Here is a 220349-nt window from a genome sequence, read left to right on the forward strand (position 1 = left end):
CGCGCTCTTCCTCGCGCTGTACCTCTACCGGGTGAGCATCGAGGGACCGACCGACTTCCCCGGGCCCGACGCGATCCACACCTACCTCTACCTCCCGGTGCTCGCGGTGCACGTCACGCTCGCGATCGTCTGTATCCCGCTGCTCTACTACGTGCTCCTGCTGGCGGCGACGCGACCGTGGCGCGAACTGCCCGCGACGAACCACCCCCGCGTCGGGCGGATCGCGGCGACCCTGTGGCTCGTCTCGTTCGCGCTCGGCGTCGTCGTCTACCTCCTCCTGTACGTGGTCTACTGACCGTCGAGCGCGAGAACGAGAACGTTTTTGCGTCGCCTGCGCGACGGTCGACCATGGCGGACACAGACTGGCCCTACGACCCGGACTCCGACGAGGGGAGCGAGGGGATGCGCAAGTACGGGCAGGCGATCCTCGCGAAGAAGGTGGACGAAGAGGAGGACTTCCCGCTGCGCGCCAGCGACTTCCTCGAGGAACACGCCGGTGACCCCATCCGCGTCAACTATCGGGAGGTCGTAAGCGTCGCCGACATCTTCGAGCACCTGGACGAAGCGGAGTTCGAGACGATCCGGGACTTCCACGAGGCGACGGGTCGGGCGATGCGCGAGGCGGGCTACTGGAACTTCTACCCCGACGGCGAGGACCCCGTCTGAGCGGACTTTCTTCGGACGAGAGACGAGCGGAAGTATATGCCGGCGGCCGTCGTCACTGATCGACATGTACGCCGGACAGGGGAGGACATCGAGGGGACGGGGGGTGGCCGTCGAACGCGCGCGCAGTCCCCCCCGAGGATGAGCCGGTCGCTGTACTTCACCGGACCGACGGAGGTCGCGGTGCGCGAGCGCGACCGACCGACGCCCGGTCCGGACGAACTCCTCGTGGAGAGCGATCTCACGGCGATAAGTACGGGGACCGAGTTGCTCGTCTATCGCGGCGAGATCGAGCGTGCGATCGCCGCCGACGACACGATCGAAGCGCTGTCGGGGACGTTCGAGTACCCGTTCCGGTACGGCTACGCCGCCGTCGGGCGCGTCGTCGAGACGGGCGACGCGGTCGACGGATGGGAGGGCGAGCGCGTCTTCGCGTTCAACCCCCACGAGAGTCACTTCCTCACGACGCCGGAGTCGGTGGTTCGCGTTCCCGACGGCGTCGGCACCGAGCGCGCCGTCTTCCTCGCGAACGCCGAGGCCGCCGTCAACTTCGTGATGGACGGCCGGCCGATGGTGGGCGAACGGGTCTGCGTCTTCGGACAGGGGGTCGTCGGCCTCCTGACCGCCGGCCTGCTGGCCGCGTTCCCCCTCGCCGAACTCGTCACGGTCGAACCGTCCGCCCGGCGGCGCGACCTCTCCCGGTCCGTGGGAGCGACGCGGGCGATCGACCCCGATACCGGCGTCTCCGTTCGCGGGGCACTCGCCGATGGGGAGTGCGACGGTGCCGACCTAACCTACGAACTCTCGGGCAACCCCGACGCGCTCGGCGCGGCGATCGACGCGACGGGCTACGCCGGACGCGTCGTCATCGGATCGTGGTACGGCACGAAGCCCGTCGAACTCACGCTCGACGGACGCTTCCACCGGAGCCACGTCCGCCTCCGGTCGAGTCAGGTAAGCCGCGTCGACCCCGAACACGCCGGGCGGTGGGACAAGGAACGCCGACTCGACGTGGCGTGGGACCGACTCGACGCCCTCCGACCGGAGCGGTTCATCACCCACCGCCTCCCCGTCGAACGGGCTGACGAGGCGTACCGACTGCTCGACGACGAACCGGAGACGGCCGTACAGACCGTCCTCACGTATTGAACCGTCGGACGAACCGGTCTCGGAGCGACAATGGACGGAACGCCGGGGAGCGGGCGCGGACACCGGAGCGCGAGCGGCGAAACCGCCGCCTCACGCGTCCTCCTCGAGCGTTTCGGCGTATGGACCGGTTGCGGATCGAAACATTGTTATGCTATGGCACCCCTCACCCGGTATGTCGTCCAGCGCACGGGAGGGGACGGACCGGACGGCCCTGCGGCTAGCGGAGTTGAACGGCGTTCGTCGCGTGGTGTCGACGATCGGCTACGCCCACATCGTAGTCTACGAACGACCGGGGGGCGAGCGGACGCTCCCGCCGGCACAGCGCGTGGCGCTCCGGGAGGCGCTCGCCGGGACGCCCTACGACATCGACTCGTATCACGTCGCCGAGGGGGAGCACCTCCCGGCGTCGGTCGCGTCGTACTGCGCCGACGACGAACTGGCCGTCGCCATCCGGGTGCGTCCCTCGGCGTGACCGCGAGGAGTCGACCCGAACGTCTATCCGTCCGCCGGCGTAGACGCCGGTGATGCTGACCACGACGCTCACCGACGGGACGCTCTACCGGTTCGACGGCGGCGGGGAGTACGCCGTCTTCGAGGGGTGCGGGTTCTACACCGACGAGGGGTTCGCCCTCGATCGGGGGGAGGTCGTTCAGACGACCGGCAACGGCGTCGAACTCCTGCGCCCGTGGCGGTTCGACCGGTTGCGCGAGCGCCGCGACGAGGGGCGGCGCTCGCACGACCGCCTCGACGGCGTCACCGCGACCGTCTACGAGAGCCACCCGCGGGGGAGCGTGCTCGCCGAGGGCGCGTTCGTCCGGAGTCGCTTCGTCGAGGAGCGCTTCGACGGCGCGGCCACCGCGGCCGTCGCCTCGCCCGCCACCGGCGAACTGTTCGACGTGCAGTACTACGAGGGTGCGAGCGACCTCGCCGCGTTCGACGACAGCCTGCTCGCGCCCCCGCTGCTCGACACCGACGAGAACCCCGCGGGGTTCGTCGCCCGGAACGTCGAGACGGGGCTCGCGGGCTTCCTCCCGGCCGACGAACTCGCCGCCCGCCTCGGGGACGACCTCGTGGGCTGTACGGCCGTCCTCGGGACCGGGCGTCGGCTCTGATCGGGGGCCCCCGGTGAGGGTTCGTACGGCCGCGTAGCGCCACTTCACTTCCCCTCGGCGCTCGCCGTCGAGAGAGCCTCCGCCTCGTCTGTCGCGGTGATGGTCGAGCCGATGAGACGACCGGCACCGCGTCTGAGTCGGCGAGAGATCGCCCGCTGCGAGACGTCGAACTGCCGGGCGAGTTCGGTCTGCGTGACGCCCCTCGGTTCGTCGTAGTAACCCTGATCGTAGGCGGTGCGGAGCGTCCGGCGCTGTCGGTCCGTGAGACCGTACTGCGTTCGCTCGAGCCGGTCGCGCTGCGTATACACGCGATCCAGGTCGAGGGCCAGCCCCCGATCGGTACAGAACTCGACTAGCTCCCGGACCCGAGATCGATCGGGGAAGCGAATGACGAACTGCCAGCCGTCCACGGTCCCGCTGGCGCTCAGAAGGGTCGCGTCCGCCTTCGACAGCGCGTAGACGATCCCGCGGGAGGCCGGGTTCCAGGTCGCCCGGTAGAGCCGGCCCGACGCGACGCGCGCGGTCTCGGTCAGCGATCGAATCGCGGGACTGCGGCGGACGACGGCGGCGAATTCGTCGAAATTACCGCTGTCCCACGCCCAGAAGAAGGGGATCGGTCCATCGTCCGTCGGCACGACCTGTTCGAAGTCGACGCGGACGTCCGGTTCGGCCGCAATCGCCTCCCCGAGCGGGAAGTCGTCCAGCGGCAGATGGAACTCTCCGATCGACACCATATCCCGAATTGGGGGCGAACGGGTAAGTCCTCATTGGCCCTTCGAGGAGAGTTCACGCATCGGTACGCGTCACGCGGTCGAACTGCGGAACATTCGATCCCAGAACCCGCACCGGCAGCGCGGTCGGTGGGGGTAGTACTCGGTCGTTCGGATGGACGAGTGGTCCGTCTCGGCGTAGTGGTCGACCATGGCATTCGTCATCTCCGATCGGGAACACTCCTCTCCGGTCTGTTCTGTCCAGGCGCAGTCCGCGCAGTAGGCTATGACCACGTCGAGTAGTTGGGCGCGGAAGCGCTTGAGGGGACGGCGTCTATGTATACCCGCCGAGATCCGACTCGGGCGACTCGACCGGGACCGACGCCCCTCGGACCGCGACTCCTGTTGGACGTCCAACTTTATCCGTCGTACCCGCGTAGGTGTGAGAGGACAGAGTCGGTCGTCCCATCGAGCGATCCGTCGATCGGTCGGACGCCGCGTCACCGAGCGTCACACGATCCACAGGCCATGTACACTGTCACCGTCACCCGAGACTTCGTCGCACAGCACTTCCTCACGGTGCCGAACCCCGGACCTGAGGGGGATCGCCACTCGCATCACTTCGAGGCGGAACTCACCCTGACGGGGCCGGAACTCGACCGCTACCAGTATCTCACCGACATCGACGCCGTGAACGCGGTGCTCGACGAGGTGGAGGCGCGCTACGCCGACGAGACGCTCAACGACCTGCCCGAGTTCGAGGGGTACAACCCGAGCGTCGAGCGGTTCGCCCGGGTCGTCTGGGAGCGGGCCGCCGAGGCGCTCGACCCGGACTACGTCGAGACGCTCGCGGTGCGGATGTGGGAGGACGAGACCGCCTGCGCGGGCTACGAACAGTCGCTCTGATGCGCGTCGGCCTCGTCGTCTACGGCGACCTCGACGCGCGGACCGGCGGGTTCGGCTACGACCGGACGCTCGTCGCGGACCTCCGCGAGCGCGGCGACGGCGTCGAGGTGATCGCCCTGCCGTGGCGCACCTACCGGCGCGGCCTGCTCGACAACCTCGACCCCCGACTCGCAGAGCGCATCGCGGGCGAGTACGACGTGCTCCTGCAGGACGAACTCGCGCACCCGTCGCTCGCGCTGACGAACCGCCGCCTGCGCGTCCGTCTCGACTGCCCGCTCGTCGGCGTCGTCCACCACCTCCGGCGCGACGAGGTCTCCGGCTGGCGTCGGCGCGCCTACGGTGCCGTCGAGCGGGCGTACCTCGACACCCTCGACGGGGTCGTGGCGACCAGCGAGGCCACCCTCGAGTCGGTCCGCGACCTCGTCCCCGTCGAGCGCGCGCTGGTCGCGCCGCCCGCCGGCGACCAGTTCGACCCGCCCGCCGTGAACGTCGACGCGAGAGCGCACGACGGGCCGCTCCGCGTCGTTGCGCTGGGGAGCGTCGTCCCGCGGAAGGGGATCGACGCGCTCGTCGAGGCGCTCTCGCGGCTCGACGCGCCGTGGACGCTCACCGTGATCGGGAGCATCGAGGCGGATCCGGGGTACGTCCGCCGCCTGCGCGCGCTGGTCGCCGACCGGGACCTGGACTCTCGGGTCGCGTTCACGGGCGACCTCCCGACGCCCGCGGTGGCGGCCGTGCTCGAACGGAGTCACGTGCTCGCGCTCCCGTCGCGCCACGAGGGGTTCGGCGTCGCCTACCTGGAGGGGATGCGGTTCGGCCTCCCCGCGCTCGCGAGCGCCAGCGGCGGCGCTCGCGAACTGGTCGAGCACGGCAACACGGGGTACCTCGTCGAACCGGGCGACGCGGCGGCGCTCTCGCTGCGCCTCGCGGAGCTGGAGGCCGATCGCGACCACCTCGCGCGGCTGGGCGAGGCCGCCCGGACGCGCGCGGCGCGTCACCCGACGTGGGACGAGACGGGCCCGCGGGTGCGGTCGTTCCTCGCGGACCTCGCCGAGCGGCCGACCGCGCGGAGGGAGCGGGCGTGAGTTCGGCGGGCGACCCGGGGGCGGGAGACGACTTCCAGCGCTACCTCCGGGCGAAGCGGACCGTGGACGACCGCGCGATCGACCGCCGGGTGTTCGACCGACTCCGCGAGGAACTCGCGGGTCGGGAGTCGCTCCGCGTCCTCGACGTGGGCGCGGGGCTCGGCGCGTCGCTTCGCCGGTTTCTCGCGCGCGACGCGCTCCCCGACCGCGTCGAGTACGTCCTCGTTGATCGGGACGGGGCGACCCTGGCGGCGGCCCGGGAGACGCTTCCCGCGCGGGCGGGCGAACTGGGCTACGAAGCGTCGAAGGACGAGTCGCCCGACGGTGGCGTACTCCTCTCTCGCGACGACGAGCGCGTGCGCGTCGAGTTCGTCCGCGGCGACGCGCTCGCCGTCGCGTCCGACCGCGAGCGCGAGTACGATCTGCTCGTCGGGCAGGCCTTCCTCGACCTCGTCGACCCCGCCGCGCTGTCGGATCTCCTGTCCTGTCTCCGCGCCGGCGGTCTCTGGTACTTCCCCATCACCTACGACGGCGGGACGCGGTTCGCGCCGGCGCACCCCCTGGACGACGCCGTCGAGCGGGCCTACCACGCGCACATGGACGCCCAGCCGAAGGCCGGAAGCGCCGCCGGGCGGGCCGTCTTCGGCGCGCTCCCCGACCGCGCCGCCGTCCTCGCCGCGGCGGGGTCCGACTGGGTCGTCTACCCCCGGGATCGCGGCTACCCGGACGACGAGGCGTACTTCCTGCGGTACGTCCTCGACACCGTCGCGGGGGCGGTCGGCGAGCGGGCGACCGACCCGAACGCGACCGACGGCGGCGCGGCGGCCCTCGACCCCGACGCGCTGGACGACTGGCTGGCGACGCGACGCGGGCAGGTCGAGGCGGGCGAGTTGACGTACGTCGCCCACCAGCTCGACCTGCTGGGGCGGGTGGAATGACGCCCGTCCGCGTCGACGAGGCGACGGTCGTCGCCCACTGGCTCCGCCTCGAACCGGGGACGTCCGTCGATCCGTCGAACCTGTCCGAGTCCGAGGCGCTCGACGCGCTCCTCACGGCGAAGCCGGGCGCGGCCGCGTTCGTCTGGCGAGCCAGACCGGTCGAGTGGTACCGGCTCCGACTCCCCCGCGAGCGGTTCACCCGCCTCCGGGTCGTCGGCGGGCCGTCGGAACTCGGCTGGCGCGCGCTCTCGGTCGACGGGACGGTGCTCGGGGCCGCCCGCCGGATCGACGCGGGCGACGCGACGCGACTCCCGGAGGCGACGGGAGTGAGCGTCACCGCCGTCGAGCGACTGGCGAACGACCTCGCCGACGGCGCGTCGCTCCCGGCCCTCGTGCTGACGACGCGTCGGGGGTGCGCGCCGACGCGCGTCGTCGACGGCAACCACCGGGCGGCGGCGACGGCCCTGCACCTCCTGCGGACGGGCGAGTACCGTCCGCTCGATGCGTACCTCGGCGTCGGCGCGAATCCCGTCCTCCGACCGCTCCGCGAACGGCTCTGCGGGGTCGCGAGACGGCTGCTCGGCGGCGACCTCACCCCCTGATCAGTGATCGCACGAAACACACTTACTCGCCGGTGGCGAAGCTCGTACTATGGCGACGAGATCACACGCCGCGGAGCTTCCGGGGGAGGTCGTGGACGACCTGCTCGCCGCGCCGCGTCGCCGCCGGTTGCTGGCGCTGCTCTATCGCCGCGACGGTCCGACGGCGCTCTCGACGCTCGCGGCGCACATCGCGGCGACGGAGGCTGGCGTCCCCGTCGAGGACGTCGCGGGCGAGGACCGGACGGCGGTCTGGTGGGCGCTCCACGAGGAGGACCTGCCGAAGCTGCTGGCGACCGACGTGGTGGCCTACGACTCGACGCGCGACGCGCTCTCGCTCTCGCGGGCGGCGTCCCAGTTCGAGGAGCGGTTGGCGGGGCTCTCGGCGGACGGCCGGTAGGTCCCGGCGATCCCGACAAAACCAAAGAAGCATACTCCGTCTCGCTGTATCGACCGCCGTGACGAGCACACAGGTCACCCTCGTTCAGATCGACAACTACGGTCCGTGGACGGTCACGCCGGAACCCCGGCGGGAGGTCGACCTCCAGACGCTCCAGTCGCGCCTCTACGCCGACCTCTCCCAGCTGTTCGGCAACCGCGAGGGGTACGTCTTCTTCACCCGCTTCGACAACATGATCGCGGTGACGAACGGCCTCGACCGCGACGCCCACGCGCTGATCCAGGAGTCGGTGGGCAACCGCTACCCGGTGACGATCAGCCTCGGCGTCGCGGTCGACGAGCGGCCGATCGACGCGCTCGGCCGGGCGAGCGCCCTGTTGCAGGACGCTGGAAGCGCACAGGACGAGACCCGACAGGAGATCCTCCAGGGCGACCCGCTCCCCCAGGCCGAGCGCGGCCCCGGAGACGTGCAGATCGCCCACTTCGACGTGAACGACGCGACGGGGAAGTACACCGACCAGCTCAACGCCTTCGACACGTTCATCCACATCGAGCAGGGGTACGCCGAACTCATGCGCTACATGCGAAACGCCCACGACTCGCTGTCCTTCTTCGTCGGGGGCGACAACGTCATCGCGGTCTGTCCGTCCCTCGACGAGGCGGAGTACCGGGACGCCGTGGAGCACGTCCGGGACATGGTCGGCGTCGAACTCAAGGTGGGCGTCGGACGCGCTCGAACGGCCCAGGACGCCGGCATGCAGGCGAAACACGCCCTCGAGGTCTGCCGCGAGCGTGAGACCGACGTCGAACTGGACTGGGACGGACCGACGCCGTGAGCGACGTCGGCCGAGTCCGATCGCCACCTCCACCTCGAAGACGCGGGTCGCACCCGTACCGCCCGGCGGACGAGTCGCAGCGGACGGTGGTCGTCGCCGCGGGACGTACTCCGCCGACCGGCGTCCGCGGCGCGGAAATCCGGAGACACTGGCGACGCCGGGGATAGCTTTTAGTCCCGACGTGTGATACCACCGCACATGGATGGGAGTGTCACCGTCCGGGATGCGATGACCCGGACGTACGTGGGCGTGACGGAGGGGGACACCCTCGCCGAGACCGCGGAGTTGCTCGTCGAAGAGGACGCGACCTGCGCGGTCGTGCTGCGCGGACGCGAACCGATCGGCGTCGTCGGCCAGGCGGACGTGCTCGCGGCGTACGTCCGGGGCGACGCCGATCGATCGACCGTCTCGGACGTGATGAACACGGACGTCGCGACCGTCCCGCCCGGGACCTCGGTTCGCGACGCGAGCAACCGGTTCACCGGGCAGATCCACCGGCTGCTCGTCACCGACGGCGACGAACTCCTCGGCGTCCTCACCGAGCGGGACATCCTCACCGTTCCCCACGGAACCGACTCGTTCGACGACGAGATGCACTCCTCGACGCCGAACTACGGCGAGCAGGGCATCTGCGAGGGGTGCGGAACGCTCACCCGATCGCTCGAGGTCGCCGACGGCCTGGCGCTCTGTGCGGACTGTCGCGACACCTGAGGGCATTCCTGCCCACGCACGTACATCCTCCCCCGGATCCGTCCGACGCCGTCGCCGGTCTTCCCCCTCGTGTACCACGAAACGCAGGTGGAAAGAGTGGATAGGTTTATATCTGCACGTTTGATACCCCTCGTTACCATGCGACATGGCATCGACAGACGGCATTTCCTGAAGGGAGCGGGGGTCGCGGGCGCGACGCTCGTAGCGGGGTGTCTCGGCGGCGGCGGTGACGGCGGCGACGGTGGAAACGGCTCCGGAAACGGAGGCGGCGGCGGAGGCGGAGGCGGTGGCGGCGGCGGCGAACTCCGCGTCGGCGTCCTCATGCCGCTCACGGGCGACCTCGGGACGCTCGGCAAGCCCATCGCCCGGGGGGCGGAACTCCCCGTGAAGCAACTGCAGAACGCCGACACCAACTTCCAGGTCTCCTCGCAGACCGAGGACACGGCGACGGACCCCAACCAGGGGGTGACGTCGGCGGAGACGCTCGTGAACTCGGGCTTCGTGGCGGTCACCGGCGCTGCGTCGTCGAGCGTGACCATACGGGCGGCGAACGAGGTGTTCGTCCCGAACGAGGTCTGCGCGTGCTCTCCGGCCAGTACCTCGCCTGAGATCACGAACCTCGACGACGACGGGCTCATCTTCCGCACGCCGCCCGCGGACGACATCCAGGGGAAGGTGCTCGCGCAGGTGGCGGCCGACGAGGGCGCGAAGAGCGCGTCGACGCTGTTCGTCAACAACGACTACGGGCAGTTGCTCTCGCAGTCGTTCGCCGACGCGTTCCAGAACGCGCAGGGCGGCACCGTCCAGCAGACCGTGTCGTTCCAGTCGGGACAGTCGAGCTACTCCTCGCAGCTACAGCAGGCGCTCGGGGGCGATCCCGACCTCCTGCTGGTCATCGCCTACCCCGAGAGCGGCATCCAGCTGTTCCGTGACTTCTACTCCGGGTTCGACACCGGCCTCCCGGTCCTCGTGACCGACGGCCTGCGCGACGGCACGCTCCCGACCGAGGTGGGGAACGCGATGGCGAACGTGAAGGGGACCGCCCCCAGCGCCAGCGGGCCGGGCCAGGACTTCTTCGTCAAGCAGTGGGAGGAACAGTACGGCGGTTCTCCGGGCGTGTTCACCGCCCAGGCGTACGACGCGACGGCGGCGCTCCTGCTCGCGCAGGCGGCCGCGGGCGAGCAGTCCGGGCCGGCGATCGCAGAGCAGATGCAGACCGTCGCCAACCCGGAGGGCGAGAAGTTCGGCCCCGACAAGCTGGCCGAGGCGCTCGAAGCCGCCGGTAACGGCGACGACGTCAACTACCAGGGCGCGTCGAGCACCGTCGAGTTCGACGAGAACGGCGACCTCCAGACGGCCACGTACGAGCTGTTCGGCTTCAAGAAGGGCGGCGGGGTCGAGACGCTCGACACGATCGAGTTCAGCGGCTGAGTTCGGGAGACGTCCCGTCTTTTCGCGACGCGACTACCCGCCGAGGAACTCCCGTCTGACCTCCTCGTCGGCGAGCAGCGCGTCCCCGGTGTCGACGAAGCGGTTTCGACCGTTGACGAGGACGTACCCGCGATCGCACCGGCGCAGGGCCTCCTTCGCGTTCTGCTCGACCATCAGGACGGCGGTCCCGGCGTCGTTGATCGCGTCGATGCGGTCGAACATCTCGTCGACGAGGTCCGGCGCGAGTCCCGCCGAGGGTTCGTCGAGCAACAGGAGTTGGGGATCGAGCATCAGCGCCCGCCCCATCGCGAGCATCTGCCGCTGGCCCCCCGACAGCGTCCCCGCCTTCTGCGTGTCGCGCTCGCGCAGGATCGGAAAGCGGTCGTAGACCGCTTCGAGTCGATCCCGGGGCACGGCGTCGAGGATGTACGCCCCCATCTCCAGGTTCTCCTCGACCGACAGCGACGGGAAGACGTTGTCGTTCTGGGGGACGTAGCCGATGCCGTAGTGGATCACCTCCTCGGGGACCAGCCCGGCGATGTCGTGGCCGTCGAAGGTGATCTCGCCGCCCATGTGGGTCGTCAGCCCGAAGACGGACTTCATGGCGGTCGACTTGCCCGCGCCGTTCGGGCCGACGATGGTGACGTACTCACCCTCGCCGACGGTGAGGTCGAGGTCGGAGAGCACCTGCAGGTCGCCGTAGCCGGCGTCGAGTCCGCGGACCACGAGCAACCCGTCTTCGGGTTCGCCCGCCGTCGCCGCGGTCGCCCGTCCGTCGGTCGCCGTCCCGTCCGTCGGATCCGTCGGCTCCGCTTCGCCCGCCGCCTCCGGTTCCGTCCCGCTCATATCGTCTCACCCAGGTAGGCATCGACGACCTGTTCGTTGTTCCTGATGTCCGCGGCCTCGCCCTCCGCGAGGACCGTTCCCTGGTGCATGACGATGATGTGTTCGCAGTTGTTCATGATGACGTCCATGTCGTGCTCGACGAGGAGGAACGTGTAGCCCTGCTCGCGCAGGTCGTGGACGCGCCGGAGGAGCTTCTTCTCGAGCGTCGGGTTGACGCCCGCGAGCGGTTCGTCGAGCAGCACCATCCGCGGGTCGGTCATCAGCACGCGGGCCATCTCCAGCAGTTTCCGCTGGCCGCCGGAGAGGTTGCCCGCGAACTCGAACGCGAGGTGGTCGATCTCGAAGAACTCCAGGGTCTCCCAGGCGCGCTCGTAGAGTTCGCGCTCCTGTTCGACGACCTCTCCGCGTAGGCCGGGGAGTACCGAGCGGACGAGCGACTCGCCGACCTGTCCGCGCGGCGCGAGCATCATGTTCTCGAGCACGGTCATGTCGTGGAGTTCGCGGGCGATCTGGAACGTGCGGACGAGCCCGCGGTTGGCGATCTGATCCGGGCGCAGGCCGGTGATCTCCTCGCCCTGGAAGTAGACGTGACCCGCGGTCGGCGCGTGGACCCCGGTGATGCAGTTGAACGTGGTGGACTTTCCCGCCCCGTTCGGCCCGATGAGCCCCGTGAGCGACCCCGCCTCGACGGAGAAGGTCGCGCCGTCGACCGCGGTGATCCCGCCGAACTCCATGCGGAGGTCCTCGACGCGCAGCGGGAGCCCGCGGGGCGTGTGCCGCGCGGCCTCCTCGACGGCGGAGTCAGAACCCTCCGCGTCGTCGACCGGCGGGTTCGCGGCGGTCCCGACGTCACTCATCGCTCTCACCTCCCGACGCGCCGCCGTCGGTCGCCGCCCCTCGGCCCTCCGGTCGCCGTCTGAGGTCGACCGCCGCGGCGGGTTCGATGCGGTGGCCGAGCAACCCCTCGGGACGACGCTGCATCAGGTAGACGAGCAGGACGCCGACGACGACGAAGCGCATCTGGTCGACGTGGGCGATGGTGTAGCCGACGAGCGGCCCGACGTCGAGCGACGCGAGCGGCCCGACGGCGTCGGCGAACGTCGAGGGCGTCGAGATGCCCCGGAGGAACCCGACCTCACCGAGCAGGTTGTCGAGGTACTGCGGCAGGAGGAAGAGCACGCCCGCGAACAGCCCCGCGCCGAGGACGCTCCCGGTGTTCGATCCGGAGCCGCCGATGATGAGCGCGATGAAGACGTAGAACGTGATGTCCGGACGGAAGGAGGCCGGCTCGACCGCGTTGAGGCCGTAGACGTACCAGAGGATTCCCGCGAGTCCCATCAGCGCACAGCCGAGCATGAACACCTTCACCTTGAACGCGCGGGTGTCCTTGCCGAGCGAACTGGCGACGAGTTCGTCCTCGCGGATGGCCTTCAGGACGCGACCGAACGGGGAGTTCGCCGTCCGGGACAGCAGGAGGTAGACGACCCCGACGACGAGGACGACGACCAGGGCGTAGACGAACCCCTCCACCGGCGGGGTGGTGGTCACGCCGACCGCCTCGAAGACGCCCATGATCGCGTCGCCCGCCGGGGAGTCGAAGAGGGCCTCGATGGGGTTCTCGGGCCAGTTGCGAAAGCCCTGGCCCCCGCCGGTCCCGAGGGTGACGCCGGCGACGGTGAACTGGCTCGCGGGCCTCGAGAGCACCGTCAGGCGGATCACCTCGGAGATGGCGAGGGTGGCGATGGCGAGGTAGTCGGCCCGGAGGCGCAGCGCGGGGAACGCCGTCGCGAGTCCCACGAGCGACGTGACGAGCATCGCGCCGAGGACGCCGAGCCAGAGGGGGAGACCGAGCCCCGGCGGCGACCCGGTCGGCGAGCCGCTCAGCATCCCGAAGGAGTACGCGCCGACGGCGAGGAAGCCCGCGACGCCGATGTTGAACAGCCCGGCGTAGCCCCACTGGAGGTTGAGCGCGAGGACGGCGAGCGCGTAGACGGCCGTCAGGAGCGTCAGGTTGGCGAGCAGGCGGAAGATCCCGGTGGTGTTGAACCCGATGACGCTCCCGACGACGGCGAAGACCGCGTAGAGACCGAGCATCATGCCGAGGACCATCAGCGCGTCGAGGACGGGCCGGTCGATCTCGCCGATCCGCTCCCTGAGGGCGTCGAGACCGCCGAGGGAACCGGCGCTCATGCGGTCGTCACCCCCCCGAACAGCCCCTGCGGGCGGACCAGCAGGACGACGATGAGCAGGAGGAACGCCACCGGGTCCGCGAAGTCCACCCACTGTCCGGTGAGCCAGACCCGCGAGACGTTGCTCGCCACCCCGAAGACGATCCCGCCGGCGATGGCCCCGTAGACGGAGCCGATGCCGCCGAGGATGACCGCGGCGAAGATGAACAGCAGGAGCATCCACCCGAAGTCGAAGATGATGGTCCCCCGCGAGAGGACGACGAGGTACCCCGCCGCCCCGGCCAGGCCGCCGCCGAGCATCCACGTCCAGCGAACGACCCGCTCGGTCGGGATGCCCGTCACGCGCGCGAGGTCCTTGTTGTCGGCCATCGCGCGCATCGCCTTGCCGAGTTTGGTGCGCTGGAGGAGGAGGTGGACGCCGAGCATCAGGACGACGGAGATCACGACGAGCGTGAGGTCGTGGGCGTTTATCACCAGCCCCCCGACGTTGTAGCTCACCGTCCCGCCGGTCACGCCCCGACTGTTCAGGTCGAAGACGAACGCGATGAGGTACCGGAGCGCGAACGCGACCCCGACGCTCGCGATGAGCAGCGAGATGCCGTCCTGGTCGCGCATCGGGCGGTAGACGATCCGGTCGAGCGCCAGCGACACGGCGACGGTGAGGACGATGGCCCCGATCAGCCCCGCGACGATCGCGAACGGCGTGTTCGTGATGCTCGTGCCGGGGTTCGCCTGCACGAGCAGCAGGCTCGCGATGTCGGTCACCCCGAGGCTGACGCCGCCGACGAGGAAGGCGACCGCCCAGCCCGCGAACCCGCCGACGGTGACGTACTCCCCGTGCGCGAAGTTGGCGAAGCCGAGGATACTGTAGGTCAGCGAGAGTCCGATGCCGGCCAGCCCGTAGATCAGGCCGAGCTTCAGCCCGTTCCAGAGGTAGCGTCCCAGCGCCTGCGGGGGGAGCGCACCCGTCACGAGCTTCGCGACGATATCGAGCACCAGTACGAGCGCGACCACCGTCACCGCGAGGGTCGCCGGCCGCTCGACGAGCCGCCGTCCGCGTGAATATGCGTCACTTACTCCCATGAGCGTTAGTCACGCGGTAGCTCTGGCCCGGGGGATAAATAACCCTCCGCTCCGTGTCGGGTTCGTTACATACGTTCTACCCGACGGGGTCTGCATCGAACGGCCCTCTCGGTCCGGCGATCCCTCACCGCCGACCGACTGATGTCAGGATCGTCATGAGTGTAAGTCGGACATACTCTACCGTCCGGGAGCGCAGTCGGCGGTCGCGCGGTCCGCGGACCGCGCGACCGCAAGCCAAGGGTGGGATTCGAACCCACGAATTCTCGATTACAAATCGAGTGCTTGAGCCGCCCAAGCTCCCTTGGCGCTCACTAGGAATCGTTCTCCCTCGGAACCATATCCGTTTCGCTGTCCTTCGCCATCGTGACGCGGTGCGGGCGGTAGCCCAGGCGGCGGTAGAAGCGGCGCGCCTCGTCGTTCGCGGCCATCACGTCGAGCGCGACGATCGCCGCCCCGTCCGCCCGCAGGGCGTCCTCGGCGGCTCCAAGGAGCGCCGTTCCGACCCCCTCGCCGCGGCGCTCGGGGACGACGTACAGGTTCTCGACGACCCCCTTCTGGACGGCCTGCTCGTAGACCCCCGACTCCGGTGCGAACATGACGAAGCCGATCACCTCGCCCCCCTCGCGGGCGACGAGCAGTCCGCCGGTGGCGATGGATCTGGCGATCGCCTCGCGGACGGTCCCGCGGTTCTCGACGGCCGAGAGGTGAGAGCCGTACCGACGCTGTCCCTCCGCGAGCGCGACCCAGAGGTCGGCGATCCGGTCCGCATCGCCCATCCGGGCCGCCTCGATCTCCATCAGCGCAACGCCTCGACGGCGGGGAGCGACTGGCCCGTGAGCAGCGCGAGCGCCGCCCCCCCACCGGTGCTCACGTGGTCGAACCCGTCGAGACCGAGCCGGCGGATGGCGGCCGCGGTGTCGCCCCCGCCGACGATCGTGTAGCCGGCGGCCGTGGCCGCCTCGAACAGGTCGCACGTCCCGGCGGCGAAGCGGTCGTCCTCGTAGACGCCCGCCGGACCGTTCAGGATGGCCGTGCCGGCGTCGGCGAGCACGTCCCCGTAGGCGTCGACCGTCCCCGAGCCGACGTCCATCGCCGCCTCCTCGACCGGGAGGTCGGAGACGGGGACCTCGACGCGCTCGCCGTCGCGCTCGACGGCCACGTCGACCGGGCGGTGGATACGGTCGCCGTACGCGGAGAGCAGGCGCTCGGCCTGCGCGAGGCGGTCGCCCGCGCGGTCGTTGACCACGCGCGTGCTCTCCGCGCCCAGGTCGACCCCCGAGGCGTGCAGGAACGAGTTGCCGACGACGCCCGACGTGAGGACGGCGTCCGCGAGACCGGAGTCGAGGACCGACGCGGCCACCTCGATGGAGTCGTCGACCTTCGCCCCGCCGAGGCAGTAGACGCGCGGTTCGGGCGTCTCCTCGATGTTCCCGAGCGCGTCGAGTTCCCGCTCCATGACGCGCCCGGCGTATCCGGGCAGGTCGACTGGGAAGCCCACCATGGAGGGCTGGGAGCGGTGGGCAGTCGCGAAGGCGTCGTTCACGTAGGCGTCGAGGACGGGGACGAGTCCCCGAACGAGGTACGTCTCGGCGGCGGTCTCGGGGGGGAACTGAAGCACCTCCTCGCTGTAGAAGCGCGTGTTCTCCAGCACGAGCACCGTCCCGGGATCGAGCGCGTCGACGCGTTCGCGGGCGGCCGCGCAGAACGTCGCGTCGACGTACTCGACGGGTGCGGGGAGGAGATCGTCGAACCGCGCGGCGTGAGATTCGAGCGTGGTGAAGTCGTCCCCGCCGGGACGACCCTGGTGGGCCAGAACGGCGACCCGCGCGCCGCGGTCGGCCAGTTCCGCGAGCGTGTCGCGGTGCGCCCGCAGACGAGCGTCGTCGGCGAGCGTTCCGTCCGGCCCGATCGGACTGTTGATGTCGACGCGCACCCCGACGGCGACGCCGTCGGCGTCGAGGTCGTCGAGCGTCCGTATCATGCGCGAGTCTCCACGACGTCGGAGCAAAGGTGTTGTGCTTGTCGACGTGGGGTCGGCCCACCGGTCGAAATCGCGCAAAACGATACCCTCTGGGCGTCGAATTCGAGACTGGCGGAGACGTACCTCGAAGAACGGAAACGGGCATCGACCGACTGCGGATCGACGTGTTCGTACGGTTCTCCCACGCGAACCGTGTCGTCCCCACCTGTGTCTTCCCTCGGGAACTGTGTCGACCCGCGGTCAGTAGTGCCCTGTCTCGAGGGATACGCCACACCGGAATATAATTTTTCGAACCTAACAGGAGGTTCATGAAAATAAACCAGTGGCCGAATACCGAGACCTCCGTGCGGGAACGCCGAGGTCGCACCGACTACGTCGTCCGGTCGCGATCTCGGTAGTCGCCTCGATGTGAGCGGCGGAATCCCGCGAAGCGCGACCGAGAACCGGCGTCCGACCCGTCGTCTCCCTCGCCCGGCACCTGCCGGGGTTGGATACCTAGCCACCGCGGATAACGAGCGGGGGGCCGTAGGTCAAATTGGCTGGTGCCACCAGTCGCATGGAACCGTCATCCGACGCCGCCTCCGGACCGCCGCTCCGCCGCACCACGGTCCGACTCTCCATGGCGGTCGGTGTCCCTCCCGGGACACCCTGTCTGTCACCATTTTCGGACCACTGCATCGAGCGAGAGTGGTGCCGAGAGACGATCGCCGCCCTTCCACCGTTCGAAGGTAGATCCGTCCGTCACGAATACATCATTTCGAAACCCAGTCCACGAAATTGACAGTAACAGATTTAGACTGATTCTGCGCTTCTTCGGTCGTGGCTCAGAAGCTGTCCAGAACGGAACTCGTGACCGATCTCCGGGCGTTCGCCCGGAAGCTGGGAGAGACGCCGACCCGCCGGCAGATGAACGAGGGCGGCCCGCATTCGAGCATGCCCTACTACCGCGAGTTCGGCTCGTGGAACGAGGCGCTGAACGCCGCGGGACTGCTCACGAACCACCGGAACGACGTGCCCGACGAGGAGTTGATCGACGAACTCCGGCGGGTGGCGACGACACTCGATCGGACGCCTCGGTTCGAGGACGTGGAGGAATACGGTATGTTCTCCGCGTCCACGTACATGCGGCGGTGGGGATCGTGGCCCGACGCCAAGGAGGCGGCCGGATTGCGACGGGAGACGCGGACGAGTCGGCGGATCGAGCGATCGGAGCTGTTGGACGCGCTGGACGAACTGGCACGGGAGGTGGGGAAAGCGCCCACCCAGGAGGAGATGAACGAGTTAGGGCGATTCTCGCAACGGCCGTACTATCGGGAGTGGGGATCGTGGGCGGAGGCGCTTCGGGCGGGGGGATTCGAACCGAATCACGAAAACGGTTACAACGAGGACGAACTTGTTGACGCCTTACGAGAGTTAGCAGACGAGTTAGGTCACACGCCAGCGCGGTGGGAGATGGACGAAAAGGGAGAATTTTCGTCAGACCCCTACATTCGAGCCTTCGGGACGTGGACCGAAGCCTGGGATGCTGCAGGACTTGAGCCCCGAGCGTGGTACCCGAAACGGGCAACCGAGCGAGAATTGATCGAATCGATACACGCTCTCGCGGAGGAACTCGACCGGGTACCGACTCGACAGGAGATGGTCGAGCACGGTCCATACTCTCGCGAACCGTTTCTCCGCACGTTTGGCTCGTGGAGCGCAGCGCTCGAAGCTGCAGGGTTCGAACCTTACCGCCACGATGACACCGATAGCGAGTATATTTACTATGGTTCGAACTGGCCCGATCAGCGCAAAAAAGCACTACTCCGTGATCAATATCGATGTCAGAGATGCGGGGTTACTGAACCGAAGTACAGACGTAAACACGGGCGTGGGTTAGAAGTCCATCACCTGACTAAACTTAGGAAGTTCGACAATATCGAGGTAGCGAACCAGCTTTCAAACTTGTTGACGTTGTGTCCGGAGGATCATCGATTAGTAGAGGCGAAGGGACGAGTCACTAAGGATTGACGATAGTCGGAGATATGTATATTTTCCATGAGATAGTAGTTTCTTTATGCTCGGTTGCGGGTAAATCAGTTGGAAGAGCTTCCGACTAATTCTTGATCACCGTCATCTTCTTTAACAGATCCACCGTTGGCTGGTTTCCCCATTGTGTATGGTGACGGTAATGTCTGGTGAGACTCCGGAGGTGAATATAGTCTCGCCAGCCTGCTGTGGACATATCCCGTTAAAGGCCACGATTATATGTATCCTTTCAGGTTTTGATTCATACTTCGAACTGCACCAACCGACTACCGCTAATTCTAAAAACTAGAAAGAAGCTAATCCGAATACTGGCTAGTTGATCGTCAGATCGACTTCCTTGTTCATTACGACTGTCTGTGTATCACCATTCTTGGCTGTCACTGTTACCGTAACTGTGACTTCATCACCGGAGGTGCCACTCACCGTTGCAGTGGTTGTCTCTCCTATTGCTTCTAACGTTGTTCCAGATGAAACATTGGCTGTACCACCAGTCACAGCGTAACTAACGTCAATGACGGTATCTTCACTCTGTCGACTGTTGAAAGTGGTCGTGATCGTGTCCGCCTCATCGTTCGCTTGGATGGTCGCACCTGCCTGCACGTTCGTCTGTACGTTGTCGCCGAGTCCGAGCACGAACGTGCCGATAACTGCAGCTAGAATGACAGTAATCGCCACCATAAGGATGACACCTATCACTGGACTGACACCTCTCTCGTCCGCGTCGAGCAGTTTTCTGATGTTCATGTTGTTGCCATATCCCACTGTGCCACGGTCGGCCGCGCCGATCGCGCGTCCACGCGCGATCGGGGGGTAGAGGAGTCCCACCAGGGGCGGGTCCCGAACCCGCGAGGCCGACATCCCACGTGCCAGTGGTTACTCTTCGATTTTATCGCTCTCGTATTAACACTTACTTCTGTTGCAGATTGTTTTACTATCGAGATAGTCAAAACATCGATTGTTTCGGGGTTTCACGTTCTGACGATCGCTCGCTGTCCGGCGGTTTTCGGACGAGGGTGACGAGCGGGGCGTTCACCGAGTCGGTGGCGCTCGCGCCGCGTCGGGCGCTCGTACGGACGGCGGCGGAGGACGGCAACGTTGATTCCCGCGCGCGCCGACGTTCCCCCGAGAATGAAGGACGGCAACCTGGACGACGTCGACAGGGAGATCCTCTACCGGCTTCAGCGGGACGCGCGTCACACCTCGTCGGGGGACATCGCGGCGGGGATGGACGTCTCCGCGAGCACCGTTCGCAACCGGATTCAACGGCTCGAAGCCGCGGGGATCATCCGCGGCTACCACGTCGACATCGACTACGAGGCCGCTGGCTACCCGCTCTACACCAAACTCGTCTGCACCGCCCCGGTCGACGAGCGCGAGGAACTCGTTCGGCGGGCGCTCGACGTACCGGGCGTCGTCGCCGTCAGGGAGGTGATGACCGGCGACGAGAACGTCTACATCAACGCGGTGGGGCGCGACCACGACGACCTGAACCGCATCGGACGCGAGCTGAGCGGCCTCGGTCTCCGCATCACCGACGAGGTCCTCATCAGAGACGAGTACGTCCGCCCGTACCGGGGGTTCCACGACCGAGAGCGGCCCGACTGAACGACTCCACCTCGCGGACGTGGCACTTCTACGACCCCACTACCGAGACGATCTCGCAATTTTTCCAACTATCATTCTCGATCTGTGAATGCAAGCGCGCATCTTATACTGATCTGATTCCTAGCGACGAGCGCACAGGTGGGACGAACGCTCCGGGCCTCGCCGGACGGAAGCGGGGCAGACCACGGCCAGAACATGACCGTACTGATCGTCGGCGACGACGCGGTCGCCCGCGCGCTCGCGGAGCGCTTCGACCGGCGCGGGGCCGGCGTAGTGCTCGTCGGAGCCGACGCCGAAGCCATCGAGGCGGCGCGCGCCGCCGGACTGACGGCGCACCGTCTCGATCTGACCGACGCGGGGGCGCTGCGAGCGGTGCTCGAGGGGGTGACGGTCGCCGTCGTCTCGACGGCGGCCGACGGCGTCAACCTGCTCGCCGCACAGGCGCTCGCGCGCGACGTCGAGTGCGTCGTCGTGCGCGTCAACGACCCGCGAAACCACGTCGCCTTCGAGGCGCTGGACGCGGATCGCGTCTGCGCGACGACGGTACTCGCGGGCGCGCTCGCCGAGACGGCCGAACTCGAACGACCGGCGCGACGCCGGCGTCGACGGATGGTCTCGTAACACGAACGATCATGGGAGTCGAACGTAGGAGGGTAGCGGTGCGGATCGCTGCGGCGTCACCGACGCCGCGAGCGACGACCGCCTCGACGAGGGGTAGAGCCGCGTCGACGGAGAGCAGGGATACGACGGGGATAGGACACGCGACGGGGATGGGACGATGGTAGCGGGCGGGGCGGAGATCGACGTCCTGAACCTCCTGCTTGTCCTCGTCGTGGCCTGGACGTTCGGCGCGGCCGCCGAACGCGTCGGATACCCGGCGATGATGGGCGAGTTGCTCGCCGGCGTCGCGTTCGGCCCGGCGATGCTGGGGCTGCTCGAACCGTCCGAGACGCTCGACGTCCTCGCCGAGCTGGGCGTCTTCCTCCTGATGGTGTACGTCGGGATGGAGGTGGACCTCGACGACCTGTTCGCGCTCGGTTCCCAGGCGCTCGCCGTCGCCGTCGGCGCGTTCGTCATCCCCTTCGGGCTCGGCTACGGCGCGGGAGTCGCCATCGGCACGTCGACCGGCGGCGCGCTGTTTCTCGGTCTCGCCATGGCGGCGACGTCGCTCGCGACGAAGTCGCGCATCCTCGTCGACCTCGACCTCCTCGACACCCGCATCGCGGGGATCCTGCTGGGCGGCGCGTTGATCTCCGACGTGGGCGTGCTCGTGGTGTTCGCCGCGGTGCTCGGCTTCGTCCAGGCGGGGACCGTCGACGCGCTCGCCGTCGTCATCACCCTCGTCGAGGCGCTCGCGTTCTTCGCCGCGACGCTGTTCATCGGGTACCGGTTCCTGCCGCACGTCTGGTCGCAGTTCGACGCCTTGCGCCGACGCTACGGCTTCGTGAACGAGACGACCGCGTTCACCATCGCGCTGGCGGTTGCGCTCGTGTTCGCCGCGCTCGCCGACCTCGCCGGCCTCCACGTGATCATCGGCGGCTTCGTCGCCGGGATGTTCCTCCGGCAGGCGGACCTCCACGAGTCGCTCTATCGGCACATGCACGACGTGATCTACGACCTCGCCATCGGCTTCTTCGCGCCCGTCTTCTTCGTCACGGTGGCGTTCGACATCACGCTCGACGTCTTCACGCAGAGCCTGGGGCTGCTCGCGTTACTGGTCGGCGTCGCCTTCGTCGGCAAGATCGCCGGTTCGTGGCTCTTCTCGCTCCCGACGAACCTCACCTCCCGCGAGGGGGTGGTCATCGGCTTCGGCATGAACGGTCGGGGTACCGTCGAGATCATCATCGCCGCCGTCGCCCTCTCGAACGGCATCATCGGCCAGGAACTGTTCTCGATACTCGTCTTCCTCGCCATGTTCACCACGGCGATGGTTCCGGTGACGATGAAGTGGGGCATCGACTGGCTCAGCGCGGCGGGCGAACTCGTCTACACGGACGGATCGACCGGATCGACCGAACCGCCCGCGGAGACGGACGTCAGGGGGTGATCCTCGCCTCGTTCCGTCCTCGTTTCGTCCTGCCCCGACTCTCTCCCGCCTTCACTCGACGAGGGCGGCGTCGAGCACCTCGAGCGGGTGGCGGACCTCGTAGCCGGTGCCGTGCTCCATCTGCATCGCGCAGGTGGGACACTCCGTCATGCCCGCGCCCGACTCGACGGTCTCCATGTGCTCGAACATCTCCTCACCGATCGCCATCGAGACGTCGTAGTTCTCCTCCTTCCAGCCGTAGGTGCCGCTGATGCCCGAACAGGAGTCGCCCACGTCGGTCACCTCGACGCCGTCGAGGTCGGCGAACACCTCGCGCGACTGGTTCGCCAGTCCCTGATTGCGGGCGTGGCAGGGCGCGTGGTAGGCGAACTCCCCGAGCGACACCTCCGCGTCGGCGAGCGCCGAGGGGAGGTCCTCGTGGATGCGGAGGTACTCGATCGCGTCGTAGGTGCTCGCGGCGACGGCGTCGGTTCCCTCGAAGTCGAACAGTTCGGGGTACTCCTTCCGGAGCGCCATCGAGCAGGAGGTACAGGAGCAGACCACGTCGTAGCCCGCCTCGATCAGTTCCCGGAAGGTCTCCACGTTGAACCGCGCGGCCCGCCGGGCGTCGTCCATCATCCCGTTGGCGAACATGGGCGTGCCGGAGCAGCGCTGGTCGGGGACGGCCACCTCGTACCCGAAGTGCTCGTACACCCGGACGAGGGCCTTCGCGACCTCGGGGGTGTTGTAGTTCGCGTAGTCGCCGTGGAAGTACGCGACGCGCTTCCGGCTCCCGTCGTCGCCTCCTGTGTTCCGTTCCGCCCGCGCGCGCTCCCGCGAGGCGTCACGGCCGCCTCGCTCGTCCCACCACTCGCGGAACGTCTCGGTGGCGAACTCGGGAAACTCCCGCTCCGACGTGATGCCGAGCACGCGCTCGTTCACCAGCTTCGTGACCCCGAGGCCCATCACGAAGTTGGTGAGCCGCGGCACGCGCGAGCCGAGTCGGGCCAGCGTGCCGTAGTTGGCGAGGATCCGGTCGCGCAGGTAGGTGAGCGAGAGGCCCTGCTCCTCGACGTACTTCGCGCGCGCCGTGTTGTGCATCTGACTCAGCGGGACGCCCGAGGGACACGCCGAGTCACAGCGCATGCAGTTCGAGCACTGCTTGATCGAGGCGTCGACCTCGACGTCCTCCTTGCGCGTCAGCCGCCACTGCTCCGGCCCCTGGAACTTCGGCCCGGGGAAGGTGTCGTCCACCTCCGCGACCGGACACGAGGTGTCGCAGCTGGAACACTTGTAACAGTCGTCCGTCCCCGGGCGGAGGTCCATCTCCTCGGCCTCCGGGAACACCTGTACGGGGTACTCGTCGTCGAACCCGTCGTCGGTTCGGTCCGTCGCGTCGCTCGGGTCTTCTGTGTCGCTCATGTGGTCCTCTCCGTGGTCTCTCCCGCCAGTCGCCCGGCACGGACGCCCGTGGCGAGCGAGACGCCGCTGCCGGAACACTCCGCGGCGAAGTCGTAGCCCCCGAGGACCGCGCCCGCGGCCCGGAGGTTCTCGTAGTGCGGTTCGTCGGTCGCGTCGAGGGGGCGGAGGTCGCGGTCCACGCGCACGCCGAAGCGGGCGAACGGGTGGGCGTCGAACGCGCCGTCCTCGAACCAGTCGTAGCGGTCGTCGGGGTGGGGGACGTGACAGCCGAAGACGGCCTCACGGACGCCCCCGCGATCGGAGTCGATGCCCTTCCCGACCAGCCCGCCGGCCGCGAGCACGTACTGGTCGGCGCGGTAGGGCACGACCTGTCGCTCGTGGCGCACCCGGACGGCCTCGATCCGATTCCCGTCGGCCTCGTGGTCGACGACCGGGACGCCGTTGGTGGCGCGCACGCCCGCCTCGTCGGCGGCGGCGTAGAGGCGCTCCGCCAGGCGGATCCCGGGGAGGCTCGGCGGCCCCATCGGCACCTCGAACACCGCGGCGTCGAGGAGCCGTTCGAGCGCCGGGCGTACCTCCTCGGGACGGTCGTGACCGAGGAGCGCCGGGAAGCCGACGCGCTCGGCGTCTCCGAGGTGGGGGCGGACGAGTTCCGCGAGCGCGGTTCGGACGGCGACCCGCGACCCCTCGTGCTCGACGAGCGCGTTCTCGTCGAGCGCGCGCGCGAGACGCGTGATCGCGGCGTCGTCCCGGAAGTCGCCCGGGAAGGGGACGGTCGCGCCCCGCACCTCGAAGGGGACGCCCGCGGCCCGGAGGTGATCGGCGGCGTAGCCCGCCGAGAAGTCCGTCACCGTCTCGAAGCCGACGAGCAGCGCCTCGCGGTCGTCGCTGGCGAGGCCCGCGGCGACGCCGGCGGGGTAGCGGGCGGTCGGCTTGATCGCGCCGCCGTGGGTCGGCACCAGCGCGTTGCGGTTGGTGTGGCCACCCCGGTAGGACTCGCCCGCGAGGTCGTCGAAGAACGCGAGCCCCTCGCGGACGCCCTCGCTCCCGAGGTGCGCGTAGGGGTGGGGGTGGTCCTCCGGGAGGGCGTCGATCGCCTCGAACGGGTCGGCGAGCGGGTCGAGGTCGTCCCCGTCTGGTTCGTAGCCGAGCACGTCGATCAGCCCAGAGGCCTGCCGGAGCGTGCTCTCCTTGTGGGAGACGAGGCGCGTGCGCGCGCCGGTCCGTGCGGCGGCGATGGCGGCGGTCACCCCGGCCAGCCCGCCGCCGACGACGAGGACGTCGTCCTCAATCGCCATGCTCGCCCCCGTCGAAGGCGGCGAAGTCGGTCCTCCGGCCGGTCCGCGCCGGGTCGCGGTCGCGGTTCATCGTCGCCGCGTGGAGCGCGTGGTTGAGCATCGCCTGTGAGAGCTGCTCGCCCCACAGCGCGTGACGCTCGCCCTTGTAGCGCTCCCGATAGAGGTCGTCGAACGCGGCGGTGACCGTCGCCTCGTCGTACTCGGGGTGGAGTTCGAACGCCATCCGGTGGGCGCAGAACCCGCCCTGGCAGTTGCCCATCGAGGCGCGGGTGCGGATGCGCGCGGCGTTGAGATCCGAGCCGGACTGGGAGATGGCGTCGCGTAACTCGGCGCGAGTGACCGCCTCGCAGTCGCAGAGCACGGGGTTCGGCTCGCCGGTGCGAAGGACCTCGTCGGCGCGGCTGCCGAGGCGCTGGACGCTCCGGCGGCCGATCGGCGACCGGAGACCGAAGTCCGCCATGTAGTCGCGGAGGACTGAGAAGTCCTCGCTGCCGGGGAGGGGAACCTCGGCGGTTCGGCAGGGGGCGGAGACGCCGAGCCTCTCGCAGACGTGGTCGGTGATCGACTCGGCCATCATCCGGTAGGTGGTGAACTTCCCGCCGACGATGGAGGTGAACCCGGGGAGGTCGTCGCGCTCCTCGTGGTCGAGCAGGAAGTAGTCGCGGGTGATGTCCGTCGGGTCGGCCGTCCCAGTCCCCGGCGGCTCGTACAGCGGGCGGACGCCCCAGAACGAGCGCACCGTGCGCGACTCCGCGAGGACCGGGACCAGCTTCGACAGCTCGTCGATGAGGAGGTCCACCTCCCACCTCTCCTCTGGGTAGTCCTCGGGGTCCTCGACCTCCTCGTCGGTCGTCCCGAGGATGGCGGTCGTCTCGTGGGGGACGACGATGTCGGCGTCGCCCTTCGGCCGGCAGCGGTTGACCACGCGGTCGACCTGCCGGCAGTTCATCACGACCATCGCGCCCTTCGACGGGCGCACCTCGACGTCGACGCCCGCGAGCGCGCCGATCCGGCCGGCCCACGCGCCGGTCGCGTTGACCACGTGCTCGGCGTAGATCTCCTCGGTCGTGCCGGGCGTCCCCTCGCCGTGCCCGCCCGGGCCGTCGCCGTGGCGCACGCGGACGCCGACGACGCGACCGCCCGCCGGTCCGGCGTTCGCCCCGTTCGCCCCGCCCTCGACGAGCACGTCCGTCACCGCCGCGTGCGTCTCGACGCGCGCGCCGAACTCGATCGCGCTCGCGGCGTTCGCCACGCAGAGGCGGAACGGGTCCACCGCGCCGTCGGGGACGCGGATCGCCCGCGTCACCTCCGGAGAGAGATACGGCTCCTCGCGCCGGACCGTCTCGCCGTCGACCACCTCGGCCGGGATGTCGCAGGCGCGACAGCCGGCGAGTTTCTCCTCGAAGTAGTCGTCCGGGTCGCCCTCGAGCTGGACGAAGTAGCCGCCGGTCATCTCGACGCAGTGGCTCGCGATCTCCCGGAGGACGCGGTTCTCCTCGATGCACTCGCGCGCGCTCTTCCGATCCGAGACGGCGTAGCGGCCCCCGCTGTGGAGCAGGCCGTGCATCCGACCGGTCGTCCCGTGGGTGAGGTTGCCCTGCTCGACGAGCGTGACGTCCACGCCGCGCATCGCGAGGTCCCTGGCGATACCGCACCCGGTCGATCCCCCGCCGATAACTACGACCGTTGTCTCCGACGCCATCGGTTACTGTCCGAACCAGGACCCCGGTGTACTTTATTTTATCGCGGCCACGGTTTCGGCGGTAAAGATATCCGTCCGAGGCCGGAGTCGGTCAGTCACGGGCGAACGAAAGTACGCGTTACGCGCCGATCTGGAAGTATCTGTCGGCGGGCGTGAGTAAGATTTATAACGATATTCAATATTGTTTACCAGCGTAGACCGTGCGGCGATAAACAATCGTCGTCGCGGCGGCGGCGACCGGCGGCACGGCCGTCGCGACGCCGCCACCGAGGTGATCCACTATGCAGGACGAGACATACATCGGTGCCATCGACCAGGGGACGACCGGAACGCGCTTCATGGTGTTCGACCACGGCGGCCGGGTCGTCGCGAACGCATACGAGACCCACGAGCAGATCTACCCCGAACCGGGCTGGGTCGAACACGACCCGGTCGAGATATGGGAGAACACGAAGACGGTCGTCACGCGGGCGCTCGCGGAGGCGGGCCTGGAGGCCGACCAGCTCGCCGCTCTCGGCATCACCAACCAGCGCGAGACGACGCTCCTCTGGGACGCCGAGACCGGCCACCCCGTCCACAACGCCATCGTCTGGCAGGACCGCCGAACGACAGACCGCGTCGAGGAACTCCAGGACGCGGGCATGGCGGGCACCATCCGCGAGAAGACCGGGCTGGAGGTGGACGCCTACTTCTCCGCGACCAAGGCCGAGTGGCTGCTCGACAACGCCGACCCGATCAAGCTCCAGCGCGCCCGCCCCGAGGACGTGCGCGACCGCGCGGAGGCGGGCGAGATACGCTTCGGGACGATCGACACGTGGCTCATCGACAAGCTCACCGGGAACCACATCACCGACGTGACGAACGCCTCCCGGACGATGCTGTACAACATCCACGACATGGAGTGGGACGACGAACTGCTGGAGGAGTTCGGCGTTCCCGCGGCCACGCTCCCCGAGGTGCGCCCGTCGAGCGACGCCGACTACTACGGTCACACCGACCCGAACGGCTTCCTCGAGGCGGAGATCCCGGTCGCGGGCGCGCTCGGCGACCAGCAGGCCGCCCTGTTCGGCCAGACCTGCTTCGACCCCGGCACGGCGAAGAACACCTACGGGACGGGGTCGTTCTTCCTGATGAACACCGGCGACGAACCCGTCGAGAGCGACCACGGACTGCTGACCACCGTCGGCTTCCAGCGCTCGGGCGATCCCGTCCAGTACGCCCTGGAGGGGGCCATCTTCATCACCGGTGCGGCGATCCAGTGGCTCGAGGACATCGAACTCATCGACAACCCGGCCGAGACGGAGACGCTCGCCCGGAGCGTCGACTCGACCGACGGCGTCTACCTCGTCCCCGCGTTCACGGGCCTCGGCGCGCCCCACTGGGACGGCCGCGCCCGCGGCACGATCGTGGGGCTGACCCGCGGCACCCGGAAGGAACACCTCGTCCGCGCGACGCTCGAGTCCATCGCGTACCAGACCCGCGACGTGGCGGAGGCGATGGAGGCCGACTCCGGGATCGAGATGGGGACGCTCCGCGTCGACGGCGGGGCCGTGAAGAACAACTTCCTCTGTCAGCTCCAGTCGGACATCGTCGGGACCGGCATCGTCCGCCCCGAGGTGGACGAGACGACGGCGCTCGGGGCCGCCTACGCCGCCGGCCTCGCGGTCGGCTACTGGGAGACGGTCGACGAACTGCGGGACAACTGGCAGATCGACCGCGAGTTCACTCCGGAGATGCCCGCCGAGGAGGCAGACGGCCTGCACGCCCGCTGGATGGACGCGGTCGACTGCTCGCGCGGCTGGGCGACCGACGGGGACGGAGGCGACTGAATGGCGCAGATCGACCTCTCGGGGCTCTGGGCGGTCGAGATGCTCATCGCGGCGTTCGCGGGCGGCGCGTTCGGCGCGGCGCTCGGCGCGCTCCCCGCCTTCATCTTCACGGGGTTCATGGTCATCGCGGGGGAGGCCGCGGAGATCGCCAATCGGCACATCGGCCAGACGGTGGGCATCAGTGCCGCAGAACTCGACGCCGTCGGGATCACGGGCTCGATCGCCTTCGGTCCCGTCTTCGGTCCCCACATCAGCTTCGCGGCGGGCGCGGCGGCGGCCGCCTACGCCGCCCGCAAGGGCTACATCGACGATCCCGGCTTCGACTACCACCCCGCGAAGGACATCCCCTACGCGCTCGGGACGAAGCCGGACGTGCTCGCGGTCGGCGGGATCTTCGGGATCGTCGGCTACTGGATCGCCACCCTCTCCGGCGCGCTCTCGCTCCCGTGGGACCCCATCGCGATGGGGGTCACCCTCTCGGCGCTCGTCCACCGCGTCGCCTTCGGCTACCCCATCGTCGGGGACACCTCGCGGGGACTGCTGAACATGAAGCCGTTCGAGGCCGAGGAGATGCGCGTCATGGGCGAGCACGCCACCGACGGCGGGGCCGAGAACTCGCGTTTCCTCGTCGAGCCGTGGCTCCCCCACCAGTACAAGTGGGCGAACGTCGCCGCGATCGGCGCGGTCGTCGGGGTGCTCGCCGCGTACACCGCCTACGTGACCGAGAGCGCGTTCCTCGCGTTCGGCATCAGCGCCGCGAGCCTCGTCTTCCTCAACCTCGGGGTGGCGAACATCCCCGTCACGCACCACATGGCGCTCCCGGCGAGCACGGCGGCGCTGGCGCTCGTCCCGCAGGGGACGCCGATCACCGAGGCGTCGCTGGTCGTCGTCCTCGTCGTCGGCGCGGCGTTCGGGCTGATCTGCGCGCTGTTCGGGGAACTGTTCCAGCGTGTCTTCTACGCGCACGGCGACACCCACTGGGACCCGCCCGCGGCGGCCATCGTCTTCGGGACGTTCCTCATCGCCGTGCTCGCGCTGGTCGGCGTCCTCCCGCAGAGCGTCTGGGTACCGCTGCCCTGACGCCGCGGGGCTGACGGGTCGGGCGTACCTGACCCTCGGCGCGCGCGACCGATCCGCGACCGACCTCCGATCGATCTCACTACACACCTCCGATGAACTTCGAGGAACGCATCCTCAGGCGACAGCGAACCGACGGCGACGCCCGACTCGTGCGCGACGGCGACGCGGTGAACCCGCTCGCGCACCTCGACGAACCGGTCGGGCGCGGCCCCGTCCTCGAGCGACTGCTCGACGCGGTCGCCCCCGTCTTCGAGGGCGAACTCCCGGCCGACAGCTACCTCTGGGGGCCGGCGGGGAGCGGGAAGTCGGCGCTCGTCACCGCGCTCGTCGAACACCTCTCGCGGCTCGTCGGGGGGGGCGGCCGGGCGATCTACACCACGACCCGTGGCGGATCGACCGGGCCGTCGCTCGCCGTTCGCTACGTGGACGCACGGACGGCCAACAGCGCGTTCGGACTCCACTACGCCGTGCTCGACGCGCTCTCCGACGACGCCATCCCGCGCGGCGGGGTCCGCACCGACGCGCTGCGGGAGCGCCTCGCCGAGTGGCTCTCCCGGCGGAACCGGCGCGTCCTGCTCGTCGTCGACCACGTCGGGGAGCCCGAGACGTATCCGGCGTCGTTCGTGACCGACCAGTTCGCCCCGCTCGCTGACGCGGTGGCGACCGTCTGCGTCGGACGCGACCCGCCCGCCGAGGGCGAGTGGGAACCCGCGCAGGTCGTCGAAGTGCCGGCGTACGACCGGCACGCGCTGGAGGACGTGCTGACGACGCGCGTCTCCCGCGGGCTCTCCCCCCGGGCGCTCCGCCACGAACAGCTCGCCCGGATCGCGTCCTGGGCCGACGGGAACGCCTACGACGCCCTCTGCGCGCTGTTCTGCGCGGTCGACGCCGCGGTGACGGCGGGCGCGGACCGCGTCTCCGACGAACACGTGGACGCGGGGATGGCGGCGGTCCCCCGCGACGGCGTCCCCCTCGGGCGCGTCCTCGCGCTCTCCGACGCCCGCCGGACCGTCCTGCGACACCTGGTGACCCTCGACGCCGACCAGCGCACCTCGGTGGGGGCGACCGCGGAGGCGATCGCGGCCGACCCCGAGGTCTCGCTCTCGGTCGGGACCGTCACGCGCGTGCTGTACGAACTCGCCGAGACGGGGATCCTCGATCGGGTCACGGTCGAGGCAGACTCGGGGCGGGGACGACCCCCGAGCCGCCTCGAACCGCGGTTCTCGACGCTCGCCTTCCGGCGGCTGTACGACGCGGCGTGAGCCTCCCGCGCCGCCCGTATCCTCTGCGCCTTCGCGCCTCCCGCACCTCCCGCGCCGTCCGATGACGTTAAGCGCGCGCCGGATGAGCCTAGACGCGACAGAGATGTACGACCGGATTCTCTTCCCGACCGACGGGAGCGAGGGGGCGGACGAGGCGCTCGACTACGCGCTCTCGCTCGCAGAGCTGTCCGACGCGACGGTCCACGTACTGTACGTCGCCGACACGAACCGCGACAGCCTGGCGGTCCTCGGCGGCGAGGTGGTCGACGCCCTCGAGGAGGAGGGCGAGCGCGTCGTGAGCGAGGTGGTCGAGACCGCCGAGGCGCGCGGCGTGGGTGTCGTCGGCGAGGTGGTGCAGGGCGAGCCCCACCCGTCGATCCTCGACTACGCCGAGCGCGAGGGCGTCGACCTTATCGTGATGGCGACCCACGGACGGCGCGGACTCGACCGCTACCTCCTCGGGAGCGTCACCGAGAAGATCGTCCGGACGGCGTCCGTGCCCGTGCTGACGGTTCGAATGGACGAGGCCGACTGACCGCGCCCCGGTGACTTCGGCCGCCGACCGCCGATCACCGACCGTCGGCCGTCGGCCGTCGACCGCGGTGCCACCCGGGTGAGTCGGCGGTCCCCCCGGAGACGGCGGATCGGACCGTCACCGGCCGGACGCGGTGACGATCCTCCGGCGAGGAGTCACGGAAATATCGACCGGATCCCTCGCGGCCATGACCCCCGGTCGAGTACGGGCACAGTCGTGTGCGAGACGTCGCGCGCGGACGAGGGGGCCGGTGAACTCGACGGATCGAGACGCTCGTCCCCGTCCCCGTCCCCTTTCGTTCACGCGTGCGGACTCGCGCGTACCCCATGACTCTCGGCAGATACACACTCGTACTCCAGCAGGGCGGTTCGAACGGCGGGACTGGTATCGACTGGCCGGACACGCCCGGGGAGGCGCTCGCCCAGTTCTCCGGCGTCGTCGCGGACGTGCTCGTGTTCGTCGCCGCGTTCGTGGCCGTCTACCTCCTCGGTCGCCTCGTGCTCGTCCCGCTGACGAACCGCGCGATGCGCGCCCGCGGCTTCGATCCCACGATCCGGAGCCTCGCGGAGAACGTCGTCGGCGTGCTCGCGCTGTTCGCGGCGGTCGCCGTCGCGTTCACCGTCGCGGGGTTCGAGGTGTTTCTCGCGGCGTTCGCGACCATCGGCGGCGCGCTGGCGCTGGCGCTCGGCTTCGCCGCGCAGGACCTGCTCAGCAACTTCGTCGCCGGGATCTTCATCCTCAAGGACCGCCCATTCGAGATCGGCGACTGGATCGAGTGGAACGACATGGAGGGCACCGTCGAGGACATCGACCTGCGCGTGACGCGCGTGCGGACCTTCGACAACGAACGGATCACGGTCCCGAACTCCGAACTCGCGAACAACGCCCTCACGAACCCCGTCGCGTACGACACGCTCCGCCAGCGGTTCGTCTTCGGCATCGGCTACGACGACGACATCACCCACGCGACGCAGGTCATCCTGGAGGAGGCAGCGCGGGTGGAGGGCATCCTCGACGATCCCGAGCCGTCGGTCCGCGTCACGGAGCTGGCCGACTCCTACGTCGGCCTCCAGGCGCGCTTCTGGATCGGCGACCCCTCGCGCGCCGACCTCGTGGGGGTGCAGTCGGAGTTCGTGCAGGCCGTGAAGGAGCGCTGCGACGCCGAGCGGATCGAGATGCCGTATCCCTACCGCGAACTCACCGGTAGCATCGACGTGGACGGGATGACCGAACAGGAGCCGTCCGCCGCGCGCGCGGACGACTGAATCTCGGAAGCGTCTCGGAAAGCTCGGAGCCGCGTCAGTCGTCGACGGCGACCGCTGCCGGGCGGGACTCGCCGCGCGCGTCGCCCGGGGGGCGGAGCGCGAGTGCCGCGCCGCCGGCGACGACGGCGAGCGCGCCGCCGAGCAGGAACGTCCACGTCCAGCCGGAGACGGTCACGAGCCACCCCGTCACGGTCCCCCCGAAGATGCCCCCCCACATCTTCCCCGAGTAGAGCAGCGCGTAGTTCGCCGAGGACTCTGCCTCGCCGTAGTAGTCAGCGACGATGCTCGGAAAGAGGGTGTACTGCGGGCTCCAGAAGAACGTCGCCACGACGACGGCGACGAGGAAGCCGACGGTGGTACCGGACTGCCCGAAGTAGACGACGGCGAACAGCCCGAGTCCGCACAGCGCGAACGAGGCGGCCATCGCGACCCGCCGGTTGACGCGGTCGGAGAGTTCGCCCAGCAGGAGGCGGCCGACGCCGCCCGCGATCGGGAGCAGCGTCGCCGACGCGGTGGCGGTCACCGCGGTCAGCCCCATCGCCGCGGCGAACGAGACGATCTTCGCGGTCAGCATCAGCCCCGCGCCGCTGACAGCGACGAACATCGCGTACATCAGCCAGAACTGCCACGTCCGGAGCATCCCGCGCCAGGTGTAGTCGCCCCTCGGCGCGGCCGCGGTCGCCCCCTCGTCGCCTCCCGCGTCCCTCCCGTCCACGTCCGCGTACCACGATTCCGGCGGGTCGCGGAGCACGAACGCGGCGACGAGGATCGCCGCGCCGATGATCAGCCCCATCGTGCGGAGCACGTCGTCGTAGCCGCCGACGGTCGCGTTGGCGCGGACGTACGGGACGAACAGCGCCGCTCCGCCCGCGAACGCCATCGTCCCGGCCCCCGTCGTCAGTCCCCGGCGATCCGGGAACCACTTCAGCGCGGTGTTCACCGCGACGGTGTAGACGACGCCGACGCCGATCGCGCCGACCGAGTAGAGCACCCACAGCTGGAGCGGCGTCGTCGCGTACGAGAGCAGGTAGTACGACCCGCCGGCCAGCCCCGCCGCGAGGAGCGTCAGCCCCCGCGGGCCGTGGCGGTCGCGCCACCAGCCCACCGGGAACTGCGACCCCGACTGGAAGATCACGTACAGGGTGAACACCAGCCCGAGGGCGGTCGGCGAGATCTCGAGGTCGGTCGCGAGCGGCCCCTCGATGGACGACCAGACGTACTGGTAGGGGCTGACCGCGCCCATCGCGAGCGCGGCGGCGACCACCAGCCACCACCGGGAGAACCCGAGGTGCTCGCGGGCGCGGGCGGCGTACTCGTGGTCGGGGCCGTCCGCCGCCATCAGTACCCGACCGCGAGGCCGTCCTTGCGCGGCTCGGTCGCCCCCGAGAGGATCCCGTCCTCGTTGCGGACGATCTGCGCCCCGCCGAACTGCGAGGCGGGGAGCGTCCGAACGTCGTGACCCATACGGGCGAGCTTCGGCGCGATGCCGTCGGCGACGCGTTCCTCGAGCGCGAGCGAGCTGTCCTCGCGGTAGCGCCAGCGCGGCTCGTCGAGCGCCGCCTGCAGCGGGAGGTCGTAGTCGACGAGGTTCGAGATCACCTGGACGTGGCCCTGGGGTTGCATGTACCCGCCCATCACGCCGAAGGCCGCCCAGTCGTCGGCTCCGAAGCGGGCGAGGCCGGGGATGAGCGTGTGGAACGGGCGCTTGCCCGGCGCGAGGCGGTTGGGGTGGTCCGCGTCGAGCGAGAACGACGCGCCGCGGTTCTGGAGCGCGATGCCCGTGTCGCCGGCGACGAGGCCGCTGCCGAACCCGGCGAACCGGGAGTTGATGTAGGAGACGACGTTGCCCTCGTCGTCTGCGACGCACAGGAGCACGGTGTCCGCGTCCTCGGCGCGCGCGTCCGGCACGCCGAAGGAGGCGTCCGCGAGCCCCTCGCCGTCGAGTTCGCTCGCGCGCCGCCGGGCGTACTCCATCGACCCGAGCGGCGGGACCTCCTCGTAGTCGGGGTCGGTGATGTATCGGTGGCCATCGTGGAAGGCGAGCTTCGTCGCCTCGGCGAACTCGTGGACGCGCTCGGGGGAGTGAAGCGGGTGGCGGGCGGCGTCGCGCACCCCCGCGATGTTGAGCGCCTCGAGGACGACCAGCCCCTGGTTGTTCGGCGGGAGTTCGTACACCTCCGCGCCGTTGTACGTCGTGCTCACGGGATCGAGCAGCTCCGGCTCGAACGACGCGAGGTCGTCGTCGTCGAGGAAGCCGCCCTTCGACCGCACCTCGGCGACGATCCGCTCCGCGATGTCGCCCTCGTAGACCACGTCCGCCCCCTCGTCGGCGACGCGTTCGAGCGACCGCCCGAGGTTCGGGAGGCGGACGCGCTCGCCGACCGTCGGCGCGCGCCCGTCCGGGAGGTACGCCGCGCGGGCGTGCTCGTCCGTGAACAGCTCCTCGCCGTGTCGCCACTGGGCGGCGACGACCTCCGTGACGGGGTACCCCTCGATCGCGTACCGGATCGCGGGCGCGAGCGCCTCCTCCATCGAGAGGCGGCCGAACCGCTCGACGGTGAGTTCCCAGCCCCGGGCGGTGCCGGGGACGGTCACGGTGTGCGCGCCGCGCTCGGGCATCGTCGCGTCCGCGGGATCGACCCCCTCCTCCTCGGCGACCGCCTCCCGGACGCGCTCGCGGGTCGCCCCCGCGGGCGCGCCGCCGCAGCTTCGCATCGCGCCGACGTCGCCGTCGGCGGTTCGGTAGAGCGCGAACACGTCGCCGCCGAGGCCCGTGCTCGTGGGCTCGACGACGTTCAGCGCCGCCGCCGTCGCCACCGCGGCGTCGAAGGCGTTCCCCCCCTGCTGGAGGACGGTGATCCCCGCCTGCGAGGCGAGCGGCTGGCTGGTGGCGACGACCCCGCGCTGGCCGTACACCGTCGAGCGGCGGGAGTTGAACTTGTCCAGGTCGACCGTGGGCATGTGAGAGGGGTTCACGCACGCCCCCGAAAGCCGAGGGCCGAATAGTTTCGGTGTGGGGGTACGCCGAACTGGTTCGGTAGCCGTTATATCCCCCGCGATCCCGATGTCGTGGCATGACGTTCTCGATCTGCGTCCGGGAGGAGACCGACGGCGGCGACGTCTTCGGCGTCGCCGTGGCGACCGACGCGCCCGCCGTGGGCGCGCTCGCCCCCTGCGTGAGCCACGAGGGAGCCATCAGCACCCAGAGTTTCGTCAACGTGCGTCTGGGGCGGCGGGGCGTCGCCCTGCTCTCCGACCTCGCCGTCGACGACGCGCTCTCCGGCCTGCTCGCGCGTGACGATCACGCCGAGTTGCGCCAGGTCCACGGCGTGGACGCCCGGGGGGCGACGTTCGCATACACCGGCGAGGGCTGTGAGGAGTGGTGCGGACACGTCGTCGACGAGGAGCGCGGCGTCACCGCCGCCGGGAACATGCTCGTCGGGGAGGAGACCCTCCACGCCGCCGCGGCGGCCTACGACGAGGGCGACGGCCCGGTCTGCGAGCGCCTCCTCGACGCGCTCGCGGCGGGCGCGGAGGCGGGCGGCGACAAGCGCGGGCACACCTCCGCCGCCCTGACGGTGAAGGCCCCCGAGACGACCGTCTACCACGACCTGCGCGTGGACGAACACGAGACGCCGATCGCGGAACTCCGGCGCGTCTACGAGGCGGCCCGCGAGGCGAGCGAGACGTTCACCGAGGCGAAGAAGTCGCGGATCTTCGACTGAATCCGTGACCGATTAATTATCCACGGAGGCACTGTCTAGTTACTCTCACGTACACCTCTTCTCTGTCTGCTCCGGGACGTTCTCCTGTCCGCTGCCGTCCGAAGAGAACTGGGTGGAGGTGAGCGAAAAGAGGTACCTGGCAGCTTCATTCTCGACCTCTCTCGAAGTAATTCGAGGACAGCGACCGGTTCGCCGATGCGCGGTATCGACGCGTACCGACGAGTGAAACACGCTTAACTGGCTAGCACCGGGCTCGAATACCAGAGCAAGAGTACTGAGAGGGCGAGGGCGATAACGCCGGCGACGACGCAGATCACGGCGAGGACGCGAGTGATTGGACGTGTATCGAAGCGGTACATCTCGACGCCGAGAGCGAGGAGAACGATCCCTAAGACGGGTGTGAAGATCCCGTTCAGGACGGTGAGGACTACCGCTAGCCCGCCCAATCCGAGTACCATACCGAGTTTCTTCGAACTCATCACCGGATTCATGGTTTCAGTTTATTTCACTCATAAAAATATAACCGTTGTTAGAGCCCTTCGTCCCAGAGCTTCCAACCCCCACGATCATAGCCACGAAGTAGTGACCACGGCTGAGCGCTATCGACACAACCGAAGTCGCCAGACAGACATTGTTTGAGACTCACTTGCTGGAACGATTCGAATCCCCAGTCAAACGTTGTAACCTGATCACCGATATTCCCCCGATAGAACCAGGTAGGAGCGAGGTTGGAAATATACGAGTAAGTATCGATGTTCCAGACGCTACTCCCGTTATAACTCCACGTCATGACGTGGACGAAGTCCCATATTTTTGCTCCCGAAATCTGACTCCTTGCTGTCTGAGTGTAGCGTGCAGTACGTCGATTTGATAAGATCGAGATCTGGTTCTCTTCGACCGTTGTACTAGAGATATCTGTAGGCTGTAAGCCCACAATTACCACCTGTTGCTGTTCTGTAGAGAGTTGTTCGAATACCTGCTCTGCTTTGTCTTGAGATAGCTGAACGAACGCTTGGACGAATGCCCGCGACTGCTGCTTGTTCTCCGGGTTAAATTCAGTATCAGGAGTTTTCGTGCTAACTGTTTCGTCAGTGTCTGCCGTAACGATTCCTGTAAGGCTGGCTCCCACTACTCCAGCCAATCCTACGTTTCGGAGGAACTTGCGTCGGTTGACCAAGCTGTTGTCCGATCTGTCTTTCAACATAGACATAAAGATCATTCAAACACAAGGTAATAGATATATGTACCACAGAGTTTTTAAAATACCCGCTGTCTGTTCAATTCTCGGTATACGATACTATCTAGTTCAGCGAGTTTGAGAAGCGAGGTGGTCGTAGTGAGAAGTGATCATTGAACTCGCAGATCTCCGTAAAGAGATGTTAGACGTGGGGAATCAATACGTTTGGGAGAACGAGCGAACACCGAGACCCGTCTGCTGTTTCGCGGTTCGACTTCACTCGATAGGGATGTCATTGCGTGAAGTCAAGGCCGTCCTGGACTCGCTGGGTGTCAATTGCTGCCATCAAGCGATTTGTGCACTGTGGAAGACGCGACGCGTCTTCCATGCTTACAAGAACGACGAAGTCGTTCTTGAGACAGCCCATCAGAACCGCTTCGCGTTCCGAGGACGGCGTTCCTCCACCGCCTCACGAGAGACAGGATCTCTCCGAGACAGCGTTTCCTGTCGATGCTGGCGGCTATCCGACTGCCTCACTCGTCACGAATTGAGCGGTCATCTCGACTGCAGTGACCGGAACCACGTCGAGACGTGGTTCCGGACCGTCTCGACGCGGATCGACAGCTTCCACTCTCCTTGTGGCGGAGCAGTCAAGCAAGTGCAATACGGTGGTTACAACGATCCAGACACGACTATGCCAGACATCGACCGAATAGGCGTCGGATGAGTTGGTGCCAGTTGCTGAAGGTGTGAACTAGATGATTTATCTACGGAAGATATTTTAATTACTGTTACTGTATCTGATGGTGTCACTTTTATAACGGGGTTCCGATCGTCGAGTAGCGTCGGACGGACGCTGGAGACTCGAACATGAACCGACGACGGCTCGTCACGGCACTCGGCACTGGAATCGCAACGGTCAGCCTCGGAGCGGCGTCGCTCGTCCGGCGGGGCGCGGCCGCGAACGTCCGCTTCAGCGCGGGGCGGGTACGGCTCTCCAACGATAGCGGCGACGTCGAACGCGTCTTCGTCCGCCCGACGGGGCGGGTGCGGTGGCGGAACTTCGACCAGCCGGTGACGGGCGCGCGATTGACCTTCCGGGCGACGGTCCCGGGCCGAACCGGGTGGAAGACGGTCCACGACGAGCGCTACGCGCTGTTCGAGGAGGGGAAGACGACCGGTCGCTTCCGGTACACGCCCGAGCGCGTCGGGGAGATCACGCTGTACGAGGGAACGCGGGCGAACGAACTGTTCGGGGCCGAACGAGACGGCGAGACGCGGGAGGAGACGGTGCGGATCGCGGTCCGCGTCACCCTGCTCGCCGCCTCCGGGAGGCCCGCCCGGCCGACGGACGAGGCGCAGTTCGGCGACGTGGCGACGCTCGCGACGACCGCGGTCAACGAGGGAGCGACGGTCAGCGCCAGCGGCAGAGCGAACGGCGGGATCGAGTGAGTCAGGGATTCTCGACCGACACGCCGGACGCTCCGGTCGGGGGGGCGTCCCGTTCCCCGGTCGCCTCGACGCGGTGACAGTCCGCGGCGCGGTCCGGCCCGAGCGCGACGCGTTCGGGCACCTCGTCGGCGCACGGCGAGGGGAACGCCTCGCGGACGACGCGGGCCGCCTCCTCCTCGTCGCCGGCGACGGCCGCCCGCGCGGCCGCCTCGATCGCCTCGGCGGCCTCGTCCGGGAGGTCGGCGCGGTCGCCGGGTAAGGACTGCTCGACGACCGCCGACGCGACCGACGCGTCGTCCGTCGATCGCCCCTCCGCCGCCAGTTGCGCCACGACCGCCTCGGGATCGAGGGCACCCTCCGCGACGCGCGTGCGGAAGGTGAACGCCCGGCGGAACGCCTCCTGGGTCCCCGACCAGTCCGCGGGCGGGATGATCGCCGGACAGCGCGTGTGGAAGCGACAGCCCGACGGCGGGTCGAGCGGCGACGGGACCGTCCCCCGGAGGACGACCCGCTCGCGCCGCGCAGCGGGGTCGATGCGCGGCACCGAGGAGAGCAACGCCTCCGTGTAGGGGTGCTGCGGATCGTCGAACAGCGCCTCGACGGGTGCCGTCTCGACGATTTGCCCGAGGTACATCACGGCGACGCGGTCCGCGATGTGGCGGACGACGCTCAGGTCGTGCGTGATGAACAGCAGCGAGAGGCCGAACTCCTCCTGGAGGTCGGAGAGCAGGTCGAGGATCTGCGCCTGGACGCTCACGTCGAGCGCGCTCACCGGCTCGTCGGCGACGATCAGGTCCGGCTCGACCGCGAGCGCGCGGGCGATGCCGACCCGCTGCTGCTGCCCGCCGGAGAACTGCTTCGGGTGGCGGTCGAAGTGGCTCGCCCGCAGGCCGACCCGCTCCAGCAGCTCCTTCGCGCGCTCGGTCCGGTCGGCGTCGCTCTCGCCGATGCCGTGGACCTCCATCGGCGCTTTGAGGATCTGCCCGACGGTCTGGCGGGGGTTGAGCGACGCGAGCGGGTCCTGAAACACCATCTGCAGGTCGCGGCGGTACGGGCGTATCTCCCGCTGGGAGAGCCCCGCCAGCTCCTCGCCGCGGTAGCGGACGCTGCCGGCCGTCGCCTGGTGGAGGTTGAGCACCGTCAGCCCGAGGGTGCTCTTCCCGCACCCCGACTCGCCGACGACGGCGAGGGTCTCCCCCTCGCGGATCGCGAGGTCGACCCCGTCGACCGCCTTCACCGACGACGCGGAGCCGACGACGCGGTCGAGCAGGCCGTCGGACTGATCGAAGTGTTTCTTCAACCCCTCGACTTCGAGCAGCGGGGGCGATCCGTCCGGGTCTCCGCGTTTTGCGTCGGTCATGGTCGATCACCTTCGGGACCGCGCCGGAGACAGGCTGCCTCGTGGCCGTCTCCGCCGACGGGCCTGAAGTCGGGTTCGCGTTCGAAGCACTCGCGCGTCGACTCCGGACAGCGCGGCGCGAAGTGGCAGGCGTAGGGGATGTCGATGAGGTCGGGGACGTACCCCTCGATGGGCCGCACCTCGGCGTCGGGTTCGTCGACCCGCGGCGTGCTCGCGATGAGCCCCTGCGTGTAGGGGTGCTGGGGGTTCGCGAACAGCTCGTCCGCGGGGCCGCGCTCTACGATCTCGCCGGCGTACATCACCGCGACGCGGTCGCAGAGTTCGGCGACGACCGCGAGGTCGTGGGTGATGAACAGGATCGCCGTGTCGAAGGCGTCCTTCAGGTCGCGCAGTTCGTCGAGGATCTGCGCCTGGATGGTCACGTCGAGGGCGGTCGTCGGCTCGTCCGCGATGAGCAGGTCCGGCTCGCAGGCGAGCGCCATGGCGATCATCGCCCGCTGGCGCATCCCGCCGGAGAACTCGTGGGGGTAGTCCGCCGCGCGGGCCGCCGGCTCGGGGATCTGGACCGCCTCGAGCATCTCGATGGCCCGCCGCCACGCCTCGGAGTTCCTCGCCGCACCCAGTATCTTGCGCTTGATCTCGGCCGGGAGGGAGACGGACTCCCCGACGTCCTGGTGGAGTCGGACCGTCTCCGCGATCTGCTCGCCGACGGTGAGCGTCGGGTTGAGGCTGTTCATCGGGTCCTGAAACACCATCGAGACCCGTCCGCCGCGCAGTTCCCGTAGCTCCGCCTCGTCCTTCGCGAGCAGCGACTCGCCGTCGAGGCGGACGTCGCCGCCCGCGATCTCGCCCGGCGCGTCGACGATGCCGAGGACGCTCTGTGCGAGGACGCTCTTTCCCGACCCGGACTCCCCGACGAGACCGACGATCTCGCCGGGGTCGACGGCGAGGTCGACGCCGTCGACCGCCCGAACGACGCCCCGGTCGGTGGGGAACTGCGTTCGCAACCCCTCGATCTCGAGGAGCGTCACGGCGACCACCCCCCGCGGGTGCCGCGGTCGGGGAGCGGCGTCGGCGCGTCCCCGATCATCGCTCCTCCACCTCGCCCTGATCGACGTCGAAGGCGTCGCGCAGGCCGTCGCCGAAGGTGTTGAACGCCAGCACGGTGACCATGATGGCGAGCCCCGGCATGACGGAGATCCACCAGGCCCGCTCGATGAACTGCCGCCCGTCGGAGAGCAGCAGCCCCCAGGTCGGCGTCGTGGGCTTCACGCCGAGGCCGAGAAACGACAGCCCGGCCTCCGCGAGGATGGCGAGCGGGATCATCAGCGTCGCCTGCACGATGAGCGGCGCGACGGCGTTGGGGAGCATCTCGCGCGCCATGATCCGGCGATCGGACATCCCGACGGCGCGGGCGGCGGTGACGTACTCCGACTCGCGCAACGAGAGGATCTCCCCGCGGATGAGCCGGGCGAAGTCGTCGATGTAGGCGATGCCGATGGCGATGACGACGTTCGTGACGCCCAGCCCGCCCGTGAGCGCGATGATGCCGACGCCGAGGATGAGTTCGGGGAACGCCCACTGGAAGTCGACGTACCGCATCAGCAGGCTGTCGATCCAGCCGCCGTAGTAGCCCGCGAGGACGCCGATGGTCGTCCCGAGCGTGAACGCGACGGCGAGCGTCGCCATCGCCACGAGCAGCGAGACGCGCGCGCCGTAGACGAGCCGCGTCAGCACGTCGTGGCCGAACGAGTCGGTCCCCAGCAGGTGGAAGACGCGCTCCGTCTCGCCGTCGCCGTCGAAGTCACCGACGGAGTACGAGCCGGGTTCCTTCATGAACGCGAACGTCGCCTCCTCGTCGTAGGGGGCGACGACCGGCGCGAGGGCGGCCGTGAGCACGAACGCGACGACGACGATCGCGCCGAACAGCGCCAGCTTGTCGCCGAGGATCCCCTCGACCAGCCGCTCGCGCGTGCTCCGGTACTCCTCGGTCCGCTCGGAGCGCTCGTACTCGGGGGGCATCTCGCCGGGGCCGAACACCGTGCGCTCGCCGACGCCCGGGCCGGCGGAGGTGTCGGAACTCATCACCCCTCACCTCCGTAGCGGATGCGCGGGTCGATGGCGGTGTAGGCGATGTCGACCGCGAGGTTGGTGAACACGAGCACGCCGGCCACGAGCAGGATGACGACCTGCGTGACGGGGTAGTTGCGGTCGAGCATCGAGTCGACGAGCAGGCGGCCGAGCCCCTGGATGCTGAAGACGAGTTCGACCGTGACGCTCCCGACGAGCACGAGCGCGAGCTGGATGCCCGCGACGGTGACGACCGGGATGAGCGCGTTCTGGAGCGCGTGCTTGTACAGCCGGGTGCGCGATCCGACGCCCTTCGCGAGGGCGGTCTTCATGTACGGCTCGTCGAGCACCTCCAGCAGCGAGGAGCGCATCATCCGCATCACGACCGCGCCGTAGGGGAGTCCCACGGCGATCCCGGGGAGGACGATGTGCTCGAGCCAGGTGACGAATCCCTCCTCGAGGGGCAACCCGACGATGGGGAGGAGGTCGAGCCAGACGCCGAACACCAGCGCGAGCAGGATGCCGACGAAGAACGCCGGCATCGACAGCCCGAGGAACGCCCCGATGGTGGCGACGTAGTCGACGGGCTGGCGCTTCCGCGTCGCGCTGACGATGCCCGCCGGGACGGCCACCGCGAGGCCGACCGTGACGGCCACGAGCGCGACGGAGAACGTCCGCGGCGCGGCCTGCCCGACGAGCGCGGCGACCGACTGGCTGGTGGTGATGCTCTGGCCGAAGTCGAACGTCAGCAGATCGAGCATGAAGTCGGCGTACTGAACGGGGAGCGGGTCGTTGAGCCCGAGTTGCTCCCGCAGGGCGCGCTTCGCCTGAGGCGTCGCCTCCTGACCGAGCATGGTCTGGACGGGCCCCCCCGGGATGGCGCGGAGGCCGAAGAAGACCGTGGTGGCGACGAGCCACATGATGAACGCGGCGTGGGCGACGCGCTTCGCGATGTACCGGCGCATGCTAGCCGTCCAGCCGCACCGTGTGGAAGTTCCGCATGAAGGGGATGTGGGTGAACCCCTTCACGCGATCCGTGTGAGCGGCGACGTCGTTCTGGTGCATGAGGTAGGCGTGCGGGGCCTGCTCGATGAGCCGGTCTTCGAGTTCGTGAAGGATCTTCGTGCGCTTCTCCCGGTTCAGCTCGCGGCGCTGGTCGGCCAGTAGCTGGTGGACCTTCTCGTCCTGGAAGTTCACCCAGTTCCAGACGCCGCCCTCGTCGGGCAGGCGGTAGAAGTTGTACAGCGACTGGTCCGGGTCGGGGTCGCCGACGCTCCCGCTGATGGTCGTGTCGTAGTCGAGCTTCTCGTAGCGCTCCCAGTACGTCGAGGAGGTGACCTGCTCGATCTCGACGTCGAACCCGGCGGCGTTGAGCTGCTGGCGCATCGCCTTCGCCGCGCGCGTGTCGCCCTGCGCGGTCAGGATGGAGAAGCTCGCGCCCTCGATCCCCGCCTCCTTCACGAGTCGCTTCCCCGCCTCGGGGTCGTACTGCTGGGTCGAGGGCTTGTCGTCGCGCCACGCCCACTCGGTCGCCTTGTTGATCGGACCGGTGTCGGGCAGCGCGTTACCGAAGTAGGCAGTCTCCACGAACTTCTCGTTGTCGACGAGCTTCGCGATGCCGAGGCGCGCCTTCCGCGAGGCGAAGGTGTCCTTCGTCTCGTTCATGGCGAAGCCGTACCAGTTCACGCCGGGCGAGACGGAGGCGGTGACGCCGCTCGCGCCCTCGACCTGCTCCAGGTTCTGGAGCGGCACGAGGTTGGCGAAGTCGATCTCGCCGCTCCTGAGGGCGTTGACGAGCGTCGCCGCCTCCGGGATGGGCTTGACGTCGACGCCGTCGAGGTAGGGGAGCGCGTTGCCCTCCTCGTCGGTCTCGAAGTAGTCGTCGAAGGCGTCGAGGACGAGCTTCGAGCCGACCTGGTGCTCGCGAACCTGGAACGGCCCCGTGCCGACGGGTTTCGTCTTGTACGCCTCGGCACCCATCTCCTCGATGGCCGTCTTCGAGACGATCGTGGCCGCGCGGCCGGGACCGCGCGTGAGGTAGACGAGCGCGGGAGCCATCGGCTGCTTGAAGTTGAGCGTCACCGAGTGGTCGCCGTCGACGACGACGCCCCCGTCGTCGACCGGCTTGAGCGTGCTCAGTTTCGACGCGGCGGGGGTGTCCTTCGAGATGGTCCGCTGGATCGTGTACTTCACGTCCTCGGCGGTGAACGTCGCGCCGTTGTGGAACGTGACGCCCTTCCTGAGGTCGAAACGGATCGTCGCGCCGCCGTTTTCGACGGTCCAGTCCTTCGCGAGGTCCCCGCGGATGGTGAGGTCCTTCTTCAGCGTGACGAGGCCGTTGAAGACGTTCGCCGCCACCTGGAAGTACTGACCGACGCTGATGTACGGCGGGTCGAGCACGTCGATGCTCCCGGTGAACCACCCCGCCTGGAGGCGGCCCCCGCTCCCGCCGGAGCCGCCACCGCCGCCGCCGTCGCTCCCGTTGCCGTCGCCGCCGCCACCGCCGCCGAGACAGCCGGCCACGCTCGCCATCCCCGCCGCACCGAGTAACTTCAGCGTGGTCCGCCTGTCGATCGTCGGACCGCTCAGGTCCTCGGGGGTGAACCCGCGCGCGTCCGGGTCGCTGGATGTCATACGGCAAGTACTGTGAGAACATGTCCCATTATTGTGGAACCGAATATACTCGGTGTCGTGGTGCTACGGAGGTACAGGGACGGCGAAACGTCCCGTGAACAGACGTGAGGGAAGTAATACTCCAGATCCGACACCACGGCGAACCGGAAAGCGACATCAGTGCGAAGTATCCCGAGGTGACGCTCCAGTCGCGCTCGTCGATGACCGGACGGACGACGAGCAGGAAGCGCATCATCGAGGTGAGCGGCGATCCGGCGGTCATCCCCAAGTTTCTGGAGGAGTTCGGCGAGGCCGACCCCATCATCGCGCTCGAACCGCTCTCGCCGGTGGACCGGGAGCGCGTGTTCGTCGCGATGACCTACGACGCCTACAAGTGGGACAGCATCTCCGAGCGCCTCTCGGACATGGGTATCCACTACCGGAACGGGACGACCATCACCGCTGGCTGGGAGCGCTGGACGCTCTACCTCGGCGACGACGACGACCTCTCCTCGATCGTGGAGACGATCGAGGCGGCGGGCAACGAGACGCGACTGGTCAGGAGCGTCGAGCTGAGCGAGGTCGAGGCCAACGACCAGCTCGACGTGACGGCGCTCGTCCGCGAACTCACCCCGCGCCAGCAGGAGGTGCTCGCCACCGCCATCGACTGCGGCTACTACCGGATGCAGCGCGAGACGACCATCGAGGAGATCGGCGAGGAGCTGGGAATCGCTCCCACGACGACGTGGGAGCACCTGAAGCGGGCCGAGCACAAGGTCATGCGCGAGATGGCGGACCACCTCGACCCGCCCGCCGTCGTCCGGCGGTGATCGGTCGTTTCGCGTCCGGAGGGCGGTCCACGGCTACAGCCCGGGACCGCCGCGGGCGGGGTCCGATCAGGCGTCCAGCCGATCCGCGATCGACGCCGCGATCTCGCGCGCTCGCGCCCGGATCGCGTCGGCGTCCGCGACGACCACCTCGCCGCGCTCCTGGAGGACCTCGCCGTCGACCATCGTGAACCGCACGTCGTCGCCGTGGGCCGCGAAGACGACGTGCGAGTAGGGGTCGTACAGCGGCGTCGCGCGCGTGAGGTCGGTCGTCAGGCCGATCACGTCCGCGCGCCAGCCCTCGCGGAGCGCGCCGACGCGCTCGAAGCCCGCCGCCCGCGCGCCGTTGCGCGTCGCCATCTCGAAGACGACCCGTGCGGGCGTCGACGTCGCGTCGTGCCGGTCTACCTTCTGGAGGAGGCTGGCCTGGCGCATCTCGGTGAAGGGATCGAGGGTGTTGTTGCACGGCGGGCCGTCGTTGCCGAGCGCGACGTTGATCCCCCGGTCGAGGTAGTCCGCGATCGGCGCGGTCCCCGAGGCGAGCTTCATGTTCGAGGACGGACAGTAGGTCACGTTGGTGCCGGTCTCGGCCAGCACCTCGCGCTCCGTCTCGTCGGTCCAGACGCAGTGGGCGAGCACCACGTCCTCGCCGGTGAGGCCGACCTCGTGGAGCCAGTGGACGTTCCGCCGGCCGGTGTCGGCCTCCACCTGCGCCACCTCGTCGCGGTTCTCGCTCGCGTGGGTGTGGATGCGCACGCCGTCGTAGCGGTCGGCCAGTTCGCGCGCGCCGCGCAGGCACTCCTCGGTGCAGGAGACGGCGAAGCGCGGCGTCAGCGCGTAGCGGATGCGCCCGCCGCACGTGTCGTGGTAGGCCTCGATGAGCCGTTCGGACGCGGACAGCGCCGTCTCGGTGTCCTCGAGCAGCCCCTTGGGTGCCCGCTTGTCCATCATCACCTTCCCGAGCAGGCCGCGGATCCCCATCTCGCCGGCCGCCTCGAAGGCGGCGTCCGCGTGGGCGACCGAGAGGTGATCGATCGCGGTGGTGGTGCCGCTCTCGATCAGTTCGAGGTAGCCGAGTTCGGCGGCGGCGCGCATCTCCTCGGCGGTGAGCGACGCCTCCATGGGGAGGACGTAGTCGAACAGCCAGTCGAGCAGTTCCGCGTCGTCGGCGATGCCCCGTCCGAGGCTCTGGACGGAGTGGACGTGCCCGCCGACCAGCCCCGGCATCAGCAGGTCGTACCCCTCACGTTCGTGGTCGGGATATCGATCCAGGAGGTCCTCGCGGGGGCCGACGGCCGCGATACGCGACCCCTCGACGACGACCGCCCCGTCCTCGACGACGGTACTCGAGTCGACGAGCACCGTTCCAGTGAGTATCATCGGTCTCCGCTCCCCTCAGAGTCCGAGCACCGTGAAGTCAGCTTTGATCCGTAGGAGGGACGGACCGTGTGCGTTCTTTACCCTTCGGGACGAAGGGGTGGTCGATGGAGGCGGCCCTCTGGTACGTGCTGACGGGAACCCGAGGCGGACCGAATCGGGCACGGATCCTCCAGACCCTTCGCCGCCGACCGAGAAACGCGAATCAACTGGCCGAGGCGCTCGACCTCCACTACGAGACCGTCCGCCACCACCTGGACGTGCTCGTGGACAACGACGTCCTCGTGACCGGCGGCGACGGGTACGGAGCGGTGTACCTCCCATCGCCGCGCGTGCGACAGCAGTGGGACGTCGTCGAGTCGATCCTCCAGGAGGTCGGCGTAGACGAGGACCGAGTCGAAACGGATACGGAGAGTGACACCGACTCATGACTGAAGCGAGACGAACCATGAATCCGGCAGGACAGCGCCCGTCGGCCGCGACCGTCGAGGGGATCCTATGAGCGTGCTCATCGACCTCATGCGGGTCGCGCTCGGGGTGAACCTCGTCCTCCTCGTGGGCCTCCTCTACGTCTGGGTCCGCAACTACCTGCAGTTCCGCTCGAAGCACACCTTCGGGCTGTCCCTGTTCGGCGTGTTCCTGCTCGGCGAGAACGCCCTCGCGCTGTACTTCTTCGCCTTCCACCCCGTCCTGAGCCCCTGGGTCGCGGACCCAACGCTCGTGCCGCGTCCGGCGCAGATCGCGATGCTGGTCCTCCGCCTCCTCGAACTCGTGGCGATCGGCGTCCTGCTGTGGACCACGTGGGACTGACGGGCGCTCGCACTCTCCCTCGACTCCTCGCCTCCGACTCTCTCCTCTGCCCCCCTCCTCCGACCCATTCGACCGCCGACCGCCGAGCGCCGACCGCCGAGCGCCGACCATCCGTCCACGTCCGACAGTCGATACCGGGGACGCCGCGCCGTCAGAAACAGTCCCGAACGGAGTACGTCTCCGATCGGAGAAAGTCAGTGTGAAAAATACAGCCGAATTTCGGTCTCAGTTCGGGAAATGTTAAATTGGCGAGAGGTGCCACACTCAGTCGGCGCGATACCGCGCACGACTATGAAGGACTCCACCACCGAATTCGACGGAGCAGGAGGATCGAGCGACGACCACGGTACCGACCGGCGCGGGTTCCTCTCGACGGCGGCGAAACTGGGCGGCGGGGCGGCGCTGCTCTCGTTCGGCGGCGCGGGCGTCGCCGCCGCCGACGGGCACGAATCGAAGGAGGGACCGAGCGACCTCGACATCCTCAACTACGCGCTGACGCTCGAGCACCTCGAGTACGCGTTCTACCGCGACGCGCTGAAGACCTTCGGCGAGAAGGACTTCGAGGGGCCGAACAGCCCCGGCGACGACATCTTCAATACCAACCGCCCGCGCTACGGCACCTACCAGCGGTTCGAGGAGATCCGCGAGCACGAGGAGGCGCACGTCGAGACGATCTCCGCGACCATCGAGAAGCTCGGCGGGACGCCCGTCGAGGAGGCGGAGTACGACTTCCCGTACGACGACGTGGACGGGTTCATCAGCCTCGCACGGACCTTCGAGAACCTCGGCGTCGCGGCCTACGCCGGTGCCGCGCCGATGATCGACAACGCGGAGGTCCTCTCGGCGGCGCTCAGCATCCACAGCGTCGAGGCGCGACACGCCGGCTACCTCAACCTCCACGAGTACCGCCTGCCGTACCCGGACGCCTTCGACCCGGCGAAGACCATGGACCAGGTCCTCGCGGCCGCCGGCCAGTTCATCGTCAGCGACAAGTAAGGTCAGCGAAACGCGAAACGCGGCTGTTCTCGGCTGCTGGGGGCTGACGCCCCCGCGACCGGCCTCACTGGGTGCTCGACGTCCCGCCGTCGAGCACCGGCGACTCGCCGTTCAGGTACGCGGAGCGGTCGCTGGCGAGGAACGGGGCGGCGTTCGCCACGCCCGCCGGCGTGCCCGCCCGGCGCGAGGAACGAAGATACACGCGAATCGCTGACGGTAGCGACGTTCAGACGCGTCGCGGGTGGGCGGAGGGGCCGCCGACGAGCGTCTCCATGCGAGGTACGACGCGCATATCGGTCATAGTTAGTGTCTCGAAAACCCGAACGGTCGGCGCGTTACCCGCGGGCGAAGACGGCCACCTCGATCGTTATCCTCCCATTAAACCGCCCGCTGTCGGGCGGTCGCGTCGAGAGGGGGCGACGTTCTGGCCAGTGATCGATCGGGAAAGGGGAGCGTCGCGCGTGGGCGCTCCTGGAGCGGAGTGCGGAACGGGTCAGTAGGGAGTACGGCAAGCTGGGTCGTGCGGTCGGCACCGCGCTGAGCCGGGCGGTGCCGACGCACCCAGTCACAGGTGGGGGTCCCGGCTCGCGCCGGGGGCGGCTCCCGTTTTTCGTTACTGGAAGCCGAGTCACAAATCTCGGACCGAGGCCTTAGCTATATCGCCGGTCGGAACCGGTGAATTACACCGTTTCGATGGTTTACGCGTGAAACGAACTCACGACTCCGACCACGATTCCCGACACGACGCCCCGCAGAAGTGGGCCGTCTCGACCCGACCGTCGTCGATCCAGGTGACGACCCGGTGGCCGGGATCGCGAACGAGCGGGCGATCGCAGACGGCACACCGCGGCGCGTTCGACTCGTCGACGTCTTCGTCGAGGTCGGACGTCGGATCGACCATCAGCGGACCACCTCCCCGAGAGACGCGGACGAGCGGCGCATTTCCCGGGAGAACGGGCCGGTAGTACTTATACACTGCCGGTCGAGCCGACCGGCGATCCCGGATCGCGGTACGACCCCATCTCGTGGCGCGTCTACCGATCGCGGGAGACCGACTCACCGGGTGCCGTCGTCGCGCCCGGCGAGAGGACGACGCCGGGCGCGAGGGAGGTGTTGATGCCCGTCTTCGCGCCGTCGCCCGCGACGACGCCGTACTTGCGCCGGCCGGTCGAGACGCGCTCGCCCTTGACCGTCTGTCTCACGTCGCCGCCGTCGTGTCTGAGGTTCGCCACGTTCGTCCCCGCGCCGAGGTTCACGCCGGGACCGAGCAGGCTGTCGCCGACGTAGGAGAGGTGCGGGACGTTCGTCCCGCGCATGACGACGCTGTTCTTGAGTTCGACCGAGTGGCCGACGTGGCAGTCCTCGCCGACGAGCGTCGCCCCGCGGACGTAGGCGTTCGGTCCCACGCTCGCCCCCGACCGGATCAGCGCCGGTCCCTCGATCACGACGCCCGCCTCGACGACCGCGCCCGCCTCCACCACGACGGGACCGCGAAGGTCGGCGTCGCCGCGTACCTCGCCCTCGACGCGGGGCTCGAGGTCGGCCAACTTCCACTCGTTGGCCGCGAGTAGCTCCCACGGGCGGCCGACGTCCATCCAGCGCTCGACCTCGACCGCCTGCACCTCGTGCTCGTCGATGACCCGCGCGAGCACGTCGGTGAACTCGTGTTCGCCGCGCTCGCTCTTGGGGACGTCGAGCCAGTCGCGGGCCTCCTCGGGGAAGACGTACGCGCCGGCGTTCGCGAGGTCGGTCGGCGGCTCGTCGGGCTTCTCGACGATGTCGACGACGCGCTCGCCGTCTCGCGAGTCGATCCCCCCCTCGCTCGACTGGTCAGAGACGCCACGCGTCTCGTCCTCCAGGGTCAGGACCCCGTAGTTCGTCGGGTTCTCGACCCGGTACGCCGCCACGGAGGGGCCGCGCGAGAACAACCGTTCGATGCTCGGGGCGTCGTAGAGGTTGTCTCCGTAGAGGACCGCGAAGTCGCCGTCGATGTGCTCACGGGCGCAGTTGACCGCGTGACCCGTCCCCAACTGTTCCTCCTGTACGGCGAAGCGGACGGGGACGCCCGCGTACTCCTCGCCGAAGTACTCGCGGACGTCGTCGGCCTCGTATCCGACGACGACGACGAGTTCCTCCGCGCCGGCCCGGACGGCGCAGTCCGCCGTGTGCGCGACCAGCGGCCGGTCGGCGACCGGGAGCATCGGCTTCGGCGTCGAGTGGGTCAGCGGGCGCATCCGGGTCCCCTCGCCTGCGGCGAGAATCACAGCCTGCATACCGCCACTCCTCGGGCTACCCGGTTATGCTTTTCTGGCCGTCGACGGGCGAAAGAATTATATCCGGAGGCCGCCCCGATCTCGCCCGAACTCCCGCCGTCGACGCGGAGCCGCCGGGACTCGCCGTCCGCGCCGCACCCCCAACGGCCACAACAGTGACTGTGGTGGAGGCGTCGTCGGAAAACGCAGTGGAAGGGGCGGGACTAAACGCAGTGGAAGGGGCGGGACTCGAACCACGCGAAGCCCAGGGTTCCGTCGGTTGACTCGTGAGTACCGACGATACGACTTCTACCACGCGTACCCTTCCGCGGCAGTGCGTCTACTCGAAGCGACCTGAAATAGACTCTGATACTCCGTACAGAATGCCTCGGCCGTGGCGTTTTTATCCTCGGCGAGAGATCACGTCCCCCCAGCTACCACGGAAAGCGGTCGAAACCGTCGCGTCGACCGTCCCACCGGGTGACTCGTCCGCGGTCGGGTGAGCGCGGCGTCGGACCGGCGACCGGCGATCGACGACCGGCGCGATCAGTAGCTGCGTTCCTTGGGTTCGTACTTCCCGTCCTCGCCTTCGAGGATGACCGGTGTGTAGTACAGTTCCGGGCGGCCGTCGTTCCACGCGACCTGCGTGTGCTTGAGCCACTTTTCGTCGTCGCGGAACTGGAACTCCTCGCGCCAGTGCGCGCCGCGGAACTCCTCGCGCGCAAGCGCTCCGAGCGTCAGCGCCTCCGCGAGGTCGATGAGGTTGCGCGTCTCGATCGTGTGGATGAGGTCCGTGTTGAAGGTGCGCGAGGGGTCGCTGACGGCGACGTCGACGTAGCGCTCGCGGGCACGGCGGATGTCGCGGAGCGCCTGCTTCAGGCCCGCCTCGTTGCGGAAGACGTTGACGTTCCGCGTCATCGCCTTCTGGAGGTCGGCGCGGATCTCGGCGTGGTTGACGCCGTCGCGCTCCATCAGCCGCTCGACGCGCGCGCCCTCCCGCTCGACGGCGCGCGAGACGACCGCGTCCGGCGTCGCGTCGAGCAGCGCCCCGCCGTCGGCGGCGACGTCGTCCGACCCCGCCTCGACCTCGCCGAGCGCGACCGGCGACTCGACCGAACCGTCCTCCGTCTTCGCGGAGGGACCGGTCCGGATCTGCGCCGTCTCGGGCTGGCGGGTGGCCGCGTGGCGGCCCGCGCGCGCGCCGAAGACGATGAGTTCGGGTAGGGCGTTGCCGCCGAGGCGGTTCGCGCCGTGGACCGAGACGCAGGCGCACTCGCCCGCCGCGTACAGCCCCTCGATGCACGTCGCGCCGTTCTCGTCGGTCTCGATGCCGCCCATCTCGTAGTGCTGGCCGGGCTTGACCGGCATCGGCTCCTCGAGCGCGTCGACGCCCTCGAAGTCCTCCGCGAGGTGGAGGATGTTCTCCAGGCGGTCGATGATCCGCTCCTCGCCGAGGTGGCGCATGTCGAGCATGACGCTGTCGTCCTCGAAGCCGCGCCCCTCGTTCGCCTCGGTCTGCTCGGCGCGAGCGACCACGTCGCGGGAGGCGAGTTCACCGACGTTGTTCGCGTACCCGCGCTCGAACATGAAGCGCTCGCCCTCGCTGTTGTAGAGGATGCCGCCCTCGCCGCGGACGCCCTCGCTGATGAGCACGCCCGTCGACGGCAGCGTCGTCGGGTGGAACTGGACGAACTCCATGTCCTGCAGGGGGACGCCCGCGCGGTAGGCCATCGCGGCACCGTCGCCGGTGTTGGCGACCGCGTTCGTGGTGTGGTCGTACATCTGGCCGGGACCGCCGGTCGCGACGACGACCCCCTTGTTCGCGACGAAGCCGTTGATGCGCCCCGTCTTGATGTCGTAGCCGACGACGCCGTAGCAGCGGCGGTCCTCGGGGTTCTCGTGGTCGGTGACCGCGAGCCGCGTGACGTAGTGCTCGTCGTAGACGCGGATGCCGCGCTTCACGACCTGCTCGTACATCGTGTGCAGCAGGTGGTGACCGGTCTCCGCACCCGCGTAGGTCGTCCGGGGGAACGAGAGCCCGCCGAACGGGCGCTGTGAGACGCGCCCGTCCTCGTCGCGGGAGAACGCCATCCCCCAGTGTTCGAGCTGGATCGTCTCCTCCGGGCTGTCCTGACAGAGCGTCTCGACTGCGGGGGCGTCGCCGAGGTAGTCCGACCCCTTCATCGTGTCGTACGCGTGATCCTCCCAGGAGTCGCCGTCGCGCAGGGCGGCGTTGATGCCGCCCTCGGCCGCGCCGGTGTGGCTCCGGACCGGGTGGAGCTTCGAGACGATGGCGGTGTCCGCGCCCTCCTCGTGGGCCGCGATCGCCGCTCGCATCCCGGCACCCCCGCCGCCGCCGACGATGACGTCGTGTTCGTGAATAGCCATGAGTAGTCGTTGTAGTCGTCTTCGGATTACCAGAACTTGAGGTTGTTCTTCACGGCCTCGCGCTTCAGTTCCTGGATGTGCTTCGTGAGCGGGATGTCCTTCGGGCAGACCTCCGTGCAGGAGAACTGCGTCTGACACCGCCACACGCCGTGTTCCTGCTCGACGACGGCGAGTCGGTGCTGTTTCACGTCCTCGCCCTCGCGCTCGTCCATCGTGAAGCGGTACGCCTTGTTGATGGCCGCGGGACCGAGGTACTGGTTGTCCCCGGCGGCGATGTTACACGAGGACTGGCACGCGCCACACCAGATGCAGCGCGTGGACATCTTGATCTTCTCGCGGTTCTCGCGCGTCTGGTGCTGTTCCTCCAGGCCCGAGGGCAGGTCGTTCGTCTGGAAGAACGGCTCGACGGCGTCCATCTGGTCGTAGAAGTGCTGCATGTCCACGACGAGGTCCTTCACGACCTCCTGGTGGGGCAGCGGTTCGACGCGGACGGGGTTCGAGAGGTCGCTCAACTGGGTCTTACAGCAGAGGCGCTGGCGGCCGTTGACGAACATCGCGTCCGACCCACAGATGGCCTGCCGGCAGGAGTGCCGGAAGGTGAGCGAGGAGTCGTAGTGATCGCGCGCGTAGATGAGCGCGTCGAGGACTGTCATCCCCTTGCGGTAGGGGACGACGAACTCGTCGAAGCGCGGGCGCTCCTTCCCCGCCACCTCCGGGTCGTAGCGGAAGACCTTCAGGGTGTACGTCTCCCCGTCGAGCGCGCTCTCCTCCGCGGTCCGCTCCGCTTCCTCTTCCTCGGCGCGGGCGCGCTTCGCCTCCATCCGTCGCCGCTGCTGGACGGCGGGCGCGTCCCCGGCGGGCTGTTCTTCGGTCTCCGTCTCGGACTCGGTCTCTGTCTCGGTGATTTGCGTGCTCATTGTGTTAGAGGAAGCCGTTCATCGCCAGCGCCACGTAGGTCCCCTGCGCGACGAGCGCGAGGCCCGCGAGCGCGAGGACGGCCCCGACGACGCGCTTTCGCGTCCCGGTGAGCCCCTGGTTGATCAGGGCGTTGTAGACGCCGTTGACGCCGTGGAACGTCGCCGTCACGAGGAACAGCCACATCGTGGCGAAGTAGCCGATCTGCCCCATGCGGGCCTGCGTCCCGGCGAAGGTGATCTCGTAGGCGTGGTTCACGAAGTGAAGCAGCATGAAGTGAAACGCCAGCACGCCGATGAGGAACACCGCCGTCAGGCGCTGGAGCAACCAGCGGGTGCCGCCGCGCTCGAAGGAGGAGTAGTGTTCCGCCATCTCAGATCCCCCCGAGGAAGGACGGCACGCTCGCGACGACGATCGCGCCGGTGAGGATCATCGAGGCGTAGAAGCTCCGGTCCTGCGCCTGGAGGCCGACCCCGAGATCGACGAACAGCAGACGGACGCCGTTCAGGATGTGGAAGACGGCCACCGCGAGCAGTCCCACCTCCAGGAAGCGCACGACGAGCAGTCCCTCGAGTCCGCGGAGCGTGTTCGTGTACATCGTTGGGCTGACCGTCGCCGTGCTCAGGACGGCGATGTGCGTGAAGAGATACCCGATGAGGACCCAGCCGGTGAACTTGTGGAACACCCACGCCCACATGCCGGCGGAGAACTCCCGCCAGCGGCCGAAGTCCTCGACGAGCCCCCTGTCGTACGACTGGCTCATGTATGTCGGTGGCAGGGTGCGTGCGGGTATAGTAGTTACTAACTCCCCGCGCCGTTCGGCGGATACGCCCCGTCTCCCGGAGAATTCACGTCCGGCACGAGACAGGTGGGGGTGCGTCAGCGGATCGGACGATACGGTCGAGGGGAGGACGCGACGAAGCGATGCGACGGGGCAATACGACGGGACGATGCGACGGGGAGGGCGTGATGTCAGACGGTAACTCGATCAGGGCGCGCGGGCGATAGCCTGCTCCTGCTCCAGTGCGCGGAGGGTCTTCTCCTCCAGCTTGACGAGGTGACAGAGCGGGTTCCCGGGGTAGACGAGGGGGTTCTCCAGCACGCCGACCAGCAGGCCGGTGAACGGCGCTTCGACCGTCTCGGTGTCGGCCCGGAACGGGTCGGAGATGGTACAGATGACGTCCCCCTCGTAGACGAGGGTCCCGCGCTCGTACTTCATGTCCACGAGGCCGCCCACGTCCGAGCGGAGCCAGGTCTTCTCGCCGCTGTCGTCGATGACGGTCCGCCAGCCGGGCCAGCGCACCTGCTCTGCGGGTCGGAGACCGAACTCGGCGAGCACGCTCATGACGCCGTCGAGCGCGCGGTCGATGAGCGAGCGCTGGAAGCGGTGGGCCTCGCCCATCTCGACGGTGATCGTCGGCGTGCCGGCCTCGCTCGCCTCCCGGCGGAGCGTCCCCTCGGGTCCCTCGCCGGAGAGGATGACGTTCGAGGCGAAGGCGTTGGCGAGGCGGGCCACGTCGGAGTCTCCCATGTCCGCGCGGACGTGGAGCATGTTCGTCCGGCCGCGGGTCGAGGTGTGGAAGTCGAGCCCGTAGTCGCAGGGTTCGAGGAAGTTTCGGAAGATGCGGTAGGCCATGCGCTTGGCCCCGGTGCTCGTCTCGCTGCCGGGGAACGATCGGTTCAGGTCGCGATCGTAGATGGGGAGGTAGCGCTTCTGGGCGATGAACGCCGGGACGTTGAGCACCGGGAGACAGACGAGCGTGCCGGCCAGCGTCGAGTGGTCCCAGCTGTGGGCGACCTCGCGGACGACCTCGATGCCGTTCAGCTCGTCGCCGTGGGCGGCGGCGCTCAGGAACACCGTCGGGCCCGGGCGTTCGCCGTTGACGATGGTGACGGGGATGCGAACGGGGTCGCCGAGGTACGTCTCGCTGACGCTGTATCGGAGGTTCTGCGTCTCACCGGGGGCGACCGTGCCGCCGTTGTAGGTGAACGCCTCGGGCTCTGCCATGGCGGAGAACTGTGCCGGGCGGTATATATCGCCCCCGTCTCACGATCGTCCACGAGAGTGCGTCACATCGCTCTAAGATCGAGCGGAGACCACAGCCCTCTTAGACCGGCATACATTTGTCCCGGGCCACGGAGAGTAGCTGTATGTCCACCACAGACGAAAACCGGGTACGAGTCGGCGTTCTCTCGCTCCACAACAGCAAGGAGACGAAGGCCATCCTGAACGCGGTCGAGGATCTCGGCCACGTGCCGGAGTGGCTCCGCTCGGAGAACACGGCGATCTCGATCGAAGACGGAGAGGTGACGATCGACCCCGAGGTGGACATCGTCGCGAATCGTCTCCTGCTCTCGAACACGGAGGAACCGGCGGAGGGGCTCGGTCTCGCGACGACCTTCAACCGCCTCCGCCCGATGCTCAACCAGCCCGGGGCGGTCCTCACCGCCATCCACAAGTTCGCGACGGCGGTGACCCTCGCCGACTGGAACATCAAGGTCCCCGACGCCCTGCTCGCGCTCTCGAACGACGGCCTCAACCGCAACCGCGAGCGGTTCGGCGACGTGGGCGTCTACAAGACCGCCATCGGCACCCACGGCGGCGGGACGTGGAAGGTGGACCTGACCGAGCCCGTCAACCCGAAGGTCGGCAACCGTCAGGCGTTCCTCCAGAAGCTCATCGAGGTCGGCGACGAGAAGCACAGCGACCTCCGGGTGTACGTCGTCGGCGAGGACATCATCGGCGCGATGCGTCGCTTCGCCCCCGAGGGCGACTGGCGCACCAACGTCGCGCTCGGCGGAGCCGTCGAGGACATGACCGACAAGCTCCCCGACGAAGCCGCCGAGACGGCTCTCTACGCCGCCGAGGTGCTGGGCCTCGATTACGCCGGCGTCGACCTCGTGAAGGGCACGGACGGCTGGCACGTCCTGGAGGTGAACCCCACCGCGGGGTTCAAGGGACTCTACAAGGCGACCGGACGCAGTCCCGCCCCCTACATCGCGAAGATGGCCATCGAGCGGGCGGGCGGCACCGTCGACGACGAGCGGGTGCGCGAACTCGCCGCGACGCTCGACGACTCGACGCCCTCCAGCATGCCCCGGATCGACCCGTTCGACCAGGAGGAGGCCCCGATCATCGGCTACATCGAGGAGGTCGTCGTCAGCGGGACCAGCGGGTCGACCCCCACCCTCGCGAAGTCCGACACCGGCGCGACCCGGACCAGCATCGACACCTCGCTGGCCGCCGAGATCGGCGCGGGACCGATCAAGAGCATGACGCGCGTGAAATCCGGCAGCGTGAAATCCGGCAAGGCCCGCCCCGTCGTGGACCTCGTCATCGGCATCGGCGGCCGCCAGCACACCGTCACCGCCAGCGTCGAGGACCGGAGCCACATGGACTACCCGCTGCTGCTCGGCCGCGACATCCTCGAACACTACCGGGTCGACGTGCGTCGCCGCGCCGACGGCGACGTGCCCGACGCCGACGAGGAGGAAGAGGCGCTGGAGTAGTACCCCGGTCGGCGTACCTTTTTGTACGAGAGCGGGACCAGACCCCCCGTGAGTTGAGAGCCGCCGCGGGGTGGGCAGCGGGAGCGCACCACGTCACCTCGCGATCGTCGGCGGGGGTGGTGCCTGTCAGCCGACAACGTAACAGTCGAGAGCCCTCGCTCCGTTCCGTCGTACGTGCAACCACCCGCGAACGAAGACGCGCTGGACGTCCTGCGACGCGACCCGGTGATGGCCGACCTCGTCGAGCGACACGGCCCGATCGACACGTCGCCCGCGGACGACGAGTTCGAACGCCTCTGCGTCAGCATCATCAATCAGCAGCTCTCCACGGCCAGCGCCGCCGCCGTCCGCGATCGGGTGTTCGCCCTCCTCGACGACGTGACGCCGGAGACGGTGCTCGCCGCCGACCGGGACGCGCTCCGGGAGGCGGGCCTCTCGCGTACCAAGGTGGAGTACGTGCGGAACGCCGCCGAGGCGTTCGTCGAGCGCGACCTCACCCGCGAGGGGCTCGCCGACCACACCGACGAGGAGGTCGTCGAGGAACTCACCCGCATCAAGGGCGTCGGCGAGTGGACCGCCCGGATGTACCTCATGTTCGTCCTCGGCCGCGACGACGTGCTCCCGCTCGGCGACCTCGGGATCCGCAACGGCATCCGGCAGATCTACGGCGACGGCGAGGAGCTGACCCGCGAGGAGATGCGGGCGATCGCCGAGCGGTGGCGACCGTACCGGAGCCACGCGATGCGGTACGTGTGGGCCGAGTACGAGGCCGACGGGTAGCGGACACGCTGATCGACGCTCGACTATTGTGTCCGCCGGGCGCGCTCCGGCGGCTGTCTTCGTCGTCAGTCGCAACTATGTCGCGCGCGCTCCGACGGCCTCTCGTCGGCACCGTCAGCGGCCGCACCGTCGGCCGCGTCGCCGACCGGCCGCGCCGGGACGCCCGCGACCGTCGTCCCGGGGGGAACGTCGTCGACGACGACCGCTCCCGCGCCGACGCGTGCGCGCTCCCCCACCGTGATGTCGCCGATGAGCGTCGCGTTCGCGCCGATGAGGACGCCGTCCTCGACCGTCGGATGGCGCTTCACGGGTTCCGGGGAGTTCCCGCCGAGCGTGACGCCGTGGTGCATGTGGACGTCCTCGCCCACCTCGGCGGTCTCGCCGACGACGACGCCCATCCCGTGGTCGATGAACAGGCGTCGGCCGACCGTCGCGGCGGGGTGGATCTCGACGCCGGTCAGAACGCGGGCGACGTGCGAGACGATTCGGGCGGCGAGCGGGTGGCCCGCGTCGAGCAGGCGCGCCGCCGCGCGGTGGAACCACAGGGCGTGCACGCCGGGGTAGGTGAGGAACACCTCCGTGGCGCTCTTGGCGGCCGGGTCTGTCTTCAGGGCGGTACGAACGTCCTCTCTGAGTCTGTCGAACATGGTGCGTGGTGAGTGTCGTGATGCGGTCGTCTGGCGGAACTGGACTGCGGCGAGAACAGCGGGCTCAACAGCGACAGCACGGGCTCTCGAGCGAGCAGTGGGCGAGCGACCGACGGTGACCGGTGCTGTCGCGCATGCTCGGCTATTCTCCCGGTGTGGACAAAAGGGTGGCGAGACTGTGCGACCGTAGCACGACCGACGGTGGTGGTCGGAACGGGGGGATCGTTCGTCCCGCTATTCGTGTACCGGCGAGGAATAGGTTCGTCTAGTGAATGTGTGCCACGCGCGTATCACTCCGGCAATCGTCTATAGACCGTCCGTAGAAGCACGGTTCCCAGCAGGACACCGAGCACGGAGAGCCCCGTTTCGACGCTCTCACCGCTGCTCACGGACCGTCTCTCAGTCTCGCTGAATGCCACGTAGCTGTCACCGGTCGCGATGATACGGTTTGCTTCCGAGAGCGGCTCGTCGGTGCGAAGGCCTCCGACCAAAAGCGCCGCCCGGAGCCGGAGCGATAGCCTCGATTCGGAGACGGCGACACTGTCGAGAACAGTTTGTGCATCGACTGGTTCGAGCGTGATCGTACTGTTGCCCCCAGTCCGGTCAGCCCCCCGCTGGTAGTACGTCGGTTGACCATCTACGGGGTGGTAGGCGAACTGAGCGTCGCCTCTGATATTCGGGTACGTCGCGTTGAGCTGTAGCTGTCCCGCTTGCACCCGGGATCGCTCGTAGGCACAACCCGTCGAAATCTGCCATCCGGAACAGTCGATATACGTAAACGGGGAGTCGGGCAGTCCCTCGTTCGCGACGGTGATACGTCCGTCCTCGATAGAGACTGGTTCGACCGAGTACCGATACCCGGAGAGGTCGAGGTTGAGCGCCCCGATGTAGACCGGATTGACGATGAGCAGAACAGCGAGCGCGAGACGAAGGCCGAGTCGTTGGCGCTTCGTAGGTGACCACCCCCGGCCCAACAGACCCATGTAATCGCATTCGAATAAACAAACAAGTACTTTCCGTACGAATCAATGAAACACGCTCTGCCTGTATCGATCGTCGCCGAGACGCTACGACCGGTCAAAGCCGGCGCGAAGCGACCCGAGCAATACCACCGAGCGTCCGCGCCGCGAAGCGGCGCGGTTCACCGGGCGCGAACGGAGTTCGCGCCCGGCCTTTTTGGTCCAGATTTTTCGAGGAGTGGTGCGCGACCGAAGGGAGCGCACCCGACGAAGAAAAAGGTGGTGGTTTAGAAGCCCTTCCCCAGCAACTCGCGGGCGATGATGTTCTTCTGGATCTCGGTGGTGCCCTCGTAGATCTGGGTGATCTTCGCGTCGCGGTAGAGTCGCTCCACGTCGAAGTCGTTGACGTAGCCCGAACCGCCGTGGATCTGGACGGCCTCGTTGGCGCAGTCGACGGCGACGCGGGAGGCGAACTCCTTCGCCATCGAGGCGAGCGTCGTCAGCTGGTCGTCGGAGTTGTCGACGCTCCACGCCGACTTGTAGGTCAGCTGGCGGGCGGCCTCGGTGCGCGTGTGCATGTCGGCGAGCTTGTGCTGGATGGCCTGGAAGTCGCCGATGGGGCGGCCGAACTGCTCGCGCTCCTTCGCGTAGTCGAGCGCGCGTTCGCAGGCCCCCTTGGCGATGCCGACGCCCTGGGCGGCGACCATCGTCCGGGTCACGTCGAAGAACTGCATGAGCTGGAGGAAGCCCATCCCGCGGGTGCCGACGAGGTTCTCCTCGGGGACGCGCACGTCGTCGAAGATGAGTTCCGCGGTGTCGCTCGCGCGGATGCCGAGCTTGCCGGTGATCTTCTCCGCGGAGAAGCCGTCGCGGTCGGACTCGACGACGATCTGCGAGAAGCCGTTGTACCGCCCCTCGGCCTCGGGGTCGGTCTCGCACATCACGACGAAGAAGTCGCCGACGGTACCGTTGGTGATCCACATCTTGTTGCCGTTGATCACCCACCCGTCGTCCTTCTTCTCGGCGCGCGTGGAGACGGAGGAGACGTCGCTCCCGGTGTCCGGCTCGGAGATGGCCGCGCCCATGATGGCCTCGCCCGTGGCGACCGGCTCCAGGAACCGCTCCTTCTGGTCCTCGGTGCCGAACTCCATGATGGCGTCGCTGCCGAACGTCGTCGCCGTGATGGAGAGCGCGATGCCGGGATCGACGGCGAACAGCTCCTCGACGATGAGGGCGGTCTCGAGGGCGCTGTAGCCCGCGCCGCCGTACTCGATGGGGATGTTGGCCCCGCTGAGACCCATCTCAGCGGCCCTGTCGAGCACCTCGAAGGGGAACTTCTCCTCCACGTCGTACTCCCGTGCGACGGGGGCGATCTCGTTCTCCCCGAACCGACGGACCTCCTCTCTGATCTGTCTCTGCTCGTCGGATAGCTCGAAGTCCATGTCGGTTTATCTCGCCGTCGTTTCCACATAATCGTTTTCCGTAGTCTGTAAACCCGCTAGGAGTTGTCGACGATCGGATGGGAAACGTTGAACATCGACGCCCGAGACGCTACGAACGTCACTATGGAATTCGACGAGATCGACACTATCGCGGTCCTCGGTGCCGGTAACATGGGCCACGGCATCGCCGAGGTCGCGGCGATGGCCGGCTACGACGTGATGCTCCGCGACATCAACGAGGAGTTCGTCCGGAACGGCTACGAGCAGATCGAGTGGAGCCTGGACAAGCTCGCCGAGAAGGACCAGATCACGCGGGAGGAGGCCGACGCCAGCCTCGATCGGATCACGCCCGTCGTCGACATGGAGGAGGCCGTCGGTGACGTCGACTTCGTCATCGAGGCGGTCCCGGAGAAGATGGACATCAAGAAGGACGTCTACGGCGACGTGGTCGAGTACGCCCCCGACCGCGCGATCCTCGCCACGAACACCTCCTCGCTGTCGATCACCGACCTCTCGGAGGTGACCGAGCGCCCCGAGCAGTTCTGTGGGATGCACTTCTTCAACCCGCCGGTCCGCATGGCGCTGGTCGAGGTCATCTCGGGGGCGCACACCGACGAGCGGACGCTCGAACTCGCCGAGGACCTCGCCGAGGCGTTCGGCAAGACGCCCGTCCGCGTCCGCAAGGACGTCCCCGGGTTCATCGTCAACCGCGTGCTCGTCCCCCTGATGAACGAGGCCTGCTGGATCGTCGAGGACGGGACCGCCACCATGGAGGAGGTCGACTCCACCGTCAAGTTCGACGTCGGCCTGCCCATGGGCGCGTTCGAACTCGGCGACCAGGTCGGCAACGACGTCACCTACCACGTCCTGGAGTACATGAACGAGGTGCTCGGGGAGGCCTACGAGCCCTGCCCGCTGCTCGAGGAGACCGTCGAGGAGGAGCGCTACGGCAAGAAGGTGGGACGGGGGTTCTACGACTACGAGGACGGCGAGGGGGCACAGATCCCCACCGACGAGACGCGCGAGGACGTGAAGCTGCGCCTGCTCGCGACGATGGCGAACGAGGTCGGCCACCTCGTCGAGGGGGACGTCGCGCCGCCGCGCGACATCGATCAGGCCGTGATGCTCGGCGCGGGTTACCCCGAAGGCCCGGCGAAGATGGCCGACAACGTCGGAATCGACGCGCTCGTGGAGACGCTGGAGGAACTCTACGAGGAGACGGGCGCGGCGCGCTACGCGGTCGCCGACGGCCTCCGCGAGGCCGCCGAGTCCGGCGGCTTCCACGGCGGTGACGAGGACGAGAACGGGGTCGAGTTCACCACGATCAGCGTCGAGTACCCCCGCGAGAACGTGGGGCACATCGTGCTCGACCGCGAGGCGCGCATGAACACGATCAACGCCGACGTGCTCGAGGAACTCTCGGCGGCCCTCGACAGGTTCGAGGGAGACGACGACGTGCGCGCGATTCTCATCACGGGCAAGGGCGACCGCGCGTTCTCCGCCGGGGCGGACGTCTCCGGCTTCGCCGCCAGCGCGGAACCGCTCTCGGCCATCGAACTCTCGAAGAAGGGCCAGGAGACGTTCGGCCGGTTCGAGGAGACCCCGATGCCCGTCGTCGCGGGGATCGACGGCTTCGCGCTCGGCGGGGGCCTCGAACTCGCCGCCTGCGCCGACCTTCGGATCGCCAGCGACCGCTCGGAACTCGGCCTGCCCGAGCACAGCCTCGGCCTCCTGCCCGGCTGGGGCGGTACCCAGCGCCTCCAGCGGCTCATCGGCATGGGTCGGGCGAAGCAGGTCGTCTTCACTGCCGACCGCTTCGACGCGGAGACGATGGCCGACTGGGGGTTCGTCAACCGCGTCGTCCCGCACGCCGAGTTCGACGAGGCGGCGCTCGACCTCGCCGAGCGGCTCGCCGGCGGCCCGCCCATCTCCCAGATGTTCACCAAGCGCGCGATGCTCCGCGGTTGGGAGGACATCGACGCCGGCCTCGAACTCGAGGCGCAGGCGTTCGGCCACCTCATGAACACCGAGGACCTCATGGAGGGCATCACCGCGTTCATGGGCGACCGCGATCCCGAGTTCAAGGGCCAGTAAAACTCGGAACACTTAACCGGCCGACGGGGAATCTTTCCGTACGGCTCGGTTGGTGTAGTCCGGCCAATCATGTTGGCCTTTCGAGCCAACGACCGGGGTTCAAATCCCCGACCGAGCATTCTGCGACGAACGAACGTGAGGAGCGAATGCGACATCCGGGCGATTTGAAGTAGACCGAGGTTCTGCGCGAAGCGCAGGTTCTCGGGCGTGGTTCAACTCCCCGACCGAGCATTGCAGCGAGCGTCACGGAGTGACGCGAGCGAAACGCGCAGGGAGTGGATTTGAGCAGACGAGTCGCAGCGCGCGAACGGAGTGAGCGCGACCGTCTCGGCGAGTTCAAATCCCCGACCGAGCATTCTGCGACGAACGAACGTGAGGAGCGAATGCGACACTCGGGGGTCGAGCGGACGACTCGCCGACCACGGGTATGCGTTCGGTCGGGGTGAGACTCGGACGACTCCGTCATCCCGTCCCCGGCGGTCACGTGCAAAAATAGACATTCATCTACAACGACCCCCCGATTCCCGCCCGATATGCGCATCGTCCTCCGACGAGGTCTGTACGGATACAATTAATATTACTTCATTAATTAACAGATTAAACGAGGTTGTCTGACGAACATTCTTGTACTTCTACGACGCAGGCCGGTACAACTGACGTGACACGAATGGTTATGGTCGACTCATCGCCCGCAACGGTATCGCCGGAGCAGCTGACGACCGACGACGGGGTGGCGTACCGCGCGTACCACGACATGACGCATCCGGGATCGCTGAGCATCACGGTCATGCAGGCCGTCGGTGCCGTCGTCGACGTCGATCCGATGGAACTCGATTCGCTGTACGAAGCGGTCGATCCGGACGCGCTCGACGAGCTGTTCTGTCCCGGTCCGGACGGGCAACCGAGCATCGACGGCCGCATCCGGTTTCGCTTCGCGGGGTGTCGCGTCACCGTCGAGAGCAACGGGACGATCCTGGTCGAACCGTAGCGGGAACGCGGCGAGCCACCCTTTCGGTTACGTATGGTAATTCTCGCCCTACGATCTCCCTACCACCAGATAGCACTGGTCACGTAATCCTTATTATATAGGACGGCCATATAGAGTGTCGATCACGTATGGCAATCAGACGTACCCCCTTCGAGGAGATGGAACGGATGTTCGACCAGATGCGCCGCTCCATGTTCGGCACCTGGGACTGGAACGCCCCCGTCCAGTCGCGCTGGGAGTCGCTCCCGTCGGGCGACGCGAACCTGCGCGTCGAGACCGGTGAGGACGGCTACCTCGTCCACGCCGACCTCCCGGGCTTCGAGCGGGACGAGCTGGACCTCACCTTCGACGACGGGGTGCTGACGCTCTCGGGAGCCCACGAGGTCGCGGACGAGACCAGCGCGCGACGACGCAGCGTCTTCGAGCAGGTCACCATCCCCGGCGAGGTGCTCGACGACGAGATCACCGCCTCGTACCGCAACGGCGTGCTCGAAGTCCACCTCCCCACCGCCGAACGGGAGGACGACGACGACGCCCACCGCATCGACATCGAGTGATCGGCGTACCCGTGGGCTACCGCCGACCGCACTGACCGTTCCGCTCGCTGACCGTCCCGCCCGCTGACTGTCCCGCCCGGGGTCCGGTCGCTCGTGTCCCGTCGTCGCCCCGTTCCGGTGACGCGAGGGAGTCTCTCGTCCCTGTTTTCCACGTTCGAAGTAGATGGACCGAACTGATCGATTCTAGCGATCGATCGGAACGCTCCCGTGAATGTGAATGACGACCCCGTGAATCGTCGGGGGTCGACGGAACCGACGCGGGTATCGAGGTACCTTTACCGCCGGAGACCCTGTGGCCGGTAGTGGATTCTACCGAGGTGCTCCGACAGTGGGCGGAACGGTCGGGCGAGTACTCCCCGAGCTACTACGCCTACTACGGGCCGAACGAGGCGAGCGAGCGCGTTCGCGACCTCCTCGACGCCGTCGTCGGGCGGGACGCGTCCGTGCTGGAACTCGGGTGCAGTTCCGGCCGGCACCTCTCTCACCTGCACGAGCACGGCTACGAGGACCTCCACGGTATCGACGTCAACGACGAGGCGTTCCGCGTGATGGAGGAGACCGCACCCGACCTCGCCGCGAGCGTGTCGTTCCACGCCGACGCCATCGAGAACGTCGTCGCCGACTTCGACGACGACCAGTTCGACGCCGTGTTCTCCGTCGAGACGCTCCAGCACGTCCACCCCGACAACGAGTGGGTCTTCGAGGAACTCCCCCGGATCGCGGGCGACCTCGTCGTCACGGTGGAGCACGAAGGGAAGGGGAAGGGAGGAAACGAGGAGAGTGAAGGCGAAGGGGAGGAGAGTGAAGGCCAGAGGGGGGAGACGGGAGGAAACGACGAGCGGGACGACGGAGGGAGAGGACAGGATGAGCCCGACGTAAACTACGTCAACGACGAGTTCCCGCTGTACTACCGCAACTGGAGGCGGATCTTCACCGATCTGGGCCTCGTCGAGGTCGAGTCGGAACCGGTCGGACAGGACACGCTCCGGGCGTTCCGACCGCCGCGGGACTGACCGGACCGACGCGATCGAGAGCGCACTCGGGTTCGGGCTCGGATTCGGACCCGGATGCGGCCGGCCTCACGCGAGCCACTCGTCGGGCTTCGTGTCGTAGTCCACGTCGGTCGCGGCGAGGTGGTCGACCTCGTCCCACGGGAGGTCGCGCACGAAGAACTCCTCGCCGTCGAAGCGGACGAGCTTCCCGCGCTCCTCCGGCGTGGGTTCGCGGTCGCGCCGCCGGGCGACCTCGACGTCGTGGTCGTCGAGTTCCTTCACGATGGTCTTCAGGTTGACCGGCCGCCCCCACAGCTCGAAGACGCGTTCGAGCACCTGCTGGGCCTGCTTCACGTCGAGCATGACGCCGTTGTACTGGTGGGCGAGCAGCAGCTCGTTGCGGTTGTTGTAGTTCCCGTCCTCGACGGCGACCGTCGGCTTGCCGAAGTTCGTAAAGCGGAGCATGAGCTTCTTCTTCACGTCCTCGACGTCCGTGCTGGTGGCGCGGTAGTCGCGTGTGGTGTGGGTGTACTCGTAGGTGAAGTAGTGGTTCTCGTCGACGAACTCCTGGGTGAGGAACTCATCGAGGAACGTCACGTCGTTGTGGCTCTCGCGGATCTCGCGCATGCGGTCCCAGCCGCGGCTGCGATCGACGTCGGCCAGCGCCTCCTCGACGCTCCCGTACCGGTCGTCGTCGAACATGTAGCGCGCGATGCGCTCCAGTTCGGTCTGCGAGAGGCGTTTCAGGAACCCCCGGTGCTGTCGCTTCACCAGCGAGTAGTGGCGCTCGCACAGCCCCTCGTAGGTGAGCACCTTCCACGGGTAGCGATCGACGTCCACCTCGCCCGCCCTCGCCGCCGCCAGCGCCTCCGCGTCGACGCGCGGGTCCTCCGGGTCGAGCGCGTCGAGCGAGTCCGAGTCGACGTGCGCGACGATGGGGTCGGGCTCGAGCGCGTCGAGCACCTCGTCGAAGTCGACCCGGTCGTGGAAGTTCCGCCACGTGATGCCCCGAACCCGGAGGAGCGTCTCCGCGACCTCCCGGCGGTTGGTCGTGTTCTCGATGTACTCCCACAGCTCCTTGCCGAGCTTGTAGGGGTTGAACCCCGGCGAGGCGAGCACCATCGACTGGTGGTCGGCGTAGTCGACGAACTCGTTCTCGTCGGCGAATCCCTCCTCTGCCATCATCATCGACTCCCAGTAGGCGGCCCACCCCTCGTTCATCACCTTCGTCATCTTCTGGGGGGCGAAGTAGTACGCCTCCCGGCGGAGCACGTCGAGCACCTCGCGCTGCCAGTCCTCGAAGTCGACGGCCTTGCCCGCCTCGCGGTCGTAGCGCTTGCCGTGGTTTCGCAGGAACGCGACGATGTCGAGTTCCGGCTCCGCGGGGAAGCGCGCCTCGTCGGGCGTCTCGCGCTGGGATTCGAGCCACTCGTCGCTGAACACCTGCCGCTTGACCTCGTCGCTCAGGCCCAGCTGGTCGAGCCGTTCCGCGATGTCGTCGGCCTCGAACGGCTCGTCGGCGCTCGACGCGACCGGGGCGAACGGTTCGTGCTGGTCGATGCAGTCCTCCAGACAGAGCACGTGGTCGATGAACTCCTCGACCTCCTCGCGGTCGATCTCCGGGTCGTCCATGTACGACTCGACGATGCGCGCGTGGCTGGCGAGCATCCGGGCGGCGTCCGGCGCGTCGCTGAACAGTCCGAACCACTGGTTGTGCTTGAAGAAGTCCGAGTGCGCCTCGACGTGCGTGATGACCGCCTTCTGATCCGCGGTCGTGTTCGACTCCTGGAGGAAGGCGTGGGCGGGGTCGTCGTTGTTGACGATCTCGAACGCCTTGCCGCCGAGGAACTGCCGCTGCTTGCGCTGCTGGTCGTACTTCATCCCCCACCGCCAGTGCGGGTACCGCTCCTGGAACCCGTCGTAGGCGATGAGTTCGTTCATGTCGTCGTAGTCGATGATCCAGTAGTTGACGGGGTAGGGATCGAGCCCTAGCTTCCCCGCGAGGTCGGCCGCTTCCCGTACGGGCTCGCGCAGCGAGGCGGCCACCTGCTGTTTCCGGATGCGGTCTGGTTCACTCATTGTCCCTCATTGTCCTCTGTGCTCAGGATGGTGTAGATGGCGTCGACGACGTCGTCGGGGCCGGTGACGTAGGCGACGGCCACGCCGTTGCCCCCCTTGAAGTGCCGCTCCACCTCGTCGGCGTGGGTCGCGTTGATGGCGTTGCCCGACGGCTGGGTCTCCACGTACGCGTGGAGGTTCGCCGGGATCTCCTCCATCAGCGGGATGACCCGCTCTTCGGTGTCGTTCGAGGAGTTCTCGGAGTCGCCCGCCGCGAAGACGTAGCGGTTCCACTCGCTCCACGGGTACTCCTCGAGCAGTTCCTTGGCGAGTTCGTACGCGCTGGAGATGCGCGTGCCGCCGCCGGAGCGGATGCCGAAGAACTCCTCGCGCTCGACCTGCCAGGCCTCCGCGTCGTGGGCGATATAGACGAACTCGGCGTTGTCGTACTTGCCGGTGAGGTACCAGTCGAGCGGGGTGAACGTGCGCTCGACGAGTTCGCGCTTCTTCTCGCGCATGCTGCCGGAGACGTCGCGGATGTTCACCACGACGACGTTCTTCTCGCGCTCCTCTACGATCTCGGGGTAGCGGAACCGCTCGTCCTCCCGGCGGAAGGGGATCTGCTTCAACCCCTCCCGGCGGATGCGCTGGATGGGCGTCTCCTCCTCGACGCTGCGCTCCATCTCCTCGATGCTCCCCCAGCGGTCGCGCTCCGTCTCGGGGATCTCCGAGGCCGCGTCCGCGATCCACGCCCGGGAGACGGGCATGTTCTTCTCGCGCGCCCAGGCGAACACCTCGTCGGGACCCCAGCCCTCGACGCGGAGCGCCTCGCGGACGTACTCCTCGTCGAAGTCCATCGACAGCTTGCGCTTCAGCCCCTCCTTGAACAGGTGCTCGAAGTCGAGCGTGCTCGCGGGGCCGGTGCGGGTGATGTCCGTGTAGTCACCCTCCTTCTCCTCGATGACGCGCTTGCCCTTCGGCTCCAGCGTCAACCCCAGTTCCTCGTCGAGTTCCTGGGCGAACTCCTCGGGGTCCATCTCGTAGTACTCGTGGTCGGCTCCGTCCTCGCCGGCCTGGCCCTCCTCACCGTCGCCGTCGCCAGGTTGGGGCCGCGGCTGGCCGACCGGATCGCCCACGTCGGGCGTGCCCCCCTGCCCCTGTCCCACGCCCCCCTGGTCGAGGCGGTCGTAGGCGAACTCGGGGAGGTCCACGATCTTGATCGGGATGCGTACCTCGTCCGGGAGGCTCTGTCCGAGGTCGCCGTACTGGATGAACTCGGCGAGGTCCTCGCGGCGGGCCTCGCCCACTTCGCGGTACCGTTCGAGGTCGTCTCTCAGTCCCATCGGTAACTCACCTGGCTCATGACGTGCCGGCTGGTCAGCTCCGCCGACGCGGCGCTGTAGCCGAACAGGTCCTGCATGTCCTCGATCGTCGATGCCTTGACGCTCGCCGTCTCCGTCCCGGTCGGCGGGTCGTCCCACTGTCGGGGGTCGAAGTCGTCGAACACCCGCCGGACGTCGTCCCAGTCGTGGCTCCCCAGGACCGCCCGGATGACGGGGATCTCCTTCAGTTCGATGTCGCCCGCGCGGAACGCCTCGTCCCGGTGTCGCCACGCGTGACGGTTGAGCGCGGTCATCACCTTCTCCGTGCGGAAGGTCCGAACGGCGGGCAGCGGCTGCGTCCCGTCGTAGTGGGACTCGTCGAACCGCCCGAGGTGCTCGATCTCGAACACCTTCATCCGCAGGGGGTCCGGCTCGACCTCCTCGCCGCGGTCGTTGGTGATGGTCTCGCCCTCGTTCCAGGCGTAGACGTGTTCGACGTACTCCTCGACCGTCTCCTCGTCGACGCGCTTGTCGCGCATGATGGCCGTGAGCACGTCCCGCTCCTGCTGGCGGAAGACGCGGTTTTTCACCTGCACGAGGCGGTTCTCGAACTCGGTGCGCTCCGCGTTCGAGAACACCGGCGCGTCGACGAACCCGTCTGCCATGCCGTTGAGCACGTCGCGGGGCATGATGACGTGCTCGACGGGGAGGTCGGGGTGGTGGCGGTCGCTCGTGTCGTGCAGCAGGTCGGCGACGACGTCCCGCGTGTAGGTGACGGGGATGCCGTGCTGGCCGTCGTTGGCGTTCGGTCCGAACTCGAAGTCGTCCTTCTCGCGGCGCTCGTCGCCGTCCTGGATGTAGCCCGCGTCGAACAGCAGCGCCTTGTCCACGAGGTCGAGTCCCGGCGGCAGGTCCTCGGTGTCGAGGCGCGTCACGACGTTGTACAGCGCGGCCGCCTCGACGACGTGCGGGGCGAGTTCCTTCCGGTGCACCCGACGGCGGTTGTCCCGCACGTCGATCGTGACCGGCTCGCGGATCTTCTCCTCGAGCTGATCGTAGGTGGTGGCGGTCCACACCGTCGTCTCGTTGGTGAGTTCGCGGCGCAGCAACTCGGCCTCGAGCGAGAGGTTCGTCAGGTACCGGAACTCGTGCTTGTCGAGCCGCCGCTTGAGCGCCTTGAGCGGGTCCTGCCCGTGGCGCTCGGCGTGCTGGTTCAGCTGCGCCTCCAGATCGGGGTTGGAGATGATGAGCAACTGCGTGTCGATGTCCATCCCGATCCCCTTATCGAGCTTCACGCTCCCCTCGTCGGGGACGTTCAGCAGCTTCTGGAGCAGGTCTGCGTGCTGGGCTGCGTCCTCGACGAGCGTGAGCAGGCCGTTGCCCTGCGAGAGCACGCCGTCGTAGCTGAACGCCTGCGGGTTCTTCCGGCCGCGGGAGTCGAGCGCCTGGAGCATGCCGTGCATCCACGACCCGACGAGGCGCTCCTTGGGCGTCCCGTCGTCCTCGGAGTGGAGGACGCCGATGCCCGTCCCCACGTCGGCGACGAAGTTCTTCACCCGGAGGTGCTTCGGGTCGGTCACCGCGGAGAAGAGGTCCTCCCGGCCGCGCCTGCGGTACTGTTCCTCCAGGTAGTCGTACGCCTCGCGGCAGAACGGGTCCAGCCGTCCCTCGACCAGGACGTCGATGTGATCGTCGAGGCGGTCGTTGAGGTCCGCCAGCAACTCCTTTCGCACCTCCGGCGGAAACACCGAGAGCGGGTGCGACTGGACGGGACTCACGTACCAGTCCTCCTCGTTGCTCACCGGTGCCTCGCCGTAGGTCAGGCCGGAGCCCTCGGTGCTCGCCCCCGAGACGTTCCACTCGACGGTGTAGCGCCGCCCCTCGTCGGTCTTCGAGTACTCGCGCAGGCCGTTGATGAGACAGCGTTTCAGCTCGGACTTGCCGGTCGCGGTGGGCCCCTCGAGCCAGATGATCTTCTCCTCCTTCCCGCGGCGGGCGGCGATGGAGCGCAGGTCGTCGACGAACTCGTTCAGGACCTCGGTGTTGCCCAGGATGGCGTGCTCGCCGTCGTTGTAGGGGTCGTCGAAGAAGCGGTAGCGCTCCTTCTCCTCGCCCTCCTCGACGACGGTGCGCGTCCCGGGGGCCTCGATGGCGTCGAGCAGGTACTTGCTCGCGTGGGAGGCGACGTGCGGCTGTTCGAACACCCGGTCTACGTACTCCGCGAGGCTCATCGGCTCCTCGTAGGTCTCCGTCAGCGCGCGGTCCGCCTCCCGGATGAAATCCCGGCTCATTCCTCCATCTCGGTCCTGGCGACCTCCGCGCCGGCGAATTCGAGCACCTCCTTTGCCCCCTCGCGCGAGTAGCCCTGATCGGTCAGCGCCTCGATCCACGCGTTGCGCTCGTCGTCCTCCATCTCCCCGCTCGACACCAGCGCCGAGAAGTTGATGTTGTGCTTCTTGTCCTCCCAGAGCTTCCGCTCCAGGGCGCGGCGCAGGCGGTCGTTGTCGTGGGGGTTGAAGCTCGTCCCCTCGCGGGCGCGCCGCGAGACCCAGTTGGAGACCTCCTGGCGGAAGTCGTTCTTGCGGTCCTCGGGGATGTTGAGCTTCTCCTCGACGCTCCGGAGGAACTTCTCGTCGGGCTCCTGCTCGCGGCCCGTGATCTCGTCGACGACGGTGTCGTCGTCGATGTAGGCCATGACGTGGTCCATGTACTTCTCGCCCTGGCGCTGGATCTCGTCGACGTCGTAGGCCAGCGCGTGGCGAACGTCCTCGATGGCGCGCTCTCTGTACTCCTCGCGGACCATCTCCAGGTAGCGGTAGTAGCGCTCGAAGCGGTCCTCGGGGATGGACCCGTGGTTCTCGAGGTTGGTCTCGAGGTGGTTGAACGTCGTGAGCGGCGAGAGGAAGTCGCGGCCGCGGTGCATCGAGTCCATGATCGCCTCGGCGATCTCGTCGCCGATGAACCGCGGGGAGACGCCCTCCATGCCCTCGCCGATGTCGGCCGTCGCCTCCGCCTCCTCGCGGAGCTTCTTCACGTCGATGTCGTCGCCGTCGTCGATCTCGCCGTTGTAGGCCTTGGCCTTCTGGACGATGTCGACGGTGCCGCCGGTCGGCTCCTCGATCCGCGTGAGGACGCCGAACAGCCCCGCCATCTCCAGGGTGTGGGGCTCGACGTGGATGTCGGGCACGTCCGCGTTGCGCAGCATCTTCCGGTAGATCTTCGACTCCTCCTCGTACTGGAGGACGTAGGGGAAGTCGATGCGCTTGGTGCGGTCGTTGAACGCCTCCATCTTCTCGTCGCCCTTCTTGTCCTTGTACTCGGGCATGTTGGTGCGGCCGACGATCACCTGGTCGATGTCGATGCGGGGGTTGCTCTTCGGCTTGATCGTCTGCTCCTGCGTCGCGTGCAGGAAGTCGTAGAGGAACTCCCGCTGGAGCTTCAGCAGCTCCTCGCCGGAGAAGATGCCGCGGTTGGCGTTGCAGAACGCCCCCGAGTAGTCGAACGCGCGCGGGTCGGACTCGCCGTAGATCGCCAGCTTCGAGTAGTTGACGTCGCCGGTGAGTTCGGTCTCGTCCTGGTTCTTCTTGTCCTTCGGCTCGAACGTCTCGACGCACTGGCGCTTGTTCTCGTCGGCCACCAGCCGCACGATCTCGACGTGGTTCTCGAGGACCGCCTGGAGGTCGTCGCCGTAGTTGTCGAGCAACCGGTCCATGTAGAACTCGCTCGCGGGGTCGAGCGACTGCTCGTTTCGGATCGTGTAGGGCGCGTCGAGGCGCTCGTTGAGGTCCGCGATGACCCGGTCGCGCTGCGCCTGGGGGATGAGGACGAGGGGGTCCTGATCCATCGGGGACCGTACGACGTCGTCGGCGGGGTCCTGGTCCCGGATGACGTCACAGAGGTTCGTCCACCGGAACGTGTACATCCGCCCGTCGTCGCGGGCGGTGTAGTCTTCGAAGTACCGGCGCACCTGTCGGTCGAAGTCGGACTTCCCGGAGCCGACCGGTCCGAGCAGGAGCTTGATGCGCTTCTCCGGGCCGAGGCCGCGCGCGCCGCTCTTTACCTTGTTCACGAACTCGTGGATGGATTCGTGAATGTTGCGCCCGTAGAAGGTGTTCTCGCCGTCGTGGAGCGGATCCTCGCTGGCGAGGCGGTACTCGACGACCCCGAGCCGTTCGTCGTACTCGGTGCCGTAGTAATCGAACATGTCCGCGACGCGCTGGTGTGCGTTACGCGCGATCCGCGGCTCTTCGTACACCTCGTGGAGGTACCAGTCGAACGTCCGGGTTTCGCGCAGGTCCGCCGGTATCGAATCCCGGTACTCCCGACTGAGTTCCTCGAGGGTTTCCATGTCGCCTGTCATGGTATCACGGAGACGGGTGTCTCATCCCCGGTTCGCCCGGGACGGACAGCCACGCTGCCCGCAAGTGTCGACGGTCGCCCCGCGTCCACAGACGGCCGAACCGACCGCATGAGGTGTGCTACCAATCAGCTACCTCGTACGACCCACGCCGCTGTCACGACTCGGGTGCGCGCGAGGACTGATGGTACGGGGCTGTGACCACCGATACTGTTGAGTCTGTTATTTCCTCACATAGATAAGTCTTCCCACGGGGGTCGGATATCCGACGGATTTACCGCCCCCACGAAAACGAAAATCGACGGACAGCCCGGCCGAGAGGGAGTGTCTCCGATTCGAAACGTTTGTCCCTTTATAAGTGCTCTCGATCGTACGACTGATGCGGTCGGCGCGAGTAGGATCGACATGACCGACGACCTCGCCGCGGGCTGGCAGGTCTGGAGCGACGCCGACGACCGACTGGTGCTCGCCTACCGCCCGGACGTGTTCGACGGCGGGGCCTTCCCCCCGCCCTGCCTCCCGACGATCTACGTCACTCGCGGCGCGCGCACCCGCCGCCCCGGCGTCCGCCAGAACCCCCGTCCCGACGACCCCTGGCACGTCACGCTGTTCCTCGAACCGGAGGTGAAGGACGGACCCCACCTCTACGACGACCGCGAGGAGGCGTTCGCGGCCGCCCACGACCTCGCCGAGCGGTTCGCCGGGGGGGAGATCGACTACCGGGGGCTCTACCAGGTCCCCCGCGAGGCGTACTTCGAGAAGCTGGACGAACTCACCGGACGCGACACCGGGCGGGAGGCTTAACCGCCCTCGCGCCCCTCCCTCTGACATGTCCACCGTCACCCTCATCGGTCCCCGACTCGCGGAGGAGGGCGTCGAGTTCGTCTTCAACGGCGAGTCGCCCCTCTGCGAGGGCTGTCCCTACCGGGGACAGTGTCTCAACCTCACCGAGGGCGTCCGCTACCGCGTGACGGACGTCCGCGACTCGGGCGTCCTCGAGTGCGCCGTCCACGACACGGGCGTCACCGCCGTCGAGGTCGAACCCGCTCCCGTTCGCGCGAACGTCGCCTCGAAGGGTGCTTACGCCGGATCCTCGGCGACGCTCGAGGGACCCTGTCCCTACACGGAGTGCCCGAGCCACGAGTTCTGCGAACCGCTCGGCGCGTCGTTCGACGAGTCGTACAAGATCAGCGAGGTCGTCGGCGATCCGCCCCACGACTACTGCGCGCTCGACCGCGACCTGACGCTCGTCGAGTTCGCGCCGCCCGAGGTCGAGCGCTAACCGAGCGTCCGCGTCAGCTCGGCCGCGTACCCGAACTCCTTCTCGTAGCCGTAGGGCGACATCAGGACGGGGTAGAACGGCTCCTGGGCGACCAGTTCGTCGTCGTCGGCGGTGGCGAACGTCGCGCCCGGCGAGACGCGCTCGAAGTTCGACACGCGCACGTCGTAGGACGTCGCCGGGGTCTTCGGGATGAGCCGTTCGAGCCGGAAGACCGGGATCTCGTCCGAGCGCCGCTCGCCCGCCGGGAGGGCACCGATCGCGCCGAGGAACTCGCGGACGAGGTCGACGGCGTACGCCTTCGCCTCCTCGGACCCCTGTCGACCCGCCTCGACCTCGACGACGTCGGCGTACTCGACGAGTCGGCCCTCGGTGAACCCCCCAGCCTCGACGATGGCGTCGATCGAGAGGTAGGGACAGACCGTCTCGGTCAGCGGATCCGCGTCGTTCACGATGGCGAACGGCCGGTCGTACGACTGCGTCGAGTGAATCGAGAGCGTGGTGCAGCCCCGTAGCTCGCGTAACACGTCGTGTGCCAGCCTGCGTTCGTACTCGTCGGCGTCCGGATCGCCCGGAAACACGCGGTTCAGATCGACGTCGGTGTAGCGAACGTTCCGCGCGAGCGCCCGTTCGTTGGCGACGACGAACTTCACCGGCCGTTCGAGCGCCGGTCGCTCGCGGAGGAAGTGTTCGACCGCGTGCGCGCCGCACGGTTCGTCGCCGTGGATCGCGCCGACGACCGCGTACTCGGGGGTACCCTCCCCTAACTGCTCGACCCGCATTTGATGACGGTACGGAGTCCCCCCATTTCAGTGCCCCGGTCGGCGGCGGCGCGTCACGGGTCCAACTCCGCGACGTACGCGAAATCGGCCTCGCGAGCCGTGAGTGTCTCCCCGTCGAGGCGAACGTGCCAGTCCCGGAGGACGCTCGGATCGTCGAGCGCGGCGGTGAGCGTCTCGCGCACGTCGAGCACGTCGACGCCGTAGAAGTCGCGGGGGACGCCGTGGAGGTACTGGAGGGCGGTCTCGAACAGCGATCGCATCCCCGAATCGTCGCGGAAGTCGAAGTGCTTGTACGCGCCCGCCGCGACCTGCACCATCCCGTGGAGGAACGCGCTCTCCGTTGTGCCGCTCCCGTAGTTGTACCACTCGTCTTCGAAACAATCGTGCGACTCGTGGAACGCCCCGGAGTTGTACAGCCGAACGCCGTGAACCGTCGCGCGTCTGAGCGTGCCGTGTTCCCAGCGGCCCGCCGTCGCGTCCCACCCCGCCGGCGTCCCCGACCTCGGCGGCGGAACGTCGGGCGCGTGCGTGTGATCGTCCATGCCGAGTACGTGTCGGTCCACGCCCATATACTGTCGGCCGTCGGGGGCGGTCTCGCCGTCCCGTCCGTCCGATCCCGCTCCCGTCCCCGGAATCTCACGAACCGGAGGCGGCCGAGGGCGTCGTCGGCCGGGGTCCTTCAAGTGTAAACCTTTACGGCTATCGCCCTCGCGACCCAGGACGATGGGGCTGCTCGTGGAATACCGAATCGTCTCGCCGTTTCTTCGAAGCGCGTTACAGTCCGTTCCCTCGATGGCCGTCGAGGTCGAAGACGTTCGGCTGTTCCACGACGAACCGGTTCGACTCGTCTGCTGTGCGAGCGACGGTGACTTCGACGCGTTCGAGGCGGCGCTCCCGGACGACCCCACCGTCGAATCGTTCGCCGTCCTCGGGACGACCGACGATCGGCGGTTCTACCGGCTGTCGCTCTCCGCGTACGGCGAGGCGTGCATCGTCTACTCCACGCTCGCCGACCTCGACATCGCGCTACTCGACAACCGGACGACGATCGCGGGGAGCTGGGTGCGGGTGCGCGTTCCGTCGCGCGACGAACTCCGACGGCTCCGCGAGGCCTACGAGGAGCGCGACGTCTCGTTTCGCCTCGAGCGTCTCGCCCACCTCGACGTGCCGGCCCGCGAGCGCTACCAGCTCACCGAACGCCAGCGCGAGGCGCTGGTCGCGGCGTACGAAGCGGGGTACTTCGAGGTCCCGCGTGAGTGCTCGCTCGGGGACGTCGCCGACGACCTCGACATCTCGAAGCAGGCGCTGTCCGCTCGGCTTCGACGCGGCGAGGCGAACCTCATCAGGAACACCGTGATCGTGGACGAGACGGATAAGTGATTGACGCGTGAACGCCGACTACTATCCCCGAGTACCCGAAATCTCTCCCGGATGTCTACCGCGGGTGCGCGTCGAACCGCGAGGCAGAGGTGGGGGTAAGCGGCGTCGGACCGCCGCTCCAGGCTCTCGTCGGCTCGCACCAGCGGCACATCTCGCAGAGCGGTCAGGTAGCTCGTCGCCTCCGCGTACCGAGGGTCCACGCCGGGACGGAGGACCGCACGACGGAGCGTTCGACCGCCCTCAGAGGTCCTTGGCGATGTTGTTGAGCGTGGTCATCCGATCGGAGCGGCCGCGCAGGTCCCCCGGATCGACGAACTCGGAGAGGCGCGTCTTCCGGACGTGTTCGCGGAGCGTGTCGAGGGTGCGATCCTCGATGCGAAGCCCGCGGAGGTACGCCGCCAGTTCGCGGAGTTCCTCGTCGGTCGCGCGTCGGCCGCCGTCGGCACCGCCGAGGTTCCACGCCGTCGTGCGGGCGTCGTTTCCCTCGGGGAGGGTCGCGCCGCCGGCGAGCACCAGGGCCTTCGCCGTGACCCAGGGGACGACGTCGGGCGACTCGTAGCCCAGTTCGCGGAGGAGTCCCTCCGCCCGGTCCGAGAGGTCGAACTCGCGGCGGGTCGTGCCGACCGCCGCGAGGAGTTTCAGCCCGTCGCCGCCGCGCGCGAGAAACGGGGAGGTCGCCATACCCGGGGTAGCGACGCCGGGAATATGTGCCCGCCGATCTCCGACCGGTCTCAGCGGTCGGCCGCGAGCGTCCGCTCGAAGTCGTCGACCGGGATGACGGAGTAGTCCACGGTGAGGGTGTCCTTCGTGGCGCGGATCTTCCCGACGAACGTCGAGATCTCCTGCAGCGTCCCCTCGAGGATGAACAGTTCCATGCAGTAGTGGTCGCCGACGTGGTTGTGAACGTTCGAGGCGACGAGCGACTCGTGTTCGTGGCGCAACTTCATCATCCGCTCCTCGACGGCCGTCGTCTCGTAGTTGAACAGGACGGTGACGACCCCCATCAGGTCGCGATCCTCGAGTCGCTTGTCCTCGAACTCCCCGAGGAGGTTGCGCGCGGCCTCACGGACCACCTCGCTCCGGCCGGTGTAGCCGTGCTCCTCGGCGAACTCGTCGAGGCGTTCCAGCAACGACTCCGGCATCGAGACGCTGACCACGGTCATGTATTAACACAGCCCCCCCTCGAGTATTAAAGATTTATACTGCGCGCCGGACGGACGGCGCGTCGAGTCCGGCACGCGCGGGGCGTGTTCGCCCGTCGGCTCCCGCTTCGCAACGCTTTAGCGCTCCGCGCGGCGTACTGGAAGACGCGTGCGAGGGTAGCCAAGCCTGGCCAACGGCGGCGGACTCAAGATCCGCTCCTGTAGAGGTTCACGGGTTCGAATCCTGTCCCTCGCATCGCTGGACGCGAACGGACGTGAGCGTCCTCACACGATGCGGAAGACCGCGACTGGAGCGGCCTTCCCTCGCAAAACCCTCGAAACGTCATTCCGGTAGCGCACGCTCCGCTCCTGTAGAGTCCTCGCGAGCGGAGCGAGCGAGGGCAGGGAAGTCGCAGCCCGCGAAGCCGAGCGCAGCGAGGCACGCGGGATCGTCTTCCCGTGGTTCACGGGTTCGAATCCTGTCCCTCGCATCGCTGGACGCGAACGGACGTGAGCGTCCTCACACGATGCGGAAGACCGCGACTGGAGCGGCCTTCCCTCGCAAAACCCTCGAAACGTCACTTCGATAGCTCGCGCTCCGGCCGCCGTGCGACAACCTTCTTGCCGGAGCGACCGTCATACCGAACCGATGGCCGAACTCAGACGCATCGCGACCCACCCGGTGAAATCCCTCGATCCGGTCGAGCGGGAGACGGCCCGGCTGGTCGAACACGGCGCGCTCGACGGCGACCGCGAGTACGCGATGGTCGCCGCGCCGGCGGACGCCCCCCACGACCCGGAGACCGCGTCCGTCGGCGGTCGAGGGGACTACGTGAACGGCAAGCGGACCGCGCTCGTCCACCGCCTGCGCTCGACCGTCGATCCCGACGCGGGGACGCTCACCCTGCGCGAACACGGCACCGGGGAGCCCCTGACCTTCGATCTGGACGATCGGTCGGCGCTGAACGCCTGGTTGAGCGACTACTTCGGCGAGCCGGTGAGCGTGCGCCGTCGGCCCGCCGGGGGGTTCCCCGACGACCGTCAGTACGCCGGACCGACGGTCGTCAGCACCGCCACGCTCCGGGAGGTGGCGTCCTGGTTCGACTTCGACCTCGACTCCGCTCGGCGGCGCTTCCGCGCCAACCTCGAGATCGGCGGGGTGCCCGCCTTCTGGGAGGACCGCCTCTACGCCGACCGCGGCGAGGCGGTCGCCTTCCGCGTCGGCGAGGCCGAACTGCTCGGCGTCAACCCCTGCCAGCGCTGCGTCGTCCCCTCCCGCGACCCCGACACGGGCGAGGGGACGCCCGGCTTCCGCGAGACGTTCATCCGGCGGCGGCGGGCGACGCGCCCCGAGTGGCTGGACAGCGACCGATACGACCACGACTTCCGCCTGATGGTCAACACCAGCGTCCCCGAGCGACAGTGGGGGACGACCCTCCGGGTCGGCGACGAGGTCGAGGTGCTGGGCGTGCGCTCGCTGTCGGCGTAGCCGAGGGCAGCGCTCCTCGCCGGGGGGATCGCTCCCGATCGCCCCCGATCGCTCTCGCTCACCCTCCGTCTCACCTGCGTCCGCGTTCCGCGCGAGGCGGTCGAAGCGCGCCTGCGCCCGCCGACGCCGTGCGCGCGTCGCCGTCGGGTCGTACCGCAACGAGACGACCCGACCGAGCACGAGTCGGGCGGTGAACGTCGCGTCGACGTGCCGACCCCCGACCGGGAGGCGCTCCCGTTCGACGGTCCGTACGGTTCCGTCGTCGAGGACGAGCACCGCCGCATCGCCCTCGAAGCGATCGAGGACTGCGGTCTCGGTCGCCGTCGGGTCGAGGGCGGACGAGCCAGGGGCGGACGGGCCGGGAACGGGCGTCCACGAGAGGGCGAGCGCGGCGAGGACGAGGGGGACCGCGAGGAGCGCGGGAGTGGGCGGCACGGGTGACGCTGGTCCCGCCCTCGTTCATAAACCCTCGCCCCGCGCTCACTCCTCGTCGTCCCCCTCGTCGGGTCGGCGCGCGAGGCGATCGAATCGCGCCTGGGCCTCGTCCCGCCGGCGTTCCGTCTCGTCCGGGTCGTAGTCGACCGCGACGACCTCGCCGTCCTCGACGCGGACCGCGAGCACGGCGTCCTGGTGGCGCGCCTCGGGCGGCAGGTCGTCGCGGTCCACGACGACGTCGCCGACGACCCGATCGTCCGCCTCCAGCAGTAACACCGCGTCGTCGCCCTCGAAGCGGTCGAGGACCGCCGCGTACTCAGGCATACGTCTCCGTGAGGATCCGATCCCCGTTGTCGTTTTCGACGACGACGGTGTCACCGTCGTTGTTCCACACCGGACCCCCAGCCCCCCAGTGGAGGTCGGTCCCGTCGCGTCCGCCGTCCGCGTCGCCCGTCCGGAGCGTCACGCGCTCGCCGGGGTCGAGGACGACGCCCTCGGGGACGGCGTAGGTCTTTCCCGCCTCGTCGCGGACGGTCCACCCCGAGACATCGAGTGGCGCGTCTCCCGCGTTCTCGAAGACGACGTACTCGTCGTTCAGGTTCCGCCGGTCGTCGCCCGCGGCGTCCGCGTGGACCTCGGCGACGACGAGCGCGGGCGGCGACTCGGTTCGATCGGTTCCGCTCCTGCCGTCCACGACGTCGCCGTCGACGACCGCCCGGCGCTCCAGCGCGTCGTCCGTCCCGGGGGCGACGGGATCGCCCTCCCGCAGCGCCAGCGGGTCGGTCGGGGCCGCCCGCTGGGTGTAGACGCTCGCCCGATCGCCGTCGCTGACGACCGCCACGTCGCCGTGGGTCGCGGTCCAGTAGGTCCGCACGTCGCGCGCGGCGAGTCGCCGCAGCGTCTCCTCGTGCGGGTGGCCGTACCGGGAGTCGAAGGCGCTCGAAACGACCGCGATCTTCGGGTCGGTGGCGTCGAGGAGCGCCTCGCCGGTGCTCGACGCGCTCCCGTGGTGGCCCGCGCTCAGGACCGTCGCGGGGATGGAACCGCCGCTCCGGTTCACGACGTAGCGCTCGGCCGACGCCTCGGCGTCCCCGGGCAGGAGGACGGCCGTCTCTCCGAACCGCAGGTAGAGGACGAGGCTGTTCTCGTTTCGCTCGCGGTCGGCGAGGTAGCCGTCCGGCGGCGCGAGCACGCGCACGGACGCGCCGTCGAGGGGGATCGAGTCCCCGGCGACCGTCCGGTAGAGCGGGACGTCGTGGCGTTCGACGGCGTCGAGGTACTCCTCGTAGGTCCGCGTGCTCGACGCGATGCCGGGGTCGTACACCGCCCCGACTCCCTCCCCCTCCGTCTCGAAGTGCTCGATGACGGCGGCGTGCCCGCCGATGTGGTCCGCGTCGGCGTGACTCGTCACGAGGTGGTCGACGCGGTCGACGCCGCGGCGTTCGAGGTACCGGACGACGTGCTCGCCGTCGTCCCCGTAGTCGCCGGAGTCGACGAGCATCGTCTCGCCAGTCGGCGAGATCACGAGGGCCGAGGCCGACTGGCCCACGTTGATGAAGTGGACCGAGAGGGTCCCGTTCGCGCCCAGCGCGGGGGACCGGCCGTTCGGACCGCCGTCCGCACCGTCGTCGGTCCCGCCGCCCGGCGCGGGGGCGTCCGGCCCGGGCGCGACCCCGAAGCACCCGGCGAGGGCGAGGAGCAGACAGAGGGCGACGGCGGCGAGGCGCATTGCCGGACAATCGGCCGGGACCGATACCACTCTGTCGGCGGGTCAGGCCGGTTCGACCGCGTCGACCTCGCCGACGACCTCCCAGCCGCTCTCGGTCTCGCGGGCGGCGAGCAGGGGATCGTCCTCCCCGTCGGTGATCATCCGGTAGGTCGTGTCCGTCTCCCGGTCGACGCCCTCGGCCTGGAACGCCTCCTGGAAGAACTCGGCGCTTCGCATGGCGAGGACGACGGCGTCGCCGCCCTCGAAGTGCAGGCGGATCGGCTCGGGCGTGATGTTGTGGATGCGCTTCGCGAGCGTGTTCATGCGTCCTCCCTCGTCGCCGCCCGCCATAATCGGTGGGCATTCGGCGCGGTTCGACGGCGCGCCGCCCCGCGCCGCGCCGCGATGCCGTAAGCGGGACGCGATGCCGTGAACGGAACGCCCTCTGTTTCGGGGGTTTGCGATCGGGGCGCAGACGACCGGAACCCTAAACACGTCGGGGACAGCCACTCCCCGTATGGAACTCGAAGAGCGGTTCGGAGCCCGCCTCAGCCCCGAACGGGCGTGGCTCTACGTCGGCATCGCCGCCCTCGTCGTCCTCGTCGGAGGGTCGCTGGTCTTCCGCGAACTCGTCTACGATCGGTTCATCTGGCAGTACTTCTGGGGCCCCGTCGTCGCCGACGCGAACAACGCCGCGTGCGCGGTCCGCGCCGGCGGGTCGGTCGACTTCGTCTACGACTCGGCCGCCTGCGCGCGGGCGGAGGCGGCGGGGCGCGTCGTCGCGGAGCCGGGCTACACGCTCGTCTCCGAGGTCGGCTACGCGGCGACGCTCGTGTTCATGCTCGCCGGCGTGCTCTTCCTGCTCCGCCGGTTCGACCTCGTCCGCGAGCGCTCGGCGTTCTTCGCGCTCGTCCCGTTCATGTTCTTCGGCGGGGCGCTCCGCGTGGTCGAGGACGCGAACGACGCCGCCGTCGCCGCAAACGGCGTCGATCAGCTGATCACCTATCCGCTCAACACGCTCCTCATCAGCCCCGTCATCTACTTCACCGTCTTCGCGGTCACGCTCGCCTCGCTACTCGTCAGCGTCGCCCTCGAACGCCGCGGCGTCGTCGAGCGCTACGAGACGCCGCTCGCCGCCTTCGGAACCGCCTTCCTGCTCGGCACGCTCGCCTACCTCTACGTGATCGTCACCGGTCGGCTCGCGCCGGCGCTCGAGAACGCCGGGTTCTACCCGCAGATGCTCGTGCTCACCCTCCTGTTGTCGATACTGATCGCGGGCGTGGTCTACTTCGCGGCCGACCGCTACGCGCCTGAGATCACCGCCGGGACGGGCCTCATCGCGCTCGTCGTCCTGTTCGCCCACGCGCTCGACGGCGTCGCGAACGTCATCGCCGCCGACTGGGCGACCGCGATCGGTCTCCCCTTCCAGTACTCCCCGAAGCACCCGATCAACCAGTTCATCATCGAGTACTCCTCGGTCGTCCTCCCCCAGAGCGTCGTCACGGCCATCGGGAGCGCGTGGCCGTTCCTCCTCGTGAAGATCGTCGCCGCGACGCTCGTCGTCTACATCTTCGACGAGACGGTGTTCGAGGAGAGCCCGCGCTACGCCATCCTGCTGCTCGTCGCCATCGTCGCCGTCGGCCTCGGGCCGGGCACGCGCGACATGCTCCGCGCGACGTTCGGGATCTGAACCCGCCTCACCTCCCCTCCCCTCGATCGCTACTGCATCCCCTCCGCCGCGACGACAGTGCCGGCCTCGCTGCGGGTCACGACCGCGCGGAACTCGCCCCCCTCCGCGTCGTCCGCGTGGACGACGACGACCCGCTCGGGGAGGTCGCCCGAAACCTCGACGGTCGCGCGGTAGTCGTAGGCCGTCGCGGTCGCGTTACAGCCGCGCCGGTCCTCCGGGACGATCGTCCGATCCTCGACGACCACGAGCAGCGACCCGTTCGCGGTCCGTTCGGCGGTCGTCAGGTTCACCGCGATGCAGTGGCGGTCGCCGATCCCCGTCGTCGAACCGGTGACGACGACGCGACTCGACTCGCGGTCGAACTCGACCGCCGTCGCCTCGTGGGGGAGATGCTCGGCGTCGGGCGGGTCGAAGTAGCTCCGGTTGTGGTGTCTGTCGAAGGCCAGCGAGGCGTCCTCGACGACGTACGCCGGGGACTCGGAGGTCGATGGTCCGGAATCGTTCGTCGCGTTCGCCCCGTCCGTCCGGTTCGCGTCGCTCGATCCGTTGGTTCCGTTCGCGTCGCTCGCCCCGTTCGACGCCCCGCCGAGGCACCCGGCGAGCGCGACGAGCGCGCAGAGCAGGAGGACGATCCGACCGCGGTTCGAGTCGTCGGTGGAGGGCATCGACCGTGGTACCTCGGCGCACGGTAAGTGTCTTCCGCCGCCGAGCGCGCTACGGGAACGGGTGGTGCTCCCGGCGGAGGCGCGGCTCGAAGCCCAGTTCGCCGGGCACCGTCTCCGCGCGCTCGCCGAAGTAGGCGTCGCCCATGAACAGCGGCTGGGCCCCGGGGACGAGTACGCGGACGACCTCGAACCCGAGCAGGTCCACGTCCCGCGGCGTCAGCCGGGCGGCGTAGGCGTCGAGGCCGGCGTCCGTCACGCGCTCGACGAGCGCCGACAGCGCGGCCTCGCCCTCGGGCACCCCGTCGGTGAGGCTCGACGCGGGGACCGTCGCCGCCGGCTCCACGAAGCCCCGGACGGAGTCGGGGAGGGAGGCGAAGTGCCCGATGCGCCCGCCGGCGTCGGCGGCGTCGGCGCGCCCCATCCCGCGCAGTTCGAGCCAGTTCTGGACGGCCTCGCAGCACGCAGAGCGCGCGGCCGCGGCGGGGTCGAGGTCGGCCGCCGTCCCCAGCGCGAAGCGGGGCCACTCCCCCTCCCGGTGGACCGCGCAGGCGACGACCGGCACGTCCACGTCCTGCGTGAGGAGCGTCGCCGTCACGGACAGCCCCTCGGCGCGGGCGCGCCGGACGAGCGCCTCGAACCCCTCGTCGTCCACGTCGACCCCGAGCGGTTCGAACGTCGAGTACCACGCGAGCATGGCGGCGTCGCGCTCTACCACCTCCGTCAGCCCCGAGACGAGCGCCGCCGCGCCGGAGTTGCCGAGTCCGAGGCCGGTGGTGATCGTCGGGCCGTCGGTCTCGTAAGGGAACAGCGCGCGTTCGGCGGGGAGTGCGACGCGCTCGCCCGTCCGCAGGTCCTCGCCCGGCACCCAGGCCGTCGGCTCGTCGGCGGGCGGGGCGACCCCCTCGGGCGCGACGAACTCGCCCGCGGGGACGGCCTCCGGCAGGCGCGCGGCGGGCGCGGTGAGGAGGTCGCCCCGGCGGTAGACGCCCGCGCCGTAGCGTTCGAGCGCTTCGCCGAGCGCCTTCATCAGCGCCGCGTTCCAGTCGGGATCCACGCCCGCCGCGTGCCCCGCCGCGCGCGCGTCGCTGAAGCCGGTCGTGTCGCAGACGGTCGCGAGGTAGTACGGCAGGGGGAACGACTCCGCCTCGCCCACCTCGCGCACCGCGCCGACGCGCTCGTCGAGCGCGCGCTCGGCCCGCGACAGCGCGTCGTCGAGGCTCCGCCCCTCGTGATCGCGCCGGAGGCTCCAGTCGCGCTCCGGGGCGCAGGAGCAGTGCGGGAGGGGCAGGAACTCCCGCCTCGCGTGCGGGACCTCGATGACGCGCCCGAGGATCGACGCGCCCGACGAACCGTCGCCCGCGAGCAACCGGGCGACTTCTCGCCCGGCGACGGCCCCCGCCAGCCGCGCCGTCGGCGCGTCGATCTCTCCGTCGTCCGTCTCCGCGAGGTTCGCCGCGACGCGCCCCCGGAGGCAGTCGTAACAGCCCGTGGAGGGACCGAACCCGGCGACCGACGCCTCGACGCCGGCGACGGCGTACCCGCCGACGCCGCCCAGTTCGACGGCGAGCCAGCGCCCCCGGGCGGCGTTCGCCGCCTCGAACGCCGGCGCGCCGACGGCGGCGACGACGACGGCGAGGTCGTTGTCACCGAGGGCGTCGGCGGTCGTCCCGACGACGTTCGCGCCGGCGTCGGTCAGCGTCGCTCGAACGGCGTCCGCGGCGGGGCCGTCCCCGACGAGTTCGACGGTCATGCCAGTAGCCAGGCGTGGAAGGAAGGAAAAGTCGGGCGATTACGGTCCGCCGTTAGGAGGCGAGCAGGCTCTGGGCGACGTTGGCGAGTTCGTCCGTGTCGGCATCGCGCAGCCGGTCGTCGCCGAGGACGAGGCGCAGGCGCGGGCGGCCGACGTCGATCGGGACCTTCTCGGTGTCGATGAGGCCGAGTTCCTCCAGCCGGGTCTTCGTCCGGGAGAACGTCGCCTTCGAGGCGATGCCCACGTCCTCGCCCCACTTGGAGATGTCGTAGAGCAGTTCCTGGTTCTTCGCCGCGACGAGCAGGCTGATGGTCACCTCGTCGAGCCCGTCGCCGTCGCCGCGGGCGGTCTCGAGGGAGGCGAGGACGCCGTCGAAGTCGCCCGCCACGTCCGCGCCGATCTCCTCGTTCAGCGAGTCGCGGACGCGGCTGATGGGGGGCGTGCGGAGGTTGAACGGCTTCGCGGCCTCCCAGATGGACTCGTACTGCTGTCCCGCGCTCTCGACGAAGCGCCCGTCGTCGGTGGCGAGTCCGGCGACGTGGTCCCCGGCGCTGACGACGGCCATGACGGCACTGTCGGTGACGATGAGGGTGTTCGACGGTTCGTCGTAGCCGCGCAGTTCGAGGCGATCCGCGTCGACGAGGTCGGCCGCGGTACTGGCGATGAGGAAGTCGCCGAGCACGTCCTTGAGCATGCGTTCGTCGCCGAGCAGTCGGACCGACACGTCCTCGGCGTCGGCGATGACGTCGACCGCTGCCTCGAACGTCTCGGCGGAGGGGTTGATGACGTAGACCGTCCCCTCGGCGTCCGCGAGCGCGGCGGAAAGCAGCGATTCGACGTTCGACTCGAGTAAGTTCGAAGTCATTGTTGTACTATAGAGTAAGCAGGTATTTAATTTCACTGTTTATCAATAACTGAAAACGCCCTCCGAATTTATATTCGCGGCGTTCAAGCCATTTTCAGCGCGTCGGCCAACGTATCAGATAAGTGAAGATTACCGTCGTAGATGACCGGCACGTCCCGGTCTTTTAAGAACTCCACGACGGCCTCGCGGTCGAGCGACGTCTCGGCGGTCGTCCCGCGGAGGCGTCGGCAGGTCTCGAACGGCGCGCGGAACCCGTCGCCGACGCGCCCGTCCGCCGGGATCGTGTAGGTCAGGTCGTAGCCGTCGTCGGTCGCGTCGAGGTGGACGACCGCGGGTTCCGCGTCGGTGAGCGAGTAGGTACCGTCGCCGACCACCGCGTAGTCGGTGCTCATCATGATCTGCCGGCGGGCGAGTTGCATGGCGCGCTCGATGCCGAACCCGCACATGAGCAGGCGAGCGAACGTCGTCCCCACGGTCGCTGCCGGGCGGTTGAGGACGGTGCGGAGCGTGACCGCCCCGGCGACGCTCCCGCGTTCGACCAGCGCTCGACCCTGGTGGTACGATCCGCAGGCGTTGAGGAAGAACGTCCGGACGCCCGACTGCGAGAGGCTCTCGCAGTCGAGGCCGCCGTCCGAACACTGGAGGCCGCCCACCTCGCAGTGGCCGATGTAGTGGACGAAGTCGCAGGGCGATTCGAGCAACCGCGCGAGTTCGTCGACCGAGAGCGACTCGTGGACGGTCACGTCGGCGGGCGTCCCGGCGGAGCGCTCGCGGTAGGTCCGCGCCACGACCTCGTGTTCGCCCTCCATCGCGTCGTCGTTCAGGACGACCGAGACGTCGAGCGTGTCGTTCGGCGGCGGGGCCGCGAATCGGTTCTCGAACGCCGAGCGCGAGAGCGTGAACGCGGACACCGGCACGCCCTCCGCGAGCCAGGCGTGCAGCTCGCCCGCCTGCAACTCGGGATCGACCACGTCGACCGACGCGATCGGCCCGGTGGGCGCGCGGAAGAAGTCGTCCAGCGAGCGCCGCAGGAGCCCCTGCGCGTCGATGTCGGACCACTCGGGGAGGTAGATCAGGCTCAGCGAGTCGAGCAGGTAGGGGAGACACGCGAGCGACTCCGCGGTCGGGTCGGCGTAGGTCGCCAGGTGCCACTCCGGCCAGCAGTCCTCGAACGTCTCCGGCGGAACGTCGAGGTACGCCTCCAGTCGGGCCGCGAGCGGGGCGTCCGACAGCGAGAGCGGACAGAGCCCGTACTCCGGGAGCGCGTCGCGCCAGCACGCGAACGCCTCTCCCTGGCGCTCGCGGACCAGACAGTCGAGAAAGAACACGTGGCGCAGGAGGTCGGCCACGTCCGTCTGGAACGCGGGGAGCGCGTTCAGGTCGTGCTCGACTCCGGGGGTGAGCAGTCGCGGGGTCGCCGACTCGTCGTCCGCGAGCGTGACCGTCGCCCCGAGGTAGTACGCGAGCGGGGCCGCCACGAACAGGTACTCGCGGGTGGGCGGCAGGCGGAATTCGACGCCGGTGGTGGGGCGACACAGGCGAAGCACCGGCGGGACGTGCGTCCGATCGCTCACCGAGACGAGCGGGGGGTGGGGACGGGCGTCGGGGTGCGAACGGGCCGCGTCCGTCGTGCGCGTCAGGTCAGAGAGGTGCGTCAGCGCGGTCGCGATGCCCGCAGGCGTGGCGGAGACGGTGAGTATCGGCCCGTCGGAACCGATGCCGTCTACGGAATCCGTCACGTCGACTGCACGCTCTCTCATTCGTTAGTCGATACGAGTAGAGTCGTAAAGATGTATCGCCCACTTCCGATTCGACCGGTAGGGGTAGATTATTGAGTGCCCCCGGTCGATGGGCGCACATGGACTACGAGCACGTCCGTGCGGTCGATCCGGCGGTCGCCGACGCGCTGACCGCCGAGGTCGAACGGCAGCGCGAGACGCTTTCGATGATCGCCTCGGAGAACCACGCCTCCCGGGCGGTCCTCGAAGCGCAGGGGAGCGCCCTGACGAACAAGTACGCCGAGGGTTACCCCGGCTCGCGCTACTACGCGGGCTGTGAGTACGCGGACGAAGTAGAGAGCCTCGCCGTCGAGCGGGCGCGGGAGCTGTGGGGGGCGGAGCACGTCAACGTCCAGCCGCACTCGGGGACGCAGGCGAACATGGCGGTCTACTTCGCGATGCTCGACCCCGGCGACAGGATCCTCTCGCTCGATCTCACCCACGGCGGCCACCTCAGCCACGGCCACCCCGCCAACTTCACCGGACAGCTGTACGAGGTAGAGCAGTACGAGGTCGATCCCGAGACGGGCTACCTCGACTACGAGGGGCTGGACGACCTCGCCCGCGAGTTCGACCCGGACATCGTCGTCTCGGGCTACTCGGCGTACCCCCGGCAGGTCGACTGGGAGCGAATCCAGGAGACGGCGGAGGAGGTGGACGCCTACCACCTGGCGGACATGGCGCACATCACGGGGCTGGTCGCCGCCGGGGTCCACCCCTCGCCGGTGGGGATCGCGGACTTCGTCACGGGGAGCACGCACAAGACGATCCGGGCGGGCCGCGGCGGCATCGTCATGACGAGCGAGGAACACGCCGACGCCGTCGATTCGGCCGTCTTCCCCGGCGGCCAGGGCGGCCCGCTCATGCACAACGTCGCGGGGAAGGCCGTCGGCTTCAAGGAGGCGCTGCAACCCGAGTTCACCGAGTACGCCCGGCAGGTCGTCGACAACGCGAAGGCCCTCGGCGCGCGCCTGCAGGAGAACGGCCTCTCGCTCGTCTCCGGCGGGACGGACACCCACCTCGTGCTCGTCGACCTGCGCGACTCCCACCCCGATACCACGGGCGGGGACGCCGAGTCCGCGCTGGAGGACGTGGGGATCGTCCTGAACAAGAACACGGTGCCGGGCGAGACCCGCTCGCCGTTCAACCCCTCGGGCATCCGCGCCGGCACGCCCGCGCTCACCACCCGCGGGTTCGACGAGGCCGCGAGCCAGGAGGTCGCGGACCTCATCTACCGCGTCGTGGACAACCACGACGACGTGGACGTGAAGGCCGAGGTCGCAGAGGACGTGCAGGCGCTCTGCGCCGACTTCCCGCTGTACGACTGAGCGGCGTCGGACGGACGCGCTCGGCGGGCCGACGCGCCGACCTCACCGCCAATATCCTCGAACGTGCATATCGTTGAGGGTTCGGTACCGGAAGATAAGCACGAATCCGAGTATTCATTAGCGCGGCGGTCCGCCTCTCGGACATGACCGACGTCATCGACGGCAACGCCGTCGCCGCCGACGTTCGCGCCGGACTCGAGGCGAGCATCGACGCCCTCGCGGACGCGGGCGTCACTCCCGGCCTCGCGACGGTGCTGATGAGCGACGATCCGGCGAGCGAGACGTACGTCTCGATGAAGCAGCGCGACTGCGAGGAGGTCGGCATCGACGGCGTCCACGTCGAGGTCGCCCCCGACGCCCCCGCGGAGGACCTCTACGACGCGATCGACGACCTGAACGCCGACCCAGCGATCCACGGCGTGCTCGTCCAGATGCCGGTCCCCGACCACGTGGACACCCGGCGCGTCCTCCGGAGCGTCGATCCCGCGAAAGACGTGGACGGCTTTCACCCCGAGAACGTCGGCCGCCTCGTCGCCGGTCACGCCCGGTTCAAGCCCTGCACGCCCCACGGCGTCCAGAAGCTCCTCGAGAGCGTCGACGTGGACCCCGAGGGCAAGGACGTGGTGATCGTCGGCCGATCGAACATCGTCGGCAAGCCCCTCGCCAACCTCCTGATCCAGAAGGGGGCGGGCGGCAACGCCACGGTGACCGTCTGTCACTCGCGCACGACGGACCTCGCGGCGAAGACGCGCGAGGCGGACGTGGTGGTCGCCGCCGTCGGCGTCCCGGAGCTGATCGACGGCTCGATGCTGAAGGACGGCGCGGTCGTGATCGACGTCGGCGTCAACCGCGTGGACGCCGACACCGAGCGGGGTTACGAGCTGGTCGGGGACGTCGAGTTCGAGAGCGCGAGGGAGGTCGCGAGCGCCATCACGCCCGTCCCGGGCGGCGTCGGGCCGATGACCCGCGCGATGCTCCTCTACAACACCGTCAAGGCCGCGAGCGAGCAGGAGGGCGTGCCCGTCGACCTGCCCTGAGATGGGTGACCACGTCGGCGGATCCGACCCGAGGACCTCCCCCAGCGACCCCGACCCGGATCCCCATCCCGACGTCCTGCTCGACCGCTACGGCGACGCGATCAGGAACGAGAACGCCGTCGAACTCGACGCCGAGACGTTCGAGTCGGTCCGCTCGCGCGCCGCGCGCGGCTGGGGCGTCGGCGCGCTCGTCGTCCGTGAGGGGCGCGCCCTGCTCGTCGAACAGGACGGTCGCTGGTTCCTCCCCGGCGGAATGCTCGAACGCGACGAGACGCTAGCTGAGGGTGCCGTGCGAGAGGTCCGAGAGGAGACGGGGATCGAAGTCGAGATCGACGGCCTCGCCGCCATCTCGGAGCAGACGTTCGTCAGCGGCGACGACGCGTTCCGGTTTCACTTCGCCACGTTCGACGCCGCGCCCGTGACAGTCGAACCCGCCGAAGACCCCGGACTCGACGGCGAGGACATCCGCGCCGTCGAGTGGCGCGAGACGATCCCGGCGGACACCTACGACCGCGATCTCGTCCTCGCGCTCCTCGCTCGGGACGAGGGTTTATAACCGAAACCGCGGCCAGGGTCCCCGTGACCTGACGACCGACGCGAGACGGTCGCGGGAGTCGCTCCCGGACAGCGGTTGCGCGGCGCGCCGTCTCGCGTTCCTCTCTCCCCTCCCCTCCCCCTCGCCGCCTGCTCGCCCAGTTCGCCCTCGACCGGCTCGACGTCCGCCGAGCGTTCGATCGGCCCACGCGATCGACCCGCCGATCGTCCGCCTCGCTCCGCTCGGCGCGGACGGTCGCGGTCGGACGGTCAGACGACGCCGTCCTCTCGTAGCTCCGCGTAGGTCGCTTCGTCGAGGCCCAGTTCCTTCAGGAAGACCGCCTCGTTGTGCTCGCCGTGGCCCGCCCCGAGGTGCGCCACCGCGCCCGGCGTCCGCGAGAGCTTGGGGAGCGCCGCGGGCGTTCGCGTCGGCCCCAGGTCGCCGTCCTCGACCTCGACGATGTCCTCGCGGGCGGCGTACTGCTCGTCCTCGAAGACGTCGGCCATGTCGTAGATCGGCGCGACGACCGCGTCCCCCTCGTCGAAGGCGTCGAGGACCTCCTCCGTCGTGCGCTCGGCCATCCACGGCGCGATGTATCCGTCGAGTTCGTCGGCGTGTTCGACGCGGGCGCTGTTGGTCGCGAAGCGCTCGTCGTCGGCGAGTTCCGGGTAGCCGACGGTCTCGGCGAGGTTGCGGAAGATCGACTGCGAGGACGCGGAGAGCGCCACGTACCCGTCGCGCGTCTCGTAGACGTTGCGCGGCGAGGCGTTCGCGTGGTGGTTCCCCCGACGCTCGGAGACCTCCCCCAGCCGATCGTACTTCTCGACGTCGCCCGGAAAGAGCCGAAAGAGCGACTCGTAGAGGCTCGCGTCGACCACCTGCCCCTCGCCGCTGTGACGACGCTCGAACAGCGCGAACATCGTCGCCTGCACGGCGAACAGCCCCGCGGTCATGTCCGCGAGCGAGATCGGCGGGAGCAGCGGCTCGCGGTCGGGAAACCCGTTGACGTTGGCGAACCCGGAGATGGCCTCCGCGGCGGTGCCGAACCCGGGGTCGTGGCGGCGCGGACCGGTCTGGCCGTAGCCGGAGATGCGAGCCATGACGAGTCCGGGGTTGTCCTCGCTGAGCGTCGCGTAGTCGAGGCCCCACCGCTCCATGGTTCCGGGGCGGAAGTTCTCGAAGAGCACGTCGGCGTCGGCGACGAGTTCGCGGAGGAGCGCCTGGCCCCGCTCGTCGCTCAGATCGAGCGTGACGCAGCGCTTGTTGCGGGCCAGCGACTTCCACCAGAGCGAGACGCCGTCGTCGTGTGGCGGCCAGTCTCGGATCGGGTCGCGGTACTCGGGGTGTTCGACGAACACCACGTCCGCGCCGAAGTCCGCGAGCTGCATCGTCGCGTAGCCGCCGGCGATGAGCCCCGAGCAGTCGATGACTCGGAGGCCGTCGAGCGGTCCCATGGACCGGGCGCGTCCGCCAGGGGCTTAAGCCATGCCGTCGAGGCGATCCTTCGCGGTCGCCAGCGCGTCCTCGTCGCCCTCCGCGAGGTACGCGCCGACGTCCTGCGCCGCCCGGGCGAGCCGCTCGCTCGTCGCGGGAGAGACGTCGCCGTCGAGCGCCTCGACGCGCTTCGCCTGCTCCCGGAGGCGACCGAGCACGCGCCCCACGAGCGGGTCCGGGTGATCGTCGAGGTAGGTCCGAACGTCGCCCCGGTACGCCTCGACCGCGGATGCGTAGGCGAGCCCGCGCGCCGCCCGGAGCGAGTCGGGGACCTCGCCCGGCGCGGGGCGCTCGTCGAGGTCGGCCCCGCGGAGCAACCCCAGCAGGTAGAACTCCTCGTCGTCCGTGACGCGCATCGACCGCCGGAGGTCGCCCGCGACGTGGACGAGTTCCGTCGCGGCGAGGTACGTGTCCGAGAGGGGTTTCAGCCGTCCCTCGTCGATGAACCCCGTCCGGCGGACGTACTCGCGACACCGCTCGGCGGCGTCCGCCGCCGCCTCGAGCGGGTCGTCGTCGGCCGTCTCGCGCGCGGCGGTGAGGTCGAGCGTCACCGGATGGTCCGTGTGGCGCGTCCGCTCGTCAACGCCGCGGCTGCGGAGGCTCCCGCAGTCCGGACAGGTCACCTCGCCGGTCTCGTAGTACGACCACCGGGTTCCACACTGGGTGCACTCGCGTCGCCCCCGGACCTTCATGGCGGCGCTACGGACCGGCGAGGCAAAACGGTACGTGGTCGCGCCGCGACAGTCCGACCTGTTCGATCGGCGGGGTTTATGCGGCTGGCGCGTCGACGTTCGCGTACATGTCACGGAGTACCCGCGCTCCTGGTCGAGAAATTCTCCCGCAGTGACGCCCCCGCGTCGGGGTCGAACGGCGATCCGTCCGTATCGGTCAGCGGCGACGGTCCCGAGGTCGTGCTGACGGCCGGCGGGGACGACTACGTCCTCTCCGCGGCCGAGGCGCGCGCCCTGCGCGCCGCGCTCGACGACGCGCTCTACCGCGTCGAGGAGTTCGTCCACACCGTTGGCGAACACCGACCGGACGGAACGTACGCCGTCTCGCGCCGCCGCGCCGACTCGGCGGGACACAGCAAGGTGTTCGACTCCTTCGACGCGCTCCGCGCGCTCTACGACGGCCTCCCGCGCGAATTCACGGCCGACGACGTCGAAGGTGCCACCGGCGGCCGCCGACACCTGCTCGTCTGGCACTTCGCCGAGCACCCGGCGTTCGACTGCCGGATAGTCAGCCGACAGCCGCTGACCGTTCGCAAGGGGGGCGACGGGGAGTAGGGAAGGCTTTTCTCCCGCCCCTCGATGCGTCCGACATGCACCCCAGACCGTCGACGTTCTCGATCGTCGCGCGCGACCCCGAGACCGACGCCGTCGGCGTCGCCGTCCACTCGAAGTTCATCGCGGTCGGCGCGGTGGTCCCGTTCGTCGCCGCCGACGCGGGCGCGATCGCCACGCAGAGCTTCGCGAACGTCACCTACGGACCGGACGGCCACGACCTGCTCCGGGAGGGGAAGACGGCGAGCGAGACCATCGAGGCGCTGACCGGGGTGGACGAGGAGGCCCCGTCGAGGCAGATCGGCGTCGTCGGGCGGGACGGTTCGGTCGCGGCGTTCACCGGCGAGGACTGCTTCGACTACGCCGGCGATCGCCAGGGCGAGACCTACACCGTCCAGGGGAACATCCTGGAGGGACCGGAGACCCTGGACGCGATGGCGGAGGCGTACGAGACGACGGACGGCGGGCTCCCGGAGCGGCTGCTCGCGGCGCTGCGCGCGGGCAACGAGGCGGGCGGCGACAGACGCGGCGAGCAGTCGGCGGCGCTCTATATCGCGAAGCCGGAGGGCGGCTACGGCGGCGGTAACGACCGCTGGGTGGACGTGCGCGTCGACGACCACGACGCGCCGATCGAGGAACTGGAGCGCGTCTTTCGCCTGTACGACGTCACGCTGCTCGAACGGGCCGAACCGGAGGAGACCCGCGAGCTGACGGGCGAGCCCGCCCGCGATGTCCTCGCGGCGCTCGCCGAGCTGGGGTTCTACGAGGGGACGCCGTCGGAGGCGTTCGACGGGGAGGCGCGCGCCGCGCTGGAGGAGTTCCGCGGGATGAACAACTTCGAGAACCACTCGACCGCCGTCCTCGAGGACGCGCTGGCGCGGGGCTGGGAGGAGACAGACCCCGCCCAGGGCGGCGAGGATCGGCTGATCGACGCCATCTGGCACGGGCTCTCGCGGCTCGAGCGCGTCTGAGACGGACTGCTGTACGACGTCCGCACGAGGGGGCCGGCCACAGGCTTTTGTCATCGCCGCGTGGTGGTGTGCGTATGCGCAGCGAGGACGAGATCCGCGAGCAGTACGAGTTCCTCAAGGAGCAACTCGAGAGCGACGAGATGCGCCACGAGGGCGTCCGAAAGCTGTTCACGCACTACCGCCGCGCGCTGGGGTGGGTGTTAGAGGAGGAACACATGTGAGGGCGTGCCGGTAAGTTTATACTACTGTGACCGCTTGTCTCAGTTGACGCTTCGCTTGGAGGGCCGAAGCGTCAGCGGGGACCAATTCAGGGCGGCGGGCCGGGATGGGCGTTTTCATCCCGTCCCGGCCTGCTTTCCTTTCTGAACGACGATGACTCGCAGAGCCGCGCGTTCTCGGCGGATTCGGACGGAGAAGTCGGAGACGGTGGGCGTTCTAAGCCGATCGGATCGGCGTCACTCGACGGAGAGCCCGCCGCTCTCGCCGCGCCCCTCGCCCTCGCCCTCGCGCCACTCAAGTTCGAACTCGACGCTGAGTTCCGGCGCGCCCGATCCCGTCTCGCGCTCGGCCTTCACCTCGAAGACGGGGCGCTCGGGGACGTCGAGCGTCACCGAGTCGCCGCCGTCGGAGAGCGTGATGGCCTCGCCGCCCTCGAGCTTGTCCGCGATCGCCCGCAGGTGCGCGGCGATAGTCTCTCGCGATTCCGTCCGCTCGGACTCGAACAGGACTTCCTCCATACCTCCGGATGGAACTCCCGGACGATAAGTCGGTCGCCGAGAGGTGCTAGCGCCGTGACGTGACAGGCGGCGGCTTCCGGCGGGTAGCACGGCCCGACTGTGGATCGCGTATCTCACCGGTGTCGGGGGGTCGTCCCTGACAGAGGATCGCGGGGGTGCCCCTCGGCCGACATGTTTATACCGCCTTCGAATTATTATCTTAAAAGACACATGTACGATCTGACCGGCTTCCAGCGCGACCTGTTGTACGTCATCTCCGGCCGCGAGGAACCCCACGGCCTCGCCATCAAGGAGGAGCTGGAGGACTACTACGAGAAGGAGATTCACCACGGGCGACTGTACCCCAACCTCGACACGCTGGTCGAGAAGGGCCTGGTCGAGAAGGGCCAGCGCGATCGCCGGACGAACTTCTACACGCTCACCCGTCGCGGCCGTCGCGAGATCGCCGCGCGCAAGGAGTGGGAGGCCCAGTACATCGACGGCGAGATCGAGGCGTAGCTTCCGCTCGCCCCGAGACGCGGTCCCCGCCGACCCCCGTCTCTCGCGGCGCGCGGCGCGAGGTCGTTCACGGCGCTTCACGGCGCGTCGCTCCGGGGAGCGGCGCGCTCGGCTCGCGTTCGGTGGCGGTCCCGACGACTCCGCCGGCTCAGACCCCCTCGCGGAGGACGATCTCGTCGTCCGTGATCGCCGCGACCTCGTCGGTCGGGATCGTCTCCTCGTGGGCCGAGTCGGTCTCCCCGGTCGCCACCGTCTCGCCGTGCGTGAAGTCAACGTAGAGCATCCCGCCCTCGACGTCCGTGACGGTCCCGACGTCCTGTCCGCCTTCCGTGACGACGGTCTTGCCGACGTCGTCTCGGGTAACGTTCGACTCCATGGCGGGGAGTGGGTTTCCCGCGACAAATAGCTCGTTGAGCGCGCGGGACACTGTTCGATCGGATCGAACGATCGGTCGCCCGGAACGTCGCCCCGGCGCGGAGGTCGGGCGGCCGCCGCCCCCGGTGACTCGTACCGTGAGGCGGGTCCCGACGACGGCGGTCAGTCCCGCGAGGGCGGTTCGAGCGGTCGCTCGTCCGGATCGGGACCGAGCGGCGTGACGTTCACGCTCGCGAGCTTGTAGTCGGGGATCCGGCTGACCGGGTCGAGTTCCTCCTGGGTGAGTTCGTTCACCGCGCCCTCGGCGAAGTGCATCGGGATGAACACCCCGCCGGGACCGGTGCGGTCGGTGACCACCGCCTTCACGACGATCGACCCGCGATCCGAGGTGACGCGGACGTACTCGCCGTCGTTCACGTCGAGCTTCGCCGCCGTCTCCGGGTGGATCTCGACGAAGCTCTCGCCGACGTGGTTCATGAGTCCCTCGACGCGGCGGGTGAGCGTGCCCGTGTGCCAGTGATAGAGCACGCGCCCGGAGGTGAGCGAGAGCGGGAACTCCTCGCCGGGGATCTCCGTGGGTTCGCCGAGGTCGGCGGGGACGAACCGCGCCTTCCCGTCCTCGAAGTTGAACCCCTCCTCCTCATCGTAGAGGTAGGGCGTACCGGGGTGGTCCTCGTCCGGACAGGGCCACTGGAGGCCGTCGCCCCGCTCCTCGAGTCGCTCGTGGGTGATCCCGCCGTAGATCGGCACGAGGTCGTTGACCTCGCGCATGATCTCCGTGGGCGAGGCGTAGTCCCAGTCGAAGCCCATCCTGTTCGCGAGTTCTTGCAGGATCCTCCAGTCCTCCCTGGCCTCGCCGGGCGGGTCGACGACCGGCCTGACGAGCTGGACGCGGCGCTCCGTGTTGGTGACCGTGCCGTACTTCTCGGTGAACGTCGCCGCCGGGAGGACGACGTCCGCGTACTCGGCCGTCTCGGTGAGGAACACGTCCTGCACGACGAGGAACTCGACGTCCGCCAGGCTCTCCCTGGCGTTGTTGAGGTCGGGTTCCGAGATCGCCGGGTTCTCGCCCATGACGTACAACCCGCGGACGTTCCCCTCGTCGACCTCGTCGAACACCTCCGTGACCCGGAGGCCCGGCTCGTCCGGCGGGCGGACGCCCCACGCGTCCTCGAACGTGTCGAGCACGTCCTCGTCGTGGAGGTCCTGGTAGCCGGGGAGGGTGTCCGGGATCGTTCCCATGTCGCCGCCGCCGCCCTGGACGTTGTTCTGCCCGCGGAACGGCGACAGCCCCGCCCCGGGCTTACCGACGTGACCCGTCACCAGCGCGAGATCGGCGAGCGCGAGGACCGTCTGGGTCCCGTAGGTGTGCTGTGAGATCCCCATGGCCCAGCCGAAGACGCAGGTGTCGGCGGTCGCGATCGTCTCGGCGGCGTTCTTCAGCTCCTCCGGCGAGACGCCGGCCAGCCGCTCGACCTCCTCGGGCGTGAACGGCTCGACCTTCTCGCGCACCGCCTCGAAGTTCCGGGTGCGCTCCTCTACGAACTCGGCGTCGTGGAGGTCCTCCTCGACGATGTGCCGGATCATCCCGTTGATCCACGCGATGTCGTAGCCGCCGTTGGTGCGGGTGTACTGGGTCGCGTGCTCGGCGAGTTCGATCTTCCGCGGGTCGAAGACGAACAGGTCCGCCCCCGCCCGGACGTTCTGGACGATCCGCGTGGCGAGGACGGGGTGGCTCTCGGTCGTGTTCGCGCCGGTGATGAGGTAACAGTCGGCCCGCCCGATGTCCTCGTTGATGCGGTTGGTCATCGCGCCGTACCCCATCGTCTGCTTGAGCGCGGCGACCGACGAGGAGTGACAGAGGCGGGTGCAGTTGTCGACGTTCTTCGTCCCGAGCACCTGCCGGGCGAACTTCTGCATCAGGAAGTTCTCCTCGTTCGTGCACTTGGAGGAGGAGAACACGGTGAGCGCGTCGGACCCCACCTCGTCGCGGATGCGTGAGAACTCCTCGGCGACGCGGGAGAGCGCCTCGTCCCAGGTGGCCTCCCGGAACTCGCCGTCCTCCCTGATCAGCGGCGTCTCCAGGCGCGCGTCGCTGTTGGCGAAGTCGTAGGCGAACTTCCCCTTCACGCACGTCGAGAAGGCGTTCGCGGGCGTCGCCTCGGGGTCCGCCGGTCGGGTGCCGAGGACCTCTCCGTCCTTCCCGTACAGGTCGACCCGACAGCCGACGGCGCAGTACCCGCAGGTCGTCTCCGCGACGTCGACCCGATCCAGGCGGTAGTTCGCGACGCGGGAGCCGACGTCGAACAGCAACCCCTCGGGCACGGTGTTCGCCGCGACGAACTCGGAGGCGTGTTCGATCTCCGCGAGCGTCGCGTCCGCCGTCTCGTCGAGCCAGTCGTCGACCCGCGTCCGCAGCTCGTCGGCCTGCCGCCTCGCCCGGCCTACCAGCCGCGAGACGCCGCGCGCCTGCGCGATCCCCGGCTCGGATCCCTCCCGCCCGTAGACGCCGCGGTTCGGGTGTGCCGCGGTGTCGATCGTCTCGGCCGGCTCGCGGCGCAGCACCTTCCCGACGGAGGTCTCCTGGTCGAACCCGGGGATCGGGAGCGTCCCGATGTCGACGAGGCCCTTCTCGACGAGCGCGCCGGTCGGACAGACCGTCGCGCAGTGGCCGCAGGAGATGCACGTCGAGTCGTCCATCGTCTCCGCCTCGCTCTGGAAGCCGATCCGCATGTCGGGGCCGTTGCCCTCCATGCGAAGGACGCCCGCGGCCTGCACGTCGTTGCACGCCTCGACGCACCGGTTGCAGAGGATGCACTTGTTGCGGTCGATCTGGATGAACGACGAGGTGGTGTCGATCGGCTCGTAGGCGTCGCGGTCGTCGAAGACGCCGTACCGGGGGTGTTCGACGCCGTTCTCCATCGACGCGTCTTGGAGTTCGCACCGGCCGCTCTGCCCGCACGTCGTACAGCGGAGGTTGTGATTCGAGAGCTGGAGGTCGAGGTTCACGTCGCGCGCCTCCGTCGCGGCGTCCGCGTCCGTCCGGACGGTCAGCCCGTCCTCGGCGGGGAAGCTGCACGAGGGGACGAGACCGTACTCCTCGGTCTCGACCACGCACGTCCGACACGTCGTCCGCGGACCGATCGCGAACCGCCGTCCGGTGTTCGATTCGATCTCGTCGCCGCGCTCGTAGTAGCAGAGCGCCGGGACGTAGCCCGCCGGGTCGATCGCCTCGATCGCGTCGAGGACCGTCGCCCCCGGCTCCAGGTCGACGCGCTCCCCGTCGACGGTGATCGCGGTGCGCCCGTCGGTGGCGGCGACCGGGGGATCGTTCGCCGTGCCCGTCCTGAACTCCGCCGTCCGGGGCGTGCTCGGCTGCGGGTCCTCGACGTTCGGAACGCCGGGCAGCGGGTGCTCGTCGGTGCTCACGTGACGGACCCCCCGTCGACCTCGGCGGTCGCGTCGCCCTCCAGCGTGGAGCCGGGCCGCCGTTCGACCTCCCGCCGCCGGCACTCGCCGGCGGGGCAGTGGCCGTCGGCGTGGGCGGCGAACTCGGATCGAAAGTCGTCCATCGCCGTCGTCACGGGCCGCGGGGCGGCCTGCCCGAACTCGCAGAGGCTCGTCCGGCGCATCACGCGGGCCAGTTCGCGGATCGCGTCCTCGCGGAAGTCGCCGTCGTATATCCCCCGGAGCAGGTCGACCAGCTGCTTCGACCCCTCGCGGTCGGGGACGCACCGCCCGCAGTTCTCCTCGCGGGCGAACTTCGCCCGCCTGCCGGCGAACGCGACCATGCACCGCCGGTCGTTCAACAGCTCGACGATCCCGTTCGTCCCGAGGTCCAGGGTCCCGAGCACGGGCGCGCTCGGCGGGACGTCGAGGTCCTGGGTGAGCCCGCCGAACCGCCCGCCGACGCACGCCGCCTTGGTCCGCCCGTCGGCGTCGACGGCGTCGAGCGCCGCCTCGAGCGAGCCGTCCGTCGGCAGCTCGATCGTCGCCGGCGCGACGACGTCGCCGGCGACCGTCACGACCCGGGTGCCCGGATCCAGCGCGTCGGGGTCGAACGCGTCGGGCTCCGACAGCGCCGCGCGGACCTGCGCCACCGTCCGGGCGGTGTGGACGGCGGTCGGCCGACCGAACAGCCCGTAGACCTCGGGTCCCGGCGGTCGGCGACGGGCTTCGAGGCGGTCGTTCCCCTCGAGCGCCTCGAGCGCCATCGTCATCTCCCCGGCCGCGAACGCGTCCGGCCCGGCGACTACCTGGAGATTCAGGTCCGAATCGGTCGCGTCGGCGAACGCGGAGACCGCCCGGCGCACCCGGCGGCGGGCGAGGTCGTCCGCCTCGTCCAGATACAGCACGACATCGGTCGCCCCGACGATGTGCGCGACCGCGGCGGCCCCGTCGATGACGTCGATCGGGGTCCCCTCGAGGAGCGTCTGCTCCACGAGCGCACTCGGGTCGGCCTCGTTCGCGTTGACCACGACGACCGGCTCCCCCTCCGTCTCCCGCACCGTTCGCCACGTCTCCGCGACCGGCTCGTCGGTGCTCCCGTCGCCGCGGCCGCGACCCAGGAGCCCGATCCCGTCGACCCGGGACCGCGCCTCGTCGGGAGCCTCGCGAACCCGGTCTGAGACGAGCGACCCGTCGCCCGCGTACTCCTCGACGGCGCTCGGTCTCACCCACCCGCACCGGGCCAGGACCCGGCGCTCGCCGACCGCGAGCGGTCCCGACCCGGGTATCGGGAACCGACCGGTTCCGGGGTCGTGGTCGACGACCGCGTACGCGCCGTGCGTCGGGAGCGTCCCGTCCTCGAGTTCCCCGACCAACTCCTCCGCGTCCGCCGGCGAGCAACGGTCGTGGATCGCGGTCGTTCCCCCTCGCGTCAGGGTCACGAGCGGCGAGAGTTCCACCGCGCCGGTCGGACCGACCTCGACGACGCGGGCGGCCGTCGCCGAGTCCCGCGCCTCCTTCAGCGTCGCCGCTGCGGTCGCCTCCGTCGATCCGACGGGGACGCGAACGCGGGGAACGTCTCCGCTCGCCTCGGTACTCGACATACTCCCTGGCAACCACAGGAACGTCGAAAAGCGTTGTTGGGCCTCGCGGGGAGAGTGTTTCCGGGGACACACTCGATCGTCGGGGAGTGTGGTCCGAGGATGGGTGTGGACGGTGGACGCTGTCGGTGGTCGATGGACGCTGTCGGTGGTCGATGGTCGATGGACGGACGACGACCGCCGATCGACGGTCGTCAGTCGTCGCTCTCGGCCTCCTGCGGGCGGCGGGGGGCCTCCGCACTGTCGACGCCGCCGCCGTCACCGGCCGGGGCGTCCGCCGGCCGGTCGAACGCCTTCGGCGTCACGGCGGGGTCGATGCCGTAGGGTCGAGTCGGTCCGTCGGACAGCAACTCCGGGAGGACGATCCGGGCGAAGTGATAGACGAGGACGAGGATGACCGGTCCGAGGAAGATGCCGTACCAGCCGAACAGCAGGGGACCGAAGATGTAGGCGAACATCACCATCCCCACGTGGAGGTTCCGCCCGGAGACGTACGGCCGGAGGACGAAGTCGGGCACGGAGTCCACGACGACGAAGGAGACGGCGAAGAAGACCGCGACGAACCAGAGGTGCTCGCCGGCCGCGTACTGCTGGACGAGGAGGTAGCCGGTGAGCGGCAGGTAGACGAGCTTCATCCCGACGACCGGGATGAGGCTGGCGACGCCGGTGAGGAGACCGAGGAGCGCCGGGTACGGGATCGGCGTTCCGGGAACGAGTTCGTTCAGGAAGGTGTAGGAGAGCGCGCCGATGACCCCGGTGAGGAGGGCGTTGAGGATGTTGCCGAAGAAGACGTTGGAGAGGTCCGTGTCGACCGCCGCCCAGTAGTCGCGGAGGATGCCGCCGTCGTCGCCGAACCGTCCGAAGAACCACCGCGAGAGGCGGCCGTCGTCGCGCAGGAGGTAGAACGCGATGGCGAGCATGACGAACAGGTGCAGGAGGAGGTTCCCGATGAACCCCACGTACCCCAGCGCCTCGTTGAACGCTCGCTGGGCGACGTCGCGCAGCGTGGGATCGCCGAGGATGTACTGGGGGTCCCGGACGATCCGCGAGACGTCGACGTACGGTCTGATGAGCGGGTCCAGCGGACCGAGGTTGATCCGCTCGCGCCTCGCGATGCGCTGGTACTCCTGCAGCCCGATGGCGACCGTGTAGGCGAACAGCAGGAGTGCCGGCAACGCGAGGACGAACAGGGCCGCGAAGGCGGCGAGACTCGGGGGGTAGACGCGCCGCTTCAACCGCGCGTACACCGGCCGGGTCGCGTAGTAGATGAAGACGCCGAACACGAACGTTCCGACGAAGGAGTAGAGGACGAACAGCACCGCCGCCGTCAGGGCGACCCCGAGGCCGACCCACGCGGCGCGCGACCGGTCGATCGTCGGGCGATCCATACACGTGCATGCCGAGAATCGGATAAAAACCCCCCGGCGTACACAGCGCGAGGGTTTATGAACTATCGAGTGCTATGTAGGCCTCTATATGTCGCAACTCGTCGAGTTCGTCGACCCGATGATCCAGCGGCTCCTGTTAGCCACGGCGCTCGGGTTGTTCCTGGGGCTGGAGCGCGAGTGGGCGCACCGGTCGGCCGGGGTGCGGACGTTCTCGCTCATCTCCCTGCTCGGCGCGGTGTTCACCGTCCTCGACGCCGAGGGGCTGCTGGTGGTCGGGGCGGCGCTCGTCGTCGTCCAGGGCGTCGCGCTGATCGTCCGCGGCCTGCTCGACCCCGAGGAGGGGCTCTCGCTGACGACGGCCGCCTCCATGCTCGTCGCCTACGGCGTGGGCGTGCTCGTGGGGGAGGGGCACACCACCGCGGGGGTGACGGTCGCGGTGCTCTCGTCGTTCCTGCTCGTGCTCAAGCGCGAACTCCACAGCTTCGCGTGGGGGCTGACGCGCTCGGAACTGCGCTCGGCGACCGAGTTCGGCATCCTCGCGTTCGTCGTCTACCCGCTGCTCCCCGTCGGAACCACCGAGGTGACGTTCGCCGGGCTCACGATCTCCGCCGAACCGCGGCTGGTCTGGCTGCTCGTCGTCAGCGTCGCGGCCATCGGCATCGTCAACTACGCCATCGTGAAGGCGTACGGGAGCCGCGGGATCGCCGTCACGGGCTTCTTCGGCGGCCTCGCCTCCTCGACTGCGGTCGTCGGGACGATGCTCGACCACGTCCGCCAGCGCCCCGAGGCCATCTCCTACGCCGTCGCGGCCGTCCTCCTCGCCGACGCGGCCATGGCGCTGCGCAACCTCGCCATCGTCCTCGCGTTCACGCTCGGAACCGGGCCGCTGTTCGGCCTCGTCGTCCCGCTCGGCGTGATCATCGCGGGGAGCGTCGTCGTCGCGGCGTTCACCGCCGACTGGGGCGAGAGCGTCGACATCGACCTCGAGAGTCCGTTCTCGCTGCGCAACGCGCTCGGCTTCGGCGTGCTGTTCGCGCTCATCCTCGTCGGGTCGAGCCTGGCGAAGGCGCTGCTGGGGAACGCGGGATTCCTGCTGGCCGCCGCGCTCTCGGGGCTCGTCTCCAGCGCGGGGGCGACCACCTCCGCCGTCCTGCTCTACAACGGCGGGGCGCTCGACGCCAACACCGCCATCCTCGGCGTGATGGTCGCGACCGTCGCCTCGGTCGGCGTGAAGGCGGCGCTCACCCTGGCGAGCCCCTCCCGGTCGTTCGGGTACCGCGTCGCCGTCTGGAGCGCCGGGCTCACCGTCGGCGCGACCGCCGCCAGCGTCGCCCTCCTGATGGGCGTCTGACGCGCCGAACGACGTGTCGGGTAAAACCTGCCGCCAACCCAATTCCTTATTTAACCCCCCGGTGCCAACCGCGCTCGTATGGACCGAGAGACGGCCACGCCGACGGTGCGGTCGATGCCGGGCGAGCGCGCCCGGCAGTGGGCCGCCCACCACCGAGAGTACGCCGCCACCAGCACCTACGTCTACGATTTCGTCTGGGATCTCACCGCGGAGGCGGAGGGTCCGTTCTGTACCGACGTCGACGGCAACGTCCTGATGGACTTCACTAGCCACGTCGGGGCCGCCCCGCTCGGCTACAACAACCCCTATCTCCTCGACCGCCTCCGCGAGTTCGACCTCGTCGACCCCCTCAAGATCGCCGGACAGGACTTCTACGTGAACGGCGAGGGCGTCGGTGACGAGGGGCTTCCCGGCCCCGCCGGGCTGATGGAGCGGCTCGTGGACGCGACGAGCCACTACGGGATGGACGCCGTCTTCCTCTCGAACTCCGGCGCGGAGGCCATCGAGAACGGTATCAAGATCTGTTACGACCACACGCGGGCGAAGTACGGCATCACCTTCCAGGGGGGCTTCCACGGGCGCACCCTCGGGGCGCTCTCGCTCAACCGCTCGAAGGGCGTCTACCGCCGCGACTACCCCGAGATCGCCGCGATCCACGACGTCCCCTACTGCGACGACGCGGGCTCCGACCCCGCCACCTGCTCCTGCGGCTTCTTCGTCGACGACACCTCCCAGCTCCGACGCATGCTCGCCCCCGAGTCGGGCTACGTGGATCCGGAGGAGGTCGCCTACGTGATCGTCGAACCCGTCCAGGGGGAGGGCGGCTACCGCATCCCCAGCGACGCGTTCATGCGCGAGGTCGCCGACGTGGTCGCGGAGCACGACCTGTTGCTCGTCGCCGACGAGATCCAGTCGGGGGTGGGTCGCACCGGGGAGATGTGGGGCTCGGATCACTTCCCCGTCGAGCCGGACGTCATCTCGAGCGCCAAGGCGCTGCGCGTCGGCGCGACGATCTCCCGCGAGGGGATCTTCCCGACCGAGCGGAGCCGCATCTCCTCGACGTGGGGCGCGGGCGACGTCCTCGCCTCGGCGCAGGGGGCGCTCACCATGGACGCCATCGAGGAGTTCGACCTGCTCGACAACGCCACTGCGCGCGGCCGCCAGCTGGTCGAGACGCTGCGCGACGCGGACCCCGACGGCGTCGTCGACGTGCGCGGCCTCGGGCTGATGCTCGCCGTCGAGTTCGAGACGAAGGGGACGCGCGACGACGTGATCGACGCCGCGCTCGCGCGGGGCTTTCTCACCCTCGGCTGCGGGTACAAGACCCTCCGCCTGCTCCCGCCGCTCGACGTGACCGAGCGCGAGATCGACCTCGCCTGCGACCTCCTGCTCGACGCCGTCGCCGACGCGGTCTGATCGCCGGACGCGGACCGACGCGCGCTGCGCCGGCACAACGCTCATTGATGCGAGGCCGCGACGTACGCACGATGAGCCCGCTCCAGCTCGACGAGGTCGACCGGGGGATCCTCTACCTGCTCCAGCGGGACGCGCGGAACGCGACCGCCGCCGGGATGGGCGAGCGGGTCGGCGTCTCGGCCAGCACCGTCCGCAACCGGCTCGCGGCGATGGAAGACGCGGGCGTGATCGAGGGGCACTATCCGCATCTCGACTACGAGCGGGCAGGCTTCCAACTCCACGTATTCATCGCCTGTCACGCGCCGGTCGACCGCCGGGGGGAACTCGCCGCGGAGGTGCTCGACTTCCGCAACGTCGTCAACGTCCGTGAGATGCTCACCGGACCGCACAACCTCTACGTGGAGGCGGTCGCGACCGACTCCGACGCCGTCGATCGGATCACGACACGGCTGGACGAGATCGGCCTCGACCTCGATTCGACGAACATCGTCAAAGAATCCCATGCCCAGCCGTTCGACCACTTCGGGGAGGACGTCGTCGAGGAGTGAACCGCTTCCCGGGCGTTCTCGCCCGAGGGAGTTTGTCGGTGACGGAGGTATTATTTCCACACCACATCATTCTGCTGAAAACGTCGCGTTCCCCCCGAACCGTTACGGATTACGTACGGAATGAGGGTGCGTAATTCACAGCATCCATGCCCTCCGAACCCGTTGTCCAGTGTACGGTTGCGGATTTCCGCACCCGAGAGTGATAGAATATGAAGGTCACGCAGATCGAACGGTCGGTCGATACGTACCTGAAACTCCTCTCGAACCGTCGGCGTCGGTACGCGCTGGCCTGCCTGCGGGAACACGGACCGTCGATCGCGTTGGCCGATCTCGCCGATGAAGTCGCCGTGCGGGAGCACGACGCACCGCTCTCCGAGATCGACGAGGAGGCGGTGCTCCGTGTGTACCTGTCGCTGTATCACTCGCACGTCCCGAAGTTCGCGGAGTGCGGAATCGTCGAGTACGACCAGGAGCGGGACCTGGTCAGGATCGACGGGGTGCCGCCCCTGCTCGAACGGCTGTTCGCCGTCGTCGAGGAGGACGGCCGACCGTAGGCGACTCCGGACGACGGACGTCCGGCGGTCGCGCGTCCGTACCGAGCGCGACGCGCGTCGACGAGCATCCGCGAGCGAGGGCCGAAGGCCCGAGCGAGCGGTTCACCGCGGACGCGGAGCGTCCGCGACCTTTTTTGATGCAGATTTTTTGGCGGGGGTCGAGCGCCCGCCTTTGGCGGGCGCGATGCCCCCGTGAAAAAAGGTGCTAGAACTGATACCGCCGGCCGTCGTTGTCGGGGGGGTTCGGCGCGCCGGTCATCTCCTCGTAGGTCATCCCCGAGAGGTACTCGTCGTAGGTGACGTCGAAGCCGCTGCGGAGGTGGAAGTCAGCGCGCCCGGTGTCGACGGTCGTCTGGAAGAACATATGGACGGCGCGCCGGACGAGTTCGTCGGGGTCGTCGGGGTCGAGGAGCGTCGTCAGAAAGGCGAGTTCGTGGCGCGTCTCCGCGTCGAGGTCGACGGCGAGATCGTCGCCGAGGTCGCGGTACGTCGTTCGCACCGCGTCGTTGAGGTCGTCGAGGCTCATGGCACCCTCCTGACGCGCCGGAGGGATACGGGTTACGTTCGGCCCCTCGCCGCGCGATCGCGGCGCGGCTCCGGCGCAGTCCGTACCGCGTCCGTCCTCACTCGCCCTCGTAGGCGGCGTCGAAGAAGGCGACTTCGAGGGCGACGCACCGCCCGAACAGCCGCTCGACCCGACGCTCGCGCTCGGGGGAGAGCGCCCCGGCCGCCGCGTCGAGTTCCCCCCGGAGGAACGCCACGACGGACTCGAACTCGGGGCCGGCGTGCAGGTCGATCCACTCCGCGAGGTAGAACGCGTCGGGGCGGTCGTCCCCGGCGGCCGAGGCCCACGTCAGGTACACCCACTCGGCGGGGACCAGGACCGCGAGCGTCTCGGCGTAGCCGCCGTCGAGCGCGGCGCGCAGGAGGAGGTCCTCGAAGCGCTCCGTGACGGACGCGAGGTCGGGATCGGTGCGGTCGGCCTCGGGCACGCCGAGGGCGTCGAACGACCGCGCGAAGTAGTCGGTCTCGTCGGTCGCGACCGCCCGGAGGAACGCGGCGAACTCGGCCTTCGCCTCGATCGTCGGGGCCTGGGCTGCCGCGTAGCCGATCACGCTCGCCAGCGTGTTCACGAACGCGAAGTCCTGCACGAGGTAGCGCCGGAAGACCGCGTCGTCGAGCGTTCCGTCGACGAGTTCGCGCGCGAAGCGGTGTTCGGTTGCCGCCTCCCAGTCGTCCGCGACGCCCGCGCGCAGGCGGTCGGTGAAGCGCTCCCCGTCGGTCGGCCGTCCCCCGTCAGCCGATCGCCTCTCCCCCGTCATACCGGCCACCCCTCCCGCCGGTGGGCGGCGTCCCAGAACATGTACTCGTAGCGCGAGGAGGTGAGAAACAGCTCCCGGTAGCGCTCGCGGTCCGCCGCGGGCGCGTCGGCCGCCACGTCGTCCATCAGCTCACGGCACCACGCGGTCAGCTCGGTGAACTCCTCGCTCGAGTACGTCTCGATCCACTCGGCGTACCGCTCGTGGTCCGGGAGGCCGGACTCCGCGAGCCGGATCCCCGTCTCGTTGAACCCCCACATGCACGGGAGGAGCGCGGCGACGGTCTCCTCGAACCCCTCGTAGCCCGCGCGCACGAGGAAGTCGGTGTACGCCCGCGTGGTGGGGTTGGGTTCGGTCGCCTCCAGTTCCGCCTCGGAGATGCCGAACTCCGCGGCGTACGCGCGGTGGAGGTCCATCTCGATGTCGAGCGTCTCGTGGAGCAGGGTGGCGAAGCGCCCCATTCGATCGAGGTCCGGCGCGTGCGCCGCCCCGAGCGCGAACACCCGGCCGTACTCGATCAGGTAGACGTAGTCCTGGCGGACCCACTCGCGGAACGGCTCCTCGTCGAGCGTGCCGTCGCCGATGCCCCGCACCATCGGGTGCTCCATCGTCGCGTCCCAGATCGGCGCGGCGACCTCACGCAACTCGTCGGTGAAGGCCATGGCGGAGGGAGGGCGGCGGGGGCGTAAAACCTTACCACCGGATCGTACCACGCGGTTCGAACGGATCGACACCGCGCCGCACCGACGGGAGGTGCCGCGCCCCGAATCACCACCGCTAAACGCCTCCCCGACCACGGTCCGTCGATGACCGACGCGGACGCCGAGGCGGAGCCGGACGCCGAGGCCGCCCTCCCCGACGACGTCGACGCGGTGCGCGCGGCGCTCGTCGAGTGGTACGAGGCCGACCACCGCTCGTTCCCGTGGCGCGAGACGACGGACCCCTACCGCATCCTCGTCTGCGAGGTGATGAGCCAGCAGACGCAACTGGAGCGCGTGGAGGCGGCCTACCGGGCGTTCCTGGAGGCGTGGCCGACGGTCGAGGACCTCGCCGCGGCCGACCGCGCCGACGTGGTCGGCTTCTGGACCGACCACCGGCTGGGGTACAACAACCGCGCGACGTACCTCCACACGGCGGCCGGACAGGCCGTCGAGGACTACGGCGGCGAGTTCCCTCGGACGCCCGACGAGTTGCAGGAGTTACACGGCGTCGGACCCTACACCGCCAACGCGGTGGCGAGTTTCGCGTTCGACAACGGGAACGCCGTGGTGGACACGAACGTGAAGCGCGTTCTCCACCGGGCGTTCGACGTGCCCGACGACGACTCGGCGTTCGAACGGGTCGCGGCGGAACTGATGCCCGACGGCGAGTCCCGCGTCTGGAACAACGCGATCATGGAACTCGGCGGCGTCGCTTGTGGGAAGGTGCCGCGGTGCGACGAGGCGGGCTGCCCGTGGCGGGGGTGGTGTCGCGCCTACGAGACGGGCGACTTCACCGCGCCCGACGTGCCGACCCAGCCCAGTTTCGAGGGGAGTCGACGACAGATGCGGGGCCGGGTGGTCCGAACGCTCCGCGAGTACGACGACCTCGCACTGGACGAACTCGGGCCGCGCGTTCGCGTGGATTACGCCCCCGGCGGGACGTACGGCCGGACGTGGCTCCGCGGTCTCCTCTCGGACCTGGCGGACGACGGGCTCGTGGAACTGGACGAGCGCGACGGCGACACGGTCGCCCGGCTGCGGCGGTGAGGCGCGCCGCACGCCGACGGTCCGCGCGACGTAACCATTACCACTCTCGGATACCTAAAGACGGGCATCGGAGCATGAGCGCCACAGTCGAGATTTCCGAGGAGAACGGCGAGTACACGGCCGTCGACTCCGAGACGGGAGCGACCGGCATCGGAAAGACGAGAGCGATGGCGTTGGCTGCACTCGCCGTTCGCCTCGGGGCCGAAGAGAACCGGGGGAGCACCGACGAGCGGGCGGAACTCCGGGCGCTCGCAGAGCGGACGCGCCGACGGTTCGAGAGGGAGGAGGTCAGCGAGGACGACGTCAAGGATGCGATTTCATGGGCACGCTCGGAGTAGTGCTCGATACGAACGTCCTCGTGTCCGCACTCGGGTTCGGTGGACCGTCACTCGACGCACTTCTCCGGACGTTCGACGACGACGTTCGACTGCTCGTGTCCGACGAGACGATGGCCGAACTGGAACGGGTCATGACGTACGACCGGCTCCCGTTCACCGACGCCGATCGGATACAGTATCCGGCGATCCTCCGACGGGTAGCCGACGTCGTCGAACCGGACGAGACCGTCGAACTCGTCCGTGATCCCGACGACGACAAGTTCTTGGAGGTCGCTCTCGCGGGGGACGCGGACTACGTCGTCTCCGGGGACCGAGATTTGCTCGATCTCGAATCGTACACGGGTATCGAGATCGTCACCCCCGACGAGTTCGTCGAACTCGCCGACTGATGCTCGTTACGCTCCGACGGTGGCTTCACCGAGGAGCGCGGCTCCGTCGACGGCAGACTGTTCAGCCGACAGAACGAGACGGCAACACGATTAATCAACTGCGTCGGTGAGGCGCGCCGCGCGCCGACCCTCCGACCGGTGCACGCTCGCTCCGATCCCACCGTCACCCCTACCGGGGCCCGACATACACGAAAGAACGTTATAATTTATCTCGGATGCCGTCGTCTGTTCGCGTGATCATGACTGCGAACATCGAATCCCGGACTGACGAGAACGTATCGAACGCCGACGAGTGGGTCGACGTCCGCATGACGAACCCGGAGGAGGGCGAGTGGAACGTCGACGTGGTCGTCCTCGACGGTGCGGTCACGTACGTCGACCTTCGGATCCGACCGACGCTCCTCCGGCCGTTCGTCGCGTGCCTGCTGGAGGACGTCGGCACGGCGACCGCGCGGGAGGTGATCGAGGGGTTGGCAGAGGAGTTCGCGCGCGACGAGACCGAGGAGTGATCCCCCCGCAGTGCCCGAGAGACCGCGACCCGTCGGGATCCGCAGTCGTTTTGCGCGGGTGGCTGTTCTACCCGGTATGAACGACACCCACGTCGTCGCCATCTGCGGGAGTCTCCGCGACGCGAGTTTCACGCGCATCGGGCTGGATCGCGCGCTGTCCGCCGCGGAGGAGTTCGGCGCGAGCACCGATCACATCGACCTCCGCGAACTCGACCTCCCCGTCTTCGACCCGGACGACAGGGACGCGGGCGACGCGGACGAACTCCGGCGTCGGGTCGACGCCGCGGACAGCGTCCTCCTCGGCTCGCCGGTCTACCACGGCTCCTACAGCTCCGCGCTGAAGAACGCGCTCGACTACTGCGGCTTCGACGAGTTCGAGCACACGACCGTCGGCCTGCTCGCCGTCAGCGGCGGCGCGTTCCCGGTGACGACGCTCGATCACCTCCGGTCGGTCTGCCGCGCGCTGAACGCGTGGGTCGTCCCCCACCAGGCCGCCATCCCCACCGCCCGCTCGCAGTTCGACGGGACCGCGTTCCTCGACGCCAACGTCGAGGAGCGAATCGAGACGCTGGGTCGTCGGGTCGTCGAGTACGCCCACATCGAACCCGACCCCCGGACCGTCGAGAGCATCGAGAACGTCGGCGGCGACGACTGAAGCCCGAGCGCCCGCACGTCGCTCGGATCCCGCAACCCTCATACCTCGTCCGTCTGACCTCCACTCGTGACGCAGTGGGTCGAATCCACCGAGGGCGGACGCGAGCGAGGGCCGGTCGGCCTCCTCCGGGCGTGGGTCGCGGTACAGATCGCCCCCCGTCGCTTCTTCGAGCGCGGCGTCGTCCCCGGCGACCAGGCACCGGGGCTCGTCTTCGCCGTCGCCGTGGCGCTCTGTCACCTGGCCGTTCGCTTCGCCTTCGATCCCGGTCAGGTGCCGACGATCGCCGGGCGGCCGACTGCCTCGATCGTCTTCGTCCTCCTCGTCGCGGCGCTGATCGGCGCGCCGCTGGCGCTGCACCTCACCGCCGCCGTCCAGACGCTCCTGCTCGTCGCGCTCGTCCCGGAGCGCGCGGGGATCGGCCAGACCGTGCAGGTGATCGCGTACGCGACCGCCCCGTGCGCGCTCTCGGGCGCGCCGATCCCCGCGCTCCGCCTGCTCGCCGCCGTCTACGGCGTCGTCCTGCTCGTCGTCGGGATGGCAGTCGTCCACGACGTCTCCCTCCCGCGTTCGGCGCTCGTGACGGCGCTCCCGGCGCTGCTCGTCTTCGGCGTCGGCTACCAGGGCGTCGGGGCGGTCGAGGCGCTCACCGGACTCGACCTCCTCGGACCCCCGGAGGCCGTCGCGAACGCGACCGACGCCTCGGATACCACGAACGTCACGAGGGCGTGACGGCGGCGACGGAGGTGGGATCGTGTGGGTCGTGCTCACAGTCCGAGGAGCGGTCGATTCCGACAACCGTTTCAACCCCGACAGATAGCTTCGAGTAATGGGTACCTGTATCATCTGCGGCACCTCCACCGACGGCCGCATCTGTGAGAGCCACGAGGAGGACGTCGCCTTCGAGTTTCGCGGAGACCACCCCAACCAGCTGACGCCGGGCCGCTTCTACCGCGGCGAAGTCGACGGCTACGCCGACTTCGGCGTGTTCGTGAACCTGAGCGACAACGTCACCGGTCTCCTCCACCGGAGCGAACTGAACCGCCGCCTCGAGAGCCTCACGTGGGAGGTCGGCGACCCCGTCTACGTGCAGGTCAAGAACGTCCGCGACAACGGTAACGTCGACCTCGGCTGGTCGATCCGACAGGCCGACCGCGAGTTCCGCGGCGCGCTCGTCGACGACCCGAGCGCGAGCCCCTCGACGTACCTCCCCGACGAGGAGGACGAGGAGGACGAGCGCGCGTCGACGCCGACGGTTCGGACGCCGGAGCCGACCGATGCGGACACCGAACCGGAGTCCGAACCGGAACCCGAGGCGGGTTCCGGAGGCGCGCCCTCCGCAACCCCCGCGTCCGACGCCGAGACCGAGAGCGACTCCGAGGTCGAGCGCGCCGAGCCCGTCGAGAACGCGGAGGACGCCGACGCCGGGGCGACGGCGGCGTCCTCCGGCGGTGCGGTCGTCGCCGAACTGTCGCGCGTCGCCGTCGGCGACCTCGACGACCGCGTGGGCGACACCATCCGTCTCGAGGGGCGCATCGTGAGCGTGCGGCAGACGAGCGGCCCCACGGTGTTCGAACTCCGGGACGAATCCGGCACCGTCGACTGCGCGGCGTTCGAGGAGGCGGGCGTCCGGGCCTACCCGAGCGTCGAGCCCGGCGACCTCGTCCGTCTCGACGGCGAGGTGCGCCGCCGACGCGGCGAACTCCAGATCGAGACGGAGGCGCTGGTCGTCCTCGACGAGGGCGAGGCGGCGACCGTCACCGACCGGATGGACGACGCGCTCGACGAGCGCGCCCGCCCGTCGGCCGTCGACCCGCTCGCGCCCGACGCGGCGGTCGAGGCCGCCCTCGGTCAGGTGCGCGAGGCGGCCACCGCCGTCCGCCGCGCGATCATCGAGGGCCGCCCGGTCGTCGTGCGACACGACGCGACCGTCGACGGCTACCTCGCCGGGGCGGCGATCGAACGCGCCGTCCTCCCGCTCGTCCGCGAGGAGTACGCCAACGCCGACGCGGCGTACCACTACTTCGACCGTCGGCCACTCGAGGGCGGCGTCTACGACATGGACGACGCGACGAAGGACACGACGACGATGCTCTCGAACCGCGACCGTCACGACGAGAAGATCCCCCTGTTCGTCTTCGCCTCGGCCGGGGCCACGCGCGACTCGCTCGACGGCTTCGACCTGCTCTCTGTGTACGACGCGGAGCGCGTCGTCGTCGACGGCGGCGCGGCCGACCCCGAGGTGGCCGACGCCGTGGAGACGCTCGTCAACCCGGCGCACGCCGACTCGGACGCCGACACGACCGCCACCGCGCTCGCGGTCGCCGTCGCCCAGCACGTCAACGAGAGCGTCGCCGACGACCTCCGACACCTCCCCGCGGCGAGCTTCTGGGAGGACGCGCCAGAGGCGTACGTCGACCTGGCGGGCGACGCGGGCTACCGCGCGGAGGACGTGGCGCACCTCCGCGAGGCCATCGCGCTCGAGGCCTACTACCAGTCCTACGAGGACAAGCGCGAACTCGTGATCGACCTGCTGTTCGCGGACGCCGAGTCGACGGAGTCGGCGGACGCGGGCGACGAACCGCGAGCGGGCGCTCGGCTGGTCGAGCAGATCAGCGAGCAGTTCCGCGAGAAACTCGACGCGGAGGTCGCCACGGCCGAGGCGAACCTCGAACGCCGCTCCGAGGGCGGCGTCGCCTTCGCCGTCCTCGACACGGACGCCTACACGCATCGCTTCGACTTCCCGTCCACCGACGTCCTGCTCGACGCCGTCCACCGGCGCAACCGCGACGGCTCGTTCGTCACGATCGGCGTCGGAACCGACGAACTGCACGTCCGGAGCACCTTCGACCTCGACGTTCGCGCGGTCGCCGAGTCGGCCGCCGAGGCCGTCGAGAACGCCGGGGTCGCCGCCCGCGGCGGTCGCAACCGGATCGAGTTCGTCGCCGGCGAACGCGACCGGGTCGTCGACGCCGTGGTCGACGCCATCGCCGAGCAGGCGTAACGGCGAGGCTGACGAACGGGCACCCCGGACCCCGACCGACGCGATCGACTGACGCCGTAGCTCTTTGTCCGTCGTATCAGTCGATGTATCCATACGCTCGCGTTCGAACACCCTCCGGTATCTCGGTCTCGCGGCGTTCGTCGTCGGACTCGTCGGCTACGTCGCCCTCGGCTGGCGGTTCGACTCGACTGCGAACCCGATCGCCCTCGGGTTCGCCCTCGTCGCCGTCGCGGTGGCGGTCGTCTCGACGCTCCGCCGGCGGTGAGGTGGGGCCGACGCGGCCGCGGAACCGCACACTCTTATCGCTCGCCTCCCTCTCACCGCCCAACGAATGAGCACCCAGCCGACCGAGACGGACGCGTTCGAGCGCACCTGCGAGGCGCTGATCGAGCGCATCCTCGACGGCGAGGTCGACCGGGACGGGCTGGAGCGGGCGAAGCTGGAGGCGTGTTCGGAGTTCTCCGCGCCGAAGGTGCCGAAGAACTCGGAACTGCTCGACTTCGCCGGCGAGGACCGCCGGAGCGAACTCGAGCCCGTCCTGCGGCGCAAGCCGGTCCGCACCGCGTCGGGCGTCTCGCCGATCGCCGTCATGACCAGCCCCCACACCTGCCCTCACGGGAAGTGTCTCTACTGCCCCGGTGGGCCGGCGAGCGAGTTCTCCTCCGCCCAGAGCTACACCGGCCACGAGCCGGCCGCAGCCCGCGGCGTGCAGAACGACTACGACCCCTACGGGCAGGTGACCCTCCGGCTCGAACAGCTCCGGGAGATCGGCCACCCCGTGGACAAGGCCGAACTCATCCTGATGGGCGGGACGCTCACCGCGAGGAGCCACGACTACCAGGAGTGGTTCGTGAAGCGCGCGCTCCAGGCCATGAACGACTACGACGTGACCAAGGAGCCGGAACCCGCCGAGGGCGAGAGCTTCGCACAGGACCCCGAAGACGCGGAGTTTCGCTACCTCGAGGACGTGATCGCCGAGAACGAGACGGCGGACGTGCGCAACGTCGGCACCACCTTCGAGACGAAGCCCGACTGGTGCGACCCCGAGCAGGTGGACCGCATGCTCGCGCTCGGCGGGACGAAGGTCGAACTCGGCGTGCAGACGACCTACGAGCGGATCAACCGCGAGATGCACCGCGGCCACGGCATCCAGGCGTCGATCGACGCCAACCGCCGCCTGCGCGACGCGGGGTTCAAGGTCGGCTTCCACATGATGCCCGGCCAACCGGGGATGTCGCTCGACATGTGCCTGGAGGACTTCCGCGAACTGTTCGAGAACCCCGAGTGGCGGCCCGACTACCTGAAGATCTACCCGACGCTCGTCGTTCGCGGGACGCGCACCTACGACATGTGGCGGCGGGGCGACTACGACCCCCTCACGAACGAGGCGGCCGCCGACCTGGTCGCCGAGATCAAGTCGATGATCCCGAAGTACACGCGCCTCCAGCGCGTCCAGCGGGACATCCCCGCCGACTTCATCGACGCCGGGGTGTGGAAGTCGAACCTCCGGCAGCTCGCCAGGAAACGCATGGAGGAACACGGCTGGACCTGCGACTGCATCCGCTGTCGCGAGGTCGGCATGAACGACGAGACCCCCGAGTCGGTCGAACTCGACGCCCTCACCTACGAGGTCTGCGGCGGCACGGAGCACTTCGTCTCCTTCGAGGACCCCGACAACGACCTCCTGGTCGGGTTCTGTCGGCTCCGCTTCCCGAACGACCCCGTCCGCCGGGAACTGACCGACGCCGCGATCGTGCGCGAACTCCACGTCTACGGCAACGAGGTGGGGGTCGGTCTGGAGGACGAGACGGGCTCGGGCTTCCAGCACCAGGGCTACGGCCGGCGACTCCTCGCGGAGGCCGAGCGGCTGGCCGCCGACGCGGGCTACGGGAAGCTCTCGGTCATCTCGGGCATCGGCGTCCGCGAGTACTACCGCGAGAAGCTGGGGTACTTCCAGGACGGCCCGTACGTGAGCAAGCGGCTGTGACTCGAGCGACAGCGGGCGGTCGCGAGCGCGCGTCCTAAATCCTCGGACGCCCTATCGAGGGGCGTGCAACGACTCTCCGCCGACACCGCCCTCCTCCACCTCGGGTGGCCCGCGCCGCTCGACGCGAACGGCTACCTCCACGACGACGGCGAGGTGACGCTGGTCGACACCGGACTCCGCTACCCTCGTCGATCGCTCCGCGAGGAACTCGCGGACGCCGGCTACTCACCCGCCGACGTGGATCGCGTCCTGCTCACCCACTACGACCTCGACCACACCGGCGGGCTCGACTACGCCGACCTCGACGCGCCGGTCTACCTCGGCCGCCTCGACGCCGACCTCGTCGCCGGGCGCTGGGACCCGCCGCTCGCCCACCCGAAGGGCTGGGTCCACCGCGTCGCCCGCGAGTTGTTCCCGCTCCCGGAGGGCGTCGACCTCCGGATCGTCGACGACGGCGACCGGATCGGCGGGTTCACCGCCCACCACACGCCGGGGCACAACCCCGGACACACGGCCTACGTCCACGAGGACGGCGTCGGCTTCGTCGGTGATCTGCTCTGGGAGACCGACGGCGAACTCGAACTCCCCTTCTGGGGCGACTCCTACGACCGACGGCGGATGCGCGAGAGCGTCCGCGACCTCGTCGCCCGCGCCGAGCCGTTCGACGCGATCTACATGGGTCACGGGATCCCCTTCACCAGCGGCGGCGCGTCCCGCCTCCGGGACTTCGCGGCCCGGCTCACCTGAACCGTGAGGGACGATCTACGCGCCCGGCGGACCCACGTTTTTGATCGATCCGTTCGTACCCCCCGCATGGAGGTAGCCATCGTCGGCGCGGGCGCGGCCGGGGCGGGCGCGGCCTACGCCCTGCGCGAGGCGGACGCTCAGGTGACCGTCTTCGAGCGATCGAGCGACGTCTCCGGCCGGGCCGCGACCCGGCGGAGGAACGGCTGTCGGTACGACTACGGCGCGAACTACGTCAAGGACGACGACCCGCGGGTCTCGCGGCTCGTCACGGAGACGCTCGCCGCGCCGGATCTCGTGAACATAGTGACGCCCGTCTGGACGTTCGACGCGGCGGGGACTATCGAGGAGGGGCGCGACGACGACGACCACAAGTGGACCTACGAGGCGGGGATCGCACGACTGGGGAGGCGGCTGCTCGACCGGACCGACGCGACCGTCGAACTCGCGACGCAGGTGGACGGTATCGAGAGCGACGGGGGCGGCTGGACGCTCGCGGACGCCGACGGCGGGGACCTCGGGACGTACGACGCCCTCCTGCTCACCCCGCCCGCGCCGCTGACGGCGGCCCTGCTCGACGCGACGGCGTGGGACGCCGGTCTGCTGGAGGAGGTGCGCGACGCCGTCGCCGCCGTGGACTACCGGAGCGTCTACTCGGTCGTCCTGCACTACGGGTTCGAACTCGACCGGCCGTGGTACGCGCTCGTGAACACCGACCGCGAGCACCCGGTCGGGTGGGTCTCCCGGGAGGAGGAGAAGCGCGGGCACGTCCCCGACGGCGGGAGCCTGCTGATCGCGCAGATGGCCCCCGACTGGTCGGCCGAGCGCCTCGGGGACGACCCCGACGCGGTGACGGCCGACGCGGCCCGCCTCGTCGCCGACCTGCTCGACGACGACCGGATCGCCGACCCGGACTGGACTGACGGTCGGGGCTGGCGCTACGCGCTGCCGAACGCGGGTGTCGAGGGCGACGCCCACCGGCGCTGCGAGGACCGCGGGCTCTACTTCGCGGGCGACTGGGTCGTCGGCGAGGGGCGCGTCCACCGGGCGCTGCGATGCGGCCTCGACGTCGGGGCGCGGATCGCGGCGCGCTGACCCGCGGCCCCCCCCATCAGGCGAGGTGCTCGGCGAACCAGTCGGCGGCCGCGTCCGCCACCTCCTCCAGTTCCCCCGGCCCCTCGAAGAGGTGGCCCGCCCCCTCGACGACGTGGAGTTCCCGCTCGCCCGCGAGTTCGTCGTACGCTTCCCGGTTGAGGTCGAGCACCTGCGCGTCCGCGCCGCCCACGACGAACAGCGTCGGCGCGGCGATCCGGTCGAGGGCGTCGGCGGCGAGGTCCACCCGCCCGCCGCGCGAGACGACCGCCCCGACGTCCTCCCGGCGCGCCGCGGCGCGCAGCGCCGACGCCGCGCCCGTGCTCGACCCGAAGTAACCGTACCGGAGGTCGGCCGTTCCCTCGCGGCCGTCGAGCCACTCGGTCACGGCGACGAGCCGGTCGGTCAACAGCGGGACGTCGAACCGGTTCTCGTAGACCCGGTCCTCCTCCTCGGTGAGCAGGTCGAAGAGGAGCGTCCCGAGGCCGCGCTCGCGGAGCGTCTCCGCGACGAAGTTGTTGCGCGGGCTCTTGCGGCTGCTCCCGCTGCCGTGGGAGAAGACGACGAGTCCGGAGGCGTCCGGCGGGACGACGAGTTCCCCCTCCAGTTCGACGCCGTCGACGGGAATCGCGACGAGCGAATCGTTCCCGGTCATGGCGCGTGATCCTTGTCCCCACACGTCGGTAAGCGTTCGCCCGGCGGTGCGGGGCGGTGAGGGGCGAGGCGGGGCGGTACGAGGCGGCGGGAGGAGTCGGGAGAGGCAGGGGTTGGGAGAGGCAGGGATCGACGGCGGCGCGTCGGGGCCTCAGGGCCGTCCGGCGAACTCGACGAACGCCCGCAGTCGCTCGCTCGCGTCCTCGGTGACCGACGCGCCGTGGTAGAGCAGGGCCGCGTCGAAGTCGTAGTCGAGGAGGCGCTCCAGGGACGCCTCCGCCCGGTGGAGGTCGTCGGTGTACACCGCGGGCGGGAGGAGGAAGTAGCCCGCCGGGAGGCCGCGCTGGTCCGACCCGCTCGCCGCGTCGCCCAGTACCGCCAGCGATCGCCCCTCGTCGACGAGCGCGTGGTGGTCGTCGCGGTGGCCGGGCGTGTGGACGGCGACGAAGTCGCCGACGCGGTCGCCGTCGCCGTAGCGGTGGTCCGGGTCGCGTTCCACGTCGGGGTCGCTCTGCTCCGGGAGGTAGGTCTCGACGGCGTAGCGGTCGGCCACCGCGTCGAACCCGCCGACGTGGTCGCCGTCGGCGTGGGTGACGACGAGCCGTCCGGGCGTCACGCCGGTCGCCTCAATCTCCGCGAACAGGGCGTCCGCCGTGTCGGGGAACCCGCAGTCGAAGAGGGTCGGGGTCTCGCCGTCGACGAGGAACGCGCGGTAGCGCGCGCCGTTCCGCTCGGCGACGGTCAGGTCGTACACGTCGGGGAGGAGTTCCGTGGCCATGGCCGTGGCTCGCCGTTCGCGCCGGGGACGTTAAACCCTACGCGCCGCTCGTCGGTCCGCGTCGAAAGAATGGGGTATCGTGGTGTAGTTGCGCTCGCCGAGTTACAGCCGCTGGAGGTTCTTCGCGCGCGGGCCCTTGTCGGCCTGCACGATGTCGAACTCCACTTCCTGTCCCTCTTCGAGGTCCGGACCGCCAACATCTTCCATGTGGAAGAAAACGTCGTCGTCCGCGTCGTCGCTCTCGATGAAACCGTAGCCGCCCGTGTCGTTGAAGAAGGCGACCTTACCTTTAGCCATTACCTGTGGTCGTCGTTCGTGCACCCCCATAACAGTTGCGAAGCGCTCGCGAGCGTGACTGACGGTGTCACCCACTTGCGAACGGCGGTCGCCACCGCGGCAAACGACACGCCTTTTCGCCTCGCACGTTCACGACACCGTATGGATCGAAAGCGGGAACTCACGAGCGTCGACTGCGCGGCCCTCGTCACGGAACTCGGGGCGTACGAGGGCGCGAAGGTCGACAAGGCCTACCTCTACGGGGAGGACCTCCTGCGGCTCAAGCTCCGGGACTACGACGAGGGGCGACTGGAGCTGCTCGTCGAGGTGGGCGACGTGAAGCGCGCTCACCTCGTCGCCCCCGAGCGCGTCCCCGACGCGCCGGGGCGGCCCCCGAACTTCGCGATGATGCTGCGCAATCGCATCTCCGGCGCGGACTTCGCGGGCGTCGAGCAGTTCGGCTTCGACCGCATCCTCACGTTCCACTTCGAGCGCCCCGACGGTGACACCTACGTCGTCGCGGAGCTGTTCGGCGAGGGCAACATCGCCGTCCTCGACGAGAATCGCGAGGTGATGGGCTGCCTGGAGACCATCCGCCTGAAGTCGCGCACCGTCGCCCCCGGCGCGCTCTACGAATACCCCTCCGCCCGGCTCGATCCCTTCGCCCTCGACGAGGACGGGTTCGCGGCGCGGATGGAGGAGTCTGACACCGACGTGGTTCGGACGCTCGCCACCCTGCTCAACTTCGGCGGGCTCTGGGCCGAGGAGCTGTGCACCCGCGCGGGCGTCGCGAAGACGAAGGACATCGCGGACGCCACCGAGGAGGACTACGCGCGCCTGTTCGACGCCGCCGAGCGCCTGGAGACGACCCTCCGGACGGGCGCGTTCGACCCGCGGGTCTACTACGCCGACCCCGACGGTGGCGGTGACGGGAGCGGGGACGGCGCGGCCGATGCTGATGACGCGGGTGACGGGAGTGGGGAAAACGTGGAGCCGATCCGCGTGGACGCGACGCCGCTCCCCCTGGAGGAGCGCGAGGGCCAGCGCGCCGAGGTCTTCCCCAACTTCAACGCCGCCCTGGACGACTACTTCTACCACTACGAGGAGGAGGTCGGTGCGGGCGGCGGCGGGGCGAGCGGACGGCCCGACTTCGAGGAGGAGATCGCGAAGTACGAGCGCATCGTCACCCAGCAGGAGGGGGCGATCGAGGGGTTCGACGAGCAGGCCCAGGAGGAGCGCGAGAAGGCGGAGTTGCTCTACGCGCGCTACGACCTCGTCGACGAGGTGCTCTCCGCGATCCGGTCGGCCCGCGAGGAGGACGTGCCGTGGGACGACATCGCCGCCCGCTTCGAGGAGGGCCGGGAGCGCGGCATCGCCGCAGCCGAGGCCGTCGAGGACGTCGACGGGTCGAACGCCCGCGTCACGCTCGACCTCGACGGGACGCGCGTCACGCTCGACGCGACGACGGGCGTCGAGAAGAACGCAGACCGGCTGTACCGGGAGGCGAAACGCGTCGAGGAGAAGAAGGAGGGCGCGCTCGAGGCCATCGAGGACACGCGGGAGCAACTCGCGGCCGTGAAGGAGCGACGCGACCGGTGGGAGGCCGAGGACGCGGACGAAGCGGGCGATCGGGGAGGCGAGGAGGGCGACGGCGAGGACGAGCCGGTCGACTGGCTCTCGCGAGCGTCGGTCCCCGTCCGTCGCAACGAGCAGTGGTACGAGCGTTTCCGGTGGTTCCGGACGAGCGACGGCTTCCTCGTGCTCGGCGGGCGCAACGCCGACCAGAACGAGGAACTCGTGAAGAAGTACACCGAGCGCGGCGACCTGTTCTTCCACACGCAGGCCCCCGGCGCGCCGGTGACGATCCTCAAGGCGACCGAACCGAGCGAGGCCGCCCGCGACGTCGACGTCCCCGAGCGGAGCCGCGAGGAGGCCGCCCAGTTCGCCGTCTCCTACTCCTCCGTCTGGAAGGACGGCCACTTCGCGGGCGACGTCTACATGGCCCACCCGGATCAGGTGTCGAAGACCCCCGAGAGCGGCGAGTACGTCGAGAAGGGGTCGTTCGTCGTCCGCGGCGACCGCACCTACTACGAGGACACGCCGGTCGGGGTGAGCGTGGGAATCGCCTGCGAACCGCAGACGCAGGTGATCGGCGGGCCGCCGAGCGCGATCGAACCGCGCGCCGCGACGAGCATCCGGGTCGAACCGGGACGCTACGCCCAGAACGACGCCGCGAAGCTCCTCTACCGGGAGTTCCGCGAGCGCTTCGCCGACACCTCCTTCGTCCGGAAGGTGGCCAGCCCCGACCTGATCCAGGAGTTCCTCCCGCCAGGCGGCAGTCGTATCGTCGAGGGGTGAGCGGCTGCCGATAGCCGCCCGGGGACCGGACAACGGCCGAGAAGCTCCGCCCAACTATCAACACAGTTTATATTCTCACACGCCAATGGGTATCCGTTGATTATGACCGCGGAGTGACGGGTCTATCCCCTCGCTGGGGGTTCCACGTCCCGGGTCGTACAACGGTGATACCAATGATAACAGAAGCACTCACCTACCTGCGCCGGAGCGACAGCGCGGCCCGGACCGTCGTCATCGGGATACTCCTGTCGTTCCTGAGTTTCCTCGTCATCCCGGCGTTCCTCGTCATGGGGTACACCGTTCGGGTCATCCGGGCGGCGCTCACGGACGACGAACCGCCCGTGTTCGACGAGTGGGGGAACCTCTTCGTGGACGGCCTGAAGGCGTTCCTCATCGGCGTCGGGTACTTCGTCATCCCCGTCGCGTTCGTCGTCCTGGCGGTCGGGGCCGACCTCGTCGTCGCCAACGTCAGCGGTCTCGCGGGCGGGATCCTCGGCGCGATCCTCGCGGTCGTCGGCATCGTCCTGGTGCTGGCGCTCTGGTACGTGTTCCCCGTCGGCCTGGCCCGCTTCGCGCGGACCGGCCGGATGGGTAGCGCGTTCCAGTTCGGCGAGATCCGGCCCGTCGCCCTGACGAGCACCTACGCGGTCGCGTGGCTGCTCGCGCTCGTCGTGAGCGCCGTCGCCGGCGCGGTGTCGAACTGGCTGTTCAGCCTCTCGCTGCTCGGCGTCGAGACGCTCCTCGCGCTCGGGCTGACGTTCTACGCCGGCGTCGTGGCCGCGTACCTCTACGGGCGCGGCGTGGGCGAGGCGACCCCCCTCGAACCCGCCCCCGAGGAGCCGAGCGGCCGACCCGCGGCCTGAAGGCTTTATCACCCCCCTCCGTCATTTTCAGTCGTGTTCCGCGACGCCCTGCTGTATCCGCTCTCCGGTCCCTCAGCCGCCGGTTCGTACCTCCTCGGCGGCGTCCTCCGACTCGTCTCGACGATCTCCGACGTCGCCGTGCTCCTCGTCTCCGTCGCCCTCGCGACGGCGACGGTCGACGCACCCGCCGGATCGCCACCGCTCTCCCCCACGGTTCTCGTCGTCGCGCTCGCGTTCTTCCTCGGCCTCTCGCTCGTCGCGCGGGTGGCGTTTCGCGGCTACGCGGTCGCCGTCGCCCGCGAGGTGGCGGGCGCGCCGTCTCCCGTCGCCCCCTCGATCCGGGCGTTCGTCCGCCTCGGCGACGCGGCCCGCTCGGTCGGCGTGCTCCTCGCGTACCTGCTCCCGGCGCTCTCGCTCGGCGGCCTCGCCGCCCTCACGGTGACGATCGACGCGGGCGGCGACCTCGACGTCGTCGTCGAGACCGTCGGGGCGCTCGCGCTCCTCCTCGGGTTGCTCGCCGGCCTCCTCGCCGCGTACCTCGTCCCCGTGGCGATGGTCCGGTTCGCCCACGAGGGCGGGATCCGGGCGGCGTTCGACCTCTCTGCGGTCCGGGCGGCGGCCTTCACCGAGGACTACGTCGTCGGCTGGGCGATGGCCGCGGGCGTCGTCGTCGTGCTCGTCCCGCTGGCGCTGCTGCTCTACGCCCTCTTCCTCGTCGGCGTCGTCGTCCACTTCCACCTGAACGTCACCGTCCGCTACCTCCTGGCGCGGTCGGCGAGCGCGGCGCTCGGCTACGAACCCGGGACGGCGACCGCGCCGTCGGGTTCGGCCCGTCAGCGGCGGAACGCGGGAGGATCGTCCGACGAGGAGTCCGCAGACGAGGTGCCGGCCGACGAGGTGTCGCTCGACGACACGGCCTCCGCCCGCGCGGCGGCCGAGGCCGACTGGCGCGGGACCCGGCCCGAACCGAGCGAACTCGACCCGGCGGTGTCCGAGGACGACCCCGCGGCCGAGGAGTTCCGCAGGCGACGGTGACGGCAATCGCGCCCTTCGTCCCCTCTCCCGACCGGTGATCGGCGCGGCGAAAAACGGGAAGTTCGGTGGGGCGGTAGCCGTCAGAACTGGTCGATGACCGGGATGCCGACGGTCCCGAAGTCGGTCATCGCGGAGAGCTTCTCGGAGACGTCCTCCAGGCCGACCGTCTCGCTGACGACGGCGCTCGGGTCGAGTTTGCCCGTGGCGACCATGCGGAAGATCTCGTCGTAGCGCGTCGGCGGCATGCCGAGCGAGCCGATGAACTCGATCTCCTGCATGACCATCGCGTCGGTCGGCAGGGACACCATCCCCTGTTCCTCCTCCGTCGTGAGACCGATCTGGAGGTGCTGGCCGCGGCGACCGAGGCTCAGCACGGAGTTCTGGCAGGTGGTGGCGATGCCGAGCGCGTCGACGGAGACGTTCGCGCCGCGGTCGGTGATGGCCTGTACCTCGCCGGGGACGTCCTCGACGTCGCCGGCGTTGACGGTCTCCGTCGCGCCGAGCGACGTCGCCTTCTCCAGCTTCTCGTCCATGAGGTCGACGGCGACGACGTTCGCGCCCAGCGCGTTCGCGATGTGGACTGCGGAGAGGCCGACGCCGCCGCAGCCGTGGACCGCCACCCAGTCGCCCGCGCCCACGTCGGCGCGGTGGGCCAGCCCGTGGAACGCCGTCATGAACCGGCAGCCGAGGCCGGCCATGTCGACCGACGAGACGCCGTCGGGGAGGTGGACGAGGTTCTGGTCGGCGGCGGGGACGTGCAGTTCCTCCGCGAACGCCCCCTGGACCTGCTCGACGAACCCGAGGGGCATGACGTTCTCGCAGGTGTTCCCGTGGCCCGTGCGACACTCGATGCAGGTTCCGTCTCCGAGGTTGAACGGGATGGCGACGTGATCGCCCTCCTCGAAGCGCGTGACGTTCTCTCCGACCGCTATCACGCGGCCGGCCGGCTCGTGGCCGAGGATCTGTCCCTCCTGGGCCTGGATGCCGAGCCAGTCCCAGTCGCCCTGCCACCCGTGCCAGTCGGAGCGACAGATGCCGCAGGCCTCGGTCTCGACGACCGCCCCGTCCGGGGTGACCTGCGGGTCGTCTACCTCCTCGATCTCCAGCGGTTCGCCGTGCTCCTTGAGGACTGCTGCTCGCATAGCACCTGGTAATCGATAACGAGCGCCATAAGCGTATCCTCGAACGCCGTGACTGTCTCCGCGCTGTGTGATAGAAGCGACCGCGCCGGTCGGCCGGACCGACGGTTCGCGCGCGGGATAGCAGGGCACTTACCGGGGGACCGCCCAGTACCCGCCATGCGAATCGCCGACCGTCAGCGCGTCGAGGGGGGACGAGAGCGGATAACGGTCGTCCCGGAGACGCTCGACGACCTCTGGCACCTCAGCTACGTGCTCGAACCGGGCGACCTCGTCGGCGGCGACACGACCCGTCGGGTGCGCCGGGACGACGAGACCCTCCGCGACACGGGCGGCGAGCGCGAGCACATGTACGTCACCCTCGCGGTCGAGGAGACGGAGTTCGCGCGCTTCGCGAACCGCCTGCGCGTCTCCGGCGTCATCGAGGACTGCTCGCGGGAGGACCAGCTCGGCTTCCACCACACCCTCAACGTCGAGCAGAACGAGGAACTCGAGATCACGAAGCGCTGGAAGCCGGATCAGCTCGACCGCCTGAAGGAGGCCGAGGAGGCGACGGACAACCCCGACGTCGCCATCGCGACCGTCGAGGAGGGCGCGGCGCACGTCCACACCGTCGCGCAGTACGGCGCGGAGGAGCGCACCTCGCTCTCGGGCGCGACCGGCAAGGGCGAGTACGCCCAGTCGCGCACGCAGCTGTTCGCCGAACTGACCGAGGTGCTCCGGCGGATGGACGCCGACGCGATCATCCTCGCCGGGCCGGGGTTCACGAAGCAGGACGCCTACAAGTACGTCGAGGAGAACGCCCCCGAGGTCGCAGAGCGGGTGACGATGGTCGACACGAGCGCCGTCGGCGACCGCGGCGTCCACGAGGTGCTGAAGCGCGGCGCGGTCGAGGACGTGCAGGCCGAGACGCGCATCGCGCGCGAGGCGGAACTCATCGACCGGCTGATGGCGGAGATCGCGGGCGGCGCGAAGGCGGCCTACGGCGTCGAGAGCGTCGCCGAGGCCGCCGAGTACGGCGCGGTCGAGACGCTGCTCGTGGTGGACGAGCGCCTCCGCGAGGAGCGCGGCGGCGAGGGTGAGTGGGAGGTCGACGCGAACGACCTGCTGGAGACGGTCGACCGGAAGGGCGGCGACGTGGTCGTCTTCTCCTCCGAGTTCGCGCCGGGCGAACAGCTGTCGAACCTCGGCGGGATCGCCGCGATCCTGCGGTACCGGCTGGAATGACGTCATCCCCGGCGTAAACGCGGGGTGTTCCTCGCAGGACAGCGGGCCGTTCACCACGCCCTCGAAGGTGACGTCCGCTCCCCGCGTAGAGCGCACCGGGTTCGTACGCGGTGCGCGAGCCGCTCGCGCGGCGTCGCGGGTTCGGCGTCCTCGGAAACGCGTCGCGTTTCCGATGGGCTGTCCCACGACGACGGAGTCGTTCGTGGGGGCACGGAAGACGCAACGCGTCCTGTGAACGTCACGAGAGACGTGGTCTCTCCTTGCACTGCGGTCGATACCGACTCAACCTCCGAGGTCTGGACCCCCGACAGACACGGGCCGTGCCATCGGCCTGCCTGCCCGTCGTGTGGGACGAGACGGCTCCGTCGTCTCGTCATCACGAAAGACGCGTTAGTGGTAGACGTACCGTCTATAATCGACAGTTCGAAAGCCCCCGGGCGGTCGGCGGCTGCGACTCGCTGCGGTCCTCGCCTCACTCCGTTCGGCTGTGGTCCTTACGTCGTCTCGCTCGCCGACCGCCCGGCCCCTTTCAGTCCCACCCCGCCGAGATGGGCCGAGGGTCATCCGCAACCGTCGTGTCTTTCACCATCGCGCCTTTCGACCGATCACGGTGGACAGGCTCGATCGCGGTAGGTTCGCGTTTTTGACGACCGTGTGGCCGCATCGGTGGACAGTTTCCGGTCGAAGGTGTGGTATCGACCATCCCGAAAGGAGGAACGCCAAACCATCTCCAGTTTTCCGCGTTGATCGCACCGCGCGGTCGCCGTCAGCGGCAGTAATACCGACGATCGTGACGGAGGGTCGGATTCACGCCCGGCCCGAAGGCCGGGACTCTCCCCTCGAATCAGAGAGTCCGCCTCACCCGACCGTCGCTCGTCCCGTCCCCCGCCGGTCGTCCTCCCGCAGCACCGTCACCAGCCCGTCGAACCCCCGGGCGATCGTCTCGACGACGCTCCCGGCGACGAGCGAGCGCAGCCCCGACCGCTCGGGTTCGGCGAGGAAGAGGTGGCCGCAGTCGTGCTCGCGCGCCGCGTCGAGGACGCGGGACGCCTCGCGACCGACGGCTCCCACCGCGACGTAGTCGATGCCGAGCGGGGCGAGCGCCTCCCGGCCGACGCGGCGCGCGAGCCGTCGCGCCCCCGCCTCGGCCTCCCCGAGCGTGTACCCCGGCAGACCGGCACCGAGTCGCGCCTCACGGCGCTCTGCGAACTCGCGCGACGACGTGACGCTGAGGACGACGAGTCGCCCCCCGGTGCCGGCGACGTACCGCCCCGCCTCGCGGACGAGCCGACGGTCCGCCTCGGTTCCGGCGACGCGAACGAGCACGCTCCGCGGCTCGTCGTCGAACGGGTGTCGGGAGGAAACGGGCGAGACGGCGGCTCTCGACGCTTGTTTCGTCATACCGTCAGTGCGTTCGGATCCGGTATGAAGCCGATCCGAACGCGGAGTGTAAGTGAAGCGCGAGTCCCCGGCGAAACCGAACGCGGACGGTACGAGCCCCGTACGAACACTTTCACTCCGCGTTGTCGGCCCGAGCGCCCTCACTCCACCGTCACGGTGAGGCCGTCGCGCGCGAAGCGCACGTCGCCGGCGTAGTGCTCGCGGAGGGATTCGAGCATGGCCTCGTGGCGACCCGCCGTGTGCGGGTAGAGGTGGGTCAGGAAGACCTGCCCGTAGCGGTGGCCGGCGAGCGCCGCGCCGAGCTGCGAGGGCGTGGGGTGGTTGTCGACGTCCACCTCGTCGGGGAACGAGCAGTCGTGGGCGAGCACGTCCGAGCCGTCGGCGAAGGCGGCCAGGTCCTCGCTCGCCTCCGAGTCGCCGCTGAAGGTGAACGTCGCCCCGTCGGCCTCGAATCGGTAGGCGAGACACGGCATCGAGTGGACCGTCTCGGCGGCCGCGACCTGGTACCCCGCGGCCTCGAACTCGCCCGGTTCGACCTCCCGAATGACGAGGTCCAGACGACCCTGCATGTACTCGTGAACGTCGAACAACCCCTGGACGAGGTCGGCGGTGCCGGGCGGGCCGATCAGTTCGAGGTCCGTCGCGCCCGCGAGCCACCGCGCCTTGAACAGCGGCATGAGGTCACTGACGTGGTCGAGGTGGTGGTGCGTGAGGAGGACCGTCCGGACGCCCTCGTAGCCCGCGTCGGTCCCCGCGAGGGCGGAGAGGACGCCGCTCCCGCAGTCGACGAGCAGCGGGTCCGTCCCCTCGGATTCGAGCAGGAGACCCGTCTGCGCGCGGTCGCCGGTTGGCATGGCGCTGCCGGTGCCGAGGAACGTGACGTGCATGTCGAGGGGGTCGACGCGGAGGCCTAAATGTCCGCGGGCGTCGCTCGCAGGGAGAACGACGATCGGATTCACTTTCACCGCGGTAACCCAACCCACTTCTTCGCTCGAACCCTACCCGGACGCAACGATGGGCCAGGGGACGTCCGGAGGGGGCCGCGCGCTCCTCTCGTCGTACGACTTCGACTTCGCGCCGGAGGCGGTGTCGATCGACGACGCGGACGTGCTCGACCTGCTCGAACCCGCCGTCGCGCGGTGGTGGGTCCGGGAGTTCGGCGCGTCCGTCCCCGAGAACGGCGGGTTCTTCACGCCCCCGCAGAAGGAGGCGATCCCCCTCATCCACGACCGGACGAACGCGCTCATCTGCGCGCCGACCGGCTCCGGCAAGACGCTCGCCAGCTTCTGTGCCATCATCAACGAACTCTACCGCCGGGACCGCCAGTCGGGGCTCGAAAACTCCGTCTACTGCCTCTACGTCTCGCCGCTCAAGTCCCTCGCCAACGACATCCACCGCAACCTGGAGGTCCCCCTGTCGGGGATCGCGGACCTCGCGGACGACGAGATCGAGATCCGCCACGCGATCCGCCACGGCGACACGGACGACGCGGCGCGCCGGCGGATGCTGACGGAGACGCCCCACGTCCTCAACACGACGCCGGAGACGCTCGCCATCCTGCTCAACTCACCGAAGTTCGCCGAGAAGCTGCGGACGGTCGAGTACGTCGTCGTCGACGAGATCCACAGCGTGGCGGAGAACAAGCGCGGGACCCACCTCGCGGTGTCGCTCGAACGCCTCGAGTCGCGCTGCGACCGCTCGCCGACCCGCATCGGTTGTTCGGCCACCGTCGAACCGCTCTCGACGATGGCCGAGTTCCTCGTCGGGCGCGACGATGACGGCGACGCTCGCGAGTACGAGATCGTCGACACGCGCTTCGTCCGCGAGTTCGACCTCCGGCTCACCTGCCCGACCGACGACCTCGTCAACGCGTCCCCCGAGGTCGTGACCGACCGCTTCTACGATCAGCTTCACGAACTAATCCGAGCGCACACGAACACGCTCGTGTTCACCAACACGCGCTCGGGGGCCGAGCGCGTCCTGCACAACCTGCGGGAGCGCTACGACGGCTACGCCGAGGAGAACTCCGGCTGTCACCACGGCTCGCTCTCGGCGGACCGACGGCGGCGCGTCGAGCGGCGGCTGAAGGCGGGCGAACTCGACGTCGTCACGACCTCCACGAGCCTCGAACTCGGCATCGACATGCCCCACGTCGACCTCGTGGTGCAGGTCGGCTCGCCGAAGTCCGTCGCGGCGCTCCTCCAGCGCGTCGGCCGGGCGGGCCACCGCCTCGGCGAGACGGTGACGGGCCGGGTGGTCGCGCTCGACCGGGACGAACTCGTCGAGTGCGCGGTCATGCTGAAGCGGGCGGAGGAGGGGTTCGTCGACCGGGTGTTCGTCCCCGAGAACGCCCACGACGTGGCCGCCCAGCACGTCTACGGGATGGCGATCGACGCCGTCCGTCCGGAGGCGGAGGCGAAGCGGATTCTCAAACGTGCCTACCCCTACCGGAACTACTCCGACGCCGACTGGGAGACGCTGCTGCGCTACCTGACGGCCGACTACGAGGGGCTCGAGGACCGCAACGTCTACCCGAAGGTGTGGCGCGACGAGAACGACCCGCCCGACGGCGAGTACCACTACCCCGACTTCCCCGTCGGCGAGCCGCTACTCGGCAAGCGCGGCCGACTCGCCCGCGTCATCTACATGACGAACGTCGGCACCATCCCCGACTCGTTCTCCTGCGACGTGCTCACCCGGGGGGAGCGCGAGTGGGTGGGGCAGCTCGACGAGGCGTACCTCGACACGCTGGAGCCGGGCGACGTGTTCGTCCTCGGCGGCTCGCACTTCGAGTACCGCTACCGACGAGGGTCGAAGGTGTACGTCGATCCGACGGGCGCTCGGCCGACCGTCCCCTCGTGGTTCTCCGAGCGACTCCCCCTCTCCTACGACCTCGGGTGCGAGGTGCTCACCTTCCAGCGGGAGTTGCTGGATCGGCTCGAATCGGGCGGCCCGCCGGCCGTCCGGTCGTGGCTCCGCGGGTTCCCGATCGACGAGAACGCCGTCCGCGCGACGACGCGCACGTACGACCAGCAGGTGCGCTACGCCGGGGCGGAGAGCGTGAGCACGCACGACCGCCTGGCGATCGAGGTGGAACTCGACCGCGCCGAGTACCGCCGGCGCTACTACGTCCACTCGAACTACGGCCGGCGGTTCAACGACGGCCTCTCGCGGCTGCTCGCCCACCGCTGCGCACGGGCCGCCAACGCGAACGTCACCGTCGCCGTCGCCGACCACGGCTTCACCCTCTCCATGCCGCTCAACCGGAAGGTCGACCTCGTCGGCGTTCTCGAGGACGTCGACCCGGGGGACGTCCGCCCGGATCTCCGCGCCGCGCTCTCCGGGACCGACCTCCTCAAGCGCTACTTCCGGATCAACGCGACGCGCTCGCTGATGATCCTGAAGCGCTACAAGGGCTATGAGAAGTCCGCGAGTCAACAGCAGGTGTCGAGCGAGATGCTGCTCGGCTTCGCGGACGACCTGGAGGACTTCGCCGTGATCGAGGAGACCTACCGCGAGATCCTGGAGGACAAACTCCACGTCGAGGCCATCGAGGACGTACTCTCGGCCGTCCGACGCGGGGACCTCGTCATCGAGAGCCGACGGGTGGACTCACCCTCGCCCCGCGCATTCGGTCTCGCGACGCTCGCCGCGAGCGACGTGGTCCTCGCCGAGGACGAGAGCGCCGTCCTCCGGGAGTTCCACCGGCGCGTCCTGCGGGAGATCGGCGACGGGACGGCCGCCGGCGCGCTCGGGGAGACCGACTGACGAGCGGGGGGACGGTCCCGCTCGCCCGCGTCAGCAGGAGAACTTACCGCTCGTTTCGATCCCCGGCGGTTCGTTTGACCGGGACGACGAACACCTGGACGATGTCGCCCTCGTCGATGTCGAGGGCCTCGCGCTCGGCGTCCGGGATGCTGAGCCGACCGCCGCTCTGGACGCGCGTCTTGAACAGCGCCATCTCGGTCCCCACCGACATCACGTCGGAGTACCAGTTGGTCGGCGAGGTCGCTTTCGTCGACAGCATCTGCTCGAACAGCCGCGTCTGCTGTTCGGTGAACTCCTCGCCGGCCTTCTGCATCTGCCTGGCGAAGAACGCCGGCGACCACGGTAGCTCGTCCTGTTCGTCCGTCATCTCGACTCGTCCTTGACCCCTCGGGGAGAAGGCCCTTGCCCCACACCTCGATACAGACCGGGGTAGAACGTACCGGCGAGTCGTACCGTCGGGCGGTCGAGCGGCGGGCTCCCGGCGAGCGGGGCGGGACGGCGCGGTCGATCAGTCGGCGGGGTCGGACAGTCGCGCGCCGGCGAGCGCAAGCACCGCGCCCGCGCCGGCGAGCGCGGCGACGCCGGGACCGAACCCGCCGGTCAGGTCCCGGAGCGCGCCGACCAGCACCGGTCCGAGGAACCCGCCAACCTCGCCGACGGCGAACACCAGGCCGACGGCGGTGGCGGTCAGCCGCGGCCCGATGCCCTCCATCTCCGTCGGGAGCGCGCGGATCAGCGGTGCGACGCCGCCGACGCCCAGGCCGCACGCCGCGACGCCGAGCGCGGCGATCACGACGCGCTCGTCCGCCGCGAGCAGGCCGCCGACGCCGACGGCGGCGAGCGCGCCGCAGCCGACGATCGGGGCGCGACGGCGACCCAGGGCGTCCGAGAGCGGCGGCACGGTCAGCGTTCCGGCCACGCGGGCGACGACGAACCACGATGCGATCGCCGCCGCGAGCCCCGGACCGATCCCCCGCGACTCGAGGACGGCCGGGAGCCACCCCTGGAGTCCGTGCACGACGAAGAGGTACACCGCGCCGACGACGACCAGCAGTCGGAGTTCGCGGTGACCGAACACCCGCCCGAGGTCCCGCCGGACAGACGCCGGGGGCGCGTCGTCGCCGTACCGGGGCGCGGAGAACGTCCACGAGACGAGCGCCCAGCAGAGCGCGAACGCGAGGACCCCGACGCCGCTCGCGACGAACAGCGGTCGCCACCCGCCGAGCGCCGGCCCCAGCACGGGCCGACCGAGCCCGTAGGCGGCGGCGGTCCCGACGTACGAGCCGAGCAGGTACACCGTCGAGAGCGTTCCCACTCGATCCGCGGGGAACAGCTCCGAGACGAGCTTCGGCAGGCCGAAGGTGATCGCGGTCGCGCCCACGCCAAGCAGTACGGTGAGCGCGAGCATCGACGGGAACCCCTGCGCGAACCCCCGGAGGGTCTGTGCGAGACCGAACAGGACCGTTCCGCCCCCGATGGCGCGCCACGGGCCGATCCGGTCGACGACGAGGCCGCTCGCGAGCGAGAGGGGGACGTACGTGAGGGGGATCGCCCCCACGAGCAACCCCGCTTCGGTGCTCGACAGCCCCAGCGCGCCGCTCACCGGGGTGAGGAACGCGGGCAACGAGAACCAGACGAACGTGAGACAGCAGTACCCGAGCCCCCCCAGCGCGACCATCAGGTACGACCGGACGGGGACGCCCTCGCGCATACTCGGTACGGCGTCCGAGGCGTCTCGGTCCTTTCGATTCGCTCGGGCGGGACGAGTCGTGCGATCACGATCGCCTCGTGCCCGGTCGGGCGTCACCCACCACACCCGGCGTGCGAATCCGGTCCGCCGAGCGCGTGATACGGTCTGCCGGACCGTCGTGGCGCGACTCGCCACCCCGGCGTGGCGAGATGCTCGACGGGCGTACGCGTTCTCAGGCCTCCTCCGGCGACCAGTCGCCGCCCACGCGGTTCACGCCCATCGTCTCCTCGCCGGCGTGCTCGGTGGAGACCACCTTCACGTTCGCGTCCGGGATCGAGAAGCGCTCGCCCGCCAGTTGCACGACCGCCAGCGCGAACGCGCGGCGCTGCTCGGCGGGCCCCTACACCGTCGCCCGGTTGGGCGGCGACGGTCCCCTCGCGGCCGGGAAGCGGGACGCGGACGCGGACGATCCCCGGCGGGCGATCGAAGTCGATCACACGAGGGTGTCGGGCCGGGTGCTGAAGTAGGTGAACACCAGCCCGAGCCCGAAGCCGTACACCCAGTGGGCGACGAGCGTGAGGCCGGCGTAGAGGTAGAGCGCGGTCCCCGTCTGCCCGCCGTAGAACGCGAGGACGAACCCCGTCCACAGCACCGTCCCGAACGAGACCCCGCGCCGGGCCATCGTCGCCCCGGGGAGGTACTGTTCGACCGAGGCGAACAGCAGCGGCCACGCGGTCATCCCGCCGGCGAGGAAGATGAGGTAGCCCACGGCCTGCAACAGCCCCGGATCGAGGACCGCCTGGAGGTTGATCAGACGTGCGAGGTCGGCGAACGACGCCGTGTCGAACGCCCCGAGCCCCTGTGCGACGAGCAGGACGACGGTCATCAGCGCCGTGCCGACGAACCCGCCGGCGGCCCCGATGACGCCGTCGACGATCGCACCCATCAGCTCGTCGGCGGGCGTCCCCGTCTCGGTGAGCGTCGTCTTCTCGCCGTCGTCGAGCGCCATGGTAGCACGTACGACCCGGAGCGACAAAAGTCCGCGGCGCGGAGCCCCCTCACCGGCGCGCCCACGCCAGCATGTCGGCGTAGAAGGGGTCGCTCTCGAGCGCCGCGGCGTCGCCGACGAGGCAGAGCGCCCGCTTCGCCCGCGTGAGCGCGACGTTCACCCGGCGGTGGTCCTCGAAGATCGGCCCGTCGAGGCTCCCGGTGGCGACGAACGAGACGACGACGACCTCCTTGGACGACCCCTGGAACCGGTCGACGGTGTCGACGGCGACGCCCTCCGGCACGCGCCTCCCGATCTCGGCCACCTGCGCCCGAAAGGGGGCGATGACGCCCACGTCCCCCCGTTCGACGCCCGCCGCCAGGTAGGCCTCGACCACCTCCCGCACGCGGTCGGCCTCCGCGGGGTTCGTGTTCCCGTCCGCGCGCCCGCCCGGATCGACGAACGTCACGGCGTCGCGACGTTCGGTCGGGAGGGCGTCCGCGTCGACGCCGTCGAGGTCGTCGAGGCGTCGGCCCGCGACCTCGGGCGTCGCCGGCCTGAGCCTCCCGTCGTAGAACGCGGTCGAGGAGAAGTACTGGATGCGCTGGTTCATGCGGTACTGTCGGTCGAGCAGCACCGAGGCGTCGGGGTAGCGCTCGACGAGGCGCTCGAACAGCGATCGACTCAGCGCGTTCTCGCTGCGCACCACCGGCGGTAGCTGCTGGTGGTCGCCGACGAGGACAAACCGGTCCGCGAGGTTCACCGCCGCGAGCGTCGCGGGCTCGGTGAGCTGTCCCGCCTCGTCGATCACGGCCGCGTCGAACGAACACTCCCGGAGGATCCGGGAGCCACAGGAGGCGGTGGTGGCGGCGACGACCGGCGCGGAGCGCAGTTCGCGTACCCGCTCGCCGGGGTCGCCGCGCGGGTCGAGCCGGTAGTCGAGGGCGTCCTCGCTGATCCCCGTCTCGGTGCCGATCCGGACGAAGTCGTCGAAGCCCTGCTCGCGCAGGGCGGAGAGCGCGTTGTCGACCGCGCGGTTCGTAAACGCCGACAGCAGGACGCGCTCGCCGCGCTCGACCAGCGCCCGGACCGTCCGCGCGAGCGTGTAGGTCTTCCCCGTCCCCGGCGGCCCCTGGATCAGCGCGCAGTCCTCGGCGGTGACCGCGAGCCTGACCGCCCGGTCCTGGGCGTCGTTGTTGTCGATGAACGTCCCGTCCGTCTCCGAGAACCGGGGCGCGCGCCGCCCGAACAGCACGTCCTTGCGTTCGGTCGACCCCTTCAGGACGGCGTCGTGCAGCGCGGTGAGCATCCGGTCGACGGAGAGTTCGGAGGGGTAGACGTCGAGGCGGCGAAGCTCCACCGGTTCGTCGGTCGTGACGACGACCTCCGGCGAGAGCCGCTCGACGCGCGCGAGTTCGGCCGTCCCCCGGGTGGGGTGGCCGTCGCTCGCGAGCACCACGTCGCCCTCGCGGATCTTGGAGACGGCGTCCGTCCCCGCCGCGCGAAGCTCCCAGCGGCCGTCGTCGCGCCGCCGGCTCCCGAGCGGTTCGAGGTCGACGAGCGCCCGGTCGTCGTCGGCGCGCTCGGCCGCCGTCTGCTCCCACAACTTCGCGTACTCGCGGTGGACCTCCCGCCGCTCCTCCTCGATGGCCCGGTAGAGGCGGTCGAAGTACTCCCGCTCCTCCTCGGGGACGGCGCGGCCGACGCTCCCCGCCTTCGACTCCTGGTCGAGCCGCCCGGAGACGACCATGCAGGTGTCCCGCTCGAAGCAGTACTCGCACTTCGCGTCGGCCTCGTAGCCCGTCGGTACGTCCCCCCGCGCCTCCATCGCGGCGATGGCGTTGCGCTGGCGGAGGACGTAGTTCACGAGGCCCGAGCCGATGGAGAAGTCCTTCGCGGGCGTCAGGTCGCCGGTCTCCTCGTTGCGGTCGAGCGCGCTGTTCTTCGTGTAGAGGAGGGTGCCGGTGTCGGGCAGCGCGCTCCCGCCGTCGGACGCGGTCGCGGTTCCCGCCGCGCGGTCCCGCTCGGCCAGCAGGAGGGCGTAGCAGGCCGCCTGCACCTTGTCCTGGAAGCGCGGTTCCTTCCGGAGGTTCTTCCCGGTCTTCAGCTCGACGGGAACGCCGCGGCGGATCGCGTCGGCGCGGCCCTTGATGCCCACCCGCTCGCCGACGAGCGTCTGCTCGGAGCGCCACTCGCTCCGCTCGGGACCGAAGGCCCGGTTCGAGTCGTCGCCGGACGGGTCGTCGAGCGAGGCCCCGTCGTCTCCGCCGTCACCCGTGAGCCGCCCCTGGCTGAGCCACCCCTCGATGGCGCGGGCGTTGCGGCGCACGTCGTCGGCCACCTCCTCGCGGTCGCGTCCGAGCAGCCCGAGTTCGAGGCCCGCGTCGGCCACGTGGTCGTCGATGGCCGCCTCCAGGTCCCGCCCGCGGAGCAGGTCGCCGAACACCTCGTGGACGAGCGTCCCCATCACCACGGGGTAGTTGAGCGGGACCCCCGAGAGCTTGTTCAGGTAGTACATCCGCGGGCACTGCACCCACGAGCGGACGTCGGTCACGTCGACCAGGAAATCCGGCTCGACGACGACGAGCGACCCCTTCGACGTTCCGTAGGTCGTCTCGCCGTTCCACTCGCGCTCCTCGGGATCGGTCACTAGTAGCTCCATCCCCGGCTCGAGCACCTCTGCGGTCTCGGCCCACTTGCCCCACAGCGTCACCGTCGCGGGCGCGGCGGCCCCTCCGTCGGGGCGGAGGCGCACCTCGGCCAGTTCGCGCTCGCCGTAGCGCGTCTCGACGGTTCGCGGGTCGTTCACCTCGACGACGGGACCACGGAGCGTCACGACCGGAACCGATACCTCCGGGAGAAAGAGGTTGTCGGTCGGGTACCTTCCCCGGCGACTCGACGGACGCGGGTCCGGGATTCGACCGAGCCGTCGACCGACGCCCTCCCGGCCGGGCGACCCGATCACCGAGGGCGCTCCGGTGGGACCGGGGTTCTCCGGGGAGGCATTTTTACGTGACGGCGGTGGAGTGACGGGTATGAGCGACACGGACGTCTCCCCGGGCGACACGTACACCTACTCCCGGACGTTCACGCGCGACGACGTCGAGCGGTTCACCGAGATCTCGAACGACCAGGGCGAACACCACCTCGAAACGGACGAGCGGGGGCGGGTCGTCGTCCACGGCCTCCTGACGGCGACGCTCCCGACGAAGCTCGGCGGCGACCTCGACTACCTCGCCCGCGACATGGTCTTCGAGTTCCGAAAGCCCGTCTACACGGACGAGGAGATCAGCTGCGAACTGACGGTCCTCGACGTGGCGGATCGCGACGGCGGGATCGACCTCTCGGCGGAGGCCATCTGCACCAACGAGGACGACGAGGTGGTCATGACCGGCGAGTTCGAGGGCGTCATCTTCGAGTGAGGTCGCTCCGCCCGCTCGGCGACGAGACGGCCGAGGTTCTCGCGGGGAGGGCCAGCGCGGCGAAAAAGCGTGGGTCGGTCGGACGGTCGGTCGACGCCGTTACTGCGTCTGCTCGTCGAACTGCTGGCCGATCTGCGAGAGCGTGTCGAGGGCCTTCTGCTCCTCACGCATGTTCTGTTCGAGTTTGTCGGCCGCGTCGTCCATCCCGAGGTCGGCGGCCAGCGGCGTGAGGTTGCCGTAGGTGGCGATCTCGTAGTGCTCGGTCTTCTGCCCGGCGGCGATGTCGAACCGTTCGAGGACCGTCTCGTCGGAGTTCTGCTCTACGAACTCCTGGTGCTCCTGGATCATCGCGTCGACGACCCGATCCTGTTTCGTCTCGGGCGACGCGTCCATGCTCTGGAAGACCTCCTCCAGGCGATCGACGTGGCCCTGAGTCTCCTCTCGGTGTTCTGAGAACGCCTGCTTTACCGTCTCGTCGGAGACCTCGTTCTCCATCTGCTGGAGCGCGTCGACGAGTTGTTGCTCGGTGTAGTAGGCTTTCTGGAGACCCTCCTCGAACAGCTGCTTGAGTGCGTCGGAATCAGCGGACATGATGCGACCTGCTCTTGGACCACGACCTCGATGAGCGGCCGCGTTGCAGGTGAGAGGCGTTTAAAACCCGGTCAGATAACCGCCCCCGGAGAGGCACTGTCTGGCGTCGCCGACGGTCTGACGGAGGCTGCGGGCGGACGTGGGGCTATCGCGGCGGACGGTCGCCGATCACTCGAAATCCGGATCGCGCTTCTCGACGAACGCCTCCATCCCCTCGCGCTGGTCGTGCGTGCCGAACAGCCCGCTCCAGAGGCGGCGCTCGTAGGTGAGCCCCGAGGAGAGGGTGGACTCGTGGACGTAGTTGAGCGCCTCCTTCGCCGCCTGCAGGGCGAAGGCGGGCTTCGCGGCGAGTTCTGCGGCCATGTCCGCGACGTGGTCGTCGAGGTCGCTCCCGACGACCACCTCGTCGACCAGCCCCATCTGCTGGGCGTCCTGCGCGTCCACGCGCTCGGCGAAGAAGACGAGACGGCGGGCCATGGAGTCGCCGACCAGCCGCGAGAGGCGCTGGGTGCCGCCCCAGCCGGGGACGATGCCGAGGTCGACCTCGGTCTGTCCGATGACGGCGTTCTCGCTCGCCACCCGGAGGTCGGAGGCGAGCGCGAGTTCGCACCCGCCGCCGAAGGCGTAGCCGTTCACGGCGGCGATGACCGGCGCGGGGAACCCCTCGATCGCGTCGGTGGCCCGGTGGCCCAACTCGGCGTACGTCTGCGCCTCGGCCACCGACAGCTGCGACATGTACTCGATGTCCGCCCCGGCGACGAACGCCTTCTCGCCCGCGCCGGTGAGGACGAGCGCCCGGACGTCCTCCTCGCGCAGGCCCTCGATGGCGTCGAGCAGCGCGCGAAGCACCTCGGTGTCGAGGGCGTTCAGCCGATCTGGACGGTTGACGGTGAGCGTCGCGACCGCGCCGTCGCGGTCGAGCAGGACCGGTTCTGTCTCGGACATGTGCGAGGTGATGGCGAGCGGCGGCATAATTCTGCCCCCCGACGGGGAGGTGCCGGCGGGAACGGACCGATGCGGACGAACGCTGGCCGACACCGGCGGACGTGAGCGGAGCGTGGGCCGACGCGGGCCGACGCGGGCCGACACGTTCATGCGAGGAGGTGACGAAGGCCCCGTATGCGCGTGCGGGACTGGCAGGACATCCTGCGTGAGGTCGTCGACGCGAAGGCCGATCCGGCGGAGTGGCGAGCCGTGGCGGGCGACCGCCGTCGCGGGATCGGCGAGGACATGTTCCTCGCTCACCCGGGGGTGGGCGTCTTCCAGCTCAAGACCTACGCGAAGAACCCGTTCGAGGTCCGGGGCGTCGGGACCGAGGTCGCCCGACGCGTCGACGACGACATCGACCCGTTCTTCCCGACCGACGGAACGGGCCGGTTCGGCATCCGATCGCCCCCGGGCGACGAGGACGAGGCCGAAGCCGCCGCGAAGCGCCTGGCGACCGTCGTCGAGACACACGCCGACGCGCCGACGACTCCCGACGCGTTCTTCGAGGACGTGATGGACGCCGTCGACAGCCCCGCCTACGGGCCGATGACCTACGAGGGGTTCAGACGCGGCCGTCCGGACGACCTCGACGCGCTCGCGGACGAGTTCGAGGAGGCCGAACGACTCCTCGAAGCCGAGTTCGACGACCTCGTGGGCGAGGTGGACCGGGGGTTCCAGTAGGGTTAGGTCGCGTCGGACACACGACCCCGTATGGACGCCGAGACGACCGTCCGGGAGTACTACGGGGCGCTCCGCGACGGCGACCCGCTCGCACCCTTCTTTCTCGACGCCCCCTCCGTGGTGAAGTTCGGCCTCTCGGAGCGACTGTCGGGCCACGACGAGGTCGCGGCGGGCCTGCGCGAGCAGACGCGGACGACGACCGACTGGACGGTCGGGAGTTCGAACCTCCTCGCGGAGGCGCGCGGCGACGCCGGGTGGTTCTCCGACGACGTGTTCCTGGCGTGGACGGACGTCGAACGAGGGATCAGATACGAGTTCGACACGCGGTGGAGCGGTACGCTCGTTCGGGTAGACGAGGGTCCCTGGAACGGAGACGGGCGTGAGACCGGAAGCGAGAACGGGGAGGGACCGGGACGCGGCAGGGGGGACGGGAGCGCCTGGCGCTTCGCGGGAATGCACGTCAGCACCGTCCAGGAGGGGATCTGATGGTCGGGCCGATTCCGGACGAGGATCGCGAGTCGCTCGTGCGACGCCTGAAGGCGTTCTTCGCGCTACTCATCGGCGCGTCCGCCGGTCTCATCACCTCGCAGGGGAGCGCGACGCCGCTCGAAGTCGTCCTGATCGCGCTCCTCGGTACCGCCTTCGGCGCGCTCGTCGTCTGGATCGTCTTTCCCGGAACCGGAGAAGTCGAGCGAGCGCGGCGCTGACGCGGCCGGTGAGGGACGCGTCGCGTTTCGTGAGGTGTGGTCGACCCCTCCACTGCACCGCGTCGACGGTGTGGCGCCTCTGACAGCGTCCGCCCGACGAGTCGGTTCGCTCGCCGCCCGGGTCGTGGCCGGGACCGGCGGTCGTGTCGCGCGAACCGCGTTCCTCGTCGGACTGCTCCTGCTTCGATCGGGACGGTCCGCCCGTCGCGGCGGCGGTGGGGGTGCACCGTGGGGGGTGGTGGGGATGCCGCCGGACGTCGGGGTGCGGTCGATCGCACCGCGGTCGACCGTCCCGCCCTCGGCCCGGACGCCCCGGTCGCCCCGGAGCGCCCTCGGGAGAGGTCACCTGATACCAGGACTATGCTTCCGTTCACGGTTTTCCCTGCTAGCGGAGGTTCTTTTTGAGGGGGTACCCTCCTCTTCGACCGCACCGAAGGGCGGTGCCTCCCGCGCGACCGTCCCGATTCGAACGGTTTCGTCCGCTCGCGGCACGGGCACGGTACATCTTAGTGTGCGTGCGCCCCATCTGTGGACGATGACACGAGCAAGCGTCGTCGGCGCCGGAATGACCACGTTCGGCGTCCACGACTCGACCCTCGCGGAGCTGTTCGCCGCCGCGGCGCTCGACGCGTACGACGACGCGGGCGTCACCCCCGACGAGGTAGACGCGTTCTACTTCGGGAACGCGATGGGCGGACAGACCGAGAACGACACGCACCTCGCGCCGAAGCTCGCCTCCGAGGTGGGCATCGCGGGCGTCCCAGCCCAGCGCTTCGAGGACGCCTGCGCCACGTCGGCCAACGCGTTCAAGAACGCCGTCCAGACCGTCGAGGCGGGGATCCACGACACCGTCCTCGTCGGCGGCGTCGAGCGGTGCACCCCCGAGACGGGACTCGGAACCGGCGAGATGACGCGCATCTTCACCAGCGCCTCTCATCGACAATACGAGCAGCCGACGGGTCTCACGTTCCCCGGCGTCTTCGCCCTGCTGACGAAGCGCCACATGCACGAGTACGGTACCACCGAGGAGCAACTCGCGCACGTCGCGGTGAAGAACCACGCCAACGGGACGCGCAACCCGCGCGCGCACTTCGGCAAGGAGATCACCGTCGATGAGGTACTCGAGTCGCCCCTGATCGCTGACCCCTTCCGACTCATGGACTGCTGTCCGTTCTCCGACGGCGCGAGCGCCGTGATCGTCACGAGCGACGACCGCGCGGACTCCTACGACGCCCCGGTGGACGTGGCGGGCGTCGGCCACGCGACGGACGTCGTCCCGCTGTCGGCGAAGCCCGTCCCGCACGCGACGCGGGCGGCCCGCGACGCGGCCGCGCAGGCCTACGAGCAGGCCGGCGCGGGGGCCGACGAGATGGCCTTCGCCGAGGTTCACGACTGCTTCACCGGCGCGGAGGTGATGGCGAGCGAGGCCATCGGTTTCTTCGAGGACGGCGAGGGCGGTCCCGCCGCCGAGGAGGGACGGACCGCCCTCGACGGCGACCGGCCGATCAACCCCTCCGGCGGCCTGAAGGCGAAGGGCCACCCCATCGGCGCGACCGGGACCGGCCAGATCGTCGAACTGACCGAACAGCTCCGGGGCGACGCCGGGGAACGCCAGGTGGACGGCGCGGAGCGCGCCGTGGCGCACAACCTCGGCGGCGACGCCGGTACGACCGTCGTGACGGTCATGGAGGTGCGCCGATGAGCCTCGCGTACGACGAGTGGGCGGCCGCGCTGCGCGAGGGCGACCTCCTCGGCGTCGAGTGCGCCGACTGCGGGGCGACCTACGGCACGCCGTTCTCCGTCTGTAACGAGTGCGGCGGGCGGGACCTGGAGGCCGTCGACCTCCCCGAGGAGGGGGAGGTCTACTCCGAGACGACGATCACCGTCCCGCCCGTCGGCTTCGAGGGGCCCTACCGCGTCGGGATCGTCCAGGTCGGCCCGGCGCGCGTGACGGCGCGCGTCGAGGGCGAGGCGGGCATCGGCGACCGCGTCGTGTTCGACGGCGCGATGGAGGCCGACGACGGCCACCCCGCGCCGGTCTTCCGCGCGGAGGAGTGAAGCGCTTCAGAACAGCCCGCCGAACACCTTCGGCGCGGTCTTCCGGAGGATGTTCACCCCGATGACGAACAGCATCCCGACGACCGCGCGGTTGAACCACGTCTCGTCGACGCCGATTTGGCGCAGGTAGGTGCCGAGAAAGAGGCCGACGAGCGTGACGACCGAGATCGCACAGCCGAGCCACAGCAGCGGCGGCGTCAGCAGGCCGACGGCGATCGACTGCACGATCTTCACCGTGAACACGAAGGTGAACACCATCGACATCCCCCCGATGTAGCGGTCGCGGTCGCGCTCGAACGTGTGGAGGTAGGCGGGCAGGAGCGGTCCGAGGTTCGCCGCGCCGAGGAGAAACCCTTCCACCAATCCGACGCCGCCGAGCGCGACGGGGTGGTGGGCCTCCTCGACCACGACGAAGTTCCGGAGCACCTGGTAGGCCACGTAGGCGAGTATCAGGAGCGCGATGAGCAGCGGGACGAGCGGTCCCGTCCGGAACTCGGCGAGGAACGTGACGCCGACGACGGTGCCGGCGACCGCGAGGCCGATCAGCGGCCACTCGCGGCGCACGTAGTCGAGGCCGGTGTTCGTCTCGCCCACCTGGAAGACGTTGATCATCCACGGCGGGATGGCGAGGACGACGACGGCCACGACGGGGTCCACGTCGATGACGGAGGCGAGCACCGGCGTCGCGATGAGTGCGTAGCCGAAGCCGATGGCACCCTTGACCGCCCCCGCGACGATCGCGACGAGGAAGACGAGCGCGAGCGTCCCGGTCGTCACGTCCGCCGACAGCGTCGACGTGATCCGGTCCGCGCCGGGGTAGAGGACGACCGTCCCCGCGATGACGGCCGCCGTCGCGAGCGTCATCAGGACCTCGCGGTAGTGCAGCGAGCGCAGGTTCTCGAGGAACGATGCGGGATCGACGGTAGCGGAGTGGTTAGCCATTGGTCTCGAAGAGAGCTGAGTACCGCCGCTAGATGGCTCTCGTAGATATACCCGTCAACATCGGTAACGATGGCCGAGAGCTGTGACGCGGCTTCGGCCGACGCTGATTCGCCGCCGTGGCGTTCACCGTACGACGCGGGAGAGTATCGCCGACTCCGCCTTCCGGAGGTGGTTCGAGGCCGTACTCGCGGCGCACCCGAGTTCGGCGGCCACGTCCGCAAGCGACGCGTGCCGCGGGACGGCGTAGTAACCCAGTTCGACCGCCGTCTCGACCGCCTCGTACTGCCGATCGGTCAACGGACCGGCGATCCTGGCGTGTCGCCGGTCGTACTCGCCGACCTCCTCGATCGTGACCTCGATCTCGCCGGGGATGTTCTCCACGAGCGTCCCGAGATCGCCCTCCTGCCCGATGACGGTAAGCCGCATCGCGGCCTGCTCGTCGTAGACGATGGGGGGGACGACGACCAACTCCAGATCGCCGAACGCGCGTCGGAACGAGACGTCCTCCTCGCGTGTCTCCTGACAGGCGAAGACGTACAGCGATTCGTCGTCGATTAGACCGATCCGGTGCCACCGGACCGATTCGACGCGCTCGATCGCCTCCCGGTACCGCTCGACGTCGGTCACCTCGACGTAGAACAGTTCGTACTCGATCGGTTCGCCCGGCTGCAGGTTCCAAGTCAACAGTTCCTCGTACCGGACGACGTCCTCGTAGCGGATGAACCGCTGCATCGGGTGCAACATCCAGTCGGGTTGGCGCAGGTAGAGGTCGCAGTACTTCACGGTCGAATCCCCGGCACGCAACAACGTACCGACGTGTCCGATCAGACGAAGCTAGCGAACATAAAGGCGCTAGCCACGCCGACTGAATTCGTTTCTCGACTCGGTACGTACCCCCGAGTGTCATGACCGCTACGACCGAGGAGGCGTCCGCCACGGACGACTCGACGGAGGAGGCGGAGCTACCGCCGGGACCGGACGGCTGGCCGCTGCTGGGCAACACCCTGCAACTCGCCAGGGATCCGGTCGGGTTCTTCGATCGGATGGCGTCCTACGGCGACGTCGTCCGGTACGAGGTCGGCGGGCTACCGTTCACGATGGTGTTACATCCGGCGTACGTCGAGCGGTTGCTGGTGACCGACTCGGACTCGGTCCGGAAGTTCCGGTTCGAGGAGTTCGGCGGCAACGAGTTCGCTCCCGACGGTGTGCTGTTCACCGAGGGCGAGCAGTGGCGCGCCCAGCGGACCGTGCTTCAGAACGCGTTCACGCTCGACCGGATCGAACGCTACGGGGGGACGATGGTCGACGTGGCCGCCGACCACGCCGCACGGTGGGGGGACGGGGAGGAACTCGCGGTCAACCGGCAGTTCTCCGACCTCACGGTGGACGTCCTCGCCCGGACGCTGTTCGATCTCGACGTCGACGGCCGGGGCGAGGCGATCACGTCGGTCGCCCGGGCGATCAACGAGCGGGGGGATCCGCGGACGCTCTCTAACTTCTTCCTCCCGTCGTGGGTGCCGACGCCGAGCCAGCGCCGCTACGACCGCGCCATGGCCGCGTTCGAGGACATCGTCGACGAACTGATCGAGGAACGCCGGCGCGTCGGCGACCTCGAGGAGCGCGACGACCTGCTCTCGCTGCTGCTCGCCGCGGAGGAGCCGGACGGCTACCGCCACTCCGAGGGGGAACTGCGGGATCAACTGCTAACGTTCCTGTTCGCGGGCCACGAGACCACCTCGCTCACGCTCGCGTACACGACCCTCCTGTTGACGCGTCACCCCGACGTCCTCGAACGCCTCCACGAGGAGTGGGACGAGGTCCTCGGCGACGACGATCCCTCGCCGACCGACGTCCCCGATCTGAACCTCACGGATCGCGTCCTCACGGAGTCACTGCGGCTGTACCCGCCGGCGTTCGCCGTCTTCCGCACCGCCGTCGAGGACATCGAGATCGGGGGGTACCTGATCCCCGAGGGAACGAACGTCACGCTCCCCCAGATCCGACTGCACCGGGACCCACGGTTCTACGACGACCCGGCGGCGTTCCGCCCGAATCGGTGGACCGGGGGCGTCGAGGCGGAACTGCCGGACTACGCGTACTTCCCGTTCGGCGGCGGACCCCGCCACTGCATCGGGATGCGGTTCGCCACGATGGAGTTGAAGCTCGTTCTCCCGACGCTGCTCCGGCGCGTCGAATTCGAATTGCTGTCCGACCCCGATCCCGAACTGTCGCCCGGCGCGACGCTCCGACCCGCCGACGACGTACGGATGCGGGTCCGAGTCCGCGAGTAGAACGGTCGTCGCGCGACGATCCGCTGCCGGTTCCGCCCCGAGTGCCGGGATACGCGCGACGGTCGACGCGAGAACCCCGGTGGAGGGATCCGTCGACAAGCGGTAACGATGGCCGAGAGCTGTGACGCGGCGTCAGGCGACGCGGGTGAGCCACCGCGTCGGGTTACGCAGTTCGTCGTCGGTCGGGAGGTTCTCGGGGCGCTCCCAGACGAGGTTCGCGGTTCGGAGATCGCGGGCGTCGACGACGGCCTCGAAGAAGTCCTTGCCGCGCTCGTACTGGCGGCGCTTGCGCCCCAGGCCGAGCAGTCGGCGGATCAGCTGGGCGATCGGCCCCCCGCCGCGACGGCGGGCGTCGAGCTTCCGCCGGAGGTCCTCGTACTCCTCGTCGAAGGTCCGGTCCATCAGGAGTTCGGCGTACCCCTCCACGGCGGTCATCGTGGTGTCGATGGCGAGGAAGTCGTCGCGGTTGAAGCGCGCGGCCGAGAGGTCCCGGAGCGTCGTCTCGATGAGGTCCTCAAGGTGGTCGGTGAGCCACGGCGCGGCCCCGAACTCGGCGGCGTGGGAGACCTCGTGGAAGGCGATCCACCGGCGGAAGCGGTCCTCGTCGGCGTCGAGCTGGCGGGAGACGCGCCGGATGTTCGGGTGGACGAAGTACAGCGAGTGGTCGTTCGCCGCCCCCGGGGAGAGCAGCCGCGGGTCGTACTGCCCGAGGACGTTGTTCGCGAGGAAGCCGACGGCGAAGGCCATCGATCCCGTGTTGAGCGACCGCGCGATCCCGGGCATGAGCCCCACCTCGGGTTCGAGCAGGTCGAGGATGCGCTCGAAGGTGACGACGTTCGCGTCGATCCAGTGGTGGCGGTTCTGGATCTCGACCGTCTCCGGGAGGTCGAAGTCGACGCCCGCGACCGACCTGATTTGATCGCGCGCCGCCCGGACGTCCGCGGCGTACGCCCGCTCGTCGGCGGGCGTGAGATCGAGCGTCCCCGGCGCGGTGACCGCCTTCGCGGCGTCGCCGACCGCGACCCAGTCGACGGGCCCCTCACCGGATGCGTCCGTCACCGCCCGGACCGCGCGATAGAAATTCATACCGGGGAGAGGCGGGTACGGGCAAAAGGCCTTCCGCTACTCCGATTCCTCGATCGGGGTCTCGGACGGTCCCTCCACGTCGACCCGGTAGTCCTCGTACGCCTCGCCCTCCTCGTCGCCGCCGCGGAGCTTCACGACCGCCGCCGTCCCGATCAGGAAGGCGAGGCCGACGACGGCCGCCACGGCGCGCTTGCGATTCGACCGGTCCGCCTCCGTCTCGAACGTGTCGGGGTCGAACTCGGCCGGTTCGCCGCCGGCCTCGTCGTCGGCCTCCCCCTCGTCATCCTCTCCGCCCCGCCCGCGAAGCTTCCTGACGGCGAGGAGCCCGCCGACGGCCGTCAGGAGCGCGACGACGAGGCCGACGACCGCGAGGAGCTTTCCGCGTCCGCCGCCGCTCTCGCCCTCGCGCTCCTCCCGCTCGCCGCCCTCGTACTGCCGCGAGAAGGGGGCGTTGAACCTCGAACCGCTCAGGTCGACCTTGAACACGGTGATGTCGGGCATGGGTTCACAATCGGGACGCGGGGATTTAGCGTTTGGCAGGCGGTGGGGATCGGGCGTCGTCGCCGCCCCCGACCATCGAGACGTTGATGCGTCCGGCAGTAGACGGTAACGCGCATGGACGGACCGCAGCGCGAGTTCCTCGACGACCTCCTCTCGACGCACAGCCCCGCGGGGTTCGAGTCGCCCGCGCTCCGCGCGTGGGTGGACTACGTCTCCGAGTTCGCCGACGACGTGAGCGTCGACGCCTACGGGAACGCCGTCGCCACCTGCGAGGGCGGTAGCGAGAGCGACCGATCGATCGCCTTCGGCGGCCACGCCGACGAGATCGGTCTGATGATACGGGACATCGACGACGACGGCTTCCTCGCGCTGACGCGCGTCGGCGGGGCCGACAGGACCGTCGTGCGCGGCCAGCACGTCGTCGTTCACGCCGACGAGCCGATCCCGGGCGTCGTGGGGGGGACGGCGATCCACCTGCGCGACCGCGACGACGACGCGGTCCCCGAGATCCGCGAGAGCTACGTCGACATCGGCGTCGGCTCGCGGGAGGAAGCGGAGGAACTCGTCGAGGTGGGCGATCCGATCACGATCGTCGGGCGCGTCGAGGCGTTGCAGGGGACGCGCCTCGCGGCGCGCGGGATGGACAACCGCGTCGGGATCTGGGCGGCGGCCGAGGGGTTGCGCCGGGCCGCGGCGCGCGACGCCGAGGTCACCGTCCACGCCGTCGCCACGGTGCAGGAGGAACTCGGCGCGAACGGCGCGCGCATGGTCGGCTTCGACCTCGCGCCGGACGCGTTCGTCGCGGTGGACGTCACCCACGCGACCGACGCGCCGAAGACGCCCTCGGAGAGAGTGTCGACCGTGAAGCTCGGCGAGGGACCGGTCGTCGTCCGCGGCAGCGCGAACCACCCGGGGCTCGTGGCGGGCGTCCGCTCGGTCGCGGCGGCGGAGGGGATCGACGTGCAGCTGGAGGCGGCGGGGAGTGCCACCGGCACGGACGCCGACGCCGTCTTCGTCTCGCGCGGCGGGATCCCCTCGGCGAACGTCGGGCTGCCCAACCGCTACATGCACACGCCCGTCGAGGTGATCGACACCGACGACCTCGACGCGCTCGCGGAACTGCTCGGCGCGGTCGGCGCGAGCGCGGCGGGGTTCGACCTGACGGCCGGGCTCTGACCGGCATCGTGCTCCCCAAAACGACCCTACACTGGTAGGTGCAAGCGTTTTCGAACCTGTACAGAGACGTACCGGTTACATGGCAGACAATCACAAACGCGAAACCGACGTCGGGCGTTCCGCTGCGGCGTCGCTCACCCGCCGCGGGTTCGTCGCCGCGGGGACGGCGGCGGGCGCGGGCCTCCTCGCGGGGTGTACGGGCGGGGGGGACGGATCGGGGAACGGACAGCCGTCGGGTGGTAACGATTCCTCGGGGGACGGCGGTGGCGACGGTGGCGGCGGTGGGGGCGGGGGGTCGTTCTCGGCGGAAGTGACGGTCACCCACTGGCCGATCCTGCTGTACGCGCCGCCGTACCAGATGGCGATGGAGAACGGGTACTTCGAGGAGGAGGGACTCGAGATCACGAGCGTCGTCGGCTCCAGCGGCGGGGGGACGACCGTCAGAAACGTCGTCACCGGCGGTCTCCCGTTCGGCGAGGTGGCGACGCCGGCCGCGGTCAAGGCGTACTACGCCGGCGCGCCGCTGAAGATCGTCGCGGGGACGACGAACACGCCGGGGACGATCAACTGGGTCGCACCGAAGGGGTCCGACGTGACGTCGATCGCCGACCTGAAGGGGAAGACCGTCGGGTTCACCAGCGCGGGATCGGTCACGCAGAACACCTCGGCGCTCGCGGTGAAGTACGCCGAGGGGATCGACCCCGACGAGGTCGAGTTCAAGGCGATGGGGGGTGTCAGCGAGGGGTTGACGGCCGTGAGCGAAGGTTCGATCGCGGCGGCCGCGAACCTCGATCCGATCTTCTCCAAGCAACAGCAGGAGGACAGCTGGCAGGTCGTCTTCTGGGCGAAGGACTACATCTCGACGTTCCAGCAGACCTGCGTCATCGCGGGACCGGACATCATGGAGGAACGTCCCGACGCGATCCGGGGGTTCCTCAGGGCGCGAGCGCGCGGCGTCGAGTTCATCAGGGAGAACCCGAAGGAGGCGGCCGAGATCTTCGCCTCCTACAACGACGGCTACGACGTATCGGTGATGCGGAAGTCGTTCGAGAACGTCGAGCCGGAGAACTACTACACGACCAACGAGTTCAGCGTCGAGGGGTTACAGCGCATCGAGGAGGGCATGCGGAACATCGGCCTCATCGACCGGGAAGTCGAGTGGACGAAGATCGCAACCCAGGAGTTCCTGCCCGAGGAGAAACGCGTCGACCTCTCGAAGGCCGAAGGATGACGCTCGAAGTCGACGCCGTGACGAAGACCTACGGACTGGGAGACGAACGGACGAGCACCATCACCGCGCTCGACGGCATCGATCTCACGGTCGCCGAGGGGGAGTTCGTCTCGATCATCGGGCCGACCGGTTGCGGCAAGAGCACGCTGTTCGAGATCATCGGCGGCCTCGTCGAACCGACCGACGGCGAGGTCCGACTCCAGGGCGATCCGATCGCCGGTCCCGACCCGCGGATCGGGATGGTGTTTCAGGACCACAGCACGTTCCCGTGGCTCTCCGTGCGAGAGAACGTCGAGTTCGGACTCCGGATGAACGGCGTCGCGAAGTCCGAGTACCGAGCGCGCGCCGAGGAGATGCTCGACCTCGTGGGCCTGTCCGGGTTCGAGGACGCCCGCCCCGGCGAACTCTCCGGCGGAATGAACCAGCGCGTCGCCATCGCCCGGACCCTGGTGATGGGACCGGAACTCATCCTCATGGACGAACCGTTCGGCGCGCTCGACGAACAGACCCGCCTCATCCTCGGCGGGGAGTTGCTTCGCATCTGGCGCGAGACCGGCGCGACCATCCTCTTCGTCACGCACAACATCAACGAGGCCGTCCAGCTCTCGGACCGGATCGCGGTGATGAGCGCTCGCCCCGGCCGGTTCAAGACGGTCGTCGAAAACGCCCTCCCGCGGCCCCGGGACGACGACGCGATGGGAACGGAGGCGTTCAACGAGATCGTCCGGAAACTCTGGGGTGAGCTGAAGGAGGAGAGCCGACGCGGGATGGAACAGACGGCTCGCGTCGAGGGGTGAGTAGATGAGCACCGTATCCACGCGCCTCCCTGTCGTCGGGGGACTGACGCGCGGTCAGCGCGTCAGGGTGGCGCAGACGCTCCTCGTCGGCTCGCTCCTCGCGACCGTCGAGTTCGCGCCTCGCCTCGGGCTGATCGGCCCGACGACGCTCATCCCCCTCTCGGAGATGGTCGGCGAACTCGTTCGACTGCTCGTCTCGGGCGAGTTGACCCCGCACATCGTCCAGACGTTCTCGGCGGTGTTCGGCGCGTTCGCGCTCGCGGCCGTCACCGGCCTCCCGGCCGGCGTGGTCCTCTGGCGCGTCGATCGCCTCAAGCGGGTGCTCGATCCCTACCTGCTGATCTATTACGCGGTCCCGTTCTTCGCGTTCTATCCCCTGCTCATCTCCGTGATGGGACTCGGCATCCTCCCGATTCTCACCATCGCCTGGGGGTTCAGCGTCGTCATCATGGTGACGAACACGGCCTCTGGACTGGCCGAGATCCCGGAGGTGTACGTGCAGGCGGGCCGCGACATGAACCTCACCGACTGGCAACTGCTCAGATACGTCTACCTGCCGGCGTCGGTGCCGTACGTGTTCACCGGGCTGAAGCTCGGGTTCATCTACGCGCTGATCGGGACGATCGCGAGCGAGTTTATCCTCGCCGAGAGCGGACTCGGGTGGCTCATCTCCTACGACTACAACAACTTCGACGTTCGGGGGATGTACGCCGCGATGCTGCTGGTCGTCCTGCTCGCGCTGGCCGTGAACGCGACGCTGACCGCCGTCGAGCGCCGCCTCTACCGGAGGGTTCGGCGATGAGCGTCGGGTTCGATCCCCGGCGACTTCCGCTCGACGGCGTGACCGTCGGGCGGCTCGCGGTCCCGATCGCCCTCCTGCTGCTCTGGCAGGTGCTGGCGATGACGACGAGCGGGTTCGCGCTGGCGACGCCCGCCGAGTCCGTCGCGGCGCTCCTCGATGGGTTGCGCCGCGGCTGGCTCCTCGACGGCTTCCGCCGGACGATGGCCGAACTGCTCGCGGCGTACGCCCTCGCGGTCGTCACGGGCGTCTGGGTCGGCGTCGCCCTCGGGCTCGACGACTTCTGGGCGGACGTGTTCGAGCCGCTCCTGCTCGGCACCTACTCCATCCCGAAGGTGACGCTGTTTCCCGTCTTCCTGTTCGTCTTTCAGCTCGGCATGGACTCGAAGATCGCCTTCGGCTGGTTCCACGGCGTCTTTCCGATCGCCATCCTCACGCTGAGCGCGATGGCGACCGTCCGCGACGAGCACCTGAAGGTCGCGCGTTCGCTCGGCCTCTCGCGCTGGCAGACGTTCCGCGAGGTGATCGTCCCCTCGATCCTCCCCGGCCTGGTCATCGGTCTCCGGCTGGGGTTCAACCTCACCTTCCTCGGGGTGATCCTCGGCGAGATGTTCGCCGCGCGCGCGGGGCTGGGCTACGAACTCGTCGAGTACATCGTCGGACTGCAGGTCGATCGCATGCTCGCGATCATCCTCGTGCTCGTGCTCGTCGCCACCGCCGTCAACCTCGGCTTCTTCGCGCTAGAGGGACGGCTCGCCGACGGTGGCGGGGAACGCGCCGACGTCCGGCTCTGACCGGTTCTCCCCTCTCGCTCCCGCTCTCACTCTCGACCGAGTGTCTCCAGTTCCGCCAGCACCTCGTCGGTCGTCACCACGTCGCCGTACTTCGCGGCGATGTCGAACAGGTTCGCGCGGTGTGGTCCCTCCGCCCGGTCGCCGACCGCGTCGCGCGGAACGATCGTCCGGTAGCCGTGCTGGAGGCTGTCGACGGCGGTCGCCCGGACGCAGCCGCTGGTCGTGACGCCCGCGACGACCAGCGTGTCGACCCCGTCGGTCGTCAGCTCCGTCGAGAGGTCGGTGCCGAAGAAGGCGCTCGCGTACTTCTTCAGGATCACGCGCTCGCCCTCCCGCGGCGCGATGCGCTCGTCCACGCGGACCGCGTCGGTGCCGAGTCGGAGTTCGCGCAGCGCGGGGACCTTCTCGACGAACACCCCCGCGTCGCCGTAGGACTCCTCGTAGGCGACCGTCGTGAAGTATCGCGGCAGGTCGCGCTCGCGGAACGCCGCGAGGAGGCGACGGGTCGACTCGACCACCGAGTCGACGTTCGATCCGAGGTTCGTCTCGGGGTCCGTGAACGCCTCGATGAGGTCGACGACGACGAGCGCGGGGCGGTCGCCGAAGCCCACGTCGCGGCCGAACGCCCGGCGGTCGTAGACGGCCCGGGTCTCTGCGTCCGGTGCGTCCTCCATCGTCTCACTCGCGGCGGGCGTCGAACGCCCGTCGCTCCTCCGCGATCTGTTCGGCCAGCGTCTCCTCGTCGGGAAGCGGACCGAAGTCGAACTGCGGGAGTTCCTCGCGCTCGCCGCGCAGGCGGGCGCGGAGGGACTCGGTCTCGTCGGCGACCGGGCGGCCGTCCTCCACCACGACGCCGTACTCCTCGCGGGCGGCGTCCGCGCTGATCAGCCCGCGTTCGACCTCCCGGGCGACGAGGTCGGGATCGCGCCCGAGCGGGTCGCCGAGGCCGCCGCCGCCCGCCGTCTCGAAGACGAGCCTGTCGCCCGCCCGCACGGCGACGTTCTCCACCTTGGAGGGGAGTTCCTCCTCGGTCCCGTCGGTGCGGAGCAGGCGCTTTCGCGACGGCTGGGCGTGGCTCCCCCCGTCGACGCCGTAGGGGTAGGTGACCGCGCGGTCGTCCTGGAACGTGATCGCGCCGTCCTCCTCGAAGGTGTACACCTTCCTGACGCCGTGGCCCCCGCGGAACTCGCCGGCCCCGCCGGTGTCCGCGCGGGCGCTGTACTCCTCGACGGTGAGGGGGTAGTACGCCTCCTGGTACTCGACGGGGACGGTCTTGAACAGCGGCCACCAGGAGTGGCCGTCGAGGCCGTCCCCGCCGGGGCGGGCCGGGATGCCCCCGTAGAGGATCTCGAGCAGCTGGAAGTCGTTGCCATCCGAGTCGGTCCCCGCGTAGACGAGGTTCGGGCTGGTGCCGTAGCTCCCCGCGACGGAGAACTGCTCGCCGAGCGCGTCGGAGAACACCGCCTGGAGGATGTCGAAGTGCCGCGCCATGAGCGTGAGGCGGTTACCGAGCGCCGCCGGGAACTCCGGCTTCAGCACCGTGCCCTCGGGGATCTCCACGTTGATCCGGTCGTAGAACCCGTCGTTGAACGTCAACTGCGGGTCGAACGCCATGATGAGAAACACCCCGACGAACATCTTGAACATGTTCTCGTTTAGGAGGAAGTTCACCGTCCCCGGCACCTGCTCGTCCGTGCCGGTCCAGTCGACGAACAGTTCGTCGCCCTCCCGGTACAGCTCCATGTGGAGCTTGATCGGGCCGTGACCCCGTCCGTCGTCGTCCGCGTAGTCCTCGAAGACGAACGTCTCGCCCTCCGGGAGCAGGTCGCGGATGAGTCGGGTGACGCCCTCGCGCGTGCGATCGAGGATGGCGTCGCAGGCCTCCAGGTAGGTGTCCCTCCCGAAGCGCGCACAGAGTTCCTGGATGCGCGCCTCGGCGGTCGCGGTGCCCGCCGCGAGCGCCTTGATGTCCGCCTCTGCGTGGGCGGGCAGGCGAGTGTTGTGCTTGAACGTCTCCAGCACCCCCTCGTCGAAGACGCCCTCCCTGTAGAGCTTCGTCGGCGGGAGGCGGACGCCCTCCTCGAAGATCGTCGAGGCGTCGATCGGGATGCTCCCCGGCGTCTTCCCGCCGACGTCCATCAGGTTCCCCCACTGGCTCGAGAACCCGACGAGGTCCCCCTCGTAGAAGATCGGCCGCAGGAGCAGCACGTCCGGCGTGTGCGAGATCGCCCCCTCGCACATGTAGGGGTCGTTCGTGGCGATCACGTCGCCGTCGTTCAGGTCGTCCCAGCCGAACGGCGCGTTGGCGATGATGTCCTCGATGGCGCTGCCGAACTGCCCCATGATCATGCGGCCTTTCCGGTCGGCCATCATCGGGAACTGGTCCGACTGCTCGCGGATCACCGGCGAGATGGCCGTCGTCTCGACGACGCGGTCCATCTCGTAGCGGGTGTTCGCGAGCGTACTCTCGACGATGTCGAGCGTGGTCTGGTCGACGTCGTGCTCCCCGACGAAGTCCGGTTCGGTACTCATCGTTCCTCACCTCGGGTGATCTCCAGCGATTCGAAGCGATCCACCGTCGCGACGTGGTCCGGCTGTAGCACCACCGTCGAGTCGTCCTCGACGACGATCGCCGGGCCGTCGATCACGTTCCCCGGCGCGAGCGCCCCCCGGTCGTAGACCGGCGCGTCGTGGTACTCGTCATCGAAGTACACCTCGTGGGCGTCGGTCCGCGCCCCCGAGGGGTCCTCGCCGCCGACCTCGCGGGCCTCGAGGTCCACCCCCTCGATCGTGCCGCGGCCGATGACCCGGAGGGTGGCGATCTCGAGCGGCGCGTCGAGCGAGAAGTCGAACTGCCGCTCGTGGCGCGCCTCGAACGCCGCCTTCAGCCCCTCGATCCCCGAGCCGTTCACGAGGTCGTCGGTGTCGACGGGGATGGACATCTGGATGTCCTGGCGGAAGTACCGGCAGTCGGCGAAGTAGTCGAAGCGGTGGTCCTCCTCCTCGACGCCCTCCGAGCGGAGCCAGTCGGCGGCCTCGGTCTCGAGGGTTTCGAGCGCGTCACGCAGGTCCCGACCGTCCACGTCGCGTTCGGTCCTGAGGTACGTCTCCGAGAACTCGTTCTGGATGTCGCTCGTGAGGAAGCCGAACGCGGACATGACCCCCGGGGCGGGCGGGACGATCAGCGGGTAGGAACCGATGAGGTCCGCGAGCGCGTTGGCGTGCATCGGTCCCGCGCCGCCGAAGGCGACGAGGCCGAACTCGCGGGGGTCGTACCCGCGCTCGACGCTCACCACGCGCAGCGCGCCGTACATGTTCTCGTTGACGAGGTCGAGGATCGCCTGCGCGGCCTCCTCGACGGTCGAGCCGCGCTCCTCGGCGACGCCCTCGATAGCAGTCCGGGCCGCCTCGCGGTCGAGTTCGAGGTCGCCGCCCAGTTTCACCGACGGCGGGATGCGCCCGAGGACGACGTTCGCGTCCGTGACGGTCGGATCGGTGCCGCCACGCCCGTAGCAGGCCGGGCCGGGGTCCGCCCCGGCGCTGTCGGGGCCGACGACGAGCGAGCCGTTGATCTGGACGCGGGCGATCGAGCCGCCGCCCGCCCCGACCGTGTTGACGTCGACGGCCCGCGACTTGAACTCGCGGTAGCCGACCTTGGTCTGGCGCGTCGTCGAGGGCTGACCGTCCTCGACGAGGCTCACGTCGGTGGAGGTGCCGCCCATGTCGAGGGTGAGGACGTTCGGGACGCCCTTGCGCTCCGCGATCGTCGCGGCCCCGACGACGCCACCGCTCGGCCCGGAGAGCGCGAGTTCCACGGGGCGGCGCTTGGCCGCGTCGGTGGACATGATCCCGCCGTCGGAGCGGACCACGTTCAGCGCGGCGGAAGATCCGGACTCCCTGAGTTCCGCGTCGAGGTCGTCGAGGTAGCGGATCACCTGCGGGCGGGCGTAGTCGTTGATCACCGTCGTGAGGGTGCGCTCGTACTCGCCGTACTCCGTGACGATCTCCGAGGAGATCGAGACGGGGAGGTCGGGGTGCTCGGCCTCGATCACGTCCCGCACCTCGCGCTCCTGTGCGGGGTCGAGATAGGAGTTGAGCAGGGCGACGGTGAGCGCCTCGACGCCGGAATCGACGAGGTCGGCCGCGGCCGCACACACCTCGTCGGGGTCGACCGGTTTCGCGACCTCGCCGTCGGGCGCGCTCACCCGGGCGTCTATGCCGCGCGTGTCGACGAGGTCGGCGAGCGGTTCCGGCTTCTCCATCGCCATCCAGCCGTAGAGCGGACCGGGCGTCCAGGCGCGCGCGAGGTGGAGGATCTGTTCGTGGCCCCGCGTCGTGAGCAGGCCGACGCGCGCGCCGGTCTCCTCGAGCAGCATGTTCGTGACGACGGTCGTCCCGTGGAAGAGGAGGCCGAGTTCGTCCATGCGGGCGTCCGCCTTCCCCATCGCCGCCTCGACGCCGCTGAGAACCCCCCTCGAGGGGTTCTCGGGCGTCGAGAGCACCTTGTCGATGGTGAGCGCCCGCGTGTCCTCGTCGAAGACGAGCACGTCGGTGAAGGTGCCGCCTACGTCGACACCGAGATTGTAAGTCATTATCTCACTCTCGGATGGACCTCCGTTCGCCTCGCGCTAAGGGTTCACCCTTCGCAGGTTGGCTGTTTATAAACCGACGGCGGCACCGACCGCCGGATCGCGTACGGCGGGGCATCCGTCACGACGCCGGGTCATCGAACGGCGCGGAAGTGTCGAACGAATGACTGCACTCGGTGGCCGTATTCTCGATCCGGGACTATCTGGCAGGAACTTTATACGACGAGTCGCCACACCTCCCGGAAGTAGATCGTAGCCGTCGGCCGCCCGTCAGAAACCGTCCCGCCACGACCACCGATATTTTAAATATTTCTGATTTGAATGAAACAATATATTCCCTCGTTGAACGTCTCTAATCACAGAATAACAATCGTGCTGGGGTTTCATCCGTCATCCGTGACCGAAAACGAAGTTGAACCGACGAGTGTGGACGACGACATACGCCCGAGCTGGGGCGGGTGGTCGCCCCGACGGGCGTTCGCGTGGACGCTCGTCGCGGGACTCCTGGTCGCCACGCTGGCCGGATTCGCTATCGGCGGGCGGACGCCGGAGGCGGCGGGACTGTTCGGGGCGGAGGGTGGCGACGACGGCGCGCCGGTCGAACGGGACGGCTCGACCGGCCACGCGGCGGCGACCTGGAACGAGTACGACGCCGTCGTCGTGTTCCGGAACGACGACATACAGCCGTACTACCGACGGGAGACGATGCGCGCCGTCGACGAGATCTTCGTCGAGGAGGACGTTCCCGTCACGCTGGGTGTGATTCCGACGACGGCCGACGGGGAGCCGATCACCCGGAGCCCGCTCTGTTCGTACCTCCGCGAGAACGAGCGCGCACACCCGGAACTCTTCGAGGTCGCGCTCCACGGGTACACGCACGAACGCCGGACGGGGTTCCACGGCGGCAGCGAGTTCGGGGGGCTCGACCCGGCCCGGCAGCGCGACCTCGTCGCGCGCGGGACCGAGACGCTGACCGACTGCGTCGGCGAGCGACCGACGACGTTCGTCCCGCCGATGGACACCTACGACGAGGGGACCGTCGAGGCGCTGGCGGCGGCGAACTACGCCGTCGTCTCCGGCGGCGGCTGGTTCGCCGCGGAGTACTACGGCGAGACGGACGCGTTCGAGCGCGGCGGTCTGCTCCACGTCCCGAACGACGGCGGGTTCGTCGCCGACTGGACGGCGAACGAGTTCCACGACGCCGCGACCCTCGAACGGCGATTCGACCGCGCGGTCGAGGACGGGGTGTACGTCCAGATGCTCCACTACCAGGACTTCACCACGCCCGAGCGCCGCGAGCGGCTCCGCGCGTTCATCCGGTACGTGAAGGACTCGGGCGACGTCCGGTTCATGACGCTCGGCGAACTCGGCGAGCGCGTCGAGAACGGGACGCTCCGCCGCACCGACGGGGGGTGGGAGGTGTACGAGCGCGAGGGGGCGGCCGGGCCGTCAGCGCGCTCGTCGTGACGGTCGGTAGATCGACTGCCGATCAGTGCCGCGATCCGCCCCCCGAAGCGTCGCCGTCGGGGGACGCGCGATCCGCCGTCGCCTCCTGCGCCCAGCGGCTGACGCTCGCCCACCGGCGGTCCGCGTTCCGGAGGACGTCGAGGACGCTCATCGCGATGACGCCCGCCTGGAACAGCGGGTACACGGTGACCAGCGGGACGAAGTACGGTACGAGCCTGACGCTCTCTCCCGTCAGACGGAGCGCGAGCACCGACAGCAGGCAGCCGAGGAACAGGAAGTACGCCAGCATCCCCGCGACCGCGGCGGCGTGGCCGCTGGCGAGGCTGACGCCGACCGCCGCGAGCACCGCGACGCTCACGAACGGGACCAGCAGCAGCGTGAGGAGGTAGAACGGGAAGACGAGTCGGTGGAGGTAGCGCGTCCCGTCGCCGAAGAACACGTCGCGGTGTTTGAGGAGGACCTCGACGTTTCCGCGGTTCCAGCGGAGTCGCTGGCGGTAGAGATCCCTCCATGAGTAGGGTGCTTCGGTCCATACCGTCCCTGGGGTCTGTCTGACGTCCCACCCCGCCTTCAACACCTTGACCGTGACGTCGAAGTCCTCGGTGAGCGTGTCGCCGTCGTACCCCCCGGCGTCCGCGAGGGCCTCGCGGCGGAACGCGCCGAGACAGCCGGGGACCACCGGAACCGCGCCGAAGACGTCGAAGGCCCGCCGGAACGTGTTGATACCGAGGACGTACTCCAGCGTCTGGAGGCGGGTGACGCCGTCGCGTCGATTGCGCACCCTCACGTCGCTCGCGAGCCCCCCTGTCTCGGGGGCGGCCTGGAACGTCCCGACGACGTTCGACAACGCGTCCGGTTCGACGAAACTGTCGGCGTCGACGATGACGACGACGTCGCCGGTCGTCCGTTCGAGCCCGTCGTTCAGCGCCTCGTGTTTCCCGCCGTTCGGCTTGCTGTGGACGGTCACGCCGGGACCGGCGCGGCGCACGGCCTCCTCGTACGTCCCGTCGGTGCTCCCGTCGTCGACGACGAGCACCTCGCGGCGCTCCTCGGGGTAGTCGGAGGCGAGGACGTGGTCGATACAGCGCCCGACGTACCCCTCCTCGTTGTACGCGGGAACGATGACGCTCACCGTCGGGTACGGTTCGACGGGGGGCGGGGCCTCGTCCGTCCCGTTCCGCTGGTAGATCGCCAGCGGAACGACGAACCAGACGTAGAGGAAGAACACCGCGAACGCCGCGAAGAACACGGCCCCCGTCGGTGACCCCGTCCGAACGAACCCCCACGCCACGCAGCCGGTCGCGCCGAGGCCGACGACCAGCGTCCAGGCGGGGAGCCGGTAGCGCGACCGACCGACCGATCCGCGCCGACTCGAGAGCGCCGTGGTCACCAGAATCGAGATCGAGACGCCGAGCACCCCCGTCCAGACGGCCGTGTCGTAGGCCAGTTGTCCGATACGGTAGAGGGCCAACGAGAGCGCCGAGACGACGCCGACCGAGAGCAAGAGCCAGACCGGCGTCGTACACCGTCGGCCGAACAGGCGGTCGAACGCGGCGACCCAACGCCGCGAGGCGAGCAACACGGACCCGACCGCGGCGACGACGACGCCACAACCCAGCAAGAGCCACGACGGGAGGAGGTACCCGCCGACGACCAACGACCCGACGCCGAGCGCGACGCCCGTCAGGACTCCGGAGAGGCGTCCACCGGGAACTGCGGTCGTAACCGCCGAGAGCGTCCCCCCCGTTTCTCCGCTACCCGCCATTCGCACCCGCCTCGCGGCTCGCTAGCTCCAGAGATTCACGCATCATTCCACGTTCGAACGCGTCGGTACCACCCGCCTTTGTTATTCGAATACTGACTGCTCGATAATCGCACATATTTCCGCGAACGCCGGTCGTGCAGCGATCTAACGCGCCGTTATTTCCGCGTAACGGCCCGTTTTCGGCCGTTCCGTCGTTCGCGGCGGGGGTATCACGGACATAACAATCCCGCAGAGCGTGGTACCGTCTCCGCGTGAACAGACGGACACTCCTCGGACTCGGCGGCGGCGCGCTCGGCACCGTGCTGGGCGGCACTCGGCTCTACGCCGCGATGAACGATCGTACAACGGATGCACGGAGCGACGGTTCGGGCGCGGCTTCGTCGACGCCGCCGTCCGACACGCCGTCGGAGAACTCCGGGGAGGACGCGCCCGACGCCCACCGGTTCGAAACCCGCGACGGGAACGTCCTCCTCGGCGTCTCCCCGGAGACGGTTGCCTCCGTCCCGCTGTCGGCGCTCGAACGGTGGCAGGGGCGGCGCAACGCCGCGATCGGCGCGTTCGTCGACGTCGGTGTCCCCGACGAACGGCGGCGGGACGTCGTCGACGGCCTGTTGACCCCGATCTGGGAGCGCGGGAGCGTCCCTCACGTCGTCTGGCAGCCGTACGTCGGGGCGCACGAGGCGACGCCGCCGACGATCGCCCGGGACATCGCCGCGGGTCGCCACGACCGGACGTTCGAACGGTGGGCGGACGCGCTCGACCGCTGGCTCCGACCGGACGGCGCGCCCGACCGCAGGCTCTATCTCAACTTCGCGCCGGAGATGAACGGCGACTGGGTGCCCTGGGACGCCTCGGACGGCGAGACGACGCCGTCCGACTACGTCGAGATGTGGCGCAGGGTCCGCGACGTCGTGGAGGGAACGGGAGTCGGCGACGACCACGTCCAGTGGGTCTGGGCCGTGAACCACGTCGGGCGCACGGCCCACCCCATCGAGGCGTTCTACCCGGGCGACGACTACGCCGACTGGTGCGGGGTCCACGGCTACAACTGGGCGCGCTGGGGCGGGTGGAAGTCGCCCGCGGAACTCTACGACGACGCCCTCGACGCCGTCGCCTCGTTCACCGACAACCCGACGGTCCTCTCGGAGTACGGCTGTTCGTCCGCGGTCGACGGTGGCCACGACCCCGCGAGGAAGGGCGAGTGGATCCGCGAGGCGTTCGACTACGTCGAGAAGCGGGACGTCCGGATGGCGCTCTGGTTCAACTACGACAAGGAGACCGACTGGGCGGTGTTCGGTGGGTCGCGAGGGACGGAGGTGTTCGACCACGACGGGGAGACGTACAACGCCTACGAGGAGTACCGGAGGGCGGTCAACCGCGAGGGGGTCCTGCCGGCGTACGCCGGCCACCCGCGGCGACTGACCGACGAGGAGTTCCGGGGGGAGTTCTGAGGTCGGGCGGCGAGGGCGCTCTCGTTCGCGGCCCCTGCCCACCTACCGGGCTACCACCGCGTCCGGCCGTCGCTCTCGTCGAGGAGTTGCGTGAGGAGGGTCGCCTCGGCCTTCCGAAGGTGTTCGAGGAACGTCGGTCGGCTGATGCCGAGGTCGGCGGCGAGTTCCTCGCTCGTGACCTCCCGGGGCCACCGGAAGTAGCCCGCCTCCAGCGCCGTCTCGATCACCTCGCGCTGGCGGGTCGTGAGCGACGAGGTCGCGCCGCCGAACTCCGTCAGCTGGCCGAGCGTGACCAGCCCGATCGAGCGGAACTCCTCGATGATCGCCTTCAGGTCCTCGCGGTTGAAGACGAGGACGTGGTAGACGCGCTGGCGCGGACCGATGCGGTTCACCCGACGGAGGACGCCGTGGTTCTTCGAGACGGCGGCGTACGCGCCACAGGAGTGCTTGGTGACCAGCAGCGCCTCGTCGTCGAGTCGGTCGAGGTGGTGGACGGCGTCGGCCGCCGCGAGGCGGTCGTACCACGAGTCGGCGCGCTCGCCCGCGTGCAGGACGAACGTGACGTTGTGGTCGTGCAGCTCCTCGATCTCGATGTCGAGCGGCGCGTCCACCTCGCGCGCGAGGTCGGTGAGGACGCACTCCTTCTCCTGCTGTAGGTGTAGTTCGGCCTGATACACTGCCGTCCCCCTCGTTGAGAGGGATAGGGAAGTCCGTCAGTATAAGCGTACTGTCGTCCGTGCCTCCCCGACCTCGGCACGCGACGTGTCGATATCGACGCACCGCGCTCAGGCGAACTCGCGTCGCGCCAACTCGAGCGCCTCCCGGGTGTCGAGCGGTCCCTCGGCGGCGAGTCGGTCGAGGTAGGCGGCGACCGTCCCGTCGTCCGTCGGCGCGCCGGCCCGCTCGAGTAGCTGGCGCGCGCCCGACCGCCCCGTCCCGCCGCCGAAGACGAGACGGCGCTCGCCGCCGAAGTCGCCGGGGTCGAACGGCTCGAACGCGCGCGGCTCGCGCAGCATCGCGGCGGTGTGGATGCCGGACTCGTGCTCGGTCACCTCGGAGCCGAGGATCGCCTTCCGAGGCGGGACCGACTCGCCGAGCGCGTCCAGCACCTCGCGACAGGCGGGGACGAGTTCCGCGGCGGCGACGCCGAAGGACTTCCCGTACTCGACGACGCCCGCGACGACGACCTCCTCCAGCGCGGGGTTGCCCGCGCGCTCGCCCAGCGAGGCGACCGACACGTCGGCCTTGCCGACGCCGGCCTCGTGGGCCGCGAGCGCGTTCGCCGTCGCGCAGCCGAGGTCGTCGTGGAGGTGGACGCCCGCGCGCGAGAGGTCCACGCGCTCGGCGAGCGCGTCGAGGTCGCCCCGGAGCGAGGCGGGCGTCCGCGCGCCGACCGTGTCCGCGAGGGTGATCATCGGCACGTCGGCGTAGCGGTCGAACGCGTCGAGCAGGTGCTCGCGCTCCGTGCGGAAGGCGTCGACGAGCGTGAGGTGCGGGGTCGCGCCGCCGTCGCGCACCCGGTCGAGCGCGGCGTCGAACTTCTCCAGCATCGACTCGCGGGAGGTCCCGAGGGCGTACTCGAGCTGGAGGTCGGAGACGGGACCGAACACCTCGATCACGTCGGCCTCGGCGTCGAGTGCGGCGTCCACGTCGCCCGGCACGGCCCGCGCCAGGGCGACGACGTCCGCCTCGCACTCGGCGGCGAGACGTTCGATCACCCGCACGTCCTTCTCGCCGGTGACCGGGAAGCCGGCCTGGATCGCGTCCACGCCCAGGCGGTCGAGCGCGCGGCCGGCCCGTACCTTCGCCCCCTCGCCGTAGTCCCGACCCGGCATCTGGTCGCCCTCGCGGAGGGTGACGTCGGCGAGGTACATCAGACGATCCCCCGCTCTCTGAGGTCCGCGTAGGTCGCCTCGTCGAGGCCCAGTTCCTCCAGGAAGACCGCCTCGTTGTGCTCGCCGTGGCCCGCCCCGAGGTGCGCCACCGCGCCCGGCGTCCGCGAGAACTTCGGGATCGTCGCGGCGGTCCTCAGGGGGCCGACGTCCGGGTCGTCGACCTCGACGATGTCCTCGCGGGCGGCGTACTGCTCGTCCTCGAAGACGTCGGCGATGTCGTAGACGGGGCCGACGATGGCGTCGGCGGCCTCCATGCGCTCTATGGCCTCCGCCGTGGTGCGCTCGCGCGTCCACGACTCGATGATCGCGTCGAGCGCCTCGACGTTCTCGACGCGCCGGTCGTTGGTGGCGAAGCGCTCGTCCTCGACGATGTCCGGGCGGTCGATGGCCTCGGCGACGCGCTCGAAGATCCGCTGGTTCGACGCGGAGAGCGTCATGTGGCCGTCCTCCGTCTCGTAGACGTTGCGCGGGGCGGTGTTCGGGTGGCGGTTCCCCGTCCGCTCTGCGACGAGGCCCTGCCTGTCGTAGGCCTCGACGTCGCCGACGAACAGCCGGAAGAGCGGCTCGTAGAGGCTCACGTCCACCACCTGCCCCTCGCCGCTGCCGCCGCGGCCGACCTCCCGCTCGAACAGCGCGAACATCGTCGCCTGGACGGCGAAGGTGGCCGCCGTGAGGTCGGCCAGCGAGATCGGCGGGAGCAGCGGCTCGCGGTCGGGGAACCCGTTGGCGTGGGCGAACCCGGAGATTCCCTCCGCGACCGTCCCAAACCCCGGTTTCTCGGCGCGGGGGCCGGTCTGACCGTAGCCCGACAGCCGGACGATCACCAGCCCGGGGTTGCGCTCGTGGAGCGTCCCGGGGGCGAGGTCCCACTTCTCGATGGTGCCCGGCCGGAAGTTCTCGAAGAAGACGTCGGCGTCGGCGATCAGGTCGAGCAGGAGTTCGCGGCCCTCCTCGCTGCTCAGATCGAGCGTGACGCAGCGCTTGTTGCGACCGATGGACTTCCACCAGAGCGAGACGCCGTCCTCGAACGGGGGCCACTCGCGCAGCGGGTCGCGGTACTCGGGGTGTTCGACGAACACCACGTCCGCGCCGAAGTCCGCGAGCTGCGTCGTCGCGAACCCGCCGCTTATCATCCCTGAACAGTCGACGATTCGGAGCCCGTCGAGCGGACCCGCTCGTGTGCGTGCCTCGACCATGGTGAGTCACCCGTCCGACCCGGACGGGGCGTGCTAACAGCCGCCGAGCGGTCGAAAGTACCTTGCTCCGTCGCTCGTAGGCCGTTTAAGTCGCTCGATCGGCCCGCCGCCGCGTGCCGGTGGTATTAATAGCCCCGCGCGTGCGGTTCAGGGCATGACCGGACGACCCCTCGACGTGCTCGAAGAGTCCCTCGGAAGCGACGTCACCGTCCACCTGAAGGGCGGCGAGGTCTTCAGCGGCGAACTCGCGGGCTACGACCAGCACATGAACCTCGTGATCGAGGAGGAGGAAGACATAACCATTATACGCGGCGATAACGTCGTCTCGATCACTCCATGACTGGCGCAGGAACCCCCTCCCAAGGGAAGAAGAACAAGACGACGCACGTGAAGTGCCGTCGCTGTGGGAAGAAGTCCTACCACGTGAAGAAGAAGGTCTGCTCGTCGTGCGGCTTCGGCAAGTCCGCCAAGCGCCGCGAGTACGCCTGGCAGTCGAAGGCCGGCGAGTAATCGATCCGTTCTACGACTCGAGGTCCCTCGCGTAGCGGTCGCACCGGCACGTGTTCGCCGAGTCCGCCCCGTCCGCCCCGACGCCGATGGACACGTCACGCCCCGCGAACGCCGACTCGGGGGAGACGGGACCGTCGCCCCGGACGACGCGCGATCGCCATCCCCTGTTAATGCACAGTTGTGTATATTTTCTGCTCGAGGGACCCGTCCGAACACCAAGACGGTGGAGTTTTTATCCTCCGCCGTCCGACCAACGCTCATGACCGCAGGGTGGACGGAGGGGCCGACGGAGAAGTGCGGCGTCGTCGGCGTCTCCCTCGCCGACCGCGACGCCGCCCGACCGCTCTACTACGCGCTCTACGCGCTCCAGCACCGCGGCCAGGAGTCGGCGGGGATCGTCACCCACGACGGCTTTCAGCAGTACGACCACGTCGGGATGGGCCTCGTCGGCGACGCCTTCTCGGAGGGCGACCTCGACGGCCTCCGCGGGCGGGTGGGCATCGGCCACGTGCGCTACCCGACGGCGGGGAGCGTCGACAGCTCCTGCGCCCAGCCGTTCTCCGTCTCGTTCAAGAGCGGGTCGCTCGGCCTCTCGCACAACGGCAACCTCGTCAACGCCGAGGAGGTCCGCGACGACCTCGAGGGGCTGGGCCACGCGTTCACGAGCGACGGCGACACGGAGGTGATCGCCCACGACCTCGCGCGGAACCTGCTCGACGGCGACCTCATCCGGGCCGTCCGGCGCACCATGGACCGCGTCCACGGCTCGTACGCGCTGACCATCATGCACGACGACACCGTCGTCGGCCTGCGCGACCCGGAGGGGAACCGCCCGCTCTGCCTCGGGAGGCTGGAGGACGGCTACGTGCTGGCCTCCGAGTCGGCCGCCATCGACGTGCTCGACGGGGAACTGATCCGCGACGTGCGCCCCGGCGAACTCGTCGTCCTCGAACCGGACGGCTCGGGCTACGAGACCTACCGGCTCGTCGAGCGCGAGCGCACGGCCCACTGCTTCTTCGAGCACGTCTACTTCGCCCGGCCGGACTCCGTCATCGACGGGAAACTCGTCTACGAGGTGCGCCGCGAACTCGGCCGCCTGCTCTGGGAGGAGTCCGGCATCGAGACCGACGTGGTGATGCCCGTCCCGGACTCCGGGCGGGCGTTCGCCTCGGGATACGCGGAGGCCGCGAGCGAGGCGCGAGGCGACGCGGACGACGCCGACGGGGACGGAGCGGGCATCGAGTTCGCGGAGGGGCTGATGAAGAACCGCTACGTCGGCCGGACGTTCATCATGCCGACGCAGGACGCCCGCGAGCGCGCCGTCAAGCTCAAGCTGAACCCCATCCGCTCGACCGTCGAGGGGCGGACGGTGACGCTCGTCGACGACAGCATCGTCCGCGGGACCACCTCCGATCAGCTGGTCCAACTCCTCTACGAGGCGGGCGCGGAGGAGGTCCACATGCGCATCGGCGCGCCGCCCATCGTCGCGCCCTGCTACATGGGCATCAACATGGCCACCCGGGAGGAACTCATCGCCTCCGAGCGGACCGTCGAGGAGATCCGCGAGCGCATCGACGCCGACAGCCTCGCGTACCTCTCGATCGACGCCGTCGCGGAGGCGCTCTCCCGCTCGCGCGCCGACCTCTGTCTCGGCTGCGTCACCGGCGAGTACCCCTACGACATCGAGGGCGAGGCGACCGACCGCGACGTGAACCGGCCCGTGATCGGCGGCGAGGCCACCGGCGCGGGCGACTGACTACGCCCCGCCGTCCCTGCCGTCGTCCGCACGCCGGAACCGTACTGCCCACTCGCCGTCGCCCTCGCCGTACTCGACGGCGTACTCGCCCTCCGGGATCTCCTCGCCGTCGAGGACGGCCATCGTCCGCTCGCCGAGGCGCGCCACGACCGCCCGGTCGCCGAGTCCGTCGGCCCCCTCCCGGTCGCCCAGTTCCCCCGATCGGACCGCTTCGAGCGCGCCCCGGTAGTCCGCGAGTCCGGCCCCGTCGCGCGGCTGGTCCGGGACGTCGCGCGCGCTCGCCTCGAAGGCGCGCATCACGGTGACGGGCGGCGTCTCTCGCAGCGAGAGGAGCTTCGCCACCATCCCCGCCACCTCCGGCGCGGCGAACGACGTGCCCGAGGCCTTCACCCACCGACCGGGGAGGTCGGTCCCGAGCGTCGTCCCCGTCGCCTGCGCGAGGCGGTTGTCCTTCCCGATGGCCGTGACGTCCGGGTTGTCGCCCTCCGGGTTGTACGAGGAGAACTCGGCCATCCGGCCCTCGACGGTGCAGGCCCCCACGCTGAACGCGCGGTCGGCGGTCGCGGGACTCCCCGACCGCGCCCCCGAGTTGCCCGCGGCGACCACGTCGCGCACCCCCTTCTCGACGAGCGCGTCGTGAACGCGATCCAGGTTCGGCGAGCGCTTCCGGCCGCCCCAGGACATGTTCACCACGTCGTAGCGGTCGACGTTCGCGTGGAGCCACTCGTAGGCCCGGAGGACGACGTTCGTCGCCGTCTGGCCCTCCTCGCCGAAGATGCGAAGCGAGACGAGGTCGGCCTCGGGCGCGAGACGGGTCACCTGCCCCGCGACGGCCGTCCCGTGGCCGACCGCGTCGCCCGACCCGTCGCCGGTCACGTCGACCCGGCTGATCGACACGTCGTCGAAGACCGGATGGCTCGGGTCGATTCCGGTGTCCATCACGACCACGGTGACGCCCGCGCCGGTCCCCTCGCCGACCGGAACGCGGTGCAACCGGCGCACGTCCTCGATGGTCGCCACGTCGTCGGGATCCTCGCTCACGAACGCCGGTTCGTAGAGCGGTTCGACCGTCATCGGCTCCTCGACGCCGACGACTCGCTCGTCGTCGAGCAGGTCGGCGTCGTCCGGAACGTCGACGTACGCCGCCGCTTCGACCCCGTCGCCGAAGGAGTACGTTTCGAGCACGGTGCAGTCCTGCCGGTAGAGGAACTCCGGCCGGTTCGAGAGGTATACGAGTACGTTCGTCATTGGAGGCTCCGCGCGGTCACCCCGACGTGTCGGACGGTGACACACACCAGCGTTCGTTAGTGTCCCCCACGTAAAATAGACGCGGCCGACGTTCCGTAGGACGGTGGGGATGGGATTCGAACCCATGAGGCCATAGGCCACCTGTTTTCAAGACAGGCGCGTTAGTCCACTCCGCCACCCCACCTCGGTGAACGGTTCGACGGCCCGGTCTTAAGACTTGTCGGTTATCTCGTCAGTCGGAGACCGTCCTCGGCGACGACGCGCAACCCGAGATCGTCGAGCGTCGCGGCGGTCCGCTCGGGGACGATCCGTCCCGCGCGCCGGCGGGCGCGCAGGAGCGTCAGCGCGTCGGCGAGATCCTCGCCGGTCTCGATCACCGGGAGCATCGGGAGGTAGTCCACCTCGTGGCCGGCGTCGAGCGCGCGGTCGGTGAGCGTCTCGATCGCCGGCGGCGCGTACGCGTCGGCGTAGTCGACGGTTCCGCCGAACCCGGCGTAGTAGACGCGACCGCGACTCGACGGGCCGAGGACGACCTCGCTCCGGCGGAGCTTCATCGCCGCGTTGTCGACGTGCGACCGGGTGAGGAAGGCGGCGCTCGGCTCGACGACGGCGACGGTGACCACGCCCTCGCGGTCGAGCAGGTGCGTCGCCGTGTTCCCCGCCCGCCCCGCGAACGTCTCCCCGACCTGCACCTCGAAGCGCGCCTCGTCGGGACGCTTCAGCGCGCCGCGGACGACGGCGCGAAGTTCCGCCTCCGCGTCGGCGTCTGCCTCGCTCGCGAACTCCTCCGGGAGCGCGTCGTCGGGCCGGTAGTTGACGAGCAACTCCCCGCCGCTCGACTCCACCGCCCGGGCGACGTCCCGGAGCATCGCGGCGTAGAGGTCCGCGACCTCCTCGGCGGTCAGCGGCGACGTCTCGACGAGCGACGGCAGCACGAGGCCCGGACGCGGCGGATCACAGAGGACGGCGACCGTGGTCATGCCTAGGAGGGGGGACCGGATGGCTTTATGCCCGCGGATCCGAACCGATCGGTATGAACTGGTCACGTCCGATCGGTGCGCTCGCGGTCCTCGTCGTCGTCGGTTCGGCGCTCGGCGCGCTCCTGTCGCTCCGGGACCTCCTCGCGAGCGAGTACGCCGCCGCGGCCGCGACCGTCCTCGTCCTCGTCGCGGTCGCCGTCGTCCTGACGAGCGCGCTCGGTGCGCGGGCGGCCCGACTGCTCCGGAACCCCTACTGGTAATCGGCGACCCGACGGCGGCTGTGCGGATCGACTCGCCTCGACTCGCCTCAAATCGAATCGTTCCCGGAACGTGAGGACCGACTCGCGGTGTTATGCCACTACCCGTCCAATCCGCGAGTGGTGGTATCATGTACGACACGATACTCGTCCCGACCGACGGGAGCAGGGGCGCGCAGACGGCGGTCGAGGAGGCGCTCGATCTGGCGGAGACGTTCGACGCGACGGTCCACGTCCTCTACGTCGTCGAACTCGTCTACACGTACGACTTCGACCCGGGCCGCCTGCTCGAACAGCTAGAGCGCGAGGGGGAACGCGCGACGCGGGAGATCGCGGCCGCAGGTGAGGCCCGCGGCATCGACGTGGTCACCGCGGTCGAGCGCGGGACGCCCCACCGAACCATCGTCGAGTACGCCACCGAGCACGACGCGGACCTCATCGTGATGGGGACGCACGGTCGACGCGGCGTCCGCCGCGCGCTGCTCGGCAGCGTCACGGAGCGCGTGCTGCGGCTTGCCGACGTGTCCGTGCTCGTCACGCACCGCGCGCGGGAGGGCGACGAGGCCGACGCGGCCGACGCGGCCTGATCGGCCGGACTAAACGGACCGATCAGGTCGCATCGGTTCCGCCCTCGCGCTCGCGGAGCTTCCGCCGCTGGATCTTCCCGGTCGTCGTCTGCGGGAGTTCGTCGACGAACTCGATCTCGCGGGGGTACTCGTACTTCGCGAGGCGGTCGCGCACGAGGTCCCGCAGCTCCGCCCGGAGGTCGTCGCCGGGGGTCGCGCCGGTCGCCGGCTGGACGAACGCCTTGATCACCTCGCCGCGCGTCTCGTTCGGGACGCCGACGACGGCGACCTGTCCGACCGCGTCGTGGTCGAGCAGCGCGCTCTCTACCTCCCCCGGGCCGACGCGGTACCCGGCGGTGATGATGACGTCGTCGTCTCGCGCCTTGAACCAGACGTAGCCCTCCTCGTCGCGGGAGCCAAGGTCGCCGGTCAGGTGCCACTCGCCCGCCCGGGCGGCGGCGGTCTTCTCCGGCAGGTTCCAGTACTCCCGGAACACCACCGGATCGCCCTCCCGCCGGACGGCGATCTCGCCGACCTCCCCGGTCGGGACCTCCTCGCCCGTCTCGGGATCGACGATCCCCACGTCGTGGCCGGGGACGGGCTTCCCCATGCTCCCGGGGCGGGCCTCGAACCAGCCGCGGCAGTTGCAGACGAGCAGGTTCGCCTCGGTCTGTCCGTAGAGTTCGTTCACCACCACGCCGTCCGCTCCCCCGCCCCCGCCGAGTTCCGCGTCGGCCCAATCGAGGATCTCGGGGGTGAGCGGCTCGCCGCCTGAGCAGACCGCGCGCAGCGAGAGGTCGTAGCGGTCGGCCGGGTCGTCCACGTCCATCATCATCCGGATGGCCGTCGGCGGGACGAACGCCCCCGTCACGTCGAACTCCTCCAGGATCGAGAACGCCTCCTCGGGGTCGAACTTCCCCATCGGGGAGCCGACGACCGCCTGGCCGTAGTGCCACGCCGGGAAGACGAGGTCGCCGAGCGCGCCGATCCACGCCCAGTCTGCTGGCGTCCAGTACGTCCCCGCGAGGTCGCGCTCGAAGTACATCGCGAACGCGGGGCAGTGACCGACCCAGACGCCGTGGCCGTGGAGGACGCCCTTCGGCGGGCCGGTCGAACCGCTCGTGTACAGCACGACGGCCGGCGTGTCGGCGTCCGTCTCCGCGAGGGCGAAGTCGTCGGGCTGACCGGCGCGGACGGCGTCGAACGCGAGCGTTCCGTCGGTCGCGGTCGCTGCGTCCGCCCCGCCAGCGGCGTCGGTCCCGCCCCCGCCCTCGCTCTCCTCGCCGCCCGCGGCCTCGACGACGTGCTCCAGCGCGCCGCAGTCGGCCGCCGCGGCGAGCACCGCGTCGGTCCGGTCGGGGTCGGCGACGACCGCCGTCGCGCCGCTATCGCCGAGTCGGTAGCGCAGGGCGTCCTCGCCGAACAGGACGGAGAGCGGGAGCGACACCGCCCCGATCTTCCAGCAGGCGAGGTGCGTGAGGACGTTCTCCGGGCGCTGGGAGAGGACGACCGCGACGCGGTCGCCCCGCTCGACGCCGAGGTCGGCGAGCCCGTGGGCCAACTGGTTCGACAGCCGATCGAGGTCGTCGAAGGTGAACGTCTCGCGGCGGCCGTCGGGGTAGCGCTGGTGGAGCGCGGGGGCGTCGGCGTCGTCGTGCTTTCTGAGCAGGTCGTGCGCGAGGTTGTAGTCGTCCGGGATGTCCCAGGCGAACGACTCCCGCGCCGCTTCGTACGTGTCGTAGTCGAGTGATACGTGCCAGGTCATACGTGTGCGTTGTCGGAGCGTGGAATCTACGGTCGGTCGTGTCGAGTGGTCGAGTCGCGGCCCGCCTCAGACGAAGGCGAACCGGGGCGTCTCTACCTCGCACTCGACGTGTGATAGAGGTTCGCACGAGCCGAGCCGGTCGAGGAGGTCGGTCTGTTCGTCGCCGTCCGCGGTGTTCGCGAGCGTCCACGACTCCCGCCCATCCGCGCCCACCCACTCCAGGGTGAGGCGGGCGCGACGGGTCCGCGTGCCGGATCGGAGGCGGAGCGCCCGGAGGTCGGACAGCGGGACCGCGACGTTGCGGTCGGAGAGCGCGAGCGCCTCCCCGGGCGACGCGTCGTCGAGCAGCCGACGGGTGCGCTCGCCCATGTCCGCCCGGAGGAGCATCGAGCGGAACGACTCGCCCGCGAAACACAGGAGGAGTCGTTCGTCGGTCACCAGCACCTCCCAGAACTCGAAGGAGGTGGGGCGCTGGCGGAACCACTGCGTGAAGCGACCGAGGCGGCGTTCTCCGGGTTCGGGGTCGGGGGGGCTCGTCGTCATCGTCATCGCTCCATGAGCGCGGCGATGTCGGCCGGCACGCGGCTTCCGCGCTGCGTCGCCAGCGAGCCGACGACGAACAGGATCGTGGCGAGGAGCAGCGCCACCACGCCGACCGGGAGGCCGACGAACAGCGCTCCGTAGAAGGTCCGGACCGCCTCCGCCAGTCCGCCCAGGCCGATCTGGTCCGCGATCCGCGGGACGGCGCTGAACAGCAGGTTCACGCCCATGCCGCCGACGGCGGCGAGGATCGCGCCCCACCGCGTCGCGCCCTTCCAGTTCATCCCGAGCGCCGCGATGGGGAAGATGGCGGCGGCGAAGAAGCCCCAGCCGATCGTCCCGAGGATGCCGACGAGTTCGCTCGAGTAGAACACCACCAGGGTGGACGTGATGGTGAGGAAGACGAGCGCCGCCTGCGTGACGCGCAGTTCGACGCGGTCGCTCTCGATGGTCGAACCGAACGCGCGCGGGAGGTCCCGCGAGATGGCCGCCGCGCCGATGTTGAGGAAGGAGTCGCTCGTCGACATGATCGCCGCGAGCAGCGCCGCGAGGATGAGCCCCGCGACGACGCCGGGGGTGTACTCCAGCACGAACAGCGGGCCGACGATCGAGGCGCTCGCGGGTTCGGCGACGTTCCCCGCCTCGACCATCGAGCGCATCGACAGGCCCGTCGAGAACGCGAGCAGGCTCGAGACGGCGTAGGAGACGGCCGCGATCGGCGCGCCCCATCGGAGGATCTTCAGGTTGCGGCTCATGTAGAACTTCGTGATGAGGTGGGGCTGGCCCGCCGACCCGACCGAGAAGAGGATCCACCAGCCGAGCGCGGTGAAGACGATGGCCGAGGTCGACGCCTCCGGCGCGCCGAGCGCGCCGAACGGGGAGACGAGCGACGGATCGGCGCTGGCGAGGTTGCGCGAGATGGTCTCCATCCCGCCGCCGAAGGAGACGGCGAAGAAGAACACGAGCACCGCGCCGACGATCATCGTGATCGCCTGGACGAAGTCCGTCCAGACGCCCGCGATCATCCCGCCGAGCATGCTGTAGAACAGCAGGATGAGCGCCCCCGCGAACAGCCCGACGGTGACGTCGAGTCCGAAGATGGCGCGCATGACGTACTGGAGCGCGGCGAGGTTCGTCGCGAGGTAGGCGACGACGCCGACGATCACCGCCAGCCCGGTCAGCCCCCGGACGGCGTCGCTCTCGTAGCGGACGTACATCCCGTCGGCGAGCGTCAGCACGTCGCGGAGATCGGCGAGGATGCGCATGCGCTTCGCGAGGACGACCCACGTCAGCAGGAAGCCGATGGGTGCGGTGAAGAAGATCCACAGGGCGGTCGACCCGCCGAGGTAGACCAGTTCCGGACCCCCGACGAACCCGAAGCCCGACTGGATGACGGAGAAGGCGGTGAGCGCGAGCACCCAGGTCCCGATGGACTTCCCGGTGATGAGGAAGTCGCTCGTGCTCTCGGTCTGGAGGTACCCCCAGACCCCGATGGCGAGCACGAGCAGCATGTACGCCGTCCCGAAGAGGAGGACGTACGGGTCGTTCGCGACCGGGATCGCCTGGAGGGGCGACGCCGACGCGCCGGGCGCGAGCGTCACTCCGTCTCACCCCCGCCCGCGCCCCCGTCGGTGCGGCGCGCGCCGCTCCCCACCGCGGGCTGCTCGGGGGAGAGCGGGAACGCCTCGTTCGACTGGGCCGTCCGCGCTTCGACCATGATCTCGTCGACCACCTCGTCGCTCCCGATCTGCGGGAACAGCACGGCGTAGTACACCGCGCCCGCCAGCGGGAGGAGCCAGATGAAGACGACGTAGACGAACGTCGATCGCGGGAGGCCGAGCACGTAGGTGTACTCGGTCAGTCCGGGACGCCAGAGCAGCCAGATGCCGGTGAGGCCGACGACGAACGTCCCGAGCAGGCCGGCGAGGAGACCGCCGTACGGGTGGAGGTCGAACTCCCGGCCCGCGCGCTCGATCGACGACGCCCCGACGACGCCGACGATGAACAGCGCCGCGAGATACGAGAAGACCCGGTACGCCCCGAGGGCGGCCGCCCCGAGCAGGCCGAGCGCGACGACGCAGAGGGCGATCGCGTACGCGTTTCGTGGCATGTCCTAACAGCCTGTACGGAGCGCAATAATGGGCGAGGTTAACATGTGAACCGACACGGTCGGCGCGCCCGACTATCGCCCGCGTCGCCCCTTCGTCTGGCGGTAGTCGCGCCCGAGCAACTCGCGCAGGTGCTCGACGAACGCCTCCCGCTGATCTTCGTCCGGGTCGGGGTGGAGCGGGACGAGTTCGAACCCCCGCCCTCGAACCGTGGTCGCGTGCTCGGCCTCGACGTCGAAGTCGTCGGGATCGCGCGTCGTGTACTCCGTCGCCAGCGCCTCGCAGACGCGCTGGCCCACGGGCACGATGATCTCGGGGTTGATCATCCGGATCTCGGCGGTGAGGTAGCCGTCGCAGGCGAGCACCTCCTCGTCGGTCGGGCCGCGGTCGGGGTGGCGACAGCGCGTGAGGAAGGTGAGGAACGCGTTCTCGGCGCGCACGTCGTCGCCGGATCGCTCCACGAACCCGACCCGTTCGAGCACGTCGAGGACGGGCGTTCCGTCGAACGGCACGCCCGAGGCGTCCGCTTCCGGCCCGGGCATCTCGCCGACGACCAGGAACTCCGCGTCCACCGGGCCGTAGCCGTGGACGACCCGCTCGCGCGTCTCGCACAGTTCCGGACAGTTCGTGCACGCCTCGTCCATCCCGAAGGGGTTGACGAGGGTGTCCTGCTCCGCGTCCATTGACGGGTGGTGGACCGCGAGGGACTAAAGGGCGCGGGAGGGCGACCCGACCGCGGAACCGCTCGACTTCCGACTACTCCTCGCGCTCCTCGTTCAGCGGGCTGCTCGGGTGGTAGTCGGTGTCGTACTCGCCGGGGCGGTCGTCGAGTCGGTCGGGGTTGATCCGCCCGCCGAGCAGCATGAAGTCGAGGAGCGTGAGGTTGAGCATCGCCTCCACGACCGGGACCCCGCGCGGCGGGAGCACGGGGTCGTGGCGGCCGATGACCTGCACTTGCTTCTCTTCGCCGGTCTCCCAGTCGACCGTGGTCTGTTCCTTCGGGATGGAGGTGGGCGCGTGCAGCGTCACCTCGCCGTAGATCGGTTCGCCGGTGGTGATGCCGCCCTGGATGCCGCCGTGGTCGTTGCCGACCGGGACGGGGTCGCCGTCGGTATCCAGTGTCCAGTCCTCGTTGCGCTCGTGTCCCGAGACCGAGCGCGCCCCGCGCCCGAGGCCGAACTCGAAGGCCGTGGCGGCCGGGACTGCCATCATCGCCCTCCCGAGGCGGGCGGGAACGGAGTCGAACCGCGGCGCGCCGAGTCCGCGGGGGACGCCGCGGGCCTCGAAGTAGATCGACCCGCCGATGGAGTCGCCCTCCCGCTGGTAGCGCTCTATGACCTCGAGCATCTCCTCGGCCGTCTCGGGGTGGGCGCAGCGTACGGGGTTCTCCTCCGCGTGTTCGAGCATCTCCTCGAAGGAGACCTCGGGGGCGCGCACGTCGCCGATCTGGTCGACGTGGGCCTTCACCCGCACGCCGAAGCGGTCGAGCACCTTCCCCGCGATCGCGCCGGCGGCGACCCAGTTGACCGTCTCGCGCGCGCTGGAGCGGCCGCCGCCGCCCCAGTTGCGCGTGCCGAACTTCGCCGAGTAGGTGAAGTCGCCGTGGCTGGGTCGCGGCGCGGTGACGAAGGGCTCGTACTTGCCCGAGCGGGCGTCCTTGTTTTGGATGGTCATCCCGATCGGCGTGCCGGTGGTGTAGCCGTCCTGGATCCCCGACTGGATCTCGACGGCGTCGGGTTCGTCCCGCGAGGTGGTGATCATCGACTGGCCGGGCTTGCGTCGGTCGAGTTCGCGCTGGACGTCCTCCGCCGAGAGTTCGAGGCCCGCCGGACAGCCGGAGACGGTGACGCCCATGGCGGGGCCGTGGCTCTCCCCGTAGGTGGTGACCCGGAAGAGCCGCCCGAACTGGTTCCCGTTCATGCCTCCGGGTTGGGACGCTCGCATTTAGCTTTTGATAGCGGTCCCGTAGCCGAGGGTTCCACGCGCCGCGCTCGACGGTGGGAGTCCGGAGGAATTTCGGTCCGAGTTCGACCGAACTTCTGAAAACGGGCTTATACGCGCGGGTCCACGGTACTCCCGTGCGATAACTCGCACAGATCGGCCATGACGGACGACCCCCCCGGACCCCCGCGACGCGGACGCCCGCCGATAGCGGCCGTCGCGGAGAGGCACAACCGTCCGCGGCAGACGTCCCCCGAAGGAACGGGGACCACGTCCCGAAACGGTGGCACCATCGCGTTCCCGACCGGTACGACGGACACCGAGGAGGGCCACTGGACCGCCGTGGTCGCGGCCGACGACCAGCCGACGCTCGCCGACGAAGCGACGAAGATCGTAGCGCGGTCCATCGTCCCCGATTGACAGCACTGGCCCTCTTTCCCCCACCTGAAACCGATGTGTTACCGGATCGTCTATCGACGCGGACCTCCGTCGGGCACCGTTCTCGTCGGGTCGTGGCGTCGCCCTCAGAGCGAACGGCAACGCGGGTGTCGATGGACGTACGTGGACATGTTCGATAACGCCACGCGATGGAGGCCGTTCTGTGGTACGTGCTCACGGGGACGCGCGGCGGGACGAACCGCGCGCGCATCCTGCGGGCGCTCGACGAGCGGCCACGGAACGCCAACCGACTCGCGGAGGAACTCGACCTCCACTACGAGACGGTTCGACACCACCTCGACGTCCTCGTCGACAACGGGATCGTCAGGGACAGCGGCGAGGACGACGGGGCGATCTACCTCCCGACCGACGAAGCGCGGCGCAACTGGGAACTCGTAGAGGAGATCATCGAGAAGGTCGAATGACAATGGAGAGACCGACACTCACCGACGACACCGCTCGCGGGGGCGAAGAGAGATGACGCTGTGGGTCGACGTGGCGCGGATCGCGATCGTCGCGAACATTCTGCTCACGCTCGTACTCGGGTACGTCTGGGGGCGGAACTTCCTCCAGTTCCGCTCGAAGCAGACGCTCGGACTCGTCCTCTTCACGAGCTTCCTGCTCCTCGAGAACCTGCTTGCGTTCTACTTCTACATGCTCGAGCCCACCCTCCGCGTGTGGGTGACTGCCGTCCCACCGATCGCGCAGGGAGCCATGACGGTGCTCCGGCTGTGCGAGTTCGGAGGGCTCTTCTTTCTCACCTGGGTCACCTGGGATTGATCCGCGACGGGCGCGGACGGGCGATCACCCCATCCAGCCGGCCCCCGGACGGGAACGACCCGGCGCGTCGTCTACTCCCCGCTCCTCGCAGGCCGCCCGAGGTGCTCCTCGACGGCCTCGACCTTCTCGCGTGCGGATTCGTCGCTCGCGCGCTTGTCGTCGATCTTCAGGAACGTGCTCACGCGGTCGGCCTCGACGGCGGTGTGGGCCGCCCGCACCGCGTCGAACAGGTCGTCGATCGAGTCGGCCTCGATCACGGTCCCCATCGGGTTCGTCTCGTAGGACACGTCGAAGTCGTCGAGGGCGGCGACGGCCTTCGCCACCTCCTCGCTCATGCTCCCCTCGCGGACGGGCGCGACGCTGAGTAGCGCGATGACGGTCATGGTCCCCTCGAGTTACTCCCGTGAGCGGGTAAAGCGTGCCGGTCACCGACCCCGCGTGTCCCCCGGGACTCGTCGGTGCGCCCCCAGTGTGGCGATACGATCGGCCACGACCCACCGGACGGGCAGGGACGCCTCGAAGCGCCCGCCATCGTCGGAGAGAGACAGCCGGTAGTATATAGCCGGGGGATCTACGCGGTCCCATGGACGTGGACCGAGAACGGGTCGTCGCCAACGGTGTCGCCTTCGAGTACCTGCGCGCCGGCGATCGGTCCGGTCCGCTGGCGCTCTGCCTCCACGGCTTCCCCGACGACGCCGGGTCGATGACGCCGCTGCTGGAGCGGTTCGCCGCGGCGGGCTACCACGCCGTCGCGCCGTACATGCGCGGCTACGCCCCCACCGGACTCGCGCCGGACGGCGACTACTCCGCGGGCGCGCTGGGCCGGGACGCGCTCGCGCTCGCGGAGGCGCTCGACGGCGACCCGGCGGTGCTCGTGGGACACGACTGGGGGGCCGCCGCGGGGTACGTCGCCGCGCACGTCGACCCCGCGGCGTTCGAGACCGTCGTCGGGATGGCCCTGCCGCCCCGGTTCGTCTCGTCCGTCCGCGAACACCCCCGACAGTGGCTCAGGAGCTGGTACGTGGCGGCGTTCCAGCTCCGCGGCGCGGAGCGACTCGTGCGTGCGGGGGACTTCGCGCTCGTGGAGTTCCTCTGGTCGACCTGGAGTCCGGGGTGGGACTACCCCGAGACCCGGATCGAGGCGGTGAAGAACACGCTCAACGCGCCGGGGACGACGACGGCGGCGCTCGAGTACTACCGCCAGTTCGTCCGCCGCGTGATCGAACGCGGCGCGCTCCGGCGCGACGCCGATCCCGGTCCGCCGCTCGACACCGACGCGCTCGTCGTCGCGGGCGCGGACGACGGCTGCGTCGGGATCGAGCTGTTCGACGACGCGGCCGCGGCGTTCGCCGGGGACTGTCGCGTCCTCCGGGTGCGCGACGCGGGGCACTTCCTCCACCGGGAGCGCCCCGACGTCGTCGCGGACGCGGTGCTCGACTGGTGCGACGCGCGGGTATAACCCGGTGGAACTGAACGGTCTTCGCATGCACCCGACGATCGCACGGACCCTGGAGGTGACGAGCGCCGTCGTCCGGGAGGTGCGCGCCGAACGGCTCACGTTCGTCGCGGGCAGCGTCGCCTACCACGCGTTCGTGTCGCTCCTGCCGTTGCTCGTGCTCCTGCTCACGGTCGTCTCCCTCGTCGGCGACGCCTCGCTCCAGGAGAGCCTGCTCGCCCTGACTCGGTCGGTCCTCACCCCCGGTACGGACGACGAGTTCGTCGCACAACTGCGCGCCGCGTCGCGGTCGACGAGCGTGTCCGTCCTCGGGTTCGTCGTGCTGCTGTGGGGGACGCTCCGGATCTTCCGCGGGATCGACACCGCGTTCTCGGCCATCTACGAGTCGAGCGCCGAGAACACGCTCGCAGACCAGCTCCGCGACGGGGTGCTCGTCCTCGGGGCGTTCACCGCGGCGATCGTCGCGGCGAGCGTCGTCGAGGCCGCCTTCCCGGCCGACGGCGGGGCGGCGCTGTCGGCGCTCCGAGCCCTCCTCCTACTCGTCGGACTGGCGCTCACGCTCTTTCCGCTCTACTACGTCTTCCCGGACGTGGACGTGAGCGCCGTCGAGGTGCTCCCGGGGACGGCGTTCGTGGCCGTCGGGTTGACCGTGCTCAGCACGGCCTTCCGGTGGTACGCCGGACCCGGCGACTCGAACCTCGTCGTCAACGTCCTGCTGTTGATGACGTGGCTCTACGCCTCGGGATTCGTCCTCCTCCTCGGCGCGGCGGTGAACGCCGTCCTCGCGGATCGAAGCCGGGACGTGAGTATCGACCCCGTCGTCGGCGACCCGCGAGGACGCGACGGGGGGCGCGACGACGGGGCGTGCGACGGGGCGAGCGAACGCCTGCGCGAGCGGGTCGGTCGCCTGGAAGAACGCCTGGGGCGCGACGACCCGATCACGGTGTCGATCGGCGGCGACGCCGTCACGCTCGACCCGCCGAGTCGCGCCGTCGTTCGGTGGCACGCGAGCGTCGAAGGCGGTGAGACGGCGACGCTCGAACTCCGGTGGGAGATACCGGAGGGGAGCGGCGGGCGGAGAGGGGCGGAAGACGAACGGGGAGGGGCGGAGGACGAGCGGAGAGGAGCGGAGGACGAGCGGAGAGGGGGAGACGAACGGAACGAGCGGGGCGGACGGGGGAGCTACTCGTCGAGGTAACCGAGCGAACGGAGGCGGCTCTGTACCTCCGCCTCGTCGATCTCGGCGTGCTGCGACTCCTCGCGGTCCCCCTCGACGCGGTCGAGGACCTCCTCGAGGACGTACGTGACGTACGCGTCGGTCGTCGAGAAGTCGGTGCGTCGCGTCCGCGCGTCGATCCGCGAATAGAGGTGTTCGGGCAGCGTGACGGTGGCGGTCTCCTCCGCCTCTACGGTCGTCCCTTCGGTGGTATCTCGCGAGTGGCTCATCGGTCACCGCACGGTTGCGACGTGGCGGGCATTGTTATGTGTCAGTTATCACCAACGACTGCGTGAGTGTCACGGTGTAGAGGCCGGTTATCCGCACGGGCGGACCCGACCGCGGGCCGGACGCGCGATGGGTGAACCGTCCCGCCGTCGGAACGTCTCGGTTTACGACGCCCATAACGATACGGACGAGCGGCGTCGGTCCGGTATGAGCGACCCGCGTAACGTGATCCTGGTGACCGTCGACAGCCTCCGCGCCGACCGGTGTGGGGTCGGCGGGGGCGACGGGAGCCTGATGCCGACGCTCGCGCGCCTGGCCGAGGACGGACTGACGTTCGAGAACGCCATCGCGCCCGCCGCGGCGACGAACGGGTCGGCCTACTCGTTTCTGACCGGCGAGTACCCCATCGAGCGGCCGGCGGCCCCCTCGTCCAGGGAGGCCCTCCGGGAACACATGCTCTCGCGGGACACGCTCGCCGACCGCCTCTCCCGGCGCGGGTACGCGACGGCGGCGTTCACGGCGAACCCCTGGACGTCGCGCTACTTCGACTTCGACGTCGGCTTCGACCGCTTCGAGGACTTCATGGACGAGGACGCGACCGAGTCGTTCATCAGTCAGGGGACGCCCGACAACAAGGCGACGTTCCTGCTCGTCCAGGCGCTCAACTGGTGGCAGGGACAGGACATGTTCATGTCCTGGGAGGCGTTCTACGACGACATCCTCGACTGGCTGGTGGACGCGCCGGAACCGTACTTCCTCTGGGTGTTCCTCGTCGATCCGCACATGCCGTACCTGCCGCCCGCGGAGTACCGCAGTCAGTCGCTCGCGCGCACCTACGCCGCCAACGCCTGGCTCTACTCCGGCCGCGACATCACGCCCGGGTCGTGGGTCCACGACGCGCTCGTCACCGCCTACGACGACACCGTCCGCTACACGGACGCCTTCGTCGACCGCCTCGCGCGCGACGTGGGCGACGACCCGCTCCTGATGATCCACGCCGACCACGGCGAGGCCTTCGGCGAACGCGGGCGCTACGGCCACGGCTACGAACTCGAAGAGCCCATCGCCCACGTGCCGCTCGTCGTCGCGAACGGCCCGACGGGTCGCGTCGAGACCCCGTTCTCCCTGTTCGACCTCCCGGAACTCGTCCTCGGCCTCGCCACCGACCCCGAGTTCGACCCGGAGCGCGCCTTCGACGCGCCGTTCGCCCGCGGACGGACGGGCCACCCCCAGCGCGTCCTCCGGGGCCGGGACTGGAAGTACGCCACCAGTCCGGTCGAGGAACGACTCGTCCGCCTCGACGAGGACCGGACGCCCATCGAGAACGAGGAACTCCTCGAACTCTGCCGCGCCGTCACCGACCAGTGGGCCGCGGGCGACGAGGAACGCGGGCGAATCACCGCCGCCGCGACCGAGGTGGCCGAGGAGCTTCCGGTCTGAGCGTCGCGGTCACTCCGCGAACACGCCCCACGAGACGCGATCCCAGACCCGCTCGTAGCAGTAGTACGTCGCCGTCTTCACGAGGTTCGTGGCGATACCGATGCTCAGCGCGTCGCTCACGTCGCCCACCACCAGCCACGCGACGGTGATCGAGACGGCGACCATCATCACCCGGTAGAGCGCCGTCTTCAGCAGCGCGCGCTCCCGCGCCTGGAGCGGCCGCCGCGAGAACGACCTACCGACTCGTACCATGTCGGGGCTTCGACCGGCGACCCCATAAGAAATCACAAAGAGTTACTATTTCTCCGGTACGTAACCAATTTCCGTTTCTCACTGCCCCTCGAGGCGGGAGTTCGAAACGTCGATGGATGGCGACGCGGACGCCCCCGCGAGCGCAGCACCGGCGACGAGTAGCGGCCAGCCGACGAGCACCAGCAGTACGGCGTACGTTCCGAGAAACAGGGTGAGGAGACCGACCACGCCGGTGGGCCGCGTCGCGAGCGGGGTGATGGCCAGCGTTCCCCCGAGGAAGCCGGCGAGCGCCGTCGCGACCGCGAGTCGCCGCCTCCCTCGTCCGAGCGCGGCACCCGCCGGGAGGAGCGCGAACGACGCCGACAGCACGAACAGGAGGGAGTCGACGTCCCCATCCCAGACGGGCCACGTCGCGACGGCGACTGCTGCGACGCCGACGCAGAGCGCGCCCGCCGAGACGAGCGCGAGCGTCGAGTACGTCGATCGCTCGCGGACGGCGGGGTGAGAGACGGCACCGCCGAGGCTCGCGAGCGCGACACCGAGGCCGAACAGCGGCGGGGCCCGTCCGCCCAGGACCGGGACGCCGGAGGCGACGAGGGGGTACGCGACGGCGAGCAGGCCGACCGCGACGAGCGCCGGCCCGACGTACCGGGCCAGCCGGGGGTACGCGCCCCGGCGGCGGGCGAGCACGACGACGGCACCCGTCACGCCGACGGCGAAGACGATCGCCGGGCCGGCGACGTACAGCAACAGGTTCCGGGCGACGACCCCCGCGAGCACCTCGGCGACGGCGAGGGCGCTCAGCGCCGGCCCGAGGGTCGCGCCGCGGGGCACGATCGTGACGAACGCGCTGTCGACGCCCGGTTCGTAGCGCGTGAGCGTCATCCGCCGGCCGTCGACCGACGCGCTCGGCGGTGCCCACCCGATCCGCGCGTCCTCGGGCGCGACGAGGGTCAGTCGGTCCGCGCCGAGTCCGGCGTAGTTGGCCCCCGCGAGGTCCTCGCGGAAGTACTCGATCCGCATCGCGCCGCCGACGGACACCTCGGCGAAATTCGGGGTGCGGTAGCGCAGCGTCACCACCCCGTCGGACGAGCTGTTCGCGGAGAGGAGCGTCCCGGGGGCGACGCGTCCCGCGGCGATTCGAGCGAGGGTGTCGTTCGTCCGGAGGCGGTGGGCGGCGTCCTCGCCGACGCGATTTCTGACGGTCCACGTCGCGCTCCCGTTCCCGTGGACGCGGATCGTCGCGGTGCTCCGCTCGATGGCGAGGTCGACGCCCCGCCGATCGGCGGCGTCCGCGAACGGATCGCCGCAGGGTTCACAGACGGGTCTCGGCGGCGGTGCCGCCAACGCGGCGGCGGCGACGGCGGTGAGGAGGAGCGCGAGCGCGAGGGCTGCCTGACGGGGACGCATACGGGAACGTTACGCCTCGTCTACAAGTACTTTCTCCGGGCGCGTCGTCCGGGCCGACCGTCACCGCGGGTCGCGTTCGCGGGTCGACGCGGAGATGAAACTCCGCGTCCGGTCGATTCGAGAGGAGTGCGCTGACTGGGATTCGAACTACGCCGAGACGGTCCCGCTCGGCTCACTCCGTTCGCCTGCGCGGGCTGCGACTCGTCTACTTCAAATCCCACCGTTTCGCTCACAGTGATTTCCAGGCATCGCGCGGAGATCAAACTCCGCGCTGGTGGAAATCACAGAAGTGCGCTGACTGGGATTTGAACCACGCCCGAGAACCTGCGCAGAGCGCAGAACCTCGGTCTGATTCAAATCACCAGCTTCCGCATTCACTCAACTCAGGTGTCGCGCGGCGACGAGACGCCGCGCTGGGAGTTGAGTTCACAGAAGTGCGCTGACTGGGATTTGAACCCAGGTTGTGACCATGGCAAGGTCACGTGATACCACTACACTATCAGCGCGCAGTGCACCGCTTCGCGTGCATATTCCCGTCCGACGTGCGACCATAAAAACGTACCGAATCGGTCAGTGTGTGCGGATCGGGTCCACGGGACACTCAACGATCGAAAACCGTCATGCGAAGCGGTCTCAGTGCCGTGGAGGAAACGCTACCCTTTTAGGACTCGACCGGGTACGACCGTCACAGTCTCGTGCACAGCGGGGAAGCGTACCGGCATGACACGTACCGTACTCGTGCCGTCGTCCCTCGCCCGAGAGTCCCGCGACAAGCGGGAAGCGACACGCAAGCTGGGATACGTCGCCCGCGCGGCGACGGTGTTCCGCGCCGATCGCCTCGTCGTCTACCCCGACCGCTCGGGGGAGCGGCGATGGGGCGGCGGGTTCGTTCGCACCGTGCTGGCCTACGCGGCCACGCCACCCTACCTCCGAAAGGAAGCGTGGGGACGGCGCGACGAACTGGAGTACGTGGGCGTGCTGCCGCCGCTCCGCGCTGTGACACAGACCGGCTCCGGATCGGACGATTCGGGGTCGTTAAGACAGGGAATCGTGACCGAGGTCGGATCTGACGGGCGCGTTCGGGTCAATTGCGGCCTGCAACACCCGATCTCCCTGCCCGTCCCGCCGGAGACGGCGGTCGAGCAGGGGGAGCGCGTTACCATCAGGGTCTCTTCGCGACGGCCACTCCGCGCTCGCATCGTCGACGTCCCACCGCCGGGACTGGCGGTCGAGGAGTCGGAGCTCGATACGACGCTCTCGCGTCCCGACGCCGGCGTCCGCATCGCCGCGTCGCGCCACGGCGAGGAACTCACAGTCGCGCGCCTGGGCGAACTCGCCCCGCGCGTGCGTGATGGGTTCACCGTGGCGTTCGGGGCACCGGAACGTGGCCTCCCGGAGATACTCGGGGTCGAGCCGCCGCGGCCCGACCCCCGCGACGACACCGACGCCGTCACCGACGGCGACTCGCGGTCTCACACCGAACCGGACGCCCAGACCCGGTTCGACCTCTGGCTGAATACGGTTCCGAACCAGGGCAGCGACGTCGTCCGAACGGAGGAAGCGATGTTCGCGACGCTCGCCTGCCTCAACCTCGAATAACAATGCCACAACCAAGCAGACCACGAAAAGGCTCGATGGGCTTCAGCCCCCGCGTCCGTGCGTCGAGCGAGGTGCCCCGTATCAGCACCTGGCCCGGCGACGACGGACAGCCGGGGCTCCAGGGCTTCGCCGGCTACAAGGCCGGCATGTCCCACGTCGTGCTCGTCAACGACGAGCCCAACTCGCCCCGCGAGGGGATGGAGGAGACCGTCCCTGTCACGGTCGTCGAGACCCCGCCCATGCGGGCGGTCGCCCTTCGAGCCTACGAGGACACCGCGTACGGCCTCCGTCCGCTCACCGAGGTCTGGACCGACGAGTTCCACGAGGACCTCGAACGGGCCATCGACCTCCCCGAGGGGAGCGGCGGCCAGGAACAGCTGATCCGGGACGCGCTGGAGTCCGGCGACCTCGGCGACGTGCGCCTCATCACGCACACGCTGCCGAGCGCCCTCCCCGGCGTCCCGAAGAAGAAACCCGACGTGATGGAGACGCGCGTCGGCGGGGGCAGCCTCGAAGACCGCGTCGAGTACGGGCTCGACCTCGTCGACGAGGGCGGCGAACACACCGCCTCGGACGTGTTCCGGGCGGGCGAGTTCGTCGACGTCGCCGGCATCACCCAGGGCAAGGGGACGCAGGGTCCCGTAAAGCGCTGGGGCGTCCAGAAGCGCAAGGGCAAGCACGCCCGCCAGGGGTGGCGCCGCCGCATCGGCAACCTCGGCCCGTGGAACCCCTCGCGCGTGCGCTCGACGGTCCCCCAGCAGGGGCAGACCGGCTACCACCAGCGCACCGAGCTGAACAAGCGCGTCATCGCCCTCGGCGACGAGGAGGTGACCCCGGACGGCGGCTTCGTCAACTACGGCGAGGTCGGCGGCGACTACATGCTCGTCAAGGGGTCGCTCCCGGGGCCGAAGAAGCGCCTGCTGCGCTTCCGGCCCGCCGTCCGACCGAGCGAAACGCCCCGCCTCGATCCCGAGGTGCGGTACGTCTCTACGGAGTCTAACCAAGGATGAAGGCGACAGTACGCGACCTGGACGGCGGGGACGCGGGGGAACTCGACCTCCCTGAGGTCTTCGAGACCCCCTACCGCCCGGATCTCATCCGGCGGGCCGTTCGCGCCGCCCAGGCCAACCGCAAACAGGACTACGGTGCCGACGAGTACGCCGGGATGCGAACCCCGGCTGAGTCGTTCGGCTCCGGTCGCGGCATGGCGCACGTGCCCCGACAGAACGGCGTCGGTCGCCGCGTCCCCCAGACGGTGGGCGGACGACGCGCGCACCCGCCGAAGACCGAGAAGGATCGCGGCGAGAAGATCAACCGGAAGGAGCGTCAGCTCGCCGTCCGCTCGGCCATCGCGGCCACGGCGGACGCGGAGCTGGTCCGCGAGCGCGGTCACCGCTTCGACGAGGACGTCGAACTCCCGCTCGTGGTCTCCGACGACTTCGAGGACCTCGTGAAGACGAGGGAGGTCGTCGAGGCGCTCGACGCGCTCGGCGTCGCGGCCGACGTCGAACGCGCCGACGCGGGCAAGACGGTCCGCGCCGGTCGCGGGACGACCCGCGGGCGCAAGTACAGGCGCCCGAAGTCGATCCTCTTCGTGACCGCCGGGGAGCCCTCGAAGGCCGCCCGGAACCTCGCGGGAGCCGACGTGGCGACCGCCCGGGAGGTCAACGCGGAGGACCTCGCGCCCGGCACGCACGCCGGTCGGCTGACGATCTTCACCGAGAGCGCCATCGAGGAGGTGGCAGACAGATGAGTACGCGAGCACGCTCCGCGCGCTCCCTACTCGTCGCTTTCACCGGAGGTGAGAACCGATGAGCATCATCAAGCATCCCAACGTCACGGAGAAGGCGATGAACGAGATGGACTTCGAGAACAAACTCGAGTTTATCGTCGACGCCGACGCCTCGAAGCCCGAGATCAAGGAGGCGCTCGAGGAGCAGTTCGACATCGCCATCGTGAGCGTCAACACGCAGGTAACGCCCAGGGGAACGAAGAAGGCCACCGTGCGCCTGTCGGAGGACGACGACGCACAGGAGGTCGCCTCCCGAATCGGGGTGTTCTGACCGTGGGGCGACGAATCCAGGGTCAGCGACGCGGGCGCGGCACGCCGACGTTCCGCGCGCCGTCGCACCGCTACAAGGCGCAGCTCGATCACCGGAAGGTGGAGGACGGCGACGTCGTCCGCGGCACGGTCGTGGACATCGAACACGACCCGGCCCGCTCGGCCCCCGTCGCGGCCGTCGAGTTCGAGGACGGCGATCAGCGCCTCGTGCTCGCGCCCGAGGGGATCGCGGTCGGCGAGGAGATCCAGGTCGGCGTCAGCGCCGAGATCGCCCCCGGCAACACCCTCCCGCTGCGGGAGATCCCGGAGGGGGTCCCGGTGTGCAACGTCGAGCGCCAGCCCGGCGACGGCGGCAAGTTCGCCCGCGCGTCGGGCGTGAGCGCGACGCTGCTCACCCACGACCGGAAGGCGGCCGTCGTACAGCTCCCGAGCGGCGAGATCCGCCGGCTGTCGCCGGACTGCCGCGCCACCATCGGCGTGGTCGCCGGCGGCGGCCGGACGGAGAAGCCGTTCGTGAAGGCCGGAAAGAAGTACCACAAGATGCGCGCCCGCGGCACGAAGTGGCCGCGCGTGCGCGGCGTGGCGATGAACGCCGTCGACCACCCGTTCGGGGGCGGCGGCCGCCAGCACCCCGGCCGACCGAAGAGCGTCTCCCGCCACGCGCCCCCGGGGCGCAAGGTGGGCGACATCGCCAGCCGGAAGACCGGCCGCGGCGGTAACCGAGGGAACAAATGAGTTCGGACTACCAGATCGGCCGCGACAAGGACGAGGAGTTCACGTACCGCGGCCACACGCTCGACGAACTCCGCGAGATGGACCTCGAGGAGTTCGCTGAACTGCTACCCGCCCGCAAGCGGCGAAGCATCGAACGCGGCCTGACCGCCGAGCAGGAGAAGCTGCTCGCGAAGGCCGACAAGCGCGACGCCGAGGAGTCGGCGAACAACCCGCTACGGACGCACCTGCGCGACATGCCGATCGTGCCCGCGTTCGTCGGCAAGACGTTCGCCGTCTACAGCGGCCAGGAGTTCGAACGCGTCGAGGTCGAGCCCGAGATGCTCGGGCACTATCTCGGCGAGTTCGTCCTCACGCGCACCTCCGTCGAACACGGCCAGGCCGGTATCGGGGCGACGCGCTCGTCGAAGTTCGTCCCCCTGAAGTGATCGAACTATGGGAATCAGCTACAGTGTCGACGCGGACCCGGAGACCACCGCGAAAGCGATGCTCCGGGAGCGTCACATGAGCCACAAGCACAGCAAGGAGATCGCCCGCGCGATCAAGGGCATGACCGCCGGCGACGCGCAGGCGTACCTGCAGGACGTGCTCGACGGCGAGCGGTCCGTCCCGTTCAAGTCCCACAACACCGGCGTCGGCCACCGAAAGGACGTCTCCGGCTGGGACGCGGGTCGGTACCCCGAGAAGGCCACGAAGGCGTTCCTCGACCTCCTCGAGAACGCCGTCGGCAACGCCGACCACCAGGGCTTCGACGGCGAGCGCATGGAGATCGTGCACGTCGCGGCCCACAAGGTCGGCGAGTCGCCCGGGCGCAAGCCGCGGGCGTTCGGTCGCGCGACCGCGTGGAACACGCCGCAGGTCGACGTCGAACTCGTACTCGAGGAGGTGGAGGAGTAATGGCGGACGAACACGAGTTCATCGAGAACGGCCTTCAGCGCACGCAGATCGACGAGTTCTTCGGTTCCGAACTCGCCCGCGCCGGCTACGGCGGCATGGAGGTCGCGAAGACGCCGATGGGCACGCAGATCATCCTGCGCGCCGAGAAGCCCGGGATGGTCATCGGCAAGGGCGGGAAGAACATCCGGAAGATCACCGCGGAACTCGAGCGTCGCTTCGACCTCGACGACCCGCAGATCGACGTTCAGGAGGTGGACGAACCGGACCTGAACGCCCAGATCGTCGCCGATCGCCTCGCCAACGCGCTCGAACGCGGGTGGTACTTCCGCAAGGCGGGCCACACCACGATCGACCGCATCATGGACGCGGGCGCGCTCGGCGCGGAGATCGTCCTCTCGGGGAAGGTCACCGGCGCGCGCTCGCGCGTCGAGAAGTTCAACCGGGGCTACATCAAGCACAACGGCGAGCCCGCCGAGTCCATCGTGGACCGCGGCGACGGCGTCTCCGTGATGAAGCTCGGCACCATCGGCGTGACGGTGAAGATCATCCCGCCGAACGCCGAGCTCCCCGACGACTTCCAGATCCGCGAGGACGTGGACGTCTCCGAGTACGTCGTCGAACCCGAGGAGGTCGAGGGCGACGTCGAGGAACTGCTCGACGCCGACCCCGCCGAGACCAACGAACCCGAGTTCGAGGAGGTCAGCGAGTCCGAGGTCGACCGCGAGGCTCCGCCGACCGCCGAGGAGGAGGTCGTCGAGGAGGAGGTCCTCGACGAGGACCAGGAGGTCGCGCCGCCCGAGGAGGACGCTGTCGAGGACGAACTCGACGAACTCGACGAGGAGGTCGAGGCCGAGGCCGAGGACCTCCTGGGCGAGATGGAAGAGCAGGAGACCGCCGAGGCCGACGTCGAGGAGACCGTCGAGGGTGCGGACGAGTCAGCGGGAGGTGCGGACGAGTCCGCCGACGCTCCGACGACCGAGGACGACGTCGAACTCGACGAGGACGACGAGGACGGCGAGGACGACGAGGCGCAGGACGGCGACGAGTCGCGAGACGAGGAGGTGGAGGAGTAGATGGCGATCCTCTACGCCGACGAGATCCGCGACATGACGCCGGCCGAGCGCCGGGTCGAACTCGAGGACCTCGAGACGGAACTGCTCAACGCCCGCGCCGTCGAGGCGGCGGGCGGCGCGCCGGAGGATCCGGGGCGCATCAAGGAGCTTCGCCGCACCGTCGCGCGGATCAAGACGATCCAGCGCGAGGAAGGCGACCACGAGGAGAGCGATGCGTGAGACGCATCGGAACGATCGAGCGGGCAGCGCCCGCGAGGACGAATAGATGTTGACCGCCGAGACCCTGCCGCGACACGAACTCATCGGCCTGCGGGTGCGGGTCGTCGAGTCGACCGACCCCACGCTCGTGGGCGTCGAGGGCGAGGTCGTCATGGAGACGACCAACACGCTCACCGTGGCGGGGGCTCGGACCGTGCAGGTGCCGAAGGCGGTCGCGACGTTCGAGTTCGAACTCGACGGCGCGAAGCGACGCTCCGCGGATCACTCGAGCGGCGACGAGCCGCGAGACGACCCCGAGTACGTCGTCGTCGAGGGCGAGCGACTCGTCGCCCGGCCGGCCCGACGCACCGAACGCACACGAGGATCACAATGGCAATAGGACTGAACGTTCCGGAACCGGAGGAGACCTGCTCCGACGCGAACTGCCCGTTTCACGGCACCCTCTCGGTGCGCGGGCAGACCGTCGAGGGGGGCGTCGCCTCCACGGACATGGACAAGACCGTCGTCGTCGAGCGGGAGTACGACGTGTTCGTACCGAAGTACGACCGCTACATGAAACGACGCTCGCGCATCCCGGCCCACGCGCCGGCGTGCCTCGAGTTGTCGGAGGGCGACACGGTCCGCATCGCAGAGACGCGGCCGCTCTCGAAGACGAAGTCACACGTCGTGGTGGAAGTCGTCGAGCGGCTCGAGACAGCCGAAGACACCATCAGCGCCCCGGCCACCGAGTCGGGGGAGGGTGAGTGACAATGCAGGCGCTGACCGCCGACGTGACCCCGGGCCTGGAGAAGGGCTCGCTCATCACGTGCGCCGACAACACCGGCGCGCGCGAGCTTCGAGTCATCTCCGTCTCGGGCTACCACGGCACGAAGAACCGCCACCCGAAGGCGGGCCTCGGTGACAAGGTCACCGTCTCGGTCACGAAGGGGACCCCGGAGATGCGCCGGCAGGTCCTCGAGGCCGTCGTCATCCGCCAGCGCAAGCCGATCCGCCGGCCGGACGGCACGCGGGTGAAGTTCGAGGACAACGCGGGCGTCATCGTCGACGAGAACGAGGACCCCCGCGGGACCGAGATCAAGGGCCCCATCGCGCAGGAAGTGGCCGAACGATTCGGCAGCATCGCCAGCACGGCGACGATGATCGTATGACCCGACAACCACGCAAACAACGCAACCGACGCGCCAACGCACCGCTCCACGAGCGGCACAAGCAGGTTCGCGCGCCGCTCTCGCCGGAACTCCGCGAGGAGTACGGCAGGCGCAGCGTCCGCGTCAACGCCGGCGACACCGTCGAGGTGCTCCGCGGCGACTTCGCGGGCGAGGAAGGCGAGGTCCAGACGGTCGACCTCCGCCGCGCCGTGATCCACGTCGAGGGCGTCACGCTCGAGAAGGCGGACGGCGAGGACGTCCCCCGACCGCTCGACGCGAGCAACGTCCGCGTGACCGACCTCGACCTCGACGACGAGGTGCGCGAGGGGCGTCTAACGGAGGACGAATAACATGAGCAAGCATCAGAAACGGCTCTCGGTACCGAAGTCGTGGCCGGTCGCGCGCAAGACGGCGACGTTCACCGTGAAGGCGGGCGCGGGCCCGCACGGCGAGGCGGGGGTTCCCCTGCTCGTGCTGCTGCGCGACGTGCTCGGCTACGTCGATTCGAAGAAGGAAGCGCGCTACGCGCTCGAACAGGGCAGCGTGCTCGTCAACGGCCAGCGGCCGTCCGACGAGCGCCGTCCCATCGGGATGTTCGACATCCTGTCGTTCCCCGATCGCGACGAGCACTACCGCGTCTTCCCCGGCGAGGGCGGTCGGCTCGCGCTGACGGCCATCGCGGCGGACGCGGCCGACTCGAAGCTCGGCAAGGTCGTGGGCAAGCGACACGTCTCGGGCGGCGACGTCCAGCTGTCGCTGCACGACGGCTCGACGCTCCTGACCGACGACGAGTCCGTCGCCTGCAAGGACTCGATCGTCGTCGACAACGAGTCGACGGAGATCGTCGCGCACTTCCCCTACGAGGAGGGCGCGCTCGTCACCGCGGTCGACGGTCAGCACGCCGGCGAGATCGGCGAGATCGAGGAGATCACCGTCACCGCCGGCAGCGGCTCGAACTCCGTCACCGTCTCCCAGGAGGACGTCGAGGGCTTCGAGACCGTCGAGGAGTACGTCGTCGTCATCGACGAGAAGTTCACCGGCGAGGTGAGTGAGGAATGAGCGAGGCGGAAGCCGAGTTCCACGAGATGCGTCGGCCGACCGTCGAGAAGGTCGTCGTCCACATGGGCGTCGGCGAGGGCGGTCAGACGCTCGCCAACGCACAGGACATCCTCGAGGAGATCACCGGGCAGGAGTCCGTTCGGACGGTCGCGAAGCGCACCGTCCAGGAGTTCAACGTCCGCGAGGGCGACCCGATCGGCGCGAAGGTCACCCTCCGCGGCGAGCCCGCGCGGGAGTTCCTCGAGACGGCGCTCCCGCTCGTCGAGATCCGACGCCGGCAGTTCGACGAGACGGGGAACTTCAGCTTCGGCGTGGACGACCACACCGACTTCCCCGGCCAGGAGTACAACCCCAACATCGGAATCTACGGGCTGGACGTGACGGTCAACCTCGTCCGCCCGGGCTACCGCGTTCGCAAGCGCGACGCGGCAACCCGGCAGATCCCGTCGAAGCACCGACTGACCGTCGGGGACGCGATCGAGTTCCTCGAAGCCGAGTTCGACGTGGAGGTCAACTGAGATGAGCGAGAGCGAAACCGAACAGGAGACGGGCGAGCACGCCGCGAAGCGGACCGGCCAGCTCGAGGCCTGCCAGCGCTGCGGGCGCAAGCAGGGCCTCGTCGGCAAGTACGACATCTGGCTGTGCCGGCAGTGCTTCCGCGAGATCGCCCGCGGAATGGGATTCAAGAAGTACAGCTAACCATGGTGGATAACGACCCCCTGTCCAGCGCGCTCTCGGGCCTCAACAACGCCGAGAGCGTCGGACATCTGACCCAGACGATACAGCCCGCCTCGAACGTCATCGGCTCCGTCCTCGAGGTCTTCTACGACCGCGGGTACATCGACGGCTTCCAGTTCGTCGACGACGGCAAGGCCGGTCGGTTCGAGGTCGAACTGAAGGGTGCCATCAACGAGTGTGGACCCGTCAAGCCGCGCTACTCCGCGAAGGCGGACGAGTTCGAGCGGTGGGAGAAGCGATACCTCCCCGCGCGCGACTACGGGTCCCTCATCGTGACAACGAGTCAGGGCATCATGAGCCACTACGAGGCCCGCGAGGCGGGCGTCGGTGGCCAGGTCATCGCGTACGTGTACTAATGAGCCGAACAGAGATCGAACTACCGGACGAAGTCAGCGCGTCGATGGACCACCTCGACCTCACCGTCGAGGGGCCGAACGGTTCCGTGACGCGGAATCTGTGGTATCCCGACGTGACGGTCACCGTCGAGGACGGTTCCGTCGTCATCGAGACGGAGACGGAGAACCGAAAGACGAACGCGACCGTCGGCACCTTCGAGAGCCACGTCCGCAACATGGTCCACGGCGTGACCGAGGGCTGGGAGTACGAGATGACGGTTCTCTACTCTCACTTCCCGATGCAGGTCACCGTCGAGGGCGGCGACGTCGTCATCAACAACTTCCTCGGGGAGAAGGCCCCGCGGCGGACGACGATCCACGGCGACACGGAGGTCCAGGTCGACGGCGAGGAGATCACCCTCACCGGCTCGGACAAGGAGTCCGTCGGCCAGACCGCGGCCGACATCGAGCAGCTGACGCGCATCAACGACAAGGACACCCGCGTCTTCCAGGACGGGGTGTACATCACGTCGAAACCCACCCGAGGTGACGCCTGATGGCCGACGACGAGAACGAAAACGGAAACGGCGAGGACGAGATCGCGGAACTCACCGACATCTCCGGCGTCGGCGAGGCGAAGGCGGAGGCGCTCCGCGAGGCCGGCTTCGAGACCGTCGACGACGTTCGACGGGCGAGCCAGGAGGACCTCGCGGAGGCCGACGGCATCGGTAACGCGCTCGCCGCGCGCATCAAGGCCGACGTCGGCGGGCTCGAGATCCGCGAGGAGGAGGAGACCGAGGCGGCGGTCGAAGACGAGACGCCCGAGGCGGAGGCGGAAGCCGAAGCCGAGGAAGTCGAGACGGAACTCCGTCCGCGCGGGCTGGCGGACAAGACGCCCGAGCTGGACGACGAGACCGACCGCCTCCTGACCCGGCGCAAGCGCGAGGGCAAGCCCGCGTTCCGCCGGCAGGACTACCACAAGAAGAAGCGCACGCCGGAGTCGTGGCGTCGACCGCGCGGCGGGCTGTCGAAGCAGCGCCGCGGGTTCAAGGGCAAGGGCCCGAAGGTCCACTCCGGCTACCGCACGCCGACGGACGTTCGGGGCCTGCACCCGAGCGGGTTCGAGGAGGTCCGCGTCCACAACGTCGCGGACCTCGAGGGCGTCGACGGCGACACCCAGGCGGTTCGAATCGCCTCCTCGGTCGGCGCGCGCAAGCGCGAGCGCATCGAGGAGGAGGCCGAGGACGCGGGCGTTCGCGTCCTCAACCCGACCTACGTCGAAGTCGAGGTGAACGAGCGATGAGCGATCTCAGCGCACAGAAGCGACTGGCCGCGGACGTGCTCGGCGTCGGGAAGAACCGCGTCTGGTTCGACCCCGAAGCGCAGAGCGAGATCGTCGACGCGATCACCCGCGAGGACATCCGGGGGCTCGTCGACGAGGGCACGATCGCCGTGAAGGGCGAGCGACGCTCGAACTCGCGCGGTCGCGCCCGCGAGCGCAACCGCAAGCGCGCCTACGGCCACCGCAAGGGTCCCGGCTCCCGGAAGGGGAAGGCCGGTGCCCGGCAGAACGAGAAGGACAGTTGGATGAGTCGCATCCGCGCCCAGCGCGCGACGCTGCGCGACCTCCGCGACTCGGGCGAGCTGACTCGCACCGAGTACCGCGACCTGTACGGCAAGGCGAGCGGCGGGGAGTTCGACAGCGTGAGCGACCTCGAACGATACATCGAGAACAACTACTAACAATGGCAACCGGACCACGATACAAAGTACCGATGCGGCGTCGCCGCGAGGTACGGACGGATTACCATCAGCGGTTGCGCCTGTTGAAATCCGGCAAGTCACGCCTCGTTGCTCGCACGAGCAACAACCACGCCAGGGCGCAGCTGGTGACGACTGGTGATCAGGGGGACCGCACGCTAGCTAGCGCTCACTCGAGCGACCTCGCCGACTTCGGCTGGGAGGCTCCGACGGGGAACCTCCCGGCGGCGTACCTGACCGGCTACCTCGCCGGCCTGCGCGCCGTCGACGCGGGGATCGAGGAGGCGGTGCTCGACATCGGCCTCAACACCGCGACGCCCGGCGGCAAGGTGTTCGCGGTGCAGGAGGGGGCCATCGACGCCGGCCTCGACGTCCCGCACAACGACGCGGTGTTCGCGGAGTGGGAGCGCACCCGCGGCGAGCACATCGCCGACTACGCGGAACAGCGCGACGAGCCGCTCTACAGCGGCGACTTCGACGCGACCGCACTACCGGAGCACTTCGATGACGTACGCGAACGACTTGAGGAGGAACGATGAGTAACGGAAACGGCTGGGAACCGCGGACCCGACTGGGTCGGAAGGTTCTCGACGGCGACATCACGGACATGGGCCAGGCGCTCGAATCCGGCCTCCCGCTCAAGGAGCCGGAGGTCGTCGACCGCCTCCTGCCGGACCTGGAGGACAACGTGCTGGACATCAACATGGTCCAGCGCATGACCGACTCCGGCCGCCGCGTGAAGTTCCGCTGCGCGGTCGTCGTCGGCAACCGGAACGGCTTCGTCGGCTACGCCGAGGGCCGCGACGACCAGGTCGGCGGTGCCATCCAGAAGGCGATCGGCGTCGCGAAGCTGAACGTGATCAAGGTGTCCCGCGGCTGCGGTTCGTGGGAGTGCGGCTGCGGTCGCCCCCACACGGTCGCGCTGCGCACGACGGGCAAGGCCGGCAGCGTCGAGGTCGAACTCCAGCCTGCGCCCCGCGGTCTGGGGCTCGCGGGCGGTGAGACCGTCCGCTCGGTGCTCGAACTCGCGGGCATCGAGGACATCTGGACGCGCTCGTCGGGCAACACCCGCACGACGGTCAACTTCGCGAAGGCGACGTTCAACGCGCTCCGGAACACGACCGAGGCGCGCGTGCCCCAGCACGCGGCCGAGGCGCGCGAGGTGATCGAGTGATGCGGGCGCTCGTCCAGCTCCGCGGCGCGGTCGATACGAGCGCGGGCGTCCGCGACACCATGTCGATGCTCAACCTCGGGCGCGTCAACCACTGCACGTTCGTGCCCGACACCGACACCTACCGCGGCATGGTCACGAAGGTGAACGACTGGGTCGCCCACGGCGAACCCTCCGAGGAGACCGTCGCGGCGCTCATTCACCGTCGCGGCGAGCCCGCAGAGGGGAGGGGTCCCGTCGACGACGAGTGGGTCGCCGAGCACACCGACTACGACGGTATCGACGCGCTGGCCGCCGCCATCGTGAACGAGGAGACCACCCTGCGCGAGCAGGGGCTCTCGCCGACGCTGCGGCTCCACCCGCCGCGCGGCGGTCACGACGGCATCAAGCACCCCACGAAGGAGGGCGGCCAGCTGGGCAAGCACACGACCGAGGGGATCGACGAACTCCTCACCTCGATGCGATAATGACCAGCAAGAAACGCAGACAGCGAGGCTCGCGCACGCACGGCGGCGGGACGCACAAGAACCGCCGCGGGGCCGGTAACCGCGGCGGTCGCGGCCGCGCCGGGCGCGACAAGCACGAGTTCCACAACTACGAACCGCTCGGCAAACACGGCTTCACCCGGCCCCAGAAGGCCCAGGAGACGGTCGCCACCGTCGACGTCCAGAAGCTGGACGAGGACATCGCGCTGTACGTCGAGGACGGGATCGCAGAGGAGACCGACGACGGCTACGCGATCGACGCGCGCGACGTCGTCGACGCCGGTCACGACGTCGACGTCGTGAAGGTGCTCGGCGGCGGCCGGGTGTTCAACGCGCTCGACGTGACCGCGGACGACTTCTCCGAGAGCGCAGCCGCCCTCCTCGAGGGCGAGGGGGGGAGCGCCACGCTCACCGAGCGTGGCGAGGAGCGGTTGTCCGAAAAAGATTCACCTGAAGACAGCGAAAGCGAGCAGTAATGAGTTGGAAGGAGACCGCCGCGCCAGTACTCACGCGGATGCCCACAGTGTCCCGTCCGGAGGGACACGTGCCGTTCCGCCGAAAGCTCGGCTGGACGGCGGGCGTCCTCGTGTTGTACTTCTTCCTGACCAACGTGATCATCTGGGGCCTCGAGGGCACCGGAACCGACGCGTTCGGTCAGTTCAGAACCATCCTCGCGGGAGGGCAGGGAAGCATCTTGCAGCTGGGCATCGGGCCCATCGTGACGGCGAGCATCGTGCTGCAGCTTCTCGGCGGCGCGGACCTCCTCGGTCTCGACACCAACGACCCCCGCGACCAGGCGATCTACCAGGGTCTACAGAAGGTGCTCGTCGTGGTGATGGTCTTCCTGACGGGCATCCCGCTCGTGTTCCTCGGGAACTTCCTCCCGGCGAGCGAGCAGCTCGCCGGGGCGCTCGGGATCCCCACGTGGGGCATCTCGTGGCTCATCTTCGCGCAGATCGCCGTCGGCGGTATCCTCGTCCTGTTCATGGACGAGGTCATCAGCAAGTGGGGCGTCGGGAGCGGCATCGGGCTGTTCATCGTCGCGGGCGTCAGTCAAAACCTCGTCGGCGGGTTCCTCTCGTGGGGCGGAGCCGCGGGGCAGCCCGGATTCTTCGCCACCTGGTTCGGCATCCTCACCGGACAGGTCAACACCGGGCCGCTCACGCAGATGAGCGGCATCGAGACGCTGGTGTTCGGACAGGGCCAGTTGCTCGCGCTGGTCACGACGCTGCTCATCTTCGGCATCGTCGTGTACGCCGAGTCGGTCCGCGTCGAGATCCCGCTCAGCCACTCGCAGGTGCGCGGGGCCCGCGGGCGGTTCCCGGTGAAGCTCATCTACGCGAGCGTCCTGCCGATGATCCTCGTCCGCGCGCTCCAGGCGAACATCCAGTTCCTCGGGCGTATCCTCGCCTCGCAACTCGGCGACAGCATGCCCGCCTGGCTGGGCGTCTACCAGACGACGCAGTCGGGGCTCCAACCCGTCGGCGGGCTGTTCTACTACTTCGCGCCGATCTACTCGCCACAGGAGTGGATTCCCGCGCTCAGCACCCAGCCCGTGGACATCCTCCTCCGCATCGCCGTGGACCTCTCGTTCATGGTGGTCGGCGGGGCCATCTTCGCGATCTTCTGGGTCGAGACCACCGGCATGGGACCGGAGGCGACCGCCCAGCAGATCCAGCGCTCCGGGATGCAGATTCCGGGCTTCCGCAAGAGCCCCGGCGTCATGGAGAAGGTGCTCGAACGCTACATCCCGCAGGTCACCGTCATCGGCGGTGCCCTCGTCGGGCTACTCGCCGTCGCGGCGAACATGCTCGGCACCATCGGGACCGTCTCCGGGACGGGCCTGCTGCTCACGGTCTCCATCACGTACAAGCTGTACGAGGAGATCGCGGAGGAGCAGCTCATGGAGATGCACCCGATGATGCGCCAGATGTTCGGTCAGTCGAGCGACTGAACTCGCGCGGGCACGCCCCGCCACGGTCCCGTTTTCACGGCGTCAGGACCAGTCAGAGTGCTGACCGTACTGCATTCTACGCCAGTGTATCATAGACTACGAGGAACTGAGGAAGCAAATCAGTGATTCTCAAAAATTGACACCCATGGAACAATTCGACAGAGACAAGGGGCCGTCACCACGAAGCGTATCACACTAAGATGGCGGCAACGACTCTACCGAATGCAGAACGAGGATCGCGCGACTCTCCCGACGACTTTCGACTGGGGTACGTATCAGTTCTCGCCGGCGTCATCGGCGTCGCCGCGGCCATAATCGCGTATCTCATCTACCACTTCATCGGGTTTCTCTACAACCTCTTCTTCTACCAGCGGATCGGGTTCGAGTTCGTCGAACCCACCGGATCGGCGGGGAGCGTCCTCGTCGCGGCCGACGGTACCGTGAACTCGCTCCTGTTCCCGCCGAGCGGACCGCCGCTCTGGATCGTTCTCGTGCCGGCGTTCGGCGGTCTCATCGCCGGGCTGATGGCGCAGTACGGTTCGCGACGGATCATCGGCCACGGCATCCCCGAGGCCATGGAGGCCGTGTGGAGCAACGACAGCAAGGTCGAACCGCGGATCCTCATCCTGAAACCGATATCCGCGGCGATCGCGATCGGTACCGGCGCGCCGTTCGGCGTCGAGGGGCCGATCATCCAGAGCGGCGGTGCGATGGGTTCCGTCTTCGGCCAGTGGATCAGCACGACGGTCGCAGAGCGCAAGGTGTTGCTCGCCTGCGGCGCGGCCGCGGGGATGGCGGCGACGTTCAACACGCCGCTCGCGGGGATCCTGGTCGCGATCGAACTCCTGGTCTTCGAGTTCCGGGCGCGCTCGTTCGTCCCGATCAGTATCGCGAGCGTCATCGCGACCGGCGCTCGCCGTCCGCTCATCGGCACCGGACCGATGTTCCACATGGGCGACGTCCCGATCGACCTCTTCTCCAACCTGCCCTTCCTCGTCGTCCTCGGGATCATCATCGGTGGCGTCGCGATCATCTTCAAGGACGGGTACTTCTGGGCCGAGGAGTACATCCACCGAATCCCGGTGAACGACGTCCTCCTGCCGGCGATCGGGGGACTCATCCTCGGCGTGATGGGGCTGCTCGTTCCGCGGACGTTCGGCGTGGGCTACGGGGTCGCAGAGGAGATCCTCAACAACGAACTGGCCGTGGGCGTCGTCTTCCTCGTCATGGTGTTCAAGGTGGTCGGCGTCTACGTTACCCTCGGTTCGAAGACCTCAGGCGGGTTCCTCGCGCCGGTGTTCGTCGCGGGGGCGGCCATCGGGAGCGTGTTCGCCCACTCGGTGAACGCGCTCGTCCCCGGGGTGACGATCCCGGTCGCGCTGTTCGCGCTCGCGGGCCTCGGCACGCTGTTCGGCGTGGTGAGTAACGCCACGTTCGGCTTCACGCTGTTCGCGATCGAGGTGACGGGCCAGTACGAGGCGATCCTACCCGTGTTCCTCGTCGGCGTCGTCGCCGACGCGGTCGCGACGCTGTACATGGGTTCGGACCTGATGACCGCCGAACTGTCGGACCGCGGCATCGACGTGCACCAGGACTACGAGATCGACGTGTTGAAGCGGTTCAACGCGGGGGAGGTCATGGACGAGAAGCCGGCGGTCATCAACCCGGGGGTGACCGTCGCCCAGTTGGCGGCGACCGTCGCGGAAACGGACGACTCGACGTCCCGGTCACCCATCGCCAACGGCGGGTTCGAAGCGGCGATCGACGAGTCGGAATCGATAGCGGACGCGGAGCCGATCGACCTCGCGCCGAACGACGAACGAACGATCCACGACGGCTTTCCGATCGTCGATTCCGACGGGGCGCTGACGGGAGTCATCACCTACGGCGACCTCGTCAGGGCGATCGCCCGGGATCAGGAGGACCGAACGGTCGGCGAACTGGGAACGAGCGAACTCATCGTCGGCTATCCCGACGAACGGCTGTTCGACACGGTCGTTCGGATGGCGGAGAACGACATCGAGCAGTTGCCCATCGTCTCCCGCGCCGACGAGACGGAACTCGTCGGCTGGCTCGATTCACAGCACCTCATGACGTCCGCGCTGCGCCAGCTCGACGAGGAACGGGTCCGCGAGGAGGGTCGACTCAGCGGCTACATCAACCTACTGACGGCAAAGCGGCGATCGTCGTGACGACCGCGCCGACCGTTAAGTGGGACCGGGAACAACAGGTACGGTATGTACGACGACATTCTCGTTCCGACCGACGGGAGTGACGAGGCGGCCACAGCGCTCGGCCAGGCGTTCGATCTGGCGAGGACGTACGACGCGACCGTTCACGTGCTGTACGTCGTCGACGACAGCCGCGGGGACTCCGGACTGATGGGGCTCGCCGACGGTGATCCGCTCGCGTCGGTCCGTGAGGAGGGAAGGGACGCGGTCGAAGCTATCGCCCGGAGGGCGCGAGACGCGGACGTCACCGTGACGACGGCCGTTCGGCAGAACCTCCCCCACGAGGGGATCCGGGAGTACGCGGACGAACACGACGTCGACCTCATCGTGATGAGTTCGCGCGGCCGCTCCGGAGTCAGTCGAGTCCTCTTCGGGAGCGTCACGGAGCGCGTCCTTCGGCTGAGCGAGCGACCCGTTCTCGTCGTCAGCCGTACCACTCCCCCGGATGACGGTGAATCCGACTGATCGAGCGAGCAGGCACCCGCCGTCAGCACCCCCGGGGGCGGGCTCCCCGCGTCGATCGGCGTCCCTTACTCGTAGTCGGGATGCCTCGGGTAGTTCTCAAGGGCATAGAACGTGTCGTTGCCGCAGACCGCGCACTCCTTCGGCGGCCTGAACGTGTGCTCCTCGGTGTGGATCCCGGCGTGGACGACGTGGCACTCGCCACAGACGTACAGCTGTGGCCGCTGCGGTACGTGAGCCATGCGCACTAAATGACAGTCGAGAGCAAATAGCTTCGCTCCGTCGGAGATCGGGTCAGTCCGGAGGACGAGCGGGATCCCCGATCCTCGGCGAGATCGAATGACGTTTTCGACACCCTCAATGACCCCGCGAGCGAACCCCCGACGATGGACGCAGCCGGACGAACGCGCGCGCGTCGACTCCTCGGGCGGTTCCTGCTCGCCTCGCTCGCCGGGACGCTCCTCCTCGCGGTGGTCGACACCGCCGCGGCGAGCAACGCAGCGGTGAGCCTCTCGAACGCGGCCTCGGGGGACAATCTGGACGTCCCGTCGTGGCTCTACGTCATGACCGGCGGCGCGACCATCGGCGCGTCCGCGGTCCTCGCGAGCTTCGTCACCGACCGGGGGTTCATCGAGCGCACCCACGGGAGCCGCGTCGTCCTCCCGTCGCGTGCGACGGTCAGTCGATGGACGGTCCGAACGGCGCGCGCGTTCGGGCTGGTCGCCCTCGCCTACGTCGTCTGGCAGGGGTTCGCCGGGCCGCAGGTGCCGACGGTCAACGCCGCGGTCATCCTCGTGTTCGCCGGAGTGCGGGCGGGGCTGACGATGTTCGCCTACCTCGTCGTCGATCCCTGGCCCGCGCTCAACCCGTGGCGGACACTTGCCGAGCGCCTCCCGTCGCTCGATCGACCGTACCCCGAGCGCCTCGGTCGGTGGCCCGCCGTCGTCGGGTTCCTGGCGCTCATCTGGATCGAGACGACGACGGCCGTCAACGCCGTTCCCGCGATGCTCTCGTGGGCGCTCGTGGGTTACACGGTCGTGACGCTCGCCGGGACGGTCGTCTTCTCGCCGGCGACGTGGTTCCGCTACGCCGACCCCGTCGCCGTCGCCTTCCGGTTCTACGGCGCGGTCGCGCCGCTCCGACGGACCGACGACGGGCTGTCGCTGCGCCTGCCGGGCTTTCGACTCCCGGAGTCCGACCTCGTCGACGGTCGGGACGACGTGGCGTTCGTCGTCGCGCTGGTCTGGGAACTGACGTTCACCGGGTTCGTCACGACGACCGCCGGGGCGTCCGTCGTGCGGTGGATCGTCGGGGGCGGCGTCCCGCCGCTCGCAGTGTACGCGCTACTGTTCGTCGGCGGCTACGCCGCCTTCCTCGGGGCGTACCGGTACGCCGCGGGACGATCGCGCCGCGTCGCGGAGACGTACCTCCCGAGTCGGACGCTGCTGGTGCGCTTCGCCCCGCCGCTGCTCGCCATCGCCGCGGGCTACCACCTCGCGCACTACTTCACCTTCTTCCTCACGCTGACCCCGCGGCTGGCGGACGTGCTCGCGAGTCCGCTCTCCCCGGCGGCGAACCCCCTCGTCCTCACGGTCCCGTGGTGGTTCGGCGCGCTCCCGATAACGTTCGTCCTCCTCGGCCACCTCCTCTCCATCTGGCTCGCGCACACCACCGCCTACGAGACGTTTCCGGCCCGCATGCAGGCGATCCGCAGCCAGTTCCCGTTCGTGGCGGTCATGATCGGGTACACCGTCGTGAGCCTCTGGCTGCTGTCGCTGCCGACGACCGCCCCGCCGTTCCTCGGCGGGGGGTAGCGGCCGGCCGGCGCTATCCGGCCGCGGTATCCGAAAAGAGACGTCGGTAGTCGCCGTTCAGTCGTCGCTCGGGAGGTCGACCGTCAGCGTGTGGGTTCCTGAACCGAAGGTGTCGGTCTCGGCGTCCACGAGCTGCTGCTGGACGCCCCGGTCGAAGCCCGCGCCGGGCTTCTCGTAGCTGACGAGCGAGAACTCGTGCTCGCAGTCCTCGGCCACGGTGAAGGTGACACTCGCGGTGTCGCCCTCGACGGTGATGCCGTCGGTTTCGACGCACGAGGCCACCGCGGCGTCGAGCGACGCGGCCGATCCGGTCCGGGTGACCGCCTCGGCGGAACTCCCGTGGAGGTACGCGACGAGCCGTCCCTCGGGGCTGTAGAAGTCGGTTCGGTCCTCGCCGAGGACTTCCTCGGGCTGGCCGGTCACGAAGTCGACCTGATAGTGGGTCCCGGCGGCCTCCTCCGCGTTCTCGCCGCCGCTCGCGGCGTCCGAGTCGCCGTCGTTCGTGTTCTCCGAGCTGTCGGCGTCGCCCTCGCTCTCGGAGTCGTCGGCGTTCGAATCCTCCGAGTTCTCCGAGTTCTCCGAGTCCTCCGAGTCCTCCGAGTCGTCGGCGTCGCTCTGGCCGTCGTCCCCGTCGATGTCGCCGCCGTCGTCGCTGCCGTCACCGCCGTCGAGCAGGCCCTCGCAGGCCGTGCCGTCGTCGTCGCGATCGAGGTTGTTCGGATCGCTCGGGTCGGACTCGTAGGTGTCCTGAGCCTCGTCGTGATCCTCGAAGTCCTCGCAGTTCAGGTCCTCCCCGCCGTCGGACGTCTCCTCGGAGTCGCCGGCGTCGTTCGTGTTCTCCGAGTCGTCGCCGTTGCCCTGCGAGCCGTCGTCGCCGTCGCCGGCATCGGCGTCCCCGTCGCTAGTGTCGTCGCCGCCGGGCAGGCTCTCGCACGCGATGCCGTTTCCGTCACCGTCCAACCCGTTCGGGTCGCTCGGATCGTCATCGAGGACCTCCTGTGCCTCCCCCTGCGTCTCGAAGTCGCTGCAGTCGAGATCGTCGCTCTGAGTCTGTGCGCCGAGCGTTCCGACGGCGAATCCGCCGGCCGAGACGACCAGCAGAACCGCGATCAGAACCGTCACCGCGCTGCGTACCTGTCTTGTCATGTGCTGCGGCCCGACCGACACGCGAACCGGATATTGTTATGGGTCGCAATCTCGCGTCGAGGGACACGTCCGTCCAGCGTACGTGCACCTTACGCGTACAGAATATATTTCGATACAGTCAGTCGTGAATGGACAAGGAGCGGACTCGAGCGGCGCTGAAGGGTCGCCCTTACCCGGTGAAACCGTCGCGTTGCCGGTCGTATCGGGGGATTCGGACGCTCTCGCGGCGTCTGAATCGGCGGCGAGGACCGCGGACCGCTCCGGCGACTCGAGTGGGACCTACCGCTCTACGGCGATCGTCCGGTCGGGCATCTCGAAGAAGGCGGTCTCGTAGCCGTCGTGTCGGGCGACCTGCGGGGGGACGGCGACGCGGAGACGGATCTCGTCGCCCGACTCGAGCGACTCGACGCCCGCGCCGTAGTGTGATCCGAGTTCGGGATCGAGGGTCTCGGTCAGCGGGCCCTCGGAGATCACCTCCCCGCCGCGCGAGAGCGTCGCCGAGAGGGCCATCATCGGGATCACGATGCGGTTGTACGGCGTCCGGGCGACGACGGCGAGGTAGGTCTCCCCGTCCGCGTCGAAGCGGGCGGCGTCGTCGATCGCGAGCACCTCGAAGACCGCGTCGCCGGTCCTCGTCCGACCGACGGGCGTTCCCGGGAGGGAGTCGACGGGCGGGACGACCCCCATCGGAACGTCCATGTCCATCGTCGGAATCGCGCCGCGCTCGCCCGCGCGGTCGCCGAGGCGTCGCAGTTCGAGACCGTACACGTCGTCCGTGTCGAACGTGAACGCGAACGTCGCGGAGCGAACCTCCTCGAACCGGCCCGCGAACGCGCCGGTGGTCCTGACGGTGGGTCGGCCGACGGTGACCGTCGCCTCGTAGTCCCCCTCGCCGTCGAGCGGGTAGTTCGCGCCGTAGTGAAAGCCCATCTGCTGGGAGAGCATTGGATAGGCCACCTCCTGGGTGACGACGCCGCCGTCGCGCTCGATCCGCAGCGAGACGTCCGATCCCGTGGGGATGACCTGCCGCGACTCGCGATCCCAGAGGGCGACCATCAGGTGGATGGCGTCGTCGTCGGTCACGACGACCTTCTCCCGCTCGCGGTTGGTCACGTTCCAGAAGCGGTGGGGGTAGGAGTACATGAGCGCGAGACCGTACGGGCCCGCCATCTCGTGTCCGTACATGCCCATCGCTTCGGTGACGGCGGGGACGTAGACGGCCTTCGGCCGGTTCTCGACCAGGGGCGGGTCGCGCCACGCGGACTGCGTCCCGAACCCCTCGAGACAGCCCGCGAGCGCGACGACGGCTCCGCCGGAGAGCGCGCGTAGAACCTCTCGACGACGCATTGGCGGACGTAGTCGGCGGCGGCCAATACCCCTGTTGGTCCGGTTCTCGAACCCGCCGCGCGACCTACTCCTCCGATCGGGCCCCCTCGCTCCGCGCCGAGCGGCGGATGCGCGCCCGCCGCCGCGCGTACGCCCGCCAGAGGACCAGCCCGACGGCCGCGTAGACCGCGACCAGCCCCCCCATGAGTCCGCCGATGCCGACCGTCGAGGCGACGAGTTCCGGCGCGGCGAGCAGGGCACCGACGCCCGCACAGAGCAGGACGGCGGGCAGCCCGACGGTCATGTAGACGACCGCCGTCCCGAACGTGAGTTGCCGCTGGCCGCACTCCGGGCAGTTGTCGCGCTCAGGGGGGATGGGAGCACCGCAGGCGATGCAGGGGATCCGAGCCACGCTCGCACGATCGGTTATCGACATTATTGAACGTTCGGATTGGTTAGAGAAGCCGGAGACTCGCTCCGCCGTGACTTCCACGGACGGAGGAGTATCGCGGACCGGGGGGTGGCCGACTGCCCTCGTCGTCACCGATCCGCGCGCCGACGCGCGACGAACGCACCCGCGAGGACGATGAACACCACGAACACGGGGATGTGCCACTCGTTCGCGATGGCGGGCGGAGCGACGAACGACCCCACGAGCGCGACGAGGATACCGACGCCCGCGGCCCCCGAGACGGGAGTCAGATCGAGATCCCCGTCGTACAGGGTCGCTATCACGAGCGCGACGAGACCGATCGCGAACGCGATCCACTCGTCCGGCGAGGAGAGAATACCGTGGGGGACGCCGAAGATACCCCGTGGAACTAGCATCACTCGCCGTAGACGGCCGACGTACTTAACGACTCATCACGGACGCCCGGCGTCACGTTCCGCGGGCGGACGCCGACACATCGGGGATGATACTTGATTGCTAACATTTATGAGATGGAACGTTGACACGAGTCGGCATGGATACCGACATCCGGACGAACGCGATCATCGGCGCGGTCCTCACCGTCGTTACGGCGTTCGTCCCCCTCTCCCCGCTGCTCGGCGGAGGGGTGGCCGGATACCTGCACCGGGAGACGCGGGAGATCGGCGCGCGCGTCGGCGCGCTCTCGGGGGTGCTGGCATCGGTGCCGCTGCTCTTCGTCGCCTCCCGGCTCTGGCCGATCACCGCGGCGGGGTTCAGCGCCGCGTTCGTCGGCGCGTTCGCCGTCGTCCTCGTCGTGCTCTCGCTGGCCTACGCCGTCGGACTGGGGGCGCTCGGGGGGTACGTCGGCAGCCACATCGCCGAGGGGCGCGAGGGCGTCGGGGCGGCCGGGCGGAAGGGTCCGCAGTGAGCGACCGCGACGCGGCGGGAATCGACTAGCCGAAGAGGCGCTCGCGAAGGCTTCGTTCGCGCCTACGCTCCGCGAGTAGCACCGAACACTCCACGTCGTCGACCACGTCCATCACGAGCGAACCGCCCACGAGTCGACGCAGGAGGCCGCGCTCGGTCGCGCCGACGACGAGCAGCGTCGCGTCCCGGGCGGCCCGTTCGATGGCTCGCTCCACGTCGCCCGTCTCGACGCGGAGGGTGGCGTCCGCCAGGTCGTGCTCCGCGGCCCACGATTCGAGGAAGGCCCGCCCCTCGGCCTCGTCGTCGGCGACGTTGAGCAGGGTCACCTCGCTCTCGTACTCCCGAGCGAGGAGCGCGGCGACGGCGGCCGAGAGGTCGGAGTCCGGTCCGCCCGCCGTCGGGACGAGGATGCGCGAGGGGTCGAACCCGCGGTCCCTCAGGACGAGGAAGTCGCAGGGAACGGTCTCGACGAGTTCGTCCACGGCGCTCTCCGCGCGCCCGGGCGACCCGTGGGCGTCGGGACCCCAGCCCATCACGACGAGGTCTGCCGCGTGCGTCCGCGCCGCGTCGAACACCTCCTCGAAGCTCCGGTGGGAGAGGATCGTGTGCGTCTCGACGGGGACGCCGAACGTCTCCGCGTCGCGGCGGGCGTTGTCGAGGAGCGTCCCCGACTCGGCGTCGAGGTCGTCGAGGTGCTCCGCTCCGGAGGCGAGCGCCGTCTGGTCGGGAACGGTGACGATGTGCGTCGCGAGCACCGTTCCGCCGCGCTGCCTGGCGATGGCGCTCGCGAGCGTGATGAGGTCCGTCTCGGACTCGGGGTTCGCGAGGGGGACCATCACGCGGTAGGAACCGCCGTCGGGTTTGACGCTGGCCGCGGCCGAGACCGCGGGTTCCGGGTACGCGCCCGGACGCGAGAGGACGTGCTGCGAGAGGACGCCCTGTTTACTCGTCCGACCGCGGGCGTAGACGACGTACCAACCGGCCGCGAACAGCACGAACGCGAGACAGAGCGCGACGATGACCGTCGAGAAGAACGCGATGAGCGCGAACGAGATGACTGCGCCCAGGACCGGAATGATCGGGTAGAGCGGCACTCTGTAGTCCGGCGCGTAGTCCTCCGGGTCGATCTGTCGCATGACGACGAGCGCGACGTTCAGCAGCCCGTAGATGACGAGGTGGAGGACGCTCCCGGCGGTCGAGAGGGTCGTCAGGTCGCCGAACGCGATGAACGCGAGGATGAAGCCGCCGGTCACGGCGATGGAGCGGTAGGGCGTCCCGTACCGCGGGTGGACGTCGTTCAGGTCCGGGCTGATGATACCGTCGCGGCCCATGGCGAAGTTGATGCGCGAGGAGGCGAGGATCGAGGCGTTCGCGCTCGAGGCGGTCGCGAGCAGCCCGCCGAACAGCATCGCGGCCGCGCCCAGGGGACCGATGAGCAGCCGCGCGACGTCGACGACCGCCGTGTCGTTGCCCGCGACGAGGCTGTTGTCCACGGCGGCGAGGACCGTCACCAGGACGAGCGCGTAGACGATCGTGACGATGACGACGCTCCCGAGCACCGCGCGGGGGAGGTTTCGACCGGGGTCCTTGATCTCCTCGGCCACCGACGTGATCTGGACGAACCCGAGATACGAGACGAAGATGAGGCCCGTCACGGGAAGCAGGGGACCGTACCCGTCGGGCGCGATCGGGGTCAACTTCGACACGTCCGCGTTCATCGCGCCGAAGACGGTGAACACGGCGAGGATGCCCACCAGCGCGACGACGATCACGTTCTGCAGGCGGCCGGTCTCCTTCGCTCCGACGTAGTTCACGAGGATGAACAGTCCCGCCCCGGCGAGCGCGACCAGCTTCGCGCCGGACAGCGAGAGCACGACGAGGTCGAGCGTCGGGAGCGCGACGCCGAGGTACGCGTCGAGCATGGTCGCGATGTACTGGCCGAAGCCGTACATGTAGAAGGCGCTCGCGAACGCCAGCCCCAACCAGTTACCCCATCCGGCGATCGAGCCGAACAGCGGACCGAGCGCGTGGTTGATGTAGTAGTACGCGCCGCCGGATTTGGGCATGGCCGTCCCGAGTTCGCTCGCCGAGAAGGCCGTCAGCACGGCGATGCCGCCGCCGAGCACGAAGGCGGCCGCCGCGAGCGGTCCGGCCCGTTCGACGGCGGCCCCCGGGAGGATGAAGATGCCCGCGCCGATCATCGTCCCCACGCCGATCGTCAGCGCGGCGAGCGGGCCGAGGTCCTTGGCGAGTTCCTGCTCCCCGTCGGTCATCCCGCGTCACCGTTCGCGCAGCGGGGCGACTGCGACCGCCGCTCACTCACCCCCGTCACCCCCCGGCAGGACGACGACCGGCAGGTCGCCGGTCGTCACCAGCTCGAGCGTCCGATTACCGGTGACGAGGCGCGTCAGAAAGCCGCCCTCGCGGGGCTGAAACGCGACGGCGCTCGCGTCGAGGTCGGCCGCCGCCTCGAACACCGCGGCGACGATATCGCGGGCGTAGCGCGTCTCGGTCGCCGCGTCGGGGAACTCCTCCCGAAAGGCCGCGTAGGCCGCCGCGGCGATCTCCTCGCTCTGTTCGACGGGCGTCTTGTCCGGAACGCCTTCTCCCTTCTCGACGACGTGGAGCACGGTCACGGCCGTCGGCGCGTAGGCCTCGAGCGCCCGCGCGGTCGACCGGGCGTCGTCCTCGTTCACGACGGGAACCAGCACGTGCGAGAGGAGGTCGGTCATCGTCGATTCCCCGCAGTCGCCTCTCCGGTTCCGGTTCGTGGGTCCATGGGCGAACGCACGGGCAGGCGATGAATAATCCTTCGCTATCGATGAAAACCGATTTGAGCGACCGGGCGTAGGTTCGACCATGCCAGAGGGGTCCGAATGCGCGTAGTCGTCGTCGGCGCGGGCGAGGTCGGTTCGAGCATCGCCGAGAGCCTCTGCGTCAACCACGAGGTCGTCGTCGTCGACATCGACTCGGAGCGAGCGGACGCCCTCACCTACGGCATGGACGTGCTCTCGCTCGCGGGCGACGGGACCGACCTCGACGTTCTGGAGGAGGCGGGCGTCGCGGAGGCGGACATCCTTATCGCCAGCACGGACGACGACGAGACGAACATCGTCACTTGCGGGACGGCGACGGCGATCGGCGACGCGTTCACCATCGCCCGGGTGAAGCGCCCGCAGTACCTCCGGACGTGGCAGCGCTCCGAGTACGCCTTCGGGATCGACTTCATGATCTGTACGGACCTGCTGACCGCGAACGCCATCGTCGGTATCATCGGTCTCCCGACGGCACAGGACGTGGATATGTTCGCCGGTGGTACGGTCCAGATGACCGAGTTCAAGGTCCCCTCGAACAGCCCGGTCGCGGACCGGACCGTCGCGGAGGCCGACGAGTTCGAACAGCTCACCTTCGCCGCCATCATCCGCGACGACGACATCCTCATCCCGAACGGCCAGACCCGCATCGAGAGCGAGGACGAGATCGTCGTGATCGGTCACCCGGAGAGCGCCCGCGCGTTCGGCGCGGCGATCGCCCCGAGTCAGAACGGACCGAACGACGTCGTCATCGTCGGCGGGAGCGAGATCGGCTACCAGGTCGCGCAACTGCTCGAGGAGCGGGAGTTCGAGCCCCGCCTCATCGAACGCGACGAGGAGCGCGCGCGCTGGCTCGCCGAACGCCTCCCGAGGACGCTCGTCCTCGGGAGCGACGCGACCGATCAGGACTTCCTCGAACGAGAGCGGATCGGCGACGCCGACGTGCTCGTGGCGACGCTCGAGAACGACCAGCAGAACCTCCTCGCGACGCTGCTCGCGAAGCGACTCGGGACGGACCGCGCCATCGCCGTGGTCGACACCGGCGACTTCGCCGACCTGTTCGAGGCCGTCGGCGTCGACGTCGCGGTCAGCCCGCGCGAGGTCACCGCGGAGGAGATCATCCGGTTCACCCGCTCGCGTCGCATGGAGAACATCTCCATGATCGAGGGCGATCGGGCGGAGGTCATCGAGATCGAGGTCGCCCCCGACAGCGAACTCGCCGGGCGACCGATCCGCGAGGTCGTCACCCGCCTTCCGAACGTCGTCTTCGGGGCGATCACCCGGGACGGGGGGTTCATCACCCCGCGCGGCGACACGGTCATCGAGGTCGGCGACCACGTCGTCATATTCGCGGAGATCGACTCGGTCGACGAGATAACGAACGTCATATGATGCGGGTCCGCTGGCGCACGAGCGCCAGCTACCTCGGGACCGTCCTGACGGCGTTGACCGTCCCGCTCGTCCTCACCGCCGGCGTCTCGCTCGTCTACGGCGAATCCCCGGTGCCGCTCCTCGCGCCGGCGGGTCTCTCGCTCGCGCTCGGCCTCGCGCTCGGGCGGTTCGAGCGCGGGTCGCTCGGCCCGCGGGAGACCTACCTGATGGTGTCGGCCGCGTGGTTCGTCGTGGCCGTCGTCGGTGCGCTCCCCTTTCTCCTCGCCGGGACGGGCGTCTTCGCCGACCCGGTTAACGCGCTGTTCGAGTCGATGAGCGGCATCACGACGACCGGCGCGACGGTCCTCGAGTCCTTCGACGCCCACGGCCGCGGCGTCATGATGTGGCGACAGGTCCTCCAGTGGCTCGGCGGTCTCGGCATCCTCGTCCTCGTCGTCGCGCTCTTCTCCCAGCTCTCGGTCGGCGGCGCGAAGCTGATGGAGACGGAGACGCAGACGACGGACGTGACGAAGCTCGCCCCCCGGATCACGCAGACCGCGCGGCTCATCGGCGGGCTGTACGCCGGGTTGACCGCCGCGTTGGTCCTCCTGCTGCTCGCCATGAACGTCGGCGGCGTCGCCCCCCGGATGACGCCGTACAACGCCGTCGCCCACGCCCTGACGACCGTCTCGACCGCCGGGTTCTCGCCCGAACCCGAGAGCGTGGGGGCGTTCACGCCCGCGGTGCAGTGGGTCATCGCCGCGTTCATGTTCGTCGGCGCGACGAACTTCGTGCTCCTGTATCACCTGCTCGGGGGCGACGCCGGCCGGCTCGTTCGAAGCGAGGAGTTCCGGGTCTACCTCGGCGTCATCGCCGCCGGCACCGTCCTCGTCACCGTCTTCCTCGCGCTCGACGGAACGTACGACACGGTCGAGGCGACGGTGCGACACGCCGCGTTCCAGGTGGTCTCCATCGTGACGACGACCGGTTACGCCTCGAGCGACTTCGACGTCTGGTCGGTCGGCGCGCGTCACCTCCTCTTTCTCGGCATGTTCATCGGCGGGATGGCCGGGAGCACCACCTGCTCGATCAAGACCTTCCGGTGGCTCGTCGCGGCGAAGGCGTTTCGGCGAAACCTGCTGCTCGCCGTTCACCCCGACGCCGTCAGACCCGTCCGCCTCGGGTCGACGGTCGTCGACGAGCGAACGATCCGCGACGTCATCGCGTACGTCCTGCTCACCCTCGTGATCTTCGGGCTCCTGACGGTGTTCATCGTCGTCGACGTGTCGCGGGCGTCGGTCGCCCTCGACGAGTTCGAGGTCATGGGGGCGGCCGCGTCGACGTTCCTCAACATCGGTCCGGCGTTCGGCCCCGCCGGACCCTACGGGACCTACAACGTCTTCCCCCGGTCGACGAAGGTGGCGATGATCCTCCTCATGTGGGTCGGACGCATCGAGATCATTCCCGTGTTACTGTTGCTCACGCCGTCGTTCTGGCGCTCCTAGAGCGGTGGATTGATACCCGCACCGCGGACAACACCTCTTGTGAATTTCACGCGACGCGTCTCGACCGGAAGTCGGATCCGCGTCGAGTGGCGCGCGAGCGCCAGTCTCGTCGGGACGGTCCTCCGCTACCTCTCCGTGGCGCTCCTCTTCCCGCTCGCCGTCGCAATCTACTACGGGGCGGACGTCTGGGTGTTCGTCGCCACCATCCTCATCACCGTCGTCGCCGGCACGCTCCTCGAACGGCTCGATCCCGTCCCCGACCTCGGCCCACGTGAGGGGTTCCTGATGGTCGCGCTCACGTGGCTCGCGGTGGCGGGCGTCGGTACTCTCCCGTACCTGCTCGCGGGGATCGGAAGCGAGTCGACGCTCCGCTTCCCGACGAACGCGCTATTCGAGTCGATGAGCGGCTTCACGACGACCGGCGCGACGGTGATGGGGAATATCTCCTTCGAGACGCACTCCCGCGCGATCATGATGTGGCGGCAGTTCACCCAGTGGCTCGGCGGGATGGGGATCGTCGTCCTCGCGGTCGCGATCCTCCCCGAACTCTCCGTCGGCGGCGCGCAGTTGATCGACGCCGAGGCTCCGGGACCCGGCATCGAGAAGCTCACCCCGAGGATCGCGGAGACGGCGCGCGTGCTCTGGCTCGCCTACCTCGGGCTGACGGCGCTCGAAGTCGTCCTGCTCTACGCGCTGCACCTCGGCGGACTCGCGCCGAACATGACGTTCTACAACGCGGTCGCCCACGCGCTGACGACGATGCCGACCGGCGGGTTCTCGCCCGAGGCGCGCTCCATCGAGGCGTTCTCGGCGGCCGTCCAGTGGGTCATCATCCCGTTCATGGTCGTCGCCGGGGTGAACTTCGCGCTCGTCTGGCAGGTGATCGACGGCAAGCCGCGGCGGCTGTTCCGCGACAGCGAGTTCCGCTTCTACCTCGGCCTGCTCGGCGCGCTGAGCGCCCTCGGGGCCGTCCTGCTGTTCACCGGCACCGGACTCGCGACCGGCGGCGTGGCCGTCGAGGAGGGATACCTCGCGGGCGTGCGCAGCGCCATACCCGGCGACGTCGAGCGGTCGCTGCGCGAGTCGACCTTCCAGTTCGTCTCGATCATGACGACGACCGGCTACGCGAGCATGGACTTCAACGCGTGGAGCGACTCGACGAAGTACCTCCTGCTCGTGGCGATGCTCATCGGCGGCTCGGCGGGATCGACCGGCGGGGCGATCAAGGTCGTCCGCTGGCTGGTGATCCTGAAGACCGTCCGCCGCGAGCTGTTCACGACGGTCCACCCCGAGGCCGTCAGACCGGTCCGCCTCGGTGGACAGGTCATCGACGAGCGCGCCATCCGGGGCATCTTCGCCTTCACGCTGCTCTACGTCTCGCTCTTCTTCGTGAGCGTCGTCGTCCTGCTCGTGGACGCGGAGCGGATCGGCTACGCGCTGTCGGCGTTCGAGGCGATGAGCGCGGTCGCCTCGACGCTCGGCAACGTCGGGCCGGGCTTTGGCAGTCTCGGTCCCATGCAGAACTACCTCGGGTTCTCCGGGTTCTCGAAGCTCTACATGGTCTTCCTGATGTGGGTGGGTCGCCTCGAGATCATCCCCGTGCTGGTGCTGCTGACCGGCGCGTACTGGCGATCGTGAACGTCGCCGCCGGACGTACCGCTCCCCGGAACGACGGACAACGAGATTATGCCGGCCGCCGTCCCTGAGACACGGCGGGGAGGACGGCGAGATGAGCGACGACGAGCGGCGGATGGAGGGCAGGCCTGACCGGAGGGGGGCCGGAATCGCCCTCGAGGAGCACCGACGGCAGATCGAGTACCAGGTGGACCGCTCCGAGAGCCTCGTCCGGACCGCGCTCACGCTCGCGCAGCTTACGGGGGTGCTGCTCGGCGGCGTCGTCGCGTTCTCCCGCGTCCCCGGTATCGACGTGACCTCGCGGCTGTACGCCGGGCTGGGTCTCTCGCTCCTGTTCTCCTCGTTCTTCATCTTCGTCTTCACGAGCAACAGCGGCGGGTTCCTGGCGCTGTGAACGCTCAAGACGGTGCGAGCGATGCCGAACGAGACGCCCGATCGACCGAGGAGCGTTCGACTGGAGCGGACGCTCCTGTCGTCGTACCGCGAGGCGGTCGATCGCAACGAGATCACCATCCGACAGATGTACGGGCTCGTGATGATCGCCCAGACGTTCCTGTTCTCCGGACTGGTGTTTCTCTACCTCAGCGTCATCCTCGACGGAGCGGACGGCTTCGTCGAGGCGCTCGTTCTCACGGGGGCGCTGTCCGTGGCGTTCTTCGCCGCGGGGGCGTGGATGTGGCGGTGAGCGGTCGTCACGGGTTGAGACCCTTGACGGCCGACCGCAGGAACACGAGGACGGGGATGATCTCGAGGCGGCCCACCCACATGTTGAGGACGAGCATCGCCTCGGAGACCGTGCTCATCGTCGGGCCGGTGATCCCCGTCGAGAGACCGACGTTACCCTGGGCGCTCGCCACCTCGAACAGCGCGTCAGCGTAGCCGAACTCCGGGCCGGCCGTGTTGACGAGGACGACACTCGAGGCGATCAGCAGGATGATCCACAGCAGGCTGACGATGGCCGCCTCGGAGAACTCCCGCTCCATCTCGCCCCGCCCGAGTTTCCGATCGCCGATCCGCGCCGTCACGACCGCGTTGGCGGGGAGGAACACGCGCGAGAACTGCCACATGATGCCCCGCGAGACGGTGTACCCGCGGATGATCTTGATACCGCCCACGGTCGATCCCGCCGCGCCGCCGAGCACCATCGCCGCCGAGAGGATGAGCTTCCCGCCCGCGTTCCACTCGCCGACGGGCGAGGACTGAAAGCCCGTACAGGTGAGCGCCGAGACGAACTGGAAGACCGCGTCGCGGACGGCGTCGAGCTGGGCGGTCGAGAGGGCGACCGCCTGCAGCGGGGGAACCGCAAACGGCGCGGGGACGACCGCGCCGTACCCCGCGTCGGGGAGACCGACCAGCAGTAGCTGCACGGAGAGCGCGACGACCCCGACGGCGTAGAGGATGAACAGCCAGCGCGTCTGGAGGTCGGAGAACAGTTCCCCGAGGTCGCGGTCGCGCAACACGAGGTAGTGGATGGGAAACGCGATCGCGCCCAGCGTCATGATCGGCAGGAGGACGAACTCGATCAGCGGCGAGTTGTACGTCTCGATGGAGCCGTCCGTCACGGAGAAGCCGCCGGTCGAGAGGGCCGTCATCGCGTGGTTGAGCGCCTGCCAGAACGCCTCGAACGTCGAGAGGCTCCGGGCGTACCGGCTCGGACTGAGCAGGATGGCGACGAACAGCAACGTCACCGAGACGACGGTGTAGAGCAGGAAGATCTTCCAGACGGTGCGCACCGTCGAGATGACGCTCGGGTGGATCTTCTCCTCGCGGGCCTCGCTCCGGTAGAGCGTGTAGCTCCCGCTTCCGGGGCGCGCAAGGATCGAGACGGTGAGGACGATGACGCCCACCCCCCCGATCCACTGGATGAGCGAGCGCCACCACTGGACGGCGCGCGGGAGCGAGGGCTCGTGGACGGCCATCGTGAGTCCGCTTCCGGTCCAGCCGCTCATCGACTCGAACAGCGCGTGGAGGGGGTGTCGGAAGTAGCGCAGGCTCGATCGGGCGTAGTCGGCCCCCGGCGGGACGTAGCTCGCAAGCACCTCCGGCGGGACGAAGTAGGCCGCCAGCAGGAACGGGAGCGCGCCGAAGACGGCGACGAAGAACCAGCCGCCTGCGGCGATGACCATGCCGTGTTTCATCCGGGGCGCGGGGGCGTCGGCGAACAGGGTTCGGGCGGTGTATCCCACCGCCGCCGTCAGGCCGCCCGCCGCGACGAACGCGAGCGCGACGTACCACTCGCGGAACGCGAGCGCGACGAGCGTGGAGACGGTCATGAGCATCGCCTCCATGAGCAACAGCGCACCGATGTCGCGGAGGATGACGGCGAGATCCGCGGGCGTCCCGCGGACGGACTGGCCACGCGACATCGATCACTCCGTTTCCGGCGGCGACGCGTCCGCGTGATCCTCGTAGTGGCCGAAGATGTCGGTCACCTCCGGCGTCGCCCCCTCGCCGGAGTAGACCGTCAGGAGGTCGCCGGGTTCGATGACGGTGTTCCCGCGCGGGGTGATGGGGTTCTCCTCCCCGTTACGCTCGACGGCGACGATGAGCATCTCCTCGTGGAGGAGGTCGCCGTCAGCGGCCTCCTGTAACGTCCTGCCGGCGATGGGTGCGCTCTCGCCGACGCGGATCTCGAAGACCTCGGCGGTCTCCCCGACGCGCATGTAGTCGACGATAGTGGGGCGCTTCACCGCCCGGTAGAGGTACTCCGCGATGAGGCGCTGGGGGTTCTCCATCGTGTTGACGCCGATCTGCTCGAAGATGCTCATGTGATTCGGGTTGTGGACCACGGAGACGATGTCCGGCACCTCGAGTTCCTGGGCGAGCAGACAGACCATGATGTTGGTGGCGTCCTGGTCCGTCGTCGAGATGAGCGCGTCGGCGCGGTCGGTGCCCGCGTCCAGCAGCGTCTCCTTCACCGTCGCGTCGTCGTTGATGACGAGACAGTCGAAGTCGGCGGCCGCGCGCTCTGCCTTCCGCTCGTCGCGCTCGATGACGACGACCTCGTTGCCGCCGCGGGTGGCGATCTCGGTGAGCGGGGTGCCGATGTCGCCCGCCCCGACGATGACGATGTACATCTATCGGAGGGTTCAGCCGACGGTCTTGAAACGTTGTCGTTATCCGTCAGACGCGGACGACGCGCAGTTCGTACCCCTCGTCGTGGCCGTAGACGCGCCGGAACAGCCCCTCGACGAAGTCGGCGGCGTGCTTCGGATCGGCGATGGCCGAGAGGTAGACGACGCCCTCCGGCGCTTTCCGCGTCTCGGGCTGGGCGACCTTGAAGACGTGGAAGTCCGCGAGCAGCGCGTTCAGGCGCTCGCGCTCGGCGGCGTCGCACTCGATTCGGAGCGTACGGTCGGCGTACCTGACCGTCGTCCGGTCCGACTCGAAGACCGCCCCCTCGCTGTCGCGGGCGCGGTGAGCGGCGATGGCGTCGACGACGAGCGCGAGTCGGTCGCTCGGCGCGTCGGCCTCGAAGCGGGTCATGGCCGAGGTACGGCCGAGGCGGACTTAAACGGCCCCGCCCCCCGACGGCCCAGCGCGGGCCAGCAGTTGCACCCACTCCCCCTCCCGCCGACAGTCGAGCGCCTCGAAGCCCGCCCGCTCGACCCGTTCGCGCAGGTCATCGGGGCGGTAGAGCGTGAACCGTCGGTCGTCCTCGGGGTAGACCTCGCCGACGTACTCGCCCTCGCCGCGCTTCACCGAGAGGTGGAGGACGCCGTCGTCGCGGAGGACGCGCCGGACCCCGGCGAGCGTCGCGTCGGCGTCCTCGCGCGGGACGTGGAGGAACGACGCGAGCGCGAACGCGCCGTCGAACGAGTCGGACGCGAACCCGAGGCGGCGCATGTCCATCCGGGCCAGGTCCGCGTCGGGAGCCTCCTCGCGGGCCGCCTCGAGGAACGACGGGGTGAGGTCGATCCCGACCACGTCGAGGTCGCGGGCCGCGAACGCCGCCGTCTCCCAGCCGGGACCGCAGCCGAGGTCGAGGACTCGCCCGCGGGACGCACCCCGCCTGCGGGACGCGCCCCGTCCGCCGGCCGCACCTCGCTCGCCGGCCGCACTCCCGTCTCGCGCGGGAAGCGCGTCGAGGAATCGCTCGATCAGCGGTTCGATCGGGGTGCGGTCGGCGTGGCGTCGCCGGTACTCGGCCGCGACGGCGTCGTAGGTGGCGACCGTTCGGGGATCGGTCATCGGCGGAAGCGCGGCCGGTTCCTACAAACCTTTTACGCAGGCCCGTGTGGGGCCGGTATGAGCAACCCGCGCATCCTGTTGCTCGGTCCGCCGGGTGCAGGCAAGGGGACGCAGAGCAGGAAC

General features: G+C 69.2%; 230 protein-coding genes, 5 tRNA genes and 1 pseudogene (2 of these 236 only partly in view). 129 read left to right on the forward strand and 107 right to left on the reverse strand.

Annotated elements, in window-relative coordinates:
• The 5 genes from NKI68_RS02335 to NKI68_RS02355 all read left to right on the forward strand — a co-directional run.
• Positions 1 to 295, forward strand: the 3' portion of a protein-coding gene (locus tag NKI68_RS02335) for a DUF420 domain-containing protein (protein WP_254545082.1). 263 nt of this gene lie to the left of the window's left edge; only the last 295 of its 558 coding nucleotides appear in the window; the start codon falls outside the window, past its left edge; the stop codon is at positions 293 to 295.
• A 53-nt stretch (positions 296 to 348) separates the two neighbouring features.
• Positions 349 to 666: a DUF5785 family protein gene (locus tag NKI68_RS02340; RefSeq protein WP_254545084.1), complete on the forward strand. Its 318-nt coding sequence runs from the start codon at positions 349 to 351 to the stop codon at positions 664 to 666.
• Between the two features lie 138 nt (positions 667 to 804).
• Positions 805 to 1812 (forward strand): zinc-binding dehydrogenase, encoded by a 1008-nt coding sequence (locus tag NKI68_RS02345; protein ID WP_254545086.1) that lies wholly within the window; start codon positions 805 to 807, stop codon positions 1810 to 1812.
• Positions 1813 to 1984: 172 nt separating this feature from the next.
• Complete coding sequence (locus NKI68_RS02350) at positions 1985 to 2284, forward strand: hypothetical protein (protein WP_254545088.1); 300 nt, start codon at positions 1985 to 1987, stop codon at positions 2282 to 2284.
• A 52-nt stretch (positions 2285 to 2336) separates the two neighbouring features.
• Positions 2337 to 2924, forward strand: a complete 588-nt coding sequence (locus NKI68_RS02355) for a hypothetical protein (protein ID WP_254545089.1) — start codon at positions 2337 to 2339, stop codon at positions 2922 to 2924.
• A gap of 44 nt (positions 2925 to 2968) precedes the next feature.
• Here NKI68_RS02355 and NKI68_RS02360 read toward each other — a convergent pair whose 3' ends face one another.
• Entirely contained in the window at positions 2969 to 3658 is a 690-nt protein-coding gene (locus NKI68_RS02360; RefSeq protein ID WP_254545090.1) for a helix-turn-helix domain-containing protein, read from the reverse strand.
• Between the two features lie 504 nt (positions 3659 to 4162).
• On the opposite strand from NKI68_RS02360, the gene NKI68_RS02365 reads away from it, so the two are divergent.
• From NKI68_RS02365 to NKI68_RS02400, 8 genes are all read left to right on the forward strand, one after another.
• The gene (locus NKI68_RS02365; protein WP_254545091.1) at positions 4163 to 4540 is read left to right on the forward strand and encodes a 6-pyruvoyl trahydropterin synthase family protein; all 378 of its coding nucleotides are present in this window, start codon (positions 4163 to 4165) and stop codon (positions 4538 to 4540) included.
• On the forward strand, positions 4540 to 5625 hold the full coding sequence (locus tag NKI68_RS02370) for a glycosyltransferase family 4 protein (protein WP_254545092.1): 1086 nt from the start codon (positions 4540 to 4542) through the stop codon (positions 5623 to 5625). The genes NKI68_RS02365 and NKI68_RS02370 overlap by 1 nt, the downstream gene beginning before the upstream one ends.
• Positions 5622 to 6563, forward strand: a complete 942-nt coding sequence (locus NKI68_RS02375) for a class I SAM-dependent methyltransferase (RefSeq protein WP_254545093.1) — start codon at positions 5622 to 5624, stop codon at positions 6561 to 6563. Before NKI68_RS02370 ends, NKI68_RS02375 begins: the two co-directional genes overlap by 4 nt.
• On the forward strand, positions 6560 to 7165 hold the full coding sequence (locus NKI68_RS02380) for a hypothetical protein (RefSeq protein WP_254545094.1): 606 nt from the start codon (positions 6560 to 6562) through the stop codon (positions 7163 to 7165). Before NKI68_RS02375 ends, NKI68_RS02380 begins: the two co-directional genes overlap by 4 nt.
• A 49-nt stretch (positions 7166 to 7214) precedes the next feature.
• A complete protein-coding gene (locus tag NKI68_RS02385) occupies positions 7215 to 7562 on the forward strand; it encodes a DUF7344 domain-containing protein (protein WP_254545095.1) in 348 nt (115 codons plus the stop codon).
• A 58-nt stretch (positions 7563 to 7620) separates the two neighbouring features.
• Positions 7621 to 8397 carry a GTP cyclohydrolase III gene (locus NKI68_RS02390; protein ID WP_254545096.1) on the forward strand — a complete coding sequence of 259 codons (777 nt, stop codon included), beginning with the start codon at positions 7621 to 7623 and terminating at the stop codon, positions 8395 to 8397.
• 198 nt (positions 8398 to 8595) lie between these two features.
• Positions 8596 to 9108, forward strand: a complete 513-nt coding sequence (locus tag NKI68_RS02395) for a CBS domain-containing protein (protein WP_254545097.1) — start codon at positions 8596 to 8598, stop codon at positions 9106 to 9108.
• A 138-nt stretch (positions 9109 to 9246) separates the two neighbouring features.
• Complete coding sequence (locus NKI68_RS02400; protein WP_254545098.1) at positions 9247 to 10539, forward strand: ABC transporter substrate-binding protein; 1293 nt, start codon at positions 9247 to 9249, stop codon at positions 10537 to 10539.
• A gap of 33 nt (positions 10540 to 10572) precedes the next feature.
• Here the strand turns inward: NKI68_RS02400 and NKI68_RS02405 are convergent, their stop codons facing one another.
• The 7 genes from NKI68_RS02405 to NKI68_RS02435 all read right to left on the reverse strand — a co-directional run bounded on the left by NKI68_RS02405 (position 10573) and on the right by NKI68_RS02435 (position 16638).
• Positions 10573 to 11385: an ABC transporter ATP-binding protein gene (locus NKI68_RS02405; RefSeq protein ID WP_254545099.1), complete on the reverse strand. Its 813-nt coding sequence runs from the start codon at positions 11383 to 11385 to the stop codon at positions 10573 to 10575.
• Positions 11382 to 12242 carry an ABC transporter ATP-binding protein gene (locus NKI68_RS02410; RefSeq protein WP_254545100.1) on the reverse strand — a complete coding sequence of 287 codons (861 nt, stop codon included), beginning with the start codon at positions 12240 to 12242 and terminating at the stop codon, positions 11382 to 11384. The genes NKI68_RS02405 and NKI68_RS02410 overlap by 4 nt, the downstream gene beginning before the upstream one ends.
• Positions 12235 to 13575 carry a branched-chain amino acid ABC transporter permease gene (locus tag NKI68_RS02415; RefSeq protein ID WP_254545101.1) on the reverse strand — a complete coding sequence of 447 codons (1341 nt, stop codon included), beginning with the start codon at positions 13573 to 13575 and terminating at the stop codon, positions 12235 to 12237. Before NKI68_RS02415 ends, NKI68_RS02410 begins: the two co-directional genes overlap by 8 nt.
• On the reverse strand, positions 13572 to 14657 hold the full coding sequence (locus NKI68_RS02420) for a branched-chain amino acid ABC transporter permease (RefSeq protein WP_254545102.1): 1086 nt from the start codon (positions 14655 to 14657) through the stop codon (positions 13572 to 13574). The genes NKI68_RS02415 and NKI68_RS02420 overlap by 4 nt, the downstream gene beginning before the upstream one ends.
• A 232-nt stretch (positions 14658 to 14889) precedes the next feature.
• Positions 14890 to 14963 (reverse strand) — tRNA-Thr (locus NKI68_RS02425).
• Between the two features lie 5 nt (positions 14964 to 14968).
• A complete protein-coding gene (locus NKI68_RS02430; RefSeq protein WP_254545103.1) occupies positions 14969 to 15454 on the reverse strand; it encodes a GNAT family N-acetyltransferase in 486 nt (161 codons plus the stop codon).
• Entirely contained in the window at positions 15454 to 16638 is a 1185-nt protein-coding gene (locus tag NKI68_RS02435; protein WP_254545104.1) for a phosphoglycerate kinase, read from the reverse strand. The genes NKI68_RS02430 and NKI68_RS02435 overlap by 1 nt, the downstream gene beginning before the upstream one ends.
• Positions 16639 to 17457: 819 nt before the next feature.
• Here NKI68_RS02435 and NKI68_RS02440 point away from each other — a divergent pair.
• The gene (locus NKI68_RS02440) at positions 17458 to 18648 is read left to right on the forward strand and encodes a homing endonuclease associated repeat-containing protein (RefSeq protein WP_254545105.1); all 1191 of its coding nucleotides are present in this window, start codon (positions 17458 to 17460) and stop codon (positions 18646 to 18648) included.
• Positions 18649 to 18978: 330 nt separating this feature from the next.
• Here the strand turns inward: NKI68_RS02440 and NKI68_RS02445 are convergent, their stop codons facing one another.
• Entirely contained in the window at positions 18979 to 19491 is a 513-nt protein-coding gene (locus NKI68_RS02445; RefSeq protein ID WP_368410917.1) for a type IV pilin domain-containing protein, read from the reverse strand.
• A 303-nt stretch (positions 19492 to 19794) separates the two neighbouring features.
• Between NKI68_RS02445 and NKI68_RS02450 the strand changes: the two genes are divergently transcribed.
• The 3 genes from NKI68_RS02450 (at position 19795) to NKI68_RS02460 (ending at position 22318) form a co-directional block, all read left to right on the forward strand.
• Positions 19795 to 20271 carry an Lrp/AsnC family transcriptional regulator gene (locus NKI68_RS02450; RefSeq protein ID WP_254545106.1) on the forward strand — a complete coding sequence of 159 codons (477 nt, stop codon included), beginning with the start codon at positions 19795 to 19797 and terminating at the stop codon, positions 20269 to 20271.
• 138 nt (positions 20272 to 20409) lie between these two features.
• Complete coding sequence (locus tag NKI68_RS02455) at positions 20410 to 20892, forward strand: NAD-binding protein (RefSeq protein ID WP_254545107.1); 483 nt, start codon at positions 20410 to 20412, stop codon at positions 20890 to 20892.
• A gap of 157 nt (positions 20893 to 21049) precedes the next feature.
• Entirely contained in the window at positions 21050 to 22318 is a 1269-nt protein-coding gene (locus tag NKI68_RS02460) for a cation:proton antiporter (protein WP_254545108.1), read from the forward strand.
• A 51-nt stretch (positions 22319 to 22369) separates the two neighbouring features.
• Here NKI68_RS02460 and NKI68_RS02465 read toward each other — a convergent pair whose 3' ends face one another.
• From NKI68_RS02465 to glpA, 3 genes are read right to left on the reverse strand one after another with little or no spacing between them, the layout of a single operon-like run.
• Positions 22370 to 23719: an anaerobic glycerol-3-phosphate dehydrogenase subunit C gene (locus NKI68_RS02465; RefSeq protein WP_254545109.1), complete on the reverse strand. Its 1350-nt coding sequence runs from the start codon at positions 23717 to 23719 to the stop codon at positions 22370 to 22372.
• Entirely contained in the window at positions 23716 to 25017 is a 1302-nt protein-coding gene (gene glpB, locus NKI68_RS02470) for a glycerol-3-phosphate dehydrogenase subunit GlpB (RefSeq protein ID WP_254545110.1), read from the reverse strand. The genes NKI68_RS02465 and glpB overlap by 4 nt, the downstream gene beginning before the upstream one ends.
• Positions 25007 to 26719, reverse strand: coding sequence for an anaerobic glycerol-3-phosphate dehydrogenase subunit GlpA (gene glpA, locus NKI68_RS02475; protein ID WP_254545111.1), 1713 nt, complete (start codon positions 26717 to 26719; stop codon positions 25007 to 25009). The genes glpB and glpA overlap by 11 nt, the downstream gene beginning before the upstream one ends.
• Before the next feature lie 281 nt (positions 26720 to 27000).
• On the opposite strand from glpA, the gene glpK reads away from it, so the two are divergent.
• From glpK to NKI68_RS02500, 5 genes are all read left to right on the forward strand, one after another.
• Positions 27001 to 28548, forward strand: coding sequence for a glycerol kinase GlpK (glpK, locus tag NKI68_RS02480; protein ID WP_254545112.1), 1548 nt, complete (start codon positions 27001 to 27003; stop codon positions 28546 to 28548).
• Complete coding sequence (locus NKI68_RS02485) at positions 28549 to 29628, forward strand: DUF7973 family transport facilitator (RefSeq protein WP_254545113.1); 1080 nt, start codon at positions 28549 to 28551, stop codon at positions 29626 to 29628.
• A 92-nt stretch (positions 29629 to 29720) separates the two neighbouring features.
• A complete protein-coding gene (locus NKI68_RS02490; protein WP_254545114.1) occupies positions 29721 to 30890 on the forward strand; it encodes a Cdc6/Cdc18 family protein in 1170 nt (389 codons plus the stop codon).
• Positions 30891 to 30993: 103 nt separating this feature from the next.
• Positions 30994 to 31425, forward strand: coding sequence for a universal stress protein (locus NKI68_RS02495; protein ID WP_254545115.1), 432 nt, complete (start codon positions 30994 to 30996; stop codon positions 31423 to 31425).
• A 326-nt stretch (positions 31426 to 31751) separates the two neighbouring features.
• The gene (locus NKI68_RS02500) at positions 31752 to 32690 is read left to right on the forward strand and encodes a mechanosensitive ion channel family protein (RefSeq protein WP_254545116.1); all 939 of its coding nucleotides are present in this window, start codon (positions 31752 to 31754) and stop codon (positions 32688 to 32690) included.
• A 34-nt stretch (positions 32691 to 32724) separates the two neighbouring features.
• Here NKI68_RS02500 and NKI68_RS02505 read toward each other — a convergent pair whose 3' ends face one another.
• Positions 32725 to 34029: an OFA family MFS transporter gene (locus NKI68_RS02505; protein WP_254545117.1), complete on the reverse strand. Its 1305-nt coding sequence runs from the start codon at positions 34027 to 34029 to the stop codon at positions 32725 to 32727.
• Positions 34029 to 35651: a gamma-glutamyltransferase family protein gene (locus NKI68_RS02510; RefSeq protein ID WP_254545118.1), complete on the reverse strand. Its 1623-nt coding sequence runs from the start codon at positions 35649 to 35651 to the stop codon at positions 34029 to 34031. The genes NKI68_RS02505 and NKI68_RS02510 overlap by 1 nt, the downstream gene beginning before the upstream one ends.
• A 113-nt stretch (positions 35652 to 35764) precedes the next feature.
• Here NKI68_RS02510 and NKI68_RS02515 point away from each other — a divergent pair, with 113 nt between their 5' ends.
• Entirely contained in the window at positions 35765 to 36415 is a 651-nt protein-coding gene (locus tag NKI68_RS02515; RefSeq protein ID WP_254545119.1) for a DUF1028 domain-containing protein, read from the forward strand.
• 233 nt (positions 36416 to 36648) lie between these two features.
• Here NKI68_RS02515 and NKI68_RS02520 read toward each other — a convergent pair whose 3' ends face one another.
• Positions 36649 to 36906, reverse strand: a complete 258-nt coding sequence (locus NKI68_RS02520) for a hypothetical protein (RefSeq protein ID WP_254545120.1) — start codon at positions 36904 to 36906, stop codon at positions 36649 to 36651.
• 38 nt (positions 36907 to 36944) lie between these two features.
• On the reverse strand, positions 36945 to 37619 hold the full coding sequence (locus NKI68_RS02525; protein WP_254545121.1) for a hypothetical protein: 675 nt from the start codon (positions 37617 to 37619) through the stop codon (positions 36945 to 36947).
• 843 nt (positions 37620 to 38462) lie between these two features.
• On the opposite strand from NKI68_RS02525, the gene NKI68_RS02535 reads away from it, so the two are divergent.
• The gene (locus NKI68_RS02535) at positions 38463 to 39044 is read left to right on the forward strand and encodes a hypothetical protein (RefSeq protein WP_254545122.1); all 582 of its coding nucleotides are present in this window, start codon (positions 38463 to 38465) and stop codon (positions 39042 to 39044) included.
• A 1-nt stretch (position 39045) separates the two neighbouring features.
• On the opposite strand, the gene NKI68_RS02540 is transcribed toward NKI68_RS02535, so the two are convergent.
• From NKI68_RS02540 to NKI68_RS02560, 5 genes are read right to left on the reverse strand one after another with little or no spacing between them, the layout of a single operon-like run.
• Positions 39046 to 40404, reverse strand: coding sequence for an ABC transporter ATP-binding protein (locus tag NKI68_RS02540; RefSeq protein ID WP_254545123.1), 1359 nt, complete (start codon positions 40402 to 40404; stop codon positions 39046 to 39048).
• Entirely contained in the window at positions 40401 to 41435 is a 1035-nt protein-coding gene (locus NKI68_RS02545) for an ABC transporter ATP-binding protein (RefSeq protein WP_254545124.1), read from the reverse strand. The genes NKI68_RS02540 and NKI68_RS02545 overlap by 4 nt, the downstream gene beginning before the upstream one ends.
• Positions 41436 to 41490: 55 nt before the next feature.
• Positions 41491 to 42489: an ABC transporter permease gene (locus NKI68_RS02550; RefSeq protein WP_254545125.1), complete on the reverse strand. Its 999-nt coding sequence runs from the start codon at positions 42487 to 42489 to the stop codon at positions 41491 to 41493.
• On the reverse strand, positions 42489 to 43439 hold the full coding sequence (locus NKI68_RS02555) for an ABC transporter permease (protein ID WP_254545126.1): 951 nt from the start codon (positions 43437 to 43439) through the stop codon (positions 42489 to 42491). Before NKI68_RS02555 ends, NKI68_RS02550 begins: the two co-directional genes overlap by 1 nt.
• 1 nt (position 43440) lies before the next feature.
• The gene (locus NKI68_RS02560) at positions 43441 to 45108 is read right to left on the reverse strand and encodes an ABC transporter substrate-binding protein (RefSeq protein WP_254545127.1); all 1668 of its coding nucleotides are present in this window, start codon (positions 45106 to 45108) and stop codon (positions 43441 to 43443) included.
• Between the two features lie 104 nt (positions 45109 to 45212).
• Between NKI68_RS02560 and NKI68_RS02565 the strand changes: the two genes are divergently transcribed.
• Complete coding sequence (locus NKI68_RS02565) at positions 45213 to 45917, forward strand: helix-turn-helix domain-containing protein (RefSeq protein ID WP_254545128.1); 705 nt, start codon at positions 45213 to 45215, stop codon at positions 45915 to 45917.
• 66 nt (positions 45918 to 45983) lie between these two features.
• Here NKI68_RS02565 and NKI68_RS02570 read toward each other — a convergent pair whose 3' ends face one another.
• Positions 45984 to 47294, reverse strand: coding sequence for a 5'-deoxyadenosine deaminase (locus NKI68_RS02570; protein ID WP_254545129.1), 1311 nt, complete (start codon positions 47292 to 47294; stop codon positions 45984 to 45986).
• Positions 47295 to 47398: 104 nt separating this feature from the next.
• On the opposite strand from NKI68_RS02570, the gene NKI68_RS02575 reads away from it, so the two are divergent.
• From NKI68_RS02575 to NKI68_RS02585, 3 genes are all read left to right on the forward strand, one after another.
• Positions 47399 to 47722, forward strand: coding sequence for an ArsR/SmtB family transcription factor (locus NKI68_RS02575; RefSeq protein WP_254546474.1), 324 nt, complete (start codon positions 47399 to 47401; stop codon positions 47720 to 47722).
• Positions 47723 to 47789: 67 nt separating this feature from the next.
• Positions 47790 to 48101, forward strand: a complete 312-nt coding sequence (locus NKI68_RS02580; RefSeq protein WP_254545130.1) for a DUF8036 family membrane protein — start codon at positions 47790 to 47792, stop codon at positions 48099 to 48101.
• A 291-nt stretch (positions 48102 to 48392) separates the two neighbouring features.
• A complete protein-coding gene (locus tag NKI68_RS02585; RefSeq protein ID WP_254545131.1) occupies positions 48393 to 49097 on the forward strand; it encodes a ferritin-like domain-containing protein in 705 nt (234 codons plus the stop codon).
• A gap of 64 nt (positions 49098 to 49161) precedes the next feature.
• Here NKI68_RS02585 and NKI68_RS02590 read toward each other — a convergent pair whose 3' ends face one another.
• The 8 genes from NKI68_RS02590 to NKI68_RS02625 form a co-directional block, all read right to left on the reverse strand.
• Positions 49162 to 49299: an SDR family oxidoreductase gene (locus NKI68_RS02590; protein ID WP_254545132.1), complete on the reverse strand. Its 138-nt coding sequence runs from the start codon at positions 49297 to 49299 to the stop codon at positions 49162 to 49164.
• A 513-nt stretch (positions 49300 to 49812) separates the two neighbouring features.
• Positions 49813 to 49998 (reverse strand): DUF7576 family protein, encoded by a 186-nt coding sequence (locus NKI68_RS02595; protein ID WP_254545133.1) that lies wholly within the window; start codon positions 49996 to 49998, stop codon positions 49813 to 49815.
• A 133-nt stretch (positions 49999 to 50131) separates the two neighbouring features.
• On the reverse strand, positions 50132 to 51370 hold the full coding sequence (gene glmU, locus NKI68_RS02600; protein WP_254545134.1) for a bifunctional sugar-1-phosphate nucleotidylyltransferase/acetyltransferase: 1239 nt from the start codon (positions 51368 to 51370) through the stop codon (positions 50132 to 50134).
• 525 nt (positions 51371 to 51895) lie between these two features.
• Complete coding sequence (locus tag NKI68_RS02605) at positions 51896 to 53731, reverse strand: FAD-binding protein (RefSeq protein ID WP_254546476.1); 1836 nt, start codon at positions 53729 to 53731, stop codon at positions 51896 to 51898.
• Between the two features lie 32 nt (positions 53732 to 53763).
• Positions 53764 to 54654, reverse strand: coding sequence for a succinate dehydrogenase/fumarate reductase iron-sulfur subunit (locus tag NKI68_RS02610; RefSeq protein ID WP_254545135.1), 891 nt, complete (start codon positions 54652 to 54654; stop codon positions 53764 to 53766).
• A 4-nt stretch (positions 54655 to 54658) separates the two neighbouring features.
• Positions 54659 to 55024, reverse strand: coding sequence for a succinate dehydrogenase hydrophobic membrane anchor subunit (locus NKI68_RS02615; RefSeq protein WP_254545136.1), 366 nt, complete (start codon positions 55022 to 55024; stop codon positions 54659 to 54661).
• 1 nt (position 55025) lies between these two features.
• A complete protein-coding gene (sdhC, locus tag NKI68_RS02620) occupies positions 55026 to 55415 on the reverse strand; it encodes a succinate dehydrogenase, cytochrome b556 subunit (protein ID WP_254545137.1) in 390 nt (129 codons plus the stop codon).
• Positions 55416 to 55640: 225 nt separating this feature from the next.
• The gene (locus NKI68_RS02625; protein WP_254545138.1) at positions 55641 to 56660 is read right to left on the reverse strand and encodes a succinylglutamate desuccinylase/aspartoacylase family protein; all 1020 of its coding nucleotides are present in this window, start codon (positions 56658 to 56660) and stop codon (positions 55641 to 55643) included.
• Between the two features lie 143 nt (positions 56661 to 56803).
• Between NKI68_RS02625 and NKI68_RS02630 the strand changes: the two genes are divergently transcribed.
• The gene (locus NKI68_RS02630; protein WP_254545139.1) at positions 56804 to 58162 is read left to right on the forward strand and encodes a putative ATP-dependent zinc protease; all 1359 of its coding nucleotides are present in this window, start codon (positions 56804 to 56806) and stop codon (positions 58160 to 58162) included.
• A gap of 228 nt (positions 58163 to 58390) precedes the next feature.
• Complete coding sequence (locus tag NKI68_RS02635; protein ID WP_254546477.1) at positions 58391 to 58942, forward strand: DNA-3-methyladenine glycosylase family protein; 552 nt, start codon at positions 58391 to 58393, stop codon at positions 58940 to 58942.
• 65 nt (positions 58943 to 59007) lie between these two features.
• On the opposite strand, the gene cysE is transcribed toward NKI68_RS02635, so the two are convergent.
• The 3 genes from cysE to NKI68_RS02650 form a co-directional block, all read right to left on the reverse strand.
• Positions 59008 to 59589 carry a serine O-acetyltransferase gene (gene cysE, locus NKI68_RS02640; RefSeq protein ID WP_254545140.1) on the reverse strand — a complete coding sequence of 194 codons (582 nt, stop codon included), beginning with the start codon at positions 59587 to 59589 and terminating at the stop codon, positions 59008 to 59010.
• Between the two features lie 290 nt (positions 59590 to 59879).
• Positions 59880 to 60572, reverse strand: a complete 693-nt coding sequence (locus tag NKI68_RS02645; protein WP_254545141.1) for a hypothetical protein — start codon at positions 60570 to 60572, stop codon at positions 59880 to 59882.
• Positions 60573 to 60835: 263 nt separating this feature from the next.
• Positions 60836 to 61990 (reverse strand): acyl-CoA dehydrogenase family protein, encoded by a 1155-nt coding sequence (locus NKI68_RS02650; protein ID WP_254545142.1) that lies wholly within the window; start codon positions 61988 to 61990, stop codon positions 60836 to 60838.
• Between the two features lie 123 nt (positions 61991 to 62113).
• Here NKI68_RS02650 and NKI68_RS02655 point away from each other — a divergent pair, with 123 nt between their 5' ends.
• The 5 genes from NKI68_RS02655 (at position 62114) to NKI68_RS02675 (ending at position 66642) form a co-directional block, all read left to right on the forward strand.
• On the forward strand, positions 62114 to 64084 hold the full coding sequence (locus NKI68_RS02655) for a 3-hydroxyacyl-CoA dehydrogenase/enoyl-CoA hydratase family protein (RefSeq protein WP_254545143.1): 1971 nt from the start codon (positions 62114 to 62116) through the stop codon (positions 64082 to 64084).
• A gap of 43 nt (positions 64085 to 64127) precedes the next feature.
• Positions 64128 to 64202 (forward strand) — tRNA-Glu (locus tag NKI68_RS02660).
• 549 nt (positions 64203 to 64751) lie between these two features.
• A complete protein-coding gene (gene ddfA, locus NKI68_RS02665) occupies positions 64752 to 65072 on the forward strand; it encodes a DdfA family disk-determining factor (RefSeq protein WP_254545144.1) in 321 nt (106 codons plus the stop codon).
• Between the two features lie 128 nt (positions 65073 to 65200).
• On the forward strand, positions 65201 to 65629 hold the full coding sequence (locus tag NKI68_RS02670) for an Hsp20/alpha crystallin family protein (protein WP_254545145.1): 429 nt from the start codon (positions 65201 to 65203) through the stop codon (positions 65627 to 65629).
• Between the two features lie 302 nt (positions 65630 to 65931).
• Positions 65932 to 66642 (forward strand): class I SAM-dependent methyltransferase, encoded by a 711-nt coding sequence (locus NKI68_RS02675; RefSeq protein WP_254545146.1) that lies wholly within the window; start codon positions 65932 to 65934, stop codon positions 66640 to 66642.
• A gap of 66 nt (positions 66643 to 66708) precedes the next feature.
• On the opposite strand, the gene NKI68_RS02680 is transcribed toward NKI68_RS02675, so the two are convergent.
• From NKI68_RS02680 to NKI68_RS02695, 4 genes are read right to left on the reverse strand one after another with little or no spacing between them, the layout of a single operon-like run.
• Positions 66709 to 68700: a SpoVR family protein gene (locus NKI68_RS02680; RefSeq protein WP_254545147.1), complete on the reverse strand. Its 1992-nt coding sequence runs from the start codon at positions 68698 to 68700 to the stop codon at positions 66709 to 66711.
• Positions 68697 to 70022 carry a YeaH/YhbH family protein gene (locus NKI68_RS02685; protein ID WP_254545148.1) on the reverse strand — a complete coding sequence of 442 codons (1326 nt, stop codon included), beginning with the start codon at positions 70020 to 70022 and terminating at the stop codon, positions 68697 to 68699. The genes NKI68_RS02680 and NKI68_RS02685 overlap by 4 nt, the downstream gene beginning before the upstream one ends.
• On the reverse strand, positions 70013 to 72292 hold the full coding sequence (locus tag NKI68_RS02690) for a PrkA family serine protein kinase (protein ID WP_254545149.1): 2280 nt from the start codon (positions 72290 to 72292) through the stop codon (positions 70013 to 70015). The genes NKI68_RS02685 and NKI68_RS02690 overlap by 10 nt, the downstream gene beginning before the upstream one ends.
• On the reverse strand, positions 72289 to 74361 hold the full coding sequence (locus NKI68_RS02695; protein ID WP_254545150.1) for a PrkA family serine protein kinase: 2073 nt from the start codon (positions 74359 to 74361) through the stop codon (positions 72289 to 72291). Before NKI68_RS02695 ends, NKI68_RS02690 begins: the two co-directional genes overlap by 4 nt.
• Positions 74362 to 74763: 402 nt before the next feature.
• Between NKI68_RS02695 and NKI68_RS02700 the strand changes: the two genes are divergently transcribed.
• Positions 74764 to 75162: a DUF5820 family protein gene (locus NKI68_RS02700; protein WP_254545151.1), complete on the forward strand. Its 399-nt coding sequence runs from the start codon at positions 74764 to 74766 to the stop codon at positions 75160 to 75162.
• 25 nt (positions 75163 to 75187) lie between these two features.
• Positions 75188 to 75640, forward strand: coding sequence for a UPF0179 family protein (locus NKI68_RS02705; RefSeq protein ID WP_254545152.1), 453 nt, complete (start codon positions 75188 to 75190; stop codon positions 75638 to 75640).
• On the opposite strand, the gene NKI68_RS02710 is transcribed toward NKI68_RS02705, so the two are convergent.
• Positions 75637 to 76419: a M14 family metallopeptidase gene (locus NKI68_RS02710; RefSeq protein ID WP_254545153.1), complete on the reverse strand. Its 783-nt coding sequence runs from the start codon at positions 76417 to 76419 to the stop codon at positions 75637 to 75639. The two genes, NKI68_RS02705 and NKI68_RS02710, sit on opposite strands and share 4 nt — an antisense overlap.
• A 53-nt stretch (positions 76420 to 76472) precedes the next feature.
• Positions 76473 to 76961: a DUF309 domain-containing protein gene (locus tag NKI68_RS02715; protein ID WP_254545154.1), complete on the reverse strand. Its 489-nt coding sequence runs from the start codon at positions 76959 to 76961 to the stop codon at positions 76473 to 76475.
• Positions 76962 to 77142: 181 nt separating this feature from the next.
• Here NKI68_RS02715 and NKI68_RS02720 point away from each other — a divergent pair, with 181 nt between their 5' ends.
• A complete protein-coding gene (locus tag NKI68_RS02720; protein ID WP_254545155.1) occupies positions 77143 to 77799 on the forward strand; it encodes a helix-turn-helix domain-containing protein in 657 nt (218 codons plus the stop codon).
• A 240-nt stretch (positions 77800 to 78039) separates the two neighbouring features.
• Here the strand turns inward: NKI68_RS02720 and NKI68_RS02725 are convergent, their stop codons facing one another.
• On the reverse strand, positions 78040 to 78480 hold the full coding sequence (locus NKI68_RS02725) for a hypothetical protein (protein WP_254545156.1): 441 nt from the start codon (positions 78478 to 78480) through the stop codon (positions 78040 to 78042).
• Between the two features lie 50 nt (positions 78481 to 78530).
• Entirely contained in the window at positions 78531 to 78962 is a 432-nt protein-coding gene (locus tag NKI68_RS02730; RefSeq protein WP_254545157.1) for a CopG family ribbon-helix-helix protein, read from the reverse strand.
• Between the two features lie 150 nt (positions 78963 to 79112).
• Here NKI68_RS02730 and NKI68_RS02735 point away from each other — a divergent pair.
• Positions 79113 to 79197: transfer RNA gene (locus NKI68_RS02735), tRNA-Leu, on the forward strand.
• A gap of 393 nt (positions 79198 to 79590) precedes the next feature.
• Positions 79591 to 80430, forward strand: coding sequence for an MOSC domain-containing protein (locus NKI68_RS02740; RefSeq protein ID WP_254545158.1), 840 nt, complete (start codon positions 79591 to 79593; stop codon positions 80428 to 80430).
• A gap of 153 nt (positions 80431 to 80583) precedes the next feature.
• Here the strand turns inward: NKI68_RS02740 and NKI68_RS23765 are convergent.
• The 4 genes and pseudogenes from NKI68_RS23765 to NKI68_RS02760 form a co-directional block, all read right to left on the reverse strand.
• Positions 80584 to 80865, reverse strand: a pseudogene (locus tag NKI68_RS23765) (DUF3006 domain-containing protein); the annotation flags it as partial.
• Between the two features lie 45 nt (positions 80866 to 80910).
• Positions 80911 to 81189 carry a DUF3006 domain-containing protein gene (locus tag NKI68_RS02750; protein WP_254545159.1) on the reverse strand — a complete coding sequence of 93 codons (279 nt, stop codon included), beginning with the start codon at positions 81187 to 81189 and terminating at the stop codon, positions 80911 to 80913.
• The gene (locus NKI68_RS02755) at positions 81182 to 82594 is read right to left on the reverse strand and encodes a lamin tail domain-containing protein (protein ID WP_254545160.1); all 1413 of its coding nucleotides are present in this window, start codon (positions 82592 to 82594) and stop codon (positions 81182 to 81184) included. The genes NKI68_RS02750 and NKI68_RS02755 overlap by 8 nt, the downstream gene beginning before the upstream one ends.
• Before the next feature lie 42 nt (positions 82595 to 82636).
• A complete protein-coding gene (locus tag NKI68_RS02760) occupies positions 82637 to 82897 on the reverse strand; it encodes a DUF8072 family protein (RefSeq protein ID WP_254545161.1) in 261 nt (86 codons plus the stop codon).
• A gap of 193 nt (positions 82898 to 83090) precedes the next feature.
• Between NKI68_RS02760 and NKI68_RS02765 the strand changes: the two genes are divergently transcribed.
• Positions 83091 to 84263: a DUF63 family protein gene (locus NKI68_RS02765; RefSeq protein WP_254545162.1), complete on the forward strand. Its 1173-nt coding sequence runs from the start codon at positions 83091 to 83093 to the stop codon at positions 84261 to 84263.
• A 29-nt stretch (positions 84264 to 84292) separates the two neighbouring features.
• On the opposite strand, the gene NKI68_RS02770 is transcribed toward NKI68_RS02765, so the two are convergent.
• From NKI68_RS02770 to NKI68_RS02785, 4 genes are all read right to left on the reverse strand, one after another.
• Positions 84293 to 84928 carry a hypothetical protein gene (locus tag NKI68_RS02770; RefSeq protein WP_254545163.1) on the reverse strand — a complete coding sequence of 212 codons (636 nt, stop codon included), beginning with the start codon at positions 84926 to 84928 and terminating at the stop codon, positions 84293 to 84295.
• Positions 84929 to 84977: 49 nt separating this feature from the next.
• Positions 84978 to 86678 (reverse strand): YcaO-like family protein, encoded by a 1701-nt coding sequence (locus NKI68_RS02775; RefSeq protein ID WP_254545164.1) that lies wholly within the window; start codon positions 86676 to 86678, stop codon positions 84978 to 84980.
• 52 nt (positions 86679 to 86730) lie between these two features.
• Positions 86731 to 87543: a transcriptional regulator TbsP gene (gene tbsP / locus NKI68_RS02780; protein ID WP_254545165.1), complete on the reverse strand. Its 813-nt coding sequence runs from the start codon at positions 87541 to 87543 to the stop codon at positions 86731 to 86733.
• 83 nt (positions 87544 to 87626) lie between these two features.
• Positions 87627 to 89303 carry a CHAT domain-containing protein gene (locus NKI68_RS02785; RefSeq protein ID WP_254545166.1) on the reverse strand — a complete coding sequence of 559 codons (1677 nt, stop codon included), beginning with the start codon at positions 89301 to 89303 and terminating at the stop codon, positions 87627 to 87629.
• A gap of 98 nt (positions 89304 to 89401) precedes the next feature.
• Here NKI68_RS02785 and glyA point away from each other — a divergent pair, with 98 nt between their 5' ends.
• From glyA to NKI68_RS02800, 3 genes are all read left to right on the forward strand, one after another.
• Positions 89402 to 90649 (forward strand): serine hydroxymethyltransferase, encoded by a 1248-nt coding sequence (gene glyA / locus NKI68_RS02790; protein WP_254545167.1) that lies wholly within the window; start codon positions 89402 to 89404, stop codon positions 90647 to 90649.
• Between the two features lie 143 nt (positions 90650 to 90792).
• A complete protein-coding gene (locus tag NKI68_RS02795; RefSeq protein WP_254545168.1) occupies positions 90793 to 91686 on the forward strand; it encodes a tetrahydrofolate dehydrogenase/cyclohydrolase catalytic domain-containing protein in 894 nt (297 codons plus the stop codon).
• Between the two features lies 1 nt (position 91687).
• Positions 91688 to 92242: an NUDIX domain-containing protein gene (locus NKI68_RS02800; RefSeq protein ID WP_254545169.1), complete on the forward strand. Its 555-nt coding sequence runs from the start codon at positions 91688 to 91690 to the stop codon at positions 92240 to 92242.
• Positions 92243 to 92490: 248 nt separating this feature from the next.
• On the opposite strand, the gene NKI68_RS02805 is transcribed toward NKI68_RS02800, so the two are convergent.
• Both NKI68_RS02805 and NKI68_RS02810 read right to left on the reverse strand, forming a co-directional pair.
• Positions 92491 to 93675, reverse strand: coding sequence for a CaiB/BaiF CoA transferase family protein (locus NKI68_RS02805; protein WP_254545170.1), 1185 nt, complete (start codon positions 93673 to 93675; stop codon positions 92491 to 92493).
• Positions 93676 to 93699: 24 nt separating this feature from the next.
• Positions 93700 to 94407, reverse strand: a complete 708-nt coding sequence (locus NKI68_RS02810) for a DUF7117 family protein (protein ID WP_254545171.1) — start codon at positions 94405 to 94407, stop codon at positions 93700 to 93702.
• Positions 94408 to 94626: 219 nt separating this feature from the next.
• On the opposite strand from NKI68_RS02810, the gene NKI68_RS02815 reads away from it, so the two are divergent.
• The 3 genes from NKI68_RS02815 to NKI68_RS02825 all read left to right on the forward strand — a co-directional run bounded on the left by NKI68_RS02815 (position 94627) and on the right by NKI68_RS02825 (position 96190).
• A complete protein-coding gene (locus NKI68_RS02815) occupies positions 94627 to 95001 on the forward strand; it encodes a DUF7528 family protein (protein ID WP_254545172.1) in 375 nt (124 codons plus the stop codon).
• 35 nt (positions 95002 to 95036) lie between these two features.
• Entirely contained in the window at positions 95037 to 95969 is a 933-nt protein-coding gene (locus NKI68_RS02820) for a DUF1028 domain-containing protein (RefSeq protein WP_254545173.1), read from the forward strand.
• Between the two features lie 74 nt (positions 95970 to 96043).
• A complete protein-coding gene (locus tag NKI68_RS02825) occupies positions 96044 to 96190 on the forward strand; it encodes a DUF8555 family protein (RefSeq protein ID WP_254545174.1) in 147 nt (48 codons plus the stop codon).
• 234 nt (positions 96191 to 96424) lie between these two features.
• Here NKI68_RS02825 and NKI68_RS02830 read toward each other — a convergent pair whose 3' ends face one another.
• The gene (locus NKI68_RS02830) at positions 96425 to 96706 is read right to left on the reverse strand and encodes an amphi-Trp domain-containing protein (RefSeq protein ID WP_254545175.1); all 282 of its coding nucleotides are present in this window, start codon (positions 96704 to 96706) and stop codon (positions 96425 to 96427) included.
• A 210-nt stretch (positions 96707 to 96916) separates the two neighbouring features.
• On the opposite strand from NKI68_RS02830, the gene NKI68_RS02835 reads away from it, so the two are divergent.
• Entirely contained in the window at positions 96917 to 97204 is a 288-nt protein-coding gene (locus tag NKI68_RS02835; RefSeq protein ID WP_254545176.1) for a PadR family transcriptional regulator, read from the forward strand.
• A gap of 148 nt (positions 97205 to 97352) precedes the next feature.
• On the opposite strand, the gene NKI68_RS02840 is transcribed toward NKI68_RS02835, so the two are convergent.
• From NKI68_RS02840 to NKI68_RS02855, 4 genes are all read right to left on the reverse strand, one after another.
• A complete protein-coding gene (locus NKI68_RS02840; RefSeq protein WP_254545177.1) occupies positions 97353 to 97580 on the reverse strand; it encodes a DUF8593 domain-containing protein in 228 nt (75 codons plus the stop codon).
• A gap of 161 nt (positions 97581 to 97741) precedes the next feature.
• A complete protein-coding gene (gene fdhF / locus NKI68_RS02845; protein ID WP_254545178.1) occupies positions 97742 to 101008 on the reverse strand; it encodes a formate dehydrogenase subunit alpha in 3267 nt (1088 codons plus the stop codon).
• Positions 101005 to 102630 carry an NADH-ubiquinone oxidoreductase-F iron-sulfur binding region domain-containing protein gene (locus NKI68_RS02850; RefSeq protein ID WP_254545179.1) on the reverse strand — a complete coding sequence of 542 codons (1626 nt, stop codon included), beginning with the start codon at positions 102628 to 102630 and terminating at the stop codon, positions 101005 to 101007. Before NKI68_RS02850 ends, fdhF begins: the two co-directional genes overlap by 4 nt.
• 191 nt (positions 102631 to 102821) lie before the next feature.
• A complete protein-coding gene (locus NKI68_RS02855; RefSeq protein WP_254545180.1) occupies positions 102822 to 104015 on the reverse strand; it encodes an AI-2E family transporter in 1194 nt (397 codons plus the stop codon).
• A gap of 88 nt (positions 104016 to 104103) precedes the next feature.
• Here NKI68_RS02855 and NKI68_RS02860 point away from each other — a divergent pair, with 88 nt between their 5' ends.
• The 4 genes from NKI68_RS02860 (at position 104104) to NKI68_RS02875 (ending at position 107884) form a co-directional block, all read left to right on the forward strand.
• Positions 104104 to 105366, forward strand: coding sequence for an MgtC/SapB family protein (locus NKI68_RS02860; RefSeq protein ID WP_254545181.1), 1263 nt, complete (start codon positions 104104 to 104106; stop codon positions 105364 to 105366).
• Between the two features lie 78 nt (positions 105367 to 105444).
• Positions 105445 to 106782 carry an aminotransferase class III-fold pyridoxal phosphate-dependent enzyme gene (locus tag NKI68_RS02865; RefSeq protein ID WP_254545182.1) on the forward strand — a complete coding sequence of 446 codons (1338 nt, stop codon included), beginning with the start codon at positions 105445 to 105447 and terminating at the stop codon, positions 106780 to 106782.
• 71 nt (positions 106783 to 106853) lie between these two features.
• Complete coding sequence (locus NKI68_RS02870; protein WP_254545183.1) at positions 106854 to 107330, forward strand: Lrp/AsnC family transcriptional regulator; 477 nt, start codon at positions 106854 to 106856, stop codon at positions 107328 to 107330.
• A gap of 209 nt (positions 107331 to 107539) precedes the next feature.
• Positions 107540 to 107884 carry a DUF7344 domain-containing protein gene (locus NKI68_RS02875; RefSeq protein ID WP_254545184.1) on the forward strand — a complete coding sequence of 115 codons (345 nt, stop codon included), beginning with the start codon at positions 107540 to 107542 and terminating at the stop codon, positions 107882 to 107884.
• 205 nt (positions 107885 to 108089) lie between these two features.
• On the opposite strand, the gene NKI68_RS02880 is transcribed toward NKI68_RS02875, so the two are convergent.
• The 3 genes from NKI68_RS02880 to tenA form a co-directional block, all read right to left on the reverse strand.
• A complete protein-coding gene (locus NKI68_RS02880) occupies positions 108090 to 108410 on the reverse strand; it encodes a ribbon-helix-helix protein (RefSeq protein ID WP_254545185.1) in 321 nt (106 codons plus the stop codon).
• Between the two features lie 97 nt (positions 108411 to 108507).
• On the reverse strand, positions 108508 to 109206 hold the full coding sequence (locus tag NKI68_RS02885) for a TenA family protein (RefSeq protein ID WP_254545186.1): 699 nt from the start codon (positions 109204 to 109206) through the stop codon (positions 108508 to 108510).
• Positions 109203 to 109865: a thiaminase II gene (gene tenA / locus NKI68_RS02890; protein ID WP_254545187.1), complete on the reverse strand. Its 663-nt coding sequence runs from the start codon at positions 109863 to 109865 to the stop codon at positions 109203 to 109205. Before tenA ends, NKI68_RS02885 begins: the two co-directional genes overlap by 4 nt.
• A gap of 144 nt (positions 109866 to 110009) precedes the next feature.
• Here tenA and NKI68_RS02895 point away from each other — a divergent pair, with 144 nt between their 5' ends.
• The 11 genes from NKI68_RS02895 (at position 110010) to NKI68_RS02945 (ending at position 119669) form a co-directional block, all read left to right on the forward strand.
• On the forward strand, positions 110010 to 110951 hold the full coding sequence (locus NKI68_RS02895) for an HhH-GPD family protein (RefSeq protein ID WP_254545188.1): 942 nt from the start codon (positions 110010 to 110012) through the stop codon (positions 110949 to 110951).
• Between the two features lie 74 nt (positions 110952 to 111025).
• Positions 111026 to 111289: a type II toxin-antitoxin system HicB family antitoxin gene (locus NKI68_RS02900; RefSeq protein ID WP_254545189.1), complete on the forward strand. Its 264-nt coding sequence runs from the start codon at positions 111026 to 111028 to the stop codon at positions 111287 to 111289.
• Positions 111271 to 111678, forward strand: a complete 408-nt coding sequence (locus tag NKI68_RS02905) for a putative toxin-antitoxin system toxin component, PIN family (protein ID WP_254545190.1) — start codon at positions 111271 to 111273, stop codon at positions 111676 to 111678. Before NKI68_RS02900 ends, NKI68_RS02905 begins: the two co-directional genes overlap by 19 nt.
• Positions 111679 to 111917: 239 nt before the next feature.
• Entirely contained in the window at positions 111918 to 112187 is a 270-nt protein-coding gene (locus tag NKI68_RS02910; RefSeq protein ID WP_254545191.1) for a hypothetical protein, read from the forward strand.
• A 76-nt stretch (positions 112188 to 112263) separates the two neighbouring features.
• A complete protein-coding gene (locus NKI68_RS02915) occupies positions 112264 to 112842 on the forward strand; it encodes an NADPH-dependent FMN reductase (protein WP_254545192.1) in 579 nt (192 codons plus the stop codon).
• Positions 112843 to 112908: 66 nt separating this feature from the next.
• Entirely contained in the window at positions 112909 to 113571 is a 663-nt protein-coding gene (locus NKI68_RS02920; RefSeq protein ID WP_254545193.1) for a YIP1 family protein, read from the forward strand.
• Between the two features lie 97 nt (positions 113572 to 113668).
• On the forward strand, positions 113669 to 115843 hold the full coding sequence (locus NKI68_RS02925) for a DHH family phosphoesterase (RefSeq protein ID WP_254545194.1): 2175 nt from the start codon (positions 113669 to 113671) through the stop codon (positions 115841 to 115843).
• Between the two features lie 64 nt (positions 115844 to 115907).
• Positions 115908 to 116108, forward strand: a complete 201-nt coding sequence (locus NKI68_RS02930) for a hypothetical protein (protein ID WP_254545195.1) — start codon at positions 115908 to 115910, stop codon at positions 116106 to 116108.
• A gap of 66 nt (positions 116109 to 116174) precedes the next feature.
• Positions 116175 to 117830 (forward strand): tRNA uridine(34) 5-carboxymethylaminomethyl modification radical SAM/GNAT enzyme Elp3, encoded by a 1656-nt coding sequence (locus NKI68_RS02935; RefSeq protein WP_254545196.1) that lies wholly within the window; start codon positions 116175 to 116177, stop codon positions 117828 to 117830.
• 63 nt (positions 117831 to 117893) lie between these two features.
• On the forward strand, positions 117894 to 118577 hold the full coding sequence (locus NKI68_RS02940) for an MBL fold metallo-hydrolase (RefSeq protein ID WP_254545197.1): 684 nt from the start codon (positions 117894 to 117896) through the stop codon (positions 118575 to 118577).
• A 66-nt stretch (positions 118578 to 118643) separates the two neighbouring features.
• Positions 118644 to 119669, forward strand: a complete 1026-nt coding sequence (locus tag NKI68_RS02945; RefSeq protein ID WP_254545198.1) for an NAD(P)/FAD-dependent oxidoreductase — start codon at positions 118644 to 118646, stop codon at positions 119667 to 119669.
• Positions 119670 to 119685: 16 nt separating this feature from the next.
• Here NKI68_RS02945 and NKI68_RS02950 read toward each other — a convergent pair whose 3' ends face one another.
• The 3 genes from NKI68_RS02950 to NKI68_RS02960 all read right to left on the reverse strand — a co-directional run bounded on the left by NKI68_RS02950 (position 119686) and on the right by NKI68_RS02960 (position 121395).
• On the reverse strand, positions 119686 to 120321 hold the full coding sequence (locus NKI68_RS02950; protein ID WP_254545199.1) for a dienelactone hydrolase family protein: 636 nt from the start codon (positions 120319 to 120321) through the stop codon (positions 119686 to 119688).
• Positions 120322 to 120471: 150 nt separating this feature from the next.
• Positions 120472 to 121098 (reverse strand): MBL fold metallo-hydrolase, encoded by a 627-nt coding sequence (locus tag NKI68_RS23680; protein WP_303657482.1) that lies wholly within the window; start codon positions 121096 to 121098, stop codon positions 120472 to 120474.
• Positions 121099 to 121200: 102 nt separating this feature from the next.
• Positions 121201 to 121395, reverse strand: a complete 195-nt coding sequence (locus NKI68_RS02960) for a cold-shock protein (protein ID WP_254545200.1) — start codon at positions 121393 to 121395, stop codon at positions 121201 to 121203.
• Between the two features lie 141 nt (positions 121396 to 121536).
• Between NKI68_RS02960 and rqcH the strand changes: the two genes are divergently transcribed.
• The 3 genes from rqcH (at position 121537) to NKI68_RS02975 (ending at position 125630) form a co-directional block, all read left to right on the forward strand.
• A complete protein-coding gene (rqcH, locus tag NKI68_RS02965) occupies positions 121537 to 123732 on the forward strand; it encodes a ribosome rescue protein RqcH (protein WP_254545201.1) in 2196 nt (731 codons plus the stop codon).
• A gap of 173 nt (positions 123733 to 123905) precedes the next feature.
• Complete coding sequence (locus NKI68_RS02970; protein WP_254545202.1) at positions 123906 to 124595, forward strand: DUF4013 domain-containing protein; 690 nt, start codon at positions 123906 to 123908, stop codon at positions 124593 to 124595.
• A gap of 33 nt (positions 124596 to 124628) precedes the next feature.
• Positions 124629 to 125630 carry a DUF4013 domain-containing protein gene (locus NKI68_RS02975; RefSeq protein ID WP_254545203.1) on the forward strand — a complete coding sequence of 334 codons (1002 nt, stop codon included), beginning with the start codon at positions 124629 to 124631 and terminating at the stop codon, positions 125628 to 125630.
• An 80-nt stretch (positions 125631 to 125710) separates the two neighbouring features.
• Here NKI68_RS02975 and NKI68_RS02980 read toward each other — a convergent pair whose 3' ends face one another.
• Positions 125711 to 126772 (reverse strand): zinc-dependent alcohol dehydrogenase family protein, encoded by a 1062-nt coding sequence (locus NKI68_RS02980; protein ID WP_254545204.1) that lies wholly within the window; start codon positions 126770 to 126772, stop codon positions 125711 to 125713.
• A 156-nt stretch (positions 126773 to 126928) separates the two neighbouring features.
• Between NKI68_RS02980 and NKI68_RS02985 the strand changes: the two genes are divergently transcribed.
• A complete protein-coding gene (locus NKI68_RS02985; RefSeq protein ID WP_254545205.1) occupies positions 126929 to 127996 on the forward strand; it encodes an mRNA surveillance protein pelota in 1068 nt (355 codons plus the stop codon).
• A gap of 858 nt (positions 127997 to 128854) precedes the next feature.
• On the opposite strand, the gene NKI68_RS02990 is transcribed toward NKI68_RS02985, so the two are convergent.
• Together NKI68_RS02990 and NKI68_RS02995 are read right to left on the reverse strand one after the other, a co-directional pair.
• Positions 128855 to 129397 carry a universal stress protein gene (locus NKI68_RS02990; protein WP_254545206.1) on the reverse strand — a complete coding sequence of 181 codons (543 nt, stop codon included), beginning with the start codon at positions 129395 to 129397 and terminating at the stop codon, positions 128855 to 128857.
• A gap of 140 nt (positions 129398 to 129537) precedes the next feature.
• Positions 129538 to 130284 (reverse strand): MBL fold metallo-hydrolase, encoded by a 747-nt coding sequence (locus NKI68_RS02995; protein WP_254546479.1) that lies wholly within the window; start codon positions 130282 to 130284, stop codon positions 129538 to 129540.
• Positions 130285 to 130411: 127 nt separating this feature from the next.
• Here NKI68_RS02995 and NKI68_RS03000 point away from each other — a divergent pair, with 127 nt between their 5' ends.
• A complete protein-coding gene (locus tag NKI68_RS03000; RefSeq protein ID WP_254545207.1) occupies positions 130412 to 133165 on the forward strand; it encodes an ATP-dependent helicase in 2754 nt (917 codons plus the stop codon).
• 43 nt (positions 133166 to 133208) lie between these two features.
• Here the strand turns inward: NKI68_RS03000 and NKI68_RS03005 are convergent, their stop codons facing one another.
• Positions 133209 to 133532, reverse strand: coding sequence for an AbrB/MazE/SpoVT family DNA-binding domain-containing protein (locus NKI68_RS03005; protein WP_254545208.1), 324 nt, complete (start codon positions 133530 to 133532; stop codon positions 133209 to 133211).
• A 141-nt stretch (positions 133533 to 133673) separates the two neighbouring features.
• Positions 133674 to 134876: an MFS transporter gene (locus NKI68_RS03010; protein ID WP_254545209.1), complete on the reverse strand. Its 1203-nt coding sequence runs from the start codon at positions 134874 to 134876 to the stop codon at positions 133674 to 133676.
• Between the two features lie 188 nt (positions 134877 to 135064).
• Between NKI68_RS03010 and NKI68_RS03015 the strand changes: the two genes are divergently transcribed.
• Positions 135065 to 135382, forward strand: a complete 318-nt coding sequence (locus tag NKI68_RS03015) for a hypothetical protein (RefSeq protein ID WP_254545210.1) — start codon at positions 135065 to 135067, stop codon at positions 135380 to 135382.
• Here the strand turns inward: NKI68_RS03015 and NKI68_RS03020 are convergent.
• Positions 135349 to 135864 carry a DUF6789 family protein gene (locus tag NKI68_RS03020; RefSeq protein WP_254545211.1) on the reverse strand — a complete coding sequence of 172 codons (516 nt, stop codon included), beginning with the start codon at positions 135862 to 135864 and terminating at the stop codon, positions 135349 to 135351. The genes NKI68_RS03015 and NKI68_RS03020 overlap by 34 nt on opposite strands.
• A gap of 49 nt (positions 135865 to 135913) precedes the next feature.
• The gene (locus NKI68_RS03025) at positions 135914 to 138679 is read right to left on the reverse strand and encodes an AAA domain-containing protein (protein WP_254545212.1); all 2766 of its coding nucleotides are present in this window, start codon (positions 138677 to 138679) and stop codon (positions 135914 to 135916) included.
• A 199-nt stretch (positions 138680 to 138878) separates the two neighbouring features.
• On the opposite strand from NKI68_RS03025, the gene NKI68_RS03030 reads away from it, so the two are divergent.
• Positions 138879 to 139265 carry an FAS1-like dehydratase domain-containing protein gene (locus NKI68_RS03030; RefSeq protein WP_254545213.1) on the forward strand — a complete coding sequence of 129 codons (387 nt, stop codon included), beginning with the start codon at positions 138879 to 138881 and terminating at the stop codon, positions 139263 to 139265.
• 99 nt (positions 139266 to 139364) lie between these two features.
• Here the strand turns inward: NKI68_RS03030 and NKI68_RS03035 are convergent, their stop codons facing one another.
• The gene (locus tag NKI68_RS03035) at positions 139365 to 139856 is read right to left on the reverse strand and encodes a YciE/YciF ferroxidase family protein (RefSeq protein WP_254545214.1); all 492 of its coding nucleotides are present in this window, start codon (positions 139854 to 139856) and stop codon (positions 139365 to 139367) included.
• Between the two features lie 168 nt (positions 139857 to 140024).
• Complete coding sequence (locus NKI68_RS03040; RefSeq protein ID WP_254545215.1) at positions 140025 to 140801, reverse strand: enoyl-CoA hydratase/isomerase family protein; 777 nt, start codon at positions 140799 to 140801, stop codon at positions 140025 to 140027.
• Positions 140802 to 140975: 174 nt separating this feature from the next.
• On the opposite strand from NKI68_RS03040, the gene NKI68_RS03045 reads away from it, so the two are divergent.
• From NKI68_RS03045 to NKI68_RS03065, 5 genes are all read left to right on the forward strand, one after another.
• Entirely contained in the window at positions 140976 to 141524 is a 549-nt protein-coding gene (locus tag NKI68_RS03045) for a hypothetical protein (protein ID WP_254545216.1), read from the forward strand.
• Between the two features lie 30 nt (positions 141525 to 141554).
• Positions 141555 to 142010 (forward strand): nuclear transport factor 2 family protein, encoded by a 456-nt coding sequence (locus NKI68_RS03050; protein ID WP_254545217.1) that lies wholly within the window; start codon positions 141555 to 141557, stop codon positions 142008 to 142010.
• Positions 142010 to 142231 carry a DUF8527 family protein gene (locus tag NKI68_RS03055; RefSeq protein WP_254545218.1) on the forward strand — a complete coding sequence of 74 codons (222 nt, stop codon included), beginning with the start codon at positions 142010 to 142012 and terminating at the stop codon, positions 142229 to 142231. The genes NKI68_RS03050 and NKI68_RS03055 overlap by 1 nt, the downstream gene beginning before the upstream one ends.
• 535 nt (positions 142232 to 142766) lie before the next feature.
• Positions 142767 to 143933: a thiolase C-terminal domain-containing protein gene (locus tag NKI68_RS03060; RefSeq protein WP_254545219.1), complete on the forward strand. Its 1167-nt coding sequence runs from the start codon at positions 142767 to 142769 to the stop codon at positions 143931 to 143933.
• Positions 143930 to 144289, forward strand: a complete 360-nt coding sequence (locus NKI68_RS03065; RefSeq protein WP_254545220.1) for a Zn-ribbon domain-containing OB-fold protein — start codon at positions 143930 to 143932, stop codon at positions 144287 to 144289. Before NKI68_RS03060 ends, NKI68_RS03065 begins: the two co-directional genes overlap by 4 nt.
• A gap of 6 nt (positions 144290 to 144295) precedes the next feature.
• On the opposite strand, the gene NKI68_RS03070 is transcribed toward NKI68_RS03065, so the two are convergent.
• Both NKI68_RS03070 and NKI68_RS03075 read right to left on the reverse strand, forming a co-directional pair.
• On the reverse strand, positions 144296 to 145231 hold the full coding sequence (locus NKI68_RS03070; RefSeq protein WP_254545221.1) for a TSUP family transporter: 936 nt from the start codon (positions 145229 to 145231) through the stop codon (positions 144296 to 144298).
• Positions 145232 to 145354: 123 nt separating this feature from the next.
• Positions 145355 to 146014 carry a helix-turn-helix domain-containing protein gene (locus tag NKI68_RS03075; RefSeq protein ID WP_254545222.1) on the reverse strand — a complete coding sequence of 220 codons (660 nt, stop codon included), beginning with the start codon at positions 146012 to 146014 and terminating at the stop codon, positions 145355 to 145357.
• 122 nt (positions 146015 to 146136) lie between these two features.
• On the opposite strand from NKI68_RS03075, the gene NKI68_RS03080 reads away from it, so the two are divergent.
• Positions 146137 to 147522 (forward strand): cytochrome P450, encoded by a 1386-nt coding sequence (locus tag NKI68_RS03080; RefSeq protein WP_254545223.1) that lies wholly within the window; start codon positions 146137 to 146139, stop codon positions 147520 to 147522.
• 132 nt (positions 147523 to 147654) lie between these two features.
• Here the strand turns inward: NKI68_RS03080 and NKI68_RS03085 are convergent, their stop codons facing one another.
• Together NKI68_RS03085 and NKI68_RS03090 are read right to left on the reverse strand one after the other, a co-directional pair.
• The gene (locus tag NKI68_RS03085) at positions 147655 to 148608 is read right to left on the reverse strand and encodes a zinc-dependent metalloprotease (protein ID WP_254545224.1); all 954 of its coding nucleotides are present in this window, start codon (positions 148606 to 148608) and stop codon (positions 147655 to 147657) included.
• Between the two features lie 36 nt (positions 148609 to 148644).
• Positions 148645 to 149109 (reverse strand): hypothetical protein, encoded by a 465-nt coding sequence (locus NKI68_RS03090; protein ID WP_254545225.1) that lies wholly within the window; start codon positions 149107 to 149109, stop codon positions 148645 to 148647.
• A 114-nt stretch (positions 149110 to 149223) separates the two neighbouring features.
• Here NKI68_RS03090 and NKI68_RS03095 point away from each other — a divergent pair, with 114 nt between their 5' ends.
• From NKI68_RS03095 to NKI68_RS03115, 5 genes are all read left to right on the forward strand, one after another.
• Entirely contained in the window at positions 149224 to 150285 is a 1062-nt protein-coding gene (locus NKI68_RS03095) for a M20/M25/M40 family metallo-hydrolase (protein ID WP_254545226.1), read from the forward strand.
• 79 nt (positions 150286 to 150364) lie between these two features.
• Complete coding sequence (locus NKI68_RS03100; protein WP_254545227.1) at positions 150365 to 151516, forward strand: ABC transporter substrate-binding protein; 1152 nt, start codon at positions 150365 to 150367, stop codon at positions 151514 to 151516.
• Positions 151513 to 152313, forward strand: coding sequence for an ABC transporter ATP-binding protein (locus tag NKI68_RS03105; RefSeq protein ID WP_254545228.1), 801 nt, complete (start codon positions 151513 to 151515; stop codon positions 152311 to 152313). Before NKI68_RS03100 ends, NKI68_RS03105 begins: the two co-directional genes overlap by 4 nt.
• A 4-nt stretch (positions 152314 to 152317) precedes the next feature.
• Complete coding sequence (locus NKI68_RS03110) at positions 152318 to 153115, forward strand: ABC transporter permease (protein WP_254545229.1); 798 nt, start codon at positions 152318 to 152320, stop codon at positions 153113 to 153115.
• Complete coding sequence (locus NKI68_RS03115; protein WP_254545230.1) at positions 153112 to 153906, forward strand: ABC transporter permease; 795 nt, start codon at positions 153112 to 153114, stop codon at positions 153904 to 153906. Before NKI68_RS03110 ends, NKI68_RS03115 begins: the two co-directional genes overlap by 4 nt.
• A 26-nt stretch (positions 153907 to 153932) precedes the next feature.
• Here the strand turns inward: NKI68_RS03115 and NKI68_RS03120 are convergent, their stop codons facing one another.
• The 3 genes from NKI68_RS03120 to NKI68_RS03130 are packed head-to-tail and all read right to left on the reverse strand — an operon-like array spanning position 153933 to position 158498.
• A complete protein-coding gene (locus NKI68_RS03120; RefSeq protein ID WP_254545231.1) occupies positions 153933 to 154580 on the reverse strand; it encodes an isochorismatase family protein in 648 nt (215 codons plus the stop codon).
• Between the two features lie 4 nt (positions 154581 to 154584).
• Positions 154585 to 156438 (reverse strand): hydantoinase B/oxoprolinase family protein, encoded by a 1854-nt coding sequence (locus tag NKI68_RS03125; RefSeq protein ID WP_254545232.1) that lies wholly within the window; start codon positions 156436 to 156438, stop codon positions 154585 to 154587.
• Complete coding sequence (locus NKI68_RS03130; protein WP_254545233.1) at positions 156435 to 158498, reverse strand: hydantoinase/oxoprolinase family protein; 2064 nt, start codon at positions 158496 to 158498, stop codon at positions 156435 to 156437. Before NKI68_RS03130 ends, NKI68_RS03125 begins: the two co-directional genes overlap by 4 nt.
• 423 nt (positions 158499 to 158921) lie before the next feature.
• On the opposite strand from NKI68_RS03130, the gene NKI68_RS03135 reads away from it, so the two are divergent.
• Positions 158922 to 159962 carry a DUF2334 domain-containing protein gene (locus NKI68_RS03135; RefSeq protein ID WP_254545234.1) on the forward strand — a complete coding sequence of 347 codons (1041 nt, stop codon included), beginning with the start codon at positions 158922 to 158924 and terminating at the stop codon, positions 159960 to 159962.
• 22 nt (positions 159963 to 159984) lie between these two features.
• Here NKI68_RS03135 and NKI68_RS03140 read toward each other — a convergent pair whose 3' ends face one another.
• Complete coding sequence (locus NKI68_RS03140; RefSeq protein ID WP_254545235.1) at positions 159985 to 161727, reverse strand: glycosyltransferase family 2 protein; 1743 nt, start codon at positions 161725 to 161727, stop codon at positions 159985 to 159987.
• A gap of 251 nt (positions 161728 to 161978) precedes the next feature.
• On the opposite strand from NKI68_RS03140, the gene NKI68_RS03145 reads away from it, so the two are divergent.
• Positions 161979 to 163178 (forward strand): glycoside hydrolase family 26 protein, encoded by a 1200-nt coding sequence (locus NKI68_RS03145; RefSeq protein ID WP_254545236.1) that lies wholly within the window; start codon positions 161979 to 161981, stop codon positions 163176 to 163178.
• Positions 163179 to 163228: 50 nt separating this feature from the next.
• Here NKI68_RS03145 and NKI68_RS03150 read toward each other — a convergent pair whose 3' ends face one another.
• The 3 genes from NKI68_RS03150 to NKI68_RS03160 form a co-directional block, all read right to left on the reverse strand.
• Complete coding sequence (locus NKI68_RS03150; RefSeq protein WP_254545237.1) at positions 163229 to 163855, reverse strand: helix-turn-helix domain-containing protein; 627 nt, start codon at positions 163853 to 163855, stop codon at positions 163229 to 163231.
• A gap of 108 nt (positions 163856 to 163963) precedes the next feature.
• On the reverse strand, positions 163964 to 165052 hold the full coding sequence (locus tag NKI68_RS03155) for a LeuA family protein (RefSeq protein ID WP_254545238.1): 1089 nt from the start codon (positions 165050 to 165052) through the stop codon (positions 163964 to 163966).
• Positions 165052 to 166269, reverse strand: coding sequence for a CaiB/BaiF CoA transferase family protein (locus tag NKI68_RS03160; protein WP_254545239.1), 1218 nt, complete (start codon positions 166267 to 166269; stop codon positions 165052 to 165054). Before NKI68_RS03160 ends, NKI68_RS03155 begins: the two co-directional genes overlap by 1 nt.
• Before the next feature lie 154 nt (positions 166270 to 166423).
• Between NKI68_RS03160 and NKI68_RS03165 the strand changes: the two genes are divergently transcribed.
• The 3 genes from NKI68_RS03165 to purF all read left to right on the forward strand — a co-directional run bounded on the left by NKI68_RS03165 (position 166424) and on the right by purF (position 168535).
• Positions 166424 to 166609 carry an LSM domain-containing protein gene (locus NKI68_RS03165; RefSeq protein WP_254545240.1) on the forward strand — a complete coding sequence of 62 codons (186 nt, stop codon included), beginning with the start codon at positions 166424 to 166426 and terminating at the stop codon, positions 166607 to 166609.
• Positions 166606 to 166779 carry a 50S ribosomal protein L37e gene (locus NKI68_RS03170; protein ID WP_254545241.1) on the forward strand — a complete coding sequence of 58 codons (174 nt, stop codon included), beginning with the start codon at positions 166606 to 166608 and terminating at the stop codon, positions 166777 to 166779. Before NKI68_RS03165 ends, NKI68_RS03170 begins: the two co-directional genes overlap by 4 nt.
• A 259-nt stretch (positions 166780 to 167038) precedes the next feature.
• The gene (purF, locus tag NKI68_RS03175; protein WP_254545242.1) at positions 167039 to 168535 is read left to right on the forward strand and encodes an amidophosphoribosyltransferase; all 1497 of its coding nucleotides are present in this window, start codon (positions 167039 to 167041) and stop codon (positions 168533 to 168535) included.
• Here purF and NKI68_RS03180 read toward each other — a convergent pair whose 3' ends face one another.
• From NKI68_RS03180 to NKI68_RS03190, 3 genes are all read right to left on the reverse strand, one after another.
• Positions 168536 to 169783 (reverse strand): S8 family peptidase, encoded by a 1248-nt coding sequence (locus NKI68_RS03180; protein ID WP_254545243.1) that lies wholly within the window; start codon positions 169781 to 169783, stop codon positions 168536 to 168538.
• Between the two features lie 101 nt (positions 169784 to 169884).
• Positions 169885 to 169967: transfer RNA gene (locus tag NKI68_RS03185), tRNA-Ser, on the reverse strand.
• Positions 169968 to 170007: 40 nt separating this feature from the next.
• Complete coding sequence (locus NKI68_RS03190; protein WP_254545244.1) at positions 170008 to 170763, reverse strand: hypothetical protein; 756 nt, start codon at positions 170761 to 170763, stop codon at positions 170008 to 170010.
• Between the two features lie 53 nt (positions 170764 to 170816).
• Between NKI68_RS03190 and NKI68_RS03195 the strand changes: the two genes are divergently transcribed.
• Positions 170817 to 171023 carry a hypothetical protein gene (locus tag NKI68_RS03195; protein ID WP_254545245.1) on the forward strand — a complete coding sequence of 69 codons (207 nt, stop codon included), beginning with the start codon at positions 170817 to 170819 and terminating at the stop codon, positions 171021 to 171023.
• 128 nt (positions 171024 to 171151) lie between these two features.
• On the forward strand, positions 171152 to 171607 hold the full coding sequence (locus NKI68_RS03200; RefSeq protein WP_254545246.1) for a universal stress protein: 456 nt from the start codon (positions 171152 to 171154) through the stop codon (positions 171605 to 171607).
• 22 nt (positions 171608 to 171629) lie between these two features.
• Here the strand turns inward: NKI68_RS03200 and NKI68_RS03205 are convergent, their stop codons facing one another.
• From NKI68_RS03205 to aroC, 6 genes are all read right to left on the reverse strand, one after another.
• Positions 171630 to 173351: an acetate--CoA ligase gene (locus NKI68_RS03205; protein WP_254545247.1), complete on the reverse strand. Its 1722-nt coding sequence runs from the start codon at positions 173349 to 173351 to the stop codon at positions 171630 to 171632.
• Between the two features lie 66 nt (positions 173352 to 173417).
• Positions 173418 to 173894 (reverse strand): hypothetical protein, encoded by a 477-nt coding sequence (locus tag NKI68_RS03210; protein WP_254545248.1) that lies wholly within the window; start codon positions 173892 to 173894, stop codon positions 173418 to 173420.
• A 2-nt stretch (positions 173895 to 173896) separates the two neighbouring features.
• Positions 173897 to 175492 carry a sodium:solute symporter family transporter gene (locus NKI68_RS03215; protein WP_254545249.1) on the reverse strand — a complete coding sequence of 532 codons (1596 nt, stop codon included), beginning with the start codon at positions 175490 to 175492 and terminating at the stop codon, positions 173897 to 173899.
• Positions 175489 to 176001: a hypothetical protein gene (locus tag NKI68_RS03220; RefSeq protein WP_254545250.1), complete on the reverse strand. Its 513-nt coding sequence runs from the start codon at positions 175999 to 176001 to the stop codon at positions 175489 to 175491. Before NKI68_RS03220 ends, NKI68_RS03215 begins: the two co-directional genes overlap by 4 nt.
• Positions 176002 to 176073: 72 nt before the next feature.
• Entirely contained in the window at positions 176074 to 176682 is a 609-nt protein-coding gene (locus tag NKI68_RS03225; RefSeq protein WP_254545251.1) for a uracil-DNA glycosylase, read from the reverse strand.
• 73 nt (positions 176683 to 176755) lie between these two features.
• Positions 176756 to 177919 (reverse strand): chorismate synthase, encoded by a 1164-nt coding sequence (aroC, locus tag NKI68_RS03230; RefSeq protein WP_254545252.1) that lies wholly within the window; start codon positions 177917 to 177919, stop codon positions 176756 to 176758.
• 183 nt (positions 177920 to 178102) lie between these two features.
• On the opposite strand from aroC, the gene NKI68_RS03235 reads away from it, so the two are divergent.
• The 3 genes from NKI68_RS03235 (at position 178103) to NKI68_RS03245 (ending at position 179158) form a co-directional block, all read left to right on the forward strand.
• Complete coding sequence (locus NKI68_RS03235; protein ID WP_254545253.1) at positions 178103 to 178360, forward strand: hypothetical protein; 258 nt, start codon at positions 178103 to 178105, stop codon at positions 178358 to 178360.
• 167 nt (positions 178361 to 178527) lie between these two features.
• Entirely contained in the window at positions 178528 to 178803 is a 276-nt protein-coding gene (locus NKI68_RS03240) for an ArsR/SmtB family transcription factor (protein ID WP_254545254.1), read from the forward strand.
• A 52-nt stretch (positions 178804 to 178855) separates the two neighbouring features.
• Positions 178856 to 179158 (forward strand): DUF8036 family membrane protein, encoded by a 303-nt coding sequence (locus NKI68_RS03245; protein WP_254545255.1) that lies wholly within the window; start codon positions 178856 to 178858, stop codon positions 179156 to 179158.
• 71 nt (positions 179159 to 179229) lie between these two features.
• On the opposite strand, the gene NKI68_RS03250 is transcribed toward NKI68_RS03245, so the two are convergent.
• Entirely contained in the window at positions 179230 to 179541 is a 312-nt protein-coding gene (locus NKI68_RS03250; RefSeq protein WP_254545256.1) for an MTH1187 family thiamine-binding protein, read from the reverse strand.
• A 200-nt stretch (positions 179542 to 179741) separates the two neighbouring features.
• Between NKI68_RS03250 and NKI68_RS03255 the strand changes: the two genes are divergently transcribed.
• Positions 179742 to 180617, forward strand: a complete 876-nt coding sequence (locus tag NKI68_RS03255) for an alpha/beta fold hydrolase (protein ID WP_254545257.1) — start codon at positions 179742 to 179744, stop codon at positions 180615 to 180617.
• A gap of 25 nt (positions 180618 to 180642) precedes the next feature.
• Positions 180643 to 181812, forward strand: a complete 1170-nt coding sequence (locus NKI68_RS03260) for a YhjD/YihY/BrkB family envelope integrity protein (protein WP_254545258.1) — start codon at positions 180643 to 180645, stop codon at positions 181810 to 181812.
• On the opposite strand, the gene NKI68_RS03265 is transcribed toward NKI68_RS03260, so the two are convergent.
• On the reverse strand, positions 181797 to 182060 hold the full coding sequence (locus NKI68_RS03265; RefSeq protein WP_254545259.1) for a hypothetical protein: 264 nt from the start codon (positions 182058 to 182060) through the stop codon (positions 181797 to 181799). The two genes, NKI68_RS03260 and NKI68_RS03265, sit on opposite strands and share 16 nt — an antisense overlap.
• 205 nt (positions 182061 to 182265) lie before the next feature.
• Here NKI68_RS03265 and NKI68_RS03270 point away from each other — a divergent pair, with 205 nt between their 5' ends.
• Positions 182266 to 183498 (forward strand): sulfatase, encoded by a 1233-nt coding sequence (locus NKI68_RS03270; RefSeq protein WP_254545260.1) that lies wholly within the window; start codon positions 182266 to 182268, stop codon positions 183496 to 183498.
• A gap of 9 nt (positions 183499 to 183507) precedes the next feature.
• Here the strand turns inward: NKI68_RS03270 and NKI68_RS03275 are convergent, their stop codons facing one another.
• From NKI68_RS03275 to NKI68_RS03285, 3 genes are all read right to left on the reverse strand, one after another.
• Positions 183508 to 183750 (reverse strand): DUF2061 domain-containing protein, encoded by a 243-nt coding sequence (locus NKI68_RS03275; RefSeq protein WP_254545261.1) that lies wholly within the window; start codon positions 183748 to 183750, stop codon positions 183508 to 183510.
• A gap of 78 nt (positions 183751 to 183828) precedes the next feature.
• Positions 183829 to 185160, reverse strand: coding sequence for a hypothetical protein (locus NKI68_RS03280; RefSeq protein ID WP_254545262.1), 1332 nt, complete (start codon positions 185158 to 185160; stop codon positions 183829 to 183831).
• 435 nt (positions 185161 to 185595) lie between these two features.
• Positions 185596 to 185666, reverse strand: a tRNA-Gly gene (locus NKI68_RS03285).
• Between the two features lie 214 nt (positions 185667 to 185880).
• Here NKI68_RS03285 and NKI68_RS03290 point away from each other — a divergent pair.
• The 27 genes from NKI68_RS03290 (at position 185881) to NKI68_RS03420 (ending at position 203089) form a co-directional block, all read left to right on the forward strand.
• A complete protein-coding gene (locus NKI68_RS03290; RefSeq protein WP_254545263.1) occupies positions 185881 to 186759 on the forward strand; it encodes a putative RNA uridine N3 methyltransferase in 879 nt (292 codons plus the stop codon).
• A 2-nt stretch (positions 186760 to 186761) separates the two neighbouring features.
• Positions 186762 to 187769 carry a 50S ribosomal protein L3 gene (locus tag NKI68_RS03295; protein WP_254545264.1) on the forward strand — a complete coding sequence of 336 codons (1008 nt, stop codon included), beginning with the start codon at positions 186762 to 186764 and terminating at the stop codon, positions 187767 to 187769.
• On the forward strand, positions 187766 to 188512 hold the full coding sequence (gene rpl4p, locus NKI68_RS03300) for a 50S ribosomal protein L4 (RefSeq protein ID WP_254545265.1): 747 nt from the start codon (positions 187766 to 187768) through the stop codon (positions 188510 to 188512). Before NKI68_RS03295 ends, rpl4p begins: the two co-directional genes overlap by 4 nt.
• 58 nt (positions 188513 to 188570) lie before the next feature.
• A complete protein-coding gene (locus NKI68_RS03305) occupies positions 188571 to 188822 on the forward strand; it encodes a 50S ribosomal protein L23 (RefSeq protein WP_254545266.1) in 252 nt (83 codons plus the stop codon).
• A 2-nt stretch (positions 188823 to 188824) separates the two neighbouring features.
• Positions 188825 to 189556 (forward strand): 50S ribosomal protein L2, encoded by a 732-nt coding sequence (locus tag NKI68_RS03310; RefSeq protein WP_254545267.1) that lies wholly within the window; start codon positions 188825 to 188827, stop codon positions 189554 to 189556.
• Positions 189553 to 189981 (forward strand): 30S ribosomal protein S19, encoded by a 429-nt coding sequence (locus NKI68_RS03315; protein ID WP_254545268.1) that lies wholly within the window; start codon positions 189553 to 189555, stop codon positions 189979 to 189981. Before NKI68_RS03310 ends, NKI68_RS03315 begins: the two co-directional genes overlap by 4 nt.
• A 7-nt stretch (positions 189982 to 189988) precedes the next feature.
• A complete protein-coding gene (locus NKI68_RS03320; protein WP_254545269.1) occupies positions 189989 to 190450 on the forward strand; it encodes a 50S ribosomal protein L22 in 462 nt (153 codons plus the stop codon).
• Entirely contained in the window at positions 190450 to 191523 is a 1074-nt protein-coding gene (locus NKI68_RS03325) for a 30S ribosomal protein S3 (RefSeq protein WP_254545270.1), read from the forward strand. The genes NKI68_RS03320 and NKI68_RS03325 overlap by 1 nt, the downstream gene beginning before the upstream one ends.
• On the forward strand, positions 191524 to 191742 hold the full coding sequence (gene rpmC / locus NKI68_RS03330; RefSeq protein WP_254545271.1) for a 50S ribosomal protein L29: 219 nt from the start codon (positions 191524 to 191526) through the stop codon (positions 191740 to 191742). It begins immediately after the preceding gene.
• A gap of 46 nt (positions 191743 to 191788) precedes the next feature.
• Entirely contained in the window at positions 191789 to 192121 is a 333-nt protein-coding gene (locus tag NKI68_RS03335) for a ribonuclease P protein component 1 (protein WP_254545272.1), read from the forward strand.
• Entirely contained in the window at positions 192112 to 192489 is a 378-nt protein-coding gene (locus NKI68_RS03340) for a 30S ribosomal protein S17 (protein ID WP_254545273.1), read from the forward strand. The genes NKI68_RS03335 and NKI68_RS03340 overlap by 10 nt, the downstream gene beginning before the upstream one ends.
• Before the next feature lie 2 nt (positions 192490 to 192491).
• Positions 192492 to 192890, forward strand: coding sequence for a 50S ribosomal protein L14 (locus NKI68_RS03345; RefSeq protein ID WP_254546480.1), 399 nt, complete (start codon positions 192492 to 192494; stop codon positions 192888 to 192890).
• Entirely contained in the window at positions 192887 to 193240 is a 354-nt protein-coding gene (rplX, locus tag NKI68_RS03350; RefSeq protein ID WP_254545274.1) for a 50S ribosomal protein L24, read from the forward strand. The genes NKI68_RS03345 and rplX overlap by 4 nt, the downstream gene beginning before the upstream one ends.
• A gap of 1 nt (position 193241) precedes the next feature.
• Positions 193242 to 193949, forward strand: a complete 708-nt coding sequence (locus NKI68_RS03355; protein WP_254545275.1) for a 30S ribosomal protein S4e — start codon at positions 193242 to 193244, stop codon at positions 193947 to 193949.
• Complete coding sequence (locus NKI68_RS03360) at positions 193946 to 194467, forward strand: 50S ribosomal protein L5 (protein WP_254545276.1); 522 nt, start codon at positions 193946 to 193948, stop codon at positions 194465 to 194467. The genes NKI68_RS03355 and NKI68_RS03360 overlap by 4 nt, the downstream gene beginning before the upstream one ends.
• Position 194468: 1 nt before the next feature.
• Positions 194469 to 194648: a 30S ribosomal protein S14 gene (locus tag NKI68_RS03365; protein WP_254545277.1), complete on the forward strand. Its 180-nt coding sequence runs from the start codon at positions 194469 to 194471 to the stop codon at positions 194646 to 194648.
• A gap of 2 nt (positions 194649 to 194650) precedes the next feature.
• Entirely contained in the window at positions 194651 to 195043 is a 393-nt protein-coding gene (locus NKI68_RS03370) for a 30S ribosomal protein S8 (protein WP_254545278.1), read from the forward strand.
• Positions 195043 to 195579, forward strand: coding sequence for a 50S ribosomal protein L6 (locus NKI68_RS03375; RefSeq protein ID WP_254545279.1), 537 nt, complete (start codon positions 195043 to 195045; stop codon positions 195577 to 195579). The genes NKI68_RS03370 and NKI68_RS03375 overlap by 1 nt, the downstream gene beginning before the upstream one ends.
• Positions 195579 to 196325, forward strand: a complete 747-nt coding sequence (locus NKI68_RS03380) for a 50S ribosomal protein L32e (protein ID WP_254545280.1) — start codon at positions 195579 to 195581, stop codon at positions 196323 to 196325. The genes NKI68_RS03375 and NKI68_RS03380 overlap by 1 nt, the downstream gene beginning before the upstream one ends.
• Positions 196322 to 196765 (forward strand): 50S ribosomal protein L19e, encoded by a 444-nt coding sequence (locus tag NKI68_RS03385; RefSeq protein ID WP_254545281.1) that lies wholly within the window; start codon positions 196322 to 196324, stop codon positions 196763 to 196765. Before NKI68_RS03380 ends, NKI68_RS03385 begins: the two co-directional genes overlap by 4 nt.
• A 2-nt stretch (positions 196766 to 196767) precedes the next feature.
• On the forward strand, positions 196768 to 197322 hold the full coding sequence (locus NKI68_RS03390) for a 50S ribosomal protein L18 (protein WP_254545282.1): 555 nt from the start codon (positions 196768 to 196770) through the stop codon (positions 197320 to 197322).
• Positions 197319 to 197957 (forward strand): 30S ribosomal protein S5, encoded by a 639-nt coding sequence (locus NKI68_RS03395; protein ID WP_254545283.1) that lies wholly within the window; start codon positions 197319 to 197321, stop codon positions 197955 to 197957. Before NKI68_RS03390 ends, NKI68_RS03395 begins: the two co-directional genes overlap by 4 nt.
• Positions 197957 to 198421, forward strand: a complete 465-nt coding sequence (gene rpmD / locus NKI68_RS03400; RefSeq protein WP_254545284.1) for a 50S ribosomal protein L30 — start codon at positions 197957 to 197959, stop codon at positions 198419 to 198421. Before NKI68_RS03395 ends, rpmD begins: the two co-directional genes overlap by 1 nt.
• Positions 198421 to 198915 carry an uL15m family ribosomal protein gene (locus NKI68_RS03405; protein WP_254545285.1) on the forward strand — a complete coding sequence of 165 codons (495 nt, stop codon included), beginning with the start codon at positions 198421 to 198423 and terminating at the stop codon, positions 198913 to 198915. Before rpmD ends, NKI68_RS03405 begins: the two co-directional genes overlap by 1 nt.
• A complete protein-coding gene (secY, locus tag NKI68_RS03410; protein WP_254545286.1) occupies positions 198915 to 200393 on the forward strand; it encodes a preprotein translocase subunit SecY in 1479 nt (492 codons plus the stop codon). Before NKI68_RS03405 ends, secY begins: the two co-directional genes overlap by 1 nt.
• A gap of 200 nt (positions 200394 to 200593) precedes the next feature.
• Positions 200594 to 202585 (forward strand): chloride channel protein, encoded by a 1992-nt coding sequence (locus tag NKI68_RS03415; protein WP_254545287.1) that lies wholly within the window; start codon positions 200594 to 200596, stop codon positions 202583 to 202585.
• A 45-nt stretch (positions 202586 to 202630) separates the two neighbouring features.
• Positions 202631 to 203089, forward strand: coding sequence for a universal stress protein (locus tag NKI68_RS03420; protein WP_254545288.1), 459 nt, complete (start codon positions 202631 to 202633; stop codon positions 203087 to 203089).
• Between the two features lie 65 nt (positions 203090 to 203154).
• On the opposite strand, the gene NKI68_RS03425 is transcribed toward NKI68_RS03420, so the two are convergent.
• Positions 203155 to 203328 (reverse strand): hypothetical protein, encoded by a 174-nt coding sequence (locus NKI68_RS03425; RefSeq protein ID WP_254545289.1) that lies wholly within the window; start codon positions 203326 to 203328, stop codon positions 203155 to 203157.
• A gap of 144 nt (positions 203329 to 203472) precedes the next feature.
• Between NKI68_RS03425 and NKI68_RS03430 the strand changes: the two genes are divergently transcribed.
• A complete protein-coding gene (locus tag NKI68_RS03430) occupies positions 203473 to 204900 on the forward strand; it encodes a hypothetical protein (RefSeq protein WP_254545290.1) in 1428 nt (475 codons plus the stop codon).
• Positions 204901 to 204957: 57 nt separating this feature from the next.
• Here NKI68_RS03430 and NKI68_RS03435 read toward each other — a convergent pair whose 3' ends face one another.
• The 4 genes from NKI68_RS03435 to NKI68_RS03450 form a co-directional block, all read right to left on the reverse strand.
• Complete coding sequence (locus NKI68_RS03435) at positions 204958 to 206046, reverse strand: excalibur calcium-binding domain-containing protein (protein ID WP_254545291.1); 1089 nt, start codon at positions 206044 to 206046, stop codon at positions 204958 to 204960.
• Positions 206047 to 206325: 279 nt separating this feature from the next.
• On the reverse strand, positions 206326 to 207393 hold the full coding sequence (locus NKI68_RS03440; protein ID WP_254545292.1) for a DUF7350 domain-containing protein: 1068 nt from the start codon (positions 207391 to 207393) through the stop codon (positions 206326 to 206328).
• A gap of 64 nt (positions 207394 to 207457) precedes the next feature.
• A complete protein-coding gene (locus NKI68_RS03445) occupies positions 207458 to 207784 on the reverse strand; it encodes a hypothetical protein (RefSeq protein WP_254545293.1) in 327 nt (108 codons plus the stop codon).
• Between the two features lie 128 nt (positions 207785 to 207912).
• Positions 207913 to 208200 carry a hypothetical protein gene (locus NKI68_RS03450; protein ID WP_254545294.1) on the reverse strand — a complete coding sequence of 96 codons (288 nt, stop codon included), beginning with the start codon at positions 208198 to 208200 and terminating at the stop codon, positions 207913 to 207915.
• 137 nt (positions 208201 to 208337) lie between these two features.
• Between NKI68_RS03450 and NKI68_RS03455 the strand changes: the two genes are divergently transcribed.
• Positions 208338 to 208712, forward strand: a complete 375-nt coding sequence (locus NKI68_RS03455; RefSeq protein ID WP_254545295.1) for a DUF5518 domain-containing protein — start codon at positions 208338 to 208340, stop codon at positions 208710 to 208712.
• Positions 208713 to 208737: 25 nt separating this feature from the next.
• On the opposite strand, the gene NKI68_RS03460 is transcribed toward NKI68_RS03455, so the two are convergent.
• Positions 208738 to 210984 (reverse strand): amino acid permease, encoded by a 2247-nt coding sequence (locus tag NKI68_RS03460; protein WP_254545296.1) that lies wholly within the window; start codon positions 210982 to 210984, stop codon positions 208738 to 208740.
• Positions 210985 to 211026: 42 nt separating this feature from the next.
• Positions 211027 to 211443: a universal stress protein gene (locus NKI68_RS03465; protein WP_254545297.1), complete on the reverse strand. Its 417-nt coding sequence runs from the start codon at positions 211441 to 211443 to the stop codon at positions 211027 to 211029.
• A 144-nt stretch (positions 211444 to 211587) separates the two neighbouring features.
• Here NKI68_RS03465 and trkA point away from each other — a divergent pair, with 144 nt between their 5' ends.
• The 5 genes from trkA to NKI68_RS03490 all read left to right on the forward strand — a co-directional run bounded on the left by trkA (position 211588) and on the right by NKI68_RS03490 (position 216720).
• Complete coding sequence (trkA, locus tag NKI68_RS03470) at positions 211588 to 212916, forward strand: Trk system potassium transporter TrkA (protein WP_254545298.1); 1329 nt, start codon at positions 211588 to 211590, stop codon at positions 212914 to 212916.
• On the forward strand, positions 212913 to 214400 hold the full coding sequence (locus tag NKI68_RS03475) for a TrkH family potassium uptake protein (RefSeq protein WP_438267797.1): 1488 nt from the start codon (positions 212913 to 212915) through the stop codon (positions 214398 to 214400). The genes trkA and NKI68_RS03475 overlap by 4 nt, the downstream gene beginning before the upstream one ends.
• 75 nt (positions 214401 to 214475) lie before the next feature.
• The gene (locus NKI68_RS03480) at positions 214476 to 216038 is read left to right on the forward strand and encodes a TrkH family potassium uptake protein (protein ID WP_368410968.1); all 1563 of its coding nucleotides are present in this window, start codon (positions 214476 to 214478) and stop codon (positions 216036 to 216038) included.
• Between the two features lie 91 nt (positions 216039 to 216129).
• Positions 216130 to 216429: a hypothetical protein gene (locus NKI68_RS03485; RefSeq protein ID WP_254545300.1), complete on the forward strand. Its 300-nt coding sequence runs from the start codon at positions 216130 to 216132 to the stop codon at positions 216427 to 216429.
• A 21-nt stretch (positions 216430 to 216450) separates the two neighbouring features.
• On the forward strand, positions 216451 to 216720 hold the full coding sequence (locus NKI68_RS03490) for a hypothetical protein (RefSeq protein ID WP_254545301.1): 270 nt from the start codon (positions 216451 to 216453) through the stop codon (positions 216718 to 216720).
• 7 nt (positions 216721 to 216727) lie between these two features.
• On the opposite strand, the gene NKI68_RS03495 is transcribed toward NKI68_RS03490, so the two are convergent.
• The 4 genes from NKI68_RS03495 to NKI68_RS03510 are packed head-to-tail and all read right to left on the reverse strand — an operon-like array spanning position 216728 to position 220226.
• Complete coding sequence (locus NKI68_RS03495) at positions 216728 to 218401, reverse strand: TrkH family potassium uptake protein (protein WP_254545302.1); 1674 nt, start codon at positions 218399 to 218401, stop codon at positions 216728 to 216730.
• A gap of 3 nt (positions 218402 to 218404) precedes the next feature.
• Positions 218405 to 219112: a potassium channel family protein gene (locus NKI68_RS03500; protein WP_254545303.1), complete on the reverse strand. Its 708-nt coding sequence runs from the start codon at positions 219110 to 219112 to the stop codon at positions 218405 to 218407.
• Positions 219113 to 219158: 46 nt separating this feature from the next.
• Entirely contained in the window at positions 219159 to 219521 is a 363-nt protein-coding gene (locus NKI68_RS03505) for a DUF7975 family protein (RefSeq protein ID WP_254545304.1), read from the reverse strand.
• Between the two features lie 24 nt (positions 219522 to 219545).
• Positions 219546 to 220226 (reverse strand): class I SAM-dependent methyltransferase, encoded by a 681-nt coding sequence (locus tag NKI68_RS03510; RefSeq protein ID WP_254545305.1) that lies wholly within the window; start codon positions 220224 to 220226, stop codon positions 219546 to 219548.
• Between the two features lie 57 nt (positions 220227 to 220283).
• Here NKI68_RS03510 and NKI68_RS03515 point away from each other — a divergent pair, with 57 nt between their 5' ends.
• Positions 220284 to 220349 carry the 5' end (the start) of an adenylate kinase gene (locus NKI68_RS03515; protein WP_254545306.1) on the forward strand. Its footprint extends 585 nt past the window's final position, so only the first 66 of its 651 coding nucleotides appear in the window; the start codon lies at positions 220284 to 220286; its stop codon lies beyond the right edge, outside the window.

It is taken from the genome of Halomarina pelagica (genome assembly GCF_024228315.1).
GTDB classification, from domain to species: domain Archaea; phylum Halobacteriota; class Halobacteria; order Halobacteriales; family Haloarculaceae; genus Halomarina; species Halomarina pelagica.

Coding starts and splice junctions, on each gene's coding strand:
- NKI68_RS02925 (WP_254545194.1), top strand. CDS start 113,669: ATGGGTACCTGTATCATCTGCGGCACCTCCACCGACGGCCGCATCTGT.
- NKI68_RS02900 (WP_254545189.1), top strand. CDS start 111,026: ATGAGCGCCACAGTCGAGATTTCCGAGGAGAACGGCGAGTACACGGCC.
- NKI68_RS02555 (WP_254545126.1), bottom strand. CDS start 43,439: ATGCGCCGGTACATCGCGAAGCGCGTCGCCCACGCCGCGTTCATCATG.
- NKI68_RS03440 (WP_254545292.1), bottom strand. CDS start 207,393: ATGCGTCGTCGAGAGGTTCTACGCGCGCTCTCCGGCGGAGCCGTCGTC.
- NKI68_RS03080 (WP_254545223.1), top strand. CDS start 146,137: ATGACCGCTACGACCGAGGAGGCGTCCGCCACGGACGACTCGACGGAG.
- NKI68_RS02365 (WP_254545091.1), top strand. CDS start 4,163: ATGTACACTGTCACCGTCACCCGAGACTTCGTCGCACAGCACTTCCTC.
- secY (WP_254545286.1), top strand. CDS start 198,915: ATGAGTTGGAAGGAGACCGCCGCGCCAGTACTCACGCGGATGCCCACA.
- NKI68_RS03475 (WP_438267797.1), top strand. CDS start 212,913: ATGATGCGGGTCCGCTGGCGCACGAGCGCCAGCTACCTCGGGACCGTC.
- NKI68_RS03045 (WP_254545216.1), top strand. CDS start 140,976: ATGCGCGTGCGGGACTGGCAGGACATCCTGCGTGAGGTCGTCGACGCG.
- NKI68_RS03155 (WP_254545238.1), bottom strand. CDS start 165,052: ATGTACCTCGCCGACGTCACCCTCCGCGAGGGCGACCAGATGCCGGGT.
- NKI68_RS02595 (WP_254545133.1), bottom strand. CDS start 49,998: ATGGTCGATCCGACGTCCGACCTCGACGAAGACGTCGACGAGTCGAAC.
- glpA (WP_254545111.1), bottom strand. CDS start 26,719: ATGGCGTCGGAGACAACGGTCGTAGTTATCGGCGGGGGATCGACCGGG.
- glmU (WP_254545134.1), bottom strand. CDS start 51,370: ATGCAGGCTGTGATTCTCGCCGCAGGCGAGGGGACCCGGATGCGCCCG.
- rpmC (WP_254545271.1), top strand. CDS start 191,524: ATGGCGATCCTCTACGCCGACGAGATCCGCGACATGACGCCGGCCGAG.
- NKI68_RS03395 (WP_254545283.1), top strand. CDS start 197,319: ATGAGTAACGGAAACGGCTGGGAACCGCGGACCCGACTGGGTCGGAAG.
- NKI68_RS02720 (WP_254545155.1), top strand. CDS start 77,143: ATGGGGCTGCTCGTGGAATACCGAATCGTCTCGCCGTTTCTTCGAAGC.
- NKI68_RS02880 (WP_254545185.1), bottom strand. CDS start 108,410: ATGAGCCTCGACGACCTCAACGACGCGGTGCGAACGACGTACCGCGAC.
- NKI68_RS02835 (WP_254545176.1), top strand. CDS start 96,917: ATGTACGATCTGACCGGCTTCCAGCGCGACCTGTTGTACGTCATCTCC.
- NKI68_RS03465 (WP_254545297.1), bottom strand. CDS start 211,443: ATGACCGACCTCCTCTCGCACGTGCTGGTTCCCGTCGTGAACGAGGAC.
- NKI68_RS03435 (WP_254545291.1), bottom strand. CDS start 206,046: ATGACAAGACAGGTACGCAGCGCGGTGACGGTTCTGATCGCGGTTCTG.
- NKI68_RS02540 (WP_254545123.1), bottom strand. CDS start 40,404: ATGACCGACGCAAAACGCGGAGACCCGGACGGATCGCCCCCGCTGCTC.
- NKI68_RS02895 (WP_254545188.1), top strand. CDS start 110,010: ATGACCGACGCGGACGCCGAGGCGGAGCCGGACGCCGAGGCCGCCCTC.
- purF (WP_254545242.1), top strand. CDS start 167,039: ATGACCGCAGGGTGGACGGAGGGGCCGACGGAGAAGTGCGGCGTCGTC.
- NKI68_RS03210 (WP_254545248.1), bottom strand. CDS start 173,894: ATGACGACGAGCCCCCCCGACCCCGAACCCGGAGAACGCCGCCTCGGT.
- NKI68_RS02805 (WP_254545170.1), bottom strand. CDS start 93,675: ATGGGACCGCTCGACGGCCTCCGAGTCATCGACTGCTCGGGGCTCATC.
- NKI68_RS03405 (WP_254545285.1), top strand. CDS start 198,421: ATGACCAGCAAGAAACGCAGACAGCGAGGCTCGCGCACGCACGGCGGC.
- NKI68_RS03365 (WP_254545277.1), top strand. CDS start 194,469: ATGAGCGAGAGCGAAACCGAACAGGAGACGGGCGAGCACGCCGCGAAG.
- NKI68_RS02840 (WP_254545177.1), bottom strand. CDS start 97,580: ATGGAGTCGAACGTTACCCGAGACGACGTCGGCAAGACCGTCGTCACG.
- NKI68_RS02775 (WP_254545164.1), bottom strand. CDS start 86,678: ATGACCGTCGAACTCGTCGGGGACGGCCCCGCCGCGGACGCCGTTCGA.
- NKI68_RS02460 (WP_254545108.1), top strand. CDS start 21,050: ATGGTAGCGGGCGGGGCGGAGATCGACGTCCTGAACCTCCTGCTTGTC.
- NKI68_RS03020 (WP_254545211.1), bottom strand. CDS start 135,864: ATGGCGCTCGACGACGGCGAGAAGACGACGCTCACCGAGACGGGGACG.
- NKI68_RS02760 (WP_254545161.1), bottom strand. CDS start 82,897: ATGAACACGCTCGCGAAGCGCATCCACAACATCACGCCCGAGCCGATC.
- NKI68_RS02495 (WP_254545115.1), top strand. CDS start 30,994: ATGTACGACCGGATTCTCTTCCCGACCGACGGGAGCGAGGGGGCGGAC.
- NKI68_RS03065 (WP_254545220.1), top strand. CDS start 143,930: ATGAGCCTCGCGTACGACGAGTGGGCGGCCGCGCTGCGCGAGGGCGAC.
- NKI68_RS02705 (WP_254545152.1), top strand. CDS start 75,188: ATGTCCACCGTCACCCTCATCGGTCCCCGACTCGCGGAGGAGGGCGTC.
- NKI68_RS02485 (WP_254545113.1), top strand. CDS start 28,549: ATGGCGCAGATCGACCTCTCGGGGCTCTGGGCGGTCGAGATGCTCATC.
- NKI68_RS03255 (WP_254545257.1), top strand. CDS start 179,742: ATGGACGTGGACCGAGAACGGGTCGTCGCCAACGGTGTCGCCTTCGAG.
- NKI68_RS03000 (WP_254545207.1), top strand. CDS start 130,412: ATGGGCCAGGGGACGTCCGGAGGGGGCCGCGCGCTCCTCTCGTCGTAC.
- NKI68_RS03005 (WP_254545208.1), bottom strand. CDS start 133,532: ATGACGGACGAACAGGACGAGCTACCGTGGTCGCCGGCGTTCTTCGCC.
- NKI68_RS02915 (WP_254545192.1), top strand. CDS start 112,264: ATGAACGACACCCACGTCGTCGCCATCTGCGGGAGTCTCCGCGACGCG.
- NKI68_RS02715 (WP_254545154.1), bottom strand. CDS start 76,961: ATGGACGATCACACGCACGCGCCCGACGTTCCGCCGCCGAGGTCGGGG.
- NKI68_RS02420 (WP_254545102.1), bottom strand. CDS start 14,657: ATGGGAGTAAGTGACGCATATTCACGCGGACGGCGGCTCGTCGAGCGG.
- NKI68_RS03510 (WP_254545305.1), bottom strand. CDS start 220,226: ATGACCGATCCCCGAACGGTCGCCACCTACGACGCCGTCGCGGCCGAG.
- NKI68_RS03495 (WP_254545302.1), bottom strand. CDS start 218,401: ATGTCGCGTGGCCAGTCCGTCCGCGGGACGCCCGCGGATCTCGCCGTC.
- NKI68_RS02870 (WP_254545183.1), top strand. CDS start 106,854: ATGAGCCCGCTCCAGCTCGACGAGGTCGACCGGGGGATCCTCTACCTG.
- NKI68_RS02680 (WP_254545147.1), bottom strand. CDS start 68,700: ATGAGTGAACCAGACCGCATCCGGAAACAGCAGGTGGCCGCCTCGCTG.
- NKI68_RS03110 (WP_254545229.1), top strand. CDS start 152,318: ATGAGCACCGTATCCACGCGCCTCCCTGTCGTCGGGGGACTGACGCGC.
- rpl4p (WP_254545265.1), top strand. CDS start 187,766: ATGAAGGCGACAGTACGCGACCTGGACGGCGGGGACGCGGGGGAACTC.
- NKI68_RS03040 (WP_254545215.1), bottom strand. CDS start 140,801: ATGTCCGAGACAGAACCGGTCCTGCTCGACCGCGACGGCGCGGTCGCG.
- NKI68_RS03085 (WP_254545224.1), bottom strand. CDS start 148,608: ATGAATTTCTATCGCGCGGTCCGGGCGGTGACGGACGCATCCGGTGAG.
- NKI68_RS03380 (WP_254545280.1), top strand. CDS start 195,579: ATGGCCGACGACGAGAACGAAAACGGAAACGGCGAGGACGAGATCGCG.
- NKI68_RS03070 (WP_254545221.1), bottom strand. CDS start 145,231: ATGGCTAACCACTCCGCTACCGTCGATCCCGCATCGTTCCTCGAGAAC.
- glpK (WP_254545112.1), top strand. CDS start 27,001: ATGCAGGACGAGACATACATCGGTGCCATCGACCAGGGGACGACCGGA.
- ddfA (WP_254545144.1), top strand. CDS start 64,752: ATGGTTATGGTCGACTCATCGCCCGCAACGGTATCGCCGGAGCAGCTG.
- NKI68_RS03455 (WP_254545295.1), top strand. CDS start 208,338: ATGGATACCGACATCCGGACGAACGCGATCATCGGCGCGGTCCTCACC.
- rqcH (WP_254545201.1), top strand. CDS start 121,537: ATGGATCGAAAGCGGGAACTCACGAGCGTCGACTGCGCGGCCCTCGTC.
- NKI68_RS02800 (WP_254545169.1), top strand. CDS start 91,688: ATGGGTGACCACGTCGGCGGATCCGACCCGAGGACCTCCCCCAGCGAC.
- NKI68_RS03105 (WP_254545228.1), top strand. CDS start 151,513: ATGACGCTCGAAGTCGACGCCGTGACGAAGACCTACGGACTGGGAGAC.
- NKI68_RS03225 (WP_254545251.1), bottom strand. CDS start 176,682: ATGGACGCGGAGCAGGACACCCTCGTCAACCCCTTCGGGATGGACGAG.
- NKI68_RS02990 (WP_254545206.1), bottom strand. CDS start 129,397: ATGACGAAACAAGCGTCGAGAGCCGCCGTCTCGCCCGTTTCCTCCCGA.
- NKI68_RS03130 (WP_254545233.1), bottom strand. CDS start 158,498: ATGACTTACAATCTCGGTGTCGACGTAGGCGGCACCTTCACCGACGTG.
- NKI68_RS03125 (WP_254545232.1), bottom strand. CDS start 156,438: ATGAGTACCGAACCGGACTTCGTCGGGGAGCACGACGTCGACCAGACC.
- NKI68_RS02515 (WP_254545119.1), top strand. CDS start 35,765: ATGACGTTCTCGATCTGCGTCCGGGAGGAGACCGACGGCGGCGACGTC.
- NKI68_RS02830 (WP_254545175.1), bottom strand. CDS start 96,706: ATGGAGGAAGTCCTGTTCGAGTCCGAGCGGACGGAATCGCGAGAGACT.
- NKI68_RS02400 (WP_254545098.1), top strand. CDS start 9,247: ATGCGACATGGCATCGACAGACGGCATTTCCTGAAGGGAGCGGGGGTC.
- NKI68_RS03335 (WP_254545272.1), top strand. CDS start 191,789: ATGTTGACCGCCGAGACCCTGCCGCGACACGAACTCATCGGCCTGCGG.
- NKI68_RS02865 (WP_254545182.1), top strand. CDS start 105,445: ATGGACCGAGAGACGGCCACGCCGACGGTGCGGTCGATGCCGGGCGAG.
- NKI68_RS03235 (WP_254545253.1), top strand. CDS start 178,103: ATGACGGACGACCCCCCCGGACCCCCGCGACGCGGACGCCCGCCGATA.
- NKI68_RS03200 (WP_254545246.1), top strand. CDS start 171,152: ATGTACGACACGATACTCGTCCCGACCGACGGGAGCAGGGGCGCGCAG.
- NKI68_RS02685 (WP_254545148.1), bottom strand. CDS start 70,022: ATGGGACTGAGAGACGACCTCGAACGGTACCGCGAAGTGGGCGAGGCC.
- NKI68_RS02450 (WP_254545106.1), top strand. CDS start 19,795: ATGAAGGACGGCAACCTGGACGACGTCGACAGGGAGATCCTCTACCGG.
- NKI68_RS03420 (WP_254545288.1), top strand. CDS start 202,631: ATGTACGACGACATTCTCGTTCCGACCGACGGGAGTGACGAGGCGGCC.
- NKI68_RS02730 (WP_254545157.1), bottom strand. CDS start 78,962: ATGACCGTGGTCAGCGTCTCGATGCCGGAGTCGTTGCTGGAACGCCTC.
- NKI68_RS03500 (WP_254545303.1), bottom strand. CDS start 219,112: ATGTACATCGTCATCGTCGGGGCGGGCGACATCGGCACCCCGCTCACC.
- NKI68_RS23680 (WP_303657482.1), bottom strand. CDS start 121,098: ATGGCCACGGAACTCCTCCCCGACGTGTACGACCTGACCGTCGCCGAG.
- NKI68_RS03015 (WP_254545210.1), top strand. CDS start 135,065: ATGCTCGACGGGCGTACGCGTTCTCAGGCCTCCTCCGGCGACCAGTCG.
- NKI68_RS03270 (WP_254545260.1), top strand. CDS start 182,266: ATGAGCGACCCGCGTAACGTGATCCTGGTGACCGTCGACAGCCTCCGC.
- NKI68_RS03090 (WP_254545225.1), bottom strand. CDS start 149,109: ATGCCCGACATCACCGTGTTCAAGGTCGACCTGAGCGGTTCGAGGTTC.
- NKI68_RS03055 (WP_254545218.1), top strand. CDS start 142,010: ATGGTCGGGCCGATTCCGGACGAGGATCGCGAGTCGCTCGTGCGACGC.
- NKI68_RS02650 (WP_254545142.1), bottom strand. CDS start 61,990: ATGGACTTCGAGCTATCCGACGAGCAGAGACAGATCAGAGAGGAGGTC.
- NKI68_RS02795 (WP_254545168.1), top strand. CDS start 90,793: ATGACCGACGTCATCGACGGCAACGCCGTCGCCGCCGACGTTCGCGCC.
- NKI68_RS03220 (WP_254545250.1), bottom strand. CDS start 176,001: ATGCCACGAAACGCGTACGCGATCGCCCTCTGCGTCGTCGCGCTCGGC.
- NKI68_RS02625 (WP_254545138.1), bottom strand. CDS start 56,660: ATGGCAGAGCCCGAGGCGTTCACCTACAACGGCGGCACGGTCGCCCCC.
- NKI68_RS03425 (WP_254545289.1), bottom strand. CDS start 203,328: ATGGCTCACGTACCGCAGCGGCCACAGCTGTACGTCTGTGGCGAGTGC.
- NKI68_RS02670 (WP_254545145.1), top strand. CDS start 65,201: ATGGCAATCAGACGTACCCCCTTCGAGGAGATGGAACGGATGTTCGAC.
- NKI68_RS03205 (WP_254545247.1), bottom strand. CDS start 173,351: ATGACCTGGCACGTATCACTCGACTACGACACGTACGAAGCGGCGCGG.
- NKI68_RS02430 (WP_254545103.1), bottom strand. CDS start 15,454: ATGGAGATCGAGGCGGCCCGGATGGGCGATGCGGACCGGATCGCCGAC.
- NKI68_RS02820 (WP_254545173.1), top strand. CDS start 95,037: ATGCACCCCAGACCGTCGACGTTCTCGATCGTCGCGCGCGACCCCGAG.
- aroC (WP_254545252.1), bottom strand. CDS start 177,919: ATGAACGGGAACCAGTTCGGGCGGCTCTTCCGGGTCACCACCTACGGG.
- NKI68_RS03320 (WP_254545269.1), top strand. CDS start 189,989: ATGGGAATCAGCTACAGTGTCGACGCGGACCCGGAGACCACCGCGAAA.
- NKI68_RS03345 (WP_254546480.1), top strand. CDS start 192,492: ATGCAGGCGCTGACCGCCGACGTGACCCCGGGCCTGGAGAAGGGCTCG.
- tbsP (WP_254545165.1), bottom strand. CDS start 87,543: ATGACTTCGAACTTACTCGAGTCGAACGTCGAATCGCTGCTTTCCGCC.
- NKI68_RS03180 (WP_254545243.1), bottom strand. CDS start 169,783: ATGACGAACGTACTCGTATACCTCTCGAACCGGCCGGAGTTCCTCTAC.
- NKI68_RS02910 (WP_254545191.1), top strand. CDS start 111,918: ATGACTGCGAACATCGAATCCCGGACTGACGAGAACGTATCGAACGCC.
- NKI68_RS03505 (WP_254545304.1), bottom strand. CDS start 219,521: ATGACCCGCTTCGAGGCCGACGCGCCGAGCGACCGACTCGCGCTCGTC.
- NKI68_RS03160 (WP_254545239.1), bottom strand. CDS start 166,269: ATGGTCGAGGCACGCACACGAGCGGGTCCGCTCGACGGGCTCCGAATC.
- NKI68_RS03355 (WP_254545275.1), top strand. CDS start 193,242: ATGAGCAAGCATCAGAAACGGCTCTCGGTACCGAAGTCGTGGCCGGTC.
- NKI68_RS02415 (WP_254545101.1), bottom strand. CDS start 13,575: ATGAGCGCCGGTTCCCTCGGCGGTCTCGACGCCCTCAGGGAGCGGATC.
- NKI68_RS03060 (WP_254545219.1), top strand. CDS start 142,767: ATGACACGAGCAAGCGTCGTCGGCGCCGGAATGACCACGTTCGGCGTC.
- NKI68_RS02885 (WP_254545186.1), bottom strand. CDS start 109,206: ATGACGGGGGAGAGGCGATCGGCTGACGGGGGACGGCCGACCGACGGG.
- sdhC (WP_254545137.1), bottom strand. CDS start 55,415: ATGAGCCAGTCGTACGACAGGGGGCTCGTCGAGGACTTCGGCCGCTGG.
- NKI68_RS02560 (WP_254545127.1), bottom strand. CDS start 45,108: ATGACATCCAGCGACCCGGACGCGCGCGGGTTCACCCCCGAGGACCTG.
- NKI68_RS02585 (WP_254545131.1), top strand. CDS start 48,393: ATGAAGGACTCCACCACCGAATTCGACGGAGCAGGAGGATCGAGCGAC.
- NKI68_RS02935 (WP_254545196.1), top strand. CDS start 116,175: ATGAGCACCCAGCCGACCGAGACGGACGCGTTCGAGCGCACCTGCGAG.
- trkA (WP_254545298.1), top strand. CDS start 211,588: ATGCGCGTAGTCGTCGTCGGCGCGGGCGAGGTCGGTTCGAGCATCGCC.
- NKI68_RS02905 (WP_254545190.1), top strand. CDS start 111,271: ATGGGCACGCTCGGAGTAGTGCTCGATACGAACGTCCTCGTGTCCGCA.
- NKI68_RS03250 (WP_254545256.1), bottom strand. CDS start 179,541: ATGACCGTCATCGCGCTACTCAGCGTCGCGCCCGTCCGCGAGGGGAGC.
- NKI68_RS03120 (WP_254545231.1), bottom strand. CDS start 154,580: ATGGAGGACGCACCGGACGCAGAGACCCGGGCCGTCTACGACCGCCGG.
- rplX (WP_254545274.1), top strand. CDS start 192,887: ATGACCCGACAACCACGCAAACAACGCAACCGACGCGCCAACGCACCG.
- NKI68_RS02860 (WP_254545181.1), top strand. CDS start 104,104: ATGTCGCAACTCGTCGAGTTCGTCGACCCGATGATCCAGCGGCTCCTG.
- NKI68_RS03245 (WP_254545255.1), top strand. CDS start 178,856: ATGACGCTGTGGGTCGACGTGGCGCGGATCGCGATCGTCGCGAACATT.
- NKI68_RS02695 (WP_254545150.1), bottom strand. CDS start 74,361: ATGACAGGCGACATGGAAACCCTCGAGGAACTCAGTCGGGAGTACCGG.
- NKI68_RS03095 (WP_254545226.1), top strand. CDS start 149,224: ATGGACGGACCGCAGCGCGAGTTCCTCGACGACCTCCTCTCGACGCAC.
- NKI68_RS02500 (WP_254545116.1), top strand. CDS start 31,752: ATGACTCTCGGCAGATACACACTCGTACTCCAGCAGGGCGGTTCGAAC.
- NKI68_RS02785 (WP_254545166.1), bottom strand. CDS start 89,303: ATGAGAGAGCGTGCAGTCGACGTGACGGATTCCGTAGACGGCATCGGT.
- NKI68_RS02635 (WP_254546477.1), top strand. CDS start 58,391: ATGGCCGACCTCGTCGAGCGACACGGCCCGATCGACACGTCGCCCGCG.
- NKI68_RS03460 (WP_254545296.1), bottom strand. CDS start 210,984: ATGACCGACGGGGAGCAGGAACTCGCCAAGGACCTCGGCCCGCTCGCC.
- cysE (WP_254545140.1), bottom strand. CDS start 59,589: ATGTTCGACAGACTCAGAGAGGACGTTCGTACCGCCCTGAAGACAGAC.
- NKI68_RS02980 (WP_254545204.1), bottom strand. CDS start 126,772: ATGCGAGCAGCAGTCCTCAAGGAGCACGGCGAACCGCTGGAGATCGAG.
- NKI68_RS02405 (WP_254545099.1), bottom strand. CDS start 11,385: ATGAGCGGGACGGAACCGGAGGCGGCGGGCGAAGCGGAGCCGACGGAT.
- NKI68_RS03100 (WP_254545227.1), top strand. CDS start 150,365: ATGGCAGACAATCACAAACGCGAAACCGACGTCGGGCGTTCCGCTGCG.
- NKI68_RS02985 (WP_254545205.1), top strand. CDS start 126,929: ATGCGAATCGCCGACCGTCAGCGCGTCGAGGGGGGACGAGAGCGGATA.
- NKI68_RS03050 (WP_254545217.1), top strand. CDS start 141,555: ATGGACGCCGAGACGACCGTCCGGGAGTACTACGGGGCGCTCCGCGAC.
- NKI68_RS03265 (WP_254545259.1), bottom strand. CDS start 182,060: ATGAGCCACTCGCGAGATACCACCGAAGGGACGACCGTAGAGGCGGAG.
- NKI68_RS02725 (WP_254545156.1), bottom strand. CDS start 78,480: ATGGCGACCTCCCCGTTTCTCGCGCGCGGCGGCGACGGGCTGAAACTC.
- NKI68_RS02710 (WP_254545153.1), bottom strand. CDS start 76,419: ATGCGGGTCGAGCAGTTAGGGGAGGGTACCCCCGAGTACGCGGTCGTC.
- NKI68_RS03190 (WP_254545244.1), bottom strand. CDS start 170,763: ATGACCACGGTCGCCGTCCTCTGTGATCCGCCGCGTCCGGGCCTCGTG.
- NKI68_RS02370 (WP_254545092.1), top strand. CDS start 4,540: ATGCGCGTCGGCCTCGTCGTCTACGGCGACCTCGACGCGCGGACCGGC.
- NKI68_RS02970 (WP_254545202.1), top strand. CDS start 123,906: ATGATAACAGAAGCACTCACCTACCTGCGCCGGAGCGACAGCGCGGCC.
- NKI68_RS02750 (WP_254545159.1), bottom strand. CDS start 81,189: ATGCCTGAGTACGCGGCGGTCCTCGACCGCTTCGAGGGCGACGACGCG.
- NKI68_RS02765 (WP_254545162.1), top strand. CDS start 83,091: ATGGAACTCGAAGAGCGGTTCGGAGCCCGCCTCAGCCCCGAACGGGCG.
- NKI68_RS02655 (WP_254545143.1), top strand. CDS start 62,114: ATGGAATTCGACGAGATCGACACTATCGCGGTCCTCGGTGCCGGTAAC.
- NKI68_RS03030 (WP_254545213.1), top strand. CDS start 138,879: ATGAGCGACACGGACGTCTCCCCGGGCGACACGTACACCTACTCCCGG.
- NKI68_RS02395 (WP_254545097.1), top strand. CDS start 8,596: ATGGATGGGAGTGTCACCGTCCGGGATGCGATGACCCGGACGTACGTG.
- NKI68_RS03295 (WP_254545264.1), top strand. CDS start 186,762: ATGCCACAACCAAGCAGACCACGAAAAGGCTCGATGGGCTTCAGCCCC.
- NKI68_RS03360 (WP_254545276.1), top strand. CDS start 193,946: ATGAGCGAGGCGGAAGCCGAGTTCCACGAGATGCGTCGGCCGACCGTC.
- NKI68_RS03195 (WP_254545245.1), top strand. CDS start 170,817: ATGAACTGGTCACGTCCGATCGGTGCGCTCGCGGTCCTCGTCGTCGTC.
- NKI68_RS03370 (WP_254545278.1), top strand. CDS start 194,651: ATGGTGGATAACGACCCCCTGTCCAGCGCGCTCTCGGGCCTCAACAAC.
- glpB (WP_254545110.1), bottom strand. CDS start 25,017: ATGGCGATTGAGGACGACGTCCTCGTCGTCGGCGGCGGGCTGGCCGGG.
- NKI68_RS03275 (WP_254545261.1), bottom strand. CDS start 183,750: ATGGTACGAGTCGGTAGGTCGTTCTCGCGGCGGCCGCTCCAGGCGCGG.
- NKI68_RS03165 (WP_254545240.1), top strand. CDS start 166,424: ATGACCGGACGACCCCTCGACGTGCTCGAAGAGTCCCTCGGAAGCGAC.
- NKI68_RS02465 (WP_254545109.1), bottom strand. CDS start 23,719: ATGAGCGACACAGAAGACCCGAGCGACGCGACGGACCGAACCGACGAC.
- NKI68_RS03240 (WP_254545254.1), top strand. CDS start 178,528: ATGGAGGCCGTTCTGTGGTACGTGCTCACGGGGACGCGCGGCGGGACG.
- NKI68_RS02510 (WP_254545118.1), bottom strand. CDS start 35,651: ATGCCCACGGTCGACCTGGACAAGTTCAACTCCCGCCGCTCGACGGTG.
- NKI68_RS02755 (WP_254545160.1), bottom strand. CDS start 82,594: ATGCGCCTCGCCGCCGTCGCCCTCTGTCTGCTCCTCGCCCTCGCCGGG.
- NKI68_RS02575 (WP_254546474.1), top strand. CDS start 47,399: ATGGAGGCGGCCCTCTGGTACGTGCTGACGGGAACCCGAGGCGGACCG.
- NKI68_RS02950 (WP_254545199.1), bottom strand. CDS start 120,321: ATGACCGGGAACGATTCGCTCGTCGCGATTCCCGTCGACGGCGTCGAA.
- NKI68_RS03385 (WP_254545281.1), top strand. CDS start 196,322: ATGAGCGATCTCAGCGCACAGAAGCGACTGGCCGCGGACGTGCTCGGC.
- NKI68_RS02740 (WP_254545158.1), top strand. CDS start 79,591: ATGGCCGAACTCAGACGCATCGCGACCCACCCGGTGAAATCCCTCGAT.
- NKI68_RS02435 (WP_254545104.1), bottom strand. CDS start 16,638: ATGATACGGACGCTCGACGACCTCGACGCCGACGGCGTCGCCGTCGGG.
- NKI68_RS03170 (WP_254545241.1), top strand. CDS start 166,606: ATGACTGGCGCAGGAACCCCCTCCCAAGGGAAGAAGAACAAGACGACG.
- NKI68_RS02490 (WP_254545114.1), top strand. CDS start 29,721: ATGAACTTCGAGGAACGCATCCTCAGGCGACAGCGAACCGACGGCGAC.
- NKI68_RS02360 (WP_254545090.1), bottom strand. CDS start 3,658: ATGGTGTCGATCGGAGAGTTCCATCTGCCGCTGGACGACTTCCCGCTC.
- NKI68_RS02525 (WP_254545121.1), bottom strand. CDS start 37,619: ATGTTGAAAGACAGATCGGACAACAGCTTGGTCAACCGACGCAAGTTC.
- NKI68_RS02850 (WP_254545179.1), bottom strand. CDS start 102,630: ATGTCGAGTACCGAGGCGAGCGGAGACGTTCCCCGCGTTCGCGTCCCC.
- glyA (WP_254545167.1), top strand. CDS start 89,402: ATGGACTACGAGCACGTCCGTGCGGTCGATCCGGCGGTCGCCGACGCG.
- NKI68_RS02385 (WP_254545095.1), top strand. CDS start 7,215: ATGGCGACGAGATCACACGCCGCGGAGCTTCCGGGGGAGGTCGTGGAC.
- NKI68_RS02580 (WP_254545130.1), top strand. CDS start 47,790: ATGAGCGTGCTCATCGACCTCATGCGGGTCGCGCTCGGGGTGAACCTC.
- NKI68_RS02380 (WP_254545094.1), top strand. CDS start 6,560: ATGACGCCCGTCCGCGTCGACGAGGCGACGGTCGTCGCCCACTGGCTC.
- NKI68_RS03340 (WP_254545273.1), top strand. CDS start 192,112: ATGGCAATAGGACTGAACGTTCCGGAACCGGAGGAGACCTGCTCCGAC.
- NKI68_RS03415 (WP_254545287.1), top strand. CDS start 200,594: ATGGCGGCAACGACTCTACCGAATGCAGAACGAGGATCGCGCGACTCT.
- NKI68_RS02645 (WP_254545141.1), bottom strand. CDS start 60,572: ATGGGTCTGTTGGGCCGGGGGTGGTCACCTACGAAGCGCCAACGACTC.
- NKI68_RS02960 (WP_254545200.1), bottom strand. CDS start 121,395: ATGGCTAAAGGTAAGGTCGCCTTCTTCAACGACACGGGCGGCTACGGT.
- NKI68_RS02690 (WP_254545149.1), bottom strand. CDS start 72,292: ATGAGCCGGGATTTCATCCGGGAGGCGGACCGCGCGCTGACGGAGACC.
- NKI68_RS02345 (WP_254545086.1), top strand. CDS start 805: ATGAGCCGGTCGCTGTACTTCACCGGACCGACGGAGGTCGCGGTGCGC.
- NKI68_RS02570 (WP_254545129.1), bottom strand. CDS start 47,294: ATGATACTCACTGGAACGGTGCTCGTCGACTCGAGTACCGTCGTCGAG.
- NKI68_RS02615 (WP_254545136.1), bottom strand. CDS start 55,024: ATGGCGGAACACTACTCCTCCTTCGAGCGCGGCGGCACCCGCTGGTTG.
- NKI68_RS03280 (WP_254545262.1), bottom strand. CDS start 185,160: ATGCGTCCCCGTCAGGCAGCCCTCGCGCTCGCGCTCCTCCTCACCGCC.
- NKI68_RS03010 (WP_254545209.1), bottom strand. CDS start 134,876: ATGCGCGAGGGCGTCCCCGTCCGGTCGTACCTGATGGTCGCGCTGGGG.
- NKI68_RS03260 (WP_254545258.1), top strand. CDS start 180,643: ATGCACCCGACGATCGCACGGACCCTGGAGGTGACGAGCGCCGTCGTC.
- NKI68_RS02340 (WP_254545084.1), top strand. CDS start 349: ATGGCGGACACAGACTGGCCCTACGACCCGGACTCCGACGAGGGGAGC.
- NKI68_RS02700 (WP_254545151.1), top strand. CDS start 74,764: ATGACCGACGACCTCGCCGCGGGCTGGCAGGTCTGGAGCGACGCCGAC.
- NKI68_RS03305 (WP_254545266.1), top strand. CDS start 188,571: ATGAGCATCATCAAGCATCCCAACGTCACGGAGAAGGCGATGAACGAG.
- NKI68_RS02355 (WP_254545089.1), top strand. CDS start 2,337: ATGCTGACCACGACGCTCACCGACGGGACGCTCTACCGGTTCGACGGC.
- NKI68_RS02875 (WP_254545184.1), top strand. CDS start 107,540: ATGAAGGTCACGCAGATCGAACGGTCGGTCGATACGTACCTGAAACTC.
- NKI68_RS03115 (WP_254545230.1), top strand. CDS start 153,112: ATGAGCGTCGGGTTCGATCCCCGGCGACTTCCGCTCGACGGCGTGACC.
- NKI68_RS03485 (WP_254545300.1), top strand. CDS start 216,130: ATGAGCGACGACGAGCGGCGGATGGAGGGCAGGCCTGACCGGAGGGGG.
- NKI68_RS03430 (WP_254545290.1), top strand. CDS start 203,473: ATGGACGCAGCCGGACGAACGCGCGCGCGTCGACTCCTCGGGCGGTTC.
- NKI68_RS02825 (WP_254545174.1), top strand. CDS start 96,044: ATGCGCAGCGAGGACGAGATCCGCGAGCAGTACGAGTTCCTCAAGGAG.
- tenA (WP_254545187.1), bottom strand. CDS start 109,865: ATGGCCTTCACCGACGAGTTGCGTGAGGTCGCCGCGCCGATCTGGGAC.
- NKI68_RS02810 (WP_254545171.1), bottom strand. CDS start 94,407: ATGAAGGTCCGGGGGCGACGCGAGTGCACCCAGTGTGGAACCCGGTGG.
- NKI68_RS02945 (WP_254545198.1), top strand. CDS start 118,644: ATGGAGGTAGCCATCGTCGGCGCGGGCGCGGCCGGGGCGGGCGCGGCC.
- NKI68_RS02410 (WP_254545100.1), bottom strand. CDS start 12,242: ATGAGTGACGTCGGGACCGCCGCGAACCCGCCGGTCGACGACGCGGAG.
- NKI68_RS02520 (WP_254545120.1), bottom strand. CDS start 36,906: ATGAATCCGGTGATGAGTTCGAAGAAACTCGGTATGGTACTCGGATTG.
- NKI68_RS02855 (WP_254545180.1), bottom strand. CDS start 104,015: ATGGATCGCCCGACGATCGACCGGTCGCGCGCCGCGTGGGTCGGCCTC.
- NKI68_RS02610 (WP_254545135.1), bottom strand. CDS start 54,654: ATGAGCACGCAAATCACCGAGACAGAGACCGAGTCCGAGACGGAGACC.
- NKI68_RS02550 (WP_254545125.1), bottom strand. CDS start 42,489: ATGAGTTCCGACACCTCCGCCGGCCCGGGCGTCGGCGAGCGCACGGTG.
- NKI68_RS03140 (WP_254545235.1), bottom strand. CDS start 161,727: ATGGCGGGTAGCGGAGAAACGGGGGGGACGCTCTCGGCGGTTACGACC.
- NKI68_RS03375 (WP_254545279.1), top strand. CDS start 195,043: ATGAGCCGAACAGAGATCGAACTACCGGACGAAGTCAGCGCGTCGATG.
- NKI68_RS03450 (WP_254545294.1), bottom strand. CDS start 208,200: ATGCTAGTTCCACGGGGTATCTTCGGCGTCCCCCACGGTATTCTCTCC.
- NKI68_RS03035 (WP_254545214.1), bottom strand. CDS start 139,856: ATGTCCGCTGATTCCGACGCACTCAAGCAGCTGTTCGAGGAGGGTCTC.
- NKI68_RS02505 (WP_254545117.1), bottom strand. CDS start 34,029: ATGGCGGCGGACGGCCCCGACCACGAGTACGCCGCCCGCGCCCGCGAG.
- NKI68_RS02630 (WP_254545139.1), top strand. CDS start 56,804: ATGTCCACCACAGACGAAAACCGGGTACGAGTCGGCGTTCTCTCGCTC.
- NKI68_RS02995 (WP_254546479.1), bottom strand. CDS start 130,284: ATGCACGTCACGTTCCTCGGCACCGGCAGCGCCATGCCAACCGGCGAC.
- NKI68_RS02350 (WP_254545088.1), top strand. CDS start 1,985: ATGTCGTCCAGCGCACGGGAGGGGACGGACCGGACGGCCCTGCGGCTA.
- NKI68_RS03490 (WP_254545301.1), top strand. CDS start 216,451: ATGCCGAACGAGACGCCCGATCGACCGAGGAGCGTTCGACTGGAGCGG.
- NKI68_RS02770 (WP_254545163.1), bottom strand. CDS start 84,928: ATGCCCTCCACCGACGACTCGAACCGCGGTCGGATCGTCCTCCTGCTC.
- NKI68_RS02535 (WP_254545122.1), top strand. CDS start 38,463: ATGAACCGACGACGGCTCGTCACGGCACTCGGCACTGGAATCGCAACG.
- NKI68_RS03315 (WP_254545268.1), top strand. CDS start 189,553: ATGAGTTCGGACTACCAGATCGGCCGCGACAAGGACGAGGAGTTCACG.
- NKI68_RS03390 (WP_254545282.1), top strand. CDS start 196,768: ATGGCAACCGGACCACGATACAAAGTACCGATGCGGCGTCGCCGCGAG.
- NKI68_RS03325 (WP_254545270.1), top strand. CDS start 190,450: ATGGCGGACGAACACGAGTTCATCGAGAACGGCCTTCAGCGCACGCAG.
- rpmD (WP_254545284.1), top strand. CDS start 197,957: ATGCGGGCGCTCGTCCAGCTCCGCGGCGCGGTCGATACGAGCGCGGGC.
- NKI68_RS03290 (WP_254545263.1), top strand. CDS start 185,881: ATGACACGTACCGTACTCGTGCCGTCGTCCCTCGCCCGAGAGTCCCGC.